The sequence below is a fragment of the Planococcus sp. RAB007_Raresut genome (assembly GCF_057369535.1).
Genome location: NZ_JBXYIF010000005.1, coordinates 56592 through 285008, shown reverse-complemented (window position 1 = coordinate 285008; position 228417 = coordinate 56592). Strand labels below are relative to the sequence as shown.

235 protein-coding genes, 1 pseudogene, 1 riboswitch and 1 other annotated feature (2 of these 238 running past the window's edge) are annotated in these 228417 nt (G+C 45.8%); of the genes and pseudogenes, 165 read left to right on the top strand and 71 right to left on the bottom strand.

Annotated elements, in window-relative coordinates:
* Positions 1 to 269, top strand: partial view of a hypothetical protein gene (locus tag AC2Q9J_RS12150; protein ID WP_499040246.1) — the 3' portion only. Its footprint begins 124 nt before the window's first position; 269 of the gene's 393 nt are visible here — the last part of the coding sequence; the start codon falls outside the window, past its left edge; its stop codon occupies positions 267 to 269.
* Positions 270 to 348: 79 nt separating this feature from the next.
* On the opposite strand, the gene AC2Q9J_RS12145 is transcribed toward AC2Q9J_RS12150, so the two are convergent.
* The gene (locus AC2Q9J_RS12145) at positions 349 to 846 is read right to left on the bottom strand and encodes a metallophosphoesterase family protein (RefSeq protein WP_499040244.1); all 498 of its coding nucleotides are present in this window, start codon (positions 844 to 846) and stop codon (positions 349 to 351) included.
* A gap of 151 nt (positions 847 to 997) precedes the next feature.
* Between AC2Q9J_RS12145 and AC2Q9J_RS12140 the strand changes: the two genes are divergently transcribed.
* From AC2Q9J_RS12140 to AC2Q9J_RS12130, 3 genes are all read left to right on the top strand, one after another.
* Positions 998 to 1285 carry a hypothetical protein gene (locus tag AC2Q9J_RS12140; RefSeq protein WP_499040242.1) on the top strand — a complete coding sequence of 96 codons (288 nt, stop codon included), beginning with the start codon at positions 998 to 1000 and terminating at the stop codon, positions 1283 to 1285.
* Between the two features lie 66 nt (positions 1286 to 1351).
* Positions 1352 to 1888 (top strand): dihydrofolate reductase family protein, encoded by a 537-nt coding sequence (locus tag AC2Q9J_RS12135; protein ID WP_499040240.1) that lies wholly within the window; start codon positions 1352 to 1354, stop codon positions 1886 to 1888.
* Between the two features lie 145 nt (positions 1889 to 2033).
* Complete coding sequence (locus tag AC2Q9J_RS12130; RefSeq protein ID WP_499040238.1) at positions 2034 to 2660, top strand: cell wall hydrolase; 627 nt, start codon at positions 2034 to 2036, stop codon at positions 2658 to 2660.
* A gap of 77 nt (positions 2661 to 2737) precedes the next feature.
* Here AC2Q9J_RS12130 and AC2Q9J_RS12125 read toward each other — a convergent pair whose 3' ends face one another.
* Positions 2738 to 3109: a PaaI family thioesterase gene (locus AC2Q9J_RS12125; protein WP_499040236.1), complete on the bottom strand. Its 372-nt coding sequence runs from the start codon at positions 3107 to 3109 to the stop codon at positions 2738 to 2740.
* Between the two features lie 266 nt (positions 3110 to 3375).
* On the opposite strand from AC2Q9J_RS12125, the gene AC2Q9J_RS12120 reads away from it, so the two are divergent.
* The gene (locus AC2Q9J_RS12120; protein WP_499040234.1) at positions 3376 to 3999 is read left to right on the top strand and encodes a cell wall hydrolase; all 624 of its coding nucleotides are present in this window, start codon (positions 3376 to 3378) and stop codon (positions 3997 to 3999) included.
* Positions 4000 to 4116: 117 nt separating this feature from the next.
* Positions 4117 to 4551 carry a hypothetical protein gene (locus tag AC2Q9J_RS12115; RefSeq protein ID WP_499040232.1) on the top strand — a complete coding sequence of 145 codons (435 nt, stop codon included), beginning with the start codon at positions 4117 to 4119 and terminating at the stop codon, positions 4549 to 4551.
* A gap of 60 nt (positions 4552 to 4611) precedes the next feature.
* Here AC2Q9J_RS12115 and AC2Q9J_RS12110 read toward each other — a convergent pair whose 3' ends face one another.
* The 4 genes from AC2Q9J_RS12110 to AC2Q9J_RS12095 form a co-directional block, all read right to left on the bottom strand.
* Positions 4612 to 5421, bottom strand: a complete 810-nt coding sequence (locus tag AC2Q9J_RS12110) for a carbohydrate ABC transporter permease (protein ID WP_499040230.1) — start codon at positions 5419 to 5421, stop codon at positions 4612 to 4614.
* Positions 5422 to 5435: 14 nt separating this feature from the next.
* Positions 5436 to 6311 carry a carbohydrate ABC transporter permease gene (locus AC2Q9J_RS12105; RefSeq protein WP_499040228.1) on the bottom strand — a complete coding sequence of 292 codons (876 nt, stop codon included), beginning with the start codon at positions 6309 to 6311 and terminating at the stop codon, positions 5436 to 5438.
* 4 nt (positions 6312 to 6315) lie between these two features.
* Positions 6316 to 7584, bottom strand: a complete 1269-nt coding sequence (locus AC2Q9J_RS12100; RefSeq protein WP_499040226.1) for an ABC transporter substrate-binding protein — start codon at positions 7582 to 7584, stop codon at positions 6316 to 6318.
* A gap of 155 nt (positions 7585 to 7739) precedes the next feature.
* Positions 7740 to 8597, bottom strand: a complete 858-nt coding sequence (locus AC2Q9J_RS12095; RefSeq protein WP_499040224.1) for a dimethylarginine dimethylaminohydrolase family protein — start codon at positions 8595 to 8597, stop codon at positions 7740 to 7742.
* Positions 8598 to 8722: 125 nt separating this feature from the next.
* Here AC2Q9J_RS12095 and AC2Q9J_RS12090 point away from each other — a divergent pair, with 125 nt between their 5' ends.
* Positions 8723 to 9145, top strand: a complete 423-nt coding sequence (locus AC2Q9J_RS12090) for a GNAT family N-acetyltransferase (protein WP_499040222.1) — start codon at positions 8723 to 8725, stop codon at positions 9143 to 9145.
* 576 nt (positions 9146 to 9721) lie between these two features.
* On the opposite strand, the gene AC2Q9J_RS12085 is transcribed toward AC2Q9J_RS12090, so the two are convergent.
* Positions 9722 to 10099, bottom strand: coding sequence for a nucleotide excision repair endonuclease (locus tag AC2Q9J_RS12085; RefSeq protein WP_499040220.1), 378 nt, complete (start codon positions 10097 to 10099; stop codon positions 9722 to 9724).
* A gap of 80 nt (positions 10100 to 10179) precedes the next feature.
* The gene (locus AC2Q9J_RS12080) at positions 10180 to 10827 is read right to left on the bottom strand and encodes an SDR family oxidoreductase (protein WP_499040218.1); all 648 of its coding nucleotides are present in this window, start codon (positions 10825 to 10827) and stop codon (positions 10180 to 10182) included.
* A gap of 166 nt (positions 10828 to 10993) precedes the next feature.
* On the opposite strand from AC2Q9J_RS12080, the gene AC2Q9J_RS12075 reads away from it, so the two are divergent.
* Complete coding sequence (locus AC2Q9J_RS12075; protein WP_084243265.1) at positions 10994 to 11278, top strand: DUF6509 family protein; 285 nt, start codon at positions 10994 to 10996, stop codon at positions 11276 to 11278.
* A gap of 46 nt (positions 11279 to 11324) precedes the next feature.
* Here the strand turns inward: AC2Q9J_RS12075 and AC2Q9J_RS12070 are convergent, their stop codons facing one another.
* Complete coding sequence (locus tag AC2Q9J_RS12070) at positions 11325 to 12056, bottom strand: SurA N-terminal domain-containing protein (protein WP_499040216.1); 732 nt, start codon at positions 12054 to 12056, stop codon at positions 11325 to 11327.
* 150 nt (positions 12057 to 12206) lie between these two features.
* Between AC2Q9J_RS12070 and hisC the strand changes: the two genes are divergently transcribed.
* Positions 12207 to 13316 (top strand): histidinol-phosphate transaminase, encoded by a 1110-nt coding sequence (gene hisC / locus AC2Q9J_RS12065; RefSeq protein WP_499040214.1) that lies wholly within the window; start codon positions 12207 to 12209, stop codon positions 13314 to 13316.
* Between the two features lie 109 nt (positions 13317 to 13425).
* Complete coding sequence (locus tag AC2Q9J_RS12060) at positions 13426 to 14343, top strand: NAD(P)/FAD-dependent oxidoreductase (RefSeq protein WP_499040212.1); 918 nt, start codon at positions 13426 to 13428, stop codon at positions 14341 to 14343.
* Positions 14344 to 14375: 32 nt separating this feature from the next.
* Here the strand turns inward: AC2Q9J_RS12060 and AC2Q9J_RS12055 are convergent, their stop codons facing one another.
* The gene (locus AC2Q9J_RS12055; RefSeq protein ID WP_499040210.1) at positions 14376 to 15113 is read right to left on the bottom strand and encodes a YwaF family protein; all 738 of its coding nucleotides are present in this window, start codon (positions 15111 to 15113) and stop codon (positions 14376 to 14378) included.
* A gap of 152 nt (positions 15114 to 15265) precedes the next feature.
* On the opposite strand from AC2Q9J_RS12055, the gene AC2Q9J_RS12050 reads away from it, so the two are divergent.
* Together AC2Q9J_RS12050 and AC2Q9J_RS12045 are read left to right on the top strand one after the other, a co-directional pair.
* Positions 15266 to 15565, top strand: a complete 300-nt coding sequence (locus AC2Q9J_RS12050) for a hypothetical protein (protein ID WP_499040208.1) — start codon at positions 15266 to 15268, stop codon at positions 15563 to 15565.
* Between the two features lie 64 nt (positions 15566 to 15629).
* Entirely contained in the window at positions 15630 to 15806 is a 177-nt protein-coding gene (locus tag AC2Q9J_RS12045) for a hypothetical protein (protein WP_499040206.1), read from the top strand.
* A gap of 63 nt (positions 15807 to 15869) precedes the next feature.
* Here AC2Q9J_RS12045 and AC2Q9J_RS12040 read toward each other — a convergent pair whose 3' ends face one another.
* From AC2Q9J_RS12040 to AC2Q9J_RS12030, 3 genes are read right to left on the bottom strand one after another with little or no spacing between them, the layout of a single operon-like run.
* The gene (locus AC2Q9J_RS12040; RefSeq protein WP_499040204.1) at positions 15870 to 16442 is read right to left on the bottom strand and encodes a 5' nucleotidase, NT5C type; all 573 of its coding nucleotides are present in this window, start codon (positions 16440 to 16442) and stop codon (positions 15870 to 15872) included.
* 13 nt (positions 16443 to 16455) lie between these two features.
* Positions 16456 to 17544: a bifunctional diaminohydroxyphosphoribosylaminopyrimidine deaminase/5-amino-6-(5-phosphoribosylamino)uracil reductase RibD gene (ribD, locus tag AC2Q9J_RS12035; RefSeq protein WP_499040202.1), complete on the bottom strand. Its 1089-nt coding sequence runs from the start codon at positions 17542 to 17544 to the stop codon at positions 16456 to 16458.
* Positions 17531 to 18289 carry a GTP cyclohydrolase II gene (locus AC2Q9J_RS12030; RefSeq protein ID WP_499040201.1) on the bottom strand — a complete coding sequence of 253 codons (759 nt, stop codon included), beginning with the start codon at positions 18287 to 18289 and terminating at the stop codon, positions 17531 to 17533. Before AC2Q9J_RS12030 ends, ribD begins: the two co-directional genes overlap by 14 nt.
* Before the next feature lie 256 nt (positions 18290 to 18545).
* On the opposite strand from AC2Q9J_RS12030, the gene AC2Q9J_RS12025 reads away from it, so the two are divergent.
* From AC2Q9J_RS12025 to coaW, 7 genes are all read left to right on the top strand, one after another.
* Positions 18546 to 19040 carry a ferritin gene (locus tag AC2Q9J_RS12025; protein ID WP_499040199.1) on the top strand — a complete coding sequence of 165 codons (495 nt, stop codon included), beginning with the start codon at positions 18546 to 18548 and terminating at the stop codon, positions 19038 to 19040.
* A 248-nt stretch (positions 19041 to 19288) separates the two neighbouring features.
* On the top strand, positions 19289 to 20020 hold the full coding sequence (locus AC2Q9J_RS12020; RefSeq protein ID WP_499040198.1) for an ABC transporter ATP-binding protein: 732 nt from the start codon (positions 19289 to 19291) through the stop codon (positions 20018 to 20020).
* A complete protein-coding gene (locus AC2Q9J_RS12015) occupies positions 20017 to 20769 on the top strand; it encodes an ABC transporter permease (RefSeq protein ID WP_499040196.1) in 753 nt (250 codons plus the stop codon). Before AC2Q9J_RS12020 ends, AC2Q9J_RS12015 begins: the two co-directional genes overlap by 4 nt.
* Positions 20770 to 20967: 198 nt before the next feature.
* A complete protein-coding gene (locus tag AC2Q9J_RS12010) occupies positions 20968 to 21375 on the top strand; it encodes a DUF485 domain-containing protein (RefSeq protein ID WP_499040194.1) in 408 nt (135 codons plus the stop codon).
* The gene (locus AC2Q9J_RS12005; RefSeq protein WP_499040192.1) at positions 21372 to 22907 is read left to right on the top strand and encodes a solute symporter family protein; all 1536 of its coding nucleotides are present in this window, start codon (positions 21372 to 21374) and stop codon (positions 22905 to 22907) included. The genes AC2Q9J_RS12010 and AC2Q9J_RS12005 overlap by 4 nt, the downstream gene beginning before the upstream one ends.
* Positions 22908 to 23028: 121 nt before the next feature.
* Positions 23029 to 24030 (top strand): S8 family peptidase, encoded by a 1002-nt coding sequence (locus tag AC2Q9J_RS12000; RefSeq protein ID WP_499040190.1) that lies wholly within the window; start codon positions 23029 to 23031, stop codon positions 24028 to 24030.
* A 138-nt stretch (positions 24031 to 24168) separates the two neighbouring features.
* Entirely contained in the window at positions 24169 to 24972 is an 804-nt protein-coding gene (gene coaW / locus AC2Q9J_RS11995) for a type II pantothenate kinase (RefSeq protein ID WP_499040188.1), read from the top strand.
* Positions 24973 to 25330: 358 nt separating this feature from the next.
* On the opposite strand, the gene AC2Q9J_RS11990 is transcribed toward coaW, so the two are convergent.
* Positions 25331 to 25891 carry a nitroreductase family protein gene (locus AC2Q9J_RS11990; protein ID WP_499040186.1) on the bottom strand — a complete coding sequence of 187 codons (561 nt, stop codon included), beginning with the start codon at positions 25889 to 25891 and terminating at the stop codon, positions 25331 to 25333.
* A gap of 174 nt (positions 25892 to 26065) precedes the next feature.
* Between AC2Q9J_RS11990 and AC2Q9J_RS11985 the strand changes: the two genes are divergently transcribed.
* The gene (locus AC2Q9J_RS11985) at positions 26066 to 27460 is read left to right on the top strand and encodes a protoporphyrinogen oxidase (protein WP_499040184.1); all 1395 of its coding nucleotides are present in this window, start codon (positions 26066 to 26068) and stop codon (positions 27458 to 27460) included.
* A 237-nt stretch (positions 27461 to 27697) separates the two neighbouring features.
* On the opposite strand, the gene katA is transcribed toward AC2Q9J_RS11985, so the two are convergent.
* Together katA and AC2Q9J_RS11975 are read right to left on the bottom strand one after the other, a co-directional pair.
* Complete coding sequence (gene katA, locus AC2Q9J_RS11980) at positions 27698 to 29164, bottom strand: catalase KatA (protein WP_472483985.1); 1467 nt, start codon at positions 29162 to 29164, stop codon at positions 27698 to 27700.
* A 181-nt stretch (positions 29165 to 29345) separates the two neighbouring features.
* Positions 29346 to 30419 carry a C40 family peptidase gene (locus tag AC2Q9J_RS11975; RefSeq protein WP_499040182.1) on the bottom strand — a complete coding sequence of 358 codons (1074 nt, stop codon included), beginning with the start codon at positions 30417 to 30419 and terminating at the stop codon, positions 29346 to 29348.
* A 282-nt stretch (positions 30420 to 30701) separates the two neighbouring features.
* Here AC2Q9J_RS11975 and AC2Q9J_RS11970 point away from each other — a divergent pair, with 282 nt between their 5' ends.
* The 5 genes from AC2Q9J_RS11970 (at position 30702) to AC2Q9J_RS11950 (ending at position 35023) form a co-directional block, all read left to right on the top strand.
* Entirely contained in the window at positions 30702 to 31097 is a 396-nt protein-coding gene (locus AC2Q9J_RS11970) for a hotdog fold thioesterase (RefSeq protein WP_499040180.1), read from the top strand.
* A 460-nt stretch (positions 31098 to 31557) separates the two neighbouring features.
* Complete coding sequence (locus AC2Q9J_RS11965; RefSeq protein ID WP_499040178.1) at positions 31558 to 32520, top strand: hypothetical protein; 963 nt, start codon at positions 31558 to 31560, stop codon at positions 32518 to 32520.
* A gap of 183 nt (positions 32521 to 32703) precedes the next feature.
* The gene (locus tag AC2Q9J_RS11960) at positions 32704 to 32925 is read left to right on the top strand and encodes a hypothetical protein (protein WP_499040176.1); all 222 of its coding nucleotides are present in this window, start codon (positions 32704 to 32706) and stop codon (positions 32923 to 32925) included.
* Positions 32926 to 32940: 15 nt separating this feature from the next.
* Complete coding sequence (locus tag AC2Q9J_RS11955) at positions 32941 to 34215, top strand: DUF4139 domain-containing protein (protein ID WP_499040174.1); 1275 nt, start codon at positions 32941 to 32943, stop codon at positions 34213 to 34215.
* A gap of 193 nt (positions 34216 to 34408) precedes the next feature.
* The gene (locus AC2Q9J_RS11950) at positions 34409 to 35023 is read left to right on the top strand and encodes a PH domain-containing protein (RefSeq protein WP_499040172.1); all 615 of its coding nucleotides are present in this window, start codon (positions 34409 to 34411) and stop codon (positions 35021 to 35023) included.
* Between the two features lie 209 nt (positions 35024 to 35232).
* Here the strand turns inward: AC2Q9J_RS11950 and AC2Q9J_RS11945 are convergent, their stop codons facing one another.
* The gene (locus AC2Q9J_RS11945) at positions 35233 to 36489 is read right to left on the bottom strand and encodes an MFS transporter (RefSeq protein ID WP_499040170.1); all 1257 of its coding nucleotides are present in this window, start codon (positions 36487 to 36489) and stop codon (positions 35233 to 35235) included.
* A 621-nt stretch (positions 36490 to 37110) separates the two neighbouring features.
* On the opposite strand from AC2Q9J_RS11945, the gene AC2Q9J_RS11940 reads away from it, so the two are divergent.
* The 3 genes from AC2Q9J_RS11940 (at position 37111) to AC2Q9J_RS11930 (ending at position 43795) form a co-directional block, all read left to right on the top strand.
* On the top strand, positions 37111 to 41472 hold the full coding sequence (locus AC2Q9J_RS11940) for a S8 family serine peptidase (RefSeq protein WP_499040168.1): 4362 nt from the start codon (positions 37111 to 37113) through the stop codon (positions 41470 to 41472).
* Positions 41473 to 41626: 154 nt separating this feature from the next.
* Positions 41627 to 41728, top strand: a riboswitch (purine riboswitch).
* A 148-nt stretch (positions 41729 to 41876) separates the two neighbouring features.
* Positions 41877 to 42464 (top strand): xanthine phosphoribosyltransferase, encoded by a 588-nt coding sequence (locus AC2Q9J_RS11935; protein WP_499040166.1) that lies wholly within the window; start codon positions 41877 to 41879, stop codon positions 42462 to 42464.
* Positions 42461 to 43795 (top strand): nucleobase:cation symporter-2 family protein, encoded by a 1335-nt coding sequence (locus AC2Q9J_RS11930; RefSeq protein WP_499040165.1) that lies wholly within the window; start codon positions 42461 to 42463, stop codon positions 43793 to 43795. The genes AC2Q9J_RS11935 and AC2Q9J_RS11930 overlap by 4 nt, the downstream gene beginning before the upstream one ends.
* A 43-nt stretch (positions 43796 to 43838) precedes the next feature.
* On the opposite strand, the gene AC2Q9J_RS11925 is transcribed toward AC2Q9J_RS11930, so the two are convergent.
* Positions 43839 to 44834, bottom strand: a complete 996-nt coding sequence (locus AC2Q9J_RS11925) for an alpha/beta hydrolase (RefSeq protein ID WP_499040163.1) — start codon at positions 44832 to 44834, stop codon at positions 43839 to 43841.
* A 192-nt stretch (positions 44835 to 45026) separates the two neighbouring features.
* On the opposite strand from AC2Q9J_RS11925, the gene AC2Q9J_RS11920 reads away from it, so the two are divergent.
* On the top strand, positions 45027 to 45752 hold the full coding sequence (locus AC2Q9J_RS11920; RefSeq protein WP_499040162.1) for a hypothetical protein: 726 nt from the start codon (positions 45027 to 45029) through the stop codon (positions 45750 to 45752).
* A 96-nt stretch (positions 45753 to 45848) separates the two neighbouring features.
* A complete protein-coding gene (locus AC2Q9J_RS11915) occupies positions 45849 to 46796 on the top strand; it encodes a ring-cleaving dioxygenase (protein WP_499040161.1) in 948 nt (315 codons plus the stop codon).
* A 49-nt stretch (positions 46797 to 46845) separates the two neighbouring features.
* Here the strand turns inward: AC2Q9J_RS11915 and AC2Q9J_RS11910 are convergent, their stop codons facing one another.
* Positions 46846 to 47754 (bottom strand): proline dehydrogenase family protein, encoded by a 909-nt coding sequence (locus tag AC2Q9J_RS11910; RefSeq protein ID WP_499040159.1) that lies wholly within the window; start codon positions 47752 to 47754, stop codon positions 46846 to 46848.
* A 311-nt stretch (positions 47755 to 48065) separates the two neighbouring features.
* Between AC2Q9J_RS11910 and AC2Q9J_RS11905 the strand changes: the two genes are divergently transcribed.
* Together AC2Q9J_RS11905 and AC2Q9J_RS11900 are read left to right on the top strand one after the other, a co-directional pair.
* A complete protein-coding gene (locus AC2Q9J_RS11905) occupies positions 48066 to 49475 on the top strand; it encodes a hypothetical protein (RefSeq protein ID WP_499040157.1) in 1410 nt (469 codons plus the stop codon).
* Positions 49476 to 49611: 136 nt separating this feature from the next.
* Positions 49612 to 50649 carry a lactonase family protein gene (locus AC2Q9J_RS11900; RefSeq protein ID WP_499040155.1) on the top strand — a complete coding sequence of 346 codons (1038 nt, stop codon included), beginning with the start codon at positions 49612 to 49614 and terminating at the stop codon, positions 50647 to 50649.
* A 450-nt stretch (positions 50650 to 51099) separates the two neighbouring features.
* Here AC2Q9J_RS11900 and AC2Q9J_RS11895 read toward each other — a convergent pair whose 3' ends face one another.
* Together AC2Q9J_RS11895 and AC2Q9J_RS11890 are read right to left on the bottom strand one after the other, a co-directional pair.
* Positions 51100 to 51429 (bottom strand): hypothetical protein, encoded by a 330-nt coding sequence (locus tag AC2Q9J_RS11895; protein ID WP_499040153.1) that lies wholly within the window; start codon positions 51427 to 51429, stop codon positions 51100 to 51102.
* A 3-nt stretch (positions 51430 to 51432) separates the two neighbouring features.
* Positions 51433 to 52011, bottom strand: a complete 579-nt coding sequence (locus tag AC2Q9J_RS11890) for an SCO family protein (RefSeq protein WP_425595569.1) — start codon at positions 52009 to 52011, stop codon at positions 51433 to 51435.
* Positions 52012 to 52280: 269 nt separating this feature from the next.
* On the opposite strand from AC2Q9J_RS11890, the gene glgB reads away from it, so the two are divergent.
* The 7 genes from glgB (at position 52281) to AC2Q9J_RS11855 (ending at position 60080) form a co-directional block, all read left to right on the top strand.
* Positions 52281 to 54164, top strand: coding sequence for a 1,4-alpha-glucan branching protein GlgB (glgB, locus tag AC2Q9J_RS11885; RefSeq protein WP_499040151.1), 1884 nt, complete (start codon positions 52281 to 52283; stop codon positions 54162 to 54164).
* Positions 54161 to 55327 carry a glucose-1-phosphate adenylyltransferase gene (locus tag AC2Q9J_RS11880; protein ID WP_499040149.1) on the top strand — a complete coding sequence of 389 codons (1167 nt, stop codon included), beginning with the start codon at positions 54161 to 54163 and terminating at the stop codon, positions 55325 to 55327. Before glgB ends, AC2Q9J_RS11880 begins: the two co-directional genes overlap by 4 nt.
* Positions 55305 to 56327 (top strand): glucose-1-phosphate adenylyltransferase family protein, encoded by a 1023-nt coding sequence (locus AC2Q9J_RS11875; RefSeq protein WP_499040148.1) that lies wholly within the window; start codon positions 55305 to 55307, stop codon positions 56325 to 56327. The genes AC2Q9J_RS11880 and AC2Q9J_RS11875 overlap by 23 nt, the downstream gene beginning before the upstream one ends.
* Positions 56324 to 57772, top strand: a complete 1449-nt coding sequence (gene glgA, locus AC2Q9J_RS11870) for a glycogen synthase GlgA (protein ID WP_499040146.1) — start codon at positions 56324 to 56326, stop codon at positions 57770 to 57772. The genes AC2Q9J_RS11875 and glgA overlap by 4 nt, the downstream gene beginning before the upstream one ends.
* A gap of 42 nt (positions 57773 to 57814) precedes the next feature.
* Entirely contained in the window at positions 57815 to 58624 is an 810-nt protein-coding gene (locus AC2Q9J_RS11865; protein WP_499040144.1) for an SDR family oxidoreductase, read from the top strand.
* Positions 58625 to 58732: 108 nt separating this feature from the next.
* A complete protein-coding gene (locus tag AC2Q9J_RS11860; protein WP_499040142.1) occupies positions 58733 to 59815 on the top strand; it encodes an MBL fold metallo-hydrolase in 1083 nt (360 codons plus the stop codon).
* 4 nt (positions 59816 to 59819) lie between these two features.
* The gene (locus AC2Q9J_RS11855; RefSeq protein WP_499040140.1) at positions 59820 to 60080 is read left to right on the top strand and encodes a DUF3006 family protein; all 261 of its coding nucleotides are present in this window, start codon (positions 59820 to 59822) and stop codon (positions 60078 to 60080) included.
* A gap of 45 nt (positions 60081 to 60125) precedes the next feature.
* Here AC2Q9J_RS11855 and AC2Q9J_RS11850 read toward each other — a convergent pair whose 3' ends face one another.
* The 3 genes from AC2Q9J_RS11850 to AC2Q9J_RS11840 form a co-directional block, all read right to left on the bottom strand.
* Positions 60126 to 60428, bottom strand: a complete 303-nt coding sequence (locus AC2Q9J_RS11850) for a DUF3219 family protein (protein ID WP_499040139.1) — start codon at positions 60426 to 60428, stop codon at positions 60126 to 60128.
* An 86-nt stretch (positions 60429 to 60514) separates the two neighbouring features.
* Complete coding sequence (locus AC2Q9J_RS11845) at positions 60515 to 61576, bottom strand: YkvI family membrane protein (RefSeq protein ID WP_499040138.1); 1062 nt, start codon at positions 61574 to 61576, stop codon at positions 60515 to 60517.
* Between the two features lie 195 nt (positions 61577 to 61771).
* On the bottom strand, positions 61772 to 62098 hold the full coding sequence (locus AC2Q9J_RS11840) for a YflT domain-containing protein (protein WP_499040136.1): 327 nt from the start codon (positions 62096 to 62098) through the stop codon (positions 61772 to 61774).
* Between the two features lie 121 nt (positions 62099 to 62219).
* Between AC2Q9J_RS11840 and AC2Q9J_RS11835 the strand changes: the two genes are divergently transcribed.
* The 5 genes from AC2Q9J_RS11835 (at position 62220) to AC2Q9J_RS11815 (ending at position 66532) form a co-directional block, all read left to right on the top strand.
* On the top strand, positions 62220 to 62954 hold the full coding sequence (locus tag AC2Q9J_RS11835) for an MBL fold metallo-hydrolase (protein WP_499040135.1): 735 nt from the start codon (positions 62220 to 62222) through the stop codon (positions 62952 to 62954).
* 127 nt (positions 62955 to 63081) lie between these two features.
* On the top strand, positions 63082 to 64068 hold the full coding sequence (locus AC2Q9J_RS11830; protein WP_499040133.1) for a cation diffusion facilitator family transporter: 987 nt from the start codon (positions 63082 to 63084) through the stop codon (positions 64066 to 64068).
* Between the two features lie 47 nt (positions 64069 to 64115).
* Positions 64116 to 64760, top strand: a complete 645-nt coding sequence (locus tag AC2Q9J_RS11825) for an NAD(P)-dependent oxidoreductase (protein WP_499040131.1) — start codon at positions 64116 to 64118, stop codon at positions 64758 to 64760.
* A 133-nt stretch (positions 64761 to 64893) separates the two neighbouring features.
* Positions 64894 to 65157 carry a hypothetical protein gene (locus AC2Q9J_RS11820; protein WP_499040129.1) on the top strand — a complete coding sequence of 88 codons (264 nt, stop codon included), beginning with the start codon at positions 64894 to 64896 and terminating at the stop codon, positions 65155 to 65157.
* Between the two features lie 85 nt (positions 65158 to 65242).
* Positions 65243 to 66532, top strand: a complete 1290-nt coding sequence (locus AC2Q9J_RS11815; RefSeq protein ID WP_499040128.1) for a purine/pyrimidine permease — start codon at positions 65243 to 65245, stop codon at positions 66530 to 66532.
* Positions 66533 to 66971: 439 nt separating this feature from the next.
* Here the strand turns inward: AC2Q9J_RS11815 and pepF are convergent, their stop codons facing one another.
* Positions 66972 to 68783 (bottom strand): oligoendopeptidase F, encoded by a 1812-nt coding sequence (pepF, locus tag AC2Q9J_RS11810; RefSeq protein ID WP_499040126.1) that lies wholly within the window; start codon positions 68781 to 68783, stop codon positions 66972 to 66974.
* Positions 68784 to 69254: 471 nt separating this feature from the next.
* Between pepF and AC2Q9J_RS11805 the strand changes: the two genes are divergently transcribed.
* On the top strand, positions 69255 to 69416 hold the full coding sequence (locus tag AC2Q9J_RS11805) for a hypothetical protein (RefSeq protein ID WP_499040124.1): 162 nt from the start codon (positions 69255 to 69257) through the stop codon (positions 69414 to 69416).
* Here AC2Q9J_RS11805 and AC2Q9J_RS11800 read toward each other — a convergent pair.
* Positions 69413 to 69610, bottom strand: coding sequence for a DUF2188 domain-containing protein (locus tag AC2Q9J_RS11800; RefSeq protein ID WP_499040122.1), 198 nt, complete (start codon positions 69608 to 69610; stop codon positions 69413 to 69415). The genes AC2Q9J_RS11805 and AC2Q9J_RS11800 overlap by 4 nt on opposite strands.
* Before the next feature lie 176 nt (positions 69611 to 69786).
* Between AC2Q9J_RS11800 and AC2Q9J_RS11795 the strand changes: the two genes are divergently transcribed.
* The 3 genes from AC2Q9J_RS11795 to AC2Q9J_RS11785 all read left to right on the top strand — a co-directional run bounded on the left by AC2Q9J_RS11795 (position 69787) and on the right by AC2Q9J_RS11785 (position 71507).
* On the top strand, positions 69787 to 70266 hold the full coding sequence (locus tag AC2Q9J_RS11795) for a PaaI family thioesterase (protein ID WP_499040119.1): 480 nt from the start codon (positions 69787 to 69789) through the stop codon (positions 70264 to 70266).
* A 21-nt stretch (positions 70267 to 70287) separates the two neighbouring features.
* Entirely contained in the window at positions 70288 to 70632 is a 345-nt protein-coding gene (locus AC2Q9J_RS11790) for a DnaJ family domain-containing protein (RefSeq protein ID WP_499040116.1), read from the top strand.
* Positions 70633 to 70796: 164 nt separating this feature from the next.
* Positions 70797 to 71507 (top strand): hypothetical protein, encoded by a 711-nt coding sequence (locus AC2Q9J_RS11785; protein WP_499040115.1) that lies wholly within the window; start codon positions 70797 to 70799, stop codon positions 71505 to 71507.
* Between the two features lie 27 nt (positions 71508 to 71534).
* On the opposite strand, the gene yxiS is transcribed toward AC2Q9J_RS11785, so the two are convergent.
* Positions 71535 to 71831, bottom strand: a complete 297-nt coding sequence (gene yxiS, locus AC2Q9J_RS11780) for a protein YxiS (protein WP_499040113.1) — start codon at positions 71829 to 71831, stop codon at positions 71535 to 71537.
* A 127-nt stretch (positions 71832 to 71958) separates the two neighbouring features.
* Here yxiS and AC2Q9J_RS11775 point away from each other — a divergent pair, with 127 nt between their 5' ends.
* Positions 71959 to 72636 (top strand): hypothetical protein, encoded by a 678-nt coding sequence (locus AC2Q9J_RS11775; RefSeq protein ID WP_499040111.1) that lies wholly within the window; start codon positions 71959 to 71961, stop codon positions 72634 to 72636.
* Between the two features lie 373 nt (positions 72637 to 73009).
* Here the strand turns inward: AC2Q9J_RS11775 and AC2Q9J_RS11770 are convergent, their stop codons facing one another.
* Positions 73010 to 74257, bottom strand: coding sequence for an erythromycin esterase family protein (locus tag AC2Q9J_RS11770; protein ID WP_499040109.1), 1248 nt, complete (start codon positions 74255 to 74257; stop codon positions 73010 to 73012).
* An 86-nt stretch (positions 74258 to 74343) separates the two neighbouring features.
* Positions 74344 to 74613 (bottom strand): GNAT family N-acetyltransferase, encoded by a 270-nt coding sequence (locus tag AC2Q9J_RS11765; protein ID WP_499040108.1) that lies wholly within the window; start codon positions 74611 to 74613, stop codon positions 74344 to 74346.
* A 115-nt stretch (positions 74614 to 74728) separates the two neighbouring features.
* On the opposite strand from AC2Q9J_RS11765, the gene AC2Q9J_RS11760 reads away from it, so the two are divergent.
* Positions 74729 to 75658: a catalase family peroxidase gene (locus AC2Q9J_RS11760; protein WP_499040106.1), complete on the top strand. Its 930-nt coding sequence runs from the start codon at positions 74729 to 74731 to the stop codon at positions 75656 to 75658.
* Positions 75659 to 75934: 276 nt separating this feature from the next.
* Here AC2Q9J_RS11760 and AC2Q9J_RS11755 read toward each other — a convergent pair whose 3' ends face one another.
* Both AC2Q9J_RS11755 and AC2Q9J_RS11750 read right to left on the bottom strand, forming a co-directional pair.
* On the bottom strand, positions 75935 to 77314 hold the full coding sequence (locus AC2Q9J_RS11755; protein ID WP_499040104.1) for a Glu/Leu/Phe/Val family dehydrogenase: 1380 nt from the start codon (positions 77312 to 77314) through the stop codon (positions 75935 to 75937).
* Positions 77315 to 77392: 78 nt separating this feature from the next.
* Positions 77393 to 77950 carry an SLOG family protein gene (locus AC2Q9J_RS11750; RefSeq protein WP_499040102.1) on the bottom strand — a complete coding sequence of 186 codons (558 nt, stop codon included), beginning with the start codon at positions 77948 to 77950 and terminating at the stop codon, positions 77393 to 77395.
* Between the two features lie 146 nt (positions 77951 to 78096).
* Here AC2Q9J_RS11750 and AC2Q9J_RS11745 point away from each other — a divergent pair, with 146 nt between their 5' ends.
* From AC2Q9J_RS11745 to AC2Q9J_RS11675, 15 genes are all read left to right on the top strand, one after another.
* A complete protein-coding gene (locus AC2Q9J_RS11745; RefSeq protein WP_499040099.1) occupies positions 78097 to 79047 on the top strand; it encodes a threonine ammonia-lyase in 951 nt (316 codons plus the stop codon).
* Between the two features lie 74 nt (positions 79048 to 79121).
* Positions 79122 to 79283 (top strand): YfhE family protein, encoded by a 162-nt coding sequence (locus tag AC2Q9J_RS11740; protein WP_499040097.1) that lies wholly within the window; start codon positions 79122 to 79124, stop codon positions 79281 to 79283.
* A gap of 165 nt (positions 79284 to 79448) precedes the next feature.
* Positions 79449 to 80222 (top strand): SDR family oxidoreductase, encoded by a 774-nt coding sequence (locus AC2Q9J_RS11735; RefSeq protein ID WP_499040095.1) that lies wholly within the window; start codon positions 79449 to 79451, stop codon positions 80220 to 80222.
* Between the two features lie 18 nt (positions 80223 to 80240).
* Positions 80241 to 80813, top strand: coding sequence for a TetR/AcrR family transcriptional regulator (locus AC2Q9J_RS11730; RefSeq protein ID WP_499040093.1), 573 nt, complete (start codon positions 80241 to 80243; stop codon positions 80811 to 80813).
* A 9-nt stretch (positions 80814 to 80822) separates the two neighbouring features.
* Entirely contained in the window at positions 80823 to 81242 is a 420-nt protein-coding gene (locus tag AC2Q9J_RS11725) for an acyl-CoA thioesterase (protein WP_499040091.1), read from the top strand.
* Positions 81235 to 83007, top strand: coding sequence for an acyl-CoA dehydrogenase FadE (locus AC2Q9J_RS11720; RefSeq protein WP_499040089.1), 1773 nt, complete (start codon positions 81235 to 81237; stop codon positions 83005 to 83007). Before AC2Q9J_RS11725 ends, AC2Q9J_RS11720 begins: the two co-directional genes overlap by 8 nt.
* Positions 83008 to 83020: 13 nt before the next feature.
* Positions 83021 to 83995: a quinone oxidoreductase family protein gene (locus AC2Q9J_RS11715; protein WP_499040087.1), complete on the top strand. Its 975-nt coding sequence runs from the start codon at positions 83021 to 83023 to the stop codon at positions 83993 to 83995.
* Positions 83996 to 84069: 74 nt separating this feature from the next.
* The gene (locus tag AC2Q9J_RS11710; RefSeq protein WP_499040085.1) at positions 84070 to 84990 is read left to right on the top strand and encodes a ketopantoate reductase family protein; all 921 of its coding nucleotides are present in this window, start codon (positions 84070 to 84072) and stop codon (positions 84988 to 84990) included.
* Positions 84991 to 85099: 109 nt separating this feature from the next.
* Entirely contained in the window at positions 85100 to 86833 is a 1734-nt protein-coding gene (locus AC2Q9J_RS11705) for a carbon starvation CstA family protein (protein ID WP_499040083.1), read from the top strand.
* Positions 86834 to 86911: 78 nt separating this feature from the next.
* Entirely contained in the window at positions 86912 to 87175 is a 264-nt protein-coding gene (locus AC2Q9J_RS11700) for a cory-CC-star protein (RefSeq protein ID WP_071152079.1), read from the top strand.
* Between the two features lie 23 nt (positions 87176 to 87198).
* A complete protein-coding gene (locus AC2Q9J_RS11695; RefSeq protein ID WP_499040081.1) occupies positions 87199 to 88140 on the top strand; it encodes an ArsA family ATPase in 942 nt (313 codons plus the stop codon).
* A complete protein-coding gene (locus tag AC2Q9J_RS11690) occupies positions 88137 to 89117 on the top strand; it encodes a zinc-binding dehydrogenase (RefSeq protein WP_499040079.1) in 981 nt (326 codons plus the stop codon). Before AC2Q9J_RS11695 ends, AC2Q9J_RS11690 begins: the two co-directional genes overlap by 4 nt.
* Positions 89118 to 89190: 73 nt before the next feature.
* Entirely contained in the window at positions 89191 to 89499 is a 309-nt protein-coding gene (locus AC2Q9J_RS11685; RefSeq protein ID WP_084243196.1) for a DUF4870 domain-containing protein, read from the top strand.
* Between the two features lie 415 nt (positions 89500 to 89914).
* A complete protein-coding gene (locus AC2Q9J_RS11680) occupies positions 89915 to 90499 on the top strand; it encodes a ribonuclease FAU-1 family protein (protein ID WP_499040078.1) in 585 nt (194 codons plus the stop codon).
* Positions 90500 to 90632: 133 nt separating this feature from the next.
* The gene (locus AC2Q9J_RS11675; RefSeq protein ID WP_499040076.1) at positions 90633 to 91382 is read left to right on the top strand and encodes an adenylate/guanylate cyclase domain-containing protein; all 750 of its coding nucleotides are present in this window, start codon (positions 90633 to 90635) and stop codon (positions 91380 to 91382) included.
* Between the two features lie 140 nt (positions 91383 to 91522).
* Here the strand turns inward: AC2Q9J_RS11675 and AC2Q9J_RS11670 are convergent, their stop codons facing one another.
* The 8 genes from AC2Q9J_RS11670 to AC2Q9J_RS11635 form a co-directional block, all read right to left on the bottom strand.
* Entirely contained in the window at positions 91523 to 92275 is a 753-nt protein-coding gene (locus tag AC2Q9J_RS11670; protein ID WP_499040075.1) for an adenylate/guanylate cyclase domain-containing protein, read from the bottom strand.
* A gap of 10 nt (positions 92276 to 92285) precedes the next feature.
* Entirely contained in the window at positions 92286 to 92828 is a 543-nt protein-coding gene (locus AC2Q9J_RS11665; RefSeq protein WP_499040073.1) for a Pycsar system effector family protein, read from the bottom strand.
* Positions 92829 to 93058: 230 nt separating this feature from the next.
* Positions 93059 to 93997 carry an HNH endonuclease gene (locus AC2Q9J_RS11660; protein WP_499040071.1) on the bottom strand — a complete coding sequence of 313 codons (939 nt, stop codon included), beginning with the start codon at positions 93995 to 93997 and terminating at the stop codon, positions 93059 to 93061.
* A 373-nt stretch (positions 93998 to 94370) separates the two neighbouring features.
* Complete coding sequence (gene cyoE, locus AC2Q9J_RS11655) at positions 94371 to 95267, bottom strand: heme o synthase (protein ID WP_499040069.1); 897 nt, start codon at positions 95265 to 95267, stop codon at positions 94371 to 94373.
* A gap of 176 nt (positions 95268 to 95443) precedes the next feature.
* Complete coding sequence (locus tag AC2Q9J_RS11650; protein ID WP_499040067.1) at positions 95444 to 96226, bottom strand: cytochrome c oxidase assembly protein; 783 nt, start codon at positions 96224 to 96226, stop codon at positions 95444 to 95446.
* Positions 96219 to 96731 carry a DUF2243 domain-containing protein gene (locus AC2Q9J_RS11645; protein ID WP_499040065.1) on the bottom strand — a complete coding sequence of 171 codons (513 nt, stop codon included), beginning with the start codon at positions 96729 to 96731 and terminating at the stop codon, positions 96219 to 96221. The genes AC2Q9J_RS11650 and AC2Q9J_RS11645 overlap by 8 nt, the downstream gene beginning before the upstream one ends.
* Positions 96732 to 96889: 158 nt before the next feature.
* Positions 96890 to 97330, bottom strand: a complete 441-nt coding sequence (locus tag AC2Q9J_RS11640; RefSeq protein ID WP_499040063.1) for a YtoQ family protein — start codon at positions 97328 to 97330, stop codon at positions 96890 to 96892.
* A gap of 59 nt (positions 97331 to 97389) precedes the next feature.
* Positions 97390 to 97611, bottom strand: a complete 222-nt coding sequence (locus AC2Q9J_RS11635) for a transcriptional regulator (RefSeq protein ID WP_101802199.1) — start codon at positions 97609 to 97611, stop codon at positions 97390 to 97392.
* 446 nt (positions 97612 to 98057) lie between these two features.
* Here AC2Q9J_RS11635 and AC2Q9J_RS11630 point away from each other — a divergent pair, with 446 nt between their 5' ends.
* From AC2Q9J_RS11630 to AC2Q9J_RS11595, 8 genes are all read left to right on the top strand, one after another.
* Positions 98058 to 99224, top strand: coding sequence for an exonuclease SbcCD subunit D (locus tag AC2Q9J_RS11630; protein ID WP_499040061.1), 1167 nt, complete (start codon positions 98058 to 98060; stop codon positions 99222 to 99224).
* Entirely contained in the window at positions 99221 to 102307 is a 3087-nt protein-coding gene (locus AC2Q9J_RS11625; RefSeq protein WP_499040059.1) for an SbcC/MukB-like Walker B domain-containing protein, read from the top strand. The genes AC2Q9J_RS11630 and AC2Q9J_RS11625 overlap by 4 nt, the downstream gene beginning before the upstream one ends.
* A gap of 80 nt (positions 102308 to 102387) precedes the next feature.
* On the top strand, positions 102388 to 103065 hold the full coding sequence (locus AC2Q9J_RS11620; protein ID WP_499040057.1) for a phospholipid phosphatase: 678 nt from the start codon (positions 102388 to 102390) through the stop codon (positions 103063 to 103065).
* Positions 103058 to 103273 (top strand): hypothetical protein, encoded by a 216-nt coding sequence (locus AC2Q9J_RS11615; RefSeq protein ID WP_499040055.1) that lies wholly within the window; start codon positions 103058 to 103060, stop codon positions 103271 to 103273. Before AC2Q9J_RS11620 ends, AC2Q9J_RS11615 begins: the two co-directional genes overlap by 8 nt.
* Positions 103274 to 103544: 271 nt before the next feature.
* Positions 103545 to 104813, top strand: coding sequence for an acetyl-CoA hydrolase/transferase family protein (locus AC2Q9J_RS11610; protein WP_499040053.1), 1269 nt, complete (start codon positions 103545 to 103547; stop codon positions 104811 to 104813).
* A 194-nt stretch (positions 104814 to 105007) separates the two neighbouring features.
* The gene (locus tag AC2Q9J_RS11605) at positions 105008 to 105442 is read left to right on the top strand and encodes a MarR family winged helix-turn-helix transcriptional regulator (RefSeq protein ID WP_499040051.1); all 435 of its coding nucleotides are present in this window, start codon (positions 105008 to 105010) and stop codon (positions 105440 to 105442) included.
* Positions 105435 to 106610, top strand: coding sequence for an MFS transporter (locus AC2Q9J_RS11600; RefSeq protein ID WP_499040049.1), 1176 nt, complete (start codon positions 105435 to 105437; stop codon positions 106608 to 106610). Before AC2Q9J_RS11605 ends, AC2Q9J_RS11600 begins: the two co-directional genes overlap by 8 nt.
* 80 nt (positions 106611 to 106690) lie before the next feature.
* On the top strand, positions 106691 to 107524 hold the full coding sequence (locus tag AC2Q9J_RS11595) for an STAS domain-containing protein (RefSeq protein WP_499040047.1): 834 nt from the start codon (positions 106691 to 106693) through the stop codon (positions 107522 to 107524).
* Positions 107525 to 107593: 69 nt separating this feature from the next.
* Here the strand turns inward: AC2Q9J_RS11595 and trhA are convergent, their stop codons facing one another.
* Positions 107594 to 108241 (bottom strand): PAQR family membrane homeostasis protein TrhA, encoded by a 648-nt coding sequence (gene trhA / locus AC2Q9J_RS11590; RefSeq protein WP_499040045.1) that lies wholly within the window; start codon positions 108239 to 108241, stop codon positions 107594 to 107596.
* Between the two features lie 138 nt (positions 108242 to 108379).
* Between trhA and AC2Q9J_RS11585 the strand changes: the two genes are divergently transcribed.
* The 8 genes from AC2Q9J_RS11585 (at position 108380) to AC2Q9J_RS11550 (ending at position 114413) form a co-directional block, all read left to right on the top strand.
* Complete coding sequence (locus AC2Q9J_RS11585; protein WP_499040043.1) at positions 108380 to 108955, top strand: DUF1836 domain-containing protein; 576 nt, start codon at positions 108380 to 108382, stop codon at positions 108953 to 108955.
* The gene (locus tag AC2Q9J_RS11580; protein WP_499040041.1) at positions 108955 to 109401 is read left to right on the top strand and encodes a YaiI/YqxD family protein; all 447 of its coding nucleotides are present in this window, start codon (positions 108955 to 108957) and stop codon (positions 109399 to 109401) included. The genes AC2Q9J_RS11585 and AC2Q9J_RS11580 overlap by 1 nt, the downstream gene beginning before the upstream one ends.
* A gap of 120 nt (positions 109402 to 109521) precedes the next feature.
* Positions 109522 to 110241: a type 1 glutamine amidotransferase domain-containing protein gene (locus AC2Q9J_RS11575; RefSeq protein ID WP_499040039.1), complete on the top strand. Its 720-nt coding sequence runs from the start codon at positions 109522 to 109524 to the stop codon at positions 110239 to 110241.
* A gap of 95 nt (positions 110242 to 110336) precedes the next feature.
* Entirely contained in the window at positions 110337 to 110621 is a 285-nt protein-coding gene (locus AC2Q9J_RS11570; RefSeq protein WP_499040037.1) for a hypothetical protein, read from the top strand.
* Between the two features lie 83 nt (positions 110622 to 110704).
* Positions 110705 to 111793, top strand: coding sequence for an AI-2E family transporter (locus tag AC2Q9J_RS11565; protein ID WP_499040035.1), 1089 nt, complete (start codon positions 110705 to 110707; stop codon positions 111791 to 111793).
* A gap of 89 nt (positions 111794 to 111882) precedes the next feature.
* Positions 111883 to 112674, top strand: coding sequence for a transporter substrate-binding domain-containing protein (locus tag AC2Q9J_RS11560; protein WP_499040033.1), 792 nt, complete (start codon positions 111883 to 111885; stop codon positions 112672 to 112674).
* Between the two features lie 369 nt (positions 112675 to 113043).
* Positions 113044 to 113688, top strand: coding sequence for an amino acid ABC transporter permease (locus AC2Q9J_RS11555; protein ID WP_499040472.1), 645 nt, complete (start codon positions 113044 to 113046; stop codon positions 113686 to 113688).
* A complete protein-coding gene (locus AC2Q9J_RS11550; protein ID WP_499040031.1) occupies positions 113685 to 114413 on the top strand; it encodes an amino acid ABC transporter ATP-binding protein in 729 nt (242 codons plus the stop codon). Before AC2Q9J_RS11555 ends, AC2Q9J_RS11550 begins: the two co-directional genes overlap by 4 nt.
* 141 nt (positions 114414 to 114554) lie before the next feature.
* Here AC2Q9J_RS11550 and AC2Q9J_RS11545 read toward each other — a convergent pair whose 3' ends face one another.
* Entirely contained in the window at positions 114555 to 114998 is a 444-nt protein-coding gene (locus tag AC2Q9J_RS11545) for a peptidylprolyl isomerase (protein WP_121634920.1), read from the bottom strand.
* Positions 114999 to 115074: 76 nt separating this feature from the next.
* Entirely contained in the window at positions 115075 to 115866 is a 792-nt protein-coding gene (locus AC2Q9J_RS11540) for an SDR family oxidoreductase (RefSeq protein ID WP_499040028.1), read from the bottom strand.
* Positions 115867 to 116048: 182 nt separating this feature from the next.
* Between AC2Q9J_RS11540 and AC2Q9J_RS11535 the strand changes: the two genes are divergently transcribed.
* Together AC2Q9J_RS11535 and AC2Q9J_RS11530 are read left to right on the top strand one after the other, a co-directional pair.
* Positions 116049 to 117035, top strand: coding sequence for an NAD(P)/FAD-dependent oxidoreductase (locus tag AC2Q9J_RS11535; protein WP_499040026.1), 987 nt, complete (start codon positions 116049 to 116051; stop codon positions 117033 to 117035).
* 484 nt (positions 117036 to 117519) lie between these two features.
* Positions 117520 to 118158: a Type 1 glutamine amidotransferase-like domain-containing protein gene (locus tag AC2Q9J_RS11530; RefSeq protein ID WP_499040024.1), complete on the top strand. Its 639-nt coding sequence runs from the start codon at positions 117520 to 117522 to the stop codon at positions 118156 to 118158.
* A gap of 61 nt (positions 118159 to 118219) precedes the next feature.
* Here the strand turns inward: AC2Q9J_RS11530 and AC2Q9J_RS11525 are convergent, their stop codons facing one another.
* Positions 118220 to 119728 carry a BCCT family transporter gene (locus AC2Q9J_RS11525; RefSeq protein WP_499040022.1) on the bottom strand — a complete coding sequence of 503 codons (1509 nt, stop codon included), beginning with the start codon at positions 119726 to 119728 and terminating at the stop codon, positions 118220 to 118222.
* A gap of 371 nt (positions 119729 to 120099) precedes the next feature.
* On the opposite strand from AC2Q9J_RS11525, the gene AC2Q9J_RS11520 reads away from it, so the two are divergent.
* The 10 genes from AC2Q9J_RS11520 to AC2Q9J_RS11475 all read left to right on the top strand — a co-directional run bounded on the left by AC2Q9J_RS11520 (position 120100) and on the right by AC2Q9J_RS11475 (position 127888).
* The gene (locus AC2Q9J_RS11520; RefSeq protein ID WP_499040021.1) at positions 120100 to 120882 is read left to right on the top strand and encodes a 3D domain-containing protein; all 783 of its coding nucleotides are present in this window, start codon (positions 120100 to 120102) and stop codon (positions 120880 to 120882) included.
* A 217-nt stretch (positions 120883 to 121099) separates the two neighbouring features.
* The gene (locus AC2Q9J_RS11515; protein ID WP_499040470.1) at positions 121100 to 121567 is read left to right on the top strand and encodes a GNAT family N-acetyltransferase; all 468 of its coding nucleotides are present in this window, start codon (positions 121100 to 121102) and stop codon (positions 121565 to 121567) included.
* 132 nt (positions 121568 to 121699) lie between these two features.
* Positions 121700 to 122206 (top strand): GrpB family protein, encoded by a 507-nt coding sequence (locus tag AC2Q9J_RS11510; RefSeq protein WP_499040019.1) that lies wholly within the window; start codon positions 121700 to 121702, stop codon positions 122204 to 122206.
* Positions 122206 to 122619, top strand: coding sequence for an NUDIX hydrolase (locus AC2Q9J_RS11505; RefSeq protein WP_499040017.1), 414 nt, complete (start codon positions 122206 to 122208; stop codon positions 122617 to 122619). Before AC2Q9J_RS11510 ends, AC2Q9J_RS11505 begins: the two co-directional genes overlap by 1 nt.
* Before the next feature lie 31 nt (positions 122620 to 122650).
* Positions 122651 to 123805 (top strand): PstS family phosphate ABC transporter substrate-binding protein, encoded by a 1155-nt coding sequence (locus tag AC2Q9J_RS11500; RefSeq protein WP_499040468.1) that lies wholly within the window; start codon positions 122651 to 122653, stop codon positions 123803 to 123805.
* A gap of 62 nt (positions 123806 to 123867) precedes the next feature.
* Positions 123868 to 124023: a hypothetical protein gene (locus AC2Q9J_RS11495; RefSeq protein ID WP_165850173.1), complete on the top strand. Its 156-nt coding sequence runs from the start codon at positions 123868 to 123870 to the stop codon at positions 124021 to 124023.
* An 80-nt stretch (positions 124024 to 124103) separates the two neighbouring features.
* Entirely contained in the window at positions 124104 to 125057 is a 954-nt protein-coding gene (locus AC2Q9J_RS11490; protein ID WP_499040014.1) for a magnesium transporter CorA family protein, read from the top strand.
* A gap of 112 nt (positions 125058 to 125169) precedes the next feature.
* Complete coding sequence (locus tag AC2Q9J_RS11485) at positions 125170 to 125307, top strand: hypothetical protein (protein ID WP_165843797.1); 138 nt, start codon at positions 125170 to 125172, stop codon at positions 125305 to 125307.
* A 100-nt stretch (positions 125308 to 125407) separates the two neighbouring features.
* Entirely contained in the window at positions 125408 to 127042 is a 1635-nt protein-coding gene (gene abc-f, locus AC2Q9J_RS11480; protein ID WP_499040012.1) for a ribosomal protection-like ABC-F family protein, read from the top strand.
* Positions 127043 to 127096: 54 nt separating this feature from the next.
* On the top strand, positions 127097 to 127888 hold the full coding sequence (locus AC2Q9J_RS11475; RefSeq protein WP_499040010.1) for an STAS domain-containing protein: 792 nt from the start codon (positions 127097 to 127099) through the stop codon (positions 127886 to 127888).
* A 102-nt stretch (positions 127889 to 127990) separates the two neighbouring features.
* Here the strand turns inward: AC2Q9J_RS11475 and AC2Q9J_RS11470 are convergent, their stop codons facing one another.
* Positions 127991 to 128317, bottom strand: coding sequence for a winged helix-turn-helix transcriptional regulator (locus tag AC2Q9J_RS11470; protein WP_499040008.1), 327 nt, complete (start codon positions 128315 to 128317; stop codon positions 127991 to 127993).
* 138 nt (positions 128318 to 128455) lie between these two features.
* On the opposite strand from AC2Q9J_RS11470, the gene AC2Q9J_RS11465 reads away from it, so the two are divergent.
* The gene (locus AC2Q9J_RS11465) at positions 128456 to 129307 is read left to right on the top strand and encodes a VOC family protein (protein ID WP_499040006.1); all 852 of its coding nucleotides are present in this window, start codon (positions 128456 to 128458) and stop codon (positions 129305 to 129307) included.
* A gap of 39 nt (positions 129308 to 129346) precedes the next feature.
* Here AC2Q9J_RS11465 and AC2Q9J_RS11460 read toward each other — a convergent pair whose 3' ends face one another.
* Positions 129347 to 129601 carry a hypothetical protein gene (locus AC2Q9J_RS11460; RefSeq protein WP_499040005.1) on the bottom strand — a complete coding sequence of 85 codons (255 nt, stop codon included), beginning with the start codon at positions 129599 to 129601 and terminating at the stop codon, positions 129347 to 129349.
* Between the two features lie 132 nt (positions 129602 to 129733).
* Here AC2Q9J_RS11460 and AC2Q9J_RS11455 point away from each other — a divergent pair, with 132 nt between their 5' ends.
* The 4 genes from AC2Q9J_RS11455 to AC2Q9J_RS11440 all read left to right on the top strand — a co-directional run bounded on the left by AC2Q9J_RS11455 (position 129734) and on the right by AC2Q9J_RS11440 (position 134833).
* Positions 129734 to 130804 carry an NAD(P)H-dependent flavin oxidoreductase gene (locus tag AC2Q9J_RS11455; RefSeq protein WP_499040003.1) on the top strand — a complete coding sequence of 357 codons (1071 nt, stop codon included), beginning with the start codon at positions 129734 to 129736 and terminating at the stop codon, positions 130802 to 130804.
* A gap of 90 nt (positions 130805 to 130894) precedes the next feature.
* Positions 130895 to 131722, top strand: a complete 828-nt coding sequence (locus tag AC2Q9J_RS11450) for a DUF368 domain-containing protein (protein ID WP_499040001.1) — start codon at positions 130895 to 130897, stop codon at positions 131720 to 131722.
* 114 nt (positions 131723 to 131836) lie between these two features.
* Positions 131837 to 133516: a hypothetical protein gene (locus tag AC2Q9J_RS11445; RefSeq protein WP_499039999.1), complete on the top strand. Its 1680-nt coding sequence runs from the start codon at positions 131837 to 131839 to the stop codon at positions 133514 to 133516.
* A 189-nt stretch (positions 133517 to 133705) separates the two neighbouring features.
* Positions 133706 to 134833, top strand: a complete 1128-nt coding sequence (locus AC2Q9J_RS11440; RefSeq protein ID WP_499039997.1) for a CAP domain-containing protein — start codon at positions 133706 to 133708, stop codon at positions 134831 to 134833.
* Between the two features lie 455 nt (positions 134834 to 135288).
* Here the strand turns inward: AC2Q9J_RS11440 and AC2Q9J_RS11435 are convergent, their stop codons facing one another.
* Positions 135289 to 136119 (bottom strand): undecaprenyl-diphosphate phosphatase, encoded by an 831-nt coding sequence (locus AC2Q9J_RS11435; RefSeq protein WP_499039995.1) that lies wholly within the window; start codon positions 136117 to 136119, stop codon positions 135289 to 135291.
* A 150-nt stretch (positions 136120 to 136269) separates the two neighbouring features.
* Here AC2Q9J_RS11435 and AC2Q9J_RS11430 point away from each other — a divergent pair, with 150 nt between their 5' ends.
* The 6 genes from AC2Q9J_RS11430 (at position 136270) to AC2Q9J_RS11405 (ending at position 143997) form a co-directional block, all read left to right on the top strand.
* Positions 136270 to 137349 (top strand): AI-2E family transporter, encoded by a 1080-nt coding sequence (locus tag AC2Q9J_RS11430; RefSeq protein WP_499039993.1) that lies wholly within the window; start codon positions 136270 to 136272, stop codon positions 137347 to 137349.
* 520 nt (positions 137350 to 137869) lie between these two features.
* Positions 137870 to 138313 (top strand): MarR family winged helix-turn-helix transcriptional regulator, encoded by a 444-nt coding sequence (locus tag AC2Q9J_RS11425; RefSeq protein WP_499039991.1) that lies wholly within the window; start codon positions 137870 to 137872, stop codon positions 138311 to 138313.
* 3 nt (positions 138314 to 138316) lie between these two features.
* Entirely contained in the window at positions 138317 to 140947 is a 2631-nt protein-coding gene (locus AC2Q9J_RS11420; RefSeq protein ID WP_499039989.1) for an MMPL family transporter, read from the top strand.
* A 138-nt stretch (positions 140948 to 141085) separates the two neighbouring features.
* Entirely contained in the window at positions 141086 to 141538 is a 453-nt protein-coding gene (locus AC2Q9J_RS11415; protein WP_499039987.1) for a hypothetical protein, read from the top strand.
* Positions 141538 to 141990 carry a GNAT family N-acetyltransferase gene (locus tag AC2Q9J_RS11410; RefSeq protein ID WP_499039985.1) on the top strand — a complete coding sequence of 151 codons (453 nt, stop codon included), beginning with the start codon at positions 141538 to 141540 and terminating at the stop codon, positions 141988 to 141990. The genes AC2Q9J_RS11415 and AC2Q9J_RS11410 overlap by 1 nt, the downstream gene beginning before the upstream one ends.
* 363 nt (positions 141991 to 142353) lie before the next feature.
* A complete protein-coding gene (locus tag AC2Q9J_RS11405; RefSeq protein WP_499039983.1) occupies positions 142354 to 143997 on the top strand; it encodes a serine hydrolase in 1644 nt (547 codons plus the stop codon).
* A 309-nt stretch (positions 143998 to 144306) separates the two neighbouring features.
* Here AC2Q9J_RS11405 and AC2Q9J_RS11400 read toward each other — a convergent pair whose 3' ends face one another.
* Complete coding sequence (locus tag AC2Q9J_RS11400) at positions 144307 to 144507, bottom strand: cold-shock protein (RefSeq protein WP_006830093.1); 201 nt, start codon at positions 144505 to 144507, stop codon at positions 144307 to 144309.
* 228 nt (positions 144508 to 144735) lie between these two features.
* Between AC2Q9J_RS11400 and AC2Q9J_RS11395 the strand changes: the two genes are divergently transcribed.
* The 10 genes from AC2Q9J_RS11395 to AC2Q9J_RS11350 all read left to right on the top strand — a co-directional run bounded on the left by AC2Q9J_RS11395 (position 144736) and on the right by AC2Q9J_RS11350 (position 154578).
* Positions 144736 to 145245, top strand: coding sequence for a P-loop NTPase family protein (locus AC2Q9J_RS11395; protein WP_499039981.1), 510 nt, complete (start codon positions 144736 to 144738; stop codon positions 145243 to 145245).
* 129 nt (positions 145246 to 145374) lie between these two features.
* Positions 145375 to 146088, top strand: a complete 714-nt coding sequence (locus tag AC2Q9J_RS11390) for a hypothetical protein (RefSeq protein WP_499039979.1) — start codon at positions 145375 to 145377, stop codon at positions 146086 to 146088.
* Between the two features lie 117 nt (positions 146089 to 146205).
* Positions 146206 to 146745, top strand: a complete 540-nt coding sequence (locus AC2Q9J_RS11385) for an NfeD family membrane protein (protein WP_499039977.1) — start codon at positions 146206 to 146208, stop codon at positions 146743 to 146745.
* A gap of 20 nt (positions 146746 to 146765) precedes the next feature.
* Positions 146766 to 148280, top strand: coding sequence for a flotillin lipid rafts scaffold protein FloT (floT, locus tag AC2Q9J_RS11380; RefSeq protein WP_499039975.1), 1515 nt, complete (start codon positions 146766 to 146768; stop codon positions 148278 to 148280).
* A gap of 279 nt (positions 148281 to 148559) precedes the next feature.
* The gene (locus AC2Q9J_RS11375; protein WP_499039973.1) at positions 148560 to 150050 is read left to right on the top strand and encodes a UDP-N-acetylmuramoyl-L-alanyl-D-glutamate--2,6-diaminopimelate ligase; all 1491 of its coding nucleotides are present in this window, start codon (positions 148560 to 148562) and stop codon (positions 150048 to 150050) included.
* Between the two features lie 460 nt (positions 150051 to 150510).
* Complete coding sequence (gene fumC / locus AC2Q9J_RS11370; RefSeq protein ID WP_499039971.1) at positions 150511 to 151893, top strand: class II fumarate hydratase; 1383 nt, start codon at positions 150511 to 150513, stop codon at positions 151891 to 151893.
* 126 nt (positions 151894 to 152019) lie between these two features.
* Complete coding sequence (locus AC2Q9J_RS11365; RefSeq protein ID WP_499039969.1) at positions 152020 to 152673, top strand: Dph6-related ATP pyrophosphatase; 654 nt, start codon at positions 152020 to 152022, stop codon at positions 152671 to 152673.
* A gap of 14 nt (positions 152674 to 152687) precedes the next feature.
* Positions 152688 to 153062 (top strand): hypothetical protein, encoded by a 375-nt coding sequence (locus AC2Q9J_RS11360; RefSeq protein ID WP_499039968.1) that lies wholly within the window; start codon positions 152688 to 152690, stop codon positions 153060 to 153062.
* A gap of 20 nt (positions 153063 to 153082) precedes the next feature.
* The gene (locus AC2Q9J_RS11355; RefSeq protein WP_499039966.1) at positions 153083 to 153682 is read left to right on the top strand and encodes a GNAT family N-acetyltransferase; all 600 of its coding nucleotides are present in this window, start codon (positions 153083 to 153085) and stop codon (positions 153680 to 153682) included.
* Between the two features lie 116 nt (positions 153683 to 153798).
* Positions 153799 to 154578: a SurA N-terminal domain-containing protein gene (locus AC2Q9J_RS11350; RefSeq protein ID WP_499039964.1), complete on the top strand. Its 780-nt coding sequence runs from the start codon at positions 153799 to 153801 to the stop codon at positions 154576 to 154578.
* 57 nt (positions 154579 to 154635) lie between these two features.
* Here the strand turns inward: AC2Q9J_RS11350 and AC2Q9J_RS11345 are convergent, their stop codons facing one another.
* The 5 genes from AC2Q9J_RS11345 to AC2Q9J_RS11325 all read right to left on the bottom strand — a co-directional run bounded on the left by AC2Q9J_RS11345 (position 154636) and on the right by AC2Q9J_RS11325 (position 159233).
* Positions 154636 to 155385 (bottom strand): amino acid ABC transporter ATP-binding protein, encoded by a 750-nt coding sequence (locus tag AC2Q9J_RS11345; protein ID WP_499039962.1) that lies wholly within the window; start codon positions 155383 to 155385, stop codon positions 154636 to 154638.
* Between the two features lie 33 nt (positions 155386 to 155418).
* Complete coding sequence (locus AC2Q9J_RS11340; protein WP_499040466.1) at positions 155419 to 156123, bottom strand: amino acid ABC transporter permease; 705 nt, start codon at positions 156121 to 156123, stop codon at positions 155419 to 155421.
* The gene (locus AC2Q9J_RS11335; protein WP_499039960.1) at positions 156110 to 156934 is read right to left on the bottom strand and encodes an amino acid ABC transporter substrate-binding protein; all 825 of its coding nucleotides are present in this window, start codon (positions 156932 to 156934) and stop codon (positions 156110 to 156112) included. The genes AC2Q9J_RS11340 and AC2Q9J_RS11335 overlap by 14 nt, the downstream gene beginning before the upstream one ends.
* 154 nt (positions 156935 to 157088) lie before the next feature.
* A complete protein-coding gene (locus AC2Q9J_RS11330; RefSeq protein WP_499039958.1) occupies positions 157089 to 157910 on the bottom strand; it encodes an STAS domain-containing protein in 822 nt (273 codons plus the stop codon).
* 276 nt (positions 157911 to 158186) lie between these two features.
* The gene (locus tag AC2Q9J_RS11325; RefSeq protein WP_499039956.1) at positions 158187 to 159233 is read right to left on the bottom strand and encodes a glycosyltransferase; all 1047 of its coding nucleotides are present in this window, start codon (positions 159231 to 159233) and stop codon (positions 158187 to 158189) included.
* A gap of 219 nt (positions 159234 to 159452) precedes the next feature.
* On the opposite strand from AC2Q9J_RS11325, the gene AC2Q9J_RS11320 reads away from it, so the two are divergent.
* Both AC2Q9J_RS11320 and AC2Q9J_RS11315 read left to right on the top strand, forming a co-directional pair.
* Complete coding sequence (locus tag AC2Q9J_RS11320; protein ID WP_499039954.1) at positions 159453 to 160151, top strand: ABC transporter ATP-binding protein; 699 nt, start codon at positions 159453 to 159455, stop codon at positions 160149 to 160151.
* Complete coding sequence (locus AC2Q9J_RS11315) at positions 160141 to 161439, top strand: ABC transporter permease (RefSeq protein WP_499039952.1); 1299 nt, start codon at positions 160141 to 160143, stop codon at positions 161437 to 161439. Before AC2Q9J_RS11320 ends, AC2Q9J_RS11315 begins: the two co-directional genes overlap by 11 nt.
* Before the next feature lie 46 nt (positions 161440 to 161485).
* On the opposite strand, the gene AC2Q9J_RS11310 is transcribed toward AC2Q9J_RS11315, so the two are convergent.
* Together AC2Q9J_RS11310 and AC2Q9J_RS11305 are read right to left on the bottom strand one after the other, a co-directional pair.
* Complete coding sequence (locus tag AC2Q9J_RS11310) at positions 161486 to 162061, bottom strand: hypothetical protein (RefSeq protein ID WP_499039951.1); 576 nt, start codon at positions 162059 to 162061, stop codon at positions 161486 to 161488.
* 54 nt (positions 162062 to 162115) lie between these two features.
* The gene (locus tag AC2Q9J_RS11305) at positions 162116 to 162673 is read right to left on the bottom strand and encodes a M15 family metallopeptidase (RefSeq protein WP_499039949.1); all 558 of its coding nucleotides are present in this window, start codon (positions 162671 to 162673) and stop codon (positions 162116 to 162118) included.
* Positions 162674 to 162777: 104 nt separating this feature from the next.
* Between AC2Q9J_RS11305 and AC2Q9J_RS11300 the strand changes: the two genes are divergently transcribed.
* On the top strand, positions 162778 to 163509 hold the full coding sequence (locus AC2Q9J_RS11300) for an NADPH-dependent oxidoreductase (RefSeq protein WP_499039947.1): 732 nt from the start codon (positions 162778 to 162780) through the stop codon (positions 163507 to 163509).
* A 21-nt stretch (positions 163510 to 163530) separates the two neighbouring features.
* Complete coding sequence (locus AC2Q9J_RS11295) at positions 163531 to 164145, top strand: NAD(P)-dependent oxidoreductase (protein WP_499039946.1); 615 nt, start codon at positions 163531 to 163533, stop codon at positions 164143 to 164145.
* A 406-nt stretch (positions 164146 to 164551) separates the two neighbouring features.
* Here AC2Q9J_RS11295 and AC2Q9J_RS11290 read toward each other — a convergent pair whose 3' ends face one another.
* From AC2Q9J_RS11290 to AC2Q9J_RS11265, 6 genes are all read right to left on the bottom strand, one after another.
* Positions 164552 to 164983, bottom strand: a complete 432-nt coding sequence (locus AC2Q9J_RS11290) for a hypothetical protein (protein ID WP_499039944.1) — start codon at positions 164981 to 164983, stop codon at positions 164552 to 164554.
* A gap of 86 nt (positions 164984 to 165069) precedes the next feature.
* Complete coding sequence (locus AC2Q9J_RS11285) at positions 165070 to 166023, bottom strand: DUF2705 family protein (RefSeq protein WP_499039942.1); 954 nt, start codon at positions 166021 to 166023, stop codon at positions 165070 to 165072.
* Positions 165992 to 166915: an ABC transporter ATP-binding protein gene (locus AC2Q9J_RS11280; protein WP_499040464.1), complete on the bottom strand. Its 924-nt coding sequence runs from the start codon at positions 166913 to 166915 to the stop codon at positions 165992 to 165994. Before AC2Q9J_RS11280 ends, AC2Q9J_RS11285 begins: the two co-directional genes overlap by 32 nt.
* Positions 166912 to 167616: an ABC transporter ATP-binding protein gene (locus tag AC2Q9J_RS11275; RefSeq protein WP_499039940.1), complete on the bottom strand. Its 705-nt coding sequence runs from the start codon at positions 167614 to 167616 to the stop codon at positions 166912 to 166914. The genes AC2Q9J_RS11280 and AC2Q9J_RS11275 overlap by 4 nt, the downstream gene beginning before the upstream one ends.
* Positions 167613 to 167972, bottom strand: a complete 360-nt coding sequence (locus AC2Q9J_RS11270) for a GntR family transcriptional regulator (RefSeq protein ID WP_499039938.1) — start codon at positions 167970 to 167972, stop codon at positions 167613 to 167615. Before AC2Q9J_RS11270 ends, AC2Q9J_RS11275 begins: the two co-directional genes overlap by 4 nt.
* A 1-nt stretch (position 167973) precedes the next feature.
* Entirely contained in the window at positions 167974 to 168738 is a 765-nt protein-coding gene (locus tag AC2Q9J_RS11265) for a hypothetical protein (protein ID WP_499039936.1), read from the bottom strand.
* A 142-nt stretch (positions 168739 to 168880) separates the two neighbouring features.
* Between AC2Q9J_RS11265 and AC2Q9J_RS11260 the strand changes: the two genes are divergently transcribed.
* Entirely contained in the window at positions 168881 to 169303 is a 423-nt protein-coding gene (locus tag AC2Q9J_RS11260) for a hypothetical protein (protein ID WP_499039935.1), read from the top strand.
* Between the two features lie 43 nt (positions 169304 to 169346).
* Here the strand turns inward: AC2Q9J_RS11260 and AC2Q9J_RS11255 are convergent, their stop codons facing one another.
* Both AC2Q9J_RS11255 and AC2Q9J_RS11250 read right to left on the bottom strand, forming a co-directional pair.
* Positions 169347 to 169604 carry a hypothetical protein gene (locus tag AC2Q9J_RS11255; RefSeq protein ID WP_112224072.1) on the bottom strand — a complete coding sequence of 86 codons (258 nt, stop codon included), beginning with the start codon at positions 169602 to 169604 and terminating at the stop codon, positions 169347 to 169349.
* Positions 169601 to 170758, bottom strand: coding sequence for a class I SAM-dependent methyltransferase (locus AC2Q9J_RS11250; protein ID WP_499039933.1), 1158 nt, complete (start codon positions 170756 to 170758; stop codon positions 169601 to 169603). Before AC2Q9J_RS11250 ends, AC2Q9J_RS11255 begins: the two co-directional genes overlap by 4 nt.
* Positions 170759 to 170944: 186 nt before the next feature.
* Here AC2Q9J_RS11250 and AC2Q9J_RS11245 point away from each other — a divergent pair, with 186 nt between their 5' ends.
* The 6 genes from AC2Q9J_RS11245 to cydC all read left to right on the top strand — a co-directional run bounded on the left by AC2Q9J_RS11245 (position 170945) and on the right by cydC (position 178182).
* The gene (locus AC2Q9J_RS11245) at positions 170945 to 172588 is read left to right on the top strand and encodes an AMP-binding protein (protein WP_499039932.1); all 1644 of its coding nucleotides are present in this window, start codon (positions 170945 to 170947) and stop codon (positions 172586 to 172588) included.
* Between the two features lie 215 nt (positions 172589 to 172803).
* Positions 172804 to 173421: an NAD(P)H:quinone oxidoreductase gene (wrbA, locus tag AC2Q9J_RS11240; RefSeq protein ID WP_499039930.1), complete on the top strand. Its 618-nt coding sequence runs from the start codon at positions 172804 to 172806 to the stop codon at positions 173419 to 173421.
* Between the two features lie 126 nt (positions 173422 to 173547).
* Complete coding sequence (locus AC2Q9J_RS11235) at positions 173548 to 174273, top strand: hypothetical protein (protein WP_499039928.1); 726 nt, start codon at positions 173548 to 173550, stop codon at positions 174271 to 174273.
* 107 nt (positions 174274 to 174380) lie between these two features.
* The gene (locus AC2Q9J_RS11230; RefSeq protein ID WP_499039926.1) at positions 174381 to 174557 is read left to right on the top strand and encodes a hypothetical protein; all 177 of its coding nucleotides are present in this window, start codon (positions 174381 to 174383) and stop codon (positions 174555 to 174557) included.
* A 176-nt stretch (positions 174558 to 174733) separates the two neighbouring features.
* Positions 174734 to 176479 (top strand): thiol reductant ABC exporter subunit CydD, encoded by a 1746-nt coding sequence (gene cydD / locus AC2Q9J_RS11225; RefSeq protein WP_499039925.1) that lies wholly within the window; start codon positions 174734 to 174736, stop codon positions 176477 to 176479.
* Positions 176476 to 178182, top strand: a complete 1707-nt coding sequence (cydC, locus tag AC2Q9J_RS11220; RefSeq protein ID WP_499039923.1) for a thiol reductant ABC exporter subunit CydC — start codon at positions 176476 to 176478, stop codon at positions 178180 to 178182. The genes cydD and cydC overlap by 4 nt, the downstream gene beginning before the upstream one ends.
* Before the next feature lie 36 nt (positions 178183 to 178218).
* Here the strand turns inward: cydC and AC2Q9J_RS11215 are convergent, their stop codons facing one another.
* Positions 178219 to 178449, bottom strand: a complete 231-nt coding sequence (locus AC2Q9J_RS11215) for a hypothetical protein (RefSeq protein WP_499039921.1) — start codon at positions 178447 to 178449, stop codon at positions 178219 to 178221.
* A 270-nt stretch (positions 178450 to 178719) separates the two neighbouring features.
* Between AC2Q9J_RS11215 and desA the strand changes: the two genes are divergently transcribed.
* The 3 genes from desA (at position 178720) to AC2Q9J_RS11200 (ending at position 181565) form a co-directional block, all read left to right on the top strand.
* Positions 178720 to 179742: a Delta(5) desaturase DesA gene (gene desA / locus AC2Q9J_RS11210; protein ID WP_499039919.1), complete on the top strand. Its 1023-nt coding sequence runs from the start codon at positions 178720 to 178722 to the stop codon at positions 179740 to 179742.
* Between the two features lie 90 nt (positions 179743 to 179832).
* Complete coding sequence (locus AC2Q9J_RS11205) at positions 179833 to 180969, top strand: sensor histidine kinase (RefSeq protein ID WP_499039918.1); 1137 nt, start codon at positions 179833 to 179835, stop codon at positions 180967 to 180969.
* Positions 180966 to 181565, top strand: a complete 600-nt coding sequence (locus tag AC2Q9J_RS11200) for a response regulator (RefSeq protein ID WP_499039916.1) — start codon at positions 180966 to 180968, stop codon at positions 181563 to 181565. The genes AC2Q9J_RS11205 and AC2Q9J_RS11200 overlap by 4 nt, the downstream gene beginning before the upstream one ends.
* A gap of 113 nt (positions 181566 to 181678) precedes the next feature.
* Here the strand turns inward: AC2Q9J_RS11200 and AC2Q9J_RS11195 are convergent, their stop codons facing one another.
* Positions 181679 to 182041 carry a DUF2188 domain-containing protein gene (locus tag AC2Q9J_RS11195; RefSeq protein ID WP_499039915.1) on the bottom strand — a complete coding sequence of 121 codons (363 nt, stop codon included), beginning with the start codon at positions 182039 to 182041 and terminating at the stop codon, positions 181679 to 181681.
* Between the two features lie 109 nt (positions 182042 to 182150).
* On the opposite strand from AC2Q9J_RS11195, the gene putP reads away from it, so the two are divergent.
* Positions 182151 to 183674, top strand: coding sequence for a sodium/proline symporter PutP (putP, locus tag AC2Q9J_RS11190; protein WP_499039913.1), 1524 nt, complete (start codon positions 182151 to 182153; stop codon positions 183672 to 183674).
* Positions 183675 to 183739: 65 nt separating this feature from the next.
* On the opposite strand, the gene AC2Q9J_RS11185 is transcribed toward putP, so the two are convergent.
* Complete coding sequence (locus AC2Q9J_RS11185; protein ID WP_499039911.1) at positions 183740 to 185290, bottom strand: BCCT family transporter; 1551 nt, start codon at positions 185288 to 185290, stop codon at positions 183740 to 183742.
* A 171-nt stretch (positions 185291 to 185461) separates the two neighbouring features.
* On the opposite strand from AC2Q9J_RS11185, the gene AC2Q9J_RS11180 reads away from it, so the two are divergent.
* Together AC2Q9J_RS11180 and hflX are read left to right on the top strand one after the other, a co-directional pair.
* Complete coding sequence (locus AC2Q9J_RS11180) at positions 185462 to 186166, top strand: VOC family protein (protein WP_499039909.1); 705 nt, start codon at positions 185462 to 185464, stop codon at positions 186164 to 186166.
* An 89-nt stretch (positions 186167 to 186255) separates the two neighbouring features.
* Entirely contained in the window at positions 186256 to 187527 is a 1272-nt protein-coding gene (gene hflX / locus AC2Q9J_RS11175) for a GTPase HflX (protein WP_499039908.1), read from the top strand.
* 307 nt (positions 187528 to 187834) lie between these two features.
* Here the strand turns inward: hflX and AC2Q9J_RS11170 are convergent, their stop codons facing one another.
* Positions 187835 to 189553, bottom strand: coding sequence for an ABC transporter ATP-binding protein (locus tag AC2Q9J_RS11170; protein WP_499039906.1), 1719 nt, complete (start codon positions 189551 to 189553; stop codon positions 187835 to 187837).
* Positions 189554 to 189752: 199 nt separating this feature from the next.
* Here AC2Q9J_RS11170 and AC2Q9J_RS11165 point away from each other — a divergent pair, with 199 nt between their 5' ends.
* From AC2Q9J_RS11165 to AC2Q9J_RS11140, 6 genes are all read left to right on the top strand, one after another.
* Positions 189753 to 190616 (top strand): DUF6612 family protein, encoded by an 864-nt coding sequence (locus AC2Q9J_RS11165; protein ID WP_499039904.1) that lies wholly within the window; start codon positions 189753 to 189755, stop codon positions 190614 to 190616.
* Positions 190617 to 190860: 244 nt separating this feature from the next.
* Complete coding sequence (locus AC2Q9J_RS11160; RefSeq protein ID WP_499039902.1) at positions 190861 to 191811, top strand: ABC transporter permease; 951 nt, start codon at positions 190861 to 190863, stop codon at positions 191809 to 191811.
* Positions 191804 to 192754, top strand: a complete 951-nt coding sequence (locus AC2Q9J_RS11155) for an iron chelate uptake ABC transporter family permease subunit (protein WP_499039900.1) — start codon at positions 191804 to 191806, stop codon at positions 192752 to 192754. The genes AC2Q9J_RS11160 and AC2Q9J_RS11155 overlap by 8 nt, the downstream gene beginning before the upstream one ends.
* A complete protein-coding gene (locus AC2Q9J_RS11150) occupies positions 192751 to 193512 on the top strand; it encodes an iron ABC transporter ATP-binding protein (protein ID WP_499039898.1) in 762 nt (253 codons plus the stop codon). Before AC2Q9J_RS11155 ends, AC2Q9J_RS11150 begins: the two co-directional genes overlap by 4 nt.
* Before the next feature lie 21 nt (positions 193513 to 193533).
* A complete protein-coding gene (locus tag AC2Q9J_RS11145) occupies positions 193534 to 194493 on the top strand; it encodes a siderophore ABC transporter substrate-binding protein (protein ID WP_499039896.1) in 960 nt (319 codons plus the stop codon).
* Positions 194494 to 194884: 391 nt separating this feature from the next.
* Positions 194885 to 195187, top strand: a complete 303-nt coding sequence (locus AC2Q9J_RS11140; RefSeq protein ID WP_499039894.1) for an antibiotic biosynthesis monooxygenase family protein — start codon at positions 194885 to 194887, stop codon at positions 195185 to 195187.
* Positions 195188 to 195250: 63 nt separating this feature from the next.
* Here the strand turns inward: AC2Q9J_RS11140 and AC2Q9J_RS11135 are convergent, their stop codons facing one another.
* Positions 195251 to 195409: a hypothetical protein gene (locus AC2Q9J_RS11135; protein WP_499039892.1), complete on the bottom strand. Its 159-nt coding sequence runs from the start codon at positions 195407 to 195409 to the stop codon at positions 195251 to 195253.
* A gap of 97 nt (positions 195410 to 195506) precedes the next feature.
* On the opposite strand from AC2Q9J_RS11135, the gene AC2Q9J_RS11130 reads away from it, so the two are divergent.
* Positions 195507 to 196142: a phosphatase PAP2 family protein gene (locus AC2Q9J_RS11130; protein WP_499039890.1), complete on the top strand. Its 636-nt coding sequence runs from the start codon at positions 195507 to 195509 to the stop codon at positions 196140 to 196142.
* Positions 196143 to 196208: 66 nt separating this feature from the next.
* On the opposite strand, the gene AC2Q9J_RS11125 is transcribed toward AC2Q9J_RS11130, so the two are convergent.
* A complete protein-coding gene (locus tag AC2Q9J_RS11125; protein WP_499039888.1) occupies positions 196209 to 197492 on the bottom strand; it encodes an ammonium transporter in 1284 nt (427 codons plus the stop codon).
* Positions 197493 to 197504: 12 nt separating this feature from the next.
* Positions 197505 to 197846 carry a P-II family nitrogen regulator gene (locus AC2Q9J_RS11120; RefSeq protein WP_499039886.1) on the bottom strand — a complete coding sequence of 114 codons (342 nt, stop codon included), beginning with the start codon at positions 197844 to 197846 and terminating at the stop codon, positions 197505 to 197507.
* A gap of 149 nt (positions 197847 to 197995) precedes the next feature.
* Here AC2Q9J_RS11120 and AC2Q9J_RS11115 point away from each other — a divergent pair, with 149 nt between their 5' ends.
* From AC2Q9J_RS11115 to AC2Q9J_RS11020, 20 genes and pseudogenes are all read left to right on the top strand, one after another.
* Positions 197996 to 198640 (top strand): uracil-DNA glycosylase, encoded by a 645-nt coding sequence (locus tag AC2Q9J_RS11115; RefSeq protein ID WP_499039884.1) that lies wholly within the window; start codon positions 197996 to 197998, stop codon positions 198638 to 198640.
* Between the two features lie 101 nt (positions 198641 to 198741).
* Positions 198742 to 199551, top strand: a complete 810-nt coding sequence (zupT, locus tag AC2Q9J_RS11110; RefSeq protein ID WP_499039882.1) for a zinc transporter ZupT — start codon at positions 198742 to 198744, stop codon at positions 199549 to 199551.
* A 159-nt stretch (positions 199552 to 199710) separates the two neighbouring features.
* A complete protein-coding gene (locus tag AC2Q9J_RS11105) occupies positions 199711 to 200940 on the top strand; it encodes an MFS transporter (RefSeq protein WP_499039880.1) in 1230 nt (409 codons plus the stop codon).
* 133 nt (positions 200941 to 201073) lie between these two features.
* Complete coding sequence (locus AC2Q9J_RS11100; RefSeq protein WP_499039878.1) at positions 201074 to 201913, top strand: GNAT family N-acetyltransferase; 840 nt, start codon at positions 201074 to 201076, stop codon at positions 201911 to 201913.
* A 238-nt stretch (positions 201914 to 202151) separates the two neighbouring features.
* Positions 202152 to 203792, top strand: a complete 1641-nt coding sequence (gene abc-f, locus AC2Q9J_RS11095; protein WP_499039876.1) for a ribosomal protection-like ABC-F family protein — start codon at positions 202152 to 202154, stop codon at positions 203790 to 203792.
* Positions 203793 to 203965: 173 nt separating this feature from the next.
* Positions 203966 to 204934: an ABC transporter ATP-binding protein gene (locus AC2Q9J_RS11090; protein ID WP_499039874.1), complete on the top strand. Its 969-nt coding sequence runs from the start codon at positions 203966 to 203968 to the stop codon at positions 204932 to 204934.
* Positions 204931 to 205569: an ABC transporter permease gene (locus tag AC2Q9J_RS11085; RefSeq protein WP_499039872.1), complete on the top strand. Its 639-nt coding sequence runs from the start codon at positions 204931 to 204933 to the stop codon at positions 205567 to 205569. Before AC2Q9J_RS11090 ends, AC2Q9J_RS11085 begins: the two co-directional genes overlap by 4 nt.
* Positions 205570 to 205584: 15 nt before the next feature.
* The gene (locus tag AC2Q9J_RS11080; protein ID WP_499039870.1) at positions 205585 to 206490 is read left to right on the top strand and encodes a glycine betaine ABC transporter substrate-binding protein; all 906 of its coding nucleotides are present in this window, start codon (positions 205585 to 205587) and stop codon (positions 206488 to 206490) included.
* Between the two features lie 292 nt (positions 206491 to 206782).
* Entirely contained in the window at positions 206783 to 207931 is a 1149-nt protein-coding gene (locus AC2Q9J_RS11075) for a thiolase family protein (protein ID WP_499039869.1), read from the top strand.
* A gap of 19 nt (positions 207932 to 207950) precedes the next feature.
* Entirely contained in the window at positions 207951 to 208721 is a 771-nt protein-coding gene (locus AC2Q9J_RS11070) for a 3-hydroxyacyl-CoA dehydrogenase (RefSeq protein ID WP_499039867.1), read from the top strand.
* A gap of 12 nt (positions 208722 to 208733) precedes the next feature.
* Positions 208734 to 209882, top strand: a complete 1149-nt coding sequence (locus AC2Q9J_RS11065; RefSeq protein WP_499039865.1) for an acyl-CoA dehydrogenase family protein — start codon at positions 208734 to 208736, stop codon at positions 209880 to 209882.
* Between the two features lie 110 nt (positions 209883 to 209992).
* Positions 209993 to 210226: a binding site (T-box leader), on the top strand.
* Between the two features lie 61 nt (positions 210227 to 210287).
* Entirely contained in the window at positions 210288 to 211280 is a 993-nt protein-coding gene (gene trpD, locus AC2Q9J_RS11060) for an anthranilate phosphoribosyltransferase (protein ID WP_499039863.1), read from the top strand.
* Positions 211277 to 212053 carry an indole-3-glycerol phosphate synthase TrpC gene (trpC, locus tag AC2Q9J_RS11055; protein WP_499039861.1) on the top strand — a complete coding sequence of 259 codons (777 nt, stop codon included), beginning with the start codon at positions 211277 to 211279 and terminating at the stop codon, positions 212051 to 212053. Before trpD ends, trpC begins: the two co-directional genes overlap by 4 nt.
* Positions 212050 to 212586: pseudogene (locus tag AC2Q9J_RS11050) on the top strand (phosphoribosylanthranilate isomerase); the annotation flags it as partial. The gene trpC and the pseudogene AC2Q9J_RS11050, both read left to right, overlap by 4 nt.
* 66 nt (positions 212587 to 212652) lie before the next feature.
* Positions 212653 to 213855, top strand: coding sequence for a tryptophan synthase subunit beta (gene trpB / locus AC2Q9J_RS11045; protein ID WP_499040462.1), 1203 nt, complete (start codon positions 212653 to 212655; stop codon positions 213853 to 213855).
* Complete coding sequence (gene trpA, locus AC2Q9J_RS11040; protein ID WP_499039859.1) at positions 213852 to 214622, top strand: tryptophan synthase subunit alpha; 771 nt, start codon at positions 213852 to 213854, stop codon at positions 214620 to 214622. Before trpB ends, trpA begins: the two co-directional genes overlap by 4 nt.
* 21 nt (positions 214623 to 214643) lie before the next feature.
* Positions 214644 to 215234: a DNA-3-methyladenine glycosylase gene (locus tag AC2Q9J_RS11035; protein WP_499039857.1), complete on the top strand. Its 591-nt coding sequence runs from the start codon at positions 214644 to 214646 to the stop codon at positions 215232 to 215234.
* Positions 215235 to 215303: 69 nt separating this feature from the next.
* Positions 215304 to 215831, top strand: coding sequence for a type 1 glutamine amidotransferase domain-containing protein (locus AC2Q9J_RS11030; RefSeq protein ID WP_499039855.1), 528 nt, complete (start codon positions 215304 to 215306; stop codon positions 215829 to 215831).
* A gap of 133 nt (positions 215832 to 215964) precedes the next feature.
* Positions 215965 to 216303: an ArsR/SmtB family transcription factor gene (locus AC2Q9J_RS11025; protein WP_233569567.1), complete on the top strand. Its 339-nt coding sequence runs from the start codon at positions 215965 to 215967 to the stop codon at positions 216301 to 216303.
* Positions 216304 to 216318: 15 nt separating this feature from the next.
* Positions 216319 to 217614, top strand: coding sequence for an arsenic transporter (locus tag AC2Q9J_RS11020; protein ID WP_499039852.1), 1296 nt, complete (start codon positions 216319 to 216321; stop codon positions 217612 to 217614).
* Positions 217615 to 217766: 152 nt separating this feature from the next.
* Here AC2Q9J_RS11020 and AC2Q9J_RS11015 read toward each other — a convergent pair whose 3' ends face one another.
* Positions 217767 to 218579, bottom strand: a complete 813-nt coding sequence (locus tag AC2Q9J_RS11015; protein WP_499039850.1) for a GNAT family N-acetyltransferase — start codon at positions 218577 to 218579, stop codon at positions 217767 to 217769.
* A gap of 375 nt (positions 218580 to 218954) precedes the next feature.
* On the opposite strand from AC2Q9J_RS11015, the gene AC2Q9J_RS11010 reads away from it, so the two are divergent.
* The 4 genes from AC2Q9J_RS11010 to AC2Q9J_RS10995 all read left to right on the top strand — a co-directional run bounded on the left by AC2Q9J_RS11010 (position 218955) and on the right by AC2Q9J_RS10995 (position 223114).
* The gene (locus tag AC2Q9J_RS11010; protein WP_499039848.1) at positions 218955 to 219881 is read left to right on the top strand and encodes a manganese-dependent inorganic pyrophosphatase; all 927 of its coding nucleotides are present in this window, start codon (positions 218955 to 218957) and stop codon (positions 219879 to 219881) included.
* A 128-nt stretch (positions 219882 to 220009) separates the two neighbouring features.
* The gene (locus AC2Q9J_RS11005; RefSeq protein ID WP_499040460.1) at positions 220010 to 220720 is read left to right on the top strand and encodes a DsbA family oxidoreductase; all 711 of its coding nucleotides are present in this window, start codon (positions 220010 to 220012) and stop codon (positions 220718 to 220720) included.
* A gap of 105 nt (positions 220721 to 220825) precedes the next feature.
* Positions 220826 to 221455 (top strand): FMN-dependent NADH-azoreductase, encoded by a 630-nt coding sequence (locus tag AC2Q9J_RS11000; RefSeq protein ID WP_499039846.1) that lies wholly within the window; start codon positions 220826 to 220828, stop codon positions 221453 to 221455.
* A 117-nt stretch (positions 221456 to 221572) separates the two neighbouring features.
* Positions 221573 to 223114 (top strand): FAD-dependent oxidoreductase, encoded by a 1542-nt coding sequence (locus AC2Q9J_RS10995; RefSeq protein WP_499039845.1) that lies wholly within the window; start codon positions 221573 to 221575, stop codon positions 223112 to 223114.
* 807 nt (positions 223115 to 223921) lie between these two features.
* On the opposite strand, the gene AC2Q9J_RS10990 is transcribed toward AC2Q9J_RS10995, so the two are convergent.
* Positions 223922 to 224446 carry a YceI family protein gene (locus tag AC2Q9J_RS10990; protein WP_499039843.1) on the bottom strand — a complete coding sequence of 175 codons (525 nt, stop codon included), beginning with the start codon at positions 224444 to 224446 and terminating at the stop codon, positions 223922 to 223924.
* A gap of 203 nt (positions 224447 to 224649) precedes the next feature.
* On the opposite strand from AC2Q9J_RS10990, the gene murB reads away from it, so the two are divergent.
* The 3 genes from murB to AC2Q9J_RS10975 all read left to right on the top strand — a co-directional run.
* Complete coding sequence (gene murB / locus AC2Q9J_RS10985; protein ID WP_499039841.1) at positions 224650 to 225567, top strand: UDP-N-acetylmuramate dehydrogenase; 918 nt, start codon at positions 224650 to 224652, stop codon at positions 225565 to 225567.
* 91 nt (positions 225568 to 225658) lie between these two features.
* Positions 225659 to 227137 (top strand): potassium/proton antiporter, encoded by a 1479-nt coding sequence (locus tag AC2Q9J_RS10980; RefSeq protein ID WP_499039839.1) that lies wholly within the window; start codon positions 225659 to 225661, stop codon positions 227135 to 227137.
* 87 nt (positions 227138 to 227224) lie between these two features.
* Positions 227225 to 228417, top strand: the 5' portion of a protein-coding gene (locus AC2Q9J_RS10975; RefSeq protein WP_499039837.1) for a penicillin acylase family protein. The gene runs 1174 nt beyond the window's last position; only the first 1193 of its 2367 coding nucleotides appear in the window; the start codon lies at positions 227225 to 227227; its stop codon lies off the right edge, out of view.

Below are 228417 nucleotides of genomic sequence, written 5' to 3'. Positions count from 1 at the left end.
TGCTTGCAGCCAGCGAGGAAGCATTGATTTTTAAAAGTGGGGGAACGGGAGAAGACTCCTATGTAATGGAAATCCCGTTGAACGAAGTCCAAGAAATAGAAGCCGAACTGACTGGTACGGTGAATATGATCATTCGTCTTGTCGACGGAGGGCATATGGAAATGTCCTATATATCCCGCGGTAATCCCCAGGAATTTTTAAATTTCCTCAAAATGTATGGGGAAAATTCTAAAGATGAATTTTCATCGGTCGAGAATTCAAAGAAATAGTTCCTAATGAAGATAAGTGCATAGAAGACACAAAAACCGGATCTCCATAAAGAGAGATCCGGTTTTTGTGTCTTCACTTCTATTCTTTATCAAAGTAAACGTGGCGCAGCTTCCATTCTTCTCCGATTTCCAGTGTGCCGAAAGAGTATTGCGGCTGACGGCGTTTATCTGTCGGCGAGCCGGGATTGAAAAGAGTCACTCCATTTAGTTCTTTCATTATTGGAATGTGGGAGTGGCCGAAAATGATTAAATCGACTTCGTCATCAGCAAAAGCCTCGACAGCACGCTGCTCGGTGGTTTTACTTATGCCGTCCCCGTGCACGATTCCTATTTTTAGATTTTCCACAGTGATGATTTTCTTTTTGCCGAAGCGGTCGACTATTTCCCATGGATCGACATTTCCCGCAACTCCGATTGTTTCAGTATAAGCAGAAAGTTCAAAGAAGACATCGAGAGTTTGCCAGTCGCCCGCATGCAAGATCAAGTCAGCCTTCTCGCAGGCATCCAATAAGATTTGAGGAAGTTTCTTCGCTCTTACGGGGATGTGGGTGTCGGACAAAATCAAAACTTTTTTCATCAGCTTCGCCTCCAGTAAATTGAATTTACCTTACTTTATCAAACAGCGGACCCTCTGTCTAAGTGGTGCATTACAGAACTGATATGATTAAGATTTGGTGAAAAGGGAAACTATATATTACAGCGTTTTAGTAAAGTGTGGAGGGATAACAATGAGAAAGCAGAGTATAAATAAAATGATTTTTGCCGGTACCGCTTTTGCAGGAGGCATTATCTTGTTCAAAAACATTAAGAAAAAGAATGGCAGTAAAGTCTGGGTCTATGAAGACAATGATATGCGCAATAGTGTAAATGTGGATCGCGAAGAAAGTGTAAATGCCAAATATGATGATGCGGAAAAAGGGCTGACTCAATTGGATTCTGCTTTTCGCTCGGAATGGCAGGCAAACGGTTTTCCGCAAACACATCGGGAACTTGAAAATTTGGAGAACGATAAATAACCGCTTGAAATTTGCGCGACTGGATGCGGCTTAACCAAAAGTTTCTAAAATCAGGAGGCGTGGAATATGGCTGATGAACGCAAAATTGTCTGCTATATCGCTGAAAGTCTGGATGGTTATATAGCGACAGAAGACGACTCTCTTGACTGGTTGTTTAAAGTCGAAGGGGAAGGCGACGCTGGATACGCGGAGTTCATGGAAACAATCGACACGGTGGTGATGGGAAGAAGAACGTATGACTGGGTGATGGATATGGAAAAAGGGGAATATCCCTATGATGGGCTCAAATCCTATATTTATTCCCGGTCTGCAGCAGACAAGGTTGCAGGCGGTGACATTGAATTCATTGATATGGACATACCAGCTTTTGCGGATAAGCTTAAAAGCACATCGGGTAAAAATATCTGGATAATCGGCGGATCGGAGTTATTGGCTGGATTCATGGATGCCGGTTTAATAGATGAGTTTATCATCTCCATCGCTCCAGTAGTGATTGGCCGCGGGATTCCTTTGTTTCGGAAATCCCACCTGATGACAGAATACAAATTGAAAGATGTTAAACGGTACGGGGAGTTCGCGCAATTGCATTATATTTCAAAGTAAAATCCTCCCACTATTCAACAGGGAATTTCCCTTGAATTAAAAATAAAATGTTTAGATCTATTTTCATAGGGAATTTCTAGTTAGAGGGCAAAACTATCCGTATGCACATTTATTGGCAAGGAAGTTTGTAGAATGGAGAGGAACTATGAAAATTTTGAATCAAAATATATTTGGTGGAGCGGTCCTGGCCGTTGTTTTTTTATGTCTGCCATTAGCGGAAGCCCAAGCGGCTCAGCACCGGATTTCAGGACCTGGCGTGGATAATGGAGAAGAAATCCGGGAGCAGTTGGCTCGGATGGGCTATTACGATGAAGACGTTACCGGCTATTTTAATGTCATCACCAGCAACGCAGTGACGAGATTTCAGGAAGACTACGGTCTGCCGCCGACAGGCATTGTTGGGCCATTGACTCAGATGAAATTGGAAAATGTTGAAATGATGGCGAAGATTGTCCACGGGGAAGCCCGGGGAGAAAGCTTTATCGGTAAAGTCGGAGTGGCGGCTGTAGTATTGAACCGCATCGAATCGCCTGATTTTCCGGATAGTACAGAAGAAGTCATTTTTCAGCGCAATGCCTTTACAGCCGTAATTGACGATCAATACTTGTTGACTCCGAACAGGAGCGCTTATGACGCGGTTAAAGAAGCGATGGATGGCGTAGACCCAACCATGGGAGCCGTATTCTATTACAACCCTGCAGGGGTCACTGACGATTGGATATTTTCAAGAACGGTCCTCACACAGATCGGCCGTCATTTCTTTGCAGAATAAACACAGGCAGTCAATATTCATATCAAATAAAAAAGGCCACTCGGGAGTGGTCTTTTTCTCTGTCCGAATAAGCTGAATCATTTATTGAAGAGAACTGCTTTGGCTTTTGTGATGACATGGTCTTCGTCATCGTAGATCAGGCAATCGGCATGAATCAGATTGCGTCCTTCTTTTACTGCAAATGCGCGGGCAGTCAGCACCGAAGATTTGCTGCTCTTCAGGAATGTCACATTCAAATCGACGGTCACGGCTTGCTGCCGTCCTTTTTCATCGGGAGCAACCGTGTTGCATAAAGCCACTTCGGCAAGCGTGGAAATAATGCCTCCATGTATAAGACCGGCGCTGTCGATATATAACTCTTTAATCGGCAGGGTCACCTTTACACTGTTTTCTGTAGTACGTTCGTATTCCATTTCAAGAAACTTATCAAATGGCTGACGGATGAACATAGCTGGAGCCTCCTTCAACACTTTACTCTCTATCATCTTTATTCGCCTTTAGAGGCCCTGATTCCTTTTTACCGAGACTGCGCCAGTCCACCTGGTCATTATGGAGCCCCTGTAAAGTATTGAAATTACATTTATTTATGTAAACGAGCCTTTCGTACTTTTCTGCTCAGCAAATTAAGGCAGTCTGTTGGATACATAAATTCAAGTTTAAAATCTATACTGGTTAGAATGAAAAATATAGTTAATCGAATGAAGGGAGAGAAAAAATGAAATTCGTAAAAGCATTTTTATTCACAGCAATGGTATTCGCATTTTTAAGTTTTTCTCAAACAGAAACGAAAGCTCATTTTCCGGATCTCCATACCGGAATGGCAGGGGAGGAAGTAACCGCCCTTCAAAAGGATTTGCAGAAACTTGGTTATTTCCACGTGGTGCCGACCGGTTATTTCGGTGAAATTACAAAAAACGCATTAATCGATTATCAGAAAGATTTCGGTGTTCCCGCAACAGGTTATTATGGGCCATTAACACAAAGCAGACTGGCGGAAACAGAAATTATGGCACGCGTAGTCCACGGTGAAGCGCGTGGTGAAAAATACGTCGGTAAAGTGGCTGTAGCTGCAGTCATCTTAAATCGTAAGCAATCTTCCCATTTCCCGGATTCTATCGAAAGTGTAGTCTTTCAGCGCAATGCCTTTACGGCAGTCAATGACAAACAGTATTATCTTGTGCCGGACAGTTCGGCTTACCAGGCTGTGAAAGATGCGGTAAAAGGCTGGGATCCAAGTTATGGTGCGACTTATTACTATAACCCGAGCGGTGTAACGGACAGCTGGATTTTCTCGCGGACAGTCATAACGAAAATAGGCAAGCACGTTTTTGCCAAATAAGTGAACAGTCCTGCCTTATCTATAAAAGGCAGGCTTTTTACTGCCCCAAAACCTATTGCTCTGCGGTGCTCTCTATTATAATGAAGCCAGGGCTTAAGAAAGGCGGAAGATGGAGAGATGTATACGGTGATCTTATATGCTCATATAGTAAGCGCGGCCTTGTCAATCGGACCGTTTTTTGTGCTGCTTCCACTGGTCAAACGCATCAGAGAAGCGGATACGCAATCTTTATCCGGCCTGATTGCGACGTTCCGTTCCGCTACCCGGCTGGTGATGCATGCAGGCCATGTATTGGTCGCGACAGGTGTGGTGCTGATCTGGCAAGGTCCATGGCCATGGCATTCCCCGTGGATTCTGATGACGCTCGCGGTAATGTTTTCTTCTGTATTTTTCCTTGCGCGCGCGTTTTCACCCGTGCTGAAAAAGTTCGCTGAGCCGGAGGCCAATCACTACGCACTGGCCGAAAAGCTGAAACGTTCATTGTGGATTTACATATTGCTGTTATTACTGATGCTTTGGTTTATGGTAGATAAACCGTCTCTATGGCAATAAATTAAAAACTGATGTCTTGCCTATTCAGAGGCGAGACATCAGTTTTTATTTTGATGAAAATCATCCTTTTAAGGCGCCAGCGGTCATGCCTGCGACAAAGAAGCGCTGCAGGAATACATAGGCGATGACCATCGGAGCGGATGCTATGATGACACCGGTAAACAGCATCGGGTAATTTGTCGAATATTCCCCCTGGAATTCAAGCAAGGCAAGCGGCAGCGTTTTGTAGGCGTTGTCCGTAATGAACAGCAACGGATACAGCAAATCATTCCAATGCATAACAAACAGGAAAATAGCTGTGGCGGATAGGGAAGGCAAGGAAAGCGGTAATGCCAATTTCGTGTAGATCTGCCAATTTCCTGCTCCGTCTATGGTTGATGCTTCAAACAATTCTTTCGGCAGCGTCTTCATAAAGCCTGTCAGGATAAAAACCGCGATGGGTAAAGTGACTGCGATATTGACGAGGATCAGGCCAAGCAGGCTGTTCGTCAAATTCAAATCCAGCATCAGCGAATACAAAGGCACCATATTGACCTGTGCGGGCACCATCATGCCAAGCGTGAACAAACCGAATAGGATATTGCCCATCCAATTATTCAACCGGCTGATGCCGAAAGCGATCATGGAAGCGAAAAATAAAGTCAAGAAAACGGAGAACAAAGTGACAATAGTGCTGTTCATAAAATAACCGGCCATTGTCTGTTCCTCGAAAATTGCGCTGTAATTGCTCCACTGGAAACCATCTTCAGGCAGTCCGAGCGGATCTCTGAATGTCTCCTGCAATGTCTTAACAGAAGTGAGGGCAACCATCAGCAGCGGTATTAAAATCAGTAACGCATAGACTGCCAATGAAAATTTTCGGAATAACAAAAAATCCCCTCCTTCTAATAAGAAATTCGGTCAGACCGCAATGCTTTAAATTGCAGGAATGTGATGAATGCGATGATAATCATGAACAGAACCGAAATCGAGCTGGCGTAGCCGAAATTATAACTTCTGAAAGCGACATCAAATATATAAGTGGCTATAATTTCTGTTGAATTATTCGGTCCCCCGCCTGTCATGGCGAACACCAGATCAAACGCTTTGAATGATTGGATGGTCGTATAGGCGATGACGATGGTGGCGGAAGGAGCGAGCAATGGCCAGGTGACTTTTCGGAATGTCTGCCATTTGCTTGCCCCTTCGATTTTCGCGACTTCGTAAAGGTCTTCTGGAATCGCCTGCAGGCCGGCGACAAAAATGATCAGCATCTGTCCGGCGTGGAACCAGATTTGCGTGATAGCCAAAGAATAGATGGCGATATCAGAATTTCCAAGCCAATTCTGCTGAAGGAAATGGAGTCCCAGCAATTCCAAAATCTGATTCAGGATCCCTAAAGATGGATCATAGATAAATGACCAGATGAAGGCGACCGATACGGATGAAAGAATGGTTGGGAAAAAATACAGCGCACGCAAAAACAAATTGGTTTTTGTATTTTTTAACACAATCATCGCAAACGTGAGAGCCGCCAATGTCTGGAAAATAACGACCATCAGCATGAACTTTAAATTATTGCCGACAGTTTTACGGAAGACCGAATCACCGGTCAATGCCCGTTCGTAATTTCCGATGCCGACAAATTGGTAGGCGTCACTCAGCCCGTCCCAATCGGTAAAGGAATAGAACAGGGCGCTAACAGTTGGATAGAGGAAAAAGATGCTGTAGAGAAACAGCCCCGGTAAAAAGAATAGATAAATTGACTTTGAAATCTTCATTCAGCTATTCCAGGTTTTCTTCGACAATTTGTTGTGCTTCTTCTGCCGCTTCCATCGGGTCGGCGCCTCCAAGTACATTTTCAATGGAACTTAGGACAGCCGCTTCAACTTGGGCGTTGGTAATAAGGAACCGGGGCTGGAACCGTGTTTTTCTTTCGTCAATCCAATAAGCGGTATTCTGCAGAACTTCAGATTCGTATTCAACGTCGTTCACCGTCAAATGCTGGCCGGTTTCATTGGCATACTGTGAAGCGATTTCAGGTCTGCTGAGGAATCGGATGAATTCTTTTGCCTGCTCTTTCTTCTCGGAATTGCTGTTGATTGCCAGCATGAAAGTGGCGGTATTGATGCCTTCGTATTCGGCTTCACTTTCCTCGACTGTAATTGGAGCCATCAAATCCAGTTCCAGATCAGGGTTCAAGTTGAGAAGGGAGGCCATATGATAGGAACCGGTTGCGAGCATAGCTGCTTCTTCATTGGCGACCATCGCCATGGCGGAATCCTGGCTTGTTCCAAGCGCATCAGGCTGGATATAGCCATTTTGTTCGAGAAGCTGGAAATCCTCCAGGGTTTTAACCCACCATTCATTTGTCAGGGATTCTTCGCCATTCTGCAATTTTTCGAACACGTCCTCGTCCGGTGCGTTGTTCATCATCATACTGTTCATGAATTGGTTAGGACCGATGTCAGCGCCTGGAAACGCGATAGGTGTGATATCGTTCTCGAGCAAGGTATCAGCCATTTCCTGAAATTCAGTCCAGCTTTTAGGCACTTCCAGACCAAGCTCATCGAACATGCCTTTGTTATAAACAGGCATATTGAAGACTAATTGGTACGGCAGCGCCAATTGCTGGCCATCTTTTTCGCCGACACTGATCAGGCTTTCATCGAAATTTCCAACAAAATCTTCTCCGCTGAGATCTTCAAAAAAACCGGCTCCTGCAATCGCTTCAAACTGTGCGCCTGGGAAAGATGTAAACACATCACCTGTGGAGCCGTCTGTCAGCATGCGCTGGCCAGTCGCTTGATATTGTTCAGATGGATAAATATTCATCTCAACACCGATTTCCGGATACTCTTCTTCGAATTGGGCAATGATATCATCAAAAACTTCTTTATCTTCTCCGCGCCAATGAATAAAGCTGATTTGCGTGCGGTCTTCTGAGCCGCTTTCACTTTCAGAACTGCTGTCCGGACTTTCGCCGGCGCAGCCTGCCAAAGCAAGAAGAGGGATAAGAAGCAACGAGGTGATGGAAAAATTTTTGTTTATCATGTCAAAATCCTCCCTTTTTCTATTTATATATCCTTACTACAAGTTATACCGTAAATCTGCTTAAAATGACAGAATAATTAGATTTTATGTATAGCTTAATAATAATAATTTCCACATGAAAAAGCACAAGCTCAGGGCTTGCGCTTTTTCTTTCTTCATTCTTCCCGGACAAGCGGAAGCGTACAGCAGCGGAAGGCGCCGCCGGACTTGATGATTTCAGAAAAATCCACTTCTATGACACGAAAATCGTTTGCTCTCAGCAATGTATTTACTTTCGTATTCTGAGGCTGGCTGAATACCCGGCGTTCGCCGATGGACAGCACATTGGTGCCGAGGGCGAATTGTTCTTTTGCGTCAACCGGCAAGAGTGTGTAACGCTTCGATAGCATGTCGATCGTCTTCTGATCAAGTGCATCTTCGAATATCAAAGCTTCAGTCGGTGAGAGAATATTAAAGACACAATCCAAGTGCAGATATTTCTCATCAAAGGAAATCGGGATGACTTTAAATTCAGGCAGCTTTTTCTGCAATTCTTCCACGGCATTCTTGCATGTGCGGCTGCTGATTCCTACGAAAATCGTATCGCGGTCAATCAGTACGTCGCCGCCTTCGACACGGTTGCCTCCAAGTGCTTCCGCATTAAACTCATTGTTTTTTAGCCATTTTTGGAGCACGCCTTCTTCGCCTTGACGAATTTCTGAAGCCATCTCAGCGATGTAAACAGTATCGCCTACTGTAAAACCGATATCCCGGGTAAAAACTTGCTCCGGAAAAGCTTCCGATGGATTCAGCAAGTCCGTTTCCACTCCTTCACGCTGCAGAGCTTTCAGAAATTGCTTGTGTTGCTGCATCGCTTTTTCGGTATCGATATTTTCTTCCTGGTATCTTTTTTGGACATCGTTGATGACATCTTTTATTTCCATATATTCCGGCGGGCATAATAGCACACGGCGTAAGGAGTCGTACTCGCTTTTACAACTGGCCGATGGAGATGATTTTGTGTATGCTGACATAATATTTTCCTCCAAAACTTCTAGTTATTACTAACGTTATTCCCGTTTTGGTAGTGAATTAAAACCTGCAAAATGAGAAGATTGGAAGTGAATTCAAAGAAACCAAAGCAGAGGAGATTTTGAACATGAAAATTACACAGCAGGAAATCCAGGAAGACCGTGATTTCATCCGGCAGAAAGTTGTTGAACACAATAAAAACAGTTTGCCGGAACAATGGGACAATCCATATGGCAATACCAGTTTCATTGCAAGGAATGATGAGGGGGAGATTATTGGAGGCATTACGGGCACTTATTTTTGGCGGCATATGCACATTGATTTCCTGTGGGTCGATCCGGCACAGCAAAGAAGCGGCATCGCTGCTGAATTGGTGGCAAAGATGGAACAGTATGCACGTGAATTGAAATGCAGGCTGATGACGGTGGATACGTTCAGCTTTCAGGCACCGGGGTTCTATCGCAAACAAGGTTTCCGGGAGTTCGGTACGCTTGAAGATTATCCAGCCGGCCACAGCCAGCATTATTTTGAAAAGCGGCTGTCTGAGTAATTATTGAGGAGTTATGTATTATAGAAAAAAACGGATACCTATAGGTTCCCGTTTTTCAGACTGTCGAGAAACTGTCGACTTCTTCAATCATTGCGCTCTAGGCGGAAGCTTTCCGCGGGGAGCGGCCTAAGCCTCCTCGTACGCTTCGCTCCCTGCGGGGTCTCAGGACTCGCTCTTTTTCCCGCAGGAGTCACCGCCTAGCGCTCCATTCTAATTTAATGCAGAAGCAGTAAGAGCATCTTTTTACTAACTTATGAATTAACTATGCAACTTCATTTAGAGAAGGCTAACAGAGATATGAAGCAAAACAGCGAAGACTCCCAGGTGAGCAGGCGAATGCCGACGAAGTGCAAGATCCACTCGAGCAAAGTGGAACGAGCTCGAGTTAGCTCAGCGCGAGCCAAGAGTTGGCCGAAGGTAGTGAGGCCGGCTCTTTGCGACGAAGCTAGCGCAGCGATGCAGAAGCACGGTTTTTGGAAAGCGGAGCTGTTTTGTGGAATATCGGTTTCCTAGCTTTCTTTCTCAACAAGCTAAAAAACGGACACCCAATAAGGGTGCCCGTTTTTCTTTATTTCTTTATTCCTGATAAAAGACTTTATCCACGTTGTATTTCGCTTTTTGCGTGTTGATCAGGTAAGTTTCGTAAATTTCACGTTCCATCGGATCTTCCACAATGGATACAGTGATGTGGTGAACTTCGTCACGGTGGTTCTTAAGTGGCGAGACATTGTCTTCGAAATGTTTTTTCACGCGCTGGCGCAGCTTGCGGGCTTTGCCGACAAACAGCAATTCGCCGCTGTGGTTGAAGAATTGGATGATGCCGCCTTTATCGCGCGGGATTTCATGAAGGTCGATAAAGCCATATAACGGCTTGATCACCGCTTCGTCGCCTGTAATTTCCTGTTTGCGCTGTGTGATTGTCACATCCGCTTTTGGTGGTTGAATATTAATCATACTTATCACGTCCTCTATTATCGTAATGCTCATTTTAACACAAAAGAGAGCGGAAATCCATCCGCTCTCAGGTTGTTGTATTAGACGGAGCCCAATTGGTTTTCCGCGTCTTCTTCACCTTGCAGAATTTCAAATACTTTGCCATAAGTGTTTTCGCGTTCCAACACATTTACCAGAACGTGTGCCACGTCAGCGCGTGGGATTGAACGGCCTTCCATCGATTCGAAGCCTTTTGCTGAAACTTCTACTTTTCCGGTCTTTTCATCATCAGTCAAAGCACCGGGACGAACGATGGTGTAGTCAAGATTAGTGGCTTGCAGGATTTCATCCGCGCTGCGCTTCGCAACGAGGTAGGGCTTCATCTCTTCACCGCCTGCATCCGGATTGTCCGATCCCATTGATCCGAGTTGGACAAAGCGTTTAACACCTTTATCTTCAGCGTATTTAGCAGCTTTTACAGAACCCCATAAGTCGATGGTCAATGTTTTGTCAGGACCAGTTTTTGGACCTGAACCGGCTGCGAAGATAACTGCATCAACATTTTCAAAGGCGTTGCTGAAGTCTTCCTCTAAATCTGCCAACACCACTTTGGAAGCTCCAAGTTCTTCCATTTTTGCTTTTTGCTCTTCTTTTCGAACCATTGCAACGGCGTTATGGTTTTTTTCCGCCAATTCTTTTACAATATTTCGTCCTACTTGTCCATTTGCTCCAATTACTAAAACATCCATTAAATTCCACTCCTCTAATTATCATGATTTTATTATTATTCCCTATATTTTGATGAATAAACAATATGAAAAGATGGTAAAGAAAGAGTGGAATGAGCATTTGCCGTTAAAGCTGTTAAAAAGATGAAGAAAAGGCTAGAATAGAGATAAGACGGAGGTGGACCATATGGAAATTACCGATTTTACATTTCACAAAATTAATGATCCAACGGGAATAATGGAAAGCGATCGCTACGAATTTTTGCTGACTGTTGAAGTGGATGAAGACGATGAACTTTACACTGAAGCCGGCTTGGACCTGCGTGTCATTATGGCTGCCGATGAAAGTGGAGCGCGAATCGCACATTACAACTTCATGGACAAGCAAACAGGAAAAGCGATGGAATTTGCGCTTGAAGATGATGAAGAAGCTGAAGTGCAGGCTTACTGCCGCGACAAACTTTCCTTATAAGAAAAAACCTCCAACCGACTGGGTTGGAGGTTTTTCTTAATATTATTTAAATTTTAACTTCCACATCAGCAGCTTCCCGTAATTCTTCAATACGGTCATAGACAGCTTGTTTTTCGTTCTGGTCTTCAAGTGATTGAAGGATCATCGGTTTCATCTCTTCGAATTCAGGTGTTTCTCCTTCTGTGGAGTCAACATAGCCCTGATAAGCTTCTTTAAGATCTTCCTCTGTTACTTCAGCACCTTCTATTTCTTCCGCCAGATAGCTTTCATAAATTAATTGCTCACGCAGCTGCTGTTTCATATCATCCAGCGTGAAACCGGTTCTCTTCAGCGCGACGTTCATCTGCTCTTCATTTTCAAATTGATTTTTCAAATCTTCGAAACGTTGCTCCAAAACTTCTTCTTCCACTTCATGCCCTTTTTCAATGGCATCCTGGATAACCAATTTATTGCCTACTATGACAGAAATGGCTTGCTCTTTCACTTGCTCCGCAACGTCCGGATCGTCCGTTTTTTTGCCTTGTGTGGCAACAGAGCTTTCAAGTTGGCGGGCTACGCTATTATAGACAGTGCCTTTGATTTCTTCACCGTTTACGACGACGACTACTTCATCAGCATCCGGCAAGTCGAGATCCGTAGCAGGTTCATTGGCCACAGTTTCCGAAACTGCTTCTGATTCTGCTGGCGCATCTGTTTCTTCTGCCTTGTCTTCGTCTGAACAAGCACCAAGCAATAGCAGTAAAGAAAGGGGCAAAACCATTAATTTTATCTTTTTCATCGTGCAATCTCCTCTTCGAATCGTTCTCGTTAAAGTAAACCACATTTGTGGGAAGGTTACAAATACTTCCGTGTTATCTAAGATACAAAAAGATGGTATGATTAATTAATTATTTCTTTCAATAATAATAACCATCATGGGGGAATTCGAATGACGAACAGCAGCAATATCAAAACACGAAAAACGCTTGATGTGATCCAGCCGTATTCACCAGGAAAGCCGATATGGGAAGTTCAGAAGGAATTAGGACTCGACCGTGTCATCAAAATGGCATCCAATGAAAATCCGCTTGGTCCTTCTCCTAAAGCCGTCAGAGCCATACAGGAAAGCCTCGCTGACCTGAACCGCTACCCGGATGCCGACGCCAGTGTCTTGCGTCAGGCGATTGCCGACCAATATGGCGTTGAAAAACAGCAGGTTATTACGACAAACGGCGCTGATGAATTGATTACGTTAATTTCTGAAGCCTTTTTAGAACAAGGGGATGAAATTATCGTGCCTTCTCCGTCATTCAGTGAGTACGATTTCGGAGCGCATATTATGGGAGCGGTCGTAAAACAAGTGCCTTTCGATGAAGGCTTCCAATATAATATAGACAAACTGCTTGAAGCCATTACCGAGAAAACGAAAATCATCTATATCTGTTCGCCTAATAACCCAACAGGCACATATATCGCCAAGAAAGAAATGAAGCGTTTATTGGCTGAGCTGAAAGACATATTGGTGGTGTTCGACGGTGCTTACAGCCAGTTTGCTGATGAAGAAGATTATACGGATGGCCTTGAATTCGTAGCTGAGGGACAGCCTGTAATCGCTTTGCAGACCTTCTCTAAAATTTATGGCATCGCCGGTGTCCGGATCGGTTTCGGCATCGCATCGGAAGAAATCATCAAATCCATCTTGAAAGTGAAGGAGCCTTTCAACGTCAATACGCTGGCGCAAATTGCAGCGTCGGCAGCAATCACTGATACGGAGCATGTCACTGCATCGTTCAATGCCAATAAAAAAGGGCGCGATTTCCTCTACAAGAGCTTTGACAAGCTGGGGTTGGCTTACACCAAAACCACTGCCAACTTCATCCTGGTCCAGGTGGGATCAAACGGGGAAGAGGTTTATCAGCAGCTGATGGCGAAAGGGATTATCGTTCGCTACGGCAAAACATGGGGCTTGCCTGAACATATCCGTGTGACCATTGGTACAGATGAAGAAAATGAATTTTTCATCGATACATTAACTCAAATCTTAAATCCATTAAAATAAACGAAGGCCGGTCCCTATTTTTATAGGAACCGGCTTTTTGGTATTTCTAAGGAGTTTATGAACTGGAAGATACGGGAAAAAGCACGGGAAAAGCTTACTTAAGGAAGAGGTGGAAGGCTTGATATATGATTGTGCCATAATTGGCGGAGGACCAGCGGGATTGAGTGCGGCTTTGGTGCTCGGCCGTTCGAAACGAAATACACTGCTGTTTGATGATGATCATGGACGTAACCTGGTGACATGGGAAGCACATGGCTTTCTGACCCGGGACGGCATTCAGCCGTCGGAATTAAAAAAGCTTGGGCGGGAAGATGTGAAGAAATACGATTGTGTACAACTAAAGAAAAAGCGGGTTGTCAGCATCAAGCGCATCACCGAAACCCATTACCAGCTGGAAACAGCGGATGGAGACATCTTCCATAGCGTAAAGATCATCTTGGCAACCGGGGTAAAGGAAAAGCTGCCAAACATACCGGACATCGAAAAATTTTACGGCACCAGTTTGTACAGTTGCCCATATTGCGACGGATGGGAGATTCAAAATCAGCCGTTGGCAATCATTGCCGATAAAATGGTTTATGATCTTGCCAAGAAAGTATATAACTGGAGTAAGGATTTGGTCGTTTTCACAAATGGCGTCGGCAGGTTGGAAGAGGATGAAAAAGCAAAGCTGGAAGCGAAAGGTATAAAGGTTCGTGAAGAGATGATCGATGGCCTCGAAGGTGAAAATGGACAATTACGCAGCGTCAGGCTTGAAGACGGCACGCTCGTAGACCGGTCAGCCGGATTTACCACGCCGGAGTGGAGCCACACTACCCCATTCGGCAAAGAACTTGGCTGCAAAATAAACGATCACGGCGGAATTGCAACAGATGATTACGGACGGACAAATGTTTGGAACGTTTATGCAGCAGGTGATGTCTCCCAGATTGTGCCCTCCCAGCTGATCATTGCGGCAGGAGAAGGCAGCGCAGCGGGCATCGGCGTCAATGGAGACTTGACGAATGAGTACTTTGATACGGATTGATATGCGCAATATATGAAAAGGAAAAGACTCCCTTAGGTGAGTCTTTTTTTATTGTCTTTATTGACATAACGGTTCCACAGGAAATTCTGGAGCAAAAATAGCAGCAAGGCAGTAATCCCTAAATTCAGGTAATACCAGATGCCGTCGCCGAAAAAGCTTAAAGGCGTCACGGTATTTGGCAGCTGCATAAGATATAGGTAATTGGCGTCGGTTAACGGGTTTACCAGGTAACCAATGACAAGCGCATAAGCAACCAGCAGTAAAAACACTTTAAAAACGGAACGCAGCGTAATGGTGTCGGGTTTCGCCAAAGCGAGGAACAGGCAGGCCCAAGGAATTGCGGTATGGTGGACGAAGAATTTCCAGAACCGGAAATGGTGGTAATCATAAGGCAAGTCCGGTGTGACCAACGCAAGGAAAGCAGGAACAATACCGATGAAAAAGGAAATCTGAATCCAGCTGCGGCTCATGGTCAATAATCCGATCATGGCTGTAATGGAAGCTACCCCGCATAAATGGAGTGGCACATGTCCCGCGAAAGTCCATATTCCATTTGAGATGGTCCAGTATTGATAAGAAACTTCGGATGCCAGCAATAAGGAGAAAAGGACCCAGCGCAGCGTTTGAAAGAAGCGTGAACCCGGCAAGATGCGTTTTCTGAAAGCGATCAGCAGAATAATGCCCAGTACTGCCACGAAAAGTACAATCAGGTGGCTGGTTGAAAAAGGCGTAAAATAGTATTGGGATGTTGTACCGAACCAGCTGTCCATGCGCATTAGCCTCCGTCAATTCGATTTGTGTGAAAATTGTATCATTTGTTTCAATGCGCCGTCTATCTGCTTTTTACAGCCCGAGTTGGTTGCGGTTCAGTTTGAAAATGGGGTAGACTTCAATAAAAGAGTCGAGGGAGGCTTCCGAAGAAGTGGAGCAATCGAATTTATTGTCTACCATCACTTATGTCAATACGGAACGTTCCATCGAAGCGGGAGAGTTAAAGATTATTAAAAGCGAGTTTGACCTTCATTTATATGAAGATGTGCTTGTTGCTTCCGGCACGAAATTCAGTTTGATGAATGTCTGGGACATTTCCTATAAATCTTTTTCGGACGAAGGAAATTTGCTTTACCTGCACACGCACAGAGGAGTCATTACTTATAAAGTGAATACGGATCCCAAAGTATTTGTGTCGGTGTTCAAAAAACTGAAAAATGTCCATTACTAAGAAGTCGGAGAAAAAATCCGACTTCTTTTTTTATGATAAAATTTAGAAAAGGGGGCGGAGTGAATTGAATAATGAATATTATGTCGGCTGGGGAACTCTGGCTTTAATTAATGCCGGAATCGCGCAAGGTAAGAATCGGAGCGGACTCAACTGGTTTTTGTTGTCACTTCTAATGGGCCCGATTGCAACACTTGCTTTGGTAGTATTTGAAACCTTGCCATACGGAGATAACTTGGAGTAAAAACACAAAGCTTTTTCTATGGAAAAGAACCGGTCTGGAATTTCCAGGCCGGTTCTTTCCTTTTTAAGACATATCTTTTTTAATCTGTTCATGCAATTGCGCCCAGTCCTTAAAACGCGGCAGATCCATATGCCGGTTATAGGACTGGTCTTTGACAAAAACATTCAATCCGTCACGCGCCAGAGTTTCAAGCACTTCCGGCTTGTCATCGAAATAATAGTCCAGTTCAAGTTCTTCGATGATCTTCACTTTCTCTTCATCTTTCATCCCGCAATGGAAACGCGCATCCTCTACGGGGAATCCCTGCTTTTTCAGCCAGCTCTTCGTATCTTCGCCGTGTTTCGCAGAACGCGCCGTAATATAGTAGATTTCATGCCCCTCGGCGTCCAGCTGCTGCAGCACTTTAACTGCACCGGGGTAGGCTGGGCAGTCGGTGTAATAGATATAATCCACTGATCTGTTCCACATAGCCTTTCCTTCTTCATCGGTCATGCCGAATGCTTCGTGGATTTCCACGCGGTCCAGCCCATGGAATACATCAATCGCAACTTTCTGTCCCAATTGTGCCTGGTAATAGTGAAAAGCATATTCCCTCAAATTAATTAAAGTATCGTCTACATCAAAACCGAATTTCATATTCTATAATTCCTCACTTTTCAGGATAACCGGTAAATTTAAAGTCTTTGCCGATTTTTGTAAATTCTCCATCCGTTAAATCAATTGCATCCTTCATGAGATCAAATCCCTGGCCCTCAAGGAATGTGGGGGCATTGCTGCCGCCGACAAGCTTCGGCGCGAAATATAATACTGCTTTATCAATCAGCCGATTTTCAAGAAATGCGGAATTGACCGTGCCGCCGCCTTCGATAAACAGGGAAGAGATCCCGTTTTCACCAAGGATCCGCATCATGTCATTCACATCCGTACGTGTTTCGCCGGAAGTTTCAAAAATACGGATTCCAGCTTGTTCCAGCTGTTCTTTTTTGGATTGGTCGCATGTCCGGCTGGTGAAAATCCAGGTATCAGCAGCGCCGTCCACGACCACTTTGGCATCCAGCGGCAAGCGCAGGGAAGAGTCGAGAATGACGCGAACCGGGTTGCGGCCGTTTGGAATGCGAGCGGTCAGTGCAGGATCATCTTCGATCACTGTGCCGACGCCGACAAGAATCGCCATATGTTCGCTGCGCAATTCATGGACATCCCGGCGCGCATCTTCAGAAGTGATCCATTTGCTGTCGAGTGAATGGGTCGCAATTTTCCCGTCGAGTGTTGAAGCCGCCTTTAACGTGACGAAAGGCCTTTTCGTGGTAATGAATTTATTGAACACTTCATTCATTTTCAGCGATTCCTGTTCCCGGATGCCGGAAACGACTTCGATGCCTGCATCTTCCAGCATTCTAACGCCATTGCCGGAAACGAGGGGATTTGGATCAAGAGCCGCTATCACGACTTTTTTAAGCCCAGCGTCGATGATCGCCTGCGCACACGGACCAGTCCGGCCGAAATGGGAACAGGGCTCCAGCGTCACGTAAATGGTTCCGTCGCGCGCCTCTTCGCCCGCCATCCGCAATGCATGGATTTCCGCGTGGGGTTCGCCGGCTTTTAAATGAGTTCCGACACCAACAATCCGGTTATGGTTCACAATGACTGAGCCGACGAGCGGATTGGGGTCTGTTTGGCCTTTCATGGTGCGCGCATTATTCAGCGCGAGGTCCATGTAGAATTCATGACTTGGCATGGACGCTGTCCTCCCCTTTGATATGGCCGGAACGTTTTACTTTTGTATCAAGATAAGCGGCGTTATATTCAGATTCGTCTCCCCACAGGGAAGTGCGTGAAGCAATCGCCAATCCCGCTTTTTCAATGGCATCCACTTTTTTCGGGTTATTGGTCATCAAAGTGACAGGTTTTGTGCGCAATGCACTTAGCACAGAAATCGCGTCATCGTAACTTCTGGAATCATCCACGAAGCCAAGGCTTTCATTGGCTTCGACGGTATCATAACCATTTTCCTGAAGGACATAGGCCATTGCTTTGCTGAACAAGCCGATGCCGCGCCCTTCGTGGTTCGCCAGATAAAATAATGCTCCGCTGCCGTGTTGGGCGATGCGCTTCATGGATTGTTTCAATTGGAAACCGCAATCACATCTTTTGCTGCCGAAAATATCACCTGTGTGACAGATGGAGTGCATGCGGATCAAAGCATCTTCGCTGTTTTCGAAATCTCCGTAAACAAGTACGCTCGATTGCTGATATTCAGCGAGATTGGAAGATGAAAGCTTTTCGATGATCTTTTCGTAGTCTTCTGTGACTTCTTCAAGATTGAGCCAGCAATACCAGTTGAAAATAATCGTATCTCCGTCCAGATTGACTGGCAGCCGAATCGGACCGACAAGGTAAATTGCGCCTTCTTTTGATTTGATCATTTGTATTTTATCTTTTAAGACCGCGAACACCTGCGGTTCCAGTTTCATTTGTGTCATTCGGATTCCCCCATTAATATCTGTAATAAAAACATCGTACTACATTCGGTTACTAAAAGTAAGTAAAGAGTTCCCTCGAAATCAAACTATTTTTACAATCGATAATAATTATCATCTATAAAATGGTTTTTACACTTATAAATGATTATCGTTATCAATTAAAAACATATATTCTCAATTACTTTCATTTAAATAAAAGGTGTGGTATATTGTCTACATTAGAATAATTATTATTTAGAAAAGGGAGGAATTGTACATGTTACCTGAAAAACTTACGAATGCGTTGAACGATCAGTTTAATAATGAATTGCAGGCAGCTCACGCTTATACAGCAATGGCAGCTTATTTTTCGAAAAAGGGGTATCACGGATTCGCCAATTTTTATCTGGTCCAATCCCGCGAAGAACATTTTCACGCTATGAAGTTCTATCATTATTTAACAGCTATGGACGAAAAACCGGTGCTGCAAAGTTTGGCTGAACCGAAAAACCACTTTGTAAGCGCGATTGATGTGCTTGAAAGTTCATTGGCGCAGGAAAAAGATGTAACCAGCAACATCTATGCCTTGGTGACTTTGGCTGACGAGTTGCAGGAACATGCCACATTATCTTTCCTTGACTGGTTCATAGAAGAACAAATGGAAGAAGAAAAAACATTCCGCGACATTATTACACGCGTACGAGGCATTGAAGAAGGCGGCGAATACTTCCTGAAAATGGACGACGAATTCGCAGCCAGAAAACTCGAATAATAGTTGTAAAGAAAAAACAGCACACTGCTGACTGTGTGCTGTTTTTCTTTTAAGGTTAAGAAAGTATACACTTATTATGTTTGAAAAAGCGTTAGAACGAGCGGATTTCTGTCCAGACTCCAGCGGCCCAGCTCTTCGGGTCATAAGCCAGCCTAGCTATGCGGCAAAGAACGCCGCTCCGCTATTCTGTCTTATGCCTGTCAGAGCTAAACGGGCGCTTGCGCTTTTCTTTAAAAGGAGGGAACCAGGTGACAACGGATTACAAACCGGCCATCCACTTTAACCACGTGGATTATTCGATAGATGGCAATCAAATACTGCGGGGGATAACGGGTTCATTTCCGCAAGGGAAAATCACAACGCTTGTCGGTCCATCCGGTGCCGGCAAAACAACTTTACTGAAATTATGCAACGGCTTATTATCCCCTGAATCCGGGGAGATTTACATTAAAGATAAAGAGATCAATAGTTTCGAACCGGTCGAACTCCGCCGGAAAGTCGGCATCGCTTTACAGAGCGCGCCAATGGTCAGTGGGACAGTTTATAAAAATCTTGCGCTGCCGGTGGAATTGCGCGGCGAAAAATACGATAGAAAAGAAGCGGAAAGCCTATTGCGTGATGTGGGGCTTGAAGAAAAATTTCTGGATCGCAAAATAACAGACTTATCCGGGGGGCAGCGGCAGAAAGTATCCATTGCCCGGACGCTCGTCAATAAACCGGAAATCCTGCTGCTCGATGAAATTACTTCTTCGCTGGACCGCACTTCACTGAAGGAAGTGGAAGAGTTAATCACATTGATCAACAGGAAATACGGTACGACCATCATCTGGATTACGCATAATCTTCAGCAGGCTCTTGATATTGGCGATTACACCTGGGTAATGATGGACGGCGAAGTGGTCGAAACCGGAAAAAGTGAATTGCTCCGGTCGCCGGCTAATGACCGGGTGAAAGCATTTGTACAGGGGGGAGCGCAATGACTTATCTAACGTTATCGATTACGCTGATTTTTGTTGTGATTCCGCTTGTCCTTTCAAAAACGCTGAATCTCGGACTGGAACGCGATACCATTATCGCCACCGTCCGTTCGATTGTCCAGCTGCTGCTTGTCGGCTTCATCCTGAAATTCGTTTTTGATTCGGAAAGCCTTCTATATATCTTCCTGATGGTGACATTGATGATCGTCGCTGCTACGCATAACGCGCGGAATAAAGGCGCTTCCATCAAAGGGATCACCTGGAAAGTGGCCGTTACGCTTATTTTTGTCGAAGTGCTGACTCAAGGCATTCTAATCGGCCTGAATATTACACCGCCGACGGCCCAGTACATCATTTCCATCAGCGGTATGGTCATCGGCAACTCGATGGTGCTGTCGATTCTTTTCCTTAACCGATTTACGGCGGAAGTCGAATCGCATCAAGATGAAACGGAACTGGTTCTATCGCTGGGCGGCACACCGAAACAGGCTATCCATAATCAATTGATCAACTCGATCAAAGCCAGTATGATTCCGACCATCGAAAGCCAGAAAACGGTAGGGCTAGTCCAATTACCCGGCATGATGAGCGGCCAGATCATTGCGGGTGCCGACCCGATTCAGGCTGTGCAGTTTCAATTGCTTATCATGTTCCTGTTACTGACAACAGCGGCTGTCACCAGTGTGATGCTCGGTTTCTTATCATATCCAACCCTTTTCAACCAACGTATGCAATTGATTCAGAAAAGCTGATCATAATGGTCGGCTTTTTTCATTTTAGGACTTTTAGATTCTACAGGTGTCAAAAGTCCTCCCAGAAGTTGGATAATATTTTAAATTTATGGAATAAGAACTGTTTTTAATTATTTCCTGTTTGTTGACCGCTCGGTATGTTAGTGCTTTAATTATCATTAAATTAAAAATATTTAATTAATTGGAGGGCAAAAGTGTATGGCAAAATCAATCACGGGCGAAGTACTGCAAGGCCCCCTTACAAAAGAGGGACATGAAGTAGCACCGGTAGAGCCGGAAGGAAATTTGGCGATACCTGATTTCGAAGAAATCGAGAGGTCGGATGGGTTTAAAAACCTTATGCGCAAAAAGAAATTATTCCTCATTCCCGCTACGGCTTTATTTTTAGGATTATATCTGGCTTTTAATATTGTGATTTCTTATACAAACTGGCTGGACGCCCCAATTGTCGGAGATATTCCATGGGTATGGGTATTTGCGTTTGGATTATTCGCAATGACGTGGATTCTTGTAACCGTTTACATGAAACGGGCAGCCCAATTTGACAAAATGGCCGAAGAAACGCTGAAAGAATTCGGTTATGAAGAGAAGGAGGACATCCGATGAATGCTACGGTCATAATTATATTTCTGGTCATCGTCGCGATGACATTGGTTATTACATATTTTGCAGCTAAAAGAACAAATTCCGCCAGTGATTTCTACACAGCAGGCGGCGGCCTCACAGGCTGGCAAAACGGCATGGCGATTGCGGGAGATTATTTGTCGGCCGCATCATTCCTGGGTATTGCAGGTTCGATCGCCTTATTCGGCTTTGATGGTTTCCTGTTTTCAATCGGTTATTTAGTAGCTTATCTAGTGGTTTTATTCGTGGTAGCCGAACCGCTGCGGAATCTTGGGAAATATACATTGGCGGATATGATCAATGCCAGATTCAATGCTAAAAAAGTCCGCGGCGCTGCCGCACTCAGCTCGATTACAATCGTTGTCTTCTATATGATTGCCCAGTTGGTGGGGGCAGGCGCACTGATTCAGCTATTATTCGGCATCGATTATATATGGGCCGTGCTGCTTGTCGGAATCATGATGACGATTTATGTATTGTTCGGCGGAATGACTGCGACAAGCTGGGTGCAGATCATCAAAGCCGTCTTGCTGATGTTGGGGACAGTCATTCTGTCATTCCTGGTTTTAAAGAATTTCAACTTCAACATCATGGAAATGTTCACGCAAATGAAAACGGCGACGCCTCACGGAGAAGCTTATTTAAAACCTGGTGTGAAATACGAAATACCGCTGGATACGATTTCGTTGATGCTGGCTTTAGTGCTCGGTACTGCGGGTCTACCGCATATCCTGATGCGCTTCTTCACAGTTAGGGATGCAAAAACAGCAAGAAGTTCTGTAATGTGGGCAACGTGGATTGTCGGTATTTTCTACGTCATGACTATATTCCTTGGCTTTGGTGCTGCGGCGTTCGTTGGCGCTGACTTGATCACTTCGACAAACCCGGCTGGTAATATGGCGGCGCCGCTGCTTGCGCAGGCGTTGGGTGGAGATATTCTCATGTCGTTCATCTCGGCAGTTGCTTTTGCCACGATCCTGGCAGTGGTAGCGGGGCTTGTGCTGACAGGAGCATCCGCTTTTGCGCATGATATTTACGGCCAAATCATCAAAAAAGGAAAAGCGACAGAACGCCAGCAGATGCTCGCCGCGCGTTATGCTTCAGTCGGAGTATCGGTATTTTCGATTCTCTTGGCGATTTTCGCTCAAAGCCTGAACGTAGCCTTCCTGGTTTCCTTGGCATTCTGTATTGCTGCAAGCGCCAATTTGCCGGTTATCGTCTACACGATCTTCTGGAAGAAATTCAATACGGCAGGTGCGGTTTCTGCAATTTTGACCGGGTTGATTTCCGCTTTGGTGCTGGTATCGGTCAGCCCGAGCGTGTTGAGTCCGGAAGTTGGAGCGGCGATTTTTACAGGCACGCCACTCTTCCCATTAACTAACCCGGCGATCGTTTCCATCCCTCTTGGCTTTATCGGAGGATTTGTCGGTACGCTCGTTTCCCGTGAAATCGATGCGAAGAAATTTGCGGAAGTCAAAGTACGCGCCAATACAGGCGGTTTCAAACAATTATAATGCGAATCAACCTTATGCCGAACGGACGTGAGAGCGCCCGTATGCTAGGTGAAATGTAAATTAGACCCGGCAGCGTCATTGCCGGGTTTTATTTTCTTTAAAAGCAGGAGGAGGAGTTAAAATGCCGGATATTCACTTAATACCATATCGTATAGAAGAAATTTCATCGAGAGCGCCGCAGATTCCGGAAGGTGTGCGGATGATCCAGGCGCCAGCCGTGTGGGAGGCAGCGAAAAAAGGAAAAGGGAATGTCATTGCGATTTTGGATACGGGCTGCCAGCCAGATCATCCGGATCTGAAAGACCGTATTATTGAAGGAAGAAATTTTACACCTGACTTTGGCGGGGATCCATCTAATTTTGATGACAATAATGGCCACGGCACGCATGTAGCAGGTACGGCAGCGGCCTCGCATCAGGAAACCGGCGGTATAGCGGGGGTGGCTCCAGAGGCGCATTTGCTGATTTTAAAAGTGTTGAGCGGCGAAGGCGACGGCGATTATGAAGGAATTATCAAGGGTATCCATTATGCGGTGGATTGGACTGGCCCGAATGGTGAAAAGACCAGTGTCATCTCGATGTCGCTTGGCGGCCCGCAGGATATTCCGGAACTGTATGAAGCGGTGAAACGGGCGGTGGACGCAGGGATTCCGGTTGTTTGTGCCGCTGGAAATGAAGGCGACGACAGTCCGCAAACCGATGAGTTCGCTTACCCCGGCGCTTACGGTGAAGTTATCCAAGTGGGAGCGGTCGATTTCGGGCGCAAGATCGCTCCCTTCAGCAACACCAATAATGAGATTGATCTGGTGGCACCAGGCACCGATATATATTCAGCGTATCCCGGCAGCAAATACGCCAGTCTTTCCGGGACTTCGATGGCTGCGCCGCATGTCTCAGGCGCTTTGGCTTTGATCAAAAATATCGCGAAAAATGAATTTGCACGTGACCTGACAGAAGCGGAGCTATACGCCCAGCTGGTCCGGCGCACAGTGCCTTTAGGCTATCCGAAAACGGCTGAAGGCAATGGCTTATTGGCACTCGATATCCTCAGTAAATTTGAACAATTGTTCAAGCTGTTCAACTCGTCGTATGGCATTTCGATGCAGCAAGGTTTAGACCAATAAGAGGCTGGCACCTGGCTCTGCACCAAAACGCGGGCAAGAGATTCCCATGAAATTCATTATTGTGGTAGAATTTCATCATGTGATTTACAACTAGCTGGCGTTTTGAAGGTTGAAATGCGGGAAAGAGCAGGTGCAAGTATGATTGTCGGAATAGATGCAGGCGGTACGCTGATCAAAGTGGCGTACACTGAAAATGGAACGGTCCACTTTGCCAAGTACCCAATTGCAGAAATTCAGCAAGTGGCTGCATGGGTAAACAGTTTAAGCGATGGTGACATTTGCATTACCGGAGGGAAGTCGGGTGTCCTTCTTTCTTTATTGAATAAAAAAGCGCGGGAAATGGTCGAATTTGAAGCGACTCATCTGGGTGTGCAATTCCTGTTGGAAAAAATGGGCCGGGATGATGATTCTTATCTCTTAACGAACGTGGGAACGGGAACTTCCATCCACTGCGTCGAAAACAATCAGCAGGAGCGCATCGGCGGCACCGGCATTGGCGGCGGCACGTTGGTCGGCTTAAGCCGATTATTGACAGGCGTGATGGATTATGAAGAAATGGTTGCATTGGCGCGCAAAGGGTCGCGGGACCGGATCGATCTGAAAGTGAAACATATTTACGAAGGCAAAACGCCGCCGATTTCCGGCGAGCTGACGGCCAGTAATTTCGGCAATAAAATCTTTGAAGTTGCACACGAATTGTCGAAAGAGGAATTGCTCGCCGCTGTCATAGGTCTGGTCGGGGAAACGGTCAGCACCGTCAGCGTGCATGCGGCGAAGCAGTGCAATAATTCCACAATCATCTACATCGGCTCATCTTTCTTCCACAATCCATTGCTAAAAGAAGTAGTGGAAAGCTATACGGTTTTAAGAGGCGCTGTGCCGCTGTTTCTGGAAAACGGGGAATACTCCGGAGCGGTTGGGGCAATGTCGGTGTTGAAATAAGAAGATGGCGCAGATTTTGCGCCATCTTTTTTAGTATGTCTGGGGTGGGGAGCGGAATTTCTGTTTTTCTGACATTTATGTGCGGTGAGAGGGATTTGTGTGCGGTGAGAAGGATTTATGTGCGCAGGGAGAAAAATATGTGCGGAGTGCCAATAATCCGCAGTTTATAACAAAAATACGATGGGCGATTTCCAATAGCTGACCCTCATTCAAAGTGCGGTTGCACCAGCGGATGTTTTTCGCTGCGCGAAAAACTCCAATCCCTTAAAGGAAGGCTTCGCGACCGCGAAGCCTTTTTCCAAAAAGAAATTCAAAAACAAAAAAGGACTCTGGAAATCAGAGTCCTCTCACAAGCTGGCTATTCTGTAATGATCGTCAATTTCTCGCGAATAGGCGTCCGTTCGCGTTTTTGCGGCACCGTCTGTGGGTAGCCGATCATCATCGTGGCGACAATTTTCTCACCGGGCTGAACGCCAAGCGCATCGCGGAATTCCGGCTTATAAATCCAGTCATTAGAACGCCAGATCATGCCGATCCCGCGTTCCCACGCTGCCAGCTGGAAGTTTTGGAGCAAGGATGCGACCGCGCCCATATCTTCATCGCGCTGTTTTTGGCGCGGATCTTCAGAAATGACAACGACCAGATGAAGCGGAATGTCCCGGAAATACTCGGCTTTATTGAGCGCGGCAGGAGCAGGTGCGCCGTTCACTTTTGAAGCGGCGCCAAGAAATGCATCCACGAACTTTTCTTTGCCGGCTTCTGCAAACAACAGAAAGCGCCAAGGTTCATTGACTTTATGGTTAGGAGCCCATTTGGCGATATCAAGAAGTTCGATGATTTCATCGATGTCGACTGGGTCCAACTTGAAATTAGTGACGGAACGTCTTTCCATAATCGTTTTATCAATCGGGTTTTGCATTTACAAACTCTCCTTCACTCTCGTATTACTTTATTACCATACTATCACGTTTGAGGAATGGCTTCTAACAAATGAAACCTTCTGCTATTCGTTCACTTAGAATACAAATGTCACCGACTGCAGGTTGCGGGTTTTATTGATAAAATAGAAGCAACAGTAAGGAGTGTGGTTGGCATGAAGAAAGTGGCAGTTATCGGGGGCGGCATCACGGGCCTTTCCGCTATGCATTATTTCCAGAAACTCAAGCAGCAGAAGAATTTGGATATTGAGTTGGTATTGATCGAAAAAAATACAGCGCTCGGCGGCAAAATCCGCACCGTCAAAGACGATGAATTCATCATGGAAACAGGGGCAGACTCGATAGTGGCTCGGCACGGCAGCGTTTGGCCGCTGGTCGAAGAGCTGGCCCTTGAGGACCGCGTGGTGTATAACGGCACCGGCATCTCTTATCTGTACACGGACAGCGGGCTTCATCCGATTCCGGCGGATACGGTGTTCGGCATACCGATGGATGAAGAAGCTTTGTTCAGTTCGACGCTGATTTCCGAGCAGGGCAAGCAGGAGGCGCTGAAAGATTTCGAAACGAAGAATGAGCATTTCACCCGAGACAGTTCGATCGGCGAATTTCTCGAGAGCTTTTTGGGGAAAGAGTTGGTCGAGAAGCAGATTGCACCTGTACTTTCCGGCGTCTATTCGGGCAAATTGCACGACCTGACGCTGGCTTCGACTTTGCCTTATCTGGTTGACTATAAAAACGAATACGGCAGCATCATAAAAGGGCTGGGCGCCAATCGAGCCAAGTTCCAGGGAGCGGCCAATAAGAAATTCCTGTCGTTCGATGAAGGCATGGCGGTGCTGATCGACCGTTTGGAAGAAACGCTGACGGATGCCACGATCATGAAAGGTGCCGGGATTGTGGGTGTTCACAAGAATGGGGTAGCCGTGACTCTCAGCCTGGAGGACGGCGAATCAGTGGAAGCGGATTACGTCATCGTGACGACTCCGCATCATTCGGCTCAGCAGGTTTTGAATCTGCCGGAATTGGAGCCGGAATTCAATCAATTGCACAACTCGTCTTTAATCAGCATTTACCTCGGTTTTGATATACCGGATGCGGAACTGCCGGAGAACGGCACAGGGTTTATTGTTTCCGATAATACGGATCTCCGGTCCAACGCCTGCACGTGGACGAGCCGCAAATGGCAGCATACGTCAAAAGACAGTCATTTGCTGGTCCGCTTATTCTACAAGAGCTCAAATCCGGGATTTGACGAATTGAAGGGGATGTCCGAACAGCAGCTGGCGGCTGTGGCACTGGAGGATATCCGCAAGAGCCTGAATCTTGCGGCGGAGCCGAAATCGGTGGAGGTCACCGGCTGGAACGGCAATATGCCGAATTATAATATGAACCATAAAGCAGCGGTTGAAGGACTGGAGCGGAAGCTGGCTGAGCAGCTGCCGAATGTCCGATTGGCCGGCGCATCCTATTATGGAGTGGGCATCGGTGCGTGCATCCAGAATGGCAAAGATCTGGCAGAAGCGCTCGTTGCGGAGATGGAACGCGAATAAAAGATGGAAAGAGGATGCAGGCACGAGTCGTGCCTGCATCTTTTTTTGTAGTTTACACCCGACTTTGTTGTGAATACGCCCAACTTCGGGTGAAATGCGCCCAACTTTCATCGATTTACGCCCAACTCAAGGCCAAATACGCCCAACTCTATAAATCCACCGAAAAACAGCAAAAAAGCCGACCCACAAAATGGGCCGGCTGCTAATTGAGAATATTAACCATCAATTCTCAATAAATTATTTTGTTTCTGCAAGACCAGGAACAGGAAGGTTCAATCCTGCTGCTACGCGTGAACCGAATTCTGCATCCGCTTTGTACAAATGCTCGATCATGCGAAGTTTGATGTGGTCATAAGTTACAGCACTCAATCCGCCGACAAACGTGTTTACAAGGCGCTCTTGCTCTTCAGTGCTTTGCAGACGGTATAGGTCGCCTGGCTGCGTGTAGAAATCGTCTTTGAAATATGGCACTGAATCTGTCACACCGTTGACTTCAAGCGGTGCCGGTTTAGCAGCTGCTGTTTCAGTCGGTCCATCAAAGCTGTTTGGCTCGTAGTAAACTGAACCGCCGCCGTTTTTGCCAAAGTTCATCTGGCCGTCGCGCTGGTAGTTGTTTACTTGGTTTTTAGCTGCGTTGATTGGCAGCATTTGGTGGTTGGCGCCTACGCGGTAACGGTGAGCATCGTGGTAAGCGAACAAGCGGCCTTGCAGCATTTTGTCCGGTGATACGTCGATACCAGGAACAAGTGTGCCAGGTGAGAAGGTTGCCTGCTCCACTTCAGCGAAATAGTTCTCAGGGTTGCGGTCAAGCACCATGCGGCCAACTTCGATCAACGGGTAATCTTTGTGTGACCATGTTTTTGTTACATCAAATGGGTCGAAGCGATACGTGTTCGCATCTTCCAAAGGCATGATTTGCACATACATTTTCCAAGCAGGGAAGTCGCCTTCTTCAATAGCGTTGAACAAGTCTTCTGTGTGGAAGTCAGGGTTTTCGCCGGCAATTTTGTCAGCTACTTCCTGTGTGATGTTCTTGATGCCTTGTTCAGTCAGGAAGTGGTATTTCACCCAATGGGATACGCCTTCAGCGTTAGTCCATTTGAATGTGTGGCTTCCGAAACCGTGCATGTGGCGAAGTGTTGCGGGAATTCCGCGGTCGCCCATCAAGTAAGTCACTTGGTGCAAGGATTCAGGTGACAATGACCAGAAGTCCCACACTGCGTTAGGGTTTTTCAAATGCGTTTTTGGATCACGTTTTTGTGTATGGATAAAGTCAGGGAATTTGATCGCGTCTTGGATAAAGAAAATCGGCGTGTTGTTACCGACTAGATCGTAGTTTCCTTCTTCTGTGTAGAATTTCAAAGCGAAACCGCGTGGGTCGCGAACTGTATCTGCAGAACCGTTTTCACCTGCTACTGTTGAAAAGCGGGCAAACATATCTGTCTTTTTGCCGACTTCAGAAAGGAAAGCAGCTTTAGTGTATTTTGAAACGTCCTGAGTTACTTCGAAATAACCGTGTGCGCCAGCGCCTTTAGCGTGGACTACGCGTTCAGGTACACGTTCTCTATTGAAATGCGCCAATTTTTCAAGCAAATGCACATCTTGCAATAGGACAGGACCACGCGCTCCGGCAGTCTGTGAGTTTTGGTTGTCTCCGACTGGGGCACCCCAGCTGGTTGTTAAACCTGTTTTGTTTGTACTCATGAATCGAACACCTCATTCTCATTTTTTTAACTTTACTATTTAATAATAACATTTTTCAAATTAAAATCAATTCTAAATGATAATCATTATAATTAAAGAAAAGGTTTTATTCGCATAATCGACCATTAAAATAAAAAAAGCCTCTTCTCCGATTTTACGGAAGAGAGGCTGAAGTTTGAAATTAATCCATTGCATACAGACGTTTGTAGCCAGCGAAGTGCTTGCTCCAGTAGCTATTACTCAAACTTGTAATTTGAACTTTGTCTCCGCCTGCATGGATGAACTGGTTGTTGCCGATATAGATGCCCATGTGGGAAATTCCCGCGCGATACGTGTTTTCAAAGAACACTAAATCGCCGACTTTCGGTGAGCTGATGTCGTATGAACGCGCATCATAGCCAGTTGTGCTGGTGCGCGGGATTTTCACGCCCGCCTGGTTGTATACATAATAGATGAAACCGCTGCAGTCGAATCCGCTGGCAGTTGAACCGCCCCAAACATAAGGTGTTCCAACAAGTGATTTTGCTGTTTCCACAATTTTGCCGACTGTATCAGTTGCTGCCGGTGGTGCCGGGTTGGATACAGGCGTTGTTTGTGAAGGTGCCGCTGTGGAATTTTCAATTTTAAGAACTTGCCCAACACGGATCATGCTGGAAGTAAGACCGTTCCAGTTCATTAATTGTGTCACCGAAATACCGTTGCGGTAAGCGATTCCTGTTAATGTGTCACCGCTGACAACTTTATAAGTTCTCGCAGTTCCGGCAGATGGAGCTGGTGCCGGTGCTGCTGTGGCCGGCGGCGGAGTTGGAGCAGTGACTGCAGGGGCAGAAGCTGCTCCGCTGACAGTAAGTTTTTGTCCCGGGTAAATCAGGTGGCCGGAAATCTTGTTGAGCTCCTGAATTTTGCTGACGGTTGTTTTATGTAAGGAAGCAATTTTTGATAAAGTATCGCCTGATTTTACTGTATATGTATTAGCAGTGTTGCTGACTGGTTGAGCTGGTGCCGGTGCAGGAGTAGTTGTTGAACTGCCTTTTGCACTTGCCGCCACTTTAAGAACCTGATTTGGGAAGATGGCATCCGATGTCAGCTTGTTCCATGATTTTAAATCAGCTACTGAAACGTTATGCTGGCTGGCGATCTTCCAAAGGCTGTCGCCTGATTTGATGGTGTAAGTTGAACTTGCTTCTGCATCTGCAACTCCGATTAAAAGGGCCAAGGAGCCGGATGCAATTACTGAAAAGGCAATCTTATTCATAGTTTCTCTCCCTTTATATGGTAATTTTTTATAGTTAAACAGTAAAGTGTGCTTAGTAATTTTAGTACTCTCTATTCTATCTGCAACGAATAGAATAGGCAATACGATTTACTGTTACAATTAGATTACAAAAATGAAAACAAGGTTTAAAAGGAAGTGTGAAGGGTTATATAAAATTTTTTCTTTCCAACAGGCTGTGCAAAAGTAAAGGGATTGCCAAAAGTTGTAATATTTGCCATGATTACATCAGAAGCATGCGAAGTTCAAAAAGGGGGATTAACTATGCAGATTAAACCTGTAGAAGAAACGATTGCAGGAGTATTGGGGATTGAAATGGGAGAAATAACGGAAGATAAAGTGACGGCGACAATGCCGGTCAATTCTTCAACACATCAGCCTTTTGGCCAGCTTCATGGCGGAGCTTCTGTCGTGCTTGCCGAAACAGTTGCGAGTGTCGGTACCTGGAACCTCATTGATCAGGAAAATGAAATTGCGGTAGGGCTTGAGATTAATGCCAATCACATTAGAGGAAAGCGCGACGGTATAGTTACAGCAATTGGGACTCCTTTACATAGAGGGCGCACCACGATGGTATGGGATATCAAGATAGTGGATGAAGAAGAGCGGCTGATTTGTGTATCCAGGTGTACTGTTGCTATTGTGCAGAAGAAGAAATAGTTTGTTACTTTTCTACTATATAGAAGAAAGACGAACCCGCTGGAATTTTTCAGCGGGTTTTTTCTCTAAAAAATACACTCGAAAAATTATAAATTTCGTTTTATTAGAAAGACGACCTGTCAATTTAGTATTAAAAACAACATATTTCTGTTTTAGTCCTTTTCTTTGGGGAATAAGAGAGTTAACATAAGAGAGAAGGATTTGGATAGCAGCAATTATGATGAAAAACTATATCAGGCTATTGATTTGAAAATGCGGCAGAAGCAATTATGCATTAAATCAATCGCCTCTACAATACTAGCTGAATAGACGCTTCAAGTGCCGAGAACCAGAAGATATGATCAAGAGACTCTACTTCCCGCATTTCGGTTTATGCCGGCATGCGGGTTTTATTTGTATAATCAGTCAGCCGCCGGAGAACGAGGAAAATGGAATATCATTTGAAAAGAGAGTGGACGCAATGTTTGATGATTTAAACGAATTAATGGAAGCGAGAGCGATTAAAGACAAGCGTTCGGTCTCGTGGAATACAATATGCGAAACAGAAAATCTATCAGAGAAGTTTATCCGGACCAATGAGACCCAGGTTAACTGGTATCTGGTGTCCGGACACCAGCGCTTGTCTGAAGAATTTATCCGTGAATTCAGCGGCCGCTTGTATTGGGACGAAGTAATCCGCACCCAGAAAGTGTCTGAAGCGTTTATCGAGGAATTTGCGAATGCGGAAAAATGGAAATCCGAGATGGAGAAGCTGAGCAAACGGCAGGCCAAGACTTGGGAAAATGAAGCGAGTCCATTCAATTCTAAACAGTACTGGGAAATTGTTTCCCGCAAAAAAGAATTGTTGAATTCAAAAGGACTTTCGCCAGCTTTCATCGAACGGCACAGTGAAAAATTGTCCTGGCCTTCTTTATCAGTTTGCCAAAAATTGCCGATGTCGTTGATCGACCGTCATCCGGAGCGGGTGGACTGGATTGCTGTTACTCGCCACCAGGTGCTGTCGGAATTATTCATTGAAAAATACCGTACTAAAGTGGAATGGGAAACAATTACGTTCCACCAGCAATTATCCGAACGCTTCATCAACAGGCATCATGCAAAAATGAGTTTTATTTCTGCGGAAGAAAAAAGATCTGAAGCTTTTATCTATACGCATTTGGATAAAATGGATGCAGCGTCTGTAATTGAGCATCAGGATTTTCGGACGATCAAAAGTTACGGACCGTTGGAAATATATGTGATAGCCAAAAACGGCCGTAAGAAATACATTTTGAAATTTAAAGGCCACGATAAAGATGAATTATTGGATTACTGCAAAGTCGATGAAGAAGAGCTGCTGGAAATATTGCAGGAATACCAGCTTGAAGAAGTTATTGAAAAAGATTTTCCGGAACTGCTGGTCGGTGAAGGAACCTATTATTAGCAATAACTGATTCATAGCCGATGGAGGAACAGCAAACCTGTTTCCTTTGTCGGTTTTTTCTTTTTTTTTATATTATATTTAGAAAAATCAGATAACTATGGCAATAAAATTTGAAAGTGATAAAATTCTCTTATAGGGATATTTAATAAGGGTACAGAGCAGCTGGATTTTCAGGAGGGTCATATGGACAATCAAGTTACATTAATCGACTACACAGAAAAAGGCAATTCCATTTATGTGAATCTGGAAGTATTTGACGTCGAGCAGGGGAAAACGTATCGGGAAGAAGTTCGATTTCTGGATGATTTGTTATACGGTGATCTTGTTCATGATAAAAGATCTCCGCTGTCGGAGTCTTGCCGGATCAAAACCATAAAATATTTAAGAACTTATTTTGATCGTTGAAAAGGGAGGCGGAAGATGAAGTTCCAGTCAGGGAAAGCCAGCAGAAAATCAGTTGAGCTGACAATTTATAATGACTTTGCGGCCGTAAGGGAAGTAAGAAGTCTGCATGCGGAATCTGAAATCGATTACTTGATCATCAAGGATCTTCCAGCTGGAATTGAAGCAGACTCATTTTTCGTTAAAGGGGCTGCGGTTCTTGAACAGGATTACCAGGATGGAATAATGGATAAAAACCTGTTGCTGAAAAAATATGTCGGCGGGCTGGTGACAATCAGGAATGCAGAAGCGGGCAGTGAAATAAAAATCCGTTTACTGAAGGCGGAACCGGATTTTATTGGAGAAATTGAAGAGACCGGTGAAATTCTCGTGAATCCTGCAGGAGACCTTATTCTGCCGCCGGAAGTTGGGAAAATGCCGTCAGAATCTGCGATTACCTGCCGCATCGAACCTTTGCAAGGGGATGCAGAAATCGAATTGTACTATCTGGTTTCAGGGCTAAGCTGGGAAGCGAATTATATTGCGGAGCTTGTGGAGGAAGATCTTATTTTGAATGGCTGGATAAAAATCAGGAACTACGCGGGAGGGGATTTCGATAATTGCCGTATTAAAGCGGTAGCCGGCATTTTTAAAAGAGCTGCAGACGAACTGCCATTCCAGGAATTCGGCCGGTACAGCTCAAATTCCATTTCTGATGGGATGAGGCCTTCCAACTTTTCAGAAGGAGAAGTTTACAGGGTTGATGGATTTTTTTCGCTTGAAGAAAATGTGTTAAAACAGATTCAATTTCTCCATGATCAGCATGCCGGTTTTCAAAAAATCTACAGAATTGAAAATCGGAATAAGAATGCATCTGTACAGCTGCAGTTTATAAGTGCCACTGAAGGGGGAGTGAACTTGCCGCTTCCGGCAGGAACCATTAAATTTTTCGGGCGTGACAATGAGGAAGAGCTGAAATTTATTGGCGAAGATAGAATCAGCCATACGGCAGCTAAAAAGAAAATTTCAGTAATGCTTGGCGAAACTTTCGATTTGACCAATGAATCTTTCGAAAAAAGCCGCAATGTGACCGGTAGATCGGAATACGTTACTTTTGTTTACAAAATTAAAAACAGCAAAACTAAAAACGCTGCTGTACTTGTCGACCATGTGATCAGTGATGCTATTTGGGAAATGGAGTCTTCGACTCATGATTACGAAGTGAAAGATTCCCATACTTTAGAGTTTCATGTGCGGATTGGCGCAGGGAAAACAGTGGAGCTTGAATTCACATATAAGTCGACAAGAAGGTGAGGATAGGGTAAAGATGCTCCAATGCAATAAAGTGCAGTAATTCGAAAAGCTGTTCCGGTAATCCTTAATCGGATTTACGGAACAGCTTTTTGGGGAAATTTATAATTTCATTGGCAGGCAGATTCTAGTCAAATGAGAAGTGTTTGGTAAAATGAAGATGTAATTTGTTTTCAGAAGAAAAGGGGGAAGCAGCTTGTTCAAAAAAATGGCTTCAGACGCACTGGGCTTAACCGACGTCGGAAAAATAATTGACCCGAAAGACTTTGATAAAACGGATTCCGATGATTATGTCATGCACGAAGATCAGGAAAAAATCTATTTCCTGATTAAAACAAGAGCGGATGAATATTGTTTTACGAATCTTGCTTTAATCCATGTAGACGGGGAAAGTGCGGTATCTTCAAAACGAACTTTGAAACGCTATCCTTATTCAAGGCACCCGATTGCCGATGTTTTTTTGGAAACAGCCGGTAAGATCGATATTGATGTAGAAATCGCTTTTAAACTGGGAGCTGAACAGTTTAAAATTGATGTTCAGAAAAACCAGATCGAACAATTGAAAGACTTGTATAAATCTTTATTGCGCATCGCGGAATTGACTTATGAAAACGGCATCGTAATTGATATGGCAAATCAAAGCCTCGATAAAGCAGCAGGGATTCTCCAAAGTTCACGCCCTTCGAATGTAGCGCTGGACGAGCAATATTCCAAGCTGACAGACTTTGGTTTTACCTGGCTGACATCAGTGAGAAATCAGTATCACGTGAAAGATTTCAGCGACGTATTTGAAAAGTATATTAACAATTAAGCAGAAAGCACCGGACCCGTAATGGGGCCGATGCTTTTCTATTGTCCAGACTCCAACGGCCAACTCCTCGAGTCGTAAGCCACTTTGTGTCTAGTCTCCAGTGCCTAGCTCTTCGGGATATAAGTCAAACCAGCTGCGTGGCAAAGAACGCCACTACGCTGATTCGTCTTATATCTGTCAGAGCTGAACAGGCACTTCCGCTTTTCTATTTATTCTTCACTCAACTTTCTTCTGCCGAAAATGAAGTAATAATAAGTGGATGAAACGATATACAAGCCGGCTGTAATCGAGAATGCATAAGCATAGCCCCAATACGACCCGAAAGCGATGACCAGCCCGGCCGCAACCGGACCCATTGTGGCCCAGCCGACATTAAAGACCATCTGGTTCACGGAATTCGCAAGCCCTTTGTATTTATCATGGACGACTTCCATCGCAATAGCGCTTTGGATGGGATTGCCTGCATTCATCAATGCTTGCCGCAGCAAAAAGCCTAGCGAAGCAAGGAACAAGGAAGTTGTATAGGCGGTAAGAATCAGAAATGGAATCGACAGGACCTGAAAGATGATCAATGCTTTTACTTTGCCTACCCGCCGGACGAGCATCGGACCAATCAGCATGGCGACAGCGGTCATAGCGGAACCGAGTGAAAGCACCAGGCCGATATAGGCGTTGGAAGCGTCAAAACGGTTGGCAAAGTATAGATTTAAATAAGGTACTACTAAACCGGAACCAAGGCCGATGAGCAGGCTGGCGAATGAGAAATGGAAAATAACGATTAGATTTCGCTTTAATCCGGGATCATCCGGCTCGATATCAATTCGTGTTTCCACTTTTTCGGAAGGTTGCGGTACTTTATTGTTCAATTTGAATAAAGGCAAGAGCCCTGCTGTGAAAAGGGTGGCGCCGAAAAGCAGCGACCAGCGGATGGCATCGACGGCGGGCATCGACAGATAAACTTGGAAAACGTCGGAGACGACCCCTCCAAGCAGACTGCCGACCACATTTGCGGCCGTCATCAAAGCGAAATAGATGCTGAACATGTGTACCCGCTCAGAAGATCGCGAGTTCTCGGCGAGAAGCGGTACACCGGATACTTGGACGAATGCCATGAAAAGACCGGTGAAAAAAGCGGCAGTGACAAGAGGGGATTCCAGAACCGCAAAGCTTCGATAGTATAAAGTGAGGGCGCCGAACAAAGCACCTGCAATGATGATCCACTTGCGTCCAACTTTATCGCTCAGAAAACCTGCAGGAATCAGCATGATGGCCGAAGCCAGCGCTGTCATTGAAATCACTTTGCCATTGACGGTTTCAGGCATTCCAAGTTCTTTTATATACAGGTTATACATAACCATGAAAACGCCCATCCCGATCTGGATCAGGACATTGGCGAGCATAAACAGTTTAACGTTGCGATTAAAGGAAAGGATTTTAGTCTTCCAATCCATAAACCAGGATTTCATATTAATCCACTCTTTTCCGTGGGATGTTATTTCGCCTCTCTAAATGTACAAGTTTCGAAAGAGTAAATCAATTGATATTTATCGATTGGACTCCTATGGTTCGTAAGCCTTGAGATGAAATATAAGACTCCTTATCATTTATACCTATTGGTAAAATAAGGGGGTTTTTTCTAACTGGCAATAAATGAATAAATTGAACTTGTATACAGAAGTTTAATAATAATAATCTGATTTTATTGTTATCTTATTTAATTTCGTTTCTACTCTTATGGGCATAAAGAATCTTTTTTGTGTTTATTGTAATATTATTTAATAATTTAACAGTATTTTGAATTAAATTTAATCGCCTGGTAAACCTTGTAATAAAGCAGGTTAATTGGTTTATTTATAGAATTTTTATGGGTAAAAATACCCTTTAAAGTTAACTAGTACATACTGTTTAATTCAAAATCTTCAAATAATTTACTGTATTTTTTGTTGTATAGTTACAGCAACAACTCAGAGAAATGAAAAAACACCAAGACGCTGGTATCTGAAAATTTCAGACGGGGGGAGTGGTGTTTTTTTCTGTGCTTTTGGTAGAGGGCAAACGAAATGATTCAAATCAAAGGGAGGAAAAACATGAACAAGAAGAAGAGTTCCACGAAAGCATTTAGTATCGCTGCTTCGCTTTTAATGACGTTTTCTTTGGTTGCTCCTGGTTTAGCCAGTGCTGAAACGGCCAATAAGCTGCACCAATCGGCGAAGAATTCTTCGGTGGCCGCAGAAAAGAAAGTCAGTGATCGTTTACTTACCAGTTTTAAAGGTGAAGAAAAAGTAACATTCCTTGTTAAGTTCAAAGAAAAAGCTGATACCGAAAAAGTAGCGGCTTCAGCTAAGGAAAGTGCAGAAAAAGCAAGTTTATCATCTCAAAAATCCTTGCTTGCCCAGCGCTCTGCAGTCGTTTCTGAGTTGAAAGCCACTTCGATGGAGGAACAGCAAAACGTCATGCAATTTCTTGAACAGGAAGCTGAAAATGGAAATGTGGATGAATACGATTCCTATTTTATCGTCAACGGAATGGCGGTTACAGCAACCAAGGAAGTAGCGGAGAAAATTGCTTCATTCGAAGAAGTGGAGAAGGTCTTGGCGAACGAAACCCGCCAGCTTTTCACTACAAAAACTAAAGACGCAGTGACTCCGGAATCGGAAGTTGCGAATATCGAATGGAATGTGGAACGCGTCAATGCGCCTGAAACCTGGGATATGGGAATCGATGGTGCGGGTACAGTCGTTGCAAGTATCGATACCGGGGTCCAATGGGATCATCCGGCATTAAAAGAAAAGTATCGCGGTTATGATGCGGCAACCGGTGAAGCGGATCACGATTATAACTGGTTCGATGCGACTGCGGGACAAGACACGCCTTATGATGACCAAGGACACGGGACGCATGTCACCGGCACAATGGTCGGCGGCGAACCGGATGGCTCCAATCAGGTTGGGGTTGCGCCTGGAGCTAAATGGATTGGCGTCAAAGCATTCACTGCATCCGGTGGTTCCGATGTGGATCTTTTGGAAGCGGCTGAATGGATTTTGGCTCCAACTGATGCGGAAGGCAATACGCGTGTCGACCTGGCGCCGGACGTTGTCAATAATTCATGGGGCGGCGGGCCTGGACTTGACGAATGGTATCGTGATGTTGTCATCAACTGGCGCGCTGCGGAAATCTTCCCGGAATTTTCTGCGGGGAACACGACGTTGACTAATCCGGGCGGACCGGGATCTGTAGCATCTCCGGCGAACTATCCGGAATCATTTGCGACAGGTGCTACTGATATCAATGATGTGGTTGGAAGTTTCTCTTTAAGAGGCCCATCACCATATGACGAAATCAAACCGGATATTTCAGCGCCGGGTGTCAATATTCGTTCTTCTGTACCGGGAAGCGGATATGAAGGCGGCTGGAACGGAACCTCTATGGCGGGACCGGCAGTTGCTGCGACAGCGGCTTTGCTGAGACAAGTCAATGCAGATTTGACGGTTGATGAAATGGAACAGATTTTACTCGATACAGCTACTCCGCTGACGGATGAAACGTATCCGGAAACGCCGAATCATGGCTACGGCTACGGTCTGGTGGATGCGTATGCAGCGGTATCTTCCATTCTTGATGGAATCGGCAAACTTGAAGGGCAAGTGACGAAACAAGGAGAAGACGATGAAGCTCCGGTTTTCGAACATACAGCTCCTGCTGAAACTTATACCGGAATGGATCTGGAATTGGCGGTTTCAGTAACAGACAATATCAGCGTTTCTTCCGTGGTATTAAATTATCAGGATGAAAATGGTGACTGGCAGTCAATTGATGCTGCACGCAAATCCGGAAATTTCAAATCAGGGGAATTTGCAGCAGCGGTTTCAGGTGATTTGATTGCAGGCGAATCGTTTGTTTACAAATGGACGATCAATGACTTTGGAAACAATGAAGTAGAATCTGAAGAGTATACAGTAGCAGTGAAGCCGGCCATTACAGTCGGGTACTTCGAAGATTTTGAAAGTGCAGCGGCAGGCTGGACTTCGTTCGGTGATAATAACAGCTGGGAATTGGGAGCCCCAACATCAGGACCGGGCAATGCGGCTTCTGGTGAAAATGTTTACGCTACAAATTTAGACGGCACGTATGATACAAGCATGAACGCAACATTAGTGATGCCTCCAGTTGACCTTCCTGAAGGGAATTCGTATCTGCAATTCAAGCATTGGTACAGCTTTGAAGAATCATCTTCAGGCAGAGCTTGGGATTACGGCCATGTCTTCATTTCGACAGACGGGCAGAATTGGGAGCAAGCGCAAATGTTCCAGGGCGACTCGGGAGAATGGGTTTCTGCGGAAGTAGATCTGACTGCTTACAGCGGACAGCGCGTCTACCTTGGATTCAATGTTTACTCTGACGGCAGTGTAGTCAGAGATGGCTGGTATATTGATGACGTTGCATTAGCCGATATTTCACAAACCGGCAAAGCTTCAGTCAATAAAAACAAAGGCAAAGGAAAAAATAAAAACAAAAACAACAGCAAGAAATCGAATGGAATCGGACTGGGTCTAGTGAAAGGCAAAGATGCCGAATCATTGAAGAACCCGATCGATCCAGCGAAGATCCATCCGACAGTTCCAGTGAAAGAAGAATTGCCGGCAGTTGAAACTCCGGTGAATCCGACATTATTACCGCTTGGAGCAAAAGTGAATGTGCTTGAATCCGGACGTTCTGTTTATTCGGATCCGGCAGACGGCAGTTACTCACTGTCACATTCTCCAGGAGACTTTACAGTCACAGCGGAAGCATACGGGTTCCAGTCTGATGAGCAGGCTGTGACAATCGAAGCTGACGCAACGGCACAAGCGAATTTCACTTTGGAAGAAGTGGCGCAGAACACGGTAAGCGGAACTGTTACTGATGAAGCGACAGGAGAAGGAATCGAAGGCGCAACTGTCCTATTGGTTGAAGACGCCAATATCTCTCCGGTTCAAACAGCTGCAGACGGCAGTTATGAACTTACCGCTTATGAAGGCGAATATACAGTTAAAGTAGTGGCAAGCGGTTATCACGGTGCTGAAGCTGCTGTAGAAATCGGTGAAGATGCGGCGGAATTGAATTTCGCACTTGAGCCGTTCTACACATATCCAGGCGGGGAAATCGGCTATGACGATGGCACAGCAGAAAATGCCCGTGCTTACAATGCTGCAGGAAACGCTTGGGCAGTGAAAATGTCACTTCCAGATGGCAATGAATCCGGTATCGTTACAGACGGCGTATTCCGTTTTTGGGATACAGAATGGCCGGTTCCGGGCGGTACGGAATTCGCAGTGGAAGTATGGGATGCCAACGGCTCTGACGGAACTCCGGGCGAAATGCTCGCAGGACCGATTGAAGGGGAAGCTCTTCGCAACGGCGAATGGACAGTAGTAGACCTATCTGAACACAATATTACAGTCCAAGGCGATTTCTATATGGTTTACAGACAAACGGCTGCAAACCCGAATACGCCTGGCCTTGCAACAGATGAAGACGGCGTCAATGCTGAAAGAAGCTATCAGCATGTCAGCGGTGCATGGGCTCCGACACCGGCAGCGGAGGGGAATTACATGATCCGTGCACGTGTCAGCTATGAAGTGCAAGCACCAACAATTACTTCACCGGCAGACGGTCTTGTAACAAACGAACAGGCTGCTGTGGTAGAAGGGACAGCTTCACCAACCACGACTCTCGAATTGCAGAATAACGGCGAAGAAGTTGCTGCTGTGGAAGTCGAAGCGGACGGCACCTTCTCAATTCCGGTCGACCTTGAAGAAGGCGACAATGAATTGGTTGCTGCATCCATTTTGGATGGCCGCGAAACAGGGGCATCTGAAGCTGTAACCGTTACATTGGATACAGAAGCACCGGCACTCACAATCAGCAACCCGGCTGACGGAGACAGAACAAATCGCGAAACTGTAACAGTTCAAGGAACTGTTGAAGACGCGAATCTTGAATCCGTGACAGTGAACGGGCAGCAAGCAGCTGTTACAGACGGCAGCTATTCAAAACGTATTTTGCTCGACGAAGGCGCTAACGAGATTACAGTCGTTGCACGCGATGGCGCGGGTAACGAAGTTTCCGAAACCGTCACGCTGACAGCGAAATTCACAGCTCCGAACATCGAAAACCTGACGCCTGCTGAAGATGTCAATTTGACAACGGGCAGAAGCGTTAAGATTGAATTTGATGCGGAACCTGGCTTGAAAGCGTCATTTATGGTTCATATGCCGCTGACAAACTTGCCGATGAACGCAACAGAATTGCCGATGAGTGAACAGGAAGATGGCCATTATGTGGGCTACTGGACTGTTCCGTATGGTATGGTTGCAAACGGTGCGGTTCTCGAAGTGAAAGTGAAAGACAGCTTCGGCAATGAAATGCGTAAAGCTGCGGATGGAAAACTTTATATTAATGTAGAGTAAGGAATATGGGATGCCAGGGGAGATTACATCTTCCCTGGTATTTCTTTGATTGAATAAGATTTTAAAGCGGAAATGTAATATTGTGTTTAAATTCTGAATTTTTTTATATTTTATCTTCCTCTTGAAAGGTGGGAGCAACATGCTATAATTGGTCCATTCTAAAATAATATTCACTCATATAATAGCGGGGATATGGCTCGCGAGTTTCTACCGGTTTACCGTAAATAAACCGACTATGAGAAGCAACGAAACGATTGGCTATGCCCTTTTTTGGCGCATACTTCTTTGCGTTTCCTTTCGAATTTAGCTCGAAGGACATTGCTCCGCTCATGGTTATGAATGGATGCACGGTTCTGAGGGCTATTTTTTATGCCCTTGGCCGTGACGAAAGGGGAACCAGCGATATGAAGCAGTTACAGGAGAAAATTTTAACAGAAGGAAGAGTATTATCCGAGTCTGTACTGAAAGTGGATTCATTTCTCAACCATCAGATTGACCCGGTGCTGATGGATGCAATCGGAGAAGAGTTTGCCTCGCGTTTTGCGGGAGCCGGCGTCACTAAGATACTGACAATTGAATCTTCAGGGATCGCCCCTGCCGTAATGACGGGACTCAAAATGGGTGTGAAGCCGGTATTTGCGCGCAAAAGCCAGTCACTGACATTGACCGACAATTTATATTTGGCAAGCGTCCATTCGTTTACCAAAAATGTCACAAGTGAAATATCAGTCTCAAAAGATTTTCTGCATAAAGATGATGTTGTCCTCATCCTGGATGATTTTCTGGCGAACGGCCAGGCAGTGTTGGGGTTATTGGATATTATCGAACAGGCAGGCGCGTCGCTCGCCGGTGTCGGCATCGTCATTGAAAAAGGCTTCCAGCCCGGCGGCAAAGAGATCCGCGGACGCGGCATCCGTGTCGAAACGCTGGCGAATATCAAATCAATGGGGAATGGCAAAGCAGAGTTTTTTGAGGAGGCGACTGTCCTATGAAAAAACTTCTTGGAGACTCGGCTTTAGGTTTGCAACATGTCCTGGCGATGTACGCCGGAGCCGTATTGGTTCCTTTGATCGTCGGGGGAGCGCTTGGACTCAACTCTGAACAATTGACTTACTTGGTATCGATTGATATTTTGCTGTGCGGGATTGCCACACTTCTGCAGATTGTCAGCAACCGCTTTTTCGGAATCGGTCTCCCTGTCGTTCTGGGCTGTACATTTACAGCAGTAGCTCCCATGATCACAATCGGCGGCGAGTTCGGGATTTCCGCTATTTATGGAGCGATTATCGCTTCTGGAATCATCGTTGTGCTGATCAGCAGTTTCTTCGGCAGTCTGGTGCGTTTTTTCCCGCCGATTGTCACGGGTTCCGTCGTGACGATCATCGGAATTACGCTGATTCCTGTGGCGATCAATAATATGGGCGGCGGCCAGGGTGCTGCTGATTTTGGTTCGGCAGCCAATATTTCATTGGCATTCGGCACTTTGCTGCTCATCATTCTGCTTTATAAATTTACTGCAGGATTTGTCCGCGCCATTTCAATTTTGCTTGGCCTTGTGGCTGGTACTGTGGCAGCAGGATTCATGGGTCTGGTCGATTTTGCGCCAATTGCGGAAGCTTCGTATTTCCATATGGTCAAACCGTTTTATTTCGGCACGCCGACCTTTGAATGGTCTGCGATCCTTACGATGACTCTGGTGGCTATGGTGTCGCTGGTTGAATCGACTGGCGTCTATTTCGCATTAAGCGATATTACGAAAAAGAAATTGGAAAAGAAAGATCTGGCGAAAGGTTACCGCGCTGAAGGTCTTGCCATTTTTCTCGGCGGTATTTTCAACGCTTTCCCTTACACGGCATTTTCACAGAATGTGGGACTGATCCAAATGTCGGGCGTCAAATCCCGGAAAATTATTTTCATCGCCGCGATGATGCTCATCACACTCGGTTTCGTACCGAAAATCGCTGCAATGACAACGATCATACCGCTGGCGGTCCTTGGGGGAGCCATGCTTGCGATGTTCGGGATGGTCATTGCGCAGGGAATAAAAATGCTCGGTAAAGTAATGGGCGATTCCACAGAAAACGCCATGATCGTCGCTTGTTCAGTCGGCATAGGACTTGGCGTAACGGTTGTACCTGAAATTTTTGCATTGGTGCCGCCAAGCTTTCAGATCTTGACGAGCAATGGCATTGTGGCAGGCAGTATAACGGCAATCGTATTGAACATCGTGTTCAATATGATTCCAGCCAGACGCAAAACCAAAGTGGAAGCGTCGAGCCCCAAATCGGCAACAGCATCAGACAAATTATTGAGCCAGAACTGAAAAAGACTCCAAATGAGCGTAACTTGGCTCGTTTGGAGTCTTTTTATCTGCTTTTAGCTGAAAGGAAATCCAAAGTTTTGCTTAACGTTTCCTGTGCGTCTAATGTATCCAGCGCATATTGGAACTCATGCTGCAAATCTTTCCCCGATTCCTCAAAGAACATCGTTTCAACCGCTATTCCTTGTGATCGGATTGTATTGGCGAGTTTGACTGATTGCGGAGCCAGCGGATCCCCGTCTCCCACTGATATGAACGTGGCGGGAAAATCCGGCGTAATGTGCTCGACCGTCGACAGCTCTTCCAAATCTCTGAAGTTTTCAAATGCAGCGGTTCCGGTGTAGGTGTTCAAAAAGTAATCGATATTGGGAAATCCAGTGTCACTGACTGTTGCCATATTGTATAAACCGCAAAACAATAGAGCGCCACGAAGTTTTTCCGGATCAACGGCCGGCAAAATCCCCATTTTATCCGCCAATCCATCATTGGAGATAACGGCGCTGAGCTGACTGGCGATTTGCGCACCGGCAGAATCGCCGCCGATAAATACACGATCCATATCTCCGCCAAAATCAGCGGCATGCTCCTGAAGATATTCCAGAGCGGCGTTGGCCTGAAAAATTGGCCCTGGATAGAGCTGTTCCGGGGCAAGTCCATAATCTATATTGGCTACGAGATAGCCTTCGTGGGCAAGAGTCATGGCATAATCACGCCGGCTGTCTTTTGACCCGCCAACATACCCGCCGCCGTGAATCCACAATACCACCGGCACCGGTTCATCCAAAGTTTCGGGAATATAGAGGTCAAGAAGAGCGCCTGAACTTTCTTCGTAAATAAGGTCTGGAATTACAGAAACTTCGGCTCTTACTTCTTCTATATAAGGAGGCGGCGCAAAGACTGCCGACCCGGCCGGTTCTCTGGAAGCGACCGCATCTTTTGGTGTGACCATATCTTCCAGTGAAAAAAATGCCAATAACGATAAAGCTATTAGAATAGGGAAAATCCATATTTTATTTAGCAAAATATTAGCTGGTTTTTTCATAAAGCACATCCCAACGTCATTGTCTGTTGATTGCGAGTTAGTAACTTCATCCTAGCTGTAATGATTGTAATAAAGAAAGAGACTAACTGCCTAAATGTTGTAATATGCAGAAATTGAGGTTCTTTTTGAAAAGAAGGGGTAAGTAAATAGGTAATGTTTTAAGAGGAAGTAAAAACGAAAAGGGGGCATTATATGTTCGGGTTAGCAGATTTATTGTCATTGATCATTTCTGCCTTCATCATTCTCCCGGTCGTCGTATTTCTCCGCGAAATGGGATACGTTATCGTGAGTATACTGCTCGGTGTTAAAAACCCCCGTCTAACAGTAGGGTCAGGACCTAGAATTTTGAAAATTAGTATGTTTGATATTCGGAAATACTACCATCTATATAGTTGGTTTTCCTACGATTCTCTGAAAAGGGAAGGGAAATTCGCCTATATTATGTTATATGCCGGCCCGATTCTGGTGAACGTTGTGGTAGCTTTAGTCATCAACGCCATGCTGGCGAACGATATGCTCCAAGAATATGAGACTTTCTGGAATCGATTTATTTTCTATGCATTCTATTACGTCCTATTTGATGTCGTTCCGATGAAAACAGCAAACGGGATGCCGAATAATGGGCTGATCATCTATGAAATGCTGCGCTATGGCAAACGTACTGATTTTAATGAGGAACCTTTCATTCCTGCGACTAGTGAAGTGGAAGAGCAATACCAGGAAGAAATGGAGAAGATTGAAGAAGTGAAAGAACACCAGAAAGATGTAGCGGCAGAAGAAGCGGACACTAAATATGGAGAAAGACAACACAAAGCGGAAATTGAAAAAGTTAAACAAGATGAAATTGAGGATCTGGAGAAAGCAGGAAATCATGAACAAGCCAAGAAAGAAAAGCATGATAATAACAAGCCGGAATAACAAAAAAGTATATGACAACGTTGAATGCCTTTAATTCGAGATACTTACTTGCTATGATAATAGACGGGAAGTGTTAAGAAAAGGAGCGGATAGTTAATGGCGAAGAAAATTTCAGGAATTCACCACATTACTGCCATTGTTGGCGATGCACAGCAAAATGTGGATTTTTATGCAGGAGTTTTAGGGTTGCGCCTAACGAAAAAAACAATCAACTTCGATGATCCGGGAACATATCATCTTTATTTCGGCAATGATGAAGGCGAGCCTGGGACAATTATGACTTTCTTCCCTTGGGGCAATGCCTACCGAGGGAAGATCGGAGACGGGCAGGTTGGGGTGACAGCATTTGCTGTGCCGCCGGGCAGCCTGGGTTTTTGGAAGAAGCGCCTAACTAAATTCGGAGTTCCTTTTACTGAGAATGAAAGATTCGACGAGAAATATATAGGCTTTGAAGATCCTCATGGACTGCTTCTGGAATTGGTGGAGCGGTCTGAAGGCAAAAACAGCTCTTGGGATTTCGGTGAAATTAAAGGGGAAACAGCGATCAAGGGATTTGCGGGAGCCCTTCTTTTTTCAGCGAATGCCGAAAAAACATGGGAATTGCTGGAGTCTGTCATGGGACTCGAGAAAATTGGCGAAGAAGGCAACATCATCCGCTTCAAGTCGACGGCGGAAATCGGCAATATCGTAGACGTCATGACGGAGCGGCAAGGCACCGGCCAAATGGGAGTGGGTACGGTCCATCACATTGCCTGGCGGGCTGAAGACGATGCCGACCAGCTTGACTGGAAAGAAAAGATCGAAAACTGGAGGCTTGGTGTAACTCCTGTACAGGATCGGAATTATTTCAATTCGATTTACTTCCGGGAATACGGAGACATCCTGTTTGAAATTGCCACCGATCCGCCTGGCTTCGCAGTCGATGAACCGGTCGAATCATTGGGGCAGGAACTGAAGCTTCCACCGCAATACGAGCAATTCCGCAAACGCTTGTCTCAGGAACTGCCGCCGCTGCGTGTAAGAACTTTGGATGAGGATAAATAAAAGGAGCCGCGGATTTTATTCCGCGGCTCCTTTTTACTTTATGCTCTATTTATTTGGATATGACACTGCGAAGAGCCAGGTTGATGTTCTGTGGGCGTTCTGCCAGTCTTCTCATGAAATAAGCGTACCAGTCTTTTCCGTATGGCACATACGTCGTGAAAGCATAACCTTCCGCCGCCAATTCCTTCTGCATTTCCGTACGGAAACCGTAAAGCATCTGGAATTCGAAACGGTCATGAGGGATATTGTTTTCTTCGACGAATTTCTTCACTTCATTGATGATGTTATGGTCATGGGTTGCGATGGAAGTATATGCTTTCCCTTGCAAGCGGATTTTAATCAGCTTCAGGAAGTTTTCATCTATGTCCTGCTTGCTTTGCAGGGAAACATCCGGAATTTCCTTGTAAGCACCTTTTACGAGGCGCAGACGGACATCATCCAGACGCTCTAAATCTTTTTCCGAACGGTATAAATAAGCTTGGATCACTGTACCGACATTCGGGTATTCTTTGCGCAGTTCCATTAGAATATCAATGGTTTGCTGAAGGTGGGCATAATCTTCCATATCCAAGTTGATGAATATCTCGTATTTTGCGGCTGCTGCAGCAATCTCGCGAATATTTTCAAGGCTGAAATCGTAATCGATATCAAGTCCGATTTGGGTCAATTTAATCGACATATGGGCATCTACGCCATGTTCTTGAATAGCTTCTATTGTATTAATAATATCTTCTTTAGCGGCTGTCGCTTCTTCTCTGCTGTACACGAATTCGCCGAGGTTGTCGATTGTCGCGCTGATTTTCATGCTGTTCAATTCTTTAACCGATCTCATCATACTGTCAATGTCAGTACCGGCCACCATTTTACTGGCTCCTAATTTTAATCCCCATTTTTTTGCACCGCTGTTCAACATTTGGTTTTTGCTCAAAGCAATAAAAAAGTCTCTAGTTACACCCACGTTATTTCCTCCTATACTATCAAACGACTTAATTTATCTCGAAAAACTAGCCCTTCGGTAAAGAATTGAATACAGCTTTTTTTCATCGGGAATTCATGAAGAAAATCCAGAGGAACGCTGTGCGCCCGTATCCCAGATATATTATAATTGATTGTTTGAAGTCAGCATATCATTAAATATTATAGAATTAAAACTATTCCTATTAAAAAAAATAATTTTATGTCTTTTTTTAGTCCTGTAAACTTTTCATCAGTCACTACAGGTGTAGAATAGAGGTTAACTTGGGATTAAACCGGAAAGGAAGAGAGTCTATGAAAGGTATTGCAGCAAAAGGTTTTACCTTTTCGGTGTCAGTTTATGCATTGCTTCATTTCATCACGTATTTCTTTTATAATGGTTTTTTGTTCAATGTAATGTCTATTTTGGGATTAATGACTTTGGTATTCGGACTGATTCTTCTGCCGCTCAATAAATTGCAATTGCCGATTTTCCTGTCCACGATTGCGGTCGGCGTAATTCTCTTTACGAAAGGCTCTTTGATAGATGGGCTGGCTGAAGGGTTCCTGCAGATGCGCAGCTTGATTTCGCTATTGTTGATTGTGCCGATGATCAGCTGGGTGTTGAACGAAGAACCTTATATTGATGAAATCATGAGTTACGGCCATAAATTTCTTAATGAAAGCCGAAAGTTTTACTTAGGATTAACCGGAATGACACAGATCATATCCCATTTCCTTCTATTTGGGGCGGTTCCAATGATGTACAGCTTCATTGATTCGTTCTTGAAAGAGCAAAAAAGTGAAGCGTGGGAGCAATTCAAGGGCACCGCCATATTGCGCGGCTTTGCCTTGTCCACGCTATGGGTCATCAGCATTCCGAGCTTCATTTTTGCGGTGGAAGCTTTGGGCGCCACTTTATGGAAGTCAGTTGTACTGGGCTTTGCTGCGGCTGCCGGCGGAAGTCTGCTGGGCGCGTTTTTTGCCTATCGCCAGGAAAAAAGAGATGGAGAAGACTTTTCAGCGGTCCTGCGGACTGAAATTGGCAAAGCAATCAAAAACTCGCGGAACACAGGCAAATGGAACCGGGATGTAGCGGAATTCGCTTTTCTGTTTGTGTCCCTGTTCGGTACGATATTTTTCATACACGAAGTCTGGAACATCGATTTTCTTGTAGTGATTCCACTTGTCATTTTGTTTTGGACATTGATTTATTTCCTGCTTAAAAAACGCATGGGGAATTATGTCGCGGATGGCAAAAATTATTTCTCGAACGGGATTTCGCGGCAGGCGCAGCAATTCAGTATTCTGTTGTCTGCTGGATTGATGATTTACGCGCTGAATAAATCAGGAACAGGCGCATACGTTATCGATGGCATGGATTACATCACTGAACTCATCCCGTTTCTGAATATCCTGCTGCTCCTGCCGTTCATCCTGATCATTCTTGGGTTTATCGGATTGGGTCCATTGCCGGTAATTGTACTCGTGACAGGGATTTTGGAAGGGGCGGTTTTGCCATATCCGCCGGAATTGATCGTGCTTGCAGTAACGTCAGGCAGCGTTATTTCCATTATCTTGTCGCCGTTTGTCATGCCGGTCATCATATTGAGCAGCATGAACGGATTGAGCGGCATCCGGAACGGCATCCGTTTCAATTTAAAATACGCCATTGCTTTCTATATAATGATTCAACTGTTTATCCAGACAAGCATTCTTTTATGAACCGATTATCCATCTTTCACAGGGTGGATAATTTTTGCTGAATATTATAAGTAGCCGGGATGTATGCGGTTTGATAGGCTATATATAAATTGAGCCGATGAAGTTAGAGTCGGCGACGCAGAAGGAGGAGTTTTGATTGGCGATTCTTCATATGCTTACAGGTTCATACGCGAGCCGAAATGAAAAAGGCATCAAACTGTGGCAGTTCGATACGGAGTCGGGGGAGTTAAAGGAACTGGCGGGTGTCAGTGGAATTGAACGTCCATCGTTCCTCGCAATCCATCCGTCGCAGGAAATAGTGGCTTCCGGCAGCGAAGATTTCAACGGTGAAGTGGTATCCTACAATTTGAAACTGGATAGCAGAACCATTAAAGAGCACAGCCGCCACAGCGGCAACGGCGATCATCCGGCATATGTCACAATTGACCGCAGCGGAAAATGGCTGTTGTCCGTCAATTATTCCGGCGGCAACGTAAATGTGTTCGAACTGGAAGAAGACGGGGCAATCGGGGAAATGACCGACTCAGTGAAGCATGAAGGAACAGGGCCGAACCTGGAAAGGCAGGATGCCGCCCACCCGCATTCCATTATTCAAGTGCCGGGAAAAAATCTGTTTGCTGTATCAGATCTTGGAACGGATACGATTTACTTTTATCAGCTTGATATGCAAAGCGGGAAACTGGCACTTGACCATGCGATAGATGCGGAACCTGGAAGCGGTCCGAGGCATCTGGCTTTCCATCCGGAATTGCCGCTGATTTATTCGCTTGGAGAACTCGATTCGACAATGGCGGTCTATTCGCTTGAGCAGGAAAACGGAATCGAACAAATTCAGCGCGTATCCCTACTGCCGACAGCTTTTGAAGGAGAAAATACGGCTGCAGAAGTGGCGGTATCAAACGATGGGAAATTCCTTTACGCTTCGAACAGAGGGGACGACAGCATCGTCTCTTTCGAAATCGACGAAAGCGGCAAACTCCACAGCCCCGAATTCACCAGCAGCGGCGGTGAGGGCCCTCGCCATTTCGCGCTGGTTCCCGGCGGCGGTTGGCTGATTGCGGGCAACGAGAAATCGGATTCCCTGACAGTTTTAAAACTGGAAGACGGACGGCCGATTGAACTTGCGCAGGAAATAAAAACTGCGGCGCCAGTCTGTGTGAAATTCATCGAATAGGAAATATAGAAAAAAGAGGGAATGTTGATTCGGGGAGTATGTCTTTGTCATTCACTCCATGTCATTTTGTGCTGGTTTTGTGCAGATTCAAAGCATCTACTTCTTATTTGAAACAGACTTGAAAAGACATACTTTGTAGAGAGGTATCTGAGATATGGAGCAAAAAAGCGAAGACTCCCAGGGGAGTAGAACCGGAGTTGGCTTGCCAACTCCGGTTCGAGCGAAGTGCTGAGATCCACTCGGACGAAGTAGAACGAGTCCGAGTTAGCTAAGAGTTGGCCGTAGCTTGCAAGGTCAACTCTTTGCGACGAAGCTAGCGAAGCGATGCAGGAGCACGGGTTTTCGCAAGCCCCCAGGAAAGCGAAGCTGTTTTGCGCAATATCGTTTATATTTTTCCTGTTCTTAAAGAATAAACAGGCCGCGGACATTTGTCCGCGGCCTGTTTTCTGTCTACCAATCCTCTGATTCTTTTTCCATGACGCCGAACTCTTTCAAGATGCTTGTGAACCGGCTTTCCACATTTCCTTCAAAAGCTTCAGCCGTGCAGTCTGTATGCGGCGGGTAATTCAGTTCCCGGGCCTGCTGCAGGGTCGATTCCTCAAGGTAATTCGTCGCGTCCGCTTCCTGGAAACAGGAGGGGGCGATATAAGTCCGGTGGGTATGCTCCAGAACCACCCGTGTGTTGGGCGGAGGAACATTCTCGCGCGGCACAAAAAGGAAAATCAAAAACCCGGCTGCGGCTAAAATGGTGAGCAAAATCCAAATATTCATCTTTTTCATCGCTTATTCCTCCGCCAAAAGGATTTTGATATCACTTATGATCTCTTCTGTTGGGGGATCGATCCCGTCATAGAATTTGCGGACGACACCTTCTTGGTCAACCAGATTGAAAGACGTTCCATGAACGACCTGGTCTTCATTCGCAGGTTTTCTGGCAACGACTTTAAAGTTCTCCATCGCGAATGCATCGATTTCTTCAGGGGTATACCCGGTCAGCAAGTCCCAGCTGCTGAGATCCGCGCCGTAATTCTCGGCATAGGATTTTAAAACTTCAGGTGTATCAATCGTTGGGTCCACACTGAACGAAACAATCCGCACATCAAGTCCTTCTTCCTTCAATTGCCCCTGCAATTCGGTCATATTCGCCATCATCGGCAAACAGACGGTCGTGCAATTGGTGAATACGAAATCCGCCAGCCATACCTCGCCTTGCAGATCTGCCAGACCGACATCTTCATTATTTTGATTGGTGAAAGTAAAATCTTCTATTTCCCAACTGACGGGATCTTTTATTTCCTGGCCGCAGCCGGCAAGGAAAATACTTAACACTATTAAAAGGGTAAACCACTTCGTTTTCAGCAATAGTACCCGTCCTTTCTGAATCGCTATCGTGAATCCTTATAAGCGTAGTGGATATGGAGCCGCCAAACAAGTACCGGACACCAAAAACATATGTAAATATTTCGAACGGAAAGGTTTGGGAAGCGAAAAGTAAATGGAATAACGGAAATAAAATATAATTGTAATTTAATTTACGAAAAATTTAGTTAATTTACAAAGGATTATCATGGAGCGTGTAGAATCTACTAAAGATAGATAATTAAGGAAAGGCGATGTTAGGAGGAGTTCGTATGATTATCCAGGAAGAAGAGTTGACGGCAGATAAATTGAAGGACTTCCATAACGGCCAGATGAAAAATGCTTATCAATATTTTGGAGCAAAAGTCGAAAGGGGCTTTACCTCATTCACGCTCTGGGTTCCGGATGTCAAAAGGGTGACGGCCGTTGTATTTCATCCAGAGACCAGTGAAATGGTTTCATATGAGATGAAATGCCTGCCGCATGACGAAACGATTTGGCAAATCCGTATTCCGGCGGATTTGACGGGATACTCCTATATTTATGAAATTCTCTCGAATAATGGTGAACTCCTTGAGAAGTCCGATCCTTATGCCAGACAGGGAGAGATGAGACCGCAGACAAGATCTGTGATTGTCGGACCTTCACGGCATGAATGGCAAGAAGAGATCATGAAAAAGAAACGCAGCCTGGCTGAAAACCACGTTGAAAAACCGATGGCAATTTATGAATTGCATATCGGGACCTGGAGAAGGAACGAACAAGGAAACTTTCTGACTTACAGGGAACTGGCTGATGAACTCGTTCCTTATGTGAAAAACATGGGTTTTACACATATTGAAATCCTGCCGATTACTGAGCATCCCCTTGATGAGTCATGGGGTTATCAGGCAACCGGCTATTTTGCGCCGACAATCCGCTATGGCACTGCAGATGACTTGAAGTATTTTATTTCTGTATGCGCAAAAAATGAGATCGGAATATTTTTGGACTGGATTCCTGGCCATTTCTGCAGTGATGCATTTGCGCTTTCTTTATTCAATGGAAAACCGCTCTACGAAGAATCCCGTGAAGAAAGAAGAGTGAATTATGATTGGGGCACATTGAATTTTGATGTCCAACGAGGTGAAGTGGTGAGCTTCCTGATTTCAAGCGCTCATTATTGGATGAAAGAATTTAAATTCGACGGTTTTCGCATGGACGCAGTCATTACACAGCTTTATATACCAAATGAAGAAGCCAGAACTTTTAATGCAGAGGGCAAGGAATTTTTACGTACTTTAGTGTCCAGTTTAAAAAAAGGGTTCCCAGACGCCATCCTTGTTGCAGAAGATGCGTGGGGGCATCCGAAAGTGACCCATGCCCCAGAGGAAAATGGAGTCGGCTTTGATTATAAATGGAATTTCGGCTGGATGCACGACACGCTCGCATATATGAAAGAGCAGCCGTCGGAACGCTCGGAGCACCACGACAAGATGAACTTTTCACTTATGTATCAATACGATGAGCGTTATATTCTGGCTTTTTCACATGATGAAGTGGTCCACGGTGAAAAATCCTTATTGAATAAATTGCCGGGAACAATTGAAGAGAAGTTCGATCAATTGCGTTTGCTGCTCGGTTTTTGGATAACCCATCCCGGTAAAAAGCTATTGTTCATGGGCCAGGAATTCGGTCATTTTGATGAATGGGAATTCAAGCCGGAGCTGGATTGGGCTTCGCTGGAACAGGAAGCACACAAAAAAATGGCCTATTTTACGAAAGACCTCCTGGGATTCTATAAAAGTGAAAGATCACTTTATCAATTGGATGATCATCCCAAAGGATTTGTCTGGCTTGATGCCGACAATCACGAACAGAGTGTCGCCTCGTTCATCAGAAGAGGAAAGAATCCACAAGATGAGTGTGTCATTTTGTGCAATTTCTCGCATAATGCCTATCCTGATTTTCGCGTGGGGGTGCCGGGAAACGGGGAATATAGACAAATATTTACAAGTGCAGCCGCCGAATATGGGGGAGCCCAGAGCAGTATCGCCCGCATAGCTTCAGCTGAAGAGATCGGAGCGGATGGACAGGACAAGTCCATAAAAATTGAGTTGCCTGCATTTACAATGTGTATCTGGAAATTGATGGAGAAAGGGAGCGAAGCGGATTGAAAAAGCAGATTGTGGCAATGTTATTGGCCGGCGGGCAAGGAACCCGGCTGAAAGAACTTACTTACGCGGTGGCAAAGCCGGCAATTCCATTTGGCGGGAAGTACCGCATCATTGATTTTCCATTATCAAATTGCACAAATTCAGAAATCCATACAGTTGGCGTTTTGACGCAATACCAGCCGCATTTATTGCATCAATATATTGGACTCGGAACCCCCTGGGATCTTGACCGCCGCAATGGGGGCGTGACGATGCTTCCGCCGTATGCGGAAGCTGACGGCATCAAATGGTATGACGGTACCGCAAATGCGATTTATCAGAACATGAAGTTTTTGGAAGCCCACCAACCGGAATATGTTCTAATTCTATCGGGTGACCATATATACAAGATGAATTATATGCTGATGCTCGATTTCCATATCAAGCATCAGGCGGATGCGACGATTTCCGTTATTGAAGTGCCGTGGGAAGAGGCCAGCCGCTTTGGCTTGATGGAGACGGATGAGGATATGCAGATCAAGAGATTTGTGGAAAAGCCGGCTGACCCACAAACTAATTTAGCATCTATGGGTGTATATATATTTAATTATCAAAAGCTGAAAGAGTACCTGGAGAAAGATGCGGAAACAGAGGATTCAAGCCATGATTTCGGAAAAGACATCATTCCGGCAATGCTCGAAGGCAACGAGAAAATGGTCGCTTATCCGTATAAAGGCTACTGGAAAGATGTTGGGACGGTAGAAAGTCTATGGGAAGCGAATATGGATTTATTGGAACTCGACTCAGGCCTGGTGCTCCATGATTCAGCCTGGAGAATTTTTTCATCCAATCCTCAGCTGCCGCCGCAAGTAGTGACGTCGACATGTGAAATTCAGGAATCATTTGTGAATGAAGGATGCATCATTGAAGGGAAAGTGAGAAGGTCGATCATTTCACAGGACGTCCATATCAAAGAAGGAGCGGAAATCGATGAATGCGTCGTGATGGCTGGCACGGTTGTCGGGGCGGGAGCAAAAATCAGGCGTGCGATCTTAACGCCTGATCTCGATATTCCCGAAAACTTTGAGTTGCAGAAAAAAGATGGAGAAATCACTCTTTTAACGAAAGAAACGATAAAAAAATGGGAAGGGAGTGAAGACGATGCGTTTAGCAGCAGTAATTGACGCGACAGTCACGATTCCCGGTTTAAGAGAATTGGCGATGTACCGGTCTTCAGCTTCGATTCCATTTGCAGGCAGGTATCGCTTAATCGATTTTGCATTATCCAATATCGTCAATTCAGATATCAGTTCAGTCGGAGTCTTCGCTTCTCAGCAAAGTGTTTCTCTGATGGACCATATCGGAAAGGGCAAGAGCTGGGATCTGGATCGGCGCAGGAATGGCCTTTATTTTCTCCCGACATCCCAAAAAGAAGGAGATCAATTGAGTGTCGGCTCATTTGCGGCCCTGGAAGATCACCTCAATTTTTTCAATAAAAGCACACAGCCTCATGTCTTGGTGACGAGTGCCTTTTCCATTTCCCAGTTGGATTATAACGATATGCTGGATTCCCACCTGGCATCCGGGGCTGACATCACAGAAGCAGTCCGTGATGGGGAGTGCATGAAATCCTATATACTATCCAAAGAATTATTGCTGGAAATGATTAAGACATTCCGGGAAAATCGGGTTGTAAGTGTGGAAGATATTGTGAATCTGAAGAAAAAACCGTATACCTTCGCCCAATACGAATATGAAGGTTATTTTGTCTTGATCAATTCAATGGATAGTTATTTCAATGAATCGATGGCGCTGTTGAATGAAATTACATGGAGGCGGCTGTTCCTGCCAGATAGGCCGATCTATACGAAAGTCAAAGATGAACCACCGACAAAATATATGAAAGGATCCAATGTTAAACGGTCGCTGGTCGCAAACGGAAGCTTATTGGAAGGCCAAGTCAGCGACAGTATCCTGAGCCGGGCTGTGGAGATCGGCAAAAATTCAAAGCTCGAAAATTGCATCATCATGCAAAAATGTGTAATAGAAGAAAACTGTGATTTGCTGTATGTGATTGCGGATAAAGATGTGCGCATCAAAGCCGGCAGTGTCGTCCACGGGACAAAGGAAAAGCCGGTGATCATCCGTAAAGGCAGTGTAGTGTCGGAGGGAGAAGTCTTATGAAAATTATTATGGCAGCAGCGGAATGTGTACCTTTTGCAAAAACAGGAGGGCTGGCTGACGTAATTGGTGCATTGCCGAAGGAACTGGCGAATAACAACCATGACGTTACTGTGTTCTTGCCCAAATACAGCCTGATTGCGGAAGAATTTACAGAGCATTTTTCATTGCTTGAAGAAATTTCTGTCCCCTTCGGCGAAGAAACGAAAAAATGCGGTATCTATCTATACAACGATGAAAACATCCGTTATTTATTCCTGGAAAATCAGCAGTACTTCGGACGGTCCCAAATATATGGCGAGCCGGATGACGGGGAGCGCTTTAACTTTTTCAGTATTGCTGTCCTGACGGCAATGAAAGAGATGGAAGTAAAAGCAGACATCATCCATGTACATGATTGGCATACTGCCATCATTCCTTTGCTGATAAAAGAAGACACCAGGTTCAAGAGGATTGGGGAAAGTGCTAAATCAGTTTTGACGATACACAATCTTCAATTTCAAGGCATATTCCCGGCAGCCGTTTTCACAAATGGATTTAACATTGAGGAAAATGAGTTCAATCTTTCTTCCATTGAATGGAAGGGGAAATACAATATGCTCAAAACCGGTATTTCCTTTGCCGATAAAGTGACGACTGTCAGTCCGAGTTACAGGGATGAAATCTTAACAGCCCAATACGGGGAAGGGTTGGAAGAAGTTCTCAAAGAACGAAAAGGAGATCTGGTCGGAATACTGAATGGCCTGGATACACAGTTTTATAACCCTGCCACCGACCTTGCGATTGAGATGGAATATGACTATTCATCAATTGAGGAGAAGGCGGTGAACAAACGCAAAGCTCAGTCATTGATGGCCTTGCCAGTGAAGGGGGATATACCGCTGACCGCTATGATTTCTCGGCTGGCTGGCCAAAAGGGCATCGATATTTTAGAAGAAACCTTGCCCGAATTGCTGCAATCCAATGATATGCAATTTATCCTGCTTGGTTCAGGAGAAGAGAAATTTGAGAATTTCTTTGTGCAGCTGGCTAAAAAATTTCCGGATAAAGTGGCGGTGCATATTGGATTCGACGAAGACCTTGCGCATCAGCTTTATGCAGGGGCCGACATTTTCCTTATGCCTTCACATTTTGAACCCTGCGGTTTAAGCCAGCTCATTTCAATGCGTTACGGCACTGTTCCTGTAGCCAATAAAACAGGCGGCTTGAAAGATACAGTCATTGAGTATGACCGCATTACCCAAACTGGCAACGGTTTTCTGAGTGACTTTACTCTGAATTCGCCTTTCACAGAGGCGGTGAAACGGGCGCTGACACTTTACCAGCAATCCGAGCATTGGGAAGCAGTCAAAAAGAACGGCATGGATGCGGATTATTCATGGAAGCAGTCTGCAGAAGCGTATGAACAGCTTTATCAGGGATTGACGAAAAACCTTGCCACAAAGTAAAGGGAGAATTCAATCTCAAACGATCTAAGGAAAGGTGATCAGATGGCAGATAAATCATTCGACAATACAGATTTGGCTGATTATAAAGCAAGTGGCGCCCTTGAGGGGAAAGTGGCGATTATCACCGGTGCCAGCAGCGGCATCGGGCAGGCTGTAGCCATAGCCTACGCGAAAGAAGGCGCCAAAATTGTCATTGGCTATAAAGGCAATGAAGAAGGTGCCAATGCGACCCTGCAGGCAATTGAGAAATACGGCGGCGATGCAAAAGCGTTCCAAGGGGATTTGGGGAAATCGGCAGAATGCGAAAAGATTGTTCAATTTACGCTTGAAACCTATGGCCAAATTGATATCGTCGTCAATAATGCCGGCTATCAATATCCTCAAACTTCACCCTTGGATATAACGGATGAGCAGATGCTGAAGACTTTCGAAATCAAGGCTTTCGCGATGTTTTATTTGGTCAGAGCAGCATTGCCACACCTGAAAAGAGGATCGCGCATCATCAATACAGCTTCCATCAATGCTTACCGCGGCCATTCGGATTTGATCGATTATTCAGGCGCGAATGGCGCAATGGTGGCAATGACACGTTCTTTGGCCAGGCGACTTGTACGGGAAGAAATTGCTGTAAACGGTATCGCTCCAGGGCCGATCTGGACGCCTTTGATTACAAAGACATTCGGAGATTTAAACCCTAACGTAGCGGATGACTTTGGAGAAGATGTACCGGCAGGGCGACCAGGACAGCCTTTTGAACTGGTGAAAGCCTATGTATTTTTAGCGGACCCGCAAAATTCTTATATGACAGGACAGTTTCTCCATATGAACGGCGGAGATTATATGTCGACCTGATTCTTGATCCGCCGGAAATTTTCTTTCTGGCGGATTTCTCACGTTTTTTAATTTCTCCGAATTGAGGGCAGCTGTGATAAAATTCACTGTGAATAAGGGAGTGAGTTTTTGAAAAGGATTTTATTATTTATAATTGCGCTGCTGGGTCTTCTTGCGGGATGCCAGGAGACTGCGGCACCAAAGAAGCCGGCTGGACCCGGAGATGCGGTTAAAGAAACAATGGAGCCGGCATTAGCTGTGCATTATATCGATGTAGGGCAGGGAGACGCGACTTTGCTTGAATTTGAGGGACATGCGATCCTGATTGACGCCGGTCACTGGAAATCCACTCAGGCAGTCGATTACCTGAAGACAGCCGGCATAAAAGACATCGATATTGCTGTAGGTACGCATCCCGACGCCGATCACATCGGCCAGCTCGCCCAAATCATCGGGGAGTTCGAAGTGGATGAGGTATGGCTGCCCGGCAATCCAAGCACGTCCAATACCTATTTGAATGTTCTGCAGTCGATAGATGCAAGCGGAACCGATTATTATGAGCCGAGAGCCGGAGACATATTTGATGTCGGGAAAATGCGCATTGATGTTCTATACCCTGAACAGCTTACCGGCGCCGCCAATGAAGAATCGATTTCCATGAAATTGACGTATGGCGATATCCAATTTATTTTCACCGGTGACGCCGGGGTGGAAGAAGAGCAGCAGATGATCGACAACGGAACCGACTTGCGTGCGGAAATTCTTCACCTTGGCCATCATGGCTCGAATACATCTTCTAGCAGCGCTTTTCTGGAAGCTGTATCACCGGAAGTCGCAATCTACAGCGCTGGAGCAGATAATTCCTACGGCCATCCACACGCCGAAGTGCTGGCGGCTGTTGAAAATAATGGAGCTGAAGTTTACGGCACGGACGTCAATGGCACAATTATTATTGAAACGGATGGCACCTCCTATAATGTGGTTGCCAGCCGCACCGGGGTCCCGACTGAAGGGGAGAACCGATGCATCAATATCAATATCGCTTCCACCGCTGAACTCCAGCAGATTGCGGGTATCGGTGAAACGTATGCGAAAGAAATCATTCGTTTGCGGCCATTTGATACGATTGAAGATTTAGCGGACATAAAAGGCATCGGCCAAGCGACAGTGGAAGCTATTAAAGAGCAGAATCTGGCTTGTGTGGAGGAGTGATTACGTGAAAGGTTATTTGGACCGGATTGAAGACGGGGGAAGAGCAGTCATCCTGTTGGAGGAACAGGGTTTCGAAATTATTGTGGCGTTCAGAGAATTGCCAGATGGAAGCCGCATCGGCTCGTGGTTCCATATTTATGAGGAAGACGGCGATTTTTCCATCGTGCTGGATGAAGCTGAACGGCAACGTAAAGAACAATTGGCAAACAAAATGACCCGTAACTTAAGGATGAAAAGCCGGGGCAGTAACTATAAAAGAGACTAAGTTAAAAATGCCCTGGACCGATTGCGGTCCAGGGCATTGTAATTTTTAATTTCTTTTTTCAATCAGTTCAAGGTAATAATCCGCCACTTGCCCTTCTTGGTACAGGTCCGTTCGGTCAGTCGCGTAATTATGGATAGTGGCAGGGAACTCAAGGTCCAGATCCGGAACGCGTACCTGAAAATCATTTTTATATAGCAGGACGGCCACATCATGATATTCTTCGCTGTTCACTTTAAATGAAAAAGAAATCTTCGTTGCGCCATGTTCTGCATCTGAAATCCGTACCTGTTCGTTTTTAAAGTCAGTTGCCTTAATCTGTTTATCATCAATCCAAACGTTTGTCTCCACCAAAAAACCGCCTTTCCAAAATTCTTTAATTAGACTTTAACATGAAAAAACCGTCAAACCCTTATACAAGGATTTGACGGTTGGACTTATGCCATCGTTTTTTTATCGCGCGCGTAACGGATATTAGCCACAACAACTGTGACAACAAGGAATAGCCCCATGTATCCGATATACGGATAAAATCGGCTGACAAGTTCCGTGAATCCAATAAAACTCAATAGATAGGCGACTGTCACTGCAATGACGACAGTAATTTTGAAGCGGGTCGTGTTCTGTTCCGCAAAGCGGGCGGTGAACGAAAACAGCATACTGACTGCCGTATTGTAAATCATGGCAAACAGGATCAGCGAAATGAAGAAGCCAAGGAATGGTGAAATATCATTGGCTATCTGAAGCATCGGCATATCCGAGTTGCCGACTCTGTCGACAGCTGAGAAAATAGCCAAGTGGCTCAAGATGATCAATACACCAAGGCCCAGACCGCCGATCAATCCACCGCGAGCGGCGATTTTTTCATCTTTTTCGATTCCGCCCATGACGATTGCCATGGAAGCCCCAACGGCTATATTAAAAGAAACATAATTGACTGCTGAGTAAAACCAATTGGATAAAGCGGAATCCTGTTCTTTGGCAATCGGGTTCAGTTCAGCGAACGAAGCATCCATTGTCAGAAGGCTGTAAATGGCAAGACCGATAACCACCATGACTAAAAATGGCGTGATACTGCCGATAATGGCAATGATCTTCTGGATATTGAGCATGATCGTGCCCATGACGATCAAAGCCATCACGGTATTTCCAAGAACTGCCGGCAAACCGAATTGCTGGGAGAAGATTGAACCGGCTCCGGCAATCATTACAACTCCCACGCCGAATAATGTCAGGATAATGATGATATCCATGATGAAACCGCCGTATTTGCCGCCGATGCCATAGAGCGCATCTTTGTGCGAAGTGGTTTGCATGCGGCTGCCGAGTCTCGTCAGACTCATTCCCATATAGGCAAAAAGAGCAGTGGCCAATATAGCCGCTAAAATACCGAGATAACCAAAGCTTGTGAAATATTGAAGTATTTCCTGGCCGGATGCAAATCCTGCACCGACGATAATACCGATAAACGCGCTGCCGATTTTTAAACTTTTCTTCATGTTGTCCCCCTGGATGTGTACGAACTTGATTCTAAAACTTATGTAAATATAGCAAAAAAATCGTATTTTGACAAAATATATTTGAAAATTCTAGATTTTAAGTAGAGAAAACATTATTGTGAGAACATTTAAATATTTATTTAGAAAAGAAAAAAGGATGCCGGAAACCCGGCATCCTCTCATGAAATATAGAATTTAGTCGTTTTTGTTTGCGATAATGACCAGTTTGCCTTTATCGAGTTCTTCTTCATATTCTTCCGCTTCCTGTTTCGTAAGCCCGGCGCCTTCCATTTTCGCGCGCAGTTCATCGCCGCGCGAGCTGGTCATATTCTTCATGCTGTCAAGGAAGCCTTGCTCTTTCATGCCGACAGTTTCAGTATCAAGTGCATCCGTTACATCCTTTTGGCGTTTTTTATCATGCGCGAAGATGTAAATGTCGTCATGGTCGTATCCTTGTGATGCCAATTTGTCGATTTCTGCTTTTGCTTGGAGTGCGTTCTCAACTGTCATTTTAATAGTCAAAATAATCCCTCCTATTTTTTCTATCCACTTGTTCTTTACCACCCAGCCACCTTGCTTAAACAAGTGTGACCGTTCCTCTTGAGTTATACTAAAGAAAATTGCAATGTGAGGAGAGTTGATCATGGACATTACGACAATCGGGATTTGGGGCGGTTACCCAAATAAAAACGAAGCGACTTCTTCATTCTTAATCGAACAGGATGGTTTTCGCTGTTTAATCGACTGTGGCAGCGGAGTGCTGTCGGCGGTACAGAATTATACGGAATTGAGCGAGTTGGATGCTGTTATCATCACTCATTACCATCCGGATCACGTAGCGGATATTGGGGTTCTTCAGCATGCGGCGATGGTGGGAATGCAATTGAAGGAATGGAACACACCCCTGCCGATTTATGCGCATAACCGGGATGCCGCCGGTTTTGACAGTCTTTCTTATAAAGGGGTGACGGAAGGGCGTGAAATTCATGTTTCGGAGCCTATTCAAATCGGACCATGGGAAGTATCTTTCTGTGAAACGATCCATCCCGTTTACTGTCTGGCGTTGAAATTTACCGCGAACGGCAAGACGGCAGTTTTCACAGCCGATACAGCATGGAAAGAAGAACTGGTGGAATTTTCGGCAGGCGCGGACTTTATCGCTGCCGAATCGAATCTTTACGAAAAATACGTCGGAATCATCCAAGGCCATATGAGCGGACGCCAAGCAGGTGAACTAGCAGCCAGAGCAGAAGTGAAACAGATGGTGTTAACACATTTGCCGCAATACGGTGAACTTGAGGAAATTTTGGAATCTGCCAAAGAAACATTTTCCGGTTCAGTTGAATTTGCGGAAATCGGTAAGACATATCGGCTTTAATACTATAAAAGAGCTGGTGACTAGAGAATTTGCCCCTTTTGAAAAAAATTATGAATGAATAGGTGTTTTAATTTTCATTAATGGGAAGTTAGTAATATAGAAGTTATTGAAAGGAGCACGGTTTAATATGAGGGAATTATTCGGTTTGATGAAATTCGGGGCTAAATCAGCCTTATGGGCAGCAATTATAAATACGGTTCTTGGCATTATTAAAACAGCTGCCTACCTGATTACAGGAAATGTTGCCATGTTTGCTGAAATGATGCACAGTTTCGGTGACGCGGCCAACCAGTTTTTCGTATTTATCGGATCAGGGCTCAGTAAAAAGAGTCCGACGGAACGATTCCCTGGCGGATTTGGGCGACTCGTCAATCTTGTCTTGCTGGGAGCAGTACTGATTGTTGGAGTCCTTGCTTATGAAACGATTGTTGAAGGGATTCACCATATTCAATCCGGTGCACATTCCGAAGATTGGTTTTGGCTGAATGTCGGTGTTTTGGGCATAGCGATTATTCTTGAACTATTCGTTTTGCATAAAGCCATGAAAGAAATTACACACCACTTGCCGAAAGAACAAACCAAAGGCTTAAAAATTGTTCCCCTAGCTTTTAAGCATGTGAAATCCGCAAATCCTGCAACAAAGCTTGTTTTTCTTGAAGACCTTGTCGCAGTCAGTGGTGCGGTGCTCGCACTCATCGCTATTGTAATTGCTACATTTACACCATTCCACAGTGCGACAGGCTATGCGTCCGTTATTATCGGGCTTATGCTGATTGTAGTGGTAGGACGTATTTTCCTTGATAACTCCGCCGGCGTCCTTGGCGTTGCGGATTTGGATATGGAAGAACGCATGGGCAATGAAATCATGAAACATCCAAGAATCAATGATATTCAGGACATGGCCGTTATCCGTGAAGGCGATGATCTTCACGTTGAATTAAAAGTGGAAGTCGAACCGGATATGACGATCAAGGAAGCGGATGAAATCCGTGAATATATAGCGGCAGAAATCAATAAACGTGTTCCGAATGTGACAGATATCATTATCGAGTTTGACCAGGACGATGATATTGTCCACTGGAAAAAAATGACCACACAAAAACCGGTCGAATAAGCAATGGATTTTCAGCAAACCTTAGCGAAATAACTGGAGGGATTCTAATGAAAATCGGAATCATCGGCGCAACAGGAAAAGCTGGCAGCCTCATCATGAAGGAAGCGAAATCCAGAGGTCATAAAGTGACAGCGATTGTGCGAAATTCACAAAAACTCCCTGAGGGAGAAGACGCCTCGGTTTTGGAAAAGGATATTTTTGAACTTGATGCAAATGATTTGAAACAATTCGATGCTGTCGTCAACGCTTTCGGCGTGCCACCCGAAAAAGCGGAGCAGCATGTGGAAGCGGGACGGTCATTGATCAATGCACTCAAAGAAGCTAAAGATACGCGCCTATTGGTGGTCGGAGGGGCAGGCAGCCTGTTCGTCGATGAGGCAAAAACGACTCGATTGAATGAAACCCCGGAATTTCCGGAAGCCTTCAAAGCCATCGCGCTCAATCAATCCCAAAATCTTGCGGATCTTGAACAGGCCGAAGGAATCCAATGGACTTTCCTGAGTCCTGCAGCTTTTTTCGATCCTGAAGGCAAGCGCACAGGCAAGTACCAGATCGGTGAAGATGCTTTTCTCGTCAACCGGAAAGGCAAAAGTTACATCAGTTACAAGGATTACGCAATTGCGCTGGTCGATGAAATTGAAAACGGCTGGCATATCAATAAACGCTTTACCGTAGTTGCGGAAAGTGAATGAAACTATGAAGCAGCCATCGGTATGGATAGCCGGTGGCTGTTTTTCTTCACTAAACGTTCACCTTCATTTCTTCATACTGTAAGTGAATCATGTATAATAAATTGAAACTTGAAGATAAAGGTGGGTAAGCACGATGGATTTTCTATACTTTCCAGAAGATAAATCAGAGTACATCCCGGGTATCATTTCCGTAATTGTTATCTTCATTCTCTCAATGCTGATTATCTGGTTGCTGATCAGAGCTTCGAAGAAACAAGTTCAGAATTTGGAAGATCAGGGGTATTCCGTTAATTATGATATGAAAAACAGCGATGATCCGCTGTCTATAGAAGATAAGCCGGAACAGGATGAAGTGGAACGTACTTCTGAAAACGATAACGGCAAAAAGGGGTCCTGACAAAATTCAGGACTTCTTTTTGTTGGGGGAAAACAGGTGTATACTGATACCGCATGATTATATTTAACGAATTGGAGATTTACTTATGATAAAGAATCTGTTTGGCGGCCTGCAATGGGCCGTATTCCTATTAGCGTCGTCCATTGCCGCACCGATTGCCATCGCCAGCGTATTTGGAATGGATACGGCGGATACAGCATTATTCGTCCAGAGAACCGTCTTTGTTCTCGGTGTGGCGGTTTTGCTGCAGGCATTCATCGGCCATAAAATGCCGATCAACGAAGGGCCGGCCGGATTGTGGTGGGGCATCTACATCGTATATGCGGGCCTAATTGGTTCGCTTTACGCCACTGCTGAAAATGCGCTGCAGGCACTGCAGAGCGGCATGCTTTACAGTGGTGTGCTGTTCATCATTTTCGCCTATACCGGTCTGGTGAGTAAAATGCGCCGGCTGTTCACCCCGACAATCACATTTGTTTATTTATTGTTATTGGTACTGCAAATCAGCGAATCGATCATGTCGGGCCTATTTGGCATCACGACGCCGGGGGAACCCGTCGATCTCGTCGTCTTCTTGGCGGGAGTAGCGGTCGTTGTCGCCACTTTCTACTTCATGGGCAATAAAATCCCGTGGGTCAACCGGTATTCTGTGCTGTTTGCGATTGCTGCAGGCTGGCTCTTGTTCTTCCTAATCGGCAAAACGGAATCAGTGCCCTTCGATTCAGACACTTTCATCTCGCTGCCGAAGATGCTGGTATTCGGTCCCCTCGTTTGGGACAGCGGCATGTTCGTCACGTCATTGTTCTTAACGTTATTGTTAATCGCCAATATGATGGCGTCGATGCGGGTCATGGAGTATCTATTGAAAAATGAATTCGGCATCCATCAGCCGGACCGGGTCAAACAAGGTTCCGTCGCGTCTGGATTGAATCACATCATTGCCGGATTGTTCTCTTCCATCGGACCTGTGCCGATCTCAGGTGCAGCCGGATTTGTCAGCGCGACACGGACGCCGTCCTTGAAACCGTTCATCTTCGGCGGCTTTCTGGTAGTCGCAATCAGCTTGTTCCCGAATATCATGGCGCTGCTCGCTGCCTTGCCGGCGCCAGTCGCCTATGCGGTAATCTTCGCGATTTTCACGAAGATGGTGGAAATGGCGTTCAAGGAATTGGAAGAGGAAGCCGACCGCATGCAGGCCTATAAAGTTTCTGCTTTCGGCTTGATGATCGGTGTCGGCATCATGTTCGTGCCGCAGGAAAGCATGGCGGAACTGCCTGGCGTGATTGCCTCGACTCTATCAAACGGTTTGATCACAGGAACCATCATAGCGATCATTCTTGAGCAGGCATTGATTTGGAGAAAGAACAGAAGATAAGAAAAAAGCGTGCCGCATCGGTGAGATGCGGCACGCTTTTAGCTTGTTAAAAAATAAAACCGATATTACGCAAAACAGCTTCGCTTTCCTTGGGGCTCGCACTGAGCTAACTCGGTCTCGGTCCCCTTCGCCCGAGTGGATCTCAGCACTTCGCTCGAACCAGAGTTGGAAAGCCAACTCCGGTTCTGTTCCTCTGGGAGTCTTCGCTGTTTTGCTCCATATCTCAGAATCGCTTTCTACAAAGAAGTAGCTTAACTATTTTTGTTTTCTGAGAAAAAATATTGACGTGTTTCTACAGATGTAAAATGTAGCAGCAGGCAGCTCCCTGCGGAACGCGTCCGCCTGCAGCGAAATGATTAAAGAAGTTGATGTTTCTCGACAGACTGAAAGCGTGCAGATCAGAAAGATACGGCACGCTTTTTATATAATCAAAAATCTTTTATTCGCCTTCGATTTCTTCAGTCAATTTCTCCAGCTCATTGATCAATTCGCCGATGTAGGCGATTGTATCACGTAATGGTTGGTCGGTTGTGATGTCGATGCCAGCCATTTTGGACAGCTCGACCGGCGATTTGGTTCCGCCGGCTTTCAGCACTTCCAGCCATTCGTCGACAGCAGGCTGGCCTTCTTCAAGGATGCGTTTCGATACTTGTGTTGAAATGGTCAAGCCGGCGCTGTACGTGTAAGGGTACAAGCCCATATAGTAATGGGGCTGGCGCATCCAGGTAAGCTCGGCGCCGTCATTGATTTCCACAGTGTCGCCCCAGAATTCTTCGAGAACCCCGCGTTTCAAATTGTTAAGGATTCCGGCATTGACGCTTTGCCCCGCATCGATGCGCTCATAAACTTTACGCTGATAAGCAGCTTCAAGAAGATGCGTCACGAAATTGTGGTAATACGTGCGTGCCACAATCGATGAAATCACCCAGCGTTTGAATTTCGGATCTTTCGAATTCTCAAGCAGGTGGTTGGCCATCAGCATTTCATTCATCGTGGAAGGGGCTTCGATAAAGTAAAGCGATGGACGCGCGTTGAAAATGTTCTGCGCGCGGTTGGCGTTATAGAAATGTCCGGCATGGCCAAGTTCATGCGCCAGCACAAACACTTCGTTCATGCGGCCGGTCCAGGAAATCAGGATATACGGGTGGTTGCCGTAAGGGCTCGAACAGAAAGCGCCAGTCGACTTGCCTTTGTTCTGCGCGAAATCGATCCAGCGTTCCGAGTAAGAACGTTCGATCATTTCAAGATAATCTTCGCCCATGATGCCAAGCGCGTCGTTGATATATTTCTTCGATTCTTCCACTGTGATTTCCGGTTCGTAAGTCGGATCCAGCGAAATCTTCAAATCGGCAAAAGTCATTTTCTCGAGACCATGCGCTTTTTGCAGCAATTTCGCGTACTTGCGCATATGCGGCGCTAATTCGCTGGTGATCAAATCGATTTGGCGATTATACAGCGAACGGTCCACTTCCTGATTGAACAGCAGGTAGTCGAAGATGGAATCATAGCCGCGCAGATCGGAAGTCGTTTTTTCCGACTGCAGCTGCATATCGTATGTCTTTGCGGTAGTATGCTGATAATCTTTCAACTTCTTCGAAAATGCATCAAAAGCGGCGCGGCGCTTGGCTGTATCCGTTTCCGCTTCCCAGTCGCCTTCAAAAGACACGTAACTTAACGGATAGCTTTTGCCGTCCACTTCAAAATCGTCAAACGACATATCTACCATTTTCGTTGTGTTATAGAGGCCGTATGGCGCGTTGAACGTCGATGAATAAGCGGCAAGCGTCTTTTCCACTTCCGGATGCAATTGATACTGCTTTTTGCGGATCAATTTCTCTAAATACACTTTGAATTCTTCGGATTCCTGCATCGCCTGCTCCAGCGTTTCTTCCGGCAATGCCAGCAATTCGCTGGTGACGAACGACAGCTTGCTGTTTACTTTAGCTGCTGCTGAACCGAATTTACTGGACAGCATCTGAGCTTCGTCATCGGTTTGGTCTGTACTGATTTTAAGGCTTGCGTATGTACCTACCGGAACAAATTTTTCATTTATTTCAGCGTAAGCTTTCAATAATTTATTTACTGCAGCTGCATCTTTGGTATTTCCTTTATAAGTTGAGGCGAATTCATCCACTTCTTTTTCGAGGGCAGAAAGTGCTTCGTGAAAAGCTTCATCTGATGCGAATAAAGACTGCAGATCCCATGTTTCATCAATGCTGACTTCTGAACGTGCGGGCATACTCTTGACCATTTATCTCGCTCCTTTTATTACGGTTATCGAACTATTCCAAGTATAGCGGGCAAGCGGAAAAAAGTAAAAACTATTTATCAAATAAATTAAAAAATTCTTATAAATGGGGTTTAAAAATTATTTGAAGGTGGTATTTAGATAATACAAGGCGGAACCACCGTAGGGAGAAACGAGTAAACAGTTTAGTAGTTTACAATCGCCTCCAGACGAGGACATGCACAGCCTTGGCGGAAAATTTGCTTTACTGACGATTGTGATCTCGTCGGGTACCAAGTTTGTAAAGTTTTCTGAAGAGAAAGTGTTTCAGACGAAGTTTGGTAAGTTTTTTGTGTAAGTGCAACTGAATATCTGACTGCAGAACATCGGATTCGCTGAGAGGTAGATGCGACGAAAATCTAAAGATGCAGACAGTACAAGAAGCTGTATTGACGAGATAGGAACATTCGTCAACCTTTATAAGAATGTAGAAGTATGATCGACAAATTTTCCGCGTGCGCAAACTTCTCCGAGAGTGGAGAAGCTGCAACAAGGGAAGCGCAGCCTGATGAAAAGGGCTGCGCTTTTCTGTTTGCCCAATTTCATCAAAAAAAGCGGACCGCTCAGGCGATCCGCTTTTTTCTCATTTTCCTTTAATACTCTCGTTCTTCTTCTACATTATGATCTTTATCCAGAATCTGAAGTTTGCTCGGTGTATTGTCTTTAGCGAGTTCTTCAGCAGCGGCAATCGCTCCGTCTTTGCTTGGGAATGACTCGGTCGGAGCCACGTCCTCCAGTTTGACGATCCACCGCGTTGCGTCCTGGTCAGGTGCTACACTATAACATTTCATACGTATCAAACTCCTTTCTGATCTCTATTTTTGTTTTCCCGCCCTATATAGATTTAAACAAATCACTGTGCCAATGAAATTCAGAATAGTTCGTTCTTTATTTGTTGTTTATGCTAAAATTGAGGTAATATCTTACAAAAATAATTGAAAATATCTCAAGAAAAGAGGAGAAGAGAATGAGTGAAACAACGATTACAGCAATTCAGGATGAATACGCGGAAGAATTTGCGCAATGTTATGGGTGCGGACGTTTGAATGAAGACGGACATCATTTCCGGACAATGTGGCAAGGAGACAAAACATATACCGAATATGAACCAGGCAGTGAACATACAGCCATTCCGGGATTTGTTTATGGCGGCGTCATCGCTTCACTTATCGATTGCCACGGCACAGGCTCGGCTTCATTGGCATTGCATAGAAAAAACGGTTTTGAACCAGGCAATGGAGAAGAGCCGCCGCGCTTTGTTACGGCCTCGCTGCATGTCGATTATTTGAAGCCGACTCCGCAGGGCGTCACATTAAAAGCGGTAGGTGAAGTGGAAGAAATCCATCCGAAAAAATTCAAAGTGAATATAGAAGTTACAGCTGAAGGGGCAGTTTGTGCAACAGGTACGGTAGTTGCGGTAGTCATGCCTTCATCATTCGGAAAATAATTCTCTAAGGGGCTGGGGGAAATGGCGGAAGAAAAACAGGAAATTCGCACGGATCTAATCGGGGAAATTTTAAGGGAATACGAGAAGACCGGTGGAATGGATAACTTACCTGGCGCTGGCAAACCGTTGCCTGCGGAATATTTTTCGGGGGATCTTTTTCAGCATTTCCAACGCATCGCAAATGAACAGGGATATAAACCGCATTGGCTGAAATTGCAGCATGAAATTCGCGGTCAGATTCAGGAGGCACTTGGGAAGCTGGAAGCCGGTAAGAAAAGGACCTTCCTCTTAGGATTGCAAGAATCAACGAGAAAATCCATGAATTCAATAAATCCTGTCCGCCGCCCTTGCAAAAAGGCTCCGTAACGCTTGAAAATATCAGCAGAATGGCAAGCCGGTGGGAATAGCGCTATAACAAAAACGGATCCAGACATGTTTGGAGTCCGTTTTTTGGTTTAACAGCGCTTGGATTAGGGAATTTTTCACATGAGTCTATTTAGAAGGAAGCAGAAAGGGAGGGGTGAGCAATAATGGAGAAAAAAGATGAAACTACAGAGTTTAACAAAACACCGGAACCAGAAGAAGTGAAAGAGCCAACTACAGAGCCAGTGCCGGAAGTGACAGAACCTCCAGTAGAAGAACCAACGGTGGAAGCGGAACCAACACCTGAACCGGTTCCAGAAGTGGCAGAAACTCCGGTTGAGCCAACGCCGGAAGTGGAAGAAGAGCCAGGTGAACCAGATCCGAAAGTGACAGGAGCTGAGGCTGTATCACCGCCGGCCACTGAAGAAACCGTTGCGGAACCCGTGACGGAACCAGCAAAAACGCCAGTTGAATCGGATTCGGTCGTAGAAGAGACGCAGGCTGAACCTGCACCGGTTGTGGAAGAAACTCCTGTTGAGCCAGCGCCGCCAGTAGAAGAAAAAACGGTGGAGCCGGCAGTGGAACCGAAACAGCAGCCAACACCAGAACCAGCAGAAATTCAAACTGAACCTGTGGCAGCAATTAAAGAACCAGTTGAAAAAGCAGAGGAAAAACCAAAGAAATCAGCGAAAAAAGAAAAAGCCGCTGCTGAACCAGAACCAGTGGAGGAAACTCCTGAAGAACCGGCTGAAGAAGAGAATAATGAAACAAGCCGGTTCAGCAAAATTTACAGCAATGTAGCTTCGAACCGTTATGAAAACCTTCGCACTAGCTATATCGAGAACAAAGCGAAAGAGCTGCGGAAAAAACGGAAATAAAAAGCGAACGCTATGTTACGCTTTTCTTTATTTACGTTCCAATTTTTCAATTTCCTCGGAGGCGACAAAGGCAAGGTCGTCATTTCCGAACAATTGCAGCACGTCAAGAAGCGTTTCGTTGCTGATTTCAAATTCGGATGGATCCGCTTCTTCAACAGCGCGGACCAGCGCTTCATTTTTCGATTGGGCAGGATAAGCTCTTTCATAAAGCTGAACCGGATCCAGGTCGTTCTGGAGTGACCAGGTTACAAACAGCTGGATCATTGTCGCTTCATCCTGTTGGTATTTTTTTATGATCCATTCGTCGCGATTTTCAAATTCCATACTTATCAGCTCCTTATTAGCAATCTTAACCTTAAATAATCAAAGAATATAGATGGATGCTTGGACTTCCATCAAAAAATCCTCTAGAATTTAACGCAAGACGCATGAGAGTATCGGAGGGAAAAAGATGAAATTAATTCAAGTAAGAAAAGGGCAATTCGTCTACTACAATAATGAATTGCATAAGGTCTATTCGGTCAAGCCTTTGGCCAAGAAATCCGTTCACATGTTCCGGATCAAAGATATGGAACAAGTGGATTGCAAAGCGGATGAAGTATCATTGTACAAGCCGCAGCATCTCGATTCATTCCTATTCTTCGGGAGCCGTTACACGCTTCGCGATGATATTGCGCCGGAAGAAGGCGGCTACATCCTGATCAGCAAACCGGATCCGGATTATATGGACCATTATTCTCTGAATGAATTCGAGAAAGTGGAGTCGGTGGAAGGCAAGAATGTAGTGACGACCAGACAAAACACCGTGAAATTCAGAGAGTTTTTCGTCATGGAACCGGGAGAGGCACAAGGCAGCAAAGACATCGCTTATTTCGATAAGTCGAAAGTTGACGCCAGCCAGCTGGAAGCGGACAAAGAATTGATCGAGAAAATCCGTGAACGCGATGCGATCCGTCCATCCATCGGTGACGTCTATCTGAACTTGGATGACGCTTCGACTGCAATGGTAGTGGCAATTTCAAGCGAGGACGTTACGCTCGGCAATGGTGACCGCCTGACATTCCACGAACTGTACAAAGCGGATAACTGGAATTTCCTCTATAACGTGGTTGACGGCGAGTTCCGTTGATTCATATTGAATAATGCACTTTAATAAAGCCAGCTAAGGGACGAGTCCTTAGTTGGCTTTTTGTATTCGAGAACTAGTTGATTTCTCACCGCCTGTCGCTAAATTTTGAATCCGTTTTGAATTACTTTATCTACTTTTGTTTAATACAGATTTACAGAGATATCCTTATAGAAAGTGATCTGAGATATGAAGCACAACAGCGAAGACTCCCAAGGGAATAGAACCGGAGTTGGCTTTCCAACTCCGGTTCGAGCGAAGTGTTGAGATCCACTCGGGCGAAGTGCAACGAGTCCGAGTTAGCTCAGCGCAAGCCCCCAGGAAAGCGAAGCTGTTTTGCGTAATATCGGTTTCAATAGCTTTATATTTTTGCTTTCTACAACGGCTTCAACGCCTGTGTGCGGTCGAAAAACAGGAACGCGTCGTAGCGCTGCGACATCATGGACGGCACGTAATTGCCGTACGCTTCGTGTTCCGGATTGTAAACGACGCCGACTGCCCGGTGTCCGATCCAGCGATCGAACAGACGGCGGTTGCTGTCATCGAAAAGCAGCAATTTATCATGCGCGCCAGTCCGGTGCAGCAATTCTTCCCATGAATTCTTGGTAGCCGGCGGCAGCACCATTTCTTCATACGGCGCTTCCCACGCTTCCGCTGCAATGACAGTGCCTTCGTATGACCCGAAACCGATGGCGAAGACATCTTCAGGCGGATTCTGCTCGCGCAGCAATTGCCCGACATTGACCATCTTGTCGTCTTTCATATCCGTCGCCCGTGCATCGCCGATATGGGTGTTATGTTCCCAGATGATGATGCGGGCATCTGGGCCGTGATACTTGCGCAATTCATTGACCGCCTCCACCATATGCTGATCGCGGATGTTCCAGGAATCCGCGCCGCTTCTGACCATGGCCCGGTAATATTCTTCCGCGTTCTTCGCAACCAGTGAATTGACCTGGAGATTCAGGTCGGCTTCTTCTTCATTTGCATAATTCTCCGCGTTGCTCCGAATGGCGGTCAACAGCTGCGTTACTTCATCGATGCAGCCTTCCGAAAAAGTCGCATACGAAATGGCGTATTTCTCCGGTTCCCGGTTGCTCGGATCGAAACAGGAAAATGCCTGCTTCGCGAGCTCCACATCTCCGCCTTCAGGGTCCACATCATTCAAATACTGAATCACTTCTTCCATCGACTCCCAAAGGCTGTATACATCGATTCCATAAAAGCCGGTCTTTTGATCCTCCGAAGCGTTATAACCCTTCAGCCAATCAATAAAATCGGCGATCTCTTCATTGGCCCACATCCACGTTGGCCAGCGGGTAAACGCTTGTTTAAGAAGATTTCGAGCAGTCTCGTCCTCTTCAGCAAAATTATTGATGTAGCGGTGTACTTGATAAGCGGACGGCCAGTCACCTTCCACGGCAATAAGCGAAAATCCCTTTTCCTGAATCAACCGTTTTGAAAGTTCGGCACGCCAGCGATAATATTCCGAGGTTCCGTGAGTGGCCTCACCCAGCAGGACGATTTTGGCGTCGCCGACCGCTTCCAGTAATGGATCCAAATCATTCATTCCGTTGACGGGCAGGGCAAATCGGCGGATTGCTTCTTCCAGTGTAAGGTCCATGACTGCACTTCCTTTCAAAATGAACGGATATCAAAATGGCGGGGGCAGAAAAAAGCATACCCGCGAAACGGATATGCTTTTTAGCATTAATTCTTTAGAACATCCTGGAATTCCGGGTTCTTTTCAATGACACCGCGCGCAAATGAACATTGTGCATCGATGGTTTTGCCTTCATTACGTGCATATTGCACCACTTCGCTCACCAATTGTTTGCCGACGCCCTGGCCGGAAAGTTCCGGTGAAACTTCTGTATGCGTCACTGTCAGCACATCGCCATCGGGCGTATATTCGAGTGAACCCAATTCCTCTGAGTCTCTTTCAACATAGAATTTATTGTTGCCGTGTTTAACATCCATTGTATTGCCTCCTTTTTCATTTATATAGATGTATTCCCGTTATCTTTAAAAGTATTCAATAGCGGGTATGGAAAGGCAGGATTGTAATTTAAATACGGCAGGATGAGGTGATTGGATGGCGAAGGAAGAGCTGGCTGAAACTGCGGTCAATAAAATCGAGAAAATATTTGGGGAGCATAAGACTTTTAGACGCGCACATTCAAGAGGTACAGGATATGAAGCCATATTCACAGCAAACGGCGAAGGGAAGAAATGGACCGTCGCGCCACATCTCCGGGAAGGATCGACCAAAGCTGTGGTGCGATTTTCGCATAGTTCTCCTGATCCTTTTTGGACGGATAATTTATCACCGGTAAAAGGAATGGCCGTGCAATTCCAGTTGCCGGACGGGCAAGTGATGAACAGCGTCGGCGTGACGTCACCGATATTCTTTTCGCGCACTCCGGAAGTATTTACGGAAATGCTGGATATCGCGAAATCGTTTAAAAAGGGCAAGCCCCGGCTGCGGGATCTCATCACATTGTTCATCAAGTATCCCGAAAGCCGAGCGGCAATCCGCATCATACGAAAAATGCAGAGCCCGGCGAGTTTCGCGACGGGTCTCTACCATTCCATTCACGCATTTTACCTGGTTAACGGCACCGGCCAGCGCGTACCCGTCAAATTTGAGTGGCAGCCGGAAGCGGGCGTGGAGTCGTTGACGCCGGTGGAGGCTGCGTCTGTGGAAAAAGGAGATTTTGAGAAAGAGCTTGAAGAACGCGTGGTTCGAGGAGAGACGGCTTTTCGTCTGATGGCGGTGATCGGAGAGGCGGATGATCCCGTAGATGACCCGACGAAAGACTGGGCTAAAGATAGAAAGAAAGTTGAACTGGGGCGCCTGGTGCTGAAAGAAAAGACTGACGAAGCGGAAGGGTTGCTGTTTGATCCAACTATCCTGGCAGAAGGCGTCGAATGTACGGATGATCCCATCCTGCATTTTCGCAACCCGGCATATGCTATTTCCTATATGCGGAGGGAAGGGGAGAAACAGGCGAAACGCAGCTGAAAAGGCGGCATTTATTGCTTGCCGATCATAAATGGCGCGAGCCGATCACAAAAAGCTAATTGGTCAAAAATGAACCTTTTTTACTCTTCATTTGGGTAGTTTATTCGTTACTGCAATGGACTTTTCAAAAAATCTCTTCTTCAAAGCCTGCACTTTTGAGGAAATGAAGAAATTTAGGCCCTCAAAAGTGAAGAATCAACTCTTTCTCGACAAAAAAAGCTGAAGCCCAATGGGACTTCAGCTTTTCTAATGTTAACGGGCGCCTCCGCTTTTATATCAATAAAGTTTCCCTTGTCTGTAAAGAACTTCAGATAAGCGCGATACTGAATGGATGTAGCAATTTTGGCGGAGCGGGAAAGGATCTCCGTAGAATTGCGGCAGGATCATATCGAACGTTTTCTTCATTTGGGCGACAAGTTTTTGATAAATCTCTTCTTCTGTATCGTAGCGGGTTTCGCGGCCCTGCAGCCATTCGAAATATGACACGATTACCCCGCCGGCATTCGCCAGGATATCAGGGATGATTACGACGCCTTTATCGCTTAAGTAATTATCCGCTTCTTGTGTTGTCGGCGCGTTTGCACCTTCAACAATAATCCGCGCCTTGATGTCTTCCATATTGCCTTCGTGCAGCTGGTTCTCCAGCGCCGCCAGGAATAACACATCCACATCAAGTGTGAGAAGTTCATCGCGTCCGCGAATTTCGGCTTTTGCTCCGGCTTCAGTCAATTGTTCTTCAGTTGTCGGAAGATCGCCTTTATTTTTCGTGGAGAAAGCGATCAACGCCGGGATATTCAATCCTTCTTCATTATATAAAGTTACGTTGCGGTCACTGACAGCAACAACGGTGTTGTCGACCAATGGACATTTATAGGCTTCATGCGCCGTTACGGAACCAACGTTACCGAATCCTTGCACGGCCACTTTCAGTGGACGGTGAGCCATTTCCAAAGTGGTCTTAGCGAAGACATTGTCCGTTGAAGACAATAGTTCTTCTTTTTCCTTCAGGAAATCGTGGATCATGTAACGGAATGAAAAATAGACGCCTTTACCGGTCGCCTCACGTCTGCCTTTGGAGCCGCCGTTTACCACTGATTTACCCGTGAAACTGCCTAGATAAGGGGTGCCATGATGGATTTTCTTGTATTCCGCCGTCATCCAATCCATTTCACGTTCTCCTGATCCGACATCCGGTGCCGGAATATCTTTATCCGGTCCGATGACGTCAGCAAAATAACGGACGTATTTTCGCGAAATCGCATTTAATTCCTTCACGGAATAATTACGCGGATTGATGACGATACCGCCTTTGCCTCCGCCGAACGGGACGTTATGCAGGGCATTCTTCAAGGTCATCAGAAAAGCCAGGTTCATGACTTCTTCTTCGTTAACCGATTCGTGAAAACGGATTCCGCCTTTATAAGGTCCCAGTGCATCATTATGCTGTACGCGGAATGACGGGATTCGCACGACTTTTCCATTATCCAAGGGAACGCGCAAATAGGATTTATGGACTTTGTTCGGTGTAGACAGGATGGAACTGAGTGAAGTGAAAGCTTGCTGTCTCATGTCTTCAGTCAGCTCCGGCAAAAAACTTTCATCTTGCATTAGCGCATCGAGTGAAGATTGGATTATTGCATTTGTCGGTTCTTCCATTTTGCTGCACCTCCGAAATTAGTATCTCCTTTCTCCATACCCTGTCCGTATTGAAATATGCACAGGAGATTTCCGGTTTTATTCCCAGCTGTCATACTGCTCTTCTTCCGTAACTACGCGCAGATCATCGGCTGTGATGAGCATGACTTGATAATCATTCTTTTCAGCATATTGCTCCGCTTCTTTTTTAATAAATTTCGGTGAGCCGTCCGTCTCTTCATCGTACATAATCAGAATGCCGTCCGAATTCCGCAGGAAAAACTTATTTTTTTCGATAAATTGCCAAGGAGCTTCGTAGGGACGGTTCGTCAGGCTCCGGTGAAAATCCGCCTGGCGAACGATTTCTTTGTATTTCTCTTGATTTGTTTCATTCCATTTGTTTTCCTGTTCCAAAAATGGCGTGAGAAGCGCGAACTTCAATTGAGGAAATTCTTCTTTCATCTCAATGGCGACTTCTGCCGCCCAGGTCTCGACTCCCAGCTGCCCGCTGACCAGAATCCATTCCAAGCCTTCGTCAATCAAAGCGCGAAAGCGGTTTTCCAGCGCTTTCTTTATAAAGCGCACGCCAGGATTTTTATCGTCGAAAATCCCCAGCTCGTGCTGTTTGTATCCGGTGACCACCAATCGTTTCAACAAAATCCTCACCTCGTAATCGTTAAATTTTCATAGTCTCAGTTTACCGCACTCCCACTTCCTTTAATACTCTGACCAAAGGTAATGAATTATTGACAGAATAATCAATCGGATTGTGTTAAAATTTCCTCCATAAAGGAGTGAAGCCGATGGTTAATTTACGTGATATCGAAAATGCCCGCGAAAAAATTAAAGGTATTGTCCACGAGACACCGCTGCTGGTATCGGAATTATTGAATGCACAAGCAGACAGACAAATTTTTCTGAAGGCTGAACATTTGCAGAAAACAGGTTCGTTTAAAATCAGGGGAGCAGCGAATGCCATAAAACGGGCAGCACAGGACGGCGCAAAATTCATCACCGCGGCTTCATCCGGAAATCACGGGCAGGCTGTCGCTTATATCGCTGGGAAGCTCGGGATTCCGGCTGTCATAGTAGTTCCGGAAGACGCAAACCGTGCAAAAGTGGCGGCGATCGAAGCGTACGGCGGACAAGTGGAATATTGCGGTCTCACTTCCGCTGATCGTATACCACGCGCAAAGGAATTGGCTGAAGAAAACGATGGCGTTTACATCCCGCCTTATGATCATCTGGATATTATCGCGGGACAGGGTACAGTCGGCCTCGAAATCTTGGAGCAATTACCCGACGTCGATGTTATCGTAGTGCCGGTGGGCGGGGGAGGATTGATCAGCGGGATTTTGACGGCCGTAAAAGAAAGCAAGCCGAATGTCAGAATCATCGGCGTCGAGCCGGAAAGCGGCAACGACACATTTCTTTCACTCGAGGCTGGAAGAATCACGGCAACGTCAGGCAGCCAATCCATCGCGGACGGGCTGCGCACCTCGCAACCGGGTGAACTGACATTTCCGATCTTGCAAAAATACATCGACGGCATCGTGCTCGTCACTGAAGAAGAAATAAAATACGCAATGCAATTTTTCATTGAACGCACAAAACAACTTATTGAACCGTCAGCGGCTGCAGCCGTCGCAGCCGTCCTCACGGGCAAAGCGGGTGAGCAAAACGAAAAAATCGCCGTCGTCCTCTCAGGCGGAAATATCGACTTGCTGGAACTTCGGATCTGCCTCCCCGATTAGACGTTTAACTGCGTATATGCGGGGAAAAGAAATATATAAACAAAATTTATCGATGACTAAAGGAGAGGATCAGAATGGCAGATAACAAACAGCCGCATGAAAAAATGACGGAGAAGAACAATGGCTTGAACGACACTCAGGAAGTCCTTTACAGCGAAGATTTTAAAAAAGCGGACAAAGCTGGAGAACAGCAGCGCCAGGAAAGTGACGAGAAGAAAAATAATGATGATAAATAATTTCAGTGCCCCGGTGATTAAACAATCACCGGGGTTTTTTATGTTCAAACAATCTTCTAATCTTCATTGCAATAGTGACCCCGCAAAGGTAGAATAAAGTTTAAGTATTCTGAACATACCAACTGGTAGGTATGTTGAATAATATAATGGCTGGAGGGAATTTGCATGCATGTTATGGATTTATTTAAGTTAGAAGGAAAAACCGCTATCGTCACTGGGGGAGGACGCGGGCTCGGTGCTCAAATCGCACAGGGATTCGCGGAAGCAGGGGCAAACGTCGTTGTTTGTTCAAGAAAACTGGAAGCCTGTGAGGAAACGGCTGAGCTGTTAAAAGGGCTGGGCGTCAAAGCGCTGGCATTAAAATGTGATGTAACAAATGAGCAGGACGTGGAAAATGTCATCCGGAAAACCGTAGAAGAATTCGGTACGGTCGATGTTCTGGTGAATAATTCAGGAGCGACGTGGGGCGCGCTGGCGGAAGAAATGCCGCTCGAAGCCTGGCAGAAAGTGATGAACGTCAACGTAACGGGGACATTCCTGATGAGCCGGGCAGCAGGACAAGTGATGATTAAACAAAAGAGCGGGAAAATCATCAATATTTCTTCTGTCGCGGGACTTGGCGGAATCGATCCGGAGTTGATGAATACCATCGGCTATAACACGAGCAAAGGCGCGGTCATCACGTTCACAAAAGATCTGGCAGCAAAATGGGGCCAGCACAATATCAATGTCAACGCGATCGCGCCAGGATTCTTCCCGACAAAAATGTCGGAGGTCCTGATCGAGCGGGGCAAGGAGCAATTTTTGAAGCAGACGCCGTTGAACCGTTTCGGCACCGATGAAGATTTAAAAGGAGCCGCCTTGTTCCTGGCTTCAAAAGCATCCGATTATATTACGGGAGATGTCGTCATCGTTGATGGAGGCATGCACGCCCTTTAAAGAATGGGAGGTAAGACAATGAAAGACAGGATCAAAGAACAGAGCATCATCTTTTTCGAAAAAAAGGGCTTCAGCGAAACGTCGATCCAGGATATCGTGGAAGCGCTGAATGTCACAAAAGGCACGTTTTACTATTATTACAGCAGCAAAGAGCAGCTGTTGATGGAAATTCATAAAGAGTATATCGACGACCTGCTGCAGCGCCAGCAAAAAATCATCGACAGCGGCGAAAGCCAAAAGGACAAGCTGAAAGGGATCATCCACTTGCTGATTTCCGATATCGTGAGAAACGGGGATAGCGGCAAAGTGTTTTTCCGTGAAATGCGCCATTTGACAGATGACAACGCGACGGAAATCAAGAAGAGACGCGAGCAATTCCGCCTTAATATAGAAGAAGTTATTCGGCAAGGGGCGGAAAACGGTGAATTCCGGAAACAATTGCAGCCGGATATGACGGCACTTGCGGTATTAGGCATGACCAACTGGACGTATCAATGGTTCAATACAGCCGGCGAATTGACGGCGGATGAACTTGCAGAACAATACAGCAGCATCGTTTTGGATGGCATCAATACACGGAACGAAGGATGAGGTGGAGAAATGGCTTACGAAACGAACGTAAAAGTGCGTTTTTGCGAAACCGATGCACTCGGGCATATCAGCAACATCAGTTATTTTATCTATCTGGAGGAAGCGCGTACCGACTTTTTTGTTGAGCTGGGCTTTGGGGCAGATCTGGAGGACTGGAAAGTCATCATGGCTTCCGCTAAATGCGATTTTGTTAGGCAGGGGTATTACAACCAAAAATTGAAAGTGGTTTCTGAAGTCCAGAAAATCGGACGGTCGAGCTTTACAATTGTCCACCGGATTGAAGATGCGGAAAATGGCGAGTTGATCGCAAAAGGCGAAGCGAGCGCCGTCTATTATGATTTTAAGGCGCAGAAATCCGAGAAGGTTCCGGACCATCTTCGCAGCGTGCTTGAAAAACATCTAGTGAAGGAGACGGTAGCGAATGATTAATGAAACATTGAATTATCCAGGCGCAGGTTTTCTTTATCAGCCTTCAGAAACGGAAGCGGTATTTACGCCTGAAGATGTAAGTGACGAGCATCTGCTGATCGGTAAAACGGCCAAAAGGTTTTTGGAAAAGGAAATTCGCCCGAACAATGAAAAGATCGAGCAGCAGGATTTTGAGCTGGTGAGGGAGCTCATGCAAAAAGCGGGAGAGCTTGGGTTGCTGGCGCATAGTGTGCCGGAAAAATACGGCGGACTGGGTCTTGATAAAATCAGTAAAGGCATTGTCGGGGAAAATCTGGGATCCGCTGGCGGCTATGGCGTCGCCCATTCGAATCATACCTGCATCGCGACGTTGCCGATCACGTATTTCGGCACCCCGGCGCAAAAAGAGTACTATTTGCCGAAGCTGGCATCCGGTGAATTCATCGGCGCTTATTGCCTGACAGAACCGGAAGCGGGATCAGATGCGCTTTCTGCGCGGACTACTGCTGTACTGAACGAAGCAGGCACCCATTATTTATTGAACGGCAGTAAAATGTTCATCACCAACGCGGCATTTTCGGATACATTCATTGTTTATGCAAAAGTGGATGGCACGGCTTTTACCGCTTTTATCGTAGAAAAAGATTTTCCAGGGCTGTCGCTCGGTGCTGAAGAAGCGAAGATGGGCATCAAAGGTTCTTCTACGCGCACAGTCAGCTTCGATAACTGTGAAGTGCCGGTTGAAAACTTATTAGGAACAGTCGGAAAGGGGCACGTCATCGCTTTGAATGTCCTGAATCTCGGCCGTTTCAATTTAGGATCCGCCTGTATGGGCGCCGCGAAATACGGGCTGCATCTGGCAGCCGCCTATACGAAAGAACGGAAGCAATTCGGCAAAGCGATTTCGGAGTTTCCGGCAACACAGGAGAAATTGGCGTTGATGGCAGTGCGCATATTTGAATCGGAATCGCTGCAATACCGCACTGCCGGTTATCTGGAAGATGCACTTGGTGGGCTTTACGACAGTGAAGACCACTCGCTGATTGCGAAACGCCTGATGGAATATGCCACTGAATGTGCGGTCTGCAAAGTGCACGGTTCAGAAACGCTCGACTTTGTAGCGGATGAAGCGCTGCAGCTGCACGGCGGCTACGGCTATATCAAAGAATACAAAGTGGAGCAAATGTATCGGGATTCGCGGATCAACCGCATTTTTGAAGGCACCAACGAAGTGAACCGCCTGTTGATACCAGGCGGATTATTAAAACAGGCCGGCAAAGGAACTCTGCCGTTAGGGGAGTATATCGCGCAGGCGGTCGCCGAAATGAACAATCCGAAAGTTGGTTCCATCGGCATTATTTCCCGGGAAATAGAAGCCGTTCATGCCATTCGCCGCGTTTTCCTACTGGCTGCAGGCATGGCCTTTGAAACCTTCGGAGAAAAGTTGGCTGAACAGCAGGAGACATTGATGAAACTGGCGGACATTGGCATCCAGCTGTATGCGGCAGAATCTGCCGTATTGCGGACCCAAAAAACGCTTGCCAAAAATGGTGAAGAAAAAGAGACGCTGAAAGTCGAACTGACCAAAGCGCTGCTCGACGAAGCCCTGCTGAAGGTTGAAATGTCCGCGCGCAGAATGATGCAGGGAATTTCAAGCGGCCGCGCATTAAAAGACAGCATGGCGCTTGCCAGCAATGAACTCAGCCGCCTTCACGCGGAACAAAGCAATGCAACCAAACGACATATTGCTGCAGCTGTTCTGGAAGCGGAACAGTATATTAGCTAAGGGGGATAATATAATGAAAGTAATCAAATTTGAACAATACGGCGGACCTGAAGTACTCCAATATATAGATGAAGAACGTCCAGAACCGGGTGACAACGAAGTGTTGGTTGAAGTAAAAGCAATCGGCGTCAATTACGCGGATACAGCCCGCCGTGAAGGGCAATACGTTGTGCCGACGCCGTTGCCTTATATTCCCGGTTCAGAAGCAGCGGGTGTAATTGTGGCAACTGGCAGCAAGGTCAAAAGATTTGAAGTGGGCATGCGTGTGTCGGCGCTGATTGAATCCGGCGCCTATGCTGATTATGTGACAATTGACGCGAATACACTCATTCCGATTCCGGATGAAGTGGATTTTGAACAGGCGGTGGCATTGCCGTTGCAAGGTTTGAGTGCCTATCATGTCTTGACCACGATGGGCCGGCTTGAAAAAGGGGAGACGGTGCTGATTCATGCGGCAGCAGGCGGCGTTGGGGCGATTGCCGTTCAACTCGCAAAACTATTCGGTGCAGGGAAAATCATCGCCACCGCCAGCTCAGCGGAAAAGCTCGAACACGCCAAAGCACTTGGCGCGACACATCTCGTCGATTACACAAAAGAGAATTGGGTCGAAGAAGTGAAAAGCATCACGGAAAACAAAGGGGTCGACCTGGCGCTTGAAATGGTCGGCGGGGAAGTATTCAATAAAACATTGAAATGCCTGGCACCTTTCGGCCGTCTCGTTATTTTCGGTGCTGCCAGCGGTGAACAGGCACAATTTCATCCAGGGCAATTGATGAGAAAAAATCAATCGGTCATCGGCTTTTTCCTGCCGCAGATCATGCGCAAACCGGAGCTGTTCCAAAAGAGTTTGCAGGAGCTGCTCGGTTATATGGCGAGCGGCGAGTTGAAACTGACAATCGGCGGCAGCTATCCACTTGCTGAGGCGGCAGACGTTCATCGTATGCTCCAAAGCCGCAAGACAATCGGGAAACTGGTTCTCAAACCATAACAGGCGCAGCAAAACTCTCATCTCTCACTCTAGGTGAGAGTTTTGTGCGCGTAATTCTGAAGGAGGCAATAATTATGAAGATACTCATTGTTGGTGCTGGCGCCATTGGCGGCTATTTCGGTGGCCGCCTTCTTGAAAAAGGGGAAGACGTCACATTTTTGGTGCGCGACAGACGAAAGGAAGAGCTCGAAACAACCGGGTTGAAGATAGAAAGCGTGAATGGCGACTGCTTGCTTACACCCAAATTGATTACCAAAAGCAGCGAACCGGAAACCTATGACGTGGTGCTGCTGTCAACGAAATCCTACCAGCTGGCAGGAGCTGTTGAAGATGTGCGGCCGTTTGTTGGAGAAGAGACGATGGTGCTGCCGCTGCTGAACGGCATCTCCCACATCGATCAACTGGTCGAAGCTTTCGGTGAGCAGTCGGTCATTGGCGGTCTGTGCTTTGTGGAAGCGACTCTGGGTGAAAACGGGACCATTGTCCAGACCAGTCCGCTGAATCAACTTGTTTACGGAGAACGAAGCGGTGAACAAAGCGACAGGATCAAACGCTTGAAACAATCTTTCGAAGGAACAAAAGCTGAATTTATCCTGAGCAATAACATCAACCAGGAAATGTGGCATAAATATTTGTTCATCACGACGATGTCGGGCATCACAACTTTATTTGAAGAGCCAATCGGTCCGATCCGCGAACTTGAATCCGGCCAACGGACCATTGCGGCGTTGCTGAACGAACTGGAAGAAGTGATGGAGAAATTCGGAGCTCCTATCGAGCGGGGGATTTCAAGCAAGCTGCTGGAGAAAATCAACAGCCTGGGCGAAGGGATGAAATCTTCAATGCAGCGTGATGCTGAGAAATCCCAGCCGGTTGAAGCAGATCATCTGCAGGGATATCTGCTGGAAAGAGCGCAAGAATTGGAAGTTTCAGTCCCAGTTCTTGAAACGGTTTACACGAAACTGAAGCTTTATGAAAAAGGTGTAAATAATTAACTGAAATTTAAATAGACGGAACATTTACAAAATTGTTTCATTGACCTATGATTAAAGGGCAAACGTGAAAGCGTTTGTCCAATATATAAAGAAGAGGGAGTTGAGAGATTTGAATGCTATTGCACTCGCGGCCATTGGACTTTTCATCTTTGCTTTAGGTTACCGCTTTTATTCTAAATTTGTAGCAGAGAAAATTTTCCGGCTGGATCCAAATTACGTGACGCCGGCCCACAAGTACAAAGATGGCGTGGACTTTGTCCCGACCAATAAATATGTCTTATGGGGACATCATTTTACCTCCGTAGCCGGGGCTGCTCCAATTCTTGGGCCAGCGATTGCTGTCTATTGGGGCTGGCTGCCCGCTGTATTATGGGTAGTTCTCGGAACGGTGTTTGCTGCCGGGGTACATGATTTCGGTACGCTCGTCCTTTCCGTAAGAAATAAAGGACAGTCTGTCGGAACACTTGCGCACCGCTTGATCGGACAGCGCGGGAAAGTATTATTCCTTTTCATCATTTTAATTTTGGTGCTGATGGTTAATGCCGTGTTTGCATGGGTTATCGCGAACTTGTTCATTTCTTTCCCGGCAAGCGTCATTCCGGTATTCATCCAAATTCCGCTTGCAGTCTGGATCGGCTTTGCGGTTTACAAGAAAAACATCAAAATGCTTGTGCCTTCGTTGATTGCACTGGCAGTAATGTATGGTGCTGCAATCCTTTCAAGCCAATACGAATTTCTGCAAATTGACCTTGTCCGCTATATGGGCGGGGAAGAAGGGGCCGGCCTGTTCGGGCTCGGCGCGATTTCAACCGCGTTCTTTATCTGGATTATCGTATTGATGGTTTATGTGTACATCGCTTCGACGTTGCCGGTATGGCAATTGCTCCAGCCGCGCGATTTCATCAACTCGCATCAATTGATCGTCGGCCTCGGAATTCTGTATTTAGGGCTATTATTCACAAATCCTGAAATCACAGCGCCGATGACGAATACGGTGACCGACGTTTCCTGGTTCCCGCTGCTGTTTATCACGATTGCCTGCGGTGCGATTTCCGGTTTCCACGGACTCGTATCTTCGGGAACTTCTTCCAAACAGCTTGATAAGGAAACAGACGCACGTTTTGTAGGATATCTTGGAGCTGTCGGAGAAGGAATATTGGCGTTGATTTCGATTATTGCCGTTATTACATTATTCCCTGACCGGGAGGCATTCCTTGCCACATACAGCAGTTTTGCTGCTTCGAGCGGCTCGGGTCTTGGGGCATTTATCCAAGGGGCGTCTCAATTGGCAACAGGCTTGATGATTCCTTCGGCAGTGGCTGCAACGATTGTATCTGTCATCGTGGTATCCTTTGCGGCTACAACACTTGATACATCTGTCCGTTTGATGCGCTATATCATCTCGGAGCTTGGGGTCGAATACAACATCCCGTCTCTGGAGAAAAAACATGTTGCCACTACGATTGCAGTTGTAGCGAGTGCGGCGCTTGTATTGATTCCGGAAGGACCGAATGGTTTCGGTTCCGGCGGATATCTGCTATGGCCGCTGTTCGGAACAGCGAATCAGCTCCTGGCAGGAATCAGTTTGCTTCTGATTTCCATCTGGCTCAGAAAACTTGGCCGAAACTATATGATTACGATCATACCGATGATTTTCCTGATGTTCATGACGCTGTGGGCGATGTTCCAGCAGGTGTTCCTGCAATGGGCCTGGTACGCTGCCGCACCGAATATGCTGCTGTTCGTGTTCGGAGCCATCATTTTCGTCTTTGCATTATGGATCATCATTACAGCTATCCAAGTTCTATCCAATAAAAATAACCCGCCGAATCTAGAAGACTAATAAATAGAATATTTGCGCAGAAGGGATCATACTTGATGTGATCCCTTTCGCATTTATTACAAAAAAAGAGGTGTTATTATGCCGATCACCGATAATTTGAAAAGGCTGATCAAATGGTACGAAGCGGTGCTCGAACATCCGCATAAAACGGAAATCGCGCGTGAGCTGCGGGCGGAAGACGATTTGTTTCTGCTGATGCTTTACTCGGAAATGCTGGGGATCCCGAATCCCGCCTATTATTATACGCTTGAACTGTATCCTTATATGATCGAAGAATTCCATGACTGGCATCTGCGCATGGGCATGGAAAAATCACCGTTATCCGGAATCCGCTGCTGCTGATTTCAATGAAAAGAGGTAAAAGAATGGACGTTTTATCGAAAAGCATCATCTTTGTAGGAGGCAAAGGCGGCGTCGGCAAATCGACGTCGGCTGCCGCCATCGCCTCCAAATCCGCTGACAGCGGTTTTAAAACTTTGCTGATTTCGACAGACCCCGCCCATAACGTCGGGGACATCTTCAATCAGAAAATCGGCGGCAATACGAAAGAAATCGCCAAAAATCTCTATGCACTTGAAATTGATCCGGAGATCGAAACGGAGAAATACATCAAAGGGGTGAAAGAGAACATTAAAGGGACCGTTCACACGAGTATGATGGAAGAAGTGAACCGTCAGCTTGATACAGCGAAAGCTTCTCCTGGCGCTGACGAAGCGGCGCTGTTTGATAAGCTGATCCATATCATTCTGGAAGAACGCCAAAATTTCGATAAACTGGTGTTTGATACAGCACCGACAGGCCACACCATCCGTCTTCTGACATTGCCGGAATTGATGGGAGTGTGGATCGAAGGGCTACTCGATAAGCGGCGCAAGACGAACGAAAACTATTCCGCGCTGTTAAATGACGGTGAACCGCGTGAAGATCCGATTTATGATGTGCTGCGCGAGCGCCAGGAACGTTTTTCAAAAGCGCGCGATATATTATTGAATGAAGAGGAAACCGGTTTTATTTTCGTATTGAATCCGGAACGCCTGCCGATCCTGGAGACGAAAAAAGCGCTGGAATTACTGCATCAATACCATTTGCATGTGAAAACGCTGATCATCAATAAAGTCCTGCCGGAAGAAGCGGATGGCGACTTTATGATGGAACGCAAGAAGCACGAAAAGAAATACATGGAACTGATCCGGGAAACTTTCCCGAAACAACAGCTGATTTTCATCCCGCTATTTTCACAGGACATCATCAGCATGGATCAGTTGAAAATGTTCAGCGGAAATTTTGAGCAAGGAGGAATAGCGTGAAAGCATTTGTGATTGAACAAGGAGAATTGAAAATAACAGACATGCCGGAACCGGAAGCGAAAAAAGGTGAGGTGCTTGTCGCTTTAAAAACCGCGGGGATCAATCGCCGCGATTTGAACCTGGTAAACCGCCACGGCATTAAGCCGGAGCCGCTGATCATCGGATCGGATGGGGCAGGTGTTGTGGAAGCGGTGGGAGAAGGTGTGTCGAACGTTGAAGTCGGCGATGAAGTCATCATCAATCCGGCGCTTCGCTGGTTTGCGAATAGTGATGCTCCGCCGCCGGAATTCGATATTCTGGGAATGCCCGACCACGGAACATTTGCGGAAAAAATTGCTTTATCTGCCGAGCAGGTTGAGAAAAAACCTCATCATCTTACATGGGAAGAAGCGGGTGGCCTTGCGCTGCCGGCTTTGACCGGCTACCGTGCTTTGTTTACAAAAGGAGAAGTCAAAAAGGGCGATACGCTATTCATACCGGGAGCGGGGAGCGGTGTTGCCACGTTTCTGATCCAGTTTGCGAAAAATATCGGAGCCCGCGTGATTGTCACTTCGAGAAGCGAAGACAAGATGGCCCATGCCAAAGAAATTGGCGCTGACCTGGCCATCGCAACCGACAGTGACTGGGTAAAGGAATTGGAAAATGAGACGGTCGATTTGGCCATCGACAGCGTCGGTGCAGCGACTTTCAACCGCACACTCGATGTCCTGAAAAAAGGCGGCCGAATTGTCATTTTTGGTGCGACAACAGATGACGTCGTCGATTTCGATCTGCGGAAATTCTTCTATGGCCAATATCAATTATTTGGTTCGACCATGGGAAGCCGTGACGAATTGCGCGAAATGATCAATCATCTTGATCAATACAAGATGCATCCGATTGTCGGTAAAGTCTTCGAACTCGACGAAGCACAGCAGGCATTCGATTATTTGAAAGACGCCAAGCAATTCGGAAAAGTAATTTTGCGGATCAGCTGATAATAATGAAACCTGACGGCAGTTCATCCGTATTAAGGAGTATAAGAACCAACATTACTGGAGGTAATGAATAATGGAAACCAAAGGATTAAAAGTCCTCGTCCACGCCAGTGCGTTTTTTGCTCCGTTCCTTGTGCCGTTTATCGTGTTTCTGATTTCTGAAGACAAAGATGTAAAGCGCCTATCGATTCAGGCTTTGCTGTTCCAAATAGTACTCGGAGCGCTCCTGTTCGCTTCTGGCCTGCTCACCGTCATACTGATCGGTATTCCAATGTTGATCGTATTCGGTCTTATCGGTGTAATCGTTCCGATCCTCGGCATCATCACTGCCTTGAACGATCAGCACTTCAGCTATCCGATAGTTGGCAGCTGGTACTATTAAGAAAAGCGGTAGAGTCTAGACAAAAAAGTCCTTCGGGGCTTTTTTCTTTACGGAAAACCGTTCGTAAAGGTATACGGGAGATGGCGAACGTTCGTAAAGTGTTTTGACACGTTTACGAACGTTCTTTTCGGTCTTTTTTAGCCCTTTTCAAAGCGTTCGTAAAAGTGTACTTTTACGAACGGTTTTATTTTAAAGAAAGAATATTCGGCTCCTCTTCATGTGCATGAGAATTAATGTTACTCTAATAAGGATATACTTTAGTCAGAATTGCATGTTAATTAGATGTAGTTATTTACTCTCAAAAGAACGGAAAAAGAAAGTTAGGAAATAAAAGACTTGCATGATTCGTTAGCTAAAATATTCTGTTTTGTTAAGAGCTTGAGCTTTAACTATTTAACAATAAGGGGAATGAAATTTGATTATAAAAAGAAAATTTGGAGACAGGGCAGATTGGCAAAGAGTTTCAGAAAGGCACTATACTCAAGCATATTTCGATTCGCCTGAGTACCGCGGATATGTAACCTTGTTAAGCATAGAGAAAGCAACTCAACCTCTTTGGACAAAACATAACTCGCAGGAGATTTGTATCGTGGACAATGGCTATGAATGGCTGCAGCACTTTCCCGAAAACCAGCACCATTCAGTCACTACTGTATTTGACCAAAATGAGAATGTGGTTCAATGGTATATTGACATCTGCTTGAAAAATGGACTGCTAAATAACAAGCCGTTTATGGATGATTTGTTTCTAGATATAATCTTGCTGCCATCGGGCTTGATTATTGAAAAAGATAAAGACGAAATCGAGAAAGCATTTTCGCGTGGCATTATTTCCAAAGAAATGTATGACCTTGCATGGGCAGAATTTGATAAGATACTCAATCAAATAAGGAAAAAAGAATTTCCATATCTAAATCTATCTCATTTTCATAAAGAGAAATTGGTAGCTGAAATGAGGGGGGGAACTATTTCTACTATAAAAGGAAAAATAGATATCTGACCACATCGCATATGCGGTGGAAGAAGTCTCAATGAACAATCTGTAGAGTTTACATATCATCAGATTATAGGTTGTAAAACGATATGTTAAAATAGTATAAAAAACAAAATATTAAAAAAGATAGGGGAAATTAATGAATTTCAAAGACTATGATTATAAAGAACGCAAAAAGAAAGTTGAGGAAATCCTAGACAATACAGATAAGGTTAATGAAGTTACTTTATTTCCAAGGGACGAAGATTTTACCTATACTAATGGTTACAAAGCGTGGGCTGGTGCTTTATTTGTCGACTTAAGAAACTCTACAAATTTATTTGCTGACAAGAATGACGTAGACATAGCAAAAGTAATTCGTGGATTTACTTCTGAAGTAATTGAGATTCTAAAAAAAGATAGCGATAGTAACCTAAAAGAAATTGGCATAAGAGGGGACTGTGTGTATGCTGTTTACTCAACTCCTCTCCAGTCCGATATTTATGATATTGCTGATAGAGCTTTCCACATAAACACTTATATCAAAATGCTAAATAAATTATTAGTAAACAGAAACTTGCCAAGTATTAAAGCTGGGATTGGGTTAGCTGCCCAACAAACATTAGCGGTTAAAGCGGGCAGAAAATCTTCTGGTATACATAACTTGGTATGGATTGGAGAAGCTGTCGCCAAAGCTGCAAACCTTTCAGATTTAGGAAACAAGGGTTCTATCGATCCGATTGTAATGTCCAGCACTTTCCATCATAATTATTTGAAAGCACAAAATGGAAATGATCCAAGTAGCACAAAATGGTGGAAACAAGGATATGATAATCAGTATGGTACGTTTTACCATGCAAATTTGGTTAAATCGGATTTCAATAGTTGGATTGAAAGTGGAATGAAGTAGTGAATCAATAACACTAGTTATTATTTTTGAAAAAAATAACTAATATTGACAATAGGTAAAGTTGATATCAAAAACTCATACAGTTTTTGGGAATTCAAAACCAACTCCACTTCTAAGATTTTTTAGAAGTGGAGTTGGTTTTATAAGTTTGTGAATGCCCAATAATAACTTGTAGAATAATATTCGTTTATTTGACCATTATAAGTAAATGTACTACCTTCCCACATATCAATGTTTTCTAATTGCTTAGTAAATATGTTTTCTTTCTCAGCATACTTGGTTTCATCAGTTAAATTGCTATACACACGAGAAGATATAGAAATATGGTTAGGTTCTTTAGCCAAATCACTCAACTTAACAGCTTTATTAACAGCATTACCTGCCCAAAAAAGTCCTTTATTATTTGAATCTCCGTTTATCCCAATTTTCGTACATAAAACAATTCCATCATCTATCCCAATTCCAAAATCTATTGCTGAATACTTCGATAAAAGCTTGTTAATTCCACTTTTGTTATCCGCGATGATGTATTTCATGTGCAAAGCAGCCTTTACCGCATTACTTAAAGTGTAAATATTTTTACCAGGAAAAAACACCAATATACTGTCTCCGTTAAAGCTTCTTACAGCGCCACCTAATTTACCGGCAATAGTTACAACAGTATGAAAATACGCCATATGTATTTTAGCAACGGTCGATTTATTGTGTTTATTAAGAATTGTTGTAGAGCCTCTCATATCAATATGTAAAACTGTAGCCTCAAATTTGAGTCCGCTATTTCCGAATGTCAATTTACTATCATTTATATCAGGGACATACGTGATTTCTGATGAAGTGAAATTGCCATCAATTATATTTTTTACCTTAAAGTTGATGTCATCCAAAGTACTCATGTCCACTCTCCTACAGGAAATTTGAAAAGAAAACGAAAGCTAGTAAAAGAAGTGTTGAAGCAAATAAAAACTTTAATACTTCATTAAATTTTTCTGATTTAGATTTCATGATACATGAGATTTCATAAACCTGTTGAATTAATTCTTCTTCAATAATATTCTCAAATTGGTCTTCTGGTATTTGATTGAAGTGATTCAGAAATTCCACTTTACTTCGCTTAGATATATGATCAAAGTATATTATTGATTGCTCTTCTTGAGTATAATTCCTAGCACCTCGGGGTCTTATTATTTCAAATAGCACTACATAGATTTGATACAGCAATAAAATTACAAGTGACAATCCAGTTAAAAAGGTAAAAATTGAAAAAAGGAAGGCCAGTTGATCACTTAATTTAAAAGGATTTATGAACTCTAAATCTTTTGCGAATTCAATAGTTGCAGTAAATAATAAGCCATATACAATTAATAAAGCTCCAGCTTTTTGGTCAATAAATTTTATTAAATCTTGGATATTAGAATGATTGAACTGTAACAATTCGTGTTTATTCATTTTTCCTCCCTTGGAAAGAACGACTAATTTCCTTACAGAGATGTCGTTTCAATAGTCCAGTGTCTTAATTTATCGCGCAGGAAGACAATACTGATGCCATTGCGAATAAAGTCTGCTAAAGCTATGCCGGAGTTAATGTGGACTGAGCCCTTCATTTGAGCAAAGGCTGCCGCGTATTTAGTCACCGATAGGATGATAATCAAATTTGCAAATTCGTTTATTCGATTTTCCTAGTGACGGAATTTAAGGATTGCTTCTAGATAGCTCGATTCTTTGATAACTCCAGATAGAGGATTTATAGAAATGAAATTCCCTTTAAAATTCGGATATTTTTTAGCATCATTACTTATCTCAACAATTGCTTCGAATATATTAAAAATTTTAAGATAGCAACAAATTTTATCACCATCTGCATTCATAAAAGCTAAATGATTTTTAGCGTCTTCATCTTGAAAGTTAAACATTGCTTTCTTATCAATTAAACCGATTGTTCCTCTAATTGGATATGTTGATGAAAAATCTTCCGATAAATTATCATCGAGCATACAATTTCTAATCATTTCACCGGTGGAATCTTCAAAATAATTATCGCCTAACCAATAAAAAGCTAGTTCATAAGCAATCTTGAGGAGTGCTCTTTTATATTGTATTAAGTCAAAACTAGCTTCCATCAAAATTTTGGGGTATGAATCAGTAACTTCTAAAATCTGCTCGTTTATTTCGTCCTGTGTCATCGCAGGTTTACCATTTCGTTTAAGTACCTTGTTTATCATTATAGGCAATTTATCTTTATCTTTTTTGTCTATCAAAATATTCAATGTTCCAGTTCCATCTTCATTAATTATCTTTTCAACTTTTGGGAGAATATATACTTCTTTTGGTTCACCATCTTTACTAAAACGGTAATCTATACGTTGGTTGGGGTCGTTTGCAAGTACTCCTTTCTCTAAAGGATTAGGTATAATTCCCGATTTACCACCGATCTTTAAAAGCATTCTTTCAGATTGAATCAACCAATGATTTACCAGGTGGTGATCTATACTGTGTCCAAGTCTATCATTACAGCTTTTACAGACGTTTGTGGTTATAAGTGTGCCTCCAATAGCATCTGGAAAGATATGTTCTTTGGTTAAATTCTCCTTTTGCTGTTTGCATATTATACATTTCATCTAAATATCACCCCTTTTTAAATTATTTTAATTGTACATCTATTATCACATATTATATTTATTGGTTAAATTGATATTTTGCGAACAATTAAAAATAAAGAGAAAATTATATAAATCACTCAAGTTATCTTTCGTTCTTCTGAAAGATGAAGTTTTTCTATAATATGGAAATATATTAAATTCGGTTTACATATGACATATTATCGGAAGTAAATTAAATCAAACTGCACTCTGCTTCTTCCCAGACTCTTTATTTTCATAATAAATATTCCTTATCCTCCATACTCTATGTAACTTTTAGAAAACAAAAAAAGACCTCCAACCGGTGAAAAATCACTGGCTGGAGGTCTTCTTTGGTATACCGGTAAGTTCGTCAAATGGCTGCAAGGATCAAGCCAATGGAAGCGTAAATGATGACAGTGAAGAATACACCCATCATATGCACTAAGGAAAAAAAGAACATTTTATTGGCCCAGGCCTCGATTCCCAATTTGCGGGAGCCGAAAAGGCTGAGTGCCAGCCACATTAAACCTAAAAGCAATGACACCAAAGTCAGGCCGAGGCTGAGCGGCAGGAACAAAAAGCTGGAGAGCACCAGTAAAACCAAATAGATGTTGCTTTGGAGATAAGTGCGCTTGGCGCCTTTGGCGACCGGAAGCATCGGGATATTCGCTGCTGCGTAATCTTTCTGTTTACGGATGGCGATTGCATAGAAATGCGGCATCTGCCAAATCACCATGATCAAGAACAACGCCCAGCATGCGGGATGCCAAATATCAGGGGCCACCGCGGCCCAGCCGATTAAAGGAGGCATAGCGCCTGAAATGCTGCCGACTTCGGTATTCCAGATGGTATAGCGTTTTGTCCACATCGTATACGGGACTACATAGAAAAACACGCCTAAGAATCCGAGCAGCGATGCTAAGGGCGAAGCGATGTACAGCAGGATCAATCCGATGACCAAAAACAGGCTTGCCACTATTGCCACTTTCTTGATCGAAATGGCGCCTGTCACTGTCGGACGGGATTTCGTCCGTGCCATGATAGCATCGATGTCGCGGTCATAAATATTATTGAATGAGCCGGACGCTGCGATAATGGCGGTTGTTCCTAAAAACGCTAAGATGATATTTCCGATATTATCGATAAAACTGTATTCATACGTATATAAAGCGAGCATCAATCCGGCGGCCATCGGGATCAGATTCGACTTGATGATTCCCGTTTTCACCACTTGAGCCCATAATTTCTTTTGCGATTGCTTTTTCATTACATTTATATCTCCTCTTATATCCACAGATTTACTATAACCCAGCGGACAAGGGGAGCTCCATCATTTTCGCTCTTTTGTGGATATTAATTTGAACATTTTAAGTCTATTTGCTCAAATGGTAAAGTTTAACGCTCGTTAGAAAAAATGCATATTCCCTTTTTTATTCAAAATAATTATTTTGCAAATAAAGGCTCCCGTTTCGCGGCCGATTTATACCAATGCCAGCAAAGGTAAAAAATCAGCACCGCATCAATCAAGTCGCCGCCATAATACATCAGCATGCTGCCAGCTTCGGCTTCAGCCCGGGGTACACCTTCCGGAGGAGTGGCGTAAAGTGTTTTTGCCAGGATCTTATGCCCCGCCAAAGCGACGATCAACACGATGGAGCGGTACAGGAAACTGAAACGATGCGGCGTGACATCAAAATAGACGATGGAAACGGTAAACAGATAACCCGCTAAGAAGATGTGCAGGTGAATCACGGCGTAAAGGAAGGCAGATTCATGCATTAAATGATACAGACTGGTCAGGTAAAGCACATACAATCCGCCGATATTTAACAAGGCTGCAGTCACAGGATGGTTTATTAAGCGGAACGGCGGACTTTTCAGCACAGCCGTCACTGTTCTGGCGGCGGATGTGTTCAAGGTGCGCAATAAAAGCGTCATCGGACAAGACATGGCAATCAGGAGCGGGGCAAGCATGCCAAGAAGAAGGTGGACCGCCATGTGCATCCGGAAATCCAGATGTGCCTGCTCAGCCAGAGGACCCACCAAAGCGGCGGTTGCACTGATTATTCCGAAGCTCCAAAAAACAATCCGGTGCCATGGCCAATTTCGATATTTTTGATTGCTGAAGTAAACAGCAGCCAAATAAGGTGAAATACCAAGTAAAGCTATTAACAGAAATAAAGGCAGAAATTCTCCTGAATCCATTAAAGTGTGATGATCATGCATGGGAATTGCCCGCTTTCTTTTTCTTTGAAAAACGGGTCTGGGAAAGGATGAACAGGCCAATTACTATAAATATGACCGCACCAATATTCCATACCAGATCATATGGCAGAATGTCGACCCCATACCTGACTTGGTGAAGATTCAATACTTTGTGGTTGATCAAGCCGTCAAAAAGTTGAAACGATCCAGCTCCCAGAAACGCAGCGCCTGTCCACTTGACGGGCCATAATGCATTTCGCCGGCGAAGATCCGCAAGCAGAAAGAGCGAGAAGATGGCGGCAAACCAGGCAAAGGAATTCAGTAAACCGTCGGAAAGAATGCCGATTTGGGTCGTCGCCAAGTCATAAAAATGATGCCATTGCAGCAATTGATGGAAAACCACTTCATCCATAAACGCGATGAGCCCGATGCCAAACAGCAGCCCCGACCAGAAGTTGCGGCTGCTGAAGAGAACCTGATTGCCTGCGGTTCCATTAGAGCTTGAATTTGTCCGATTGACCGCCATCGAATTCCTCCTTCACTCAAATAATTTTCATGTATTTTGTATCACATTTACCCGGATTTTCAATTTACTAAGCGGATGGGTGAAACAAGCTTTTAACGCAAATAAAAACGGAGAAAAGAGGCTCGCAACAAGCTTCTTTTCTCCGTTTCAATTGAAATCTATTCGACGATATAAGCCAGGGCTTTTATCGCCTGATCGCATGTCTCCACCGTTGCATTTGCTTTAGCGGATAATTCTTTCAGCGGGTGGTGTAATTTTTCCGGACGGATGATGATGACCGGCTTGCCGACTGCAAGGGCGGCGCTGGCATCCATCGCTGTGTTCCATTGTTTGTATTGCTCGCCGAACAACGCGATAACCAGATCGGCTTTGTGCATCAGCACACTTGTCCGCAGATTATTGAAGTTCGAGGCGGCGGCGTCTTTATAGACCGCGCCAGGCTGTTCGCCAAGAATTTCTTCGCCGATATTATCGGAACGGTCATGGTCTTCCATCGGACCGACAAAATCAACCGGCAGATCGAGTGCCAAAGATTTCTTTTTGATTTCGTCGCGCCATGTACTGTGAATTTCTCCTGCAAGATAAACGGTCAGTCTCATGATTCACCCTCCAAAACCCATTTCTTTCAGTGTATCATACTTTCAGAAAGGGATTGGAATCAGACAATCATGCGCTCTTTAGTGATGACGGGAATGGCTGAAAGCACATTTTCCATCTTGAAAGTACGCTTTTCTTTCCGCAAAAAGCAATACGCCTGAAACGTTTCGCCGCTCACTTTCAGAATTTTGATCCGGCGTTTGCTAATGCCCCCGTCATTCGCTATATACATCATGTCGACAAGCTGCTGGTACTTAAAAGCCTTCAGGATCTGTGCTTTCATTTCATTTCCCTCCTTGGGTTTGGTTTTTTAGATAATAAAGATGTCTGTGCATATCGCGTCGGCGCTTAGGACAAGTGCAAAGATTATGCTCCTGCGCAAGCTCGTCGCAAAGGAGGTGCCATCTTCGTATGGCACACCTTGGCTCCCGCAATAAGCCGAGAAGAACACTCGTCTTATTACTCCGTCGGCATTCGCCTGCTCCATGGACGCGCCGACGCTGAGAGAAGTTTCTAGAGATATGGAGCGAAACAGCGAAGACGCCCAGGTGACTCAGCGCAAGCCACCAGGCAAGCGAAGCTGTTTTGCGGAATATCGGATATTAATAAATTGCTAATTAGAACATTTGTTCTCATTATAAACCAAATTACCCTCTAAAACAACTAAACAGAATCGTGTATAATGGAACGAACATATATTCTTTTCAGAGCAAAGAGAGGAGCAAAACCATGAAAATATTTCACACGGCCGATTGGCATTTAGGGAAGCTCATCCAAGGGATTTACATGACGGAAGAACAGCGTTACGCGCTGCAGCAATTTATAGATGCTATTAAAACTGAGAAGCCGGACGCGGTGATTATCGCGGGCGATCTTTACGACCGCGCAGTGCCTCCGACAGATGCAGTCAATTTGCTTGATGAACTGCTTGCGAAAATTGTGCTCGAGCTTGAAACGCCGGTGCTGGCAGTCGCCGGTAACCATGACAGCCCGGGGCGCCTCAATTTCGGCAGCCGGCTGATGAAGGATAAAGGCATCCATATCGCTGGCCATGTTCAGAAAGACCCACAGCCCGTCGTACTCGAAGACGAACACGGCGAAGTTCATTTCCACCTTGTGCCGTATACAGACCCGTCAATGGTCCGTTATATATTCGATGATCCGGAAATTCGCACGCACGATGATGCGCTCCAGGCCATCACAGCAAACATCAAATCGAACTGGGATAAAGATGCGCGCCATGTATTTATTGGCCATGCCTTTGTGACTTCCCATGGTGAACAGGAAGACAATACGAGTGATTCCGAGCGTCCGCTGGCGATCGGCGGAGCAGAGCATGTCAGCGCCGCCCATTTGGAAGACTTCCATTATTCAGCGCTTGGCCATTTGCATAAAGCTCATTTTGTGCGGAATGAAACCATCCGTTACGCGGGGTCTCCGTTGAAATATTCAATTTCAGAAGAGCATCATCAAAAAGGATATTTAGTGGTGGAGCTGGATGGCGACGGAAATGCGGCAGTTGAAAAAAGGCTGCTCGAACCGCGCCGCAATATGCGCCGGGTAGAAGGGACAATTGATGAGATTCTTCGCCACGAAGTGAGTGAGGATTTTGTCTTTGTGACATTGCTGGACGATGCGCCTGTGCTGTTTCCAATGGAAAAAGTGCGTTCCGTCTACCCGAACGCGATGCATGTCGAACGCAAGAACTTCATCCGTGAAAAGGCGGAAAGCAACGGCCAGTCACGGCAAAAGATGGATTCGCTGTCTTTATTCCATGCGTTTTACGAAGAAGTGAAAGGCGAAAGAGCGTCGGATGAAACTGCGGCGATTTTTGAAGAAGTACTGCAGGAATTCCTGCAGGAAGAGCCTGCTGCAAAAGAAGAGGTGAAAGCATGAGACCTTTAAAACTGAAGCTGACAGCTTTCGGCCCTTATAAAGAAACGGAAACAATCGACTTCAATGACCTCCGGGAAAATCGGCTGTTCGTCATTTCCGGCAGTACGGGAGCCGGGAAGACGACGATTTTTGACGGTATTTCATTTGCGCTGTACGGCGGAGCAAGCGGGTCGGACCGCAGCGAAACCCGCAATCTGCGGAGTGATTTCGCGGATGATGCCGTGCACACCTGTGTCGAAATGGAATTTGAGATACATAACCAGGTATACCGGATTCTGCGCCAGATGCCGCACGTCAAAAAAGGGAATAAAAGCCCGACTGGTGAACGCTATGAATTTTTTGAAATCCATGAAGACGGCGAAAAGCCATGTGTGGAGCGGCAGATCGTATCGGAAATCAACCAGCGCGTCGAAGAGATCCTGGGGCTGACGCAAAATCAGTTCAGCCAGATTGTCATGCTGCCGCAAGGTGAATTTCGTAAATTGTTGACGTCTGAAACGGATAATAAGGAAGAAATTCTTCGACGGATCTTCAAAACAGAACCATATAAAATGATCAGCGAACGACTGAAACAAAAACGTGACGCGGCAAAAGATGCCTATGGATTAGAAGAACAGGTGCTGAACAGCCATCTGCGCAGCATCGAATCTTCGCTTCCGGAACGGGAATCCGAATTGTTCGAAGTGCTGGGGAGAGAGCAGCGCAATATCCACCAGATCCTGGCGGCACTCCAGCTGGAAACGGCTTTCTATAAAGCGAAAATCGCTGATGACCAAATTCAGCACGAAACCCTGTACAAAAAGCATGAGGAAAAACTGGATAGCTATCACGAGGCGAAAAAGTGGAACGGACGCTTTGATGAAAAGCATGATAAAGAGCAGCGCTACAACGCTTTGACGGAACAGCTGCCGGCGATCGCTGAAAAAGAAAAAGCGGTGCAGCAGGCAGAACGTGCAGGTTTTATTGCCACAATCGAAAATCTTTACCGGGAACTGCTGGTCAATGAAAGAGAAAAACAGAAACTGCTGGAACAGGCGGTAGATGAAGAACAGCAGGCCGAAAAGGCGAAACTGGCGGCAGAAGAGAAATTCCTGGAGCAGCAGGGCCGCGGCGACGAACGATCGGCTGCCCAGAATCAGGTGCTGCGCCTTCAGCAATTATTGCCGCAGGTACAGGATTTGGCGGCGAAAGAAAAAGAAGTTGCCGTTTTGAGCAGTGCGGTCCAGGAGGCTGAACAGCGCTTTCAGGCAATCGAAAAACAATTGACTGCTAGAAAAGAGCAGAAAACAACCGCTGCTGAGAAGGTCAGTGAGCTGGAGAAACAAACCGACAGCTTTGACAGCAAACCCGAAGAACTTCGGGTGGCCGAAAATCGTCTGCGCATTGCCAGGGAATTACTGGCCGTAGAGACGGAAATGAACGCCCAACAAGCAGTGGCTGATCAAAAACAAGCGGTATACAGCGAAGCGCTGACGAAATACAAAGGGATCGAAGAGAGCTGGTTTGCCAACCAGGCGCATCTTCTGGCTGAGCAATTGAAAGATGGCGATGCCTGCCCGGTTTGCGGCAGCCACGAGCATCCTGTAAAACACGAGGGAGCGGCGGAAGCGGCTGTTTTAAAAGAACAGCTGGACCAGGAGAAATCCCGTTTGGATGCGCTGGATAACGCTTACCGAAATGCTGCGGCCCGCCTTGTTTCATTGGAGGAGCAGTGCAGCCGCAAGAAGACGGAGGCGGAAGAGCAGGGGATTGTGGAAGCTGCTAAAGATATTGTTTCACTGGAGCAAGTCAAACAGCAATTGCAGGAAGATGTGCAAACTTTGCAGCGCTGTAAAACGGAACTTCGCGAATGGAAAACGAAGCTTGCGGATTTGGTGAAGGAGATGGAGACAGCGGAGCAGAACCGCTCGCTTCTCCTGACGGAAATGAATGACAAGAAATCCTCTTTTGAATCGGCGAAAGCAGTGCTGGCTGACAAACTGGCGTCGATCCCGGAAGAGATGCGCTCACTTGCCGTACTGGAACAGGAAATCCGCCAGGCAATCGCGAAAAGGAACGAGATGGAAGGAGCCTGGGCTGCGGCACAGGAATTATTCCAAGGAGCGAAAGAGCGATTGGCTTCAGCGGCAATGGCGTTGCAGCACTCGAAAACGGCTGCAGACGAAATGACTGCCAAGCGCCAAAAAGCGGAAACGGAATTCAAGCAGGCGCTGGAGAAATCGGAATTCGAAACGGAAGAAGCGTACCAGCGGGCGAAAATGCGCGACTCGGAAATGGAAGAGATGAAACAGCAAATCACGCGTTTCAACCAGGACCGCCACACGCTCCAACAGCAGATCAGCGAACTCGCTGAACTGCTGGCAGGACGCAAAAATGAAGATTTGTCTCTGGCGGAAGCGGAACTGGAGCAGTTGAAAGTCGATTATACACAAGCGTTATCGCAGTTGAATCATTCGAAGGATTGCGGCGCGAAAGGCGAAGCATTGATTGAGCAGATCAACGGGGCTGTTGAAAAAGCGGCCGAAGCCGAAGCTCAATTTAATCGGGTGGCGGATCTACACGATATGATCCGCGGACAGAACAGCCTCAAAATTTCCTTTGAACGTTATTTGCAGATTGAATATCTGGAACAGATTATCCAGGCGGCCAATGAACGGCTGCGTAATCTTTCGAACGGCCAGTTCTACCTGATCCGCAGCGACCGGCAGGAAGCGCGCGGCAAGCAAAGCGGCCTCGGCCTTGATGTCTACGATTCCTATACGGGGCAGACGCGCGACGTCAAAACCTTATCCGGCGGTGAAAAATTCAATGCATCGCTTTGTCTGGCGCTTGGCATGGCCGACGTCATCCAAAGCTTCCAGGGCAATGTCTCCATCGACACGATGTTCATCGATGAAGGATTCGGTTCACTCGACGAAGAATCGTTGAACAAATCGATTGAAACGCTGATTGATCTGCAGCGGTCTGGCCGCATGATCGGCGTTATCTCGCATGTCCAGGAATTGAAGGCGGCGATACCGGCGATTCTGGAAGTAAGAAAGTCGAAGGAAGGCTTCAGTAAAACTAGTTTCCATATTAAATAGCAGGACTTTCGATTAAAAGTTTAAAACCCTGACGGAAGGTGAATTTAATAAGTAACAGGTAAATTCCGGAAGGTGATTGGATGGATTTGGTTTTATTCTTTATTCTCACAGCGGCTTATGTCGGACTGGTTGTCTGGGCTGTGCTGAGGCAGAAAAAATGGACGCTGATGGCGGCCGTTTATCTGGTGCTGTTCGGTTTGATTTATGACAACGGTATTATCGCGCTGGGTAAATTCATAGGCGAAGGTGTGTTATTGGAAACACTCAATGCCATGCGCTATTGGGTCCACGCTTTATTGACACCGGCATTGGTGCTGTTTTCGCTTGGTGCCCTGCGCGCCGCTGGAATCGGCTGGGCGAGAAAATCATGGGCGCTCTATAGTGCGGTTGCCCTCTTTATCGTGGGGATCGTCATTGAAATTTGGCAGGTGACTTGGGGCACAGAACTTGCGCCGGTCAGGGAATACGGTGTTTTGAAATACGCTTCCACTGAGGAAGCGGGAGGACCGCCGGTTATGATCCTGTTGGTATCAGCCGTGCTGTTGATCGCTGGACTGATCGTGTGGAAAAAAGCGGGATGGCCGTGGATGTTCGTTGGTTCAGTGATCATGGGCATCGGCAGCAGTGTAACGATTCCCGTTGAAAGCGCCGCAGTGACAAACATTTTCGAACTCATCCTGCTGGCTTCGCTCGTATGGACGAAAATCCATTTAGAGAAAAAGTCTTATGGAACAGAAAGAGGTCCTGACGATGAATAAATTCAGTTACAGATCCAGGATATTGTATTTTGCGCTGATCGCTTTTTTCAGCCTTGGATTTTTCCTGTTGCAGCTTTATGCAGTCATGAACAATGAGGTGGGAACCGGCTCTTATGTGCTGCTCGTTTTATGGGGGCTGATGGTGGCATTTGGCCTGGGCGGCGTTTTTTATACGATGGCGAAGAGGAACAAGGAACGCGGACAATAGGTCTGCGTTTCTTTTTGCTTAAAGGGCACTGTCGCTTTTCGTTGTGTCCAGACTCCAGTGGCCCAGCTCTTCGGGTCATAAGCCACTTTGGCTGCGCGGCTGAAAAGACGCCGCTTCGCCAAATCGTCTTATGCATTTCAGAGCTTAACGGGCACTGTCGCTTTTCGTTTCTTTTTAGAAAAAAGCGAATATAGCGGAAAGTTTGCAAATACAGGAACAGGCAATATATATGATAAAGTGGTTGGTAACAGAAAAAGCGGGAGTGAAAAGAATGACAAAGAAATTGAATCCTGAAGAAGTGGTAGGGCTGATCGATAAGGGAGCCGATATCATTATACCGATTGCCAATGGTGAACCGATTAAATTGCTGGATATATTGGAAGAAAGAGCAGACCAGCTGGATGGCGTGAAAATCCACCAGATGCTGGCTTTGCGTGAACGCAGCTATATTAAAGGCGAGCTTGAACAATTGAAGCACGTTTCATATTTCCTGAGCGGGGCGACCCGTAAAGTTTATCAGCAAGCGAAAATGGAATTGGTGCCGAATAATTTCCATGAGATTCCCCAAATGCTGAAAAAGACGACGAAAATGTCGATGATCATGACAGTGGCTTCGCCGATGGATGAACACGGCTATTTCACATTCGGCACACAGGCTGATTACGTGGCTGAATTTGTCGGGGAAGTTCCTTTTATTCTTGAGGTCAATGAAAATATGCCGAGAACTTACGGCCACAACCATATTCACATCAGCCAAATCGCGGGTTTCGTCGAGCATCATGCGCCTCTATCCGAAGAGAAAGCAGGCGAAATCAGCGACAAGGATTTATTGATTGCCTCTTCGATCATTGAAGACATCAAAAATGGCGATACGCTGCAGATCGGCATCGGCTCGGTTCCGAACGCCGTCATCAGCATGCTGAAAGATCACCGCCATCTCGGCATCCATACAGAAATGCTGCCGGACGGCGTCGTGGATCTGGTGAAAGCCGGCGCTGTCGATGGCACGCAGAAATTCACGAACCGCGGCAAAATCATCGCGACTTTCGCTTATGGTTCGAAGAAATTGTATGATTTCCTCGACGACAATCCGGTGGTGGAATTCCTGCCTGTCAGCACGGTCAACGACCCACGGGAAATCGCGAAGGAAAAGAATATCGTTTCGATAAACGCCACAACAGAAGTGGACCTTTTCGGCCAATGTGCTTCTGAAACAGTTGGCGGAAAATACTATTCATCAAGCGGCGGACAAGTCGACTTCGCTCGGGGCGTGCGTTTTGCGGAAAACGGCAAAGGCTATATCTGCATGGCTTCAACTGCCAAGGGCGACATCCTGTCCCGCATCAAGCTGCAATTGGCGCCGGGCTCCGTCGTCACGACCGGCAAAAACGATGTCGACAATATCGTGACGGAATACGGCATGGCCCGCTTGCACGGCGTCTCCATTTCCGAACGCGCCAAGCGCCTGATCAGCATCGCCCATCCGAAATTCCGCGAAGAATTGATGTTTGACGCTAAGAAGAACGGGATTATTATTTAATGAATGGCGTCTCTTAATAGCATACGATCGGGAACCGGAGAAAGCGCTGCTTTCTTCGGTTTTTTTAGTGGAGGGATGTCAGAAAGTGACTGCTCGGTGAAATTGTAGCGCTTCACAACCCGAGACCCAGCCTTTACTTTACCGGTAAAACCCAATACACTTACTTAGGTAAGTATTTTAAAGGGGCGGTTTGCATGGAGAATTTATTGTTTCATGAAATCCATCAGAAATCCCGTTTGGCGATCAAAGAAGTCAATGAGGTTCTGAAGGAATATGAATTATACAGCGCGCAATGGTCGATCTTGTTTTGCTTGAAACAATTTGGACCCATGACACAAAAGGAAATTTGGCAATATTTGAATGTGGAAGCGCCGACCGTTACGCGGACTCTCTCGAAGCTGGAAGAAAGCGGTTGGGCCGAGCGGAACGAAGGAACGGATAAGCGCCAGCGCATCGTCTGTTTGACGGCTAAGGCAGAATCGAGAGTTGCGGAAATCGAAGAGCGGGTCACGATGCTCGAAGATGATATGCTTTCGGATTTGAGCCAAGAGGAACAGCAGCAATTGAAGAACTTGCTGAAAAAGATCAAACCTGCGGCCCGTACAGAAAAGGATGTAATAAATGATTGAAAGAAAACCGATTTGGACAAAAAGCTTCATCAATATATCCATCAGCACTTTTTTCATCTTCACTGTCTTTTATGCGTTGCTGACGTATATCCCATTGTATGTAATGGAAGATTTAAACGGTACGGTGGCGGAAGGCGGCATGGCGACCTCCGTGTTTCTGGTCAGTGCCATCATCATGCGCCTGGCTGCAGGGATGATTCTCGATAAATTCGGCAATAAAGAAGTGCTGGTGTTTTCGGTGCTGATGTTTACAATCAGTACGATCCTCTATATTTTCATCGGCACATTCACGGCGCTGCTGCTTCTGCGCTTTTTCCATGGCATCTGGTTCAGCCTGGTAACTACGGTGGCGGGGGCAATTGCCGCTGATATTATTCCGCCGGAAAGACGGGGAGAAGGCATGGGGTATTATGCGATTGCCATGAACCTTGCTGTTGTGGCAGGGCCGTTCATCGCGCTGACCTTGCAGCCGCGGGTGTCCTCTCAAATAATTTTCATCATTTTCGGGGTGATTATGGTCATCGGTTTCGTTTGTGCCTTGATGGTTCAGGTGCAGAAGATACCGAAAGAAACAGCGCCTGCCCGCAAACTTTCCCTCAGCAATTTTCTGGAAACGAAAAGTATGCCGATTGCGAGTGTCGGCTTCCTTATTTCCTTCGCATACGCCAGCATCATTACGTTCATCTCGGTCTATGCGGATGCACTCGGCCTCCTGCAGACGGCCAGCTTCTTCTTTGTGGTCTATGCAGTAGCGATGCTGCTTGTTCGTCCGTTTACAGGCCGGCTGTTTGACGCGAAGGGACCGGATTATGTCATCATTCCTTCGATTGTCATTTTCGCCATCGGCCTGTGGACGCTCAGTTTCACGGCATCTTCCTGGATGCTGCTGTTGTCGGGAGCATTGATCGGATTGGGTTATGGGACATTATTGCCGAGCTTTCAAACGCTGGCGATTGAAGCGGCCGATAAACACCGAAGCGGTTATGCCACAGGCACCTTTTTCGCCTTTTATGACACCGGTATTGCTATCGGAGCAGTTGCGCTTGGTCTGATGGCTTCTGCGCTCGGCTATTCAAAATTGTATCTGACCTTAGCGGTATTTGTTTTGCTGATCGGCGTCTATTATAAATGGATAAGCCTTAGAACTGCCGGTTCTGTATCGCGCTGAACCGAATATAATTTTATTTAATAGGAAAAATGCATTATACTGAGAAGATAGTATGCAAGCAGAAGGGGTTTTTGTTTTCCATGGGACAAAAGAATGAGGAATTATACAATTACATAATCGGAAATAGAGACAGGATCACAGAAGAATGGCTGGCTAGCCGCATCAAGACGGACGGCTCTATGTATTCGAGCAATGCTTCCACTCAGGTTGAAGAGCAATTGAAAAAACAGAACAATGCTTTCATAGAAGCAGTGACGTCAGTGTTTACCAGCGATGGCGATGAGTTTCTCGGTGAATTGGATAGGTGGGTTGAAACAATTGCGACTGCACGTGCCCGCCAATCAGTTCCGCTTCATGAAGTAATTGCCCAGATTCGTGTATTCCGCCGGATTTACTGGGGTTATGTAAGGAAATTCTTTAATGAGGATTTCGAAGCTGACAGCAATGACGCATTAGAATGGGCCGAAATCCTAAACAATTCCTTCGATTACATCATCGAACGTTTTGCGATTCGCCATTATGAAGCGGATCAGCGAATTCTGCAAAGCCAGCAGCAGATGATTTATGAATTGAGCAGCCCTGTCATTCCGATTAAAAAAGGTGTCGGCATTCTCCCGTTAGTGGGAGATATTGATACACACCGCGCCAAAATCATTTTGGAAACAGCGCTTGAGCAAAGTGTGAAGCAGCAATTGGATACACTTTATATCGATTTATCGGCGGTGGCCATTATCGATACAATGGTGGCGCAGCAAATTTTCCAGGTGATGGCGTCGCTGAAAATTATCGGCGTACAGTCTGTATTGTCAGGCATTCGTCCGGAAATTGCCCAGACCGCCATCACGTTAGGCATCGATTTCAAAGACATCAAAGTCCATGCGAACCTGATGCGTGCTTTGGAGACCCAGGCTTAATCTAGAAAAGCGGAAGCGTCCGCATAAATAAAACCAGCCACAAGTTAAACCTTGCGGCTGGTTTTTCATTTAAAGTACATAATAATATACTGCCAGGAAATGGCACAGGCTGCCAAGCAGGATGAAGATGTGAAAGATTTCGTGAAAACCGGCATATTTGAATGACAGGAAGTTTGGTTTCACACCGTAGATGATGCCGCCAACTGTATACATGATGCCGCCGCCGATCAAGAGAGAAAGGCCGATAGCTGACAGGTTATCCGCCAAAGGCACTACGGCAAACACGATGATCCAGCCCATGATGATATAGATGGCCGTTGAAAGCCAGCGCGGTGAATGGAACCAGACCATCTTAAAGAGGATGCCGCTGATTCCAAGAGCGGCAACGAGGATGAAAACAGTCCAGCCCAGTGTGCCGTCGAGTGCAATCAGACAGAACGGCGCGTATGAACCTGCAATCAACAGAAAGATCATCGAATGATCCAGTTTTCTGAGAAAAGCGATGGTTTCAGGCTTTCCTTTTGCAGCATGGTAAACAGTCGATGCCGTATAAAGACAGATTAAGCTTGCGCCGAAAATGATGACTGACACAATATGAAGAGTCGGCAATGCTTCAGAGCTTGCTTTAATGACCATTGCTAAAAGCGCGGCAATAGACAGCACAGCTCCGATTAAATGGGATATAGCGTTGAAAGGTTCTCTGAAATATGTATCCATGTCATTATCTCCTCTTTGTTATGTAGTTATTATAACTACTTAATATAATATACATAGTTATTTTGCTAGTCAAGCTTGGCTATTCGGTGATCATAGTATAAAATCAAAGCAATAGCTTTATTGAGGGGGAGTTCGAACATGGCGGACGCCAAAAAGTTAATCAGCAGGCTCGCGCTGGAAAAAAAGATTCCGGTCGAAGAGATTCCAAAAATAGATTTATACATTGACCAGGTGATTCAGTTGTTTGACACAGGGTTCTCTGAGATGAAGAGAAATCCGGCTGAAAAAATCCTGACCAAGACCATGATCAATAATTATGCCAAAGGGAAATTGTTTTATCCGGTGACCAATAAGAAATATTCCCGGAATCACGTGATGTTAATCAGCCTGATTTATCAGATGAAAAGCGCCTTATCGATCAATGATGTGAAAAAAGTGCTTGCCGGCATCAATGAAAAAGCCGCGCAGAAAGAAATAGACCTCAGTGAATTCTATGACAGCTATCTGGAGATCCAGCGGCATAACGATGAAATTTTCAAGGGGAATCTGGAACAGCAGATGGAGAAAGTGGAAGCGGAGTCGGTGGAATTCGGCAAGGATCGGGAAGAGATCAACAAAGTGCTGTTGATCGCATCGCTTGTCCATATGAGCAATCTTTACAGAAGAGCGGCTGAAACTTTGGTTGATGAAATGGCGGAAGGGAAAGAGGCCTGATGGTAAAAGTATTAATTGATGCAGACGGTTGCCCAGTGGTGGACCAAACAATCGCCGCTGCCCGAAAATATAAGCTGGATGTAATTTTGTTATGTGATACATCTCATGAGATGTACCGGGAAGGCGCTGAAACGGTGACGGTCTCCAAAGGACCGGACGCAGTTGACTTCGTGCTGGTCAACCGGGTGAAAAAAGGGGATATAGTCGTAACACAGGATTATGGCCTGGCTGCGATGGTGCTCGCGAAGCAGGGCTATCCAATTGACCAGAACGGCCGGCTTTATTCGGAAGAAAATATTGACCAGCTTTTGCACGGCCGGCACATTGCCAAAAAAATCCGGCAGGGCGGCGGCCGGATGAAAGGACCGAAAAAGCGCAAACCGGAAGATAATGAAAAATTCACGATGAACCTCGAAGGGTTGATTGAAAATATAGCAGCAAAATGAACGATGGAGAGAGCCGTGCAAAGGCTGTCCCATCGTTTTTTCATTTTACTTGCAGGGAGTGAAAGTTCTTCAAGAGGGAATAATGTAAAAAACACGGAAATTATCCGAAAGGGGATTGGCATGGATAAAATATTGATCGTTGTTACAAATCATTCGGCGCTGGGGTCAAAGGGAAAGAAAACGGGATTATGGTTGAGAGAGCTTACGGATTTCTATCATGAAGTGAAAGGCCATTATGGGGTGGACATCGTCAGTACAGCGGCTGACCGCGTTCCGATTGATCCGCGGAGCTTGGTAGGGGCTGTTACGCATAAGCAGACACGGAATTATTATATGGATGATGATTTCATGGTCCAACTGAAAAAACCATTGGTGCCAGACCAAGTGAATCCTGAAGATTACACGGCAATCTACTTTACTGGCGGCCACGGAACAATGATGGATTTTCCGGATAACGACGGATTGCAGGAATTGACCCGGGATATTTACGAACAAGGCGGATACGTAACCGCTGTTTGCCACGGACCAAGCGGCATCCAGAACGTTCGGCTTTCAAATGGACGGCTGCTGGTTTCGGGTCATGTCGTAACCGGCTTTTCAGACAGGGAAGAAAAAATGATGGGCATGTATAAGCACATTCCTTTTTCACTTGAACAAGTGTTAAAGGAACGTGGAGGCTTGTTTAAAAAGGCACCAGTGCCAATGGCTGCCTGCACAGTGGTTTCAGGAAGGCTCATAACCGGCCAGAATCCGGCTTCTGCAAGAGGTGTTGCCCGTAAGTTGCTGGAGCAGCTTGAAACATACAGACAGAAAGAGAATGAAGACGTATATATCTTATGAAGTTGAAAAATCTTCAAATTTCCTAATTAAATTTGTTTTTTAAGGGTATACAAAATGATATGACGGAAATATAAAGTTTTATTTGGAGGGATTCGATGAAGAAATCAACAATGATTACAGTATTGACCAGTGCTTTTGCGGCGGTAGCCGGGATATTTGTCTATAAATCCTCTCAGGAAAAAGCGAAACAGGCTGCGCTTGAAAAAGACGTGGACATGCATAACAGCGACGAAATAGATAACCGTGAAAGTGTGGAAGCGGAGGAAGATGACGCTGAAAAAGGCTTGACTCAATTGGATTCAGCTTACCGGGACGAGTGGCAGGCAAATGCTTTTCCTCAGACGCACCGGGAAATGGAAGAATTGGAAAAAGACAAATAATACATGAATTTTCAGAGCGGAAGTAAAGAAAGTCTTACTTTCGCTCTTTTTGACGGTTTTATTTATGGAGAGGGGGGATTCATTTGTGGATCAGAAAACCATTTTTTGAGTATGCCACAGGCGCCTTGCTGATTTTAATCATCTTATTTTTTCTGGGCAAAATCGATTATGCGCTGTGGCCGTTTAAAGTTATAATTACTACACTTTTTGCGCCTATTTTAATCGCGGGCCTGTTTTATTATCTTCTGCGTCCGCTGGTTAATCTGCTGAGGCGCTATGTACCAAAATTAGCTGGCATAGCCATCGTTTTTGCCACGATTGCATTGATTCTTACAATTGGATTTTATATTTTCGGTCCTACCATTAAAGCGCAGGTGGAAAGCTTTATGGAGTTGGCGCCGAAAAAAGTGGAGGAAGTGACAGAGGAATCCGAAACCGCTATGGCGAGATTTGAATTTATGGGTGTCGAAGGTTCCGAAATCCGTGCAAGGGCATTATCTTATATAGAATCCGCATCAGACGGCTTGATTGATAATGTTGCCAGCCTCGTATCTGCTTTGATGAATATTGCAGTCGTCATCATCGTCGTGCCATTCATACTTTTTTTCTTATTAAAAGATGACGAAAAGCTGGTTCCGCATATCACGAAATACCTGTCTGAAGAACATAAGCCGGAAGGCCGGAAATTATTGAGCGACGTAGACTCAACCTTATCCGCCTATATCGTCGGCCAGGCACTGGTGGCCATGACAGTTGGGGTGCTGATGTACATCGGTTATGAAATTATCGGATTGGATTACGCATTGACGCTGGCGATCTTTGCGATGTTCCTCATTATCATTCCTTTTCTGGGACCGATTCTCGGAATCATCCCTGCCATATTTGTAGCTTTGGTTAATGGTGAACCTTTAATGGCAGTTAAAGTCGTACTTGTTCTCCTTGTTGTTCAGCAATTGGAAGGTAATCTGATTACACCGAATATCATGGGCAACCGACTGAACATCCATCCACTGACAATCATTCTATTATTAATGATTTCTGCCGCTCTTTACGGATTTATCGGATTGCTGATCGCCATTCCGCTGTATGCTGTATTGAAAACGCTGGTGCACAATTTCAGGCTTTTTATCAGGCTGAGAAAGAAACGGGAAGTTGCGCAGGGTTCTGACTGAGTCTACAGAAAAATATGATTATCTTATTAAGTTTGAGAATATTATGATATATTAGTAATGTACTTAATTTATACAAAGGGGGAAATATGATGAAAAAGTTTGGTTTTCTAATGATGCTTTTAGCATTGATGCTGTTTATCGCGGCATGTGGATCCGATGATGAATCGACTTCCGGGGGAGAAGGAAGCGGTACTGAAGGCGGCGAAGGAGAAACATATGAAGTAGGAATTGATACGACTTATCCGCCGTTCGAATATGAAGTGGACGGGGAATATACAGGGATTGATATCGACTTGATCAATGCGATTGCTGAAGATCAAGGTTTCAATATCAACTTCAATCCAATGGACTTTGGCGGAATCATTCCAGCTTTGCAAGCTGGACAATTGGACATTGCGATTGCCGGGATGAGTATTACGGATGAACGAAAAGAAATAGTGGATTTCTCTGATCCGTATTTCGATGCAGGATTGACGCTTGTTGTTCAATCAGATAACTCGGAAATCACTTCTTTGGAAGATCTTGAAGGCAAAACAGTTGCCGTTAAGAGCGGAACAACGGGAGCACAATTTGCTCGCGATAACGAAGAGGAATACGGTTATGAAATTGCACAATTTGAAGACAGTCCATCAATGTTCCAGGAAGTATCAAACGGTAATGCGGATGTTCTTCTTGAAGACTATCCAGTCATCGCCTATGCGATTGCTGAAAGTGGCCTTGACCTGAAAACTGTAGGTGACCGCTTGACTGGTGACCAATATGGTATCGCAGTACTTAAAGGCGAAAACGCCGATGTTCTTGAAAAAATCAACGCAGGGCTTCAGGCATTGCGTGACAGCGGCGAGTACGATGAAATTTTGAACAAATACATTTCTGAATAAAACATGGGATGCAGCGCGCAGATGCGCGCTGCGTTTTTTATAGGATAAGAAAGTAAATAATTTTAAGTTTAAGAAAGCTTTAGAAGGAGCGGATTTTTGTCCAGACTTCAGCGGCCCAGCTCTTCGGGTCATAAGTCAATCCAGTGTCTAGACCCTAACGGCCAACTCCTCGGACTTAAGTTGCCCTTCCTGTGCGGCAAAGAACGCCGCTTCGGAAGTTCATCTTAAGCCTGTCGGAGCTGAACGGCCGTTTTCGCTTTTCGAGTCTACGTGGTCAAGACCACTTCGCTGGCTTGCCTTATGCCTTTCAGAGCTTACCGGGCGCTTTCGCTTTTCTTATGGGGAGGGGTTATGTGAATGGATGCATGGATCAATACATGGGGTAATGCCTTGCCGTATTTACTGGAAGGCTTGCAAATTACACTCTACATCTTCATTATCGCTATTATTATCGGATTTTTAATCGGTTTGCTTATGGCTTTGCTGCGCTTGTCGCCGCTCAAGATATTGAATTGGATCGCCAAAATTTTCGTTGATGCCATTCGCGGTACACCATTTATCGTTCAATTGTTCTTCATTTACTTTGGATTGAACTCATTAGATTTTATTTCAATGGACAATACCACAGCCGGGATTGTAACGGTGGCAATCAATGCCGGGGCCTATTTCTCGGAAATTATCCGGGCCGGTATCCAATCGATCGATAAAGGGCAAACGGAAGCGGCGCGTTCACTGGGGTTGAATTCGACTCAAAACATGCGTCACATCATCTTGCCGCAGGCGTTCAGACGGATGCTGCCGACTTTCACCAACCAGGCAATCATTTCCCTGAAAGATACCTCGCTTCTTTCTGTAATCGGTGTTGCCGATTTGACACAGGAAGGGCGTATCCAGGCAAGTGCGACTTTCCAGGCGTTTGAGATCTACTTGCTTCTTGGTGTTATTTACTTCATCGTCATATACTTGCTCTCCATGCTGGCGAGCTTTGTAGAAAGGAAGTTTGTATTACGATGACTATGATCAGAGTTGAAAACCTAAAAAAATCATTCGGTGATCTTGAAGTTATAAAAGACATGAGTACAGTGGTCGAAGAAAAGGAAGTCATCTGCGTAATCGGTCCGTCCGGTTCAGGCAAAAGTACTTTTCTCCGCTGTTTGAACCGGCTGGAAGAGATCACGGACGGCCATGTTTATATTGAAGGCGTCGATATTACCGATCCGAAGAATAACATCAATAAAATCCGGCAGGATGTCGGCATGGTGTTCCAGCAATTCAATCTGTTTCCGCATAAGACAGTGATGCAGAATGTAACACTTGCACCTATGAAACTGAAGAACATGGACAAGGCCGCTGCTGAGAAAAAAGCGTACGAGCTGCTTGATAAAGTAGGCTTGCGTGAGAAAGCGAAAGCTTATCCAGGTGAACTTTCGGGCGGACAAAAACAGCGCGTCGCGATTGCCAGAGCGCTTGCCATGGATCCGAAAATCATGCTGTTCGATGAACCGACGTCTGCACTTGACCCGGAAATGGTCGGAGATGTGCTGGATGTAATGAAGGAACTTGCACGTGAAGGCATGACGATGGTTGTTGTAACCCACGAAATGGGCTTCGCTGCTGAAATGGGTGACCGCGTGCTGTTTATCGATGGCGGTTTTATCGTCGAAGAAAATGTTCCAAAAGAATTATTCGGCAATCCGCAGCACGAGCGGACGAAAGCATTCTTGAGCAAAGTTTTATAGACAGAAAAAATCCTTACCGAGAATTCGGTAAGGATTTTTTGTTTGTTGAAAAGAAAAAGCTTAGTAATCGATATTGCGCAAAACAGCTCCGCTTTCCTGGTGGCTTGCGCTGAGCTAACTCACCTGGGCGTCGTCGCTTTTCTACTCTTCGTCAAACACATGTACTTTCGTCATTTTGTCGCCGTTTTTCATTGCGCGTGCAATTTCAACGCCGTCTTTGTCGACTTGGCCGAATACAGTGTGCACGCCGTCAAGATGCGGTTGAGGCTCATGTACGATAAAGAATTGGCTTGAACCAGTGTCTTTGCCTGCATGTGCCATTGACAGGCTGCCTGCTTGGTGTTTATGCGGGTTATTGTCAGTTTCGCATTTGATTGTTTTGCCGCTGCCGCCAGCGCCAGTTCCAGTCGGGTCGCCGCCTTGGCTTACGAAGCCAGGGATAACGCGGTGGAATGTTACATCGTTATAGAAACCGGAGTTAGCCAGTTCCTCAAAGTTTGCTACAGTGTTTGGTGCTTCATTTGGGAAAAGTTCGAAATTGATGATTTCGCCGTTTTCCATGTGGATGTGGCCTTTTTTCGCCATTAAAAACATCTCCTTTTCGGTTTGTTCATTCTCAAGTATAGCGATTTTGATGGTCTGTGTATAATGATTTGACGGTTTACAGCGCTTTCAGCAATCCGCCGTCGACAATCAGCGATTGGCCAGTCATGTAAGAATTGGCTGAAGAGGCAAGAAAAACAAGGATTTTCGCGAACTCTTCCGGCTCACCCATGCGCCCTTTTGGAATCTGTTTCTCGGTGTTTTTAACAACTTGTTCGACCGTCAGATTCTGTTTGTCAGCGGCGATCTGATTGAGTTCTGCTACCCGGTCCGTGGCAATTTTGCCCGGTCCGACCGTATTGACCATAATATTATCGCCAGCCACTTCACGCGCCAGGGTTTTCGCGAAACCGACCATCCCTGCGCGGAAGGTATTTGATAAAATAAGTCCATCCAGAACTTCCTTGGTCGAAGAAGACGATACATTTACGATGCGCCCGAATTGCTGTTCTTTCATATAAGGAAGCACAGCGCGTGATGCGCGGATATAACTTAAAAGGTTCTGGTCGAAAGCTTTATACCAATCCTCATCCGTTACACCTTCAAAGCCGCCAGCTTTCGGTCCGCCGGTATTGTTGATCAGGACATCGACGCGTCCTGCTTTTTCGACGACAAAAGCGAAGAAATCTGCAATGTCCTGTTCGCTTGTCATGTCGCATGACTTATAGAAGACCTGGTCATTTTGCGATTGCTGTTTGATTTCTTCCGCCGTCTGCTGCAATTTATCTTCACTTCTGCTTGAAATAAAAACGATCGCCCCTTCTTTGGCAAATTCCATCGCTGTCGCTTTTCCAAGCCCCTTACTGGAAGCCATTACCGCCACCACTTTATCCTTCAATCCTAAATCCATCCGTTATTCACCCTTTCCGTTTAATCTACAATTCTCAGTTTACCGAACTGGGGCGTAGATTGCAGTTCAAAGATTCCGCAATTCTGAATTTTCTTTCCTGGAATTCAGTCAATAGTCCAATGGCGTGAAATAGGATAGAATATGATAGGATATATATATTGATACTAATGGGAGTGTTTTAAATGGAAGAACGCGAAATTTTTGATATTACGATTATCGGCGGCGGGCCAACAGGCTTGTTTGCTTCCTTTTATGGCGGAATGCGCAAGATGAAGGTAAAGATTTTGGACAGTCTGCCACAACTCGGCGGCCAATTGACAGAACTTTATCCTGATAAATACATTTACGATGTTGGAGGATTTTCCAAAGTCCTGGCGAAAGATCTGGTGGACAATTTGACTGTTCAAGCTAATTACGGTGATCCGACAATTTGTCTGGAGGAAACAGTGTCAGCTGCAGAACGCCACGGGGACCACTTTGTTATCCGTACTGATAAAGGGGAACATTACTCGAAAACGATCTTGTTGACTGCGGGAGTCGGTGCTTTCCAGCCGCGTAAATTGGCAGTTGAAGGCGCTGAAGAGTTTGAAGGGAAAACCTTGCATTACGGTGTGAAGGACCTTACGCTGTTCAGCGGTAAAAAAGTCGTTGTCCTTGGCGGAGGAGATTCCGCAGTGGACTGGGCTATGATGCTGGAAAATGTAGCTGATCAGGTAACCTTGAGCCACCGCCGCGACAAAATGACGGCGCATGAAGCCAATGTGGATACAATGATGGCCTCTACTGTAGACGTAATGAAGCCATATGGTGTTCAGGAATTGGTTGGTGAAAACGGAGAAATCCGCGAATTGGTGCTGATCGATAAAGAAGGCAATGAAGAACGCCTTGAAGTTGATCATGTCATCGTCAACTACGGAAACATTACATCTCTTGGACCGTTGAAAGAATGGGGACTTGAGATGGAGAAAAACTCTGTCGTTGTCAATTCTAAAATGGAGACAAGCATTGAAGGCATCTATGCTGCCGGAGATGTCGCCACATATGAAGGAAAAGTGAAATTGATTGCAGTAGGATTCGGCGAAGCGCCGACTGCCATCAATAACGCGAAAGCGTATCTTGATCCGAAATCCAAAGTTCAACCGCTTCACAGCACGAGTGTATTTAAATAAGAAAAGCGGAAGCGCCCGTTAAACTCTGAAAGGCATAAGACGGATTAGCGGAGCGGCGTCCTTTGCCGCATAGCTAAGCAGGCTTATGACCCGAAGAGTTGGGCCGCTGAAGTCTGGACAGAGAAACATCCGTTATGAAGTCTTACCAAGCAAAGAGTTAATACTGTCTTATCCTGTAAGAATGAGCATTCCCGCATTTCGCGGGAATGTTTTTTATATGTAAGGGAGTATAAATAATTAATCCGAAGGCCGTTGAAATAGTATAGGACAATAAAAAATCCCGTTGCCGATCATAAACAGTTGCTAGCCGATCACAAACGCCCCGTTGCCGATTATAAAATCATCTGCCGGACATTTTAAGCTATGCGTTTAAGTTTTTTACACGATAAATCCGACTTCAATTCGTAATCATTTATTTCTAAATAAAATGTTAAAAATCATTTATACTTTAACAAGCAGCAAATGAATGAAAAGGGCGGTCTACATGGGAAAATTATTCTTTTACAGTGATCAGATAACCGAAACTCCTGGAAATAAAAGATTGGATCATCTGCTTCTGGAAGGACTGAATCTTGAACACGCCAAAATAGCGTACATACCTTCTACAGAAGATAAAGAAAAGAAGTATTTCAAGCTCAAAGAACAATATTACCGGAATTATGGAGTCCAGAATATGATGTTTTTCGACCTTTACGGTGGATTTGATTCGGCAGGAATCGATGAGTTGCTGCAATGTGATATCATCCATCTCTCCGCCGGAAATCCGATCGAATTGAGGCAAGCCTTGAAGCGCAGAAAGATGGACGGACATCTAAAGGGGTATTTCGAACAAGGTGGAGTTTTGGCGGGAGTAAGCGCGGGAGCTGTGCAGTTCGGCAAATCAACGAAATTATTTCAATTGTATGCTGGCGATACCAATGAGGCACAGGAAGCGTTGCAATTTGTCGATTTCGAATTCCTGCCGCATTATAACCGCTGGAATGATGCCTTTAAAAAACAGGTATGGGATTATGCCCGATTAACCGGAACAACCGTTTATGCAGGGAATGACGGAGATGGTTTGATTGTGGAGGACGGTAAAATTCAATTCATCGGAGACATTATTGTCGTAAGCGGTGAGTAATTGACAAGGTTTATGTAACAACGAAAAAGGCATTTCCGCTATCGCAGCGGAAATGCCTTTTTTATTGTCTTCTGGCTCTTTTGGTTTTATTGACCAGCGGATCCTGTGAAGCAGCTTTGAAGAATGCAACGCCCATCAGCAGGACGACCACGGAAAATGGCAAGGCCGCAATAATGAGGATATTCTGTAATCCCTGTGTACCGCCAGAGAAGATGACGATTGCTGCGACAGCCGATTGGATCAGCCCCCATGTGATTTTCACAAGGTTCGGCGGATTAATCATACCGCCAGTTGTCTGCATGCCCAGTACGAATGTGGCTGAATCCGCGGAAGTGATGAAGAAGATGGCCACTACGAATAGGGTCATGATCGACATCACGGTTCCGAGCGGGTAATTCTGCAGCACACCGAAAGTGGCTGTTTCCAAGCTGTATTCGGAAATCTTGGCGATCCCGTTCTGTTCAAGATTAAGTGCTGATGCACCGAATACGGCAAAGAATATGAAACATACAATAGAGGGAACGAATAAGACACCCAGTACAAATTCCTTCACTGTACGTCCGCGTGAAATCCGCGCGATGAAAATTCCGACGAATGGCGCCCAAGAAATCCACCATGCCCAGTAGAAGATTGTCCAGCCATTCACCCAAGCGCGGCGGTCAGTATTCAAAGGTTCAAGATGGAAACTCATCGAGAAGAAATTGGACAGGTAGCCTCCCAGGCTGTTTGTAAATGTATCCAAAATGTAGAGCGTCGGTCCGACAATCAATAAAAGGAGGACAAGGGCGAAAGCCAGCACCATATTGATATTACTGAGGTATTTAATCCCTTTTCCGATCCCGGACCACGCGGAGATGATGAATAATACAGTTGCGACGGCAAGAATCAGTAATTGAAACGGAAACGTATTGGGAGTTCCCAAAAGAAAGTGCATGCCTTCGTTGATTTGGGCGGAACCGAACCCGAGAGTAGACGCGACACCGACTATAGTGGCAAAGACTGCTAAAACATCAATCAGCTTGCCGAGCGGTCCGGCCATGCGTTTTTTGCCAAACAAGGGAATCAGTGTTGCGCTGATAAGCCCTGGTGCTTCATTGTGGAATTTTGAATAAGCCAATGCCAGCGCAACCAAGCCATAGACAGCCCACGCATGCAGCCCCCAATGAAAGAACGAAAATTGCATGGCTTCAGTAATTGCCTGGTTTGTACCAGTTTCTCCGCGAGGAGCGCTGATGAATGCATGGGAAATCGGTTCTGAAGTGGTCCAGAAAACCAACCCCATTCCCATCCCGGCACTGAAGAGCATCGCAAACCAGGAAAGCAGGGAGAATTCCGGTTTATCATCCGATTTACCAAGTTTGATAGAAGAAAAACGTGAAAAGATGAGATAAATGCAGAATACAAGAATAACAAAAACAGTGGTCAAGTAATACCAACCGAACGCACTTGAGATGTCGGCCGTTAAATTACCTGTCAATTCCTTGAAGTTTTCCGGAGCAACAAAACCCCAAACAACAAGGCCAATACAGGTTGCCAATGAAATCCAGAACACGGATGTAACATTTCTCAAATCGATTCCTCCTTTAATAAGGAAATTTTGCAATGATTTATTTAGGGATGATATGCATGGACGAACAAAACCTCTGTTTCCGGATTTGATATCTGCTCAAGCCTTACGCAATTGGAAGCGTGATATCAAGGGATTGCTTCTTACTTGGTTTAGCCTATTTTTTATAGGGATAAACGCAAAGCGAGGAATAGAGAAGAAAGAAATTCATTAAAATATCTCGAACCCCGAATAAATAGTTTTATTACAATCTGTAATATAACGCACTTTCACGTAACGTAATTGTTAAATTAGAACCGTCGTTTTGTCATTGTACTGAAATGTTTAGGTGTTATAGTTTGTCTTGTGTTAGTGAAAAGGAGGAATTTCATTATATGAAAAAGCAAATCGTGACACTAACGGCAATCGCAGCTCTTAGTGTAGGCGCGGCAACAACTGCAAGCGCTGATTCAACGTATACAGTTAAATCCGGTGACACTTTGTGGGGAATCTCACAAGCCAACAATGTTTCAGTTAGTGAGTTAAAAGGGTGGAACGATCTTTCATCAGATCTTATTTTCCCGAAACAGCAACTTAGCATTGGGGAAGAAAAACAAGAAGCAGCAGTAGAGAAATCATCTTATACAGTTAAAAGCGGTGACACATTGTACCGTATCGCAGTAAACCACGGAATTTCATTGGACCAGCTAATGAGCTGGAACGGCATCACAGGCCACTTGATCTATCCTGGTGACAAATTGGTAGTAAGCGGGGGAACAGCAATCTCAGTTCCAAAAGCTCCAGCACCAGCAGCAACAACTACACCAGCGCCAGCGCAATCAACTGCACCGGCACAATCTTCTGCACCGGCAAAAGCACCACAATCCGGTAAAGAAATGACAGTATCAGCAACAGCTTACACAGCTTATTGCACAGGATGCTCAGGAATCACTGCAACAGGCATCGACTTACGTTCGAACCCGAACCAAAAAGTTATCGCAGTAGACCCTACAGTTATCCCACTTGGATCTACAGTATGGGTTGAAGGCTACGGAACTGCAATCGCTGGAGACACTGGCGGAGCTATCAAAGGAAACAAAATTGACGTGTTCATCCCGTCAAGAGATGCAGCTCTTCAATGGGGCCGCAAAAACGTAACAATCAAAATTCTTGAATAGAATAAACTAGCTACAAAGCCGAGGTGACCATTCCCTTGGCCTTTTTTAATGGAAAAAATATGGTTTGAGCTTAAACATATGATTAATTTGTAAGAAGATTCCGATATTTAGTGGAATTCAATTGTTTAATTCGATACACTGAGAGAGAACGATGATGCAATGAAGTAGAATCCGTGAATGGGAAAAAATATGTACCATAGGAGGATGCAGCGTGCCGATGAATATTAAAGTGATTGAGGATTTAAACAAGGTGAACGTTTCAAAATTGGTGGAAGAAAGCGAAGCGGAAGGTTACAGATTCCTAAGACGGCTGGTCAATCAATATGAAGACGGCACGAATACATTCAACAAGGCGGGCGAAGTGCTTTACGGAGTATGGGATCCTGCAGGAGAATTGGTGGCAATCGGTGGATTGAACAGAGATCCTTATTCCGATAAAAGCGGAATTGGCAGACTGAGAAGATTTTATATTTCGGAGCATGCACGGAGACAAGGCATAGGCACTAAATTGCTGAAAGAGATATTGAATTACGGCCAAGGCCATTTCAGTGAGATTGTTGTGCGTACTGATTCATCCATTGCGGATGCTTTTTATAGGGCGAACGGATTCTCAGGTGATCTCGGCATGCCTGATGTTACACATCATGTCATATTGGATAACGAATATTCCAAAGAAGCGAAATAATATAGTGCAAATTAGAGAGCTGCCGGAAAGTTTCGGCGGTTTTTTTTATTTACTATGTGGATTATTCACATATAAATCAATACTATAGAAGATAACAAGCGAGCCTTAATAAAATTTGAAAAGAGATGAAGTATGAGAAAAGTGACGGTAACAAATTACCAATCCGAGTGGAAACAGCAATTTCAGCAGGCCGCAGCAGAGATCAAAGAAATTTTCGGAGAAGAATGTGTTGAAATTCATCATATAGGCAGCACTTCAATAGAAGGAATGGCGGCAAAACCCATTATCGATATAATGCCGGTGGTGCGCGAAATAGAAACTGTTGACGGCTTGATCGTCGAAATGGAGAAGCTGGGGTATGAATCGAAAGGGGAGAATGGGCTTCCTGGCCGCAGATATTTCCAGCGGGGCGGCGATGAACGTACCCATCACGTACATATTTATGCAGAAGGGAATCCTGAAATCGAACGACATTTAGCATTCAGGAATTATTTAAGGGAAAATCCCCAAGAGGCGGAAGAATATGGTATCTTGAAGAAGAAACTGGCCAATGATTTTCCGTATAATATCGCACAATACATTGCCGGCAAAGAGGAACTGGTTGCCCGCATCGAAAAAAACGCAAAAGGTGGGATTTGATGGAAATGTCGAATTGGAAAGGCGCAGCCGGTATTTGCATCAATGACAATAGAGAAGTCTTGATGGTATTGCAGGGGCCGCCGGACGAGGAAAAGAAATGGGGCTTGCCTGCGGGACCGCCGGAAGGAGACGAAACGCTGGAAGAAAGCTGTATTCGTGAATTCTCCGAAGTGACGGGGCTGACGGTTCGTATTACTGAAAGCGCAGGAGTGAAAAAAGACAGCTTTGACAACGCTGACGTGTCGGTGGAATTGCATTATTTTCTAGTGGAAGTTATCGGCGGCGAAATTATCGTGCTGGAAGGGGATCCTTGGATTCAGGAGATTAAGTGGCAGCCGATTGAAAAACTTGAATTATTAGACCTTGCTGATCCGGAGGAAGCGGAACTGATCAAATCTTTACTCAAAAACTAGAGATGAAATATGGGGGATGGAAACCTTGGAGATGTTCGGAAGGGTAATGATGGCGTTGTTTATTGGGGTGGCCGTTTGTTTTCTCGGGGTGCCTGTTTTGTTTATCTTCGCATTAAATGGAGATTTGCATTTCATCGGCCTTGTTGTTGCAGCAATGATTTCTGTCTGGCTGCTATATATTTTTTCAGACATCGATTTATACAAAAAGCCGAAAGGGAAGAAGATTGCTGCTGGGATTATCGGTCTTTGTTTGTTGATTGGGGCTTCATTTTCAATTCCGCATTTTTACAAGCAAAGTTTTGCGAAGGTTGATGGAGAAGTCGACCTTTATGAATATGAACCTTTTACCGACAGCGATAAATTGGCACAGGCGGATTCCCCTTCCAGTTTTAAAATAGAAAATGACTTGCCAAAACTTGATGGTGCAACCGCACTTTATCCGCTGTATGCCGCGTTTACTGAAGCAGTCTATCCGAGCGGACAGTATCCGCCTTATGATCCCGCTTTCAGTAAAGTAGTTTCGACGACCACTCCTGAAGCTTATGACCGGCTCATCGAAGGCAAGACGGACATCATTTTCGTTGCCGGGCCGTCCAGCGGTCAATTAAAAAAAGCCGAAAACTTGGGTGTTGAACTCAGAATGACTCCAATCGGACGTGAAGCCTTCGTCTTTTTCGTCAATTCGAGAAATCCGGTGGACGGTTTGAAAAGCGAAGAAATTAAGAGGATTTATTCAGGGGAAGTGACGAATTGGTCGGACCTTGGTGGAAAAAACGACGAAATTCGTGCTTTTCAACGTCCGGTAGACAGCGGCAGCCAGACCACCTTCCTGAAATTCATGAGTGATACGCCAGTCCAAGAGCCGGAAATAGAAGAAATGGCTTCCGGTATGGGAGGCATCATCAGTGAAGTGGCGAGCTACCGAAATTACAAAAATGCCATTGGCTACACATTCAGGTTCTTCGCGGTGGATATGGTGCAAAACGATAAAATCAAATTATTGGCGATTGATGGCATAGAGCCGACCATCGATACAATTCGTTCCGATGAATATCCCATGGCGTCGGAATTCTATGCTGTAACGGCAGGGTCTGACAATCCGAATGTTGAAGCTTTCATCGAGTGGATTGTTTCGGAAGAAGGACAGGAATTGGTGGAATCCACCGGCTTCGTTTCTGTTAAGTGAGGGTTAGAAATCCGGGCAGCGGGTATTTTATATAGTAACAAATAATTAAAGGAGGGGAAGGCATGAAGAAGGATAAAGAAAATCACGAAGGTGAAGAATTGATTCCTGAAGTCGAGCCCCGTCGAAATGCGCCCAAAGATAAAGAAATGGATCCGATGCCGGACCGTGAATTGGAGTATGAGGAAAACTCCAATGAAAAATACAGAGACCAAAATTAATAATTATTGGAAAAGCAAGTCTTAACGGGCTTGCTTTTTTTAGCTGTTACATATTGTCGTTTAAGAGAGGAGGGGTGGCTGTGCCGAAATACACATTCAAACATACAGTTTGGCATGAAGAAGAGTCAGAAGCAGAAGCTGGATTTATGGATTTATTGCCCGAAGATATCCGCAGCCATTCCTGGCGGGACGAATCGAAGGAAATGACGGTCAATATACTCCATGCGGATACGGCAACGCGAGGGAAAGAAGCGATCTGGGGATCATTGATTTATAGACAGAACCCTAATGATAAAAACGATTTAAGGACATTGCATTTCTTTTTATCGACAGAAATTTTGCTGACGAATAAACTCGATTATGATGAAGACGAAGATATGGACAAAGAAAAAATTCTTCAGCAAATGGACCAGGCAGATACACCTTTAGAATTACTGATGATTTTACTCGGTGCAATGACGGGATCTTTGCTGCACAAAATCGATGGTTTTGAAGAAAGGCTTCGTAATCTGTTATGGGAAATCAGAGAGCAGAACAATAAACAAACCTTGGCGGAAATCGAAAATATCCGGCATGAAATTTTGCTTTGGAAGAATATCATTCTTGGATTTGTCGAAATGAAATTGGTAATGCCCGAAACCTTCGGCAAAAAAATTACGGAAGGACCGGAATATTACAGGACCTCAGCCCGAATCAACCGGCTCAGTATGCTGATCGATGCTTACGAAGACGAAGTGAATAATATGGTGGACATGGAAAATGTCGTTGCCAATTACCGAGGCAACGAAATCATGAAGACCCTGACGGTGCTGACCACGTTATTCACTCCTGTCATGGCTTTTGGCGCTCTGTGGGGCATGAACTTCGAACATATGCCTGAACTGACATGGACTTTCGGCTACCTTGTTTCGCTGATCGTAATCATTGTGTCAACGGGCATACTTTACTACTACCTGAAAAGCAAAGGCTGGACTGGGGATATTCTTCAGTCAATAAAAAATGACAGCTCGATCAAAAACAGCCGGCGGGAATGAACCTGCCGGCTGTTTTTTGGAACATCACACTGTATGGAATATTCTGATTTCAAATTGACGGTTCCGCCGGTATCAGGTAAAATGAAACAAATGAACGAAGGAGGTGGGTATGATGAATCAAACTGGTAAGCGCATGACGGAATGTCAGGAATATCTTTACATTCTGCATGGCGTCACTTTCACTGGAATCGATGCAAGGGAGAAGTCTGTCCTTTTTCAGCTAATCGAATCATGTGAAATTTACCAGTAAGAGACATCTGCCTGCAAACGGAATTACCAAAAGGCATGCGTCTTTGCATGCCTTTTTTGTTTTGGCCGGCGTCTCTTCCATAGACGAAAGGAAGAGAACTATGATAATCAGCCAATTTCAACATTTACAATGCCATTTTGCGACACATAAATTATTCGACCATATAAGAGGTGAAATTGCGGAAGGCAAACGAATCGGTCTTGTCGGCCGAAATGGTGAAGGGAAAACGACGCTGCTGAACATTTTAGCCGGCGATCTTGAACCGGAAGAAGGAACAGTGACCTGGAAAAAAGGAAGTGTCGTCGGTCTGTTGAAGCAGACCCCTGACGAACAGGGGGATATGGCGGTCCATCAGTTATTGACTGCTGTATTTGCGGAGCTGACTGAAACTCAGGAGCAATTGAAGATGATGGAGAAGCGGATGGAAACGGCAGAGCCGGCGGAACTGGAAAAGCTGCTGTCACGTTACGGCAGTGTTCAGGATGACTTCATCCGGCGCGGCGGCTATGAAATCGATGTCCGAATCGACCAGGTATTGAACGGATTGAAGATAATCCATTTGAAATACGAGAGCTGGAATCACCTGAGCGGCGGGGAACGCACCAAGGTAGGCCTCGCGAAACTATTGCTGCAGGAACCGGATCTTTTACTGCTGGACGAACCGACGAATCACCTTGATCTCGAGGCGATTGAATGGCTGGGCTCGTTCATCAGCCATTATAAAGGGACTGTGGTGCTGGTCTCGCATGACCGTTATTTCCTTGATGAAACCGTTACGCATATTTGGGAATTGGATCAGGGAGAGCTGATTCAATATACGGGGAATTATTCCGCTTATGTGAAAGAGCGGGAAACACGGCTGTTGATCGAGTTCCAGCAATTCCAGGATCAGCAGAAAAAGATTCAGAAGATGAAGGAAACGATCAAGCGGCTGAAAGAATGGGCGAACCGGGCCAATCCACCGAATGCGGGAATGCACAGAAGAGCCAAAAGCATGGAGAAGGCACTGGCACGGATAGAAGTTCTCGACCGGCCGGTTCTTTCCAGAAAGCAGATGGCTCTCGATTTTCAATCCGGCGAACGCAGCGGCCGGGACGTGGTATTAATGGAAGACGTTTGGAAAGGTTATGGTGAGCGCATCCTTTTCCACGAGGCATCGCTGCATATCCGATTTGGCGAGCGTGTGGCCATTGTCGGCTCCAACGGAACAGGCAAAACGACCTTGCTCAATCTCATACTCGGCAATGAAGAAATTGATGCCGGCACGATTAGAAAAGGCAGCAGCTTATCCATCGGGCATTTATCTCAGCATACGCTTGAGATGGACAACGACCGGAGCATCATTGACGAATTCAGGGATGCGGTGCCTGTATCCGAATTTGAAGCCCGGCATTTATTGGCGAAATTCCTGTTCTTTGGAAACATAGTCTTCCAACCGGTCCGGCAATTGAGCGGCGGCGAACGGATGAGGCTGCGGCTCGCGCAATTGATGCACATGAACCATAATCTGCTGGTGTTGGATGAACCGACCAACCATTTGGATCTGGAAGCGAAAGAAGTTATGGAAGAGGCTTTGGCGGACTTTCCCGGTACGATTATCGCGGTCTCGCATGATCGCTACTTCCTGGATAAATTGTTTCCGGTGACCTACTGGCTCCATGATCAGCAGATTGAGCGTTTCGAAGGCGGTTATTCTGCGGCGAAAACAAAGCGTGGTTTGTTGGCGGTCGAATAATATTTTTCCCGTTAAGCTTGTAAGGCTCGTTGTTATGGCATAATGGGGAGAGTTATGAATTTGACTATCGAAGGAGCAAATGGAATTATGGCTGCAATTGGTACAATACCAACTAATATATCTTTACTCAGTGCGCTTGATCATATAGGGGAAACGATTATGATTGCGGATACTTCTTACAATATCAGGTGGATGAATTCGGAAGCCTGCCGTCTATTGGCAGAAGTTGCACCTTTGTATGGAATAAAGGATTGCGAAGAAATGATCGGGATGAATATGGATTTATTCCATAGAATGCCGGAGCACCAACGAAGAGTGATGGGCGACTTAAAAGACGTCCACCGCGCAAGGATCACCATCCGAAATGAATTCGTCACGGACATTGTCATCACACCAATTGATGGGGAAAATGGCAGTATTGACGGCTATATCATTATGCTGATGGATGTCACTACCCAAGCGGAAGAGAAAGCACGGACCGAGAAACTTATCAAAGAATTGTCTATTCCAATGCTGCATATTTGGGACAAGACACTTGCGCTCCCGTTGATCGGTGAATTTGATAAAGCGCGTTCCGACCAATTGACTGCCACTGTCCTGACTGAATGCGCTGAAAAAAGCATCGAATATGTCTTGCTGGATTTGAGCGGCATTACAGAATTCGAAAACCAGGTGCGTTACCAGATCCAAATGATGGCGGATAGCCTCAGTTTAATCGGCACTTCCTGCATTTTAGTTGGCATCAGCCCGCAACTGGCAATGTCGATTGTCCAATTGGAAAGCAATATCCCGACATTCAGTTCCGCTTACTCCGGACTGCATTATATAATGGAAAAACAAAAGTAATAAGAAAAGCGCAACACCCGTTTTTAAGAACCTTCAGGATTAAAAAATTATACTTTCTTAATCAAAAGAAAAAGCGGCCATCTGAATTTCAGATGTGCCGCTTTATTTTGTTTCTACAGGTGCTTCGATCCATTCCTGGGACCAGCTTTGGATTTCGTCCATCACCGGTTTCAATGATTTTCCTTTTTCGGTCAGTTCATATTCGATGCGGACCGGTGTTTCGGGATAAACAGTGCGTGAAACGAGCCCTTGGACTTCGAGATTTTTCAAGCGTTCAGAAAGCAAGCGTCCGCTGATGCCGATCACTTCGGTCAATTGGCTGAAGCGCTGCGGCCCAGATAACAGCTGATAGATGATTAAACCTGTCCAACGCTGGCTGAGGATGGAAATGGCAGATTCGAAACGGGGACAGATGACAGATGTGTCCATGATTGCTCACTCCTTTCTTCATATAATAGCACAGCTCAGCTCTAATATAAAAGAATTAAGTTACTTGACACTTTATAGTAACTAAACTACAATTGGTTACATAAAGTAACTAACTATAAATGAAATGAGGACTGCAATATGAATTTTCACCAAAAACCTGTGACTTATACAGATGAAGTAGGGTTAAAAGTGTTGGACATGGCAGGGATGAAGAAGTTTTATCAGGATATCATCGGATTTCAAGTAATTTCCGAACAAGCCAACGAGGTGCGCTTGGGGACAGACGGGAAAAGCCTGATCAGATTGACAGCCCGTGAAGGGGTGGAGCCGAAACAAGATCGATACGCCGGCTTATATCATTTCGCGATTTTATTGCCGAGCCGTAAAGAATTGGGTAAAATTTTGCTGCATCTTCATCAGCAAGGGATTCGCCTGGGTTCATCCGATCACTTGGTGAGCGAAGCGCTGTATTTATCGGACCCGGAAGGAAACGGCATTGAAATCTACCGTGACCGCGATCCGGAGGAATGGAAATGGAACAACGGTGAAGTGGCGATGGCGGTCGATCCGATCGATGCTGAGGGAGTGGTGCAGGAAGCGGCCTTATCCAATGAAAGCTGGAGCGGTATGCCGTCGGGCACTGTAATGGGCCACGTCCATCTGCATGTCTCAAACCTTAACGAAGCGCAAGAGTTTTATACGGAAGGTCTTGGATTTGAAGTTGTGACTTCGATGGGCGGCCAGGCATTATTCCTGTCCGACCAGAAATACCATCACCATATCGGCCTCAATGTCTGGAACGGCATCGGCATACCGGCTCTTCCGGACCAAACAGCGGGACTGGATTTCTACACACTGGTTTTCGCTGACGAAGCGAAGCGCAGCCAAACTGCTGAACGCCTTCGCGCACTTGGCGCAGAAGTGACAGAAGCAGCGGATTACTGGGAAACGCGCGATCCATCCGGCAATAAAATCAGAATGGCAGTTTAAGAATATAGAAAACCCGGCTCATTATTAGAGCCGGGTTTTCTATTGCTCAAAAGAAATCTTGGAGCAGCTTTGACCATCTTCCATGAAAAATATATCGTCAGCGTTTTTGGCTGATAATTGTGAGATTGCATAATTGTCTGCGGCAGCAGAATGATTTGTCCGCATTTCCTGATAGGCCAGCTGGCGTTCCTGGCTCTTTAAGTCTTCTAACGGGTTGCCGTAGAACATAAGCAGGATCGATCCAAATGCAACGGTGATTAAAGTGATGCCCAAAAATGAAAGGAATCCCTTCATATGAAACCCCGCTTTCTAGTGTTTGCTTATTATATGTAACGCCAGGCAAACGGAAAGGTTCCCTGTTGATGTAAGCCGCCGACTGGGCGATACTTATTTTAACGAATACGATCAGTAAAAGGGGGAATCGGTATGCTGTCATTGCAAACGCGAATTTGTCATTTATTCGGTATCGAAGTGCCAATTGTTCAAGCTGGTATGGCCGGAGGGCCGGCAACTGCGAAGCTGGCTGCAGCTGTGAGTGAAGCGGGCGGTTTGGGAACATTGGGTGCAGCCTATATGGAACCTGAAGCACTGCGCAAGGCGATTGCTGAAATACAAGAAACTACCGAGAAGCCGTTTGCGGTTAATATCTTCACATCCAAAGACAAAGACGATTTCTCCCGGCTTGTAGAAGTACAGCATGCCTTAGCTCCATTCCGAAAAGAATTAATGATTGAAGAACCTCAAATTACAAGCTCAGCGGATTGGAGCCGGCAGCAATTCGACATCTGTCTGGAAATGGGCGTCCCGGTCGTCAGCACGGCTTTTGGTTTATTGGAGAATGAACAGATGGAAGCCGCCAAAGCAGCTGGCATAAAATTAATCGCTATGGCGACAACCGTAGAGGAAGCAGAACTGGCTGAGGAATCCGGCGTCGATGCGGTAGTTGCCCAAGGAAGCGAAGCGGGCGGGCATAGGGGGACATTTTCTCTCAAAACTCATTCGGATGGCGCACAAATCGGTACGCTGTCACTGGTTCCGCAGATTGTGGATGCAGTCAAAATTCCTGTCATCGCAGCGGGCGGCATCGCTGATGGACGAGGACTTGTCGCAGCCCTTGCGCTTGGAGCAGATGCCGCACAAATTGGGACACGGTTTCTGCTTGCGGCAGAAGCTGGCACCCATCCTGCCTATCAGCAAAAAGTCATTGATGCGAATGAAGAACAGACTATAATAACCAAAAGTTTCTCAGGGCGTCCCGCGCGTGCCATAAAAAATCGTTTTCTGGCAGAATTTGAAGAAACGGGAACCAAGCCGCTGCCGTTTCCGTCTCATAATACAGTTACGAGAGATATCCGGACTGCTGCCGCTAAAGAGGGCAACAGCGAATTCATGTCCTTGTGGGCAGGGCAATCACTCAGGCTTATAAACAGCAAGGCACCGGCAGCTGAGATGATCCGCGAAATCATGGAGGACGCCCGCGGCATCATTGGAGAATAGCGCTTTGGAATCAGCAGATTTCTGCATGAATATCACAGCGGACATGCTATACTTATACATGTGATTTTTTAAACAGAGGAGATTGGCTAAATGGAATGGAAAAATATATACCGCGGCATTTTGATGGGTATCAGTGACTTGATCCCCGGTGTCAGCGGAGGAACTATAGCGTTTATTTTAGGGATTTACGACCGTTTGCTTGAAGCGATCAGCGGATTTTTCAGCCGCGAATGGAAAAAACATCTGGGCTTTCTGGTTCCGCTCGTAATCGGGGTTGGAGTGACACTGCTTCTTTTCAGCCGGGTCATCGAGTTTTTGCTCGAGCATCATTATGAAGCGACACAATTCTTTTTCATGGGACTGATTCTAGGCGTTATCCCATATATCATGAAACAGGCTGAAGTGAAACAGAATTTCACGAAGCGCCATTTTGCAATTCTGATTTTGATCGGAATCGCCTTGGCTTCGACAGCGTTCATCGGAACAAATGATGATATAGCACCGATTGAACAATTGAGTGTACCGGTATTCTTCACCCTCTTTTTCTCCGGCTGGCTTGCCAGTATGGCAATGCTGCTTCCGGGAATCAGCGGTTCATTCATTCTTTTGCTGTTGGGCGTCTATACGACAGCGATCAATGCCTTGTCGACTTTGAATATCCCGATTGCTCTGGCGATTGGTGCCGGCGTCATTGTCGGATTTATCGTCAGCAGTAAAGCGATCCGCTATTTGCTGGAGAACTTCACATATGTAACGTATGCGGCAATTATCGGGCTGATCCTTGGTTCTTTGTTTGTCGTATTCCCAGGTTTCGCTTCTGATACAATGACCTTGGTGACAAGTCTGATCACGTTCACTGTCGGCTTGGTGTTCACCTTGCTGTTCAGTTCACCGAAGAAAACCGTCATCACCGATTAATCAATAAATCCGGACAGCCCTCTGATTTCAGAGGGCTGTTTTTTGAAACTTCCTGTCTTTGAATCCGTATAACTCTATATAAGAAAAATTTTAAAGAAGACGAGAGGTTTTATGATGAGTAGCATATTATTATTCAGCGCATTGAGCGCTTTGGTGGTGGCATTAATTGTCACGCCTTTTACCGCAGGGAAAAAAGGAGGTAAAGGGAAAGGTTCCGGTGTAATTGCCATGTTTGCGGTTGTTTTTGTACTGGCATTTCTTGCTATTGGAATATACTATTATATTTTTAATATGGACCGCAATCTTACATCGCTATGGCCAGTTGCGTTGGCGGCAGCTGTTCTCGGCGCCATGTTTTCACAAGGGGCTGAACAGAAAGCGAAAACATTGCTGCTGGTAGGGGCAGCGGGGGCAGCGGCTTATATTTTAGCGGCGCCATTGTTCAACGCAACGGAAAAATTCGAATCGGTGGAAATGAAAGAGGAAGTCGAGCTTGCGGCTTTCGATGAAACAAAAACCCCGGCGAGTGTGCCGCCCCAATTCGCGCGCAATAAGATGAAGAAAGCGTTTGGACAGGTGCCGGACACAAGTTATTATGAGCTTGGCAATCTGCAGATCCAAAAAGTGGGCGGAGAGTACGTCTACATTGCACCAGTTGAATTTTCGGGCTTCTTTAAATGGTGGAATGCCGATTCCACACCGGGTTATTTCACCATGAGCGCCACAGACGCCGCGGCTAATCCGAAGTTCATCAAAGAAGAAATGGTCTATACACCTTCTTCGTATTTCGGCAAAAATATCGAACGTCAAATGCGCAGTGAAAACCCGCAGGCTGTGTTTTATGGGGAGCCTCAGCTTGAAGTGGATGAAGAGGGAAAACCGTTTTATGTCCGTTCTTATGGTGAGTTCATTTCAGCGCGAAACGGTTTTGATGTGGAGGGGATCGCCGTAGTCGATCCGGTCACGGGTGAAAACGTAAATTATGTGCTCGAAGATGTGCCAGCTTTTATTGACGGGGCGGTCTCTCCGGAATCAGTCAGTCTTGAAAACAGTTATTACGGCAATTACGCAAATGGATTCTGGAACAGCCTATTCAGCAAGAAAGACGTCAAGCTTCCTTCAGATGAGGGAACTGAAGCGAACGTCAGCCCGATATTCGATGCTGACGGCGAAATGTACTATTTCACGGATTTCACCAGCCCGAAAGAAGGCGTCGATTCAATGCTCGGTTACTCACTGACGAATGCACGTACGGGTTCTTCAACATTCTTTACTGGCAGCCTTGAAGATTCCTATATGGATTCGCAGGGGAACTTGCAGATCATCGAAAAGCAATTTATCGAGAAGGAATGGTCCGGGGAAATGCCGGTCCTGTATAACTTCTACGGTGAGGCCAGCTGGCTGACGCCAGTCTTGGATTCCAACGGCTTCCTGCAGAATTACTTCATCGTCTCAGCGGCCAATCCGGAGATCTCCGTATTTGCGGAAACGCCGAACGAAGCGCTGCGCTTGTATCAGACCGCTCTTCAAAGAGGCGGCAGCATAGTGGACGGCGCTTCGGAGGCTCCGGAAGCGGAAACTACTGGGACCGTCGAGCGTGTCTTCAAGGAAAGAACAGGCGACTTTACGATAGTTTCGTTCCTGCTTGAAGACGGATTGAATTACATCGTGTCATCAGAAAGCAACCCGCTGGCGATTTATCTCGAAGTCGGCGATGCAGTGAACGTCACTTATGCAGACACAGGCGAGTTATTCCTGCCGGTCAAAGTACTGCAAATTGAAGCGATTGAATAACAATGGACCCTTTGCCTTTTATGAGGCAAGGGTTTTTTATCTAGAGTAAATAATATTCAAGTATTTGGAAATAAAAGAGGGCATATCTATCTTTTTATTTCTACATAAGGGTTTGAGCTTTTTTCGAAGTTCTTTTCGCTTTATAGAACGGCATGGAGAGATTAAACTGAACAGAAGAGGTGATTGCGCGTGCGAAAATTATTCTTATTGTTGGTCATTGTCGCTCTGGTTTATTTCGCACGGCCGCTTTGGGAAGAACCGGTCGGCGAGTATGTGGATTTGAGTTTTCTTGACACTGTTGAAAATGCCATTGGAAATCTCGCTGACGGTCCGAATGTAACAGAAGCACTCGATGAGGCGAAGGAATTTACCACACGCTTCGCGAGCCAATTGCAAACATTGGTGAATTCGAATACGGCTGAAATGCCGGAAGCTGTCGAAAAACCCGAACTGTCCGAAACTGATTCTGTGTTCGCCATCCATAATGTAACGCTCGGCATGTCCAAGGAAGAAGCCCAGGTCAAAGTCGGCTTGCCGCTTCGCTTGATGAAGAACGAGTATGGAACCGATTGGCACAGCTATCATACAAATTACCAGAATTACGTGCTGCTGGCTTACGATAAAGACGGCAACGTCAACGGCATGTTTACGAATCAGAATTTAATCTCTTCCACTGAAGGGATTACGATGACCTCCAATAAAGAAGAAGTGCGCAGTAAATTGGGGGTTCCGCTGAAAAGCCTTCAGAAAGGGAATGTGCAATACATTCTCGACACCCGCGAAGAGTACGATTTATTTAAAGCCGGTGATCTGTACATCACGGTTTTCTACGATATCCATGAGGAAAGCACGGTGACGGCTCTTCAGGTCATTCATGAAGACATGGAGAAAAACCGTCCGGAAATCTATGCCGCACCGGATGACGATTTACGTGAAGGCTATGAATTCCTTTTGTTCGAACTGACGAATTCTGCCCGGATCCAGCGGGAGCTTCCGTTGTTAAAATGGGATGAACAGGCAATGGTGACTGCACGGAAGCATAGTGAGGATATGGCGGAAAAAGAATATTTCAGCCATACCAATAAAGAAGGCAAATCGCCATTTGACCGGATGTCCGATGATGGCATCGACTTTTTCGTCGCTGGCGAGAATCTGGCGTATGGCCAGTACAGCAGTATCTTTGCACACGAAGGTCTGATGAATTCCATGGGGCACCGTGAAAATATCGTCAAACCTGATTTCGGCTATCTCGGTGTGGGCGCTGCGTTCAACAGCGAAGACCAGCCGTTTTATACAGCTAATTTCTTCAATAGATAATAAAGAAAAGCGACAGGGCCCGTTAAGCCCCGACAAGCAATAGATGGCTAAAAGGAAGTTTGAGCCATCTATTTGCGACGAAGCAGCGCAGCGATGCAACGCACTTTCATGTCTCGAAGCTAGCGATAGCGATGCAGAGACAGGAGCAGCATTAAAGCCCAATAAATTTTTTGGCGATCTTTGCCATTGCTGGCAAGACCGAAGCGACTCGAGGGGATGGGCCACTGGAGTCTAGACAATGTGGCAAAGAGCCGGTCCGTTAAGTGGATCGGCTTTTTTTGATGTGTTTTTAGCGAGTTGGGCTTATTTCGACCGAAGTTGGGCATAAACTGAAAATCGATAAAAAATGATAGGGGTTTTGAAACCATTGCCTTTCAGGTGCGTATGATAAGAGTGCCTAATACATAAAAAAGCTGACCCTCATCAAAGGGTCAGCAACCGTATCGTATATTTTATTAGTTAAGCAGGAGCCATGCCAGCACGACAAGTGGTCCGACGATGAAGCAGTAGATTGCGAAATATTTCAATTGTCCTTTGGCCATGATGTTCATGAACCATTTAAGGGAAAAATACGAAGCGATCAGTGAACCGATGAAAGCCATGATATAAGGCACGGCCAATGTGGAGAGGTTGTCATCGTTCAGAATATCGGAAACGCTGAGCACAGCGCCGCCTAGGCTGATGGGGATAAACAGCAGGAAAGAAAAGCGCAATGCCGTTTCCTGATTGATGCCGCGAGCCATTGCCGCGACGATTGTGGCACCGCTGCGGCTGATGCCCGGGATCAGCGCCACAGATTGAGCCAGTCCGATAATGATGGCATCTTTCATCGTCATATTGCCGTCTTTTCGTTTACCGTGGATGTCCCGGATCAGCCAGAGCGCAACGCCAGTGATGACCAACGTGACGCCGACGGTTACGATAGTGGAAAGGTAATCATCTATTGTGTCCTGGAAGAGCAAACCGATGATGGCTGCTGGAATGGTTGCTACCACCAGGTAAACGATGAACATGAAGTCGCGCGTCGTTTCTTCGTCTTTTACTTTGAAGAATCTCAAGCCGTTGACGATAAGGCGCTGGATGTCTTCGCGGTAAATGATGAGTACTGCGATAAGTGAAGCGGTATTGACCAGCAGCGCAAACGTGGAGACGCTGCCTTCGATTTCGACATCAAGAAAATATTGGGCAATCAGCAAATGGCCGCTGGATGAGATCGGAATCGGTTCCGTCAATCCTTGAAATAAGCCGAGCAGTAAAAATTTAATGGTAAGCCATAATTGTTCCATTTAAAAATAACTCCTTCTCCGTGGTTAAGATTATGTAAATGCAATGGTTTAGACGCAACAGAAACTGTAAAGTTCGCTTTCACAAAGAATAATAATAACATAATTTCGTGGTAAACTGGGTATACCGTAAAAATAAAAGGAGGGAAACTTTTGACAAATAAACTTTGGTTCCAAGCAGGAGTCGGAATTATCCTGGCTTTAGTCATCATTCGTCTATTTATAGAAGTACAAGGGATATTCGACCCGCTATTCATTATTGCAGGAACAATATTTGTACCGTTGCTACTTGGCGGAGTGCTGTTTTACCTGACACGTCCTATTCTTTATTTTCTTGAAAAGCGCGGATTGCCGAAATGGGCGTCCATCATCAGCATCATTCTTGCGATTGTGCTGGTTTTCTGGCTTTTCTATGTGATGATTGGTCCGATGGTTACAAAGCAAGTAAACTCGCTGGTGGACAATGCGCCAGAAATTGTTGAGGACGTAGAAAACTATGCACAATATCTGCTGGATCAAAGAAGCCGTCTGCCGGACAGCATTCAAGAACAAATAAATGGAATGACAAGCAGCATCGGTGACTGGGCTTCAAATATCGGTTCTGTATTGCTGTCATTTATAACCGGTCTGATATCGGGGTTGGTAACACTTATTCTTGTGCCGTTCTTCCTGATATACCTGTTGATCGATCATAAGAAATTTGTGCCGTTCGTCTCCGGTTTCTTTTCAGGAGAACGAAAATCCTGGATTATCAAAGCAATGCAAGACATCGACCGTACGTTAAGGTCTTATATCCAAGGGCAGTTATTCGTTAGTTTCCTGGTGGGTATCATGCTGCTGATCGGTTATTGGATCATTGGTCTGGAATATGCGTTATTATTGGCGCTGATTGGCATGGTGACGAACGTAATTCCATTCCTCGGTCCTTATATCGCAGTCATTCCAGCGGTTATCATCGCATTAGTGACGGATCCCATTAAAGTGATTTGGGTCTTGGTCATCATGCTAATAGCCCAGCAGATAGAAGGAAACCTGATAACGCCGAATGTCATGGGGAATGCGCTGGATGTCCATCCTTTGACAGTCATAACGTTAATATTGGCGGCCGGGAACATTGCCGGTCTTTGGGGTATCATCCTTGCGATTCCGACTTACGCCGTACTCAAATCGATTGCCAAAAATGTTTATGCAAGACGCCAGGAAATAAGGAAAACAGCCACAAAAGACGTTTAAAGGAACCTCCATGAAGTTAACTTCATGGAGGTATTTTATATTTGAAGAAAAAAACTTTAAAGTTGCAAGGGCTTTGAATGAGCGTCTCTTTGTCCAGACTCCATCGGCCCAGCCCCTCGAGTCGCTTCGGTCTTGCCAGCAATGGCAAAGGGCGCCATTACTTTCAAGCCCTCCAGCGCTTGTCGGGGCTTAACGGGCGATGTCGCTTTTCTTTGTCCAGACTCCATCGGCCCAGCTCTTCGGGTCATAAGCCAGCCCAGCTCTGCGGTCAAGACCGCGCCGCTGTTCTGTCTTATGCCTTTCAGAGCTTAACGGGCGATGTCGCTTTTCTTATTGTCCAGACTCCATCGGCCCAGCTCTTCGGGTCATAAGCCAGCCCAGCTGCCGTGGCAAAGAACGCCACTCTGCTGTTCTGCCTTATGCCTTTCAGAGCTTAACGGGCGCCATCGCTTTTCTACTTAATCCTTGACGAAAAATAGTCTACCCCCTAAACTGTTAATAGTTGAGGGGGTAGACTATTTTGGATCAACGAATAAAAGAAGCAGTCGATCTATTCACTGAAGTGATGGTTTACGGCACAGAAAAAGTCATCAAGTCAGTCGATCATCCGCTTTGGAAGGAATATTCACCTGAACAAATGCAGATGCTGAAGCTGATCAGCAAAGAAAAACGTGTGACTTCCAGCCGTCTTGCAGTTCTGCAGTCAGTACATAAATCGGCCATTTCCAGCAGAATTAAAAAACTGCTGCAAAAAGAATTGATTCGCATTGCCGAAACGGATGACAAGAGGACGAAAATGCTTGAGATAACTGATTCAGGCAGGGAAGTGCTGGCGCAGTCAGACAAGGCCTTGACCGAATACATCGAAAAACTGATGTCGGAACAGATCGAAGACAAAGAAATAGACGAGTTCCTCATCATTTTCCGCAAGCTCAAAAAGATACTAAAAATGGATGGAGTGTAAAATATGAAGACGATATTAAAACTTAAATGGCCGATCCTGATCGGTTTAATCATATTAACAGCCGCTCTTTTCCTGTTGGCGCCGAATTTGACCGAGCAGGCGGAAGAGGCAGGGTCATTCCAGCTTTCTGAAGATGCTTCATCCCAACAGGCCGCGGATATTCTGGCGGATGCTGGAGCCGCTGCGCAAACCATTTCCGTTGTCGTTCCAATGGAGTCGGAATTGGATGATTCAACGCGTGATACGCTGGAGCAGATGGTTGCCGATATCGAAGCAATCGGAGAACCGGTGACGTCTGTATTGAACCCGGTGGAAAGTGAAGAACTGGAAGAACAATTGATTTCGGAAGACGGAGAAACGATCCTGATTCCAATCACATTGGATGGTTCCGATGAAGAGGTGAACCAAGTTGCGGATGAAATTCGTGAAAATGTCATCCCTTCCGATTTAACAGCTTATATCACGGGTGAAGCCATCATTAATAATGATGTTAATATCAGTGCCCAGGAAGGCCTGAAACGTACTGAAATCATTACAGTCGTCTTGATTTTCGGTTTGTTGCTGGCGGTTTTCCGTTCGATTGTGACACCGTTCATACCGCTTGTGGCAGTGGGGATTTCTTATTTGCTCAGCCAGTCGATCGTAGCATTTTTCATTGATTGGTTCGGATTCCCGGTTTCAAACTACACACAAATATTCCTGGTGGCGATTCTGTTCGGGATCGGTACCGACTATTGTATTTTGCTCCTCAGCCGTTATAAGGAAGAATTATCTTCCGGACATGGTGTGGAAGAGTCAATCATCAATACCTATAAAACTGCAGGGCGTACATTGCTGATCAGTGGACTTGCTGTATTTATCGGATTTTCTGCCATCGGTTTTGCTGAATTCCCGATTTTTAAATCAGCGGTAGCCGTCGCAGTAGGGATTTTCGTCTTGCTGATCGTCCTGTTTACCGTCGTACCCTTCTTCATGGCAGTTTTGAAGGAAAAATTATTCTGGCCTTCAAAAAAATCAGCTTCACATTCGGACAGCAAAATCTGGATCTGGATGAGCAAGCTGTCGATCAATCGGCCTCTATTGTCGATGTTGGTTGTAGCGATCATTACCGTACCGTTATTGTTTACGTATGATAATGATCTATCTTTCAACACCGTTGATGAAATCGGCGGGGAATACGAATCGGTGAAAGGCCTTCGCGCAATTGAAGACGGCTTTGGGAAAGGCGAATCTTTGCCGGTCCAGGTTCTATTCAAATCGGATGATGCTTTAACAAATGAAGATACTATTCCTTATTTCGAACTGGTCAGCCGCGAAGTTGAAAAAATTGACGGCGTCGATTCAGTCCGTGCCATTACACGTCCGACAGGCGATGTAATTGAGGAACTGTATGTTGACGAACAATTGGGCTTGCTTGCGGACGGATTGACTGAAGCACGCGATGGTCTGGGCGAAGTCCAGGCAGGTCTTACGGAAATTGAAACCAATCTATCCAACATTGCCGGCCAGGCTGGCGGTTCGGGTGGACTTGGTGAAGCTGCGGCGGGTCTAGGCCAGTTGAACGATCAACTGGCGCAAGTTACACAAGGATTGCAGCAGACGGGCAATATCCAGCAGACGGTTGGTGCATTGACACAGATCAGCGGCGGTCTTGCTGAAATCGAGCAGGGCCTTCAAGGCGCAGCCGGTCAAACAGGCGAGCTCGGTGCGGGTCTAGGCCAGTTGGCTGAAGGCGTCGCATCCGCCAACGAAGGACTTTCTGAAATTGAAGGCGGCCTTACCGAAGCATCTGACATGATGCAGTCGATGAGCGACAGTGAATCGGTGCGTGCGACGGGTTTATTCATTCCCGAAGGAACGCTGGATGAAGAAGAGTTCGAACAGGTCTTTGACCGCTATACATTTGCGGATGAGACTGGCGTGATGATGGAAGTCATCCTCGCTGAAGATCCATATTCACCGGAAGCGATCGACACGGTAGCGGAAATCAAAGATACCGTCAATCGCAGCATAGCGGCGACTCCTTTGGAGGAAGCTGACGTTGCGTTCGGCGGAATCGCCAGCATCAACAGCGATTTGCAGGATGTTTCTTCAAGCGACTTCACAAACACCGTCATCATTATGCTTGTCAGCTTGTTTATCGTCTTGGCTATCCTGTTCCGTTCATTGATCATGCCTTTATATATGATCGGTTCATTGCTGTTGACGTATTACACGTCCATTGCCATTGCGGAGTTGATTTTCGTCAACGGGCTTGGCTTTGACGGAATCAGCTGGGCGGTGCCATTCTTCGGCTTTGTCATGCTGGTGGCTCTTGGTGTCGATTATTCCATTTTCCTTCTCGACCGTTTCCGCGAAGAATCTTTCAACGGCATTTCGGTTCGTGACGCGATGTACACATCGATGGCGAAAATGGGTACAGTCATCATTACGGCAGCCATCATCCTTGCCGGCACATTCGGCGCAATGATGCCTTCTGGCGTATTGAGTCTCGTGCAGATTGCGACAATTGTTGTGACGGGTCTATTGCTGTACGGCTTAGTCGTATTGCCGCTCCTTATCCCGGCAATTTCGGTTTCATTCGACCGCGGGGTCTGGTGGCCGTTCGGCAATCGCAATCGCGATCATAAATAAGGATGAATAAATAGATTGAAGCTGCAGGCGGCACCCGAAATGGGTTTGCGCCTGCAGTTTTTTTCTGTTAATGAAGGATTTATAGCAGCCATGCTATAATGGAGGAAGAATGAAAAAATGAAACGGGGTATATGCACTATGCTTACATTTGAGCAAAAACTGGAAATCATCGAATCGTTTCCTGAACTGACACGCAAAGACGTGTCGATGAAACGCGTCAATTTCCATTACGAAGAAAGCCTTTACGACAAGAAAATCGCAGTCTATCATCTTCATCCAAACGGCAACGGCTTTGTCTATGTCGGCAACTTGCCGCAGTACGAAGCGGACAATAAAGGCTTCGTCAATATCCGGGATTTTTCCGAGAAAGAATTGCGCAGCATCCTGGCTGACGCTTTAGATTATTTATCACTTGAACCGGAACCGCCTTACGATAAGACCTGGACGAACCGCGAGAATGAGAAAGTGGATTTGGTCTATGACGAACCATTCTGGAATGTCTATGCCGGCAAAAATCTGGAAGAAAGCTTCGGCACTTTCAGTGATGCGGAAGATTATTTGATCGACCAAGGCTTTAAAGAGCCAAAATAGTGGAAATCCGCTTGCTGAATGAGGACGAGGACCTGCCCATGGACTTGCTGTTGGAAGCGGATCCTTCTGAAGAACTTGTCCGGGAATATTGCGGACGCGGCTTAGTCTACGAAGCCATAGTCGACGCTGCACTTATAGGTGTGTATGTTTTATTGCCATTACCTGATGGCGCCGTGGAAATTAAAAATATCGCTGTCGCTGAAAATGCGAGAGGGAGAGGCTTCGGCAAGAAGCTGATTTTACATGCCTTGTCTGATGCAAAAAGATTAGGATTCACCCATGTCGAAATAGGCACCGGCAACTCGAGTGTTGATCAGCTGATGCTGTATCAGAAATGCGGTTTTCGCATCGACTCATTTGACCGTGATTTCTTTACGCGCAACTATCCGGAACCGATTTTTGAAAATGGCATCGAGTGCCGCGACATGATCCGGCTTGTTTATACTTTTTGATTTAAACTCTTCCTTTCGGGGAAGGGTTTTTTGTTTAGAGGAAGCAAGAAAATCTGCGATAAATAGAGAATCGCCGATAAACCTTAAAAAACCGCTGATAAACTATGAAAAATCGCCGATAAACCGCTAGAAATCGCCGATAAAAGCAAAAAAATCACCGATAAATAATACGTTAGAAGTTTGAAGCATATTTCATCCAACAATCCTGGATGGTCAAACGGATAAAAGGATATCTCACAACTTCAATTTATCGGAGTATTGTAAAGGAGCCTTAGCGCTCCTTTTTTTTCTTGCAAAAAAACAGGCAGGAAAAAGAGGAAAAAAACAGTAAATTTCGGTATGCTTGATGCAAGGAGTGATGACATGTTCAAGAAAGTGACTTTATATACAGATAAGCTCGATGAAGTAAAAGGCTTTTATGAATACCAACTGGGTTTCCGGATTGTTGAAGAAGACGAATCCAGCTTTATGCTGGCCATCGGTGAATCCCAGCTTATCTTCCGCGAATCCGATCGCCCGGCGTTTTATCATTTTGCCTTCAATATACCTGGCAACCAGTTCACTCTTGCCAAAGGCTGGGCAAGTTCACGGGTGGAATTGAACCGCCAGGAAGGGATGGATGAAATCTATTACGCGAATTTTGATGCGGATGCATTTTATTTTGAAGATCCTGCCGGAAATATCGTGGAATTTCTTGGACGTCGGAACACCGACAGGATGGGGAATTTCACAGTGGATTCATTGCTGAATATCAGTGAAGTCAGTATCACAACCCCGCATGTAGCGGAAGTCGGCAAACAGATCGAAGATATGGAAATTCCGGTCCGCGGCAATAAAGGAATAGATCCTGGCTCGTTGAACTTTCTTGGGCAGGGAGCGGCGTTTATTCTTCTTGTTGCCCCGAAAAGAACCTGGTATTTCTCGAAGAAAAAGAGCGAGGTCCATCCGGTGTCGATTGAATTGACGGATGGCCGCCAAATCTATATTGATGAAGAAGGGCGCTTCGGTTCAGCGGTTCCGGAAAATCCGTTGTCAGACCGCTTGGAGGAAATGGAGTTCTCAGGAGCCGCCATGCTGAAAACAGAGGAAGAATGGGCGATAGCCAAGGGGATGGCAGACCGGGCAAACGCGCGGCCGAATGCAGTGAATACCCGTTTCGGCATTGCTTCCGGCTGCAAAATATTCACCGCTGTGGCAATTGCGCAATTGGCCGAGGAAGGTAAATTGTCATTTGATGATGTCCTGTCCGAATTGCTTCCCGAGGACTTTTCGAATTTCCCTGTGACAATTCATCAATTGCTGACGCATACATCGGGGATTCCGGACTATTTCGATGAGTCCGTCATGGATGACTTTGAAGAACTATGGCAGGACCTGCCGATGTATCGAATGAAGAGCACAAGAGATTTTCTGCCACTATTCAAGGATAAGGCGATGAAATTTGAACCCGGTGAAAAATTTGAGTACAATAATGCGGGCTTTATCGCGCTCGGCATGGTAGTAGAGAAGTTGACCGGCAAAGATTTTACCGATGTAATCGAAGAGCGCGTTTTTCAACGCGCTGGCATGGACAGGTCGGGTTATTTCCGATTGGACAGCTTGCCGGCGGAAACGGCAACCGGTTATATAGATGAAGGAACGACTTGGCGCACCAACCAATACGCTATTCCGATCAAGGGAGGCGCTGACGGTGGTGCTTACACAACGGCCGCGGACATGGCTGTTTTTTGGGAGCAATTAATGAATTACAGCCTGCTTTCTGAAGAAGGAACACGCAATTTGCTGAAGGTGCATGCTTCGGATGAGGAAGGCCATTACGGCTACGGAGTATGGATTAAAAAAGAGGAAGATGAAATCCTTAAATACCATGTGATGGGATACGATCCGGGAGTCAGTTTTCATTCGGGCTTCTATCCTTCCAACGGCAGCACATTAACGGTATTATCGAATGAAAGCACTGGTGCCTATGATGTTATCCAATTGATCGAACAGGAAAAAATGAACTGACAATCGAAAAGGAGTAGAAGTCCATGAGCGGTAAAAAACTGGCATTATCCATTATATTCGGCACCATTGGCGTAGCCGTATTGATTTTTGCGGTTTTCCAATTATATTTCATGCTGAATTAACAACAAAACAAGAGGTGATCCGCTGAAATCGGATCACCTCTTGTTTTATTTTGGCTTTAAAGTTTTTCTGAAAATGTATTTTATTCGACTGATCAGAAAATAAAAACTGACCTCCAAAAAAATTTATGGAAATAAAATAAAAAAATGGATTCTTCCGAAGAAGAATCCATTAACAGTTATATTTAGATTAAGCTTTTTGTACGTTAGTAGCTTGAAGACCGCGTTGGCCTTGCTCGATATCAAACGTTACTTCTTGGCCTTCGTCAAGAGACTTGAAGCCTTCGCTTTGGATTGCTGAGAAATGTACGAATACATCGTCGCCGCCTTCTCTTTCGATGAAGCCGAATCCTTTTTCTGAGTTAAACCATTTTACTTTACCTTGTTCCATGTGTGTTTCCTCCTCGTATGCGTAAGCATACATTGTATTACTATCCTTGCTCAAATCTTGCAGATGAACATCTGACACTTTTTAAAAGTTATCCGAACAAAAATAATTCTTCCTTAGAATAACACGGGTATATTAAAAATGCAAGCTTTATGTAAAAATTGGGTCTCTAGCTTAAAATCCTGTATTTAATTATACTGATAGAACGGTTACAAATGAAGGGGTGAAAAGATGAAGAGGATCATTGTGTGCGGCGTTTCAGCAGGTGCAGGAAAGTCCACGTTCGCAAGAAAACTTGGAGAAAAAATCGAAATTCCTGTGCATCATTTAGATTCTTATTATTGGAAGGCGGGTTGGGTGGAAAGGGAGAAGGAGGAATTTCGGGACAAACAGCGGCAGCTTGTTAAAGAAGATACGTGGATTATAGAAGGAAACTATGCCAGCTCCATGGAAATCCGGCTGGCAGAAGCGGATACCTTCATTTATTTGGAGCTGCCATTAAGGGTCTGTCTCTACCGGGCTTTGAAGCGGTGGGTGCTGAATTACGGAAGAACCCGGCCTGATATGGCGGAAGGGTGTCCTGAAAAAATGGACAAGGAGTTTTTGAAGTTCATCGTCACGACGTATGCGGACAGAAAAATCGAGATGAGGCAGCGGGCAAAAGATTTTGTTGGTCGTGGACCTGATCGCCAGTCGATTATTTTGCAGACGCAAAAGCAGATAGACGGCTTTTTGAAATGAAAAAAAGGTATATGACGCGGCATATCAAATTATTATCTAATTTGCAGTAAAATTTAAAAAACTCGCTTACATAGGAAAAAATAAGTGGTATCATAAAAGTACAAATCTGAACGGTAGGGGGAAGCGGAGATGAAAGTTTTATATGAAGGCACTATCACCCATCAGGTTCTTCGGAAAAAACTGGCTCTGCACATGAAACGGCTTTATCTTGAAGATCTGCCGGCTATAGAAGAAGTACAAGAAGCAGTGGTTGCTGCGATGCCGGAAAAAACAGCTTTACAGCCTTTATCAACAGAAGAATTTCTTTTCATCCTCAATGAACGCGGGTTGATGGTTGGTGCATATGCGGAAGACAAATTAATCGGCTTTCGCGCATTGCTGATTCCTGAAATCGATGAAGAGCATCTCGGCTACGACATCGGATTGTCTGAAGAGGAATTGCCGAGAGTGATTTATCAGGAGATTTCGGCTGTGTTGCCCGCTTTCAGGGGAAATCGTCTGCAACAGAAGCTGGCGGATGTCATCATGAAGGAATTACCGAAACTGCCGGGGAATTTCCGTTATGTCTGCTGCACCGTCGCCCCGATGAACATCCCGAGCCTGAAAGACAAATTCACGCAGGACATGTACATCGGCGCCTTGACAGAGAAGTACGGAGACAAAGAACGGTATGTCTGTGTGAAAGACCTGGAGAATCCGTCAATCGGCTACGAAGGCTTTGCGGCCGCCAAACTGGATGATTTCACCAAGCAACATCAATTATTCGATGCCGGTTACGTCGGCATCAACTTCCAAATGAAAGACGGCTTCCATGAAATTCAATTTGTAAAACCCATTCTTTAAATAGAATGGGTTTTTCTTTTATCGCATAAAAATAATAAATAATTCTGAAACTTTGAGCACTTATTACCGTATATAAGATAAGATGGAAAAGAGCTACCGGGAATGGGAGGTATTGGTATGGAGTTGTTTGGTTTAGGAGTGGAGCAAATTTATATGTACGGCTTGCTGATTGCGGCAGGGCTGACTTTATTGTATGTGCTGTTCGGCGATATGGCAGATGCCGGTGAAGGGCTTCCGTTATTGAATCCAGCTGTCCTGCTGGCATTTTTCACCCTGTTTTTCGCCATCGCCTTTGTGCTTGAAAAAGCGGGTGGACTGAACAGTGCCACTATCATCTTGATTGCAGCAGTGGCGGCAGCAGTGCTGGACTTCCTTCTATATTTCTTTGTTTTATTGCCATTGAAATCTGCGGAATCTTCGATCGCCTATACCGAAGAATCGCTTCTCGGCCAGGTGGCACGGGTTATCATCCCAATTCCTGTCGACGGCTATGGTGAAGTGGTGCTGGAAACATACGGCGGAATGATTTCGAAGCGCGCTGCAGGCTATGACAATGAGCCGATTGCGCAGGACGAACAGGTGCTGATTATTGAAATCGCTGACGGTACGCTTTATGTCAGGGAATACGAACCTTTTGTTTTAGGAAATAAAAAATAGAAAATCCAGGGGGAATCAGAATGGAAGTGTGGATCGTTATTGGAGTGGTGGCAGCTATATTGCTGGCGTTGATCGGCGTATATGTCACAAAATACAAGACGGTGGGACCGGACGAAGCATTGATCGTTACGGGAAGTTATTTGGGATCGAAAAATGTACATACGGACGACTCGGGTAATCGCATTAAGATTATCAGAGGCGGAGGGACGTTCTTGCTGCCGGTGTTTCAACAGGCGGCACCGCTCAGCCTATTGTCCAGCAAATTGGAAGTCACGACGCCTGAAGTCTATACGGAGCAAGGTGTTCCGGTTATGGCAGACGGTACCGCAATCATCAAAATCGGCGGTTCCATTTCTGAAATTGCAACGGCTGCCGAGCAGTTCTTAGGAAAGTCTAAAGAAGACCGGGAAAATGAAGCGAAAGAAGTTCTTGAAGGGCATCTTCGTTCTATTCTGGGATCGATGACGGTAGAAGAAATTTATAAAAACCGCGATAAATTCTCTCAGGAAGTGCAGCGGGTAGCATCGCATGATTTGGCGAAAATGGGCTTGATCATCGTGTCGTTCACTATCAAGGATGTACGTGACAAAAACGGTTATCTTGATTCATTGGGTAAAGCACGTATTGCTCAGGTGAAACGGGATGCAGATATTTCAACCGCCGAATCGGAAATGGAGACGCGCATCAAACGTGCCGAAGCCGGCAAGGAAGCGCAGCGTGCTGAAATTCAGCGTGCCACTGAAATCGCCGAAGCGGAAAAAGAAAATCAATTGAAGGTGGCAGAATACCGCCGTGAGCAGGACAGTGCGAAAGCCCGTGCCGATCAGGCATATGAACTGGAAACAGCACGTTCGAAACAGGAAGTTGTAGAACAGGAAATGCAGATCCGTATTATAGAACGACAGAAACAGATCGAACTGGAAGAAAAAGAAATTCAGCGCCGTGAGCGTCAATACGATTCAGAAGTGAAGAAAAAAGCGGACGCTGACCGTTATGCTGTGGAACAGGCAGCCGAAGCTGAGAAGTCGAAACAGCTTGCAGATGCTGATGGCCAGAAATACCGAGTCGAAGCTATGGCGAAAGCCGATGCAGAGAAAGTCCGCCTCGATGGTATGGCCAAAGCAGATTCGCAGCGTGCCCAAGGTGAATCTGAAGCGGATGTCATCCGCCTGAAAGGTCTTGCCGAAGCTGAAGCTAAACGTAAAATCGCGGAAGCTTTCGAAATGTACGGCCAAGCGGCTACACTCGATATGATTGTGAAGATGCTGCCGGAATATGCGAAACAGATTGCCAGCCCACTTGCGAATATCGATAAAATCACAGTTGTCGATACCGGCAGCGGCGAAGGCGGCGGTGCCAATAAGGTGACATCGTACGCAACGAACCTGATGTCGACGCTGCAGGAAACGCTGAAAGAGTCATCTGGAATCGACGTCCGTGAAATGCTCGAGAACATGAGCGGCAAAACGGACTACGCTGCAACGATCGAACAATTGCGCTACGAATTGGCGGAAAAAGAGACCCCTGTTAAGTAAATAGAATTTCACATACATTAAATTGTATGCAAAGAAAATAGTTACATTAAATATTTTTAAATAGAACCAGCGACAAAAAGCTTTTGCTTTTTGTCGCTGGTTTTTGGTTTCAGAGAACCCTTGAGCGGGAAAAGATAGGCGATATAGTATGAAATTATCATTTATGCTGGATTGTTGCTTCTCTGTCATTTTGTAGATTTATTTAGGGTGGTAGAATTTAATGATAATATTGTCTAAGTGATAAATTTGTGATAAAAACATTTTTTTAAGGAGCACCCTATGAACATACAATTTACAAAAACACCTCATCTGACACCTCTTTCTTTAAGCGGACCAAAAGCTCAGGAAATCACTTCCATCGTTTATAACTCAGTGGAGACAAAAAAAGGATCCGCTTTCTTTTGTGTGACCGGAGAAAATACTGACGGCCACTTATATATTGGAGAAGCAATCGAAAAAGGCGCATGCGCCATTATCGGAACGAATAAAGAGATATTGGATAAGCACTCCGATCTGTTTCCTCAAGTGACATTTTTAGAAGTTGAAGATTCAAAGGTTGCTATGGCACACATTTCCAATTACTTTTATGGTAATTCACAAGATCGGTTGATTAAGGTCGGGGTTACAGGAACTAATGGGAAAACCACAACGGCAACATTCGTTTACAGCCTTTTTAAGTTATTGGACATGCCTTGCGGATTTTTAGGCACTACCGGTATATGGTCTTCAACCGCCAAGCTTGCTTATAAGAAAAGCACACCAACTACCCCCCTCTCTTCTGATATACATAATATCTTTTCGCAGCTTGCTGCCCAAGGGGACGTCGCCGCTGCAATGGAAGTCTCATCTATTGCGTTGGATCAGAAAAGGGTGGAAGGAATCGTATTTGATGTGGCAATCCACACCAATATTTCAGAGGAACATATGGAATACCATAAAACTTTTACTCATTATCTCCAATCAAAACTGGAATTATTCCGGCAAGCAAAATCGGCTGTCGTCAATTTGGATGATGCAGGCATGTCTCGGGAGATTTTGGAGATTGCACAATACCCATGTATCACATACAGTGCTGACCCGAATTCCGAAGCGGATCTGATTTGGGGAGACTGCCGGACATTGGAGGAGGGCTTGGCATTTAGTTTAGTTTATCAAGGCATTACGCGAGAGGTTCAAGTTCCCATCTTCGGTGAGTATAATGCCGGCAATCTGACAGCAGCGATTGCCGCGGCATTATTGGCAGGCAAGTCCATCGAAGAGATATTATCTGTTTTGCCTGATATGCCTCAGGTGGAAGGGCGGTTCCAGGTTCTTGCCGGACCTGAAGGCAGAAAAATAATCCTCGATTACGCCCATACGCCGGTAGCCATTGATCTAGTGTTGAAAGAAGCGAAAAAACTGCCGCACCGCCGGCTCATCGCGATGATTGCGGGTATCGGAATCAGGGACTTTTCCAAGATGCCCAAAATGGCGAAAGCATCGGAAGGCAAAGCGGATACGATCATCGTAACGGTGGACCATCCGGGATACAACGACCCCAACGATGTTGTGGATGCTGTAGTTAAAGGCTTCACAGTCCCTTATAAACAGCAAGTGGTGACGGCTCCTTCACGAAAGGATGCTGTTATTGAAGCGTTGAAGGCAAGCGGACCGGAAGACATTGTCCTGTTATCGAGCGGCTGCATCAACGGTGCTCAAATTATCAAGGGTGAATATATTCCGCATTCGGATGAAGAGATTATTGAGGAATTCTTTTTACAGCAAAATTAATGGGTTTTATACCGGCTTTTCCTTTGGAAAAGTCGGTTCTAGGCTGTAGAAATATAATCTACTTGAATCATTTCGCCGCCTGCTGCTACATTTTGCATCTTTAAAAAAAGGATATACTTCTCTCAGTAAACCAAAATGTCTAACCTCTCTCTTTATAGAAAGCGATTCTGAGATATGGAGCAAAACAGCGAGACTCCCAAGGGAGCAGAAACGGAGTTGGCTTTCCAACTCCGTTTCGAGTGAAGTGCTGAGATCCACTCGGGCGAAGGGAACTGAGGCCGAGTTAGCTCAGTGCGAGCCCCAAGGAAAGCGAAGCTGTTTTGCGGAATGTCGGTTGTTGAAATATATTTTTTTCATAAGACTTAAAGTGGCTTTTCTTATAGATAAGTCGCTTTTTCACGTTTTTTTGTGTTTAATAGAAGAGAAGGTTTAATTAGACATAAGAATTGGAGTGAATGGAATGCAATATCGTACAGAGAAAGACACCATTGGTGAAATTCAGGTTGAAGCCGACAAAATGTGGGGAGCTCAGACACAGCGCAGTGTCCAGAACTTTGCCATCGGCACTGAGCGTATGCCGCATGAAGTGGTAATTGCGTTTGCCCAATTGAAAAAAGCGACAGCGAAAGCTAACCATAAGCTTGGAAAACTGTCTGAAGCGAAGATGAAAGCGATCGAAACTGCAGCCAATGAAGTAATCGAAGGCAAATGGAATGATCATTTCCCATTGGTTGTTTGGCAGACAGGCAGCGGAACGCAGTCGAATATGAACATGAACGAAGTTCTGGCACGCCGCGGAAACGAAATTTTAGCGGAACAGAATTCCGAAGAAAAACTTCATCCAAACGATGATGTAAACATGTCCCAAAGTTCAAACGACACTTATCCGACTGCTATGCACGTTGCGGGCGTATTGGCTGTAACTGAAACATTGATACCGGCTGTTCAAAAATTGAAAACGACTTTGGCTGAGAAATCGGAGAAATTCGATGACATCATCAAAATCGGACGGACACATCTTCAAGATGCAACGCCGTTGACATTAGGCCAGGAAATCAGCGGCTGGAAGCATATGCTGGAGAAAAGTGAGCGCATGATCAGCGAAAGCGTAAATTATATGCGTGAATTGGCAATCGGCGGTACAGCGGTAGGAACAGGCATCAACGCAGATCCGAAATTCGGCGGCTATGTGGCTGAATTCATCGCGGAAGCTGTTGGTTCTGAGTTTACTTCAGCTGAAAATAAATTCCACGCTCTGACAAGCCATGACGAAATGGTTTATACGCACGGCGCCATTAAAGCACTAGCGGCTGACGCAATGAAAATTGCGAATGATGTACGTTGGCTTGCCAGCGGACCACGCAGCGGCATCGGTGAAATTACGATTCCAGCTAACGAGCCAGGAAGCTCCATCATGCCTGGGAAAGTTAACCCGACACAAAGTGAAGCGTTGACGATGGTGGCTGCACAAGTAATGGGGAATGACGCGACAATCGGTTTCTCTGCCAGCCAGGGGAATTTCGAATTGAACGTGTTCAAACCGGTCATCGCTTACAACTTCCTTCAATCAGTTCGATTGCTGGCAGACAGCCTGGTAAGCTTTAACGATCACTGCGCAGTGGGCATTGAAGCGAATCTGGATGTCATCCAGAACCATGTGAATAATTCATTGATGCTCGTAACTTCATTGAATCCGCATATCGGCTATGAAAAAGCGGCAGCAATTGCCAAACAAGCACACAACGACGGCTCAACATTGAAAGAATCTGCTGTGAAGAGCGGACATCTGACAGCTGAGCAATTCGACGAGTGGGTTAAACCAGAAAACATGGTTGGTAAATAAGTAGAAATTGGAGTGGCCGGAACCGTTTCCGGCCGCTTTTTTTTATGTTTGCAGGACGAGGAAAGGGTTTATTCCTTAGTTGTCGAAGTTTATTAAACAGGAAAGAATTTACGGAAGAGGTGCATTATGCAAAAAACATTTGTGATGTCATGGAGCGGCGGAAAGGATTCCGCGCTTGCGTATTACCGGGCAGTGCTGGAAGGCAATGTCCCGGTGGCTTTACTGACCATGTTCGAGGAAGACGGATCGAAATCGAGATCGCACGGACTGCCGCTCGAAATACTGGAAGCGCAGGCGGAACGGATGGGGTTGCCCCTGGAAATCGGAAAAGCAGACTGGAATAACTATGAGAAGGAGTTCATCCATCTTTTAAAGAATTTTAAAAGTGGAGGCATCGATATGGGCGTGTACGGTGATATCGACCTGGAAGATCACCGGGCTTGGGTACAGAAAGTCAGTAAGGAAGCGGATATCGAAGTCAGCCATCCGCTATGGGGGGAACCTCGGCGCAAGTTGTTGGAGGAATTGATCGCGGAAGGATTCAAAGCCGTGATTACGGTAGTTGATACGGCACGAATGGATCCGAAATTCCTCGGCAGGGAATTTACACTGGAATTGATCGAAGAGCTAGAGGCACTCGGAATCGATGCATGTGGTGAAGAAGGTGAATTTCATACAGTCGTAATCGACGGACCAATATTTGTCGAAGCGGTTCCGGCAGTATTTGGCCAAGTGATTGAAGCAGGTCAACATCGCGTTCTGGAAGTGAAACTTCAATAGGAGGAGTGGAAGCCATGATTCAATTTGTAGGGGTTGAGGAAATCCATATTCGCCAGATGTCCGCTTTATTGGCAAAAAGACATGAAAAAGAACGGAAAGTATTTCCTTATCTGCCATCCGCCTTTGAGGAAATCGATGAAGCGGAATCCGTAATCCGTCACCAGCTGGAAAAGCCTTATGTCAGCGGCATCGCAGCGTTAAGGGGGATTGACGTCATCGGCTATCTCTTATATGAATTCAAAGAAGATACTGACCGTGGCCGATATGTCCATATAGGCTATGAATCCATAGCCATCAGCGACAAAGAGCATCCGAACCTGCTGCGCCTGCTGTATGCGGATGCTGGGGCGGAATGGGTTAAACATGGTTTTTCACACATATCCTCATGATTCCATTAGGACAGCAACTATTGGTTGATCAATGGCTGGAGCAGGGATTCAGTTATGAACAGAAATATGCCATCCTGTCATTAACGGATTTTGAAGCTGAGGAGAAAGAGGCGCCCGGCAAACTGAGGATCCGAAGAGGCAAACAGGAAGATGCGGAACTGCTGAAAAAAGTGGCTTTATGGAACAGTATACATCAGGCTGCCGCCCCGTCCTGGCTTCCCATTACCAAAGAAACGATGGAGGGCATTAAACGCAGTTATATGGATTTATCGGAGGATAAAGAAGCATATTTGTGGATTGCGGAACTGGGTGAACGCATCGCTGGCTTCCATGTCTATTTCAGAAAAGAAGAAGGGTTGAGTCTTTCTGTGCCTCCGAACTGTGCCGTGTTGCCGGCAGCTTCCACAAATCCGGATTTGCGGGGGAAAGGCATCGGCCGTGCACTTGCCAATCACTGCTTTACAGAACTGAAAAAAGAAGGTTTTGATTACATTTATGCGGATTGGCGCACCCCCAACCAACTAGCTTCGTATTTTTGGCCACGGCTTGGCTTTGAACCGTTCATGGTGAGGATGTCGCGGAAAATAGATCCGAGAATTGCGTGGGCGCAAGGCATCTAACGGGAAAATTAATAATAATTCGCCTCTCAAAACATAGTGGTCCCAAGGGTTTTCAGTTTACTTAGAGCCTGTATATGATACAATTACGACCATTATGATTGAAAGGGGAATGAATTTTGACTAAGAAAATGCTATTAAGCCTATTGATCGGTGCCTCAGTTTTGGTGACAGCGGCATGCGGCAATGCGGATGAAAATACAAATGAAGAAGAAACCGCGACAGAGGAACAAGCGACAGAGGAGCAAGCTCCTGAAGAAAATGGTGAAACAGCTGAGCAGCCGGAAATGCCAGAGCCTGATTTAGAAGGCGTACCTGATGTTGTCGCTGAAGTGAACGGCGAAGAAATCAAGAAAGAAGAGTTTGAAAATGCATACGTAGGCCAGTTCCAGCAGATGGCTATGCAGGCACAAATGTCCGGCCAGGAAGTTGATCAAGCGCAATTGAAAGAACAGATTGCTGAAAGTTTGGTCAGTCAGAGACTATTGGTTCAGGAAACAGAAAATCGTGAAATCGAAGCTTCTGAAGAAGAAGTCAATGAAACTTTGACTGTATTGGCAGAACAAAATGGCATGGCGTCATCCGATGAATTTTTAGCCGCTCTTGAGGAGCAGGATCTTTCAGAGGAAGAAGTCAGAGACCAAGTTGCGTCACAAGTGAAAGTGGATAAATTGATTGCTGAAGAAACAGGGGACACTGAAGTTTCAGAAGAAGAACTTCAAGAGTTCTATGATCAAGTGAAAGAACAGCAAGAAGAAATGGGCGGCGAAGAATTACCGCCGCTTGAAGACATCCAGTCAGAACTTGAAGCGCAGCTATTGCAGCAAAAAGAGAATGAAGCAGTTCAGGCATTAGTTGCTGAACTTCGCGAAGGTGCGGAAGTCACAGTTAATATTTAATGAAAAAAAGAACCAGGTCCCCGTAGCGGGGGCCTGGTTCTTTTTGTCGTTCTGTATTTAAATCGTATCGGCATTTTGAATCAGGTTCAAAAACTGTTTCGTCCGTTCTTCTTTCGGATGATCGAAAATCTGCTGCGGTGTACCGCGTTCAATGATACGGCCCGCGTCCATGAACAAGACTTCATCCGCTACGCCTTTGGCAAAGCGCATTTCGTGCGTGACGACTACCATGGTCATGCCTTCGAGAGCGAGTTCTTTCATTACCTGCAGCACTTCTCCGACAAGTTCCGGGTCAAGTGCTGAAGTCGGTTCATCAAAAAGCATCACTTTCGGTTCGAGCGCCAGGGCTCGGGCAATGCCGACGCGCTGCTGCTGGCCGCCGGAAAGCTGGAAAGGATATTCATTCATTTTTTCTTTTAGTCCGACTTTTGTCAGTAATTCTTCCGCTTTCGCACGTGCTTCAGCCCGGTCGATTTTCTGTACGGTGACAGGACCTTCCATGACATTTTCTAAAGCGGTCATATGCGGAAAGAGGTTATAATGCTGAAACACCATAGCGGACTGTTTTCTGAATTCCATTATTTGTTTCTTGGGCAAAGGCTTCGAAAAATCAGCCATGTGACCGTCAATGGCCACTGTTCCAGCGGTAGGCGTTTCCAGGATATTCAGGCAGCGAAGGAATGTCGTTTTGCCGGAACCGGAGGGACCGATGACTACGACAGCCTGGCCTTTCGCTACGTTAAGGTCTATGCCTTTCAAAACTTCGAGATCTCCGAAGCTCTTGTGCAGATTATTTATGGCAATCATAGGAGTCTCCTTTCTGAATTTATTGGGTTCATATTAAGCTTTTGATACATAACGGTCAAAACGGTTTTCCAAGCGTCCTTGTACCAGTGAGAGAAGGAAGCAGAAAATCCAGTAAAGCAGGCCAGCCTGTGAATACAACAGCAGGAATTCATAGTTGAAAGCAGCGATTTCCTGTGCCCGGCGGAACATCTCCGTTACAAGGATGAACGAAGCAAGAGATGTATCCTTCACTAAACTGATGAATGTATTTGATAAAGGCGGGATGGATACACGCGATGCCTGTGGAAGAATGATCCGTTTTAATGCCTGGCTGTATGACATGCCGATTGTGTTGGCTGCTTCCCACTGGCCTTTTGGAATCGACAGGATCGCCGCCCGGATGACTTCAGAAGCATAAGCGCCAACGTTCAGAGAAAAACCGAGGATGGCTGCTGTAAAAGGTTCCAATGTAATGCCGACTGTCGGAAGCCCGTAAAACAGGATGGACAATTGTACCAATAAAGGTGTTCCGCGGATGATGGAAACGTAAATCCGCGCGACGATTTGAAAGAACTTCACTGTGGAAATTCGGGCCAATGCCGTTAATGTAGCCAGGATCAATCCGATTGTGAACGAAATCAAAGTCAAAGGAATCGTGTACTGTATTGCTCCCTCCAACAAAGGAAGGAACGATGACTGGGCAATGTCCAGTAACCGTTCCAATCTTTCGGGATTTGTGAAAATACTATTCAAGTACATTTTCGCCAAACCATTTCTGTGAAATTTCATCGTACGTGCCGTCTTCGATCATATCCGCAAGTGCTTTGTTCACTTCATCTACGATAGCGCCACTGTCTTTTCTGAATTGCAGTCCGCTTTTCGAAGCGTCATCTGATTCATCAGCAATCTGGATGGGTGCATCCGGACGCTGATTCAAGAAGTCCAGTACAGAAATTTTATCGTTTACAGTTGCGTCAACACGATCTGATACCAATAATTCGATAGCCTGGTTGAACCCTTCAACACCTGTCAGTTCAGCGCCGTACTCTTTTGCGATGTCTGCATAGTTACTTGTCAGTGACTGAGCTGAAACTTTGCCTTCCAAATCTTCAAACGATGTAATTTCTGTTTCATCTTTGCTTGTCACCAAGACTGCTGCCGAAGTAATGTATGGATCTGAAAAATCATAACTCTCCAATCGGTCTTCACGGATACCGACCTGGTTTGCCACCATATCGAATCGTCCGGAATCCAAACCTGCGAACATTCCGTCCCATTGTGTTTCTAGGAATTCTGCTTCCACGCCAAGACGTTCAGCTACTTCACGGGCTATTTCAACATCGAAACCTGTCAATTCACCGGATTCGTCATGGAAAGTAAATGGAGGATAAGTTCCTTCAGTTCCAACCAGCAATGTGCCTTCTTCCTGTACTTTCGTCAGTAAATCTTCAGATGAACCGCTTGCTTCCTGGTTCTCCTCGGTAGTTGTATCTTCTGATGAATCTCCGCAAGCGGCTAGCAAAAGAACTGCTCCGAGCACCATCAAAATGAATAAAAGTGATTTCTTCATAGTTTATCTCCCCTAATTCTTATAGTTTTTATCGGCTTTAAAAGTTTTGCTGTTTGAGTATAGCATCTTGTTCAGTTCCGCTCAATTAAAGATTCTTCAAAAAGCAAAAAAAAAATAAGAAGCACCTCCTGAATGGAGAAGCTTCTTATCTATATTATTTTCCGATGTTATCAAGCGCCTGTTTGACTGTACTGAAAGCAGTGGCAGATGAAATTTTAATATTGCTGTTGATGGCGACCTGCACGAGTTCCGGGCGAAGTCCGGTGATGACGACATTTATACCCATTATCCGAAAAACCCCGCCGATATGGTGCAGTGATTCCGCCACATGGCGATTGATCGTCAGGACACCGGAGAAATCCAGAATCACATAATCGACATCCATCGCAGCAATTTTAGGTATGACCGTATCCATGATGAAGGTGGCTCTGTCTTCGTCTATATAGCCGATCAGAGGGATCACCACCACTTCATCATGGATAGGAACGATTGGTGCTGATAATGAAATCAGTTCTTCCTGCAATTCTTGTCTCGATTGTTCAGATAGTTCCTCGAATGCAAAGACAGTTTCACTGAGGCTGACATCAAGTACCTGATTGATCCCTTTTAATACAGTCGCCGTATCCGCCGTAGAAAGGCCGATATTGAGGCTGATGCGGGTCACTATTTCTGTGGCTATATCGCGGGTCAAAGGGTAACGTACAATGATGTCGGAAAGTTTGCCCTCGCTGCTTACTTGCATCTGGGCGTTGTTTTTACTCCACTCGATTAAATGTTCTGGTATAAAGTTTTCATCTTCGTTTCTTAACGATTCGCTGTAGAAGCCCAAAAGCTTTACATACATGGATAAAGCCATCTCTTTTTCCTCTTCTGATATTACCGGCTTGCAGCGGTCCACCACATATTCGACTATTTCTCTGGAAATTGAATGAGCGTTTTCAGAGATATAAGAGGAAAACTGATCGACATTTGACATATCCTTCACACCTTTACTTGAATTCATAATTTAAGTATAGCCTAAATATGTAAAAGGTGGGCTTGAATCCAGAGTTTTTACTGTCAATTTAATGACAATAAAGAAAAGCGGAAGCGCCCGTTAAGCTCTGAAAGGCATAAGACAGAACAGCAGAGTGGCGCTCTTTGCCACGGGAGCTGGATTGGCTTATGACCCGAAGAGCTGGGCGCTGGAATCTAGACAAAAGAAAAAACCGACAGAAAAATCCTTTTCTGTCGGCACGTTGGAATTGGAAGATCATTCTTTGCGGAACACCCAGGCACGCTGAGCTACAAATCCAAATATGAAGAGGATTGTATCCACCAGCACCTTTAGAATAACTTCTCCGCGTCCAAGCCATTCTGCGTACAATAAATGGACAGAGCCCGCCGAAGTCAGCATGATGAAAGCGGCTAATACGAAATAACGGACCAATGATTTCCTCGACCCCTGCTTAAAGACTTTATTTCGGTTGATGTAGTAATTGAATAGGGAGGACAGGATACGGGCGGCGATAGTAGCTATTATGATGAACATTTCTGGCGCCGGATCCCTGAGCAATTGAATGAATATCCAATATAATCCGATGTCGAGTATAAAGGAAGCTCCCCCTGATAAGCCGTAGAAGATAAAAATCTTATAAATATGGAATGAATCCCTCAAAGGATTGAAGTGAGAAGACTTATTGTCATCGATATAGACGGTTTCAATCGTCACTTCCGAAACTTCGATTTCATTTTTCCGCAAGGCGGCGAGCACATTCATCTCATATTCGAAACGTTCGCCTTTGACCTCCAATAATTGCGGAAGGTATTTAACAGGAATGCCTCTTAACCCGGTTTGGGTATCAGTGAGCACAGTGCCGGTCGACAGCCTGAATAATAACCGGGTGAAGCGATTGCCGAAACGGCTTCTGAAGGGAATGTCCTTTTTGCTGAAATCTCGGGCGCCTAGGACGACTTTGTCCGGGGTATCCTGCATTTGCTTTGATAATTTCACCATATCACTGGCCAAATGCTGCCCATCCGCATCAGCTGTTATGACGGCCTCAAAAGGAAACTTATTTTTAAGTATGTATTGAAAAGCTGTTTTCAGTGCCCGGCCTTTCCCTTGGTTGGCGGCATGTTTTAAAACCGTTACTTCTTTATGTGTTTCAAGGGAATTGAAAATATGTGTGTGCTCGTTGCCGCTGCCGTCATTGACGACGATGATTCGTTCAAATCCCGCGCGGATGATCTTTTCGACAGTGTTCAGGCATTTTTGATCAGGTTTGTATGCTGGAATAATAATCGCGTATTGATTCACACATGACCTCCTTTCCGGTTCTGCTGATACGCAGAAATTACCCCGATTTGTGAATCCCCTGTACGGTTAAGTAAAGTGCTGGATATTCATATATATATATAAGAATACCCAAGCAGAGATGCTTTCACACAGCATCTTAAGGAAATCTTCAGAAACCTGCTTCATAATTATTAAGATTTTCTACCTATACTGATGTTATCAGGGAAAGGGGAATAAAGAATGATACAAATAAAAGATTTGCAGCATCATTTTAAAATTGGAAAAAAAGGGAACGAACGGCGTGTGCCTGTATTAAAAGGTCTCACACTGGAAGTAGGAAAAGGAGAAATAGTCGCGATTCTCGGCAAAAGTGGCTCAGGGAAATCGACTTTGCTTCATATATTGGCGGGCTTCATGTCGCCTGAAACGGGATCCGTCGTGGTCAATGGCCAGGAAACCGCTGCTTTAAAAGAATCGCAGCAAGCGAGCTTCCGATTGGAAAACTTCGGTTTCATCTTCCAGAATTTCCAGTTGATGCCCGGTCTGAGCGCTTTCGAAAACGTCGAATTGCCTTTAAAAATCAAAGGCATGGCTGAAGCGGAACGCAAAATGAAGGTTCAGAAACTGCTTGAAAAAGTCGGACTCGAAGAAGTGGCTGGCCATTATCCGAACGAACTTTCCGGAGGGCAACAGCAGCGCGTCAGTATCGCAAGGGCGCTGATAACGGATGCACCAATCATTCTGGCGGATGAGCCGACCGGAAGTTTGGACTCGGAAACGGAAAAAGAGATTCTATTGCTGATTCAATCATTGAATAAAAAACTGGGGCTGACGTTCGTTATTATCACCCACGATGAAGAAGTGGCGTCTGTGGCTGACCGGCAATACCGTCTGCACGACGGTGAATTAGTGAAAGGGGAGCAGCGGCATGCAGTTTAAGGATCAGATCGACTTTATCAGACAGCATATGAAACGCAATAAACTGCGCGTCGCTACTACGATTTTAGCTGCCACAATGGGCTGCGCTTTTCTGATTGTCCTGGCCTCAGTGGGCTTTGGCCTGCACCAGACCATTACGGATGACGTTCTGGACAATAATATGGTGACGCAGATTGAAGTGGCGGGCAAGTCGGACGGAGAGACAGATATTTCTCCCGCGGACATACCGGATGCGGAACTTCAACAGATCAAAGAAAAGGAACATGTAATAGCAGTAGTGGAACGCAACCAGCCTGAAGCGGAAACAGAAATTGTGATCGGTAATCGCAGTACATATTCCCAGGTTGTGCTATCCAGTATGGAAGAAGAACAGAAGGCGGGATTTGCTTTATCGGAAGGAAAGATGCCGTCTAAAGCTGAAGAAGTCATAGTCGGCTATCATATGGCGGAACGACTGCTGACAGAAGCGGAAATGGAGAAGGAAGCCAACGGCGAAGAGGTGGCTGGCTTTGCCGGCAGCCTGATCGGTCAAACCGTGGAATTGAAACTGACGCCATTCACGGCTGAGGGCGAAGAAGCAGTTGAACCATTAACATGGGAATTCGTTGTAACAGGCATTGCCAAAGAACCTGCAAAGGACTGGATGACCGATGTTACATTCTACGCCGACAGTTCTTGGGGGCCAATATTCAATGAAGAATTGGGTCTGGAGAAAGGATATGAGAATATCCTGGTGTATGCTGATGAGCTGCAGAATGTCGGCGGGATAACTGATGCCTTGAAAGAAGATGGTTATTACGTCTATTCCGTAACGGAAGAGTTAGGTACGATGAATGTATTCTTTACTGCATTGAAAGCCGGTCTTATTTTCGTAGGTACGATTGCGGTACTGATTGCTTCCATCGGTATTTTTAACACGATGACAATGGCGGTTACAGAACGGACGCGTGAAATCGGAGTCATGAAAGCGATTGGCGCACAGCCGAAACTGATCCGTAAATTATTCCTCATGGAAAGTGCGGCGATCGGTTTGATCGGTACAGCTTTGGCTGTCGCTATTTCATATGGCATTAGTATACTAGCGAACTGGCTGGTTCCAATCATTATTTTGAGCTCATTGGGTGAAGAGGATGCCAGCGGAATTTCGATTGTCATCTCCACAATTCCGTGGCAATTGGTCGTAATTGCATCTGCTATCAGCATCGGAGTGGCGATGGTGTCAGGCTGGCGCCCGGCACGAAAAGCGACACAGATTGATATCATCCAAGCATTGAGACAGGAAATGTAATAGGGTAAAAAGAAAAGCGCGCTCCCAGCCGGGAGCGCGCTTTTTACTATTTGTCGACTACTTTGAAATCGATTTCGGCATGTATTTCGTAATCTGTTTTATTGCCGTCAGGCGCTTCTGTATAAAAATCAGCATAGCCTTCAACTACATAATAGCCCTCTGGAAATTGTTTATTCATTATATCTTGGGTGAACTCAATATATGCTTCGTCCTCCTGGTTGCTGTAACCACCGCTGCCGGTATATTGTCCTCGAAGAGGCTCACCTTTCGTGAGGGTTGTCGTTATCAACGGTTCTTCCATTCCATAATGAATTTCATAGTCTCTTGTCTTTTCCTCCATTGGGAAGTGGAAATGGGAAGCGGCATGGTATATATCGATGGTTGCCTGATCTCCAATATATTCAAGTTCAGCATAAATCTCTACAGGGCCTCCGCTCTCATATTCTTCTTTTTCAGAAACAAGGCGGTAAATAAAATCACCATCGGCTGCAGACGCTTCCGTGTTCTTGACCGAAAAATCCTCAAGGGAATCAGCGGTTCCGGAAGAGTTCTCTTCATCCGTGCCACAGGCGGTGAGCATCAATAGGATCAAAGAGAAAAGAAGATAGTTGTGAAGTTTCATTCTAAAACACCCCTCTTTATTGAAGAAGACGTAGTGGCGGGGAATTAGTTACACTCATTCTTCCATCGTATCTTCTGGACGCCAGCCCTTCTGCAGCTCGCGGATCGACAATCCGAAAGTCATTTCAAGATGGGGATAATCCTTGAACCGGTTCCAATCTCCGCCCCAGTCGAAGCCGAGGTCTTTGCCGATTTCCGCCACTTCAAACCAATCAGACCGGGTGTTGCCGTTATCGTCGCGTTCAATATCCCAGACGACCGAACCGTCGTCGAGTTTTAAAGCGAAATCGATGGCGAGCCCATAATTATGATAAGATTCGCCCGGTTCCGCATAAGTCACAATATTGCCGTCTGAAGTGCGGCCTTGCTGGTGCAGGGCATCCTGCTCCTCGAAAGAACGGAATCCGTCTGTGATGACAATATCGATGCCGATTTCTTCGGCCGCCTCCACCAGTTCACGGCTCCTTTCCGCCACAATCGGATGCAGGGAATCAGGCAACGGGCGGGATTCCAATTCTTCACAGAATTCAATTTCACGCTGAATCCAAATAAACAAAAAACCGCCAAGCAGCAAAAGAAAAAGTATTGTAAATGCGGTTTTTGCGTGTTTCACTAGCCATCACCTCTTATAGGTTTTATTTTATCAAAAATCGTGGGAACAGTATCCTCTGAAAGAATTTGGTACGATAGAAGCAACAACGCTAAGGAGGAATACATATGGTAATAGAGTTGATGAAATCGCATGCTTCAGTGCGTGATTATAAAGAAAAGCAATTAACAAGAGAAGAAGTGGGAGAACTGATCGGAGCTGCGCAATATGCGGCGACATCACATTTCGTCCAGGCTTATTCAGTGGTTTGGGTGACAGATCCGGAGAAGCGCCGGAAACTTGGCGAACTGTCGAAAAATCCGAAGCAGATGGAAGGCGCCGGCGCGGTGTTCTTGATGTGCGCGGATTACAACCGTTTGAAGCACGCTGTTGAAATGCAAGGAGAGTCGATTGTATTCGACCAGGCTGAAAATCTGCTGGTCGCTGTTACGGATGTTGGCTTGCTGGCCCAGAACCTGGCGCTTGCGGCGGAATCGAAAGGTTACGGCATCTGCTATATCGGCGGCGTCCGCAATAATATGGAAGCAATCAGCGAGCTGGTTGGCTTGCCGGAAGGCGTTTTCCCCGTGTATGGTTTGACGGTCGGTGTACCGAATGAAAGCAACGGCGTGAAACCGCGCCTGCCGGTGGAAGCGATTCTGCATGAAAATGATTACGACGAGAAGAAATACGAAACAATTTTGCCGGAATACGACAAGAGCATCCAGGAATATTACGGCAGCCGCGGTTCCAATCAAAAGACAGCGACTTGGTCTCAGCAAATGGCTAATTTCTTGAATAAACCGCACCGTCCGGATATTAAAGAAGTATTAGCGAAAAAAGGATATAGTTTTAAATAAATCTCCAAGGAGGGCGACACGATGAAACTTGCGATATTCGGAGCCACGGGCAGAGTCGGGAGCGAAATTCTGAAACGCGCTTTGGAAGACGGACATCAGGTGTCAGCGCTGCAGCGTTCTCCCAAACTCGACAAACACCCGAATCTCGAAACGGTATTCGGCAATGTAAGAGAAGGGAAAGATATTGAACGCACGATAGCAGGGGCAGATGTGGTCTTCAGCGCATTGGGAACTGATAAGACGACCACTTTAACGGATGCTTTGCCGTTTATCATCGAATCAATGGAACGGCATGGCATCAAACGGATTATCACGATCGGGACAGCTGGTATCTTAAATAGCCGGCTTGAAGAAGGCAAGCTCCGCTACCAGGGGGGCGACTCGAACCGCAAATTGACTTTCGCAGCCGAAGAGCATGAAAAAGCTTATCGTCTGCTGGAGAAATCAAATCTGGAATGGACGATCGTCTGTCCGACATATCTGCCGGACGGAGAAGCGAAAGGCGGATACCATGTCGAAAAAGACTTTCTGCCTGAAGGCGGCAAGGAAATCAGCACCGGTGACACCGGGGAGTTCGCCTATCAGCAATTAGAGGATTCCACTTTTGTCAGGAGCCGTGTCGGTATAGCTTATTGATGATGAAACAGCCTGCGATTTTGGGGCTGTTTTTGTTTATGCCCAACTTTCGTCAGAATACGCCCAACTTTACTCGAAATACGCCCAACTCGCCAAAGCAGCCGAAAAAAACCGCTCAGGCAATAAGTGCCTGGGCGGTTTACAGCTTGTTGGGAAAGAACATCAATGCAGAAATCGATATTACGCAAAACAGCTGCGCTTTCCTGGGGGCTCGCGCTGAGCTAACTCGGGCTCGGTTCCCTTCGCCCGAGTGGATCTCAGCACTTCGCTCGAAACAGAGTTGGCTGCCCAACTCTGTTTCTGCTCCCTTGGGAGTCTTCGCTGTTTTGCTCCATATCTCAGAAGCACTTTCTATAAGCAGCAATTTAGTAATTCACTAAGAAGTGAGAAAGCTGATACCCGGATTCTACACAATATTAAAATGAAGCGGCAGACGGCGAAGGGCAAAGATGTGCTCCTGCATCGCTTCGCTGCTTCGTCGCATAGACTTGTCCTCGCAAGCTTCGGCCAATGTCTTTCCTGCTGGATTCAGAGCGAGTCCTGAGACCCCGCAGGGAAGGTTTGACCGAACAGCATTCGGTCGAACCTTTGCGACGAAGCGCTGGCGCTGCAGGAGCATCGGTTTTCGAAGCGACTGAGGAGGCTCAGGCAGCTCCCAGCGGAAAGCGTCCGCCTGAAGCGAAATGATTGGAGAATAGGTAGTTTCTCGACAGCCAGAAAACCGCCCAGGCAATAAGTGCCTGGGCGGTTTAGTTTTTTCAGTTTTAATATTGTTGGGAAAAAGTGTTTCTGTGTCTAGACTCCAGTGGCCCAGCTCTTCGGGATATAAGTCAGCCAAAGGCTGCTCCTGCATCGCTGCGCTGCTTCGTCGCAAAGAGATTGGCCCAAAAATCTGGGCCATCTCTTCACTGTCGCTTTTCTTTATTAAGCTGTAACATCCCGTTTACTGAACGTCAGATAGCTGATCGCCATGAAAATGATGAAATACACAATCAGCACAATCACGGACATCGTCATCGTAATATCCTCAACCGGCATAAAGCCTGTATAATATTGCGTCAGGTCTGTATGCGTAAAGAGGTAGTATTTGACGATTTCGTAATCTGCCAGCAGGAAAACGGCCTGGATACCCGTGAACATCAGGAAGATCGACAAGCCGATGGCAAGCGAACTGGAACGGAAAACGGTGCCCAGCATAAACGCGAATGTGCCGATAATCCAGACGCTCGCGAAACTGAGCGCAAGCATTTTAAGACCTTCCAGCCAGAACGATCCTTCAACGACTTCGGACCCGTTCCACGTAAGGAATATACCGTCACCGATGCCAAAAAAGATCAATCCAGCGAGTGCGGTCACGATGAATAACACAATCGCCAGCAGAATCGCATACAACATCGTTGCGATATATTTTGAGGTTAAAATCTTCCAGCGTTTCACCGGGCGCGTCAGCAGCATCTTGATGGTGCCCTGTGAAAACTCGGAAGCCACAATGCCGCCGGCGACAATGACAGTGAACAAAGTGACGACTGACATCATGATATGCGATTCGATAACACCTTGCTGCATGGTATCGTATGCATAAGGAGGCAGATCATTCGCGAGGCGGTGCTCGGAAATGGCCACTTCTCCTTCATAATACTCGCGCTGCGCATCACTCAGCTCGGCGTCCTCCAGCATGCTCATATTATAAGCCATTTCACTGGCTTCAACTTGTTGCCAGTTTTCGGGATTTTCAATGGGCATTGCTGTGTTTACCCATTTGGTGATGCCTGCAGTTCCGAGCAATATAAAAGCCAGTAAAATGATCATGATCCAGGATGACTTGCGGCTCCATAATTTCATCCATTCATTTTGTATGAGCTTGAGCAATGTCTCCACCTCCTGTCATTTCGAGGAATTGATCTTCCAAAGTTGCTTTGAAAGGCTGTACAGCAAATATAGAAATGTTCGCGTTCACGAGGATTTTCACTGCCCCGGGAATATGTTCCGCTTCTGTTTCGACCAATAATCCACCATCAAATTGTGAAACAGGAAAACCGATGCCAGCGAGTATTTCTTCCGCTGCAGCCAGAGGTTCAACTTTGAAAAGGAAGCGGGATTGCTGAAGCTCTTTGACGTTTTTGATATCGATTAATTCACCGTTTTGGATAATGGCGATCCGGTCGCATAACAATTCGATTTCCGACAGTAAATGGCTGGAAACGAATACAGCTACGCCGTTCTCGCGTGCAATCTTCTGTAAATACAGCCGGAATTCCCGGATACCCGCAGGATCCAGTCCATTGGTGGGCTCATCGAGAATCAGGAATTTGGGGTCATGAAGGAGGGCCTGCGCTAAACCGAGTCGCTGCCGCATGCCGAGTGAATACGAACCGACTTTTTCATTGATTCGGTTTTTCATGCCAACTTGCAGAATTACTTCATCAATCCGTTTTTTCGAAATGCCTTTATGCATCCGCGAAAAATGGAGCAGGTTCTTATAACCCGACATGTATTTATACATTTCCGGGTTCTCAACGATTACACCGACTTTTTCAATGCTTTCTTCAAAACTGTGCTTCACTGATTTTCCATCGATCAGCACATCGCCTTCAGACGGCTTCATCAGACCGACCATCATCCGGATCGTCGTCGTTTTACCGGCTCCGTTTGGTCCCAGAAATCCGGTGATCTGGCCTTTGTACAAATCGAGATTCAAGTTCTTGATGATTTTTTTTTTGCCGATTGTCTTTGACAGATTTTTAATCTGCACCAATGCCTGTTCACTCATCCTGCCGCACCTGCTTTCGTCAGATTTGTCATCCATTCTACTGTATCCATTCCCGTTTCTCCGCGGATTTCATCCAAATGCCTGTGTGCTAAAACCTTGCCGCCTTTCAATAAAACCAATTCATCCAGCAGAATTTCCACTTCTCGGATTTCATGTGTTGATAAGATCAAGGTCTGGCGCTCGAGGTCTGTAAACCGGATCAATCCTTTGATCAAATCGCTCCGCACCATCGGGTCGAGTCCGGAGAATGGTTCGTCCATTAAATAATAACGGCTTTCACGCCCTAAAGTTGCAGCCATTTTTGCCCGGCCGCGCATGCCTTTCGACAGGTTTTTCATCTTCGAAGAAAGCGGCACTTCCAGGAAATCCAATACTTCCTTTGCCTTTGTTTCATTGAAATCGGCGAATTGGCTCTTATAATAGGAGAACAATTGGCCGACGGTAAAATAAGAATAGAACATATCGGCATCAGGAAGATAGGCGATTCGCTCAGCATCTTTTCGGGAGACCGGCTTCCCGTCAATCAGAACAGATCCGCTGCCGATTTTGCTGACACCTGCGATCGCTTTCAGCAGAGTCGACTTGCCGCTGCCATTTTCACCCGCGATGCCGATGATTTTTCCTGGTTCAAGGCGCAAATTGATGCCGTTCAGGGCTTTGGTGGATCCATACGCTTTTTTTACGTTGTTCAGTTCAATCATTTTATTTCCCTCCTGACGAGTTCCACAATTTCATCCTTCGAAAAACCGTAAGCTTCCACATTGGCTATGAACGATTTCACTAAATCCTCTTTTTTACTGTCGCGCAGCAGCTGCAAGCGCTCTTCATTTTCAGTTATGAATGAACCCTGGCCGCGCCTTGTTTCTGTAAGCTCCATCGATTCCATCTCCTTATAGACCCGTTGCACGGTATTGGCGTTGACGCCGACGTCGATTGCATATTCCCGGACAGAAGGAAGTTTATCACCGGGTTTTCTTAAACCGCGGATGATATCTCCGGAAAGGCGGTCGATCAGCTGCTGGTAGATCGGTTTGTCTTTTTCAAAATCAAGCCCCATCTCAAGCCCTCACTTTCTTCTCGAACCAGTAGGCCGCTATCAGGTACAGAATGGCCAATAGCAAAGTGCTGACCAGTAATTGGCCGACGTGAATGGTGTGTTGATTTTCAAAGGACATCATCATTCCATTGCCGACATTCTTCAGAAACTCAGAATTGTTCAATTGGATTACCCAAAAATCTGTGGCAGTTGTATACAAATCCGTGGACGTGAAACGGTCCCACATTTCCACGCCAAAGATAAACAATCCAAAAGCGACGATATAGGCAAAGCCGCCGATTTTAGGTTTCATTGTATAGAACATCGTCAAGTAAAAATAGTAGATGACGGTAATAAATGCTGAGAAAATCAGGATTCCTGCTGCAAATGCGGCGCCGGAGGGAAGGAGATTTTTCAATTCCTCCAAATTCGGTGCGAAAAGCAGGAAAACGAATGTCAGCATGCTGATCCAGATCAGTGAAATGATTGTAGCCAAAATAACTGTGCAAAACTTGCTGGCATTGATTTTATGTATTGATGCGCTGGAATGGAAAAATATATCCGGACGATCCATGTCTTTAGTGAACAGAATGGATAGAAGAACAATCGGCAGCAGTGCATGCAATGCCATCACTGTACCTGAAAAAACCAGCAGCCCCTCAAAAAACTCCACTTGAAACAGCATCGCTGAACCGAATGGAATAATAATATCCAGCAGCAGCGCCACTAATACATACCCTTTAATGATGGTCCAGTCTTTCATGAATAAGCCGCGTAATTGATTCATAGTTACCTCTCCTCGTCTTACTGTATTAATTAAATAGTACACTGAGGCAATCCCTATTGCAAGAGAAATTCCAAATAAATGTCTAATGAGCAGCCAAAGGGGGAAAGGAAGTGTAAACAGCTTTAATGTGGGAGGAATTGCAATGAAGGAATTGCAGGATAAAGAGCAGATATTGATCGCTTATTATGCACAGTATTTCAAAGGTGCCACATTGGAAGATATAAAAAAATTGGATAAGCGGCTGTCCGATGCGGTAGGGGAAGACCGCTATAAAAAAGCGATCAAGGAATTGGAAGATGAAGGTCTCGTGTTCGGCATCGAAAAAGCGGAAGCCCGTAAAAAGGAAGATGGGGTGGACAGTCCGATGGCTACCAATGAAGGGATGTTATATGTCAACAACGCCTTGAACCTTCAGTCGGAGTCCGTGGAAGACCATCAATTGGATTATCTTGAAAACAACTTGAAGACGAGTGGCTTGGATTTCACGCTCAAGCCGGTAGAAGAGTATGTAATGGAAGTCATTCAGGAGCAGGCGGATAAAAAGCCGAATGAAAATTCACCTTAAACAGGAAAGAAGCATCTCCCCGAAAAATGGGGGATGCTTCTTTTTATCCTAATTCCAAAACGAAAAACGCCAGGAAAATCGTAAGTACGACAATCGTGTTGATGACCATGCCGGTTTTTCTGCTGACATCGTAATCGAGTGCGGGAAAGCGCTCGGCGATTTTCATCCCGCCGACAATCAGTCCGACCAGGACGAGCAGATTGAGTATGATGTGCATATCGTAGACGTGGACATCGATATAGCGCACCAGTATGACAGAAAACGCTAAAATGATGCCATTGACAATGTGGATTCTTTTCATAGCAGCTCCTTCAATTCGTTTTCAAGATATGGTTTTGCTGATAACATGCCAGTAAACTGGCGATAACGCTCCAATTGGCCATCCGAGGGCTTGCGTCCGGTTTTGTAGGCGCGGATCAGAATGTTCTTCGGTGTATGTTCCATGTCGATAAACTCCATCAATTGCGTTTCGTAGCCGACAAGCGACAGCAGTTCAGCGCGGATGGAATCGGTCGCCAAAGCGCTGAATCGTTCTTTGATCAAGCCGTGCTGCAGCATGATGCCAAGTTCCGGTGCGTCAATCTGGTGATTCAGTTCGCTTTGGCAGCAAGGGACGCTCAGTATGACTTTCGCGTTCCATTTAACCGCCCGGGACAGCGCCATATCAGTAGCGGTGTCACAGGCGTGCAATGTAACCACCATATCGACTGCTGATTCCTCGTTGTAATCATTGATGTCTCCCACAAGAAACTCCAATTGCTCATAATTCAGGTCTTCCGCAATCCTGCGGCATTCTTCGATCACTTCTTTTTTCAGATCAAGTCCGGTCACCCGGAGGTCAAGCCCTTTCTCCACCCGCAGGTAATGATACAGCGCGAATGTCAGATACGATTTTCCGGAACCGAAATCGAGAATACGCACCGTCCGGTCTTTTGGCAGATGGACCAGAGCGTCATCGATGAATTCGATGAACCGGTTGATCTGGCGGAACTTATCGTATTTCTGCTTTTTGACGCTGCCATCCGGATTCTGTACACCGAGGCGTACAAGAAATGGATAGGGAATGCCATCTTCAAGCAAATACTGCTTCTTGCGGTTATGCGTTAGCTGCGCTGTTGTTTTTTCTGTTGCTTCGGTTTTCCAGCTTACTTTGAATTTCTTAGTAAGCTGAATCTGAACTTTTTCTTCAGTGAACTGGAAAAGCCCTTGGCGAAACTCCGTGAATAAATTCTCCAGTTCTGCCGATGCTTCTTCCACGGTCATGTTTTTGTGCTTCAGCACATGCTCATGCTGGTATTCGAATTGTATATAGTAGCTGTTTTTGATTTCAACAGGCTTTATTTTGATGCGCTTTAAATCGTTCGATTTCTGCCGCGGCTGGCTGATTGTTGCAGAAACAAGTTTCTGCTGGCTGAGGCGATCTGCCAGGTTTTGATGCATTTCTAGTAATTCCATTGCAGTTCCTTTCCTGTTTCATGATAGAACAAGTTTATCATGGAATTCGTGAAATGAGACAGCAACTGTATTACGGAATATCGACGAGTAAAATTTATATTTATATCTTTAACCGTTTAAATAATTTAGAATTTTATGATAACATAAAAAAGAGTTTGAAAACGTTTACAACATGGGGGTATGGAAATGGCGATTTTACAGCAGACCGTTGGAGAAGTGGTGCGCGAGCGGGCAGCTCTGCATCCCGACACCGAAGCTTATGTTTATCCGGAGCATGGCATCCGTAAAACCTATAAGGAATTCGATGAAGAAACGGACAGACTGGCCAAAGCTTTTATTGGCATCGGCATTGAAAAAGGCGAGCATGTCGCCATCTGGTCGGATAATAAGCGAGAGTGGCTGTTGAGCCAATTTGCCACCGGGAAAATGGGCGGCGTGCTGGTGACCGTCAATACGAGCTACCAGTCGAGCGAACTCGAATACTTATTGAAGCAATCCGATTCAACAACGCTTATTTTAGGAGAAGAATTTAAAGGAAATAATTATATCGATATTATTAATACAGTATGTCCGGAACTTAAGAATTCACCGAAAGGAGAAGTCCATAGTGCGGAACTGCCAAAATTCAAACGGGTCATCGTGATGAGCGAAAATCAATATCCGGGAATTTTTACGTGGAGTGAATTTGAAGCTTTTGCAAATGAAGTCTCGGATGAGCAATTGGAAGAGCGGTTCCAATCGATGGACCCGGATGACGTCATCAATATCCAGTACACTTCTGGTACAACAGGATTTCCAAAAGGCGTCATGCTGACACATCTGAATGTCGTGAATAACGGCAAACTGGTCGGCGATACGATGAATCTGACAGAACAAGACCGTCTATGCATTCCGGTGCCTTTCTTCCATTGTTTCGGTTGTGTTCTCGGAACGATGGCGGCTGTCACGCATTCGACGACCATGGTCATCGCGGAACAGTTTGAACCGAAACGGGTGCTGCAAATGGTGCAGGATGAAAAATGCACCGGCTTGCACGGTGTGCCGACCATGTTTATTGCGGAGCTGAATCATCCGGATTTCGCGTCGTTCAATACTTCGACTCTCCGCACAGGCATCATGGCCGGTTCACCATGCCCGATCGAAGTGATGAAAAAGGTGATCAGTGATATGGGCGCATCAGAAATTACTATTGCCTACGGCCAGACGGAATCTTCGCCTGTCATCACCCAAACCCGCGCAGATGATGATATTGAGAAGCGCGTTTCGACTGTCGGCAAACCACATGCAGAAGTCGAAGTGAAAATCATCGATCCCGCAACAGGCGAAACTGTGCCTGCTGGTGTGCCGGGTGAATTATGCACACGCGGCTACCATATAATGAAGGGCTATTATCAAAACGAAGAAGCGACCAGAAATGCAATCGATCCTGAAGGCTGGCTGCATACCGGTGACATTGCGGTTGAAGATGAGGATGGGTACATCGCCATCACCGGCCGGATCAAAGATATGGTCATTCGCGGAGGAGAAAATATTTATCCGCGTGAAATCGAGGAATTCCTCTACAGCCATTACGCTATCCAGGATGTGCAGGTGGTCGGCGTGCCGGATCCGAAATACGGGGAAGAATTGATGGCATGGATTATCTTAAAAGAAGGCGAAAGCCTGGATGCGGAAGAGCTTCGTGATTATTGCACAGGAAAAATCTCGCGTCACAAGATTCCGCGTTATTTTGAATTCACCAAAGAATATCCAATGACGGCATCGGGTAAAATCCAAAAGTTCAAGTTGCGTGAACTGTCGGTTGAACGGACGCAGAAGAATGAAGTCTAAGTAGTTAATTTTTGGTTTGAGTAGGGGAATTAAAGACAGTCAGTGAGGCGCCGCAATTTATTGCAGCGTCTTTTTCTGTGGCAAAGATAGTGGGAATTTGTTTAATTCAATCGATTACAGGGGAAACTGGTAAAGTAACAAATATCTTGAATGCAGGATATTTGACTGAACTGTATCTGCCCCGGGAAAACTTAACTGAAGGAGAGATGTTTAAAATGGCAAATGTAAAATTAGCGATCATCTATTACAGCTCGACAGGGACCAATTATCAGTTGGCTAAATGGGCTGAAGAAGCGGCTAAGGAAACAGGAGCGGAAGTGAAAGTTGCGAAGGTCAGAGAAAACGCACCAGATGCAGCAATCGATTCCAACCCAGCCTGGCGTGAACATTTAAATGCGACGGCCGATGTACCGACAGCGGAAGTTGACTTGCTGGATTGGGCAGATGCCATTATTTTCAGCGTGCCGACTCGTTTCGGCCATGTATCTTCACAAGTTCAGCAATTCCTGGATACGACTGGCGGTTTATGGGCACAAGGGAAATTGGCAAACAAAGTAGTCAGTGCAATGACTTCCGCACAAAATCCGCATGGCGGACAGGAAGCGACCATTCTCGGGCTATACACATCAATGTTCCACTGGGGCGCAATTGTGGCAGCACCCGGATACGCAGATCCAGTTCTATTTAAAGCCGGAGGAAATCCTTACGGCACAAGTGTTTCAGTCGACCAGGACGGCAATATGGTCGAAGATGTGCAGGATGCAGTCAGCTACCAAGCGAAACACACGGTTGAAGTGGCTCAATGGATTCAGAATGGACGCGGCCAGCAGTAAGGCGCGTTGAATATATTAAGCAGGTGAGTCGAAAAATCCTCATCTGCTTTTTCTTCATTTATAAGTTTATTTCCTGTCAATTTGACGGGACCCATTTTTTGTTGCGAAGCGAATGGAGCGATTCATATGTTTTGGACTACTCTTATTTATATTATCGGTTTTGTACTTATTCATTTATTCTCAAAATACATGAAGTTTCTTAAAGTTGTTCCGCGCAGCCGGTTTTTGTCAGTTGCCGGTGGTATTTCTGTAGCTTATGTTTTTTTGCATCTTCTGCCTGAGCTTGGACATTTCCAAAGTGAGTTAGAAGGTGAACTGGAAGGCAGTGCCTGGGCTTTCATTGAAAGTCATATCTATATTGTCGCGATGATCGGATTGGCGATCTTTTATGGGCTGGAAGTGATGGTCAAAAAGTCGAAAAAAAGTGAGGGCGGTGAAGTAAAGGGAGGGTCAGGGGTCTTCTGGATCCATATCGGTACTTTCACTTTGTATAATGCTCTGATTGGATATTTATTGGTTCACGACCATTTTGAAAACAGCTGGGGAACTTTCTTGTATTTTATTGCGATGGGCCTCCATTTTATAACGAATGATAAAGCTCTGCGCAGCTCCCATGAAGTGGACTATGATAAATACGGCAGATGGCTGCTCACAGCTGCGATTGTAATCGGCTGGCTGACAGGCATTTTTACAGAAGTGGCGGATGTTGTTGTTTCCTTTCTAGTCGCGCTGCTGGCGGGGGGAGTCATCCTTAACGTATTGAAGGAAGAACTGCCCGAAGAACGTGAAAGCAGTTTCATATCTTTTGGAATTGGAATGGTATCGTATTCCGTTTTACTTCTGTTTATTTAAAAGTAGCAAATAGATAGCAATTTAACACTAGTTAAGGTATAATTCAACTCAATAAATAGGTACTATAGTATAAGCCTTTCAAACTACTATACTATGAGGTGGCCGAAATGGTTAAAGAAGAGGAAAAAGTCGTTTTCGTTTACGAACTGGATAAACTGCAGCATGAATATCGGAAATGCACTGACCTCTCAATGCGCCAGCAAATTAGAGAGGATATTGTCCTGCTTCAAAGAGTGATTTCAATTTCAGAAAATGAAACGGACGGACAAATCAATATGTTCTAGAAAAACCCGCGAACTTAAATGTTGCGGGTTTTTTGTGTTCGAAAGATTTTATTTCCCGGGAAATAAACCAAGGACGCTTTGTTAACAAGGCTGTAACAATATAAGTGATTTAAAGCTCGCTGGCAGGCGCATGGAACGGAATATAGGCTGCTATGCTTTATAATAGGGGTATACGAATGGAGAGGAAGAGCGGCATGAAAGACTTGAAACAACTGGCTTTCGAACAGAAAAGTGCAATAAGCCTGCTGATGGTTATGTCTGTCCTTAGAGGGGCGGCAATGATTGGCCAGGCTGTATTTTTCGTTCTTGTTGTAGATGGGGTCTTTATAAAAGATAGAACTTTTGAAGATATCACCCCTTTTCTGATTGCGCTATTGTTTGCCATCATTATCCGTTCCGCTGCCGGCTACCTTATCGGTCGGACGGGTGTCGACATGGCAGCCACTATAAAGAAACAGCTTCGTTTAAGATTGATCAAGTCGTTCAAAGAAGATCCCATATTGACTTCCGCCGAAAGCCATTCTGGTCAAAAGGTGAGCTTGTTGATGGATGCGGTTGATGAGACGGACGGCTTTTTCAGCAAATACATCCCGCAGCTGATTCAAAGCTATATTATTCCGCTTATGCTTCTGGTCGCCATCGTTTCCCAAAACTGGACAACGGGCTTGATCATTTTGGTGACTGCACCATTTATCCCGGTATTCATGGCAATCGTTGGTAAGCGGACAAAAGAAAAAGCAGATGAAAAGATGGAGCAACTCAATAGGTTTTCCGGCACTTTTCTTGATATCCTGCAGGGGCTGACTACTTTGCGTCTTTTTGGACAAGGGGAAAAACAAAAAGACAAAATAGAAAAAAGCAGCAAAAACTTCCGGGATTCTACAATGGATGTCCTAAAGTCTGCATTTATGTCTTCTTTGACTCTTGAATATATATCGATGCTGAGTATCGGGATTATCGCCTTGGAAGTCGGTTTACGGCTAGTTGTATTTGATAACATCTCTTTCTTCAGTGCTTTTTTAATCATGATTTTGGTTCCTGATTTCTTTACGATGCTGAAGGATTTCGGCAGCGCGTTCCATACAGCGAGGGGAAGTGTCTCTGCTTCGCAAATGATGAATGAAGAATTTACAAAAGAACGGAAGCAAGTGGTGTGGGGGGACGCCGAACTGGCAGAAGGAAAAGTTCCTCATTTGAGCCTTGAGCACCTGAGCTTTTCATACGGCCAGCAATTTGAATTAAGTGATGTTTCATTGGCCATCAAACCCTACAGCAAAATTGCGGTTATCGGAAAAAGCGGTTCAGGAAAAACTACATTGATGCACCTGATTGCAGGTTTGTTGCCGTTAAAAGGTGGGAACATCCTGATTGATGGAAAACCGCGAATCGAGATTGACGAATCATCTTGGTTTAAGCAACTCAGCTACATTTCCCAATCTCCTTATTTGTTTGCGGGGACAATCAGGGAAAATATCGCAATTGGCGTCAATAGAGATCCAAGTGCAAAAGAAATCGATGATGCAGCGAGAAAAGCGGGCATTTATGAGCTGGTCGATTCATTGCCGGAAGGCTATGAAACACTGGTGGGTGAAGGGGGACGCGGCTTATCCGGCGGAGAAAAACAGCGCATCGCCCTGGCACGCGCTTTTTTGAAAAAGCCGACCATCATCCTTTTTGACGAACCGACGACAGGTTTGGATTTGCAGACAGAACGAATTTTACAGCAGTCGATTGCGGAACTTTCACGTAACGCGACAGTTATTACAGTGGCCCACAGACTTCACACAATCAGAACATCCGACCAGATCGTTTACCTTGATAACGGGAGAGTGGCAGCTGCCGGAACTCATGCGGAACTTGCCGCGAACTTCGTACCTTATCAAAATCTTCTGCCGCTTCAACCGGGAGGTGCAATGCGATGAGCGAATTAACGCAAGTGCTGAAACTGACATTACGCGAAAAAAGGGACGTCACACTGGCTATTATTTTTGGATTGCTTGCAGGGTTGGCCAGCGTAGCATTATTGGCTTCAAGTGGTTACTTGATCTCAAAAGCGGCGTTGACCAACCAAATGACTGTGCTGATTGTGATAGGCGCTTGTTTGAAATTATTCGGGCTCGGTTCAGCGGTCAGCCGCTATTCAGAAAGGTTGTTTTCGCATAGAGCAACCTTCACGATGCTGGGGAATTTAAGAGTGTCTTTCTTTGAAAGACTGTCACCTTTAGCGCCGGAACTCTACACTAAATACCGAAGCGGAGATTTATTGTCACGAATTATCGGGGATGTTGAGAGCTTGCAGAATTTCCTGTTGCGTGTCTTTTATCCACCAGTCGTGCTGTTGCTGGTGTTTAGCGGGACGATTCTGTTCACACTGTATTTTTCATTTTATACAGCAATTATACTGGCGGTCGGCTACTTGTTGACGGCAGTTGCGGTTCCAGCATACTTTGCCTGGCGAAAACGCCGCCGCGATTGGAGAACGAGAGAAAGCAGAGGGGCTTTATCCGCAGAAGCGGCTGAATTCCTTTACGGCTTCCGTGACTTGAAAATTTACCGGCAATTGGCTGGCAAGGAACAACATTTATCCGGTCTGATCGATTCTTATAATGAAGAACAAAAAAGTGAAGGAAAAGAAGAAGTCTACAGCCAGTCGATGAATGGGTTTATTGCCCTCTTGATTTCTTTGGCAATTTTGACGAGCGGCGCCTATTTTACAGCTTCCGGAGAATTGGACGGTTTATTCCTTGCGATGCTCGTGATGATTTCACTTGGCGTTTTTGAAAACATGGCGCCAATGGCCGCTTTTCCATCTCATTTTGAAGAAAGCCGCAAAGCGGCAGTCCGCTTGGACTCCGTTGTGGATGAGATGCCGCGCGTAAAGGGAAGTTCAGAATTGCCTGAGGGACCGCTATCCATTTCATCCCGAAATTTGCAGTATGTTTTTCCGGGTGAACAGCGGCCGGCGCTGGAAAATATCTCAATTAATTTGCTGCCCGGCAGCAAAACTGCGATTGTCGGACCAAGTGGCTCAGGGAAATCCACCCTGCTGGCTGTATTGATGGATATTCTTCCGGCCCGAAATGGGCAAGTGTTATTCAATGGTATTGATTCAGAAGTATTTCCACAGGAAAACATCTGGCAGCACTTAAATGTAGTATTGCAGGAAAATCATTTTTTCCAAGGAACTCTCCGCAGCAACCTGCAGATTGCTGATTCATCCGCGACTGATGAGCAGCTGGCAGCGGCTTTGGAAGGAGTCGAACTCGGCAAATTTTCCCTCGACATGAAAGTTGAAGAAAAAGGGCAGAATCTTTCGGGTGGAGAAAAACAGCGTCTGGCGATAGCGCGGGCAATATTGAAAAAAGGTGAAGTGTGGATGCTGGATGAACCTGTTTCATCAGTTGATTCTGCGACTGGCCAGCTCATATATGACCGTCTGTTCAATGACCATCCTGACCATACATTTATTGTCGTCAGCCATGATTTGACCGGTCTTGAGAAGATGGACCAAATCATTGTCCTCGAAAATGGGAAGCTGATCGAAAGTGGTTCATATGATGAATTGATGAGAAGCAAAGGCTATTTTTACGGATTGAAAGAAATTGAACAGCAGGTCATGGCATAAATGTAAAAAGGCAAAGCTGATTTCAGCTCTGCCTTTTTATTTTGCTAAAAAGTCCTGTTCCTTTTTCGCGTCTTCCAGTCTCATCTGTTCCAATTCCAACCGTAATTTTTGCGTTTCAATAACATAATTTTCATGCTTCAGCTTTTCCAGTTCAACTTCGCTTTCAATCATCTTATGCTTCAACTTGGTCTGAGTTTCCAGGTGTGAAGTGATGATTGCGGCTAACGGTATGGAAAAAATCATAATGATTGCAACCAGATAAATCATGGAATCCACCTCTTTTTGTATTGTGTAAAGGACTTCCCGCCTGTATTTATTAATGGGATTTAAAAGCATTTTTCGTGTGCTATTATATGTATTCGCATTAATCCTACAATACCCTGCTTATTCGGAAAGAAAACTCGACCGAAAGCGATATACATGACAAGTGTCATGTATAAATCCGTGCGTTTATGACTTATTCATAATCGTCTTTTTCTTTATGATTAGGTTAATAAGTTATCCGGGCGCTGAGTGTCCGAATAAGGAGGAAAAATTATGAGTAAAGAAAAGACAGCACAACTCCGTAAATACGTAAAACCTTTTGAGCAGGCAGATGTGAAGGCAAGCATCAGACAAATGGTCAATACGATACCTCCTTTCATCCTGTTTTGGTTCCTTGCGTATCAGGCACTGGACGTCTCAATCTGGCTGACCATTGCTTCATCAATCGTCGCTGCAGGATTTGTGGTTAGAACATTCATCATTTTCCACGACTGTACACATGGTTCTTTCTTCAAAAACAAAAAAGCGAATGCAATTGTCGGTACGATTACCGGCATCATGACATTATTCGCGTTTGAAAAGTGGAAACGCGAACATACAATTCACCATGCTTCAAGTGGTAACCTCGACAAGCGCGGAGTCGGCGATATCTGGGTTATGACAATCGATGAATATGTTGAAGCTTCTAAATGGGAACGTTTCAAATACCGCATGTACCGCAATCCGCTGGTCATGTTCGGACTTGGACCATTATTCCTGGTATTGATATCAAGCCGTTTCAACCGTAAAGACGCACGTAAAAAAGAGCGTAACAACACGTATTTGATCAATATCTCATTAGTCGTGATCTATTCATTGCTAATTTGGGCTATAGGCTGGCAGGCATTCCTTATTGTACAAGGCACGACAATGTTCGTAGCCGGAGCACTAGGCATCTGGTTGTTCTATGTACAGCACACATTTGAAGATTCTTATTTTGAAGATGAAAGCGAATGGGATTATGTTAAGGCTGCTGTTGAAGGAAGTTCGTATTATCAGCTTCCGAAAGTACTGCAATGGGTAACAGGAAACATCGGTTTCCACCACGTGCATCACTTGAGCCCGCGTGTACCGAATTACAATTTGGAAAAAGCGCATGTTTCAACTCCGCCTCTTCACCAGGCGACAACGATTAACATTAAATCCAGTCTTAAATCATTGCGCTATAAAGTATATGACGCAAAAAACAAAACCTTTGTAACATTTGGCGACATCAAGCACCTTCTGGACGATTCCAAGAAGCCTGCTGCCAACTAAAGTTCGAAAAGCCATTCCTCGCCGGAATGGTTTTTTCTTTTATCGAGTTTTTGGTATGATGGATAATAATAGCAATACGAGGAGGAGCTTATGCAAAGCTGGTATCAATTATTCCCGAAAAACCCGTGGCTCAGCCTTTACGCTTGGGTGATTTTTTGTATTTTACCGTTCTTCTTCCTTTTCCGTTCATCTTCGGTAATCGAGATTTCAGTGGGCATCGCGCTTTTAGGCTTGTTCTTTTTGGCCTATCGCTTGTCTGTAAATTCGAAAACCGGTTTTGTATATGTTTGGGTAAGCCTTGAAATGGCCGTTAATATCGTATTGACCTACCTGTTCGGGTATGTTTATCTGGCGATTTTCGTAGCCTTTTTCATTGGCAATATCCGCAATAAAATCGGTTTTTTCATCATTTATGGTATTCATATCGGAACCACCATTACAGCAGTGGCTTTTGGCATCACCTTCCACAGTGAGCTTTTCATGACACAGCTGCCATTTATCGTGCTGACGATACTCGGAGTCATCCTTTTGCCGTTCAATACTTATAACCGCAATAAACGCGAAAAGCTGGAAGGACAGCTTGAAGACGCGAATAAGCGGATTTCACAATTGGTTATTATAGAAGAAAGAGAAAGGATTGCCCGTGATCTCCACGATACACTCGGCCAAAAACTTTCTTTGATCGGATTGAAAAGTGATTTGGCGAGCAAGCTGATTTACCGTGATCCCGAAGCTGCGCTGAATGAAATCAATGACGTCAGGCAGACTGCGCGCACAGCATTGAAAGAAGTGCGTGAATTAGTGTCGGATATGCGGGGAACGAAGCTTGAAGACGAATTACTGCGGGTGCAGCAGATTTTGAAAGCGGCTGAAATCGATTTCGTCATGTACGGCAGTCCGAAACTTAAAAACACGCCTTTACTGGTGGAAAATGTGCTCAGTATGTGTTTGAAGGAAGCGGTCAATAATGTCGTCAAGCACAGCCGGGCAACGAGATGTACAATCCTCATTAAACAAACACCGCAGGAAGTTCTGGTGCAGGTGCAGGACGATGGCATCGGCCTGCCAGAAACAGGAGGGTTTATGCAAGGCAATGGTTTGGCGGGGATGAGAGAGCGGCTGGAGTTCATCAACGGTTCCGCTGATATCAAAGGCGTGGAAGGAATGACTTTGAATATACGGGTACCTAATGTAATTCTTCATAATTCCAAGGGGGAGATGGCATGATTCGAATCGTATTGGCAGAAGATCAGCGCATGATGCTGGGGGCTTTAGGTTCCTTGCTCGATCTTGAAGAAGACATGGAAGTGGTCGGAATGGCTTCAAACGGACAGGAAGCAGTCGATCTTGTAGCGAATCTGAATCCGGATATTTGCATCATGGATATTGAAATGCCGCTGAAAAGCGGATTGGATGCGGCAGAACATCTTAAAGAACATCCATGTAAAGTGATCATTTTGACGACTTTTGCGCGGTCTGGATATTTTGAACGTGCCCGGAACGCGGGTGTCAGCGGCTACCTATTGAAAGACAGTCCGAGTGAAGACCTCGCCACTTCGATTCGCAGCATCATGGCTGGACGACGCATCTACGCTCCTGAGCTCGTTGATCTTGCTTATGAAAGTGACAACCCCCTGACGGAGCGGGAGAAGCAAGTGATGGAACTGATTGCGCAAGGTCGAAGCACCAATGAAATCGCAAAAGAAATGTTTATTACATCGGGGACTGTGCGAAATTATATTTCGACGATCCTTGATAAACTGGAAGTCGGCAACCGGATAGAAGCCATTTCGCGATTCAAGGAAAAAGGCTGGTTCAAATAACCGGCAGGGTCGATTAATAATGATGTCTGAGTACAGAAAAGCCTGTGAGGAAATCTTCTATTCCTCGCAGGCTTTTTTGTGGGATTTCAGCTCCAAAAAAACTGAAATCATGCTTATTCATATAATTTATCTTCGAGTTTTCCATCTTCCGTGTAAATATGGAGTTCGCCATTGTTTTTATTGACATAACGTTTGGCGTCGCCCATCAGCTCTTCTTTTGTTTCTTCGATTAAAATGGCTTTCTTGCTGTCCTTTTTCTTTAATTGCCAGCCTTCATCATGTGCGCGGATTTCATAAATCGGTTGTTCTTCATCGCCGTGGACACTGGATTTAGCGCGGTCGAGTGCGATTGGAATCGCTCTTCCTTCTTCATATCCGTCGCGAAGCAAAGCGTTGGCGATTTCAATTGCTTTGTTGCGTACGTCAGCGTTTAAATTTTTGAATGAATCCGGATAATCGTCTTTATTCCATGGCACAATAATCGCCTCCTTGCCTCTCAATTCCCCCTTTTATTAGCATGCGAAACAAAAAATTACTGGTATTAAAGACTCAGAATGTTACAATGGTGTGGAAGGGGGAGATAAGATGTCAGATTTAACTTATCAAATCATAGCGCTAATTATTTACCTCATCGCTATGCTATTTATCGGATGGTATGCTTATCGCAAAACCGTCAATTTATCGGATTACATGCTTGGAGGACGTGGTCTTGGGCCTGCCGTAGCAGCACTTAGTGCAGGAGCATCCGACATGTCGGGCTGGTTATTGTTGGGCCTTCCCGGAGCTATTTATGTCGGAGGTCTAGTGGAAGTTTGGATTGCGATTGGTTTAACAATCGGGGCTTATTTAAACTGGTATTTCGTGGCACCGCGTTTGCGGATTTACTCACTCGTAACAAAAGACTCGATTACAATTCCGAGCTTTTTAGAAAATCGATTGAGAGATTCTTCACGATTATTAAGAATTGTATCAGGTATTATTATTCTGATCTTTTTCACGTTCTATGTTTCTTCTGGAATGGTGGCTGGCGGCGTATTCTTCGAAAGTTCATTTGGGCTGAGCTATCAGCTTGGTATGGTCATCGTAGCCGCAGTTGTCGTAGCCTACACACTTTTTGGTGGATTCCTTGCCGTCAGCTATACTGACTTTGTTCAAGGAATCATGATGTTCCTCGCATTGATTGCAATTCCGTCGATCGGAATTTTTGTGACGGGCGGATTCGAGGGAACTGCGGACAGCATCCGTGCTGTGGACCCGGCATTGCTTAACTTCACAACCGGTGCTTCAGTAATCGGTGTTATTTCCGCGGTAGCTTGGGGCCTAGGTTACTTTGGCCAGCCGCATATCATCGTCCGTTTTATGGCGATTAAAACGTTAAGAGAAGTTAAGGTTGCGCGCCGCATTGGTATTGGCTGGATGATTCTCAGCCTTATCGGAGCTGTGGCGACAGCGCTTATCGGTATTGCGTATTTCCAGCAAAATCCAAGTGCGACATTGACAGACCCGGAAGCGGTATTCATCGCGCTCGGACAAATTCTGTTCCACCCGCTTATCGCTGGGTTGATGCTTGCAGCTGTATTGGCTGCCATCATGAGCACGATTTCATCCCAATTGCTTGTAAGTTCTTCGGCATTGGTGGAAGATTTGTATAAAATTGCGTTTAAGAAGAAAATTTCCGACACTGTTGTAGTAAATCTCGGCCGTGCCGGTGTTTTGATTGTAGCTTTGTTGGCTGCTTTCCTGGCATGGGAAAGAAATCAAACAATCCTTGATCTGGTGGCTTATGCATGGGCAGGTTTTGGTGCCGCATTTGGTCCGCTGATCCTCCTGTCATTGTTCTGGCGCAAGTTTACCAGTATGGGTGCACTTGCAGGTATGATCGTTGGTGCCGCAACTGTTATCATATGGGATTTGATCGGTACAGTTGAAGAAGGAGCCACTGCGACACCAACCCAAGAGTTCTTCGGCAGTGTTTACGAAATCATTCCAGGATTCATCCTGTGTCTACTGGTTGCATGGTTGGTAAGTCTTGTCACGTACAAGCCAAATAAAGAAATTGAAACAGAGTTTGATGAAACAGTACGTTTGATCAAAGAAGACAAGTCATAAAAAAATAAAAAGCTCAACCCTTCCGTATGGATAGGGTTGAGCTTTTTTGTTTGTCTTTAACTTGTTTATTTACGTTGGTCTTTGCGTGCTTCTCTTTCCATTCTCTTGAACTGGCGCAAGTCTGATTTGCGGATTGGCGGTGTTTCAGTGCGCAATAGCTTGATGAACGACCATACCATCAATAATAGGAGCACAGTAAATGGCAGCGCCGATATCAGAGATGCAGTCTGTAATGCTTCGAGTCCGCCTGAATAAAGGAGGACGGCTGCGATTGATGCCATCAATACACCCCAGATCAGTTTAAAGGCTGTCGGTGGATTGAGGCTTCCGAAACTCGTCATGCTCGCCAGGATGTACGTGGCGGAGTCTGCTGAAGTTACAAGGAAAGTGAAAATCAGCAGTATCGCGAGAACTGACATGATTGTTGTCAGCGGCAGGACACCGAAAGTCTGGAACAGGGCGGAAGTCAGATCATTGTCGACGGCTTCCGCGATGCCAGTACCATTGTTCAAATCATAGAATAAAGCGGTACCGCCGAAAACAGCAATCCACACACAGGCAATTGCCGGCGGGATGACCAGTACGCCGAGGACAAACTCGCGTATTGTACGTCCGCGGGAAACGCGCGCGACAAAGGCTCCGACAAACGGGGACCAGGCAATTGCCCAAGCCCAGTAGAAGATGGTCCATCCGCGGACCCATTCTCCGTCCGCATATGGTTCCATACGCAAACTGTACTGGATGAAGTTCGTAATGTAATCACCGAGCGCCAATGTAAATGTTTCCATAATGAAAACGGTCGGCCCCGCAAAGAATACGAATACCATTAGCACAAGTGCCAAACCAAGATTGAGGTTACTCAAGTAAGCAATCCCTTTATGTAGTCCCGTTGAAGAGGATAATGTATAGGCGGCGAACATGACACCGATGATGATCAATTGGATGGTGAATGAATTTTCGATTCCGAACACGGCATTCAAACCGCCGTTCATCTGCAATACACCAAGACCCAGCGAAGTTGCTATCCCCATGACAGTAGCGATTACAGCCAAAGAATCGATCGAATGCTTAATCAGTGGTTTAGAACCGGTTACGGGTTCGAGAGCGGTCGATACCAGACCTGATTTTTTCTTTCTGAATTGCAGGAATCCAATGACCAGTCCAACAATCGCGAATACGGACCACTGGCTGACGCCCCAATGAAAGAATGAATAGCCCATCGCAATGCGTGCTGCTTCGGGTGTTTGTGCTTCATTGCCGAAAGGGGTGGTGAAGAAATGGCTCATCGGTTCAGCTACGCCCCAAAATACAAGGCCAGCACCGAATCCTGCTGAAAACAGCATGCCGATCCAAGTGAAAAAAGGAAATTCGGGACGGTCTGTATCTGCCCCGAGACGAATGCTTCCATACTTGCTGATGGATATGAAAACGAGGAATAGGGTAATGATAAATACAGCGAGTAGGTAGAACCAACCGAAGTTATCAGTTGTGAAACTGAATAAGGTGTCGGATACTGACTTGAACTGCTCGTTTGCCAATGCTCCAAGTACAACCAGCAGCAGGATGACAAGCGTTGATACAATAAAGACGGGGTTAATCCATAATTTTTTGTCCATGATGACCTCCTGTTTTAATATGTAATTATTTTTCTATATACCCTAGCCTATCGAAAATAACCTTTAAAGACTACCGATAGGGGGAAGTTTGGCAGGATTAAATTGAAAAGTTTGAAAAAAATTATACGGTAGATTGGGTTTCCAAAGCTGAAGAAAAGGAAGTGCTTATGCATGTTATTCGATCATGTCATACATTTTATAGAAGAAACGCCGGAGCAGGCGGTGGAATTTTGGAAACAAGAAAATCGCCATGCAGTAATAGGCGGACGCCATGAGAATTGGGGTACGCGGAACGCTTTATGGTATGGCAAAGACAGCTATATTGAATGGCTGTCACTGGAGAATCGGGAAATTGCTGAGTCCGCCTCTCATCCTTTAACCCAATTGCTGCTGCATAATGGAGCAGGATTCGGTACGGTTTGTTTTCGTGTTGAATCCATTGAAGAATTGGACGGGCGTTTAACGGCAGAAGGTTTTCAGACGAGCGGGATCTTGGATGGCAGCCGCCGGACTGGTGAAGGAAAACTGATTGAGTGGAAGATGCTGTTCATCAACGAGGATTTTTCCGATCGTCTGCCGAACCCGTTCTTTATTGAATGGAATGAAACCGATGAAGAACGATTTGAGGGATTGCGTGCTTCGGGAGCTATTGACCCGGCAGATGAGACCCGGACATTGGAGCGCTGTGTATTCGGAGTGGAAGATGTAGAAGCGGCGAGCAGAAGGTGGAAAACGCTTCTTGGCGGCAGCCTGCAATTGCCGAATTGTCTAATAGAGTTCCGCAAACAGACCGGTATTAAAGAGCGGCTGGAAGAAGTCCGTTATCAAAATGGTGAAGAACGGGTAGTATACGAAAAAGGGATTTACCGGATTTGATGGCTTGAATATAAAGCTCTGGCGTCCCTGTGATAAGATGAAGGCAGTAGAAACAGCATAGTGAAACTGCTGTAAAGGAGAATGTGCATATGGATACATTGATTGAAAAAGCGGTATTGGTCGGCGTGCAGCTTCAAAAGGACACGCACTTCGATTACGAAATGGATGAACTGAAAAACCTGGCTGAAGCCTGTAACGTCGAAGTGCTTGGTGAAATCACCCAAAATCTGGATCGCATCAACCCTTCCCATTATGTCGGAAAAGGGAAAGTCGATGAACTAAAAGCCTTCTATGAAGAAACAGAAGCGAATCTGATTATATTCAACGATGAGTTATCTCCTTCGCAAATACGGAATCTCGAGGAAGATTTGGAATGCAAAGTCATCGACCGGACAATGCTGATTCTCGATATTTTCTCGCGCCGCGCGAAAACACGTGAAGCGCAGGTTCAGGTGGAATTGGCGCAATTGCAATACATGATGCCGAGACTGATCGGACTTCGCGCATCTCTCGGCCGTCAAGGCGGGAGCAGCAGTGGTGGAGTCGCAAACCGTGGTGCCGGTGAAACGAAACTGGAACTCGACCGCCGGAAAATCGAAGATCAGATTTCGAAATTGCATAAAGAACTTGAGCACATCAAAGACCAGCGTGTTACACAGCGCAAGCAGCGCACGAAAAAAGGCATGCCGGTCGTGTCACTAGTCGGCTATACGAATGCTGGTAAATCGACCGTCATGAATGAACTGCTTAAAAAAACAGGACAGCAGGAAGAGAAACAGGTTTTTGAAAAAGACATGCTGTTCGCAACCTTGGAAACTTCCGTGCGCCAGATTTTGCTGAATGACAATAAAAGCTTCCTCCTTACCGATACGGTAGGGTTTGTCAGCAAACTGCCGCATCACTTGGTGCGCGCATTCCGCTCGACCCTTGAGGAAGCGCGCAATGCCGATCTGCTTCTCCATGTTGTCGACGTTTCCCACGAAGAACATCGCCATATGATGGACGTCACCAATCGGACGCTTCATGAAGTCGGTGTCGAAAATATTCCAACAATCTATGTCTACAATAAATCGGATCTTGCCGGCATCCCGCATCCGCGGACAAATGGCGACGGGCTCTGGATTTCCGCGAAAAATGACAAGGGCCTCGATGAATTGCTGGCGATGATCAAGCAGCGTATTTTCGCTGACTACGTCACTTGCCGGATGGTCATTCCATTTGACCGTGGGGATATCGTCGCTTATCTGAACGAAACAGCTACCATCCGCGAAACGGAATACGAAGAAGAAGGTACTTCGCTGCGGGTGGAACTGAGCCGGGCGGATTACGACCGTTATCAGGAATTTGTTGTAGGTAAATGAAATAAAAAAAGCAGGCTTTCGCGGAAGCCTGCTTTTGTTTTGGGGCTATTTTGCAAATACGCCCGACTATGGTCCAAATACGCCCAACTTTACCCGGAATACGCCCAACTTCGAAGGAAATACGCCCAACTAGCAAAAAAGCGCGACCGGAAGGACCGGTCGCGTTGTCGCTTTTCTTTATTGTCCAGACTCCGTCGACCCAGCTCTTCGGGTCATAAGCCACTTTGGCTGTGCGGCTGGAAAGACGCCGCTTCGCCAAATCGTCTTATGCCTTTCAGAGCTAAGCGGGTGCCGTCGCTTTTCGGTATTACTGCTGAAACTGAATACGATGCAGATTCGCGAAGATGCCGTCGTGTTCAAGCAGTTCGCTGTAGCCGCCTTGTTCTGCGATGCCATCTTCAGTCACCACGATGACGCGGTCTGCGTCGCGTATTGTCGCAAGTCTATGGGCGATGATCAAAGTGGTGCGGTTTTCGGCAAGCTCAGAAAGAGCCAGCTGAATGACACGTTCGGTTTCCGTATCGAGAGCGGAAGTCGCTTCATCCAGAATCAGAATCGGCGGGTTTTTCAGGAACATGCGCGCAATGGCAAGCCGCTGTTTCTGGCCGCCTGATAATTTCAGTCCACGTTCACCGATCTGCGTTTCGTAGCCATCCGGCAATTTATTGACGAAGTCTTCCAAGTGGGCTTTGCGGGCTGCGGCAAGAATTTCTTCATCGCTTGCGCCTTGTCTGCCATATGCGATATTTTCACGGATTGTGCCCGTGAACAGGAAAACGTCCTGTTGCACGATGCCGATATGGGAACGCAAGGAATGCTTGGTCATGTCCCGGATATCGATGCCGTCAATGGCGATCGAACCTTGCTGAATGTCATAGAAGCGCGGGATTAATGAACAGATGGTCGTCTTGCCGGCTCCGGATGGACCGACAAAAGCGATTGTTTCGCCTGCGCGCAGATTCAAATCGATGCCGTTAAGCACTTTTTTATGTTCATCGTAGCCAAAATGGACGTTGTCGAAAGTGATATTGCCCTGCAAACCGGTAATCGGCTTGGCGCCTTTCTTGTCAACAATGTCAGGATCCTGGTCAATCAGTTCGCGGAAGCGGCTGAAGCCGGCCATTCCTTTCGGATACAGTTCAAGCAACGCACTGATTTTATCAATCGGTTTGATCAGCACATTCAGGAACAGCACGAAACTGACGAGTTCACCATAGCTTAATTCGCCCTGATAATTCAGCCATGCGCCATAAACAAGGACGACTAAGGTCAAAAGACGCGTCATCATGTAGATGCTGGAATGGGTCGCAGCCATCACTTTATAAGCGACAAGCTTGGCAAGGCGAAAACTGCCGTTGTCTTTTTTGAAACGGTTGATTTCAAATTCTTCATTCGTAAAAGATTGCACGACTCGTGCGCCGGAAACACTGTCTTCCACCCGGCCGTTGACGTCGGCGATCTTGCCGTACATATTGCTCCAGGCAGAATTCATCTTGATGTTGCAATAAGTGATCAGCCAAATCAGGAATGGCACCACAATCAGTGTAACAAGCGCCAGTTTTGGATTGATCCAGAACATGATGCCGAACGCGCCGAAGAACGTCATGATGGCAATAAAGAAATCTTCGGGTCCGTGGTGGGCCAATTCACCGATGTCGAATAAATCATTGGTGATGCGGCTCATGATATGTCCGGTTTTAATATTGTCGAAAAAGCGGAAAGACTGCCGCTGGACATGGGTGAAAAGTTCTTCGCGCATATCGGTTTCAATATTGATGCCGAGCTTATGCCCGAGGAAACTTACGATATATTGGAGGAACGTGCTGAGCAGGAACACAGCCAGTAAAAGAATGCTTACGGTAACGATGGTGCTCCATTCACCACTCGGCAGTAATTCGTCGATAAAGTATTGAACGGCTACCGGGAAAGCCAATTCGAGTATCGCGACGATTACCGCACTTGTGAAATCGACGATAAACAGGCGTTTATGGGGTTTGTAGTACTTGAAAAAATGTTTTAAATTCAAAAAATTCACCTCTTGTATTTATTGGACAGAGCGGCTAAAGCCGAGACTGATTGCAGTAAGATTTTTTCTCACAAAGAAAAGTATAGTCCATAAAAGGAAAATAAACGATTGAAATTTCGGAAATAGAACTATTTAATGAAACTTCTTGAGGATTGCTTCGTATTATTCAGTAACACAGAAACTGGAAAGGATGAGCGATTTGGAGAAATGGATAGCTTATATGGGAGCTGGAGCACTTGCCCTAACGTTGGCGGGATGCGGAGAATCGGCGGAACCGTCGAAGGAAACAGATCCTAAAGAAACTAGCGACCTCACATTGGAAGAACTGTTTGCAAAAACGACTGCAGCATCTGAAGAAGCGAAAAGTTTTCATATGGACATGGTCACAAACCAGACGATGGTTATGGGACCTGAAATGGATATGGACATGAAAATGGATATCTCAATGGATATGACTGTCGAGCCATTGGCGTTTTATCAAAAAGCCCAATCAACTTTTGTCTCTGAAGGCATGGAGGACATGCCGGCCATGGAAACCGAAATGTACTATACATCTGATGGCCTCTACAGCTACGATCCGATGATGGATATGTGGGTCAAATTGCCAGCGGATGAGATGGAAGATTTGGAAGCAATGATGATGATGGAGCAGCAGTCGGGCGATCTGGCCGGTCAATTTGAACAGCTGGAAGCTTTTCAGGATGATTTCACATTCGAACAGACCGGAGATGAATTCGTTTTGACACTGGATGCGGCGGGAGTGGAGTACGAAGAATTGATTTCTAAAGAAATGGGCCAGATGCTTGGCGAGCTTGACGTCGATGCGCAGGAAATCATGGACGGCATGACCATCAATAAAATCTATTACGAGATTTTCATCGATAAAGACACCTACCAGCCTAATACGATCAATATGACGATGGATTTTGACATGGAAATGGAAGGCGAATCGGTGAATATCCAAAGCGATATGCAAGCTGAGTACAGTAATTTCAATGGAATTGATGCCATTATCGTACCTGCCGAAGTAATTGAGAATGCCGAAGAAATGAATGGCTACTGATTAAACGGTTCAAATAGCCGCGTGTTCCACCTTATACGGTGAAGCACGCGGTTTTTCTATTGCACATCAATTGTGGCAAAAGAACGACAAATGTCTTTTTTCTCGTCTAAATGAAAATTATTCTCAATTATTCGTTGACAGTGAATTCCCAAATGCTATACTAAGATTTGTGAGAGAGTGATAATGATTATCACTATCATAATCAGTCAAGTAAGTTTTTACTGGACACGGATGAGGGTCAGTCATGAAAAAAAGATATTTAATACCAGCATTATTCATACTGTCTGTCATTTCGCTGTTTGTCGGAGTAAGCAGTATCAGTCCATTTGATCTGCTGGATTTTGGGTCGGAAGAAACACAGATTTTCCTGATCAGCCGTCTGCCAAGGCTGGTTGCCATTTTGCTGGCAGGTGCAGGTATGAGTATGGCAGGACTCATCATGCAGCAATTGAGCCGCAATAAATTTGTGTCGCCAACGACAGCAGGTACACTCGATGCTACAAGGCTTGGAATTCTCGTTTCAATGCTCATGTTCGCCAATGCGTCCATGATTGAGAAAATGGCTGTAGCTTTCGTATTTGCTTTAGCGGGTACATTCCTGTTTATGCAAATTCTCAACCGCATCAAATTCAAAGATGCGATTTTCATTCCTTTGGTCGGTTTGATGTTTGGGAATATCCTTTCTTCCATTACAACCTTTTTCGCATACCGGGCGGATGTTATCCAAAACATGTCCGCTTGGCTGCAGGGAGATTTTTCGATGGTCATGAAAGGGAGCTATGAGCTGCTCTATATCAGTGTTCCTGTGTTTATCATCGCTTATCTGTACGCCAACCGGTTTACAGTTGCGGGCATGGGTGAAGATTTCTCCAAAAACCTTGGACTGAAATACCGCAGCATTGTCAATATCGGTTTGACACTTGTGGCACTGATAACAGCGACGGTCGTTTTGACGGTAGGCGTCATCCCGTTTCTTGGGTTGATCATCCCGAATATCGTCTCAATTTTTAAAGGAGACCATTTACAGAAAACATTGCCGCACACAGCGATGCTTGGAGCCATATTCTTGCTGCTGTGCGATATTCTAGGAAGAGTTTTGATATACCCGTATGAAATTTCAATCAGCCTGATGGTCGGTGTCATTGGAAGCTTCATCTTCCTCTTCTTATTGTTTAGGAGGAAGGCGTATGCGTGATTTACATAAGATGCTCATACTTGTGGCCATGGCTCTGGCGGCTTGTGGAGTTTATCTCTTCCATGACCTGAACGGAAGTTTCGATTATGCATTGCCGAGACGCGGTGTTAAAGTATTCGCCATGGTGCTGACAGGGATAGCGATCGCTTATGCGACAGTGGTCTTCCAGACCATAACGCATAACCGGATCCTCACACCGAGTATCATGGGGCTCGATTCGCTTTACATGCTGCTCCAAACTTTGCTGATCTTCTTCCTTGGATCCGATCACATCAGCATCATGAACAGACAAGTCAATTTCGTCTTATCAATAGCGGCCATGGTCGTTTTCGCTTTATTGTTCTACCATTTCCTATTTAAAAAAGGGAACCAGCCGATTTACTTCCTATTATTAATCGGCATCATTTTCGGTACGTTTTTTGGAAGCATTTCAACCTTCCTGCAAGTATTGATCGATCCCAATGAATTCCAGATCGTCCAGGATCAGATGTTTGCGAGTTTCAACAACGTCAATTCGGATCTGGTCTGGCTTTCATTGATTGTAATCGTAATACTGATTGTATTTGCCTGGAAGCATAACGCGTCACTCGATGTACTTTCACTCGGACGGGACACAGCGCTGAACCTGGGAGTCAATTATGATTCGCTGGTCCGCTATATGCTTATCCTTTCGGCGGTTTTGATCGCAGTTGCCACAGCGCTTGTCGGTCCGATTACATTCTTCGGCCTGATTGTGGCGAACCTGTCCTATCAGTTTTTCAAATCCTATAAACATTCGGTGCTGCTGCTTGGTGCCATTGTCATCAGCGTTCTCGCCTTGGTCGGCGGGCAATGGGTAGTGGAGAGGCTCTTCACTTTCAACACAACGCTCAGCGTAATCATCAACTTCATCGGTGGAATTTATTTCATCTATCTATTATTAAAGGAGAGTCGGGCTAAATGATCCAAGTACGTGAATTGAGCAAGCTTTACGGAAAAAAACAAGTCGTGGAAAATGTCTCTGTTGATATCCAAAGGGGCCAGATCACGTCTTTCATCGGCCCGAACGGAGCCGGCAAATCAACGCTTTTATCAATGGTAAGCCGGCTTCTGGATGCGGACACCGGTGAAGTGCTGATTGATTCGACAAACACGAAAAAAATGAAATCCAATGAATTATCAAAGCGGGTTTCAATTTTAAAGCAGTCGAATTTCATGAATGTGCGGCTGACAATCCGCGAATTGGTATCGTTTGGACGTTTCCCTTATTCCAAGGGACGCTTGAATGATGAAGATGAAAAAATGGTTGATCAGGCAATTGCCTACATGGATTTGGCTGAAATGGAACATGCTTACCTGGATGAATTATCGGGCGGCCAGCGCCAACGCGCATTTATTGCCATGGTCATTGCCCAGGATACGGATTACGTGCTCCTCGATGAGCCGTTGAACAACTTGGACATGAAACATTCAGTGCAAATCATGAAAATTCTGCGCCGCCTCGTTGATGAACTTGGCAAGACTGTCATCATCGTCCTGCACGACATCAACTTCGCTTCGGTCTATTCGGACCGGATTGTCGCATTGAAAAACGGCCGCGTCGTAAAAGACGGACCGACAGAAGAAATTATTCAAAGTGCAGCATTAAAAGAAATCTACGATATGGATATTCCGATTCAGCAGATGAACAATTGCCGGATTTGTGTGTATTTCAATTCTTAAAAAAGAGGAGCTCGACGAAAAATGAAAAAATTATTATTGATTGCATTCACATTAATGATGGTTGCTTTCCTTGCAGCGTGCGGCGCGGATGAAGAAGCGACAGATTCAAAAACAGCTGCGGCAGACACGAAAGAAGCCAGCACTGAAACGGTAACGGTTACTCACGAACTTGGCGAAACGACTTTTGATAAAAATCCTGAAAAAGTAGTCGTATTCGACTTTGGTATTCTTGATTCAATGGATAAATTAGGGATTGAAGCTGTAGCAGGTGTGCCACAAGCAAACATGCCATCATACCTTGAAAAATTCGCTGACGCTGAGAAATATGAAAATGTCGGTACTTTGAAAGAAGCTGATTTTGAAGCGATCCATGCGATGAAGCCGGATCTTATCATCATCTCTGGCCGTCAGGCTGCTATGTACGAAGAATTTACTGATATTGCTCCAACAGTTCACTTGGGTGTAGATACAACGAAATACATGGAGTCTTTCGAAAGCAATATGAATACACTTGGTGAAATCTTCGGTAAAGAAGACGCAGTAAAAGAAGAACTCGCTGCAATTGAAACGCAAATCGAAGACGTTAAAGCAAGCGCGACTGACGAAAAAGCTTTGATCGTTTTGGCAAATGAAGGCAAAATAAGTGCATACGGAGCGGCTTCACGTTTCGGGATCATCCATGACGTTTTTGGAGTAAAACAAGCGGATGAAGGCATTGAAGCTTCTACTCACGGACAAAGCATTTCATTTGAATACATCCTGGAAACAAACCCGGATATGATGTTTGTTGTCGACCGCAATGCTGCAGTCGGTACGGATGCAAGTGCGAAAGACTCTCTTGAAAATGAATTGGTACAAAAAACAACTGCTTACAAAGAAGATAAAATCATCTACCTTGACCCGGATTACTGGTACCTGTCTGGTGGCGGACTGCAATCTGTCAGCGAAATGGTTAAAGAAATCCAATCTGCATTTGAATAATGCTTAATTATACTCAGCGGGCTGCTTACCGCTGAGTATTATTTTAGCTATATAGATTTAATCGAAAGTAATAACTTTTATATTCCGCTTCGGCGCTTTGGACAAAGCTCCCGCAATAAGCCGAGAAGAACACTCGTCTTATTGCTCCGCTCAGTCCGGAACCGCGCCTTTGCTGAGAGAACTCTTTAAAGATATGGAGCAAAACAGCGAAGACGCCCAGGGGACCAAGCGAAGTGCTGAGATCCACTCGGGCGAAGCGTACGAGCCCGAGTTAGCTCAGCGCAAGCCCCCAGGCAAGCGCAGCTGTTTTGTGGAATATCGACTACTAAAAATAATTAGTTTAAATTGCAGAGGAAATATTTTCTGCATTTATGAATAGGGGGATATAAAAATGTTCGTACAAATGAAAACTTTTGTTGTAAAAGAAGGGACTTCGCAGATCGTGTTGGATCGTTTTGCGGGGCAGAACAAATTGGCGGAACAGCCTGGATTTATCGACCGCACTATCCTGAAAAAGGATGTCCGCCGTGGCGATGAAGAAGTTGTTCTGTATGTCCGCTGGGAATCCAAAGAGGACTGGAAGAATTGGGAGAAGCACCCTGATCATATCGCTGGCCATAAAGCGAAGATCGGCAAGCCGAAACCAGACCATATTATTGAAGTCACTCAAAACACCTACCATGTCCATGCATAAACAGTTTTAAGGGTGAACCGGAATTTTCCGGTTCACCCTTATTATATTAGGGGAGATTTTAAACTATTCTGCTGGAGTTGAAATCCAAGAATCGACGATAAACAAGTGAGAATCGACGATAAACCATGAAAAATCGACGATAAACAGCAAAAAATCGACGATAAACAGCAAAAAATCGACGATAAACCACGATGCTCCTAGACTTCTCGTTGGCAAATCCACTCTGCAAACTTTTCAGCTGCATTCATGATGCTTTTTCTTTTCAACCGAATGAAGCGGAAGTCCTTCTGTGATAAACTGGATGTATTGAGGAAAGAGGGTGAAGGCTATCAAACGTCTATTCTACGCACTGGGAATGGCGACTTTGATCGGTTTTTTTGCAATCTTGACGAGTTATACGAACGAAGGCTTTCTGAATCTTGATCTGCGTACGATGGAATGGCTTCACGGCAATGGTTTGCTGAATGCGTTGTCGGTTTTCGGTGAGCGATGGATAATCCTTATTGTCAGTTTGGGCTTGATGATTTTCCTTTGGCTTAAAAGACAGAATTACAGGGGCATGTTATTTGTGTTCCTGACAGTCGGTGTCGGGAACGCTTTGAGCGAGCTGATGGAATATTTTTTCACCGAACAAAGACCTGATCTTCCGAGGGGGCTTGAAACTTTTTGGTTTCCATCAAGCCATGCAATGGGGGGATTATTGTACCTGTTCACAGCCGTTTATTTTATAACCGGCCTTATTTACAGTAATGTTGTCCGCTGGGCGATTTGGATCGTTACAACATTATTCGTGATTGGAATCGGGTTATCACAAGTCGCAAGCGGGCAGCACTTCTTCTCGGATGTGCTTGCCGGCTGGTTCATCGGCTATTCGTTATTCGCGGCTGTAGCGGTTTGGTATGAGATGAGGGAAAGAAGTTTCAGGAAAGAAATTGAAGAAGAAAGCTTTGAATAAGTTGGAAATGAAAAAGGGCTGCCCGCAATAGGGTCGCCCTTTTTCTGTCTCTTTAGATATAGATTTTCAGGACTTCTGAATTTCTGGATCATCGCCCAATTGATTCAGACGATGGGCAAAGGAGCTCTCTGGTACTGATGAATTCCCTTTTAATACGCCTTGCATGGAATATGCCTGTGAACCGTGTTCGGCAAAATCCAATCCGTTTTCTTCGTCTTCCGCTGTTACACGCAGTGGAATTACGGTCCCGATCAATATCAAGCCCACTCCAGTGGCAGCGGCGGTCCAGGCTACGACTGCCAGAACGCCGATTGTTTGAATCCCCAAAATCTCTGCGCCGCCGCCGTAAAGAAGGCCGCCGCTTGTGTCGAAGAGTCCGATGGCAAGCGTACCCCAAATACCGGCGATGCCGTGAACAGAAATTGCGCCAACCGGATCGTCGATGCGGATTTTAGTATCCAGCAGATGGATTGCTTCGGTCATGATGATGCCGGCGATCAAGCCGATGGCAATCGCTCCGATGAAGGATACATTGGCTGCTCCGGCTGTGATTCCGACAAGGCCGCCGAGAGCGCCGTTCAAAGTAAGCGATGGATCAATTCTTCCGTAGCGAAGCCGTGTATAACCAGCTGTTGCAAGTACGCCGGCGGAAGCGGCAAGAAGTGTGTTGGCAATAACCGGCGGCACTAATGCAGGATCTGCCGCCAGTGTGCTGCCGCCATTGAATCCAAACCAGCCGAGCCACAGGATGAAGACACCCAAGGCACCCAATGGAATGTTATGGCCCGGTATTGAATTGACAATCTTGCCGCTGTATTTGCCAATCCGGGGACCGATTTTCCATGCAGTTACAAAAGCTGCAACAGCACCGGTCAAGTGAACGACAGTAGAACCGGCAAAATCGATAAAGCCGATTTCAGCGAGCCAGCCGCCGCCCCATACCCAGTGGCCGACAATTGGATAAATAATCGCGGTCATCGCTACAGTCAATAAAATATAAGCGCCGAGATTCATCCGCTCTGCAACGGCCCCGGAAATGATTGTGGCGCATGTTGCGGCAAAGACAGCCTGGAAGACAAAGAATCCAATATCTTCACGTCCCAATAAAGCGAATCCTTCCGTTCCAATCATGCCAAATGCGGAGGTGCCGAACATCAAACCGAATCCGATGATGAAATATAAAATAGAACCAAGTGAAACAGTGATCAAATTCTTCATTAAAATGTTCAATGTGTTTTTTGAACGTGTAAATCCGGTTTCCACCATGGCGAAGCCGGCATGCATAAAGAAGACGAGCATGGCTCCGAGCATCACCCAAATCATATCGACTGAACTTTGTACTGCTTCCATCTAATCTCCTCCTTATCCGATCGCGACTCTGCCGCGTTCCTTCGTCCGAATTCTGATTGCTTCTTCCACAGGGTAGATGAATATCTTTCCGTCACCCACTTCGCCTGTACCCGCATATTCAAGTATTGCTTCAATTATGGCTTCGACTTTTACATCATCAACAACCATTTCCAGTTTCAACTTCGGCGAAAATTCCATCTTATAGGGATTACCTCTAAACATGCCAATGCGGCCTTCTTGTTTGCCGATGCCGGCAATTTCAGTGACGGTCAGTCCATCGATTCCTTCGAGAGCCAAAGCTTGCCGAACATTTTCAAAGACGGTCGGGCGAATAATTGTCTCGATTTTCTTCATTTTTTTCTCCTCCTTATTTATTTTTTCTAACTAATGTTAGGTTTCTTAACATATTAAATAAAGTTTTCAGATAATGCAAGTTTTATTTTAAATTAATGTTAGGAAAGTTAACATTGATAATATGATAAAATAAAATTGAGGTGATTCCTATGTATAAAATCAGTGACGAACTTGTCGCCCTTGGTTTAAAGCGAATCGAAGGATTTCCAGTGGAAGGCTTTGTTAGAGGCAGTGGCCCATTAAAGCCTGCAGTCATGCTTGTGGGGGAGGCGCCTGGTGAAAATGAATTGGAAACGGGTATCCCTTTTACCGGAAGAGCCGGAAAAGAATTAATGGAGTCTTTATCGAGTGTCGGTCTGAGCCGGGATGACGTATATATAACCAGTGCTGTAAGAAGCCGGCCGTATAAATGGGGAACGAAGAAAAAGCGGAACGGAGAAACAATCGAAAGAAAATACAATCGCGCGCCAACGAAAAAAGAGATTATCGCACATGCACCGATTCTTGATGCGGAAATCGCTGATATCGAACCGCCGCTGATTGTGACTTTGGGCAATGTGGGGCTTCAGCGCCTGATTGGCCCTCAAGCGAAAGTAACGGAACTGCATGGTGTGCTTTTGGAAACGCCTATATTAAAGTGGGATGAAGATGAAGGATCCTTTAAGGAAACTAAGGAAAATTACCACATCTTCCCGACTTTTCATCCAGCCAGTGTTTTTTACAATCCGCCAGTGCGCTATTTAAAAGAAGATGATTGGCGGAAACTGGGCGAGATTTTGAAGATGAAAAGGTGAAGGAATAATCGAATATCTTTCTTTGTTGAAAAATGTTGCACTAAGGAAACTTTAGGCGTACAATAACCATATTCAGTAGAAGTGGAAGGAAGTCATGGAATATGGACAGTACGGTCTTATTTGCTTTGGGGCTTACGCTTTTTGCCGGATTGGCTACCGGTATCGGCAGTTTGCTGGCGTTTTTTGCCTCACGGACCAATACAAAATTCTTATCCGTTTCGTTAGGGTTTTCAGCGGGTGTAATGATATATGTTTCAATGATAGAAATTTTCTTTAAAGCAAAAGATTCTTTAACTGGCGCCCATGGGGAAACGACAGGCTATTGGCTGACGCTTGCCGGATTTTTTGGAGGCATGGTTTTCATGGCGCTCCTGGACCGGCTGTTGCCGCAGCTTGGGAATCCGCATGAAGTAAAGACGATAGAGGACATGGATACAGGACCGAGCAACGATGAATACGCCCGTCTTCGAAAAATGGGGATTTTTACAGCGCTTGCCATTGGGATACACAATTTTCCGGAAGGGATAGCCACTTTTATGTCGGCTATCCAGGATCCGGCACTTGGCATCGCGATTGCAATCGCTGTGGCCATCCATAATATTCCGGAAGGTATTGCGGTCTCTGTACCGATTTATTACGCTTCCGGCAGTCGAAAGAAAGCGTTATTATACAGTGTACTTTCCGGAATTTCGGAACCGATTGGCGCAATTGCCGCCTGGCTGTTCTTGATGCCGTTCTTGAGCGATACACTTTTCGGCATCGTTTTCGCTTCTGTGGCGGGAATTATGGTTTTTATTTCTTTGGATGAATTATTGCCTGCGGCGAAACGCTACGATGAAGCGCATTTGTCGATTTATGGCCTGGTAGCCGGCATGGCTGTGATGGCTGTGAGCCTTGTATTATTGACGTAATAAAACTGGACGCTTCCGTCTCCGTTTAAGGGGAGGGAAGCGTCTTTTTTATTTGTTCAGCCATAAATAGAAATGCAAACTTGTGCCATTTTCTCCTTACGGTTATAGTAATAAGGTGTAAAGACACCTAGGTAGATACTTATGACAAGGAGAATGCAAATGTCTGCAATTATTGATAATGAAAAAAATACTGCGCCGATTTCACGCAACAGGTTATTATGGGTTGCAGGGCTCGGCTGGCTGTTCGACGCAATGGATGTCGGGATTCTGTCCTTCATCATCGCGGCTCTCCAGCAGGATTGGAATCTGACGACTGATCAGATGGGCTGGATCGGAAGCATCAACTCCATCGGGATGGCTGTGGGAGCATTCGTGTTCGGAATTTACGCAGACCGTGTAGGGAGAAAGAAAATATTCATCATCACCTTGCTGCTGTTCTCATTGGCAAGCGGCGTATCCGCCTTTACAACGACATTGGCGGCATTCATGATTTTACGCTTTTTCGTCGGCATGGGGCTCGGTGGCGAGCTGCCTGTGGCATCGACGCTTGTATCGGAAAGTGTTCCAGCAAAAGAACGGGGGCGCGTCGTCGTTCTTTTGGAAAGTTTCTGGGCGGCTGGCTGGCTGCTTGCGGCAATCATTTCTTATTTCGTTATTCCGGCCTCAGAATATGGCTGGCGCATTGCTTTATTGATCACGGCATTGCCGGCGTTATACGCGCTTTACCTGCGGATCAATCTTCCGGATTCACCGCAGTTTACCGCGAAAAAGAATGTCCTTCGCTCAATCTCGGTCAACATCAAAGATGTTTGGTCAAAAAAATATGTCAAAGCTACTTTGATGCTTTGGATTGTTTGGTTCATGGTCGTCTTTTCCTATTACGGCATGTTCCTGTGGCTGCCGAGCGTCATGGTGCTGAAAGGCTTTACGCTGATCAAAAGTTTCCAATATGTGCTGATCATGACATTGGCTCAGCTTCCGGGATATTTCACGGCAGCTTGGCTCATTGAAAAAATCGGCCGTAAATTTGTGCTCGTCACGTATCTTCTCGGTACTGCGGCAAGTGCGCTTGCTTTCGGCAACGCGGAGTCGCTTGCGATGCTGATTACAGCGGGTGCCTTCCTGTCCTTCTTTAATCTCGGGGCATGGGGAGCACTGTATGCTTATTCACCGGAACAATATCCGACAGTCATCAGAGGAACAGGCACAGGTATGGCCGCTTCGTTCGGTCGCATCGGCGGTATTTTCGGACCGCTCCTTGTCGGATTCATGCTGACTGCAGGTTATGGCGTCAACGTGATATTCACAATATTCTGCAGTGCCATCATTATCGCGGCATTGGCAGTGGCTTTTCTCGGCACTGAAACCAAGCAGAAAGAATTGGATTAAAATCTCAAACGGCTGCCGGCAGTCTTGAAGCTGCCGGCGGCTATTTTTTTATTTTTTTCTGGAAATTAGCAGGAAAAATTGAGGCGATAGCCAATACTTAGTAGATGAATTAATAAGAAAAGAGTGTGGATTTATGGAATGGAAAATATATAAAGATCCAATAGCTTTCAGCGAGGCACTTGAAGCGCTGCTATATAAAGAAGAAGACAGAAACAGTCTGTTTCTGGGAATACTCAGCCAGATAAGAAATGGCAGATACGAGGAATTTTTCCTGGGTCTGGCAACCGAAGACAGTGAAATGCTGGCAGCGGTCATGATGACGCCGCCGCATCCGCTGCAATTGATCGTCTTCAAGGAAGCGGAAAACTGGGCAACAGAACTTGCAATGCAGCTGAAAAAAGAAAATGTGGAGATTCCAGGAGTGATTGGTGATAAAGCCGTGGCTCAGGAATTTGCAGAAGCGTGGGCGACTGAAACGGGGAATGCCCTGGAGCTTCATATGGATGAAGGCCTGTACCGTATCGATGCGGTGACAAAAGGGCTTGAAAAAAGTCCTGGAACATGGCGGGTCGCCAATAAACGCGATGCTGAACTATTGGAAGAGTGGTACCTTCTATTTGAAAAGGATACGGGCATCGGTTCATCCAGCCATAAGGAAGCTGCAGCGAAAATCGAGCAATTTCTGGATGACAAGGAGATTTATGTCTGGGAAGTTCAAGGAGAAGTGGTTTCCTGTATGAAAAAATCCCGCCCTTCGAAACACGGAATCTCTGTAGGATTTGTTTTCACCCCCGAGAACTACAGGAAGAAAGGCTATGCACGGTCGTTGGTGGCAGAGGTGACAGAAGAATTGCTGCTGGAATTCGACTTTGTTATGCTGTACACCGATTTGAAAAATCCGACATCCAACAAAATTTACAGTGAAATCGGCTACGAGCAAATTGCGAATCCGGTACATTTAGGTTTTAAATAATTCTGGAAAATTATCTGAATAATGATAAAATATATATATCAACGAAAACGAGGTGACGGGTGGACGATGAAATAAAATCCTTTTTCTGAGCAACTGAAGTTTTTTCAGCTTGAAAGAAATAGGATTCGTCTGCCCTTTTTTATTTAATCCGCTTCAACGCAGTTTATTTGGGTTGCCGAATTCTTCCGAAAATCAATCGGGGGAATTTTTTTGTTTCTCCGAAAAGGGAGAGATTGATATGGCCATCTTAGGTAAGTTAAACAAAATGACACTCAGATATAAGGATCGGGTGATTTTAGAAGATGCGAAAGCGGCGATTTATATGCAAGCGAGAATTGCGGTAATCGGTGCAAATGGATCGGGGAAAACCAGTCTTCTTGAAGCGATAGCGCGAAGTGAACAAGGAGTTCATTGGATAGGAGATGATCCTGAGATTATTTATATGGAGCAAGAAGTCAGGGAACTGGATCTAGCAAATGTGGATGCACAGTCAAGAATGCTGGAGCGGAAGTGGCGTGTTCCTGGGAAGCGAGAGGAGCTGAGTGGCGGAGAAGCGATGAAATTGCGGCTTTCCCGTGTTCTGTCACGGATGGCGGATGTCTATCTGCTGGATGAGCCGACCAACCATCTAGATGCAGAGAGCCTGGAAGTATTGGCCGATAAGATTAAAAAAATCGATGGAACGGTGATTTTTGTTTCACACGACCGCCATTTTATAGATCGGATAGCCACGCATATCTGGGAAATAGAAGATGCGGTCCTGACCGAGTATGAAGGCAATTATTCCGCCTCCAGAGTGGAGAAAGAGCACCAGCGGCATACCCAGAAAAGAAAATATGACAAACAACAGGCGAAAATTGCACGAGTGGAAAGCCAGATTGCCAAATTACAAACGTGGTCTGACAAAGCGCACGCCGAATCAACAAAAAAAGACGGGGCAAAAGAATATTTCCGCATGAAAGCAAAGAAAAAGGATGTTCAGATCCGGAGCAAACGGCAGCGCCTGCAAGCGGAACTTGATCAGGAGCAGGTAGCTGAACCGAAAGAAGATTTGCAAATTTCATTTGATATCAATGATGCGGCAAAAAAAGGCCACAGAGTCATTGAGTTGAAAAATGTGCACAAAAGCTTTGGGGAAGAACCGCTTTTTGACCAAGCGACGTTGACCATTCAGCATGGTGAGCGGGTCGGCCTGCTCGGCGCTAATGGCAGCGGGAAAACGACGCTCCTTAAAATGATACTGGGCATGACGGAATACGAAGGCGTAGTGTGGTTGAGCAGGGGCATGAAAATCGGCTACTTGAGTCAGGATGTCTTCGATTTGCCGGAAGAAAAAAAGCCATCTGAGCTGTTTTGGGCTCCAAGTTTTGAAGAAACAGGCAAGATCCGTAATTTAATGGATCATCTGGGTTTCGAAAAAGTGCATTGGGAACAGCCGATTCTGAATATGAGCATGGGCGAACGCGTCAAGCTGAAGTTGATGGAGTTCATGTTGTCAGAATGTAATGTATTGCTGTTGGACGAACCTACGAACCATTTGGATTTACCGTCCAGGGAAGAGTTGGAGCGTGCGCTCAGCTTTTTTGAGGGGACGATGCTGATTGCTACTCATGACCGCTATTTCATGGAAAAACTAAGCGATAAATTACTTGTTTTCGAAAGTGGTAATTTGTCTAAATATGAAGGCGGTTATTCGGAGTGGATAGATCGGGGCAGTGCTGAGGAGCAGCATGATTTATTGCAAATGGAAAGGGAACGGCAGGAAGTGTTGGGGAAATTGAGTTTTATGAAACCGGTAGATAAGGAATATGGAATATTGGATCAGCGTTTTAAAGATTTGACTGCTTCTATTAAAATGATTCAAAGGGAAGAAACGTAATTTAAAAAGTGGCTGCTATTTTGCAGCCGCTTTTTTTATTTAATCTGCTGCATCCCCATTCGTGTAGAGATTATTGGTTACTAAGGAGGGTTTCCAAAAAATCCAGGCATACTATGAAAGTAAATAGGGTAATGGAAAAGGTAGTAGGAAAGTTACAGGAAGGGGCGGATGCTATGATCCGTTTTGAACAAGTGACAAAGCAATTCCCCGATGGGACGGAAGCGTTGAAAGATGTCTCGGTGGTATTCCCGACCCATAAACTGACGGTCGTCATCGGACCGAGCGGTTGCGGAAAAACGACGCTGATGCGAATGGTCAATAAATTGGAAACGCCGACTAAAGGCGATATTTTTATTGATGACAAGTCGATCACAGGTCTTGAGGAAGTTAAGCTGCGTCGATCCATCGGATATGTAATACAGCGGATCGGTCTTTTTCCGCATATGACGATACAAGATAATGTTTCACTTGTGCCGCGTCTGTTGGAATGGGAGAAGGAAAAAACGGCGGAGAGAGTGGAAGAACTGCTCCAGCTTGTCGGATTGGAACCGAAAGTCTATAAGGAGCGTTATCCGTTGGAATTGAGCGGTGGTCAGCAGCAGCGGGTGGGAGTTGTCCGTGCTTTAGCGGGAGATCCGAATATCATCCTTATGGATGAACCTTTTTCCGCTTTGGACCCGATCAGCCGTGAACAGCTGCAGGATGATTTACGGAATCTGCAGCAGGAAATCCAAAAAACAATCGTTTTTGTCACGCATGATATGGATGAAGCGCTGAAAATAGCGGACATGGTTGTTGTTATGCGCGATGGGAAAATTGAGCAGGTGGGTTCACCTCAAGAATTGATCAACGAGCCTGCGAATGATTTTGTGCGCAGTTTTATCGGCTTGGATCGCATTAACCGGCAACGTACATTCGGAGAACGCAAATTGAAGGAATTTTTATCTGTTTTTGGAGTGGAACAGACCGGTGACGCGCTTCAGATTTCAGGAGAAACGACAATTGATGAGGCATTCTCCAAGCTCGAATCTAGCGGATATTCCAATTTGGAAATAGTGGATGACGGCAGGGTATTGGCTTATGCCAGTGATCGTGATTTGGTGAAAGCCGCTCTCCGGAAAGAGGAGGGTGAAAAAGTGTGAGGAACTTTTTGGATACTTTGGTCAGCCGGCAGGACATGATACAAGATGCGTTTTTGGAACATATCTATTTATCTTTTGTGGCCGTGGCGATCGGAATAGCGATTGCTTTGCCGACAGGCATTATCATAGCGCGCTATCGTCGTTACGCGGAACCGGTCATTGGTGTAACCGCTATATTTCAAACTATACCAAGTCTGGCGTTATTCGGTTTTTTGGTGCCTATTCTCGGAATCGGTTCTCCGACAGCTTTGATCGCACTTATCATATATGCTTTATTGCCGATTCTCCGAAATACGTATACTGGCATCACAGGTGTTGACGGCTCGACGATTGAAGCGGGCCGGGGCATGGGCATGACCCGTACTCAAATACTCAGGCAAATTGAACTGCCGCTGGCGCTGCCGTTCATCATGGCGGGAATCCGGACGGCTACTGTTTTGACAGTCGGAATTGCTACTCTGGCGACATTTGTAGGGGCGGGCGGACTGGGAGATATCATCTACCGCGGTCTGCAATCCTATAATAATTCATTGGTTCTTGCCGGTGCTTTGCCGGTGGCATTGCTCGCGATCGGCTTCGATTTGATCCTTAAATGGATTGAGAAAAGAGCGACGCCGAAAGGCTTGAAAAACTAAGAGGGGGAATGAATGATGAAAAAGGAGTTAATTGGGGTATTTGCCGCAGGAGCTTTAATCTTAACGGGCTGCGGCTCAACGGGCGGAGATGAATCGGAACCGATCATCATTGGTGGCAAGCCTTGGACGGAGCAGTACATTCTTCCGCATATACTGGGTCAGTATATCGAAGCGAATTCAGATTATACAGTGGAATATGAAGAAGGGCTTGGAGAAGTTTCCATCTTGACGCCGGCGCTTGAACAGGGTGATATCGACCTGTATGTTGAATATACCGGAACAGGGTTAAAAGACGTCTTGAAGCAGGAATCAGAACCTGGCCAGTCTTCCGAAGAAGTATTGCAGCGCGTTCGTGAAGGCTATGAGGAAGAACTGGATGCCACATGGCTGGAACCTCTGGGCTTTGAAAATGGATATACATTAGCCTATTCGAAAGACAGCGGCTATGATGCTGAAACCTATTCTGACCTGGCGGAAATTTCACAGTCGGAAGATATGAGCTTTGGTGCGCCACATCCGTTCTATGAGCGCCAGGGAGACGGCTATGACGATTTGATCGCTACTTATCCATTTGAATTTTCAGCGACTGACAGTTTCGATCCCGCCATTATGTATGAGGCTGTGAATAACGGCGAGGTAGACGTCATTCCGGCATTTACAACAGACAGCCGGATCGGGTTGTTCGATTTGGAAACGACCGAAGATGACCTGTCCTTTTTCCCGAAATATGACGCTGCGCCTGTAGTGCGAATGGAAGCTTTGGAACAATATCCGGAGCTTGAAGATTTACTCAATGAACTTGCAGGGCAGATCAGTGAAGAAGATATGCTTGCGATGAACGCGCGTGTCGACGTGGATCAAGACCAGCCGCAGGACATAGCGAGAGACTTCTTGATTGAGAAGGGATTAATAGAAGAATAACAAGGCAATCCCGCAGATGGATCTGCGGGATTTTAATTTGTTTAAAAAGATTCTTATAATAACTGGTATTCAACAAGTAGTGTGCAAAAGCCGAGGCTCCTGTCTCAGTCCCTGCATCGCTTCGCTAGCTTGGTTGTAAAGATATGACTGAACTAATTTCGTCCACATCTTCTCTGCGGGATTTTTATATGGTTTCAAAGGAGTAATTCGAGTACAATTAAATTGAATGAATAGTCATTCAATTTAATTTGATTTATATGGTTGACGATAAATGATGATGGGGTGGAAAGATATGCGCGAAGTGGTAATCGTTGAAGGGGTAAGAACAGCAGTCGGACGGAGAAAAGGGTCTTTTTCAGAAACGCGGCCGGATGAACTGGCGGCATTGGTTCTGGGTGATTTGGTTGAGCGTGCAGGCGTCGGCAAAGGAGATATTGAAGACGTCATTCTTGGATGTGTCTCACAATCAGGTGAGCAGGGCGGAAATATTGCACGGACAGCTGCGCTGATCGCCGGTTTTCCGGATTATGTGCCAGGCGTAACCATTGACCGACAATGCGGATCGAGCCAGCAGGCAATCCATTTCGGCGCCCAGGCGATTCTTGCGGGAGATATGGACATTGTCATCGCAGGCGGAGTCGAAAGTATGACGCGTGTGCCGATGTTTTCGAATATGCAGGGCGCTAAACCAAGTCCTAAGCTGACTGAGCAATACGAAATCATCAACCAGGGGCTATCGGCGGAACGCATCGCTGAAAAATGGGGATTCAGCCGTCAGCAATTGGATGAATTTGCGCTACAGAGCCATACACGTGCAATTGATGCCATAAATTCCGGCCGATACGACAAGGAAATTGTCGGTGTCGAAGTGGAAGATGAAAGCGGCGAAAAACGCTTGGTTGATAAAGATGAAGGGCCGCGGCCAGAAACATCCATGGAAGTTCTTGGCAGGCTGAAAACGGTGTTTGATGAAAATGGTGTCATAACAGCTGGAAACGCCAGCCAAATGAGTGACGGGGCATCCGCGGTTCTTTTGATGTCGCGTGAAAAAGCGGATGAACTGGGTCTGAAACCGAAAGCGCGCATCATTGCACGCGCCGTTGTCGGTTCGGATCCGACCTTGATGCTGACAGGTCCGATAGCAGCGACGAAAAAAGTGCTGGCAAAAGCGGGACTTGCGATTGAGGACATGGACCGCTATGAAGTGAATGAAGCATTTGCGCCTGTTCCACTGGCTTGGCTGCATGATATGGGGGCAGATCCTGAAAAATTGAATGTCAACGGCGGAGCGATTGCGCTTGGGCATCCGCTGGGTGCAACCGGCACGAAATTAATGGTTTCTTTATTGCATGAATTGGAGCGCAGCGGCGGACGCTACGGACTGCTCGCAATTTGTGAAGGCATGGGTATGGCAAACGCGACAATCATTGAACGACTATAAAAGGTTCGGGGGCAAAGAGATGAAAACCAGTGAAGTGAAAGCGATCATCACGGGCGGAGCATCGGGTCTTGGCGAGGCAACCGTCCGCCGCATCGTGGAAAAAGGCGGGAAAGCGGCAATTTTTGATCTGAATTCCAAAAAAGCGGAGAAACTTATCGAAGAACTTGGCGAAGAGTCGGTCTGGTATGCGGAAACGGACGTGACGGATGCTGGCCAAGTGGAGCAGCAAACCGCCGCTGTCATTGAACGGTTTGGTTCCGTGAACCTTGTCGTCAATTGCGCGGGTGTGGGGACGCCGGGAAAAGTCGTTTCAAAAGGAGAGCCACAGCCGCTCGAGCAATTCGAAAAAGTGGTCCGCATCAACCTGATCGGCAGTTTCAATGTGCTGCGTGTTGCGGCGGCAGCCATGCAAAAGAATGAACCGAATGAAAACGGGGAACGCGGTGTCATCATTTCAACTGCTTCGGTGGCGGCGTATGAAGGGCAAATCGGCCAGGCAGCCTACAGCGCTTCAAAAGGCGGCATCGTCTCCATGACTTTGCCGATTGCGAGAGAATTTGCGCGCGATGGCATACGGGTTATGGCCATTGCGCCGGGGCTTATGAAGACGCCGATGTTTGACGGTCTGCCGGAAGCGGCAATCGCGTCTCTTGAATCGGCAGTGCCTTTTCCGGCGCGTCTCGGACGGCCGGATGAATATGCGCAATTAGTGGAAAGCATCGTCGAGAATCCGATGCTGAACGGTGAAACAATCCGGCTGGACGGAGCAATCCGGATGCAGCCGAAATAGGGGGATGAACTGATGGGGAAATATCGTTTTGAAGAAGATGAACATGTTATGTTCCGTAAATCGTTGCGGAAATTCCTTGAAAAAGAAGCGGTGCCGCAATATGAACAATGGGAACAGGATCGCCTGATTCCGAAATCATTCTGGAAGAAGCTCGGGGACATGGGCTTTCTATGTCCGCAGGTGGAAGAGCAATACGGCGGCCTTGGACTTGATTTCCGTTACGCTGTCATCATTGGCGAAGAAATGGAGCGCGTTGGCGCAAGTTTGACGGGCGTTGGACTTCATAACGATATCACCGTGCCGTATATCGAATCCTACGGCAATGAAGAACAGAAACAGCGCTGGCTGCCTGGTTGCATTTCCGGTGACTACATCACGGCGATTGCGATGACGGAACCGGGAGCGGGATCTGACCTTGCGAATATCTCCACAACGGCCGTCCGGGACGGCGATAATTACATCGTCAATGGCCAAAAAACGTTCATCACTAATGGCATCAATTCGACGCATGTGGTCGTTGTCGTAAAAACCGACTCAAAAGTGGAACCGAAGCACCGCGGAATTTCCTTGCTGATGGTCGAAGAAGGGATGCCGGGCTTTACGAAAGGGCGCAAACTGGATAAAGTCGGCCTTCACGCGCAGGATACTTCCGAATTATATTTTGAAGATTGTGTCGTACCGGCTGCCAATCTGATTGGTGAAGAAAACAAAGGCTTTACATATTTGATGGAAAAACTTCAGCAGGAGCGCCTCGTGGTGGCGATGGCCGCTCAAACGGCTTCGGAAGATATGCTGGAAATGACAGTGGATTACGTAAAATCCAGACAGGCATTCGGCAAGCCGATCAGCGCTTTCCAGAATACCCAGTTCAAACTGGTTGAAATAGCGACCGAAGTGGAACTGGGGCATTCATTCCTTGAATCGCTGATTGAAGAGCATATGGCCGGCAAGGATATCGTTCCCAAAGTGTCGATGGCCAAATACTGGCTGACGGACACCGCCAAGAAAATTTCGGGTGAGTGCATGCAATTGCACGGGGGCTACGGTTATATGGAAGAATACAAAATTGCCCGCCGTTACCGCGATATTCCGGTGGCAGCAATCTATGCCGGATCCAATGAAATCATGAAAACGATTGTTGCAAAGCGAATGGGCCTGTAAACCTTAAGCTTGACAGAATAAACAAAATAATTTAATGTAAACTTCAACTTGTTAGTAGAGTGGCAAGTCTATTTGAGAGAAGAGCCCAGAGAAGATGAGAATAGCAGAGAGCAAAATCGAGGATTGAGACGAGTAGGCAGTGGATTCCATAATAGAGAGTCAGCGGCTGGTGGAAGCTGATTGGGGAAACTGCGCGAATGGACTTAGGAGAGCTGGCCTGAAAATGGAAATGAGTAAGGCAGACGTATGCCCTGCGTTAAAGGGAAAGGCGAAAAGCCTGTTTGAGTGAGTGCAGAAATGCATTAATGCGTGGTGGTACCGCGGTTTTTTAACCCGTCCCCGCAACCGGATATCTTTCCGGTTGCGGGGATTTTTGTATTCCAAAAGAGCTGAGGAGAGATGAAGATGAGACGAGCAGAGAGCTTAAATGAACACAGAATGTACAGTAAATCAATGGAGATATTGGACGGTCGTATGACAGACCATGAGATTAAAGAATTTCTTACGGCGCTGCATTCTAAAGGGGAAACAGCTGATGAGATGGTGGGCCTGGTAAAGGCGATGCGCTCAAAAGCAGTAAGTTTGCCGGAGACGAATGGGATGCTGATTGATGTGTGCGGCACAGGAGGCGACCGTTCATTCAGCTTTAACATCAGCACACTGACGGCTTTTGTACTTGCGGGGTGCGGCATGAAAGTCGCGAAACACGGCAACCGCAGTGTTTCGAGCAAGACCGGCAGCGCAGATGTGCTGGAAGAACTAGGGATTGGGACGACAGCGGATCCGGCAACTATTCCGGAATTGATCGATAAGACTGGCATTGCGTTTTTATTTGCGCCTGCCATCCATCCTGCGCTCGGAAAATTGCGGGAAGTACGGAAGAGCATCGCGACACCGACCATCTTCAATCTCGTCGGGCCGCTCGCTAATCCATTGCCGATTGAAGTGCAGATGACCGGCGTTTATCGGCGGGATATGCTGGAGCCGATGGCAGAAGCTTTGATGCGGCTCGGCAGAAAACGCGGTGTGATGGTCCACGGAGCAGGCGGGATGGACGAGCTTTCGCTGGAGGGCGCCAATGAATTGTTGTTTTTTGATGAAGATGGCAAGAAGGCGGTCCAGTTTCATCCGGAAGAAGCGGGCTTGAAGCCGGCGCCGGTCGAAGCAATCAGAGGCGGAGATGCGAAGCGCAATGCCGCAATTTTTATGGAAGTGCTGGAAGGCCGCGATACTGCTTATCTGGACACGGTGGCTCTGAATGCCGGAGTGGCACTTTTTGCGAGCGGCAACGCCGGAACGATTGCAGAAGGTGTTCACGCAGCAAGAAAATCCATTCTTTCCGGAGAAACGGGTCGTGTATTCGAATCACATCGTCAGGCAGTGGGGGTGCTGGTATGAATATATTGGATGAAATCATTGCGGTGAAACGCGAAGAAGTAAAAAACTATTCATCTGCTGAGCGGGTTGAAGGAAATGCATTTCCGCAGAAATTTCGATTGGCCGAGCGTTTGAGACAAGGGCCTGGCGTCATCGCGGAAATCAAACGGGCTTCACCGTCAAAAGGAGATATCCGACTGGATGTTGATGTGGCAGCGCAAGCGAAACTTTATGAAAAGGCAGGAGCTGCCGCGATTTCGGTTTTAACGGATAAATCTTATTTCAAAGGATCGATTGAAGATTTAAAAAATGTAGCGCAGCTCGTTTCAGTGCCGGTGCTTTGTAAAGACTTTATCGTAGATGAAATTCAGATAGACCGTGCGAAAGATGCTGGTGCGACTATTATTCTGTTGATTGTTGCAGCTCTTCAGCAAGAAGAACTTGAGCGCCTGTTTTCATATGCGCAGGCACAGAAGCTGGAAGTGCTCGTTGAAGTGCACGATCCCGCTGAATTTCAGATAGCGGTGGACTTGGGAGCGGAATTGATCGGCGTCAACAACCGGAATTTGAAAACGTTCGAAGTATCGCTGCAGCAGACAGCGGAAATTGCCGAATATTTTCCGGCCGACAGCGATTCTTTATTGATCAGTGAGAGCGGTATTTTTACAGAAAGTGACGCGGCATTTGCATTCGGCAAAGGTGCGGCCGGTATTCTGGTGGGCGAAGCACTGATGCGTTCGGAAGATGCCGGCGCCTGGATTTCAGCGGTGACTTCGCCGGGGGTGAAAAAATGACGAAAGTGAAAATATGCGGCTTGCAGGAAGTGGAACATGCGCAGGCTGCATCTGCAGCTGATGCAGCAGGCTTCGTTTTTGCGCCGAGCCGGCGCAGAATTTCGATTGAACGGGCTGCCCGCTTGGCTGAAGTGCTGCCCGAATCAGTAGAAAAAATAGGTGTTTTTGTCAATGCAGAGCTGAATGAAGTACTGGGAGCGGTTCGAGAAGTCCCATTGACGATGGTACAGCTGCACGGAGATGAAACGGATGAATTTATTCGCAGTATTCCCGTAAAAGTCATACAGGCATTTTCGGTCCGTGACGTTGAAGATGTAAAAAAACTTGAACAATCGATTGCGGATTATGTGCTGGTCGATGCACCTGGAATCGATTTTCGCGGGGGGAGCGGCAGGACCTTCGATTGGAGCTTGCTGAAAGGAGCATCGATAGACCCCGAAAGACTGATTGTGGCGGGTGGACTGGATTCCGCAAATGTTGGACAGGCAATCGGTTCTCTGGCTCCGTATATGGTCGATGTTTCAAGCGGAGTCGAAACGGAAGGAAAGAAAGATGCAGATAAAATAAAAAGTTTCATAAAAACTGTAAAGGGTGATTCGATGCAGCAAGCAACGGGAACAGAGAACGTAACAGGATTTTTCGGGCGTTTCGGCGGCCAATTTGTGCCGGAGACATTGATGAAAGCTGTGAAGGAACTGGAAGCGGCTTATGCGGAAGCAAAAGATGATGCTGATTTTCAGGCGGATTACCATAAGTATTTAAAAGAATATGTCGGCCGTGAGCAGCCGCTGACATATGCAGCGCGACTGACGGAAGCTTGGGGTGGTCCGAAAGTTTATCTGAAGCGGGAAGACCTCAATCACACCGGTGCCCATAAAATCAATAATGCAATCGGACAAGCGCTGCTGGCGATCAGAATGGGCAAACGTAAAATTGTGGCAGAAACAGGCGCCGGCCAGCACGGTGTGGCGACTGCCACGATCTGTGCGCTGCTTGACTTGGAATGTGTCATTTTCATGGGAGAAGAAGACATCAGACGACAGCAATTGAATGTATTCCGGATGAAGCTTCTCGGAGCGAAAGTGGAAAGCGTGACAAAAGGCAGCGCAACATTGAAAGATGCGGTGAATGAAGCCCTGCGCTACTGGGTGTCGAATGTCGAAGACACTCATTACCTCATCGGCTCCGCACTCGGGCCTCACCCGTTCCCGACAATGGTCCGCGATTTCCAAAGTGTGATCGGCCGTGAGACACGTAAACAGATTTTAGACAAGGAAGGGCGCTTGCCGGATGTAATCCTGGCCTGCGTCGGCGGCGGATCGAACGCAATCGGCATGTTCCATCCGTTTGTGGAAGATGAAGCCGTCCGGCTCATCGGAGTTGAAGCGGCGGGTGAAGGCGTCGACACAGCCAGACACGCCGCGACGCTGACAAAAGGAACGGAAGGCGTGCTGCACGGAGCCTATATGAAACTTCTGCAGGATGAAAACGGACAGGTCCAGGAAGCGCACTCAATTTCAGCAGGACTGGATTATCCGGGTGTAGGTCCCGAGCATGTCCATTTGGAAGACATCGGCCGGGTTGAATATAAAGCGGTGACGGATGAAGAAGCACTGGCTTCGGTCATCAAATTATCACGTCTCGAAGGCATCATCCCTGCGCTGGAATCGGCGCACGCAGTGGCAGAAGCGGAAAAGACTGCTGCCGCAATGGGGGCGGACGAAATATTGATCATCTGCGTTTCCGGACGTGGCGATAAGGATATGGCGACCTATGCGGAAAAATTGGAGGGACTGGCATGAAACGCTTGAAAGATTTGAAGGATAACGGAGATAAAGCATTTGTCGCTTATATAATGGCGGGAGATGGTGGCCTCGGTAAATTGCGCGGCCAAGTGGAATATTTGCAGACGACGGGTGTAACGGCGATTGAGATCGGCATTCCTTTTTCCGATCCGGTGGCAGATGGCCCGGTCATCGAAGAGGCGGGAAACCGTGCGCTCGCGGAAGGCGTCACACTTGATAAGGTTTTACTTGAAATGGAGAGCTGGAATTTCGATTTAAAGATTCCGTTGATCGTCATGACTTATTTGAATCCGGTCATCAGTTATGGTGCGGAGCGTTTCGCAGAATCGTGCAGAGAAGCGGGCGTGTCAGCTGTCATCATTCCGGATCTGCCGTTTGAACATCAGCAGCTGGTCGAACCTTATTTGAAGAAGACCGGCATTACGCTGGTCCAGCTTGTTACGCTGACCACTACCGAAAAACGCCTGGAAGACATTCTGGCAGCGGCCGAAGGATTCGTTTATGCTGTTACGGTAACCGGCATCACAGGTGTACGCGACGAAATGATGCAGGAAGTGCAGGAATTCATGAAAACGGTGCGCTCTAAGAGCCCAGTGCCGGTTTACGCCGGTTTCGGGATTTCGAAAATCGAACATATTGAAATGCTGCGGGAAGACGTCGATGGATTCATCGTGGGGTCGGCGATTGTAAAAGCTTTTCACGACAATAAAATCGAAGACATCGAGCCCCTCATCCATGCAGTGACCCAGCGCAACCCGGTATAATGGATGCCGGAGGGATGTAAGATGTTCAAACCAGTCACAGCTGATTTTTTTGATATGCCCACTCTCGATTTGTCGCGCAGCCTGTTGGGGCAGCTGCTTGTGCATGAGCTGCCTGAAGGGATAGTCGCAGGGCGGATCGTCGAGACGGAAGCCTATATGGGAGCGGAGGACCGGGCGGCGCACAGCTTCGGCAATAGACGCACCAAACGGACTGAAATTATGTTCGGGCAAGCAGGGCTTGTCTATACGTATCAAATGCATACCCATACGCTGATTAATGTTGTCAGTGGTCCAGTGGATACGCCGCGCGCCATTCTGATCCGGGCGGTGGAACCGGTTGAAGGAATCGATTTGATGGCGGAACTGCGCGGCCGTCATCTGCCGATCAAGCAATGGACGAGCGGCCCCGGCAAACTGACAAAAGCGATGGGAATTTCAATGGATTATTATGGCCATCATTTTACAGATCGGCCATTGTATATCGCGGAAGGGGATCCCGTGCATGCGGTTTCGGTCGGCCCGAGAGTCGGCATCGGCAATTCGAGGGAAGCCGTACATTATCCTTACCGATTTTGGGAACAGGACAATCCGTACGTATCAAAGTTCCGGTAAGCTCCATGTTTAGCATTTTCTTTATGTGGAATAATAAGGGAGAGTATTAAACTAAAGGAGTGAAGGATAGTGGCAAAAATTGCAACGCTAATTACTGATATGTTTGAGGATGTAGAATATACCGACCCGTCGAAAGCATTCAACGATGCAGGTCATGAAGTTTTCACGATTGAAAAAGAGGCTGGCAAAGAAGTGACAGGCAAGCAGGGCGAAGCGGTCGTGTCGATTGATAAAGGCATCGATGACGTAAACCCGGATGATTACGACGCTTTATTCCTTCCTGGCGGTTTCTCGCCAGACCAATTGCGTGCGGATGACCGTTTCGTCAATTTCACGAAAGCATTCATGGATGCGAAAAAACCGGTCTTCGCAATCTGCCATGGTCCGCAATTGCTGATTTCAGCAAAAGCGCTTGAAGGCCGCAAAGCGACAGGTTATAAATCGATTCAAACAGACATGGAATACGCCGGTGCCAAACTGGTGGATGAAGAAGTGGCTGTGTGCCAGGATCAATTGGTGACAAGCCGCCAACCGGATGATATCCCGGCATTCAACCGTGAGTCATTGCGCGTGCTGGAACAATATTCAGCAAAATAAGATGATATCTGTATAAGCGAACCCCGTCAGCTGCAGCTGATGGGGTTCTTTTAATGGAAAAAAGTAAACCATATCGCCCCTTGAATAAATAAGCAATCACTTATATAATGAATGGCGGAACTCTTGAAAGAAGGTGAATGGTTTGGATTATGTATATATGGAATCCTATTTGAAAGCAATCAGCGACCATAATCGGATGCTCATCCTCAAGTATTTATCGAAGGATTCGCTTTGCATATGTGAATTTACGGAATTGCTGGATATGACGCAGCCGGCGGTAAGCCAGCATATGCGGAAATTAAAAATAGCTGAATTGGTGACAGAGGAAAAGCGGGGGCGCTGGACAATTTGGTCGCTAAACGTACGTCATGCGCTTTACCCGATGCTGATCCATCTGCTCAGCCTGTTGCCGGAACCGGAGATTACAGTGGAATCTCTGGAAGCGGAAGGAAAAAGAGTGGTTTGTGAATAAGGAGTTGTTCGAACAGTGGAAGTAGGATTAGCCAGTTTTATATTTATCGTCACATTGATTTTTGTTATATGGCAGCCGCGCGGGTTGTCGATCGGCTGGTCGGCGATTGCCGGGGCAGCGGTAGCGCTATTATTTGGCGTTGTTGACTTCGGTGATGTCTGGGATGTAACCGGCATCGTCTGGAATGCGACATTGACGTTTGTCGCTTTGATCATCATTTCCCTCATTCTCGATGAGATCGGATTTTTTGAATGGGCAGCTTTACATATGGCTCGCTTGGCCAAAGGCAGCGGGCTTCGGATGTTCTTTCTGGTAACTGTTCTTGGCGCCATCGTGGCAGCGCTTTTCGCCAATGACGGAGCGGCGCTGATTTTGACGCCGATCGTCCTTGCCATGGTCAGAGCGTTGAAATTCAAGGATGCGATGATCCTGCCGTTTATCATGGCTTCCGGTTTTATTGCGGATACGGCATCTTTGCCGTTTGTCATCAGCAACTTGGTGAATATCGTTTCTGCGGACTTTTTCGATATCGGTTTTACTGAATATGCCATCCGTATGGTTGTGCCTAATCTATTCAGTATCCTTGCCAGTATGCTTGTTCTTTATCTTTATTTCCGTAAGGATATCCCGAAGGAATTCGATGCCAGTGTATTGAAAACACCTGCCTCCGCTATTAAGGACCTGAAAATGTTCCGTCTGTCATGGGTGGTTCTGGCGGTATTGCTGATCGGGTATTTTGCGAGTGAGACTTTGGGTATTCCGGTATCGTTCATCGCCGGAGCGGTCGCCATCATTTTCCTGGCGATTGCGCGCAGAAGCGAAGCGGTCGAGACGATGACTGTACTGAAGGGTGCACCTTGGGCGATCGTCTTCTTCTCAATCGGTATGTATGTGGTGGTTTACGGCTTGCGCAATGTCGGTTTGACATCGGTCCTGGCTACTGCGATCGAGTGGACTGCAGGGCATGGTTTATACGCAGCGACGATCGGCATGGGTTTTATCGCGGCGATTCTTTCATCCGTTATGAATAACATGCCGACCGTAATGATTGATGCGTTGGCTATCAATGAAACCAATACGACAGGCGTCGTGCGGGAAGCGCTGATCTATGCCAATGTCATCGGCTCGGATCTCGGTCCGAAAATCACGCCGATCGGATCACTTGCCACATTATTATGGCTGCACGTTCTAAAACTGAAAGGTGTCACCATCAGTTGGGGCTATTATTTTAAAGTCGGGATCATCCTCACGATTCCGACCTTGTTCATCACATTGACTGGCCTGTATTTGTGGCTGATAATCTTGAACTGAAATAATAAAAGAGGCTTGCCTGTTAAGGTGAGCCTCTTTTATGGTTTTTGGCGGAGTTGGGAATAAAAGCGAATTCGCTCCACTTCATTGGCGGTCAAACGAAAAACAAGCGCCCTCTAAAAAAAGGAAGCCTGCTTCTTATCGTCCTGTGTCTAATCCAAAAACTTGGCCATGAAGATTTCATCGTAATATTTACCATTGATAAGCATGGAATCCTGGCGAATCCCCTCGGAAACATAACCGGCTTTTTCGAATAATTTTCTGCCTGGTTTATCATTCTCAACCACAGTCAATTCGAGGCGGCTGATGTTTTTCGAAGCTGCCCATTCTTCGCCCTTTTGGAGAAGTTTGGTGGCAATGCCTTTGCGGCGGGCATCGGCTTGGACGCCTACGCAAATTTCAGCGCGATGTGCTGCGCGTTTCGCTGCGTTGCCGACGATCGTCAGAAAGCCGACATGCTCGCCGTTCAAAATAGCGATGAAGATGGTCGAGTGGCCGCTTTGACGCCACTCAATAATCTGTTTACGGACTTTTTGGGTAGACTGGGTGCGTTCATCTTTTCCATAAAGCATGAATTCGGACTCAGCTTCGACCGTTTTCATCAAAGCTGCAAGAGACCGGGCGTCACCGTGTTCGGCGTTGCGGATTAATAGGATGTCTTCGTCCCCGTTGCCATCCTTTGCGTTTCTGCCTTTGGAAGCATCGATTCTTTCGAATACGACGTAACGGTTCGTCTCCACTTCACTTACAAAATAGCCGGCATCCATCCAGGCGTGGAAATGCTTGGCGGGTGCTTTGGTCTTTTTCCACCAGCTTCTATTCAAGTAAGCAGCATTTGGCAATTGCTGGCCCATAATCTGTTCGATTTCATTGAAGCTGAGTTTAATTGTTGGATTCGTGGCAGACGAAAAGTAATTTGCTAAAGGAATGTATTTCTTTTCCAAAATTATAGTCAATATTTTCACTTCCCTTCAGAAATTTATGGCTTAATTGTATTAATTATACCATTAGTACTATTGCTAAGTATATTGATTTGTTCCTTAATACTAAAAAAATTCTATTCAGAATAATAATAATTTCAAATATAGAGATATTTTACTTTTGAATTCCAAATGAACCACGTATTTTAACAATTAAACCAATTTTAGTAATTATAAAGGCGTAGTCACATAATACTATAAAACAGAAAATTGCACTATGCTTTTTATTTTTATTTTTTATTTGAATTGAAAAAAGTTGTGAGTGCCTCAATTTTTGCCTACTTCTGTAAAGGAAGTTTAGCTGTGAGGACAGTTATGGTAGAATTACACAGAACCCAACATTGATCAGGAGGCATAAAAATGTCAAAAGTTTTTGTATTAGGCCATAAAAATCCGGACACGGATTCAATTTGTTCAGCTTTATCTTATGCGTATCTTAAAAATGAAACAGGTATGGAAGCGGAAGCTATCCGCCTTGGCGAGATGAATAACGAAACGATTTTCGCCCTCAAGGAGTTCGGTTTTGATGCTCCGCGTCTTGTGACGCGCGTTTCAGAAGAAGTGTCCCAGGTGATTCTTGTCGACCATAATGAGCGCCAGCAAAGCGCCGAGGACATTGAGGACGTACAAGTGATCGAAGTGATCGACCATCACCGGATCGCAAACTTTGAAACAACGGACCCGTTGTTCTTCCGAGCAGAGCCGGTCGGCTGTACGACGACAATCCTATTGAAGCTCTTTAAGGAGAACGGAGTAGAAATACCAGCTAACATCGCTGGTTTGATGCTGTCTGCCATTATTTCCGATTCGTTATTGTTCAAATCGCCTACGTGCACAGAGCAGGATATTCGTGCCGCGCGCGAACTGGCTGAAATCGCCGGTGTGGATATCGATGTGTATGGATTGTCCTTGCTGAAGGCGGGAGCAGATTTAAGCAATAAAACACTTGAAGATTTGATTTCGCTGGATTCGAAGGAATTTGAAGCAGGAGATCACCGCTTTGAAGTGGCTCAGGTAAATGCCATTGATGTATCTGAAGTACTTGATCGCCAACAGGAGCTTGAAGTGCTGATGAATCAATTGGTCACGGACAAAGGCCTCGATCTTTTCGTGTTCGTCGTGACGGATATTCTGAACAATAATTCGGAAGCGATTGTTCTTGGAAGACGGTCTGGCATTATCGAAGGCGCATTCAAATCGAGTGTAGTTGACAACCGCGTTCTGTTGCCGGGTATCGTTTCACGAAAAAAACAAATTGTGCCGGTCATTACCGAAGCATTAAGCTGATTCCCTTTAGGGAGTCAGTTTTTTTATTCCGAAAATTCGAAACAGAATTGGAAATGGTATTCCATAAGCAGATTCGTTGAGGATGCCATTTTTGCTTGCTATAGTAAAGGGCGAGGTGAGCAACGATGTTGAAAATTGAAATTTGGTCGGATTATGTGTGCCCGTTTTGTTACATAGGCAAACGCACACTGGAACAGGCACTTCTGAAAACAGGCTTTAATAATCAGGCCGAAGTCACTTTCAAGGCATATCAACTGGATCCAGCCACTCCTGTAGATTCCAGTATTCCCGTATATGAAAGTCTGGCTGCGAAATTTGGCCAATCTATAGAGCAGGCAAAAGAGATGACGAAAGGTGTAGCAGACCATGCAGAACAAGTCGGTTTGAAATATGACTTTGATAATATGGTCCAGGCAAATACACTGGCCGCGCATCGCCTGGTAAAATGGGCAGAAACTCAAGGAAGAGAAGCAGTTTTAACCGAACAGCTGCTGAACGCATATTTTGTAGAAGCTGAGCATATCGGCAAACACGATGTGTTATTGGATCATGCGGAAAAAGTTGGATTGCCGCGCAATGAAGCTAAGATAGTCCTGGACTCTGATGAATTTATTGCTGATGTCGAACAGGATATTGCGGAAGCCGGTCAACTGGGCGTTCAGGGAGTTCCTTTTTTCGTCATCAACCGAAAATACGCGATTTCCGGCGCACAGCCTTTGGAAGCATTCATCGATTCCATCAAGCAAATCGCTGATGAAGAAGGATTGCGTCCAGCATTGAAACCAACGGGCAGCAAGAAAACAACTTATTGTACAGGTGACTCCTGTTCTTCCGATTGATCCAGACAGGCAACTTAATTGACTGGGTTCCGATTATTAATTAGAATTAGGAAGTCTTTAATTTGAGATAAATAATAAATTAGAAATAAAGGAGTTTTGTTTTTTATGAACGTTTTAGTAGTAAAAGCCAATAACCGTCCCGCATCTGAGGGCGTTTCAAGTAAAATGTACGATGTATTTATGGACAATGTAGGAAGTGAAGCGAATGTAAAAACATTCGACGTATTCAAAGAAGATATGCCATATTTCGGTCAGGATTTCTTCGATGCTATGCAAAAATCTGCGCAAGCTGAAGAATTGAATGATATCGAACAGCGCATTTTGACGGCTGCGAACAAAGCGATGGATGCTTTCCTTGACGCTGATGTTGTCGTATTCGCATTCCCATTATGGAATAAAACAATTCCAGCTCCACTGCAAACTTTCATCGATTACATCTACCGTGCTGGTGTAACATTTAAATATACGGAAGAAGGTCCACAAGGCCTTGTACCGGAAAAGAAAGTCATCATTTTGAACGCTCGCGGAGGAATCTACTCAACGCCGGAAATGGCGCCAAGCGAAATGAGCGTAAATTACATCCGTATGATCATGAACTTCTTCGGCATCGAAGATATCGAGGAAGTAATCATCGAAGGCCACAATATGTATCCTGACAAAGCACAGGAAATCATTGAAGATGGCATGAAACGCGTTGAAGAAATGGCTCAGTCACTTGAAAAAGTGAGAGTTTAATAGAACGAAACCCAACCCGGAAGCGCAAATGCGTTTCCGGGTTTTTATATGCGCTTATTTTTTGGATGGAAGGGTACATAGGGAGTAAATGAAAATATTAGGAGGTATCATGCGGCGATGAAGAATGAACACACGAACATTCCAGAATCGAAAGAATCCTATTGGCGCGAATTCAAAGACATACCGGATTATCCTCAGCTCCAGAAAAACGAGTCAACGGAAGTTGGGGTAGTCGGTGGAGGCATAGCCGGTATCATCAGCGCATATCTATTGGCGAAAGCGGGGAAAAGGGTGGTGCTGCTCGATGCCGGAAAATTGATTGATGGTGTAACCGGCTATACCACTGCGAAAATTTCGGCACAGCATGGCCTGTTTTATTTTCCGCTGATAAAAATGTCCGGGGAGGTCGACGCGAAGAGGTATTACGATGCCAATATGGAAGGCTTGGATTTCATCAAAAATACTGCTGAAGAACTCGGCATCGACTGCGATTTTGAGCATCAGGATGCGTTTGTCTACGCCAATACGGCAATCGGCGCGAAACTGATCGAACAGGAAGCGGAGGCGTACCAGCAGCTCGGTATTCCGGGAGGTTTGGCGAAAGAGGAAGTGGAACTGCCGTTTGCGGTGAAAGAAGCGGTCGTCATGCGCAACCAGGCGCAATTCCATCCGGTGAAATTCCTCGCGGGACTAGTGAAAGAGTTTGAAAAACTCGGCGGCACCATCTATGAACAGACGCGCGCCCAGAAAATTCTCAGCAAAAAGAATCCGGTGATTCAAACTGAGAACATGTCACACCTGTCTTGTGAAAAAGTGATAGTGGCCACCCACTATCCGTTCAACGACTCGGATGGCATGTATTTCGCCAGAATGTCTGTTCAGCGTTCTTATATTGTGGCGGCCAAAGTGAAAGGTGAAGTTCCCAAACATATGTATATCAGCACGGATATGCCGATGCGTTCTTTGCGCTACGCGACAGACGACAACGGCGAGCGCCTTCTTCTCATCGGCGGCGAAGGCCACGGAGTCGGCAAGCAAAAAGGCGAGACGATGGAGAAATATGAAAAACTCGCGAAATGGGGAGATGAACATTTTGGCGTGGAAGACATTCCGTACCGCTGGTCAGCGCAGGATCAGTCGACGCTCGATAAGATCCCGTATATCGGCACAAGCACTGTCGGTTATGAAAATATCCTGGTGGCAACCGGTTTCCGGAAATGGGGGATGGCCCATGGCGCACTCGCGGGCATGTTATTGAGCGATCAGATTCTGGGCAATGAAAACCGCTACGCGTCTCTTTACGATCCGACCCGTACGAAGATGAAAGCGGTGGACATGGCAAGTTTCGTAAAAGACAATGCCTCGGTGGCGAAAGAATTGGTCACGGGCAAATTGAAAAAACCGATGAAAACTCCGGATTCGCTGGAAAAAGGAGAAGGAGCAAGCGTCAAAACTTCCAAAGGCGCAGCGGGTGGATATCGGGACGAATACGGCCAGCTTCACCTCGTTGACACGACTTGTACGCATATGGGCTGTGAAACGAAATGGAATGATGCGGAACGGTCATGGGATTGCCCGTGCCACGGCTCGCGCTTCTCTTATACCGGTGAAGTATTAGAAGGCCCGGCCGTCAAACCGCTGAAGCGGATTGAAGAGTAATCAATTTCAGGTATAAAAGTAAAAGGAGCTGCAGTGAATCTGCAGCTCCTTTTTGATGGAGAAAATAAAATAAAACCGATATTCCGCAAAACAGCTTCGCGTTCCTGAAACCCGTGCTCCTGCATCGCTGCGCTAGCTTCGTCGCAAAGCGCTGGCCGGAGGAACCTGGGCCGCGCTTGGCTCGCGCTGAGCTAACTCGTGCTCGTTTCACTTCGCCCGAGTGGATCTCAGCACTTCGCTCGAAACGGAGTTGGAAAGCCAACTCCGTTTCTGTTCCTCTGGGAGTCTTCGCTGTTTTGCTCCATATCTCAGGTTACTTTCTACAAAGGTTATCTATTTAAGTCTGTATTAAATAAGAAAGTAGTAACGTAATTCTACACAAATCCCAAATGGAGCGACAGGCGGTGAAGGGCGAAGATGTGCTCCTGCATCGCTGCGCTGCTTCGTCGCAAAGACTTGCCCTCGCAAGCTTCGGCCAATGTCTTTCCTGCGGGAATCAGAGCGAGTCCTGAGACCCCGCAAGGAGCGAAGCGGATGAGGAGGCTTAGGCCGCTCCCCGCGGAAAGCTTCCGCCTATAGCGAAATGATTTAAGAAGTTAACGGCTTCTCGACGATGTTAAAAAGGAGCTGCAATTAAATCTGCAGCTCCTTTTTTATTCTTTAAGTATTTTGTAGAAAAGAGTTTTCGCTGTCCAGACTCCGGCGACCCAGCTCTTCGGGGCATAAGCCAGTCCAGCTGCGCGGCTAATCGCCGCTTCGCTGTTCTGTCTTATGCCATTCAGAGCTAAACGGGTGCCGTCGCTTTTCTTACGCCGGATTAGCTTGCAGTTCCAACGTGATTTTGATGTCTTCGCCGACAAGTACGCCGCCTGTTTCAAGCGTCTGGTTCCAAGTAAGACCGAAATCTTTGCGGTTTACTTTGCCTTCACCGCTGAATGCTACAACTTCTACGCCCCATGGGTTAACGCCTTTGCCGCCGTATTCCACTTCGAAAGTAGCTGGGCGAGTAACACCTTTCATCGTCAAGTCGCCAGTCAACTCATATTCGTCATCGCCTTTTTTAACGATTTCGTTTGCGTTGAATGTGATATGAGGATGCTGCTCAGCGTCGAAAAAATCTGCCGAACGCAAGTGGTTATCACGGTCTTCGTTATTTGTGTTGATGCTCGCCACGTCGATTTTGAAATCGATCAAAGCGCCTTGAAGATCTGTTTCGTCAGCTTCCACTGTTGCATCGTATGATGCGAAAGAGCCTTTTACTTTTGAAACCATCATGTGTTTTACTGAAAATCCGATTTCTGAATGCGCTGTGTCTACTGTCCATTTTTTCATGTTTAATTTCCTCCAATATTTTATGTCTATCCAAACTATAAAGCAATAAAACTATGATGTCAATATACTTTAATTAATTATTCTCGAATTCGAGATATATTTTTTATTGGACTTTTGAACGTAACTGACCATAAAAGCTTGTCAAAAGCACAATAAAATCGGATACTATTAGGAGTTAAAAGTTTAGAAGGGATTTGCTTGGAATGACGAAAGAAAGATGGTTATCAGACCTTCGCCGATTTGTGGCGGACAGCCACGTGAAAATCGACGAGCCGCTACATCTCCATACATTGACTAGAATGGGCGGACCGGCTGATATTTTTGTATCACCGACAAATGAAAATGAAACTGCTTATACAGTGAAATATGCATATGAAAATAATATTCCTCTATTGTTATTGGGGAATGGCTCAAATATGGTCGTTCGTGACGGAGGGGTAAGGGGCATTGTGCTGAACCTGAAAAGCCTCAACGAAATCCGCATCGATGGGCTGCATGTCTATGCCCAGGGCGGCGCGAATATCAAAGAAGTTTCAAAAGCGGCAGCATCCAATACATTGACAGGCTTTGAATTTGCCTGTGGAATCCCCGGTTCTGTCGGCGGTGCGATGGCGATGAATGCCGGTGCATATGGCGGCGAGATTAAAGACATCATCGTCCGGGCGACTGTGTTGACCAGTACGGGTGAAAAACTGGTCTTGTCCAAAGAAGAGCTGGAACTGGATTACCGCAAGAGTGTCATTACGAAAAAAGGTTATTATGTTCTTTCAGCTGAATTCGGCCTTGAAAAAGGCGACCAAAATGTCATCGATGCAAAGATGACTGATCTGACCTATCAGCGCGAATCCAAACAGCCGCTTGAGTTTCCTTCTGCAGGCAGTGTTTTCAAACGTCCGCCGGGCAATTTTGCGGGCAAGCTGATCCAGGAAAGCGGATTGCAGGGCAAAGGATTCGGCGGAGCGGAAGTTTCGACCAAACACGCGGGATTCATAGTCAATAAAAACAATGCGACCGCAAACGATTATATCCAGACCATTGAAATGGTGAAATCGGCTGTCCGTGAAAAATTCGGCATCGATCTGGAACTTGAAGTGAAGATTGTCGGCGACGATACAGTGTGAATAAACGACGGGAGCCTTTTTCCAAGGGCTCCCGTTTTTTTAATGGCGTAATATCATGCTATAATTGAATAGTAAAAAATGGTGGGAGCTGATGGTGATAGACTTTACAATTAACGGAATTATATTAATATGTGGTGCTTTTCTTTTAATGGGTGTAATTATGACCAAAGTTTCAGCACGCGCTGGAGTTCCTTCCCTCGTTCTCTTCATGATCATCGGAATGATCCTTGGCAGTGATATTTCCGGCCTCATCTATTTCTCCAATGCTGAAGTTGCCCAACTTGTCGGTGTAGTTGCTTTGATCATCATATTGTTTGAAGGTGGACTGCAGACACAATGGAAAAATATACGCCCTGTTCTTGGCGGTTCTCTGGTTCTGGCCACGCTTGGCGTTCTGATTACAACTGCGGTAGTGGCAGTTGCAGCTTATTATGTGCTGGGCATTACGGTTCTGGAAGCCCTGCTCCTCGGTTCGATCGTCGGATCAACCGATGCGGCAGCCGTTTTCTCTGTTCTTGCCGGACAAAACATCAAAGGCCGAATCTCTTCCACGCTGGAAGCGGAATCCGGTACCAACGACCCGATGGCGATGTTCCTGACAATCGCCTTTATCCAATTGATCCTGACTCCGGAATCCTCAGTCTTTACAATGCTTGGCAGCTTTGTGCTGCAAATGGGTGTGGGAGCGATTCTGGGCGTGGTGCTTGGCCTGTTCGCTTCATGGACGATTAACCGGATCAAACTGAACGCTTCAGGTCTGTATGCTGTATTATCTGTCGGCTTTGCGATATTCATCTACAGCTTTACAGCTATTCTGGGCGGCAGCGGGCTGTTGGCGGTCTACCTGGCGGCTCTCGTCATCGGAACGCGCGATTTGACGCACAGCTACTCGATCATCAGTTTCAATGAAGGCCTTGCATGGCTCATGCAGATCCTGATGTTCGTCATCCTTGGACTTCTCGTTTTCCCGAGCCAGTTGGCTGACTGGGACTTGATCTGGAAAGGGCTTGTGCTGTCGCTTGTGCTGATCTTTATCGCACGGCCGATTGCCGTATTTGTGTCGACGATTTTCTTTGATTATTCACTGAATGAAAAACTGTTCATGTCCTGGGCAGGGCTGCGCGGTGCCGTACCGATCGTATTGGCGACGTTCCCGATGCTCGCAGGTCTTGAAAACAGTTTCCTGTTCTTTAATGTAGTATTCTTTATCGTTTTGACTTCCGCTTTGCTGCAGGGTTCAACCATTCCATTCTTTGCGAATAAATTGAAATTGAATGGGCGGCCATCGCCTAAACGTATCCACTCACTTGAATTAGTGTCGATGGACAAAGCGAATGCGGAAATGCTGGAAGTTGAATTGACCAGCAAATCACCGTTTGCCGGCCAGCTGGTGCAGACAATCGGTTTGCCGAAACAGACGCTGATCAGTGCGATCATCCGCTCAGGCCGCCTGGTCATGCCGACCGGCACAACGAAACTCAAAGTCGGAGACGTACTTTATGTCCTGACAGAGAAAAAACAAGTATCCAAAGTGAAAATGGTCCTTGGTGAAGAGGACATTGTAAACTAGCCCGCAAATTGCGGGCTTTTTCTATAGCAGGAATTACCAGCTTTATGGTCGAATAAAATAAGATATCGAAAAGGGGGAGAAAGAGAAATGGAGAAAAAGAAGAAAAAGAGGAAATGGCTCAAATGGGTGTGGGGGACGCTTGGGGTGCTGGTGGCGGTTGTCGTTATCGGGCTTATTTATGTTAACGCTTACATAGGGAAATCAGAACCGACGATTACGGGAGAACTTGATGTCTCCGTGCTGGACGAGGATGTTACGGTTGTACGCGATGATATCGGCGTGCCGCATATTGAAGCGCAATCGGATGCAGATCTTTACCGTGCGCAAGGCTATGTTGTGGCACAGGATCGGCTGTTCCAGATGGATTTGTCAAGGCGGCAGGCAAGCGGAAGATTGGCGGAGGCAGTCGGCGCTGCGGCTGTCGACACCGATAAATTTTTCCGCACTTTCAGTTTGCGTGATGCGGCTGAAAAATCCTGGGAAGGTTATGACGAAGATTCGAAACAAGTGCTGGAATGGTTTGCTGAAGGGGTAAATGCTTTTATTGATGAAGCAAAAGAGAGTGATACGCTGAGCTATGAATTCAGTCTGCTCGGCTACGAACCGGAGGAGTGGACGCCGGTCGATTCATTGGCCATCGGCAAGTTCATGGCTTACGATCTTGGCGGCAACTGGTCATCGCTTGCTGTCAGGCACTGGGCGCTCGGTGAGTTTCCGGAAGATAAAGCTAAAGAATTGTTCATCGAATATCCGGAAGATGCACCGTCGATTATCGAAGCCAATATCAACAACCAGGTAAAAGTGGCAGGCGAATTCGATGCATCGCTCGTGCCGAATGAATTCAATGGCAGCAATAACTGGGTTGTATCCGGTGATAAGACAGAAAGCGGCATGCCGATTCTCGCGGATGATCCACATCTTGGGTTGAGTACGCCGTCAATTTGGTATCAGATGCATTTGCAATCACCGGAACAGAATGTCAGCGGCGTCATTTTCGCTGGTGTCCCCGGCATCATTCTCGGACACAATGAAGAAGTCGCCTGGGGTGTTACCAATGTAGGCCCAGATGTACAGGATCTATACATCGAAACGCCGAATCCGGAAGATCCGACTCAATTCCGTTACGAAGGTGAGTGGGAACAAGCTGAAGTACGGGATGAGCCGATTAAAGTGAAAGACGGCGAGACGGTAGATTTTGAAGTAGTGGTCACACGCCACGGTCCGGTTATTTCCGAACTGCTCTATGAAGAGGAAGATCCGGGTGCGGTGTTTTCAATGCA

Bases quoted from the DNA above. Each gene is read 5' to 3' on its own strand.
- AC2Q9J_RS12145 (WP_499040244.1), bottom strand. From the start codon at position 846: ATGAAAAAAGTTTTGATTTTGTCCGACACCCACATCCCCGTAAGAGCG.
- AC2Q9J_RS12140 (WP_499040242.1), top strand. From the start codon at position 998: ATGAGAAAGCAGAGTATAAATAAAATGATTTTTGCCGGTACCGCTTTT.
- AC2Q9J_RS12135 (WP_499040240.1), top strand. From the start codon at position 1,352: ATGGCTGATGAACGCAAAATTGTCTGCTATATCGCTGAAAGTCTGGAT.
- AC2Q9J_RS12130 (WP_499040238.1), top strand. From the start codon at position 2,034: ATGAAAATTTTGAATCAAAATATATTTGGTGGAGCGGTCCTGGCCGTT.
- AC2Q9J_RS12125 (WP_499040236.1), bottom strand. From the start codon at position 3,109: ATGTTCATCCGTCAGCCATTTGATAAGTTTCTTGAAATGGAATACGAA.
- AC2Q9J_RS12120 (WP_499040234.1), top strand. From the start codon at position 3,376: ATGAAATTCGTAAAAGCATTTTTATTCACAGCAATGGTATTCGCATTT.
- AC2Q9J_RS12115 (WP_499040232.1), top strand. From the start codon at position 4,117: ATGTATACGGTGATCTTATATGCTCATATAGTAAGCGCGGCCTTGTCA.
- AC2Q9J_RS12105 (WP_499040228.1), bottom strand. From the start codon at position 6,311: ATGAAGATTTCAAAGTCAATTTATCTATTCTTTTTACCGGGGCTGTTT.
- AC2Q9J_RS12100 (WP_499040226.1), bottom strand. From the start codon at position 7,584: ATGATAAACAAAAATTTTTCCATCACCTCGTTGCTTCTTATCCCTCTT.
- AC2Q9J_RS12095 (WP_499040224.1), bottom strand. From the start codon at position 8,597: ATGTCAGCATACACAAAATCATCTCCATCGGCCAGTTGTAAAAGCGAG.
- AC2Q9J_RS12090 (WP_499040222.1), top strand. From the start codon at position 8,723: ATGAAAATTACACAGCAGGAAATCCAGGAAGACCGTGATTTCATCCGG.
- AC2Q9J_RS12085 (WP_499040220.1), bottom strand. From the start codon at position 10,099: ATGATTAATATTCAACCACCAAAAGCGGATGTGACAATCACACAGCGC.
- AC2Q9J_RS12080 (WP_499040218.1), bottom strand. From the start codon at position 10,827: ATGGATGTTTTAGTAATTGGAGCAAATGGACAAGTAGGACGAAATATT.
- AC2Q9J_RS12075 (WP_084243265.1), top strand. From the start codon at position 10,994: ATGGAAATTACCGATTTTACATTTCACAAAATTAATGATCCAACGGGA.
- AC2Q9J_RS12070 (WP_499040216.1), bottom strand. From the start codon at position 12,056: ATGAAAAAGATAAAATTAATGGTTTTGCCCCTTTCTTTACTGCTATTG.
- hisC (WP_499040214.1), top strand. From the start codon at position 12,207: ATGACGAACAGCAGCAATATCAAAACACGAAAAACGCTTGATGTGATC.
- AC2Q9J_RS12055 (WP_499040210.1), bottom strand. From the start codon at position 15,113: ATGGACAGCTGGTTCGGTACAACATCCCAATACTATTTTACGCCTTTT.
- AC2Q9J_RS12040 (WP_499040204.1), bottom strand. From the start codon at position 16,442: ATGAAATTCGGTTTTGATGTAGACGATACTTTAATTAATTTGAGGGAA.
- ribD (WP_499040202.1), bottom strand. From the start codon at position 17,544: ATGCCAAGTCATGAATTCTACATGGACCTCGCGCTGAATAATGCGCGC.
- AC2Q9J_RS12030 (WP_499040201.1), bottom strand. From the start codon at position 18,289: ATGACACAAATGAAACTGGAACCGCAGGTGTTCGCGGTCTTAAAAGAT.
- AC2Q9J_RS12025 (WP_499040199.1), top strand. From the start codon at position 18,546: ATGTTACCTGAAAAACTTACGAATGCGTTGAACGATCAGTTTAATAAT.
- AC2Q9J_RS12015 (WP_499040196.1), top strand. From the start codon at position 20,017: ATGACTTATCTAACGTTATCGATTACGCTGATTTTTGTTGTGATTCCG.
- AC2Q9J_RS12010 (WP_499040194.1), top strand. From the start codon at position 20,968: ATGGCAAAATCAATCACGGGCGAAGTACTGCAAGGCCCCCTTACAAAA.
- AC2Q9J_RS12005 (WP_499040192.1), top strand. From the start codon at position 21,372: ATGAATGCTACGGTCATAATTATATTTCTGGTCATCGTCGCGATGACA.
- AC2Q9J_RS12000 (WP_499040190.1), top strand. From the start codon at position 23,029: ATGCCGGATATTCACTTAATACCATATCGTATAGAAGAAATTTCATCG.
- coaW (WP_499040188.1), top strand. From the start codon at position 24,169: ATGATTGTCGGAATAGATGCAGGCGGTACGCTGATCAAAGTGGCGTAC.
- AC2Q9J_RS11990 (WP_499040186.1), bottom strand. From the start codon at position 25,891: ATGCAAAACCCGATTGATAAAACGATTATGGAAAGACGTTCCGTCACT.
- AC2Q9J_RS11985 (WP_499040184.1), top strand. From the start codon at position 26,066: ATGAAGAAAGTGGCAGTTATCGGGGGCGGCATCACGGGCCTTTCCGCT.
- katA (WP_472483985.1), bottom strand. From the start codon at position 29,164: ATGAGTACAAACAAAACAGGTTTAACAACCAGCTGGGGTGCCCCAGTC.
- AC2Q9J_RS11975 (WP_499040182.1), bottom strand. From the start codon at position 30,419: ATGAATAAGATTGCCTTTTCAGTAATTGCATCCGGCTCCTTGGCCCTT.
- AC2Q9J_RS11970 (WP_499040180.1), top strand. From the start codon at position 30,702: ATGCAGATTAAACCTGTAGAAGAAACGATTGCAGGAGTATTGGGGATT.
- AC2Q9J_RS11965 (WP_499040178.1), top strand. From the start codon at position 31,558: ATGTTTGATGATTTAAACGAATTAATGGAAGCGAGAGCGATTAAAGAC.
- AC2Q9J_RS11960 (WP_499040176.1), top strand. From the start codon at position 32,704: ATGGACAATCAAGTTACATTAATCGACTACACAGAAAAAGGCAATTCC.
- AC2Q9J_RS11955 (WP_499040174.1), top strand. From the start codon at position 32,941: ATGAAGTTCCAGTCAGGGAAAGCCAGCAGAAAATCAGTTGAGCTGACA.
- AC2Q9J_RS11945 (WP_499040170.1), bottom strand. From the start codon at position 36,489: ATGAAATCCTGGTTTATGGATTGGAAGACTAAAATCCTTTCCTTTAAT.
- AC2Q9J_RS11940 (WP_499040168.1), top strand. From the start codon at position 37,111: ATGAACAAGAAGAAGAGTTCCACGAAAGCATTTAGTATCGCTGCTTCG.
- AC2Q9J_RS11935 (WP_499040166.1), top strand. From the start codon at position 41,877: ATGAAGCAGTTACAGGAGAAAATTTTAACAGAAGGAAGAGTATTATCC.
- AC2Q9J_RS11930 (WP_499040165.1), top strand. From the start codon at position 42,461: ATGAAAAAACTTCTTGGAGACTCGGCTTTAGGTTTGCAACATGTCCTG.
- AC2Q9J_RS11925 (WP_499040163.1), bottom strand. From the start codon at position 44,834: ATGAAAAAACCAGCTAATATTTTGCTAAATAAAATATGGATTTTCCCT.
- AC2Q9J_RS11920 (WP_499040162.1), top strand. From the start codon at position 45,027: ATGTTCGGGTTAGCAGATTTATTGTCATTGATCATTTCTGCCTTCATC.
- AC2Q9J_RS11915 (WP_499040161.1), top strand. From the start codon at position 45,849: ATGGCGAAGAAAATTTCAGGAATTCACCACATTACTGCCATTGTTGGC.
- AC2Q9J_RS11905 (WP_499040157.1), top strand. From the start codon at position 48,066: ATGAAAGGTATTGCAGCAAAAGGTTTTACCTTTTCGGTGTCAGTTTAT.
- AC2Q9J_RS11895 (WP_499040153.1), bottom strand. From the start codon at position 51,429: ATGAAAAAGATGAATATTTGGATTTTGCTCACCATTTTAGCCGCAGCC.
- glgB (WP_499040151.1), top strand. From the start codon at position 52,281: ATGATTATCCAGGAAGAAGAGTTGACGGCAGATAAATTGAAGGACTTC.
- AC2Q9J_RS11875 (WP_499040148.1), top strand. From the start codon at position 55,305: ATGCGTTTAGCAGCAGTAATTGACGCGACAGTCACGATTCCCGGTTTA.
- glgA (WP_499040146.1), top strand. From the start codon at position 56,324: ATGAAAATTATTATGGCAGCAGCGGAATGTGTACCTTTTGCAAAAACA.
- AC2Q9J_RS11865 (WP_499040144.1), top strand. From the start codon at position 57,815: ATGGCAGATAAATCATTCGACAATACAGATTTGGCTGATTATAAAGCA.
- AC2Q9J_RS11845 (WP_499040138.1), bottom strand. From the start codon at position 61,576: ATGAAGAAAAGTTTAAAAATCGGCAGCGCGTTTATCGGTATTATCGTC.
- AC2Q9J_RS11835 (WP_499040135.1), top strand. From the start codon at position 62,220: ATGGACATTACGACAATCGGGATTTGGGGCGGTTACCCAAATAAAAAC.
- AC2Q9J_RS11830 (WP_499040133.1), top strand. From the start codon at position 63,082: ATGAGGGAATTATTCGGTTTGATGAAATTCGGGGCTAAATCAGCCTTA.
- AC2Q9J_RS11825 (WP_499040131.1), top strand. From the start codon at position 64,116: ATGAAAATCGGAATCATCGGCGCAACAGGAAAAGCTGGCAGCCTCATC.
- AC2Q9J_RS11820 (WP_499040129.1), top strand. From the start codon at position 64,894: ATGGATTTTCTATACTTTCCAGAAGATAAATCAGAGTACATCCCGGGT.
- AC2Q9J_RS11815 (WP_499040128.1), top strand. From the start codon at position 65,243: ATGATAAAGAATCTGTTTGGCGGCCTGCAATGGGCCGTATTCCTATTA.
- pepF (WP_499040126.1), bottom strand. From the start codon at position 68,783: ATGGTCAAGAGTATGCCCGCACGTTCAGAAGTCAGCATTGATGAAACA.
- AC2Q9J_RS11805 (WP_499040124.1), top strand. From the start codon at position 69,255: ATGATCGACAAATTTTCCGCGTGCGCAAACTTCTCCGAGAGTGGAGAA.
- AC2Q9J_RS11800 (WP_499040122.1), bottom strand. From the start codon at position 69,610: ATGAAATGTTATAGTGTAGCACCTGACCAGGACGCAACGCGGTGGATC.
- AC2Q9J_RS11795 (WP_499040119.1), top strand. From the start codon at position 69,787: ATGAGTGAAACAACGATTACAGCAATTCAGGATGAATACGCGGAAGAA.
- AC2Q9J_RS11790 (WP_499040116.1), top strand. From the start codon at position 70,288: ATGGCGGAAGAAAAACAGGAAATTCGCACGGATCTAATCGGGGAAATT.
- AC2Q9J_RS11785 (WP_499040115.1), top strand. From the start codon at position 70,797: ATGGAGAAAAAAGATGAAACTACAGAGTTTAACAAAACACCGGAACCA.
- yxiS (WP_499040113.1), bottom strand. From the start codon at position 71,831: ATGGAATTTGAAAATCGCGACGAATGGATCATAAAAAAATACCAACAG.
- AC2Q9J_RS11775 (WP_499040111.1), top strand. From the start codon at position 71,959: ATGAAATTAATTCAAGTAAGAAAAGGGCAATTCGTCTACTACAATAAT.
- AC2Q9J_RS11770 (WP_499040109.1), bottom strand. From the start codon at position 74,257: ATGGACCTTACACTGGAAGAAGCAATCCGCCGATTTGCCCTGCCCGTC.
- AC2Q9J_RS11765 (WP_499040108.1), bottom strand. From the start codon at position 74,613: ATGGATGTTAAACACGGCAACAATAAATTCTATGTTGAAAGAGACTCA.
- AC2Q9J_RS11760 (WP_499040106.1), top strand. From the start codon at position 74,729: ATGGCGAAGGAAGAGCTGGCTGAAACTGCGGTCAATAAAATCGAGAAA.
- AC2Q9J_RS11755 (WP_499040104.1), bottom strand. From the start codon at position 77,314: ATGGAAGAACCGACAAATGCAATAATCCAATCTTCACTCGATGCGCTA.
- AC2Q9J_RS11745 (WP_499040099.1), top strand. From the start codon at position 78,097: ATGGTTAATTTACGTGATATCGAAAATGCCCGCGAAAAAATTAAAGGT.
- AC2Q9J_RS11740 (WP_499040097.1), top strand. From the start codon at position 79,122: ATGGCAGATAACAAACAGCCGCATGAAAAAATGACGGAGAAGAACAAT.
- AC2Q9J_RS11735 (WP_499040095.1), top strand. From the start codon at position 79,449: ATGCATGTTATGGATTTATTTAAGTTAGAAGGAAAAACCGCTATCGTC.
- AC2Q9J_RS11730 (WP_499040093.1), top strand. From the start codon at position 80,241: ATGAAAGACAGGATCAAAGAACAGAGCATCATCTTTTTCGAAAAAAAG.
- AC2Q9J_RS11725 (WP_499040091.1), top strand. From the start codon at position 80,823: ATGGCTTACGAAACGAACGTAAAAGTGCGTTTTTGCGAAACCGATGCA.
- AC2Q9J_RS11720 (WP_499040089.1), top strand. From the start codon at position 81,235: ATGATTAATGAAACATTGAATTATCCAGGCGCAGGTTTTCTTTATCAG.
- AC2Q9J_RS11715 (WP_499040087.1), top strand. From the start codon at position 83,021: ATGAAAGTAATCAAATTTGAACAATACGGCGGACCTGAAGTACTCCAA.
- AC2Q9J_RS11710 (WP_499040085.1), top strand. From the start codon at position 84,070: ATGAAGATACTCATTGTTGGTGCTGGCGCCATTGGCGGCTATTTCGGT.
- AC2Q9J_RS11700 (WP_071152079.1), top strand. From the start codon at position 86,912: ATGCCGATCACCGATAATTTGAAAAGGCTGATCAAATGGTACGAAGCG.
- AC2Q9J_RS11695 (WP_499040081.1), top strand. From the start codon at position 87,199: ATGGACGTTTTATCGAAAAGCATCATCTTTGTAGGAGGCAAAGGCGGC.
- AC2Q9J_RS11685 (WP_084243196.1), top strand. From the start codon at position 89,191: ATGGAAACCAAAGGATTAAAAGTCCTCGTCCACGCCAGTGCGTTTTTT.
- AC2Q9J_RS11675 (WP_499040076.1), top strand. From the start codon at position 90,633: ATGAATTTCAAAGACTATGATTATAAAGAACGCAAAAAGAAAGTTGAG.
- AC2Q9J_RS11670 (WP_499040075.1), bottom strand. From the start codon at position 92,275: ATGAGTACTTTGGATGACATCAACTTTAAGGTAAAAAATATAATTGAT.
- AC2Q9J_RS11665 (WP_499040073.1), bottom strand. From the start codon at position 92,828: ATGAATAAACACGAATTGTTACAGTTCAATCATTCTAATATCCAAGAT.
- AC2Q9J_RS11660 (WP_499040071.1), bottom strand. From the start codon at position 93,997: ATGAAATGTATAATATGCAAACAGCAAAAGGAGAATTTAACCAAAGAA.
- cyoE (WP_499040069.1), bottom strand. From the start codon at position 95,267: ATGAAAAAGCAATCGCAAAAGAAATTATGGGCTCAAGTGGTGAAAACG.
- AC2Q9J_RS11650 (WP_499040067.1), bottom strand. From the start codon at position 96,226: ATGCATGATCATCACACTTTAATGGATTCAGGAGAATTTCTGCCTTTA.
- AC2Q9J_RS11645 (WP_499040065.1), bottom strand. From the start codon at position 96,731: ATGGCGGTCAATCGGACAAATTCAAGCTCTAATGGAACCGCAGGCAAT.
- AC2Q9J_RS11640 (WP_499040063.1), bottom strand. From the start codon at position 97,330: ATGAGACTGACCGTTTATCTTGCAGGAGAAATTCACAGTACATGGCGC.
- AC2Q9J_RS11635 (WP_101802199.1), bottom strand. From the start codon at position 97,611: ATGAAAGCACAGATCCTGAAGGCTTTTAAGTACCAGCAGCTTGTCGAC.
- AC2Q9J_RS11630 (WP_499040061.1), top strand. From the start codon at position 98,058: ATGAAAATATTTCACACGGCCGATTGGCATTTAGGGAAGCTCATCCAA.
- AC2Q9J_RS11625 (WP_499040059.1), top strand. From the start codon at position 99,221: ATGAGACCTTTAAAACTGAAGCTGACAGCTTTCGGCCCTTATAAAGAA.
- AC2Q9J_RS11620 (WP_499040057.1), top strand. From the start codon at position 102,388: ATGGATTTGGTTTTATTCTTTATTCTCACAGCGGCTTATGTCGGACTG.
- AC2Q9J_RS11615 (WP_499040055.1), top strand. From the start codon at position 103,058: ATGAATAAATTCAGTTACAGATCCAGGATATTGTATTTTGCGCTGATC.
- AC2Q9J_RS11610 (WP_499040053.1), top strand. From the start codon at position 103,545: ATGACAAAGAAATTGAATCCTGAAGAAGTGGTAGGGCTGATCGATAAG.
- AC2Q9J_RS11605 (WP_499040051.1), top strand. From the start codon at position 105,008: ATGGAGAATTTATTGTTTCATGAAATCCATCAGAAATCCCGTTTGGCG.
- AC2Q9J_RS11600 (WP_499040049.1), top strand. From the start codon at position 105,435: ATGATTGAAAGAAAACCGATTTGGACAAAAAGCTTCATCAATATATCC.
- AC2Q9J_RS11595 (WP_499040047.1), top strand. From the start codon at position 106,691: ATGGGACAAAAGAATGAGGAATTATACAATTACATAATCGGAAATAGA.
- trhA (WP_499040045.1), bottom strand. From the start codon at position 108,241: ATGGATACATATTTCAGAGAACCTTTCAACGCTATATCCCATTTAATC.
- AC2Q9J_RS11585 (WP_499040043.1), top strand. From the start codon at position 108,380: ATGGCGGACGCCAAAAAGTTAATCAGCAGGCTCGCGCTGGAAAAAAAG.
- AC2Q9J_RS11580 (WP_499040041.1), top strand. From the start codon at position 108,955: ATGGTAAAAGTATTAATTGATGCAGACGGTTGCCCAGTGGTGGACCAA.
- AC2Q9J_RS11575 (WP_499040039.1), top strand. From the start codon at position 109,522: ATGGATAAAATATTGATCGTTGTTACAAATCATTCGGCGCTGGGGTCA.
- AC2Q9J_RS11570 (WP_499040037.1), top strand. From the start codon at position 110,337: ATGAAGAAATCAACAATGATTACAGTATTGACCAGTGCTTTTGCGGCG.
- AC2Q9J_RS11560 (WP_499040033.1), top strand. From the start codon at position 111,883: ATGAAAAAGTTTGGTTTTCTAATGATGCTTTTAGCATTGATGCTGTTT.
- AC2Q9J_RS11550 (WP_499040031.1), top strand. From the start codon at position 113,685: ATGACTATGATCAGAGTTGAAAACCTAAAAAAATCATTCGGTGATCTT.
- AC2Q9J_RS11545 (WP_121634920.1), bottom strand. From the start codon at position 114,998: ATGGCGAAAAAAGGCCACATCCACATGGAAAACGGCGAAATCATCAAT.
- AC2Q9J_RS11540 (WP_499040028.1), bottom strand. From the start codon at position 115,866: ATGGATTTAGGATTGAAGGATAAAGTGGTGGCGGTAATGGCTTCCAGT.
- AC2Q9J_RS11535 (WP_499040026.1), top strand. From the start codon at position 116,049: ATGGAAGAACGCGAAATTTTTGATATTACGATTATCGGCGGCGGGCCA.
- AC2Q9J_RS11530 (WP_499040024.1), top strand. From the start codon at position 117,520: ATGGGAAAATTATTCTTTTACAGTGATCAGATAACCGAAACTCCTGGA.
- AC2Q9J_RS11520 (WP_499040021.1), top strand. From the start codon at position 120,100: ATGAAAAAGCAAATCGTGACACTAACGGCAATCGCAGCTCTTAGTGTA.
- AC2Q9J_RS11515 (WP_499040470.1), top strand. From the start codon at position 121,100: ATGAATATTAAAGTGATTGAGGATTTAAACAAGGTGAACGTTTCAAAA.
- AC2Q9J_RS11510 (WP_499040019.1), top strand. From the start codon at position 121,700: ATGAGAAAAGTGACGGTAACAAATTACCAATCCGAGTGGAAACAGCAA.
- AC2Q9J_RS11505 (WP_499040017.1), top strand. From the start codon at position 122,206: ATGGAAATGTCGAATTGGAAAGGCGCAGCCGGTATTTGCATCAATGAC.
- AC2Q9J_RS11500 (WP_499040468.1), top strand. From the start codon at position 122,651: ATGTTCGGAAGGGTAATGATGGCGTTGTTTATTGGGGTGGCCGTTTGT.
- AC2Q9J_RS11495 (WP_165850173.1), top strand. From the start codon at position 123,868: ATGAAGAAGGATAAAGAAAATCACGAAGGTGAAGAATTGATTCCTGAA.
- AC2Q9J_RS11485 (WP_165843797.1), top strand. From the start codon at position 125,170: ATGAATCAAACTGGTAAGCGCATGACGGAATGTCAGGAATATCTTTAC.
- abc-f (WP_499040012.1), top strand. From the start codon at position 125,408: ATGATAATCAGCCAATTTCAACATTTACAATGCCATTTTGCGACACAT.
- AC2Q9J_RS11475 (WP_499040010.1), top strand. From the start codon at position 127,097: ATGAATTTGACTATCGAAGGAGCAAATGGAATTATGGCTGCAATTGGT.
- AC2Q9J_RS11470 (WP_499040008.1), bottom strand. From the start codon at position 128,317: ATGGACACATCTGTCATCTGTCCCCGTTTCGAATCTGCCATTTCCATC.
- AC2Q9J_RS11465 (WP_499040006.1), top strand. From the start codon at position 128,456: ATGAATTTTCACCAAAAACCTGTGACTTATACAGATGAAGTAGGGTTA.
- AC2Q9J_RS11460 (WP_499040005.1), bottom strand. From the start codon at position 129,601: ATGAAGGGATTCCTTTCATTTTTGGGCATCACTTTAATCACCGTTGCA.
- AC2Q9J_RS11455 (WP_499040003.1), top strand. From the start codon at position 129,734: ATGCTGTCATTGCAAACGCGAATTTGTCATTTATTCGGTATCGAAGTG.
- AC2Q9J_RS11450 (WP_499040001.1), top strand. From the start codon at position 130,895: ATGGAATGGAAAAATATATACCGCGGCATTTTGATGGGTATCAGTGAC.
- AC2Q9J_RS11445 (WP_499039999.1), top strand. From the start codon at position 131,837: ATGAGTAGCATATTATTATTCAGCGCATTGAGCGCTTTGGTGGTGGCA.
- AC2Q9J_RS11435 (WP_499039995.1), bottom strand. From the start codon at position 136,119: ATGGAACAATTATGGCTTACCATTAAATTTTTACTGCTCGGCTTATTT.
- AC2Q9J_RS11420 (WP_499039989.1), top strand. From the start codon at position 138,317: ATGAAGACGATATTAAAACTTAAATGGCCGATCCTGATCGGTTTAATC.
- AC2Q9J_RS11415 (WP_499039987.1), top strand. From the start codon at position 141,086: ATGCTTACATTTGAGCAAAAACTGGAAATCATCGAATCGTTTCCTGAA.
- AC2Q9J_RS11405 (WP_499039983.1), top strand. From the start codon at position 142,354: ATGTTCAAGAAAGTGACTTTATATACAGATAAGCTCGATGAAGTAAAA.
- AC2Q9J_RS11400 (WP_006830093.1), bottom strand. From the start codon at position 144,507: ATGGAACAAGGTAAAGTAAAATGGTTTAACTCAGAAAAAGGATTCGGC.
- AC2Q9J_RS11395 (WP_499039981.1), top strand. From the start codon at position 144,736: ATGAAGAGGATCATTGTGTGCGGCGTTTCAGCAGGTGCAGGAAAGTCC.
- AC2Q9J_RS11390 (WP_499039979.1), top strand. From the start codon at position 145,375: ATGAAAGTTTTATATGAAGGCACTATCACCCATCAGGTTCTTCGGAAA.
- AC2Q9J_RS11385 (WP_499039977.1), top strand. From the start codon at position 146,206: ATGGAGTTGTTTGGTTTAGGAGTGGAGCAAATTTATATGTACGGCTTG.
- floT (WP_499039975.1), top strand. From the start codon at position 146,766: ATGGAAGTGTGGATCGTTATTGGAGTGGTGGCAGCTATATTGCTGGCG.
- AC2Q9J_RS11375 (WP_499039973.1), top strand. From the start codon at position 148,560: ATGAACATACAATTTACAAAAACACCTCATCTGACACCTCTTTCTTTA.
- fumC (WP_499039971.1), top strand. From the start codon at position 150,511: ATGCAATATCGTACAGAGAAAGACACCATTGGTGAAATTCAGGTTGAA.
- AC2Q9J_RS11365 (WP_499039969.1), top strand. From the start codon at position 152,020: ATGCAAAAAACATTTGTGATGTCATGGAGCGGCGGAAAGGATTCCGCG.
- AC2Q9J_RS11360 (WP_499039968.1), top strand. From the start codon at position 152,688: ATGATTCAATTTGTAGGGGTTGAGGAAATCCATATTCGCCAGATGTCC.
- AC2Q9J_RS11345 (WP_499039962.1), bottom strand. From the start codon at position 155,385: ATGATTGCCATAAATAATCTGCACAAGAGCTTCGGAGATCTCGAAGTT.
- AC2Q9J_RS11340 (WP_499040466.1), bottom strand. From the start codon at position 156,123: ATGTACTTGAATAGTATTTTCACAAATCCCGAAAGATTGGAACGGTTA.
- AC2Q9J_RS11335 (WP_499039960.1), bottom strand. From the start codon at position 156,934: ATGAAGAAATCACTTTTATTCATTTTGATGGTGCTCGGAGCAGTTCTT.
- AC2Q9J_RS11330 (WP_499039958.1), bottom strand. From the start codon at position 157,910: ATGTCAAATGTCGATCAGTTTTCCTCTTATATCTCTGAAAACGCTCAT.
- AC2Q9J_RS11320 (WP_499039954.1), top strand. From the start codon at position 159,453: ATGATACAAATAAAAGATTTGCAGCATCATTTTAAAATTGGAAAAAAA.
- AC2Q9J_RS11315 (WP_499039952.1), top strand. From the start codon at position 160,141: ATGCAGTTTAAGGATCAGATCGACTTTATCAGACAGCATATGAAACGC.
- AC2Q9J_RS11310 (WP_499039951.1), bottom strand. From the start codon at position 162,061: ATGAAACTTCACAACTATCTTCTTTTCTCTTTGATCCTATTGATGCTC.
- AC2Q9J_RS11300 (WP_499039947.1), top strand. From the start codon at position 162,778: ATGGTAATAGAGTTGATGAAATCGCATGCTTCAGTGCGTGATTATAAA.
- AC2Q9J_RS11295 (WP_499039946.1), top strand. From the start codon at position 163,531: ATGAAACTTGCGATATTCGGAGCCACGGGCAGAGTCGGGAGCGAAATT.
- AC2Q9J_RS11280 (WP_499040464.1), bottom strand. From the start codon at position 166,915: ATGAGTGAACAGGCATTGGTGCAGATTAAAAATCTGTCAAAGACAATC.
- AC2Q9J_RS11275 (WP_499039940.1), bottom strand. From the start codon at position 167,616: ATGATTGAACTGAACAACGTAAAAAAAGCGTATGGATCCACCAAAGCC.
- AC2Q9J_RS11270 (WP_499039938.1), bottom strand. From the start codon at position 167,972: ATGGGGCTTGATTTTGAAAAAGACAAACCGATCTACCAGCAGCTGATC.
- AC2Q9J_RS11265 (WP_499039936.1), bottom strand. From the start codon at position 168,738: ATGAATCAATTACGCGGCTTATTCATGAAAGACTGGACCATCATTAAA.
- AC2Q9J_RS11260 (WP_499039935.1), top strand. From the start codon at position 168,881: ATGAAGGAATTGCAGGATAAAGAGCAGATATTGATCGCTTATTATGCA.
- AC2Q9J_RS11255 (WP_112224072.1), bottom strand. From the start codon at position 169,604: ATGAAAAGAATCCACATTGTCAATGGCATCATTTTAGCGTTTTCTGTC.
- AC2Q9J_RS11250 (WP_499039933.1), bottom strand. From the start codon at position 170,758: ATGGAATTACTAGAAATGCATCAAAACCTGGCAGATCGCCTCAGCCAG.
- AC2Q9J_RS11245 (WP_499039932.1), top strand. From the start codon at position 170,945: ATGGCGATTTTACAGCAGACCGTTGGAGAAGTGGTGCGCGAGCGGGCA.
- wrbA (WP_499039930.1), top strand. From the start codon at position 172,804: ATGGCAAATGTAAAATTAGCGATCATCTATTACAGCTCGACAGGGACC.
- AC2Q9J_RS11235 (WP_499039928.1), top strand. From the start codon at position 173,548: ATGTTTTGGACTACTCTTATTTATATTATCGGTTTTGTACTTATTCAT.
- AC2Q9J_RS11230 (WP_499039926.1), top strand. From the start codon at position 174,381: ATGGTTAAAGAAGAGGAAAAAGTCGTTTTCGTTTACGAACTGGATAAA.
- cydD (WP_499039925.1), top strand. From the start codon at position 174,734: ATGGAGAGGAAGAGCGGCATGAAAGACTTGAAACAACTGGCTTTCGAA.
- cydC (WP_499039923.1), top strand. From the start codon at position 176,476: ATGAGCGAATTAACGCAAGTGCTGAAACTGACATTACGCGAAAAAAGG.
- AC2Q9J_RS11215 (WP_499039921.1), bottom strand. From the start codon at position 178,449: ATGATTTATCTGGTTGCAATCATTATGATTTTTTCCATACCGTTAGCC.
- desA (WP_499039919.1), top strand. From the start codon at position 178,720: ATGAGTAAAGAAAAGACAGCACAACTCCGTAAATACGTAAAACCTTTT.
- AC2Q9J_RS11205 (WP_499039918.1), top strand. From the start codon at position 179,833: ATGCAAAGCTGGTATCAATTATTCCCGAAAAACCCGTGGCTCAGCCTT.
- AC2Q9J_RS11200 (WP_499039916.1), top strand. From the start codon at position 180,966: ATGATTCGAATCGTATTGGCAGAAGATCAGCGCATGATGCTGGGGGCT.
- putP (WP_499039913.1), top strand. From the start codon at position 182,151: ATGTCAGATTTAACTTATCAAATCATAGCGCTAATTATTTACCTCATC.
- AC2Q9J_RS11185 (WP_499039911.1), bottom strand. From the start codon at position 185,290: ATGGACAAAAAATTATGGATTAACCCCGTCTTTATTGTATCAACGCTT.
- AC2Q9J_RS11180 (WP_499039909.1), top strand. From the start codon at position 185,462: ATGTTATTCGATCATGTCATACATTTTATAGAAGAAACGCCGGAGCAG.
- hflX (WP_499039908.1), top strand. From the start codon at position 186,256: ATGGATACATTGATTGAAAAAGCGGTATTGGTCGGCGTGCAGCTTCAA.
- AC2Q9J_RS11160 (WP_499039902.1), top strand. From the start codon at position 190,861: ATGAAAAAAAGATATTTAATACCAGCATTATTCATACTGTCTGTCATT.
- AC2Q9J_RS11155 (WP_499039900.1), top strand. From the start codon at position 191,804: ATGCGTGATTTACATAAGATGCTCATACTTGTGGCCATGGCTCTGGCG.
- AC2Q9J_RS11150 (WP_499039898.1), top strand. From the start codon at position 192,751: ATGATCCAAGTACGTGAATTGAGCAAGCTTTACGGAAAAAAACAAGTC.
- AC2Q9J_RS11145 (WP_499039896.1), top strand. From the start codon at position 193,534: ATGAAAAAATTATTATTGATTGCATTCACATTAATGATGGTTGCTTTC.
- AC2Q9J_RS11140 (WP_499039894.1), top strand. From the start codon at position 194,885: ATGTTCGTACAAATGAAAACTTTTGTTGTAAAAGAAGGGACTTCGCAG.
- AC2Q9J_RS11125 (WP_499039888.1), bottom strand. From the start codon at position 197,492: ATGGAAGCAGTACAAAGTTCAGTCGATATGATTTGGGTGATGCTCGGA.
- AC2Q9J_RS11120 (WP_499039886.1), bottom strand. From the start codon at position 197,846: ATGAAGAAAATCGAGACAATTATTCGCCCGACCGTCTTTGAAAATGTT.
- AC2Q9J_RS11115 (WP_499039884.1), top strand. From the start codon at position 197,996: ATGTATAAAATCAGTGACGAACTTGTCGCCCTTGGTTTAAAGCGAATC.
- zupT (WP_499039882.1), top strand. From the start codon at position 198,742: ATGGACAGTACGGTCTTATTTGCTTTGGGGCTTACGCTTTTTGCCGGA.
- AC2Q9J_RS11105 (WP_499039880.1), top strand. From the start codon at position 199,711: ATGTCTGCAATTATTGATAATGAAAAAAATACTGCGCCGATTTCACGC.
- AC2Q9J_RS11100 (WP_499039878.1), top strand. From the start codon at position 201,074: ATGGAATGGAAAATATATAAAGATCCAATAGCTTTCAGCGAGGCACTT.
- abc-f (WP_499039876.1), top strand. From the start codon at position 202,152: ATGGCCATCTTAGGTAAGTTAAACAAAATGACACTCAGATATAAGGAT.
- AC2Q9J_RS11090 (WP_499039874.1), top strand. From the start codon at position 203,966: ATGATCCGTTTTGAACAAGTGACAAAGCAATTCCCCGATGGGACGGAA.
- AC2Q9J_RS11080 (WP_499039870.1), top strand. From the start codon at position 205,585: ATGAAAAAGGAGTTAATTGGGGTATTTGCCGCAGGAGCTTTAATCTTA.
- AC2Q9J_RS11075 (WP_499039869.1), top strand. From the start codon at position 206,783: ATGCGCGAAGTGGTAATCGTTGAAGGGGTAAGAACAGCAGTCGGACGG.
- AC2Q9J_RS11070 (WP_499039867.1), top strand. From the start codon at position 207,951: ATGAAAACCAGTGAAGTGAAAGCGATCATCACGGGCGGAGCATCGGGT.
- AC2Q9J_RS11065 (WP_499039865.1), top strand. From the start codon at position 208,734: ATGGGGAAATATCGTTTTGAAGAAGATGAACATGTTATGTTCCGTAAA.
- trpD (WP_499039863.1), top strand. From the start codon at position 210,288: ATGAGACGAGCAGAGAGCTTAAATGAACACAGAATGTACAGTAAATCA.
- trpC (WP_499039861.1), top strand. From the start codon at position 211,277: ATGAATATATTGGATGAAATCATTGCGGTGAAACGCGAAGAAGTAAAA.
- trpB (WP_499040462.1), top strand. From the start codon at position 212,653: ATGCAGCAAGCAACGGGAACAGAGAACGTAACAGGATTTTTCGGGCGT.
- trpA (WP_499039859.1), top strand. From the start codon at position 213,852: ATGAAACGCTTGAAAGATTTGAAGGATAACGGAGATAAAGCATTTGTC.
- AC2Q9J_RS11035 (WP_499039857.1), top strand. From the start codon at position 214,644: ATGTTCAAACCAGTCACAGCTGATTTTTTTGATATGCCCACTCTCGAT.
- AC2Q9J_RS11010 (WP_499039848.1), top strand. From the start codon at position 218,955: ATGTCAAAAGTTTTTGTATTAGGCCATAAAAATCCGGACACGGATTCA.
- AC2Q9J_RS11000 (WP_499039846.1), top strand. From the start codon at position 220,826: ATGAACGTTTTAGTAGTAAAAGCCAATAACCGTCCCGCATCTGAGGGC.
- AC2Q9J_RS10995 (WP_499039845.1), top strand. From the start codon at position 221,573: ATGAAGAATGAACACACGAACATTCCAGAATCGAAAGAATCCTATTGG.
- AC2Q9J_RS10990 (WP_499039843.1), bottom strand. From the start codon at position 224,446: ATGAAAAAATGGACAGTAGACACAGCGCATTCAGAAATCGGATTTTCA.
- murB (WP_499039841.1), top strand. From the start codon at position 224,650: ATGACGAAAGAAAGATGGTTATCAGACCTTCGCCGATTTGTGGCGGAC.
- AC2Q9J_RS10980 (WP_499039839.1), top strand. From the start codon at position 225,659: ATGGTGATAGACTTTACAATTAACGGAATTATATTAATATGTGGTGCT.